Below are 230,686 nucleotides of genomic sequence, written 5' to 3' on the forward strand. Positions count from 1 at the left end.
CAGCAGACTCACCAACGCATCCAGCCGCGCCGACAGCGTGGCTATTGCTGCCAGGCTCAATGCAATCAGCGTGCTCAGTAGCGCCGCCAAGCAGCCCACCCAGAAGCTTAGTGCCAGCCCCGCCAGAGTGCGTGCCCAGAGCTCACGGCCCAGCGCGTCGGTGCCCAACCAGTGGTCAACGCCGGGCGGTGCTAGTCGAGCGTCAAACTGCATCTGTCGCGGTGCATCACCCAGCAACCACTGGCTAGCGACTAATCCTATGACCAGCAGGGCGGTGACGGCCAGGCTCAAGGCGGCACGAAGGCGCGGTTGAGCTTGGCTCATAAACCACCTGCCTTAATGCGCGGGTCAATAACGCCATACAGGCTATCGGCGATCATATTGCCGACGCTGACAAACAGGGCGGTAAAGAGCGCAATGCCCAGCAGCAGCGGAACGTCGCTGCGCAGGCCCGCTGCCACCGTGGCTTGGCCTAAACCTGGGTAGGCAAATACCTGCTCGATTAAGATGGAGCCGCCAAACAGTTCTCCCAGCGAGGCAAACGCCAGCGTAATCGCCGGTAAACTGGCGTGGCGAAGGCCGTGGCGCCAGGCCACATCAATTCGGCTGGCCCCCTGAGCAAAGGCGTGGGTAGCAACGTCTGAGCGCATTAGCTCAAGCATGCGGGTGCGTGTGTGTAGGGTGATATTGGCGATGCCCAGCAGTGCCAGGGTGGTAACCGGTAGCAGCAAATGGTGTAACCGGGTAGCGACGGAGACCTCCTGATTTAACGCCCCGGCGGGCCCTGCGCAGCAGGTGGGCGTCCAGCCCAGGGTTACCGAAAAGAGCAGCACCGCCAGTATCGCCAGCCAAAAGGCGGGCGTAGAGGCGGTAATGAAGGCGTAGGTACTGATAATGTTATCCAGCTTGGAGCCCTCTTTGGCCCCCGCCAAAACACCCAGGCTAAACCCCACCAGCGTAGAGAGCATCCAGGCGCTGCCCAGTAGTGCAATGGAGCGCTGAAAGCGCTGAGCGATTACCTCACTAACCGGCTGGTTATACACGTGGCTCCAACCTAAGTCACCACCGACTAACTGGCGCAGCCAGTGGCCAAACTGAACGGCAGGTGGCTCATCAAACCCCCAGCGCTGAGCAATCAGTGCCCGCTGCTCAGGGCCTACCTTGGCCATTTGTGGGCCTAGGTAGGCATCAACGGGGTCAATGGGGGAGGCCATCATAAGCCCATACGACACTAGGGCGACGCAGGTTAATACCAGCGCCAGGCGAGCCACGCGCTTGGCGATAGGCGCAATTAGTCGCACGTCCAGCGCCACTCAAGCAGGTTGGCAGTGATTGGCCAGCCGTGGCCGTGGGGCGCTACACCTAGATCTCCGACATCTAAGCAGGTATTGGTAAAATAGACATGCTCAAGATTTACCAGCCAGGCCCAGCTACTATCGCCGCGTACTCCGTAGCCGCTGGTGCCGTCCCACTGCGCTGCCTGCCACTCGCGGTTGGCTTGCTCAAAGCTAGACGCCGCCTGGGCGGCGTCCAAGTGGGCGTCCACCGCTGGATTAGCGTAGAAACCGCTGTTGTAGAAACCGTTGCCCGCATGTTGACTGTGGAAAAGGTAGTAAACCTCTTGAGGGCTGTGGCTGCCAAAGCCAAACATAATGGCATCCTGGTGGAGCGCTTCGCGCTGAATTTCGTCCCAGTGACGGCCGGTGGGCTGGATCTCAATCCCCAGTGGACGAACCATCTCTGCACTCACCTCCGCGAGTAGCTGTCGGGTGGTATCGCCGGAAGGGTAGGTAAGTCTAAAGCTAGCGGGTAGGCCCTCTTTGTAGCGCAGGCCGTCGTCACCAAGCTGCCAGCCTGCCGCGTCGAGTATCTCCGCCGCCTGTTCAGGGTCGGGAGCGACAAGGCGTTCATCGCTAGCGCTCCAGGGGAGGCCGTCCGCCGGGCCAAAGGCGGGGCGCCCATAGCCGTGAAGCGCCACCTCGACCAGCGTATCGCGGTCAACCGCAAGGTTAATTGCCTGACGGACAGCAATATCTGCGGTCACGTCGTTACCAATCGGCGCGCCGGAAGCGGTGTGCTCGCCATTGACGGGCTGCATAGGGAACAGAATGCCGCGATTATCGACACTCTCCATAATCACCCGCTGCATATGTGCTGGTACATTGGCCGCCAGTGCAGAAGGAACAGAGGCGATATCCACTTGGCCAGCATGGGCGGCACTGAGCGTGGCGTCTTCACCGGTAAAGAGAAATACCAGCCGTTCAAAGGCAGGCGTAGGGCCGTAGAAGTAAGGATTACGTTCAACAATGAGCTGTTCGCCTTCCTGCCACTCGACCAACTGATAGGGCCCAGAACCCAGGGGATGGCGGCCATACTGCTCGCGATAGCCGTTGTCACGTTCGGCGTGGGGCACAATGCCCAGTGTCAGCAACTGGTCGATAAAAGTAATGCGCGGAGCTTTCAGGCGGAGCGAAACAGTGTGCTTATCAAGCGCTGTGGCTACATCAAGCGCGCTAAGATCCGCTCGCCCGCCCGCCTGGGCCGCCGTATTAAACGTGTAAGCCACGTCTTCAGCGGTCAGCGGCGAACCGTCGGCAAAGCGGGCGTCCTCGCGCAGTGTCAGTGTCCAGGTCAGGCGGTCTTCAGAGAGCGACCACTCAGTGGCCAGCTCTGGCTGCGGCGCAAGATCCTTACTCCGTGAGAGCAGCGTCGATTGAAACAGTGGATTGCCATACTGACCCCAGCCCAGCAGTGGATCGAACCCCTGTTCAGGTTCGCCGCCGATGGCGAGCACCAGCTGTTGTTTTGCGTGTACCGTGGTAGCTACGACTAAACAACTTAACGCAATACCCAGTAAGATGGGCTGAATTGGTTTAGCCATCGCTTTATCCTTTATGCTGTTAGCGTCAAGAGTATGATGTTTTTACAATAACATCATACTACCGGTGACGGCAGCGCATGCAAAGTTAATCAGTACAGGGGGCGTGAATGCAGCGTGTAACGGTAACGCTTGATGAGGAGCTGGTGGCGGAAGTGGACGCGTTAATGCGCGAGCGCGGCTACCAAAACCGCTCAGAGGCGATTCGCGATTTAACCCGCAGTGGCTTAAAGCAGGTGAGAGAAGAGGCCGCACCGGATTCGCCCTGCATGGGCGCGTTGGTATATGTTTATGATCATGCCGCTCGGGAACTGTCCAAGCGCTTAACGCGCCACTCACATGATCATCATGACCTGACGCTTTCGACCCTGCATGTGCATATCAACCATGACAGCTGCCTGGAAGTAGCGTTGCTCAAAGGCCAGGGGCGGGCGCTCAAGCAGTTTGCTGCTGAAGTTACTTCGTCGCGCAGCGTTCGTCACGGCCAGTTGGTGCTAATACCTGACGAATAACCTTCTTTTTAAGCATAAAAAAGGGCAACCCGATAGGGTCGCCCTTTTTGCAGCGGTTACGCGAGCGTTTTAGTGCTCAACGCCGCCTTCGCCGTGCACGTGGCCGTGCTCAACTTCTTCAGCACTGGCTTCACGTACTTCAGCGATCTCAACATCAAAGTTGAGCTGCTGGCCAGCCAGCGGGTGGTTGCCATCGACAACGACCGTATCGCCTTCGACTTTCTTGACGGTAACCATCAGAGGGCCGCCTTGAGTCTGGGCTTGGAACTGCATGCCCGGCTCAATGCTTTCAACGCCCTGGAACGCATCGCGGGGTACTTCTTGCATCAGCTGCTCTTGCAGCTCGCCGTAACCTTCTTCAGGAGAGACGCTGACGTTCAGCTTCTCGCCTGCTGCACGACCTTCCAACTCTTTCTCAAGACCCGGAATGATGTTACCAGCGCCGTGGAGATAGGTAAGTGGCTCACGGCCTTCGGAACTGTCTAGCACTTCACCTGCATCGTTGGTCAGGGTGTAGTGAAACGCGACAACCGAGTTTTGCGCAATTTGCATGGAATAACCTTTCGGTGAGTGCATGTACCAATATGGTAACGCGTGTGCGCTGGCTTGTCAGGGGGTAGCGGTGCTTTTTCCTACTCACCACTTTCGGCGGTATTGCGCGCCAGGGTGACCAGGGATACCCTACGACCATCACTTTTTCCTTTGCCCTATCACTTTGGGAGCATGTAATGACGATCTTGATTATTTGGCTTGTCGCTTTTTGCCTGATTGCTTATTTTGTCTATCAGCGCTGGAATAGCGGCGTTAGCGAGGGGTTAGATAAGGTGTTGCCCGATTTTTTGAAAAGCCATGGCGATAACCGTTATCTATGGGTGATTACGCTGGCAGTGCTGGGGGCCACCACCCTGGTGCAACCGGTTGAAATGCTGTTGGTCGTCATCCTGCTTGCCCTGATTGGCTGGGCGATCATGGCGCTGACTAAATGGGCGGGTAATAAAACCCACCACTAAGCTGTTCACGATAAAAAGCCCGGCCATCTTATTTGATGGCCGGGCTTTTTTATACTTGAACGCTTTCGATTAACGATTGTGCTTAATAGGGCGCAACGCTCATGCTGGCGCCGTTGCCAATCATGCGTACACGTTGGCCGGCTTGATATTGATGATCGGCTTTCTGAACCACCACTACATTACTGCCGTCATCGCGACGAATTTCCATTTCTAGGGCGCTGATACGGTTTGTACGATCCTCTGCCGCGGTACCGGCAACAGCACCGCCGAGCGCGCCTGCCACAGTGGCTAGCTGACGGCCCGAACCGCCGCCTACTTGACTACCCAGAAGACCACCGATAATCGCGCCACCGCCGCTGCCTAAAAGACCACCGGCGCGGCTTTCCGCTTGAATCTGAACCGGGCGAATAGCCACGATGGTGCCGTAGGTGACGCTTTGCCCCGTTTGCGCCTGGCTACCGCGATAGACATCACCTGAATAGGGGGCAGTGTTGGCACAGCCTGCCAGCGTGAGAATGCTCATTGCGGCAACAGGGAGAAGAAGACGTTTCATTAAAACCTCCAGGGTGTCTATTTTTTTACAACTGTCATCTAAATGTCTGCCATTTGTAAGGGGGCAAAGAATAGACTGCAGTTATAGAACAGTGTTCGTTAAAGATAGCTGATGCTAATGGCTTTGACCAGCGATCGTTTAAAAAGATCAAAGCTGATAAAGCAGTAGCTAACCATAGCCTAATCAAGAGTCTAACAGCGTATTAAGAAAACAGTGTGCAAATGCGGCTAGACAAGCAAAAACAGGAGGCCTGGAGGCCTCCTGTTGCAGGGTTTGCAAGGTGAGATAAGGTGTTAAAACCTGCTCATTAGCCAAACTGGTTCATGGTGTTGTCTTTGCCGCCGGCCTTGAGCGCTGCGTCGCCGTGGAAGAACTCTTTGTGGTCATCACCGATATTGGAACCAGCCATGTCCTGGTGACGTACGGTGGCGATTCCCTGGCGAATTTCCTGGCGCTGTACACCTTTCACGTAAGCCAGCATACCTTCGTCGCCGAAGTAGCCTTTCGCCAGGTTGTCGGTGGACAGGGCAGCGGTATGGTACGTCGGCAGCGTGATCAAGTGGTGGAAGATGCCCGCTTCACGCGACGAGTCGCGCTGGAAATTGCGCGTCCACTCATCGGCCAACTGGCCCAGTTCGGTGTCGTCGTACTCGGCGCTCATCAGCATGTCACGCTGGTACGCTGAAACATCTTTGCCCTCTTCCTGCCATGCATCGAAGACCTGCTGGCGGAAGTTCAGCGTCCAGTTGAACGACGGTGAGTTGTTGTAGACCAGTTTGGCATCCGGCACGACATCGCGAATCCGGTTAACCATGCTAGCGATCTGGCCAACGTGGGGCTTCTCGGTTTCGATCCACAGCAGGTCGGCACCGTTTTGCAGGCTGGTGATGCAGTCAAGAATTACGCGATCTTCCCCAGTGCCGGGTTTGAACTGGTAGAGGCCTGAAGCGAGACGCTTGGGTTTCACCAGCTTGCCGTTCTGCTTGATGACAACGTCGCCGTTATTGATGTCGGCAGCGTTCTCAATCACATCGCCGTCGAGGAAGCTGTTGTACTGATCGCCGAGATCGCCTGGCTCATTGGTGACAGCAATTTTTTGTGTCAAGCCAGCGCCGAGTGAGTCGGTACGTGCCACGATAACGCCATCTTCAATGCCGAGTTCCAAAAAGGCGTAACGGACGGCGTTAATTTTGGCCAGAAAGTCCTCATGGGGCACGGTAACTTTACCGTCCTGGTGGCCGCACTGCTTCTCATCAGAGACTTGGTTTTCCAACTGGATGCAGCAGGCACCTGCTTGAATAAACTTCTTGGCTAGCAGGTAAGTGGCTTCTGCATTGCCAAAACCAGCGTCGATATCGGCAATGATCGGGACGATATGGGTTTCGTAGTTATCGATTTTGCTGATCAGCTCCTGCTCTTTGCCTCTGTTGCCAGCCTCTTTGGCTTCATCCAGGGCGCGGAACAGGTGATTAAGTTCCCAGGCATCGGCTTGCTTGAGGAAAGTGTAGAGCTCTTCGATTAGATCCGCGACCGAGGTTTTTTCGTGCATCGACTGGTCGGGCAGCGGGCCAAACTCGGAGCGCAGCGCGGCAACCATCCAGCCTGACAGGTAAAGGTAGCTACGTTTGGTGGTGCCAAAGTGTTTTTTGATCGAGATAAGCTTCTGCTGGCCAATAAAGCCGTGCCAGCAGCCCAGTGATTGAGTGTACTGTGCGGTATCGGCATCGTAAGCGGCCATGTCCTCACGCATGATTTTGGCGGTATAGCGGGCAATGTCCAGGCCGGTGTGAAAGCGATTTTGAGCACGCATACGGGCGGCGTACTCAGGTTTGATAGCTTCCCATTTGCCGCCTTGTGCTTCGCGTAGTTGGGCCATGGCTTTGATATCGTCGAGCAGTCCTGACATGAGCTTACCCTCTTTGGTCGTGATAGCAGTTCTTGAATGCTAATGATGATTCGCAAATCAGCGCTTGCTTATGCTGCACCTGCGAAGTTGTATTCAGCATCATCGAATTTGTTCTTTATGTCTCTAAGTCAATCGTCTCTAAGTCCATCGTCTTGGGTACTAGAGACACCAGGGTTAGAGACATCTGATACAGCGTCGCGGACTTGAAGCATTTGCCACATCGCTGCAATGCAACAACTATCTACTAGGAGAGCGCATTCAACAATTGACACTTGGAGGCATAGGGCGTTGTAACCCGACTACAGTGGGGGGAGAAAGCGGTGGGTTTGTGTAGTGGTTTTTCGTCAGGAGGGTGTCAAAAGCGCATAAAAAAGCACTGCCGAGGCAGTGCTAGCAAAAAGCGCCCTCGCCGAGGGATGATCCGATTCGGTGCCTACTGGGGTTGAAACACCGTAAGCGAAAGGGTCATTTCTCGATGGGGGATGCCCGCATCCAGAAACTCATCGCCGTGGGCGACGAAGCCTAACCGCTCATAAAACGCCAGCGCATGCACCTGAGCGCTGAGAGCTACCTGGGTATGGTTCGCATGGCGGGCTGCTTCAATCGCAGCCTGCATCAGCAGTTCACCAATACCAGAACCACGCGCTTCGGCGAGCACCGCGACGCGGCCGATATGTCCGTCGGGCAGCAGCCGTGCGGTGCCTACTGGTTGCCCATCAAGCATGGCGAGAAAGTGCTGGCACTCAGGATCCAAGCCATCCCACTCCTCATCCTGAGGCACGTTTTGTTCTTCAATAAATACTCGGCGCCGGATTTCGCTGGCCGCTGGCCCCAGCGTTTCCCAGTCACCGGTTCTGATGTGGGTGATCGCCATTAATACTCCTCGTCGTCGTCACCTTCATCGCTCATAAAACCAAGGCTGCCGGTATTGACCAGTTGGGTGATGAGCGCAGCTGCGCCGTCAAGCTCGAGGTCTTCGGCGTAGAGTGGGGTGGTGTCGGCAAGCCGTTTAGCCAGCTCAGTCGAGCAGGCGTGGCCGTCGCCATCGACAAACAGCGTGGTGCCGCTGGCGTCGTGCCGCCAGGCAAAGCGTGAACCGGGCATATGGTAGAGCGGATCGCCCTCTTGTAGTTGAGCAACAAGCGCCGCTTCGTCCATCGGCGTTTCAAGCGGTACCACTTGATCGACATATTTTGGCTGGGTCATTACCCGGCCAAACCACTGGGCTACTTGGGTGGGGTTATCCAGCGTCGATATGATCAACTGGCGCATACGCTCAACGGCGGCGTCGTCCAACTCGCCTACCTGCTGGGCAGGCGCCATGCCCGCATCGCTGTAACGCTGGGAGGCGGGAAGCTGTTCGCCCAAATAGTCGGCGTAGGAGGTAATCGCCTCATCGGCGGAGGGGGCGCGGAAACCAACCGAGATGGTCATGCAGTCATCGCTCTGGCTAACGCCGTGATGCGCCCAGCCGGGAGGGAGATAAAGCATGTCGCCGGGGTCAAGCACCCAGTCGGAGTCAGGCTCTACGGTGAACTCCTTCAGAATGCGCAGATCGATGCCTTGGATAATCGGCGCGTCATCGGTGAGTTTGCCACCCAGCTGCCAGCGGCGATGGCCACTGGCTTGGAGTAGGAAAACGTCGTATTGATCGATATGTGCGCCCACATTACCGCCAGGAGGCGCGTAGCTGATCATCACGTCATCGAGCCGCCAGCGAGGCAGAAAGTCAAACTCATCCATCAGCGCAGCCACCGACGGTACATAGTGATCAACCGCTTGCACCAGCAGGCTCCAGTTGTTTTCCGGTAGCCGTTCGAAGGTGGCTTCATCGAAGGGGCCGTGGGAAACCTGCCAAGGGCCATCCGGGCCCTCCTCTTCAACCAACCGCGCTTCCACGCCAGGCTCGCAGGCGAGGCCGGCCAGCTCATCGGCTTCAATCGGGCTGATGAAGTCTGGCATTGCGCCACGGATCAGCAGCGGCTTTTGCTGCCAATAGTTGGCCAGAAAGTCTGCAGCGGTAAGATCGCCCAGCAGGGTTAACGGCTTATCGTGATGGTTCATGGCATGCCCTGGCGTTAGTAAGTTGGCGTAATAAGGTGGCGTTATGAACGTAGCGTTATAAAGAGTTTAGCTGTTGTGTCAGCGCTTCGGCTTGGGCCTGGGCATTACCAATATAGTTGGCCGGTGAGAGCGCCTTCAACTCGGTTTTGACCTCATTGGGCAGTTCAAGAGTATCAATGAACGCCGCAAAGCCCGCCTGGTCAATACGTTTGCCACGGGTTAGCTGCTTGAGTTTTTCATAGGGCTTCTCAATGCCGTAGCGGCGCATCACCGTTTGGATAGGCTCGGCAAGCACTTCCCAGCTGTTATCCAGGTCAGCGTCTAAACGCTCCGGGTTGGCTTCCAGCTTGCTGATACCTTTCAGACTGGCGTGGTAAGCAATCAAGCCATAGGCCAAGCCCACGCCCAGGTTGCGCAGCACAGTGGAATCGGTGAGGTCACGCTGCCAGCGCGAGATCGGCAGTTTCTGGGCGAGGTGGCTAAGTACCGCATTGGCAAGGCCCAGGTTGCCCTCGGAGTTCTCGAAGTCAATCGGGTTCACTTTATGCGGCATAGTGGAAGAGCCAATTTCGCCCTCAACCGTGCGCTGCTTAAAGTAGCCCAAAGAGATATAGCCCCATACGTCGCGATCGAAGTCGATCAGGATCGTATTGAAGCGGCAAATGGCATCAAACAGTTCAGCGATGTAGTCGTGAGGCTCGATCTGAGTGGTATAGGGGTTGAACGTTAATCCTAAACCCTCCACAAAAGTGCGCGCATTGGCTTCCCAGTCGATCTCTGGGTAGGTAGTTAGGTGGGCGTTATAGTTGCCCACGGCACCATTGATCTTGCCAAGCACTTCCACTGCTTCAATCTGCTTGAGCTGGCGCTTTAAACGATACGCCACGTTGGCCATCTCTTTGCCCAGGGTGGTGGGCGTTGCGGTTTGACCATGGGTACGCGATAGCATCGGCTGAGCGGCATGGGCAATGGCCAGTTGGGCAATGTCGTCGGCGACCTCGTGCATGGTGGGCAGCATGGCATTTAGGCCGTCGCTGAGCATCACACCGTATGAGAGGTTGTTGATATCTTCACTGGTGCAGGCAAAGTGAATGAATTCGGTCACTGCATGTAGCTCGGCCTGACCTGCGATCTTCTCTTTGAGGAAATACTCAACCGCTTTGACGTCGTGATTGGTGGTGCGCTCGATCTCTTTAATGCGCTCGGCATCTTCAAGCGAAAACTCACGAATCAACTGTTCAAGAAACGCGGTAGCTTCAGCGGAGAGTCTTGGTACTTCGATAATTTGCGGGTGCTCAGCCAGACGCTGTAGCCAGCGAACTTCCACAATCACGCGGGCGCGAATCAGGCCGAATTCACTGAAGTGTTCGCGCAGCGCGGCGGCTTTAGTGGCGTAGCGGCCGTCAACGGGGGAGAGGGCGGTCAAAGCGGAGAGTTGCATGGCATCGTTTCCAGGAGGTTCGAAAGAAATTTAGTCGAGAGCAAGTTAATTGAGAAGACGTCGGTCGATAACAGAGTAGCCGATTCGCTAGGCATCTAGCTGAGACTGTCCAGCGCCCGGCGTAGCGCTTTACGCTGGAAGACCAGCTTCCAACGCCGCCCGCCTTGCTGGTGCCACAGTAATCCAAAGCGAATGCCGGCCATTAAGCAGGCGCGTACACGCTCGGGCATCATGCGGCTCTGCAGTAGCGACGGGTCGCCCTGAACCACAATGCGGGTTTTAAAGGTGGAGATTGTCTCCTGGTACGCTTCCCCCAGGCTGGCGACCACGTTTTCGTGGGTAGTGCCAAAGTGTTCAGCCTGGCCCTGAATGCGGGTTAATTTTTGCCCCAGCGTATCCATCATGTCGTTATTGGTGCGCAGCTTATTCATCAGCATCAGCAGCGAAAAACCGTAACGCAGTACCACCGGGTTCGCCTGTTTGCGCCCTACCAGGGCTTCCAGGGTATCCAGGCCTCGGCGCAAGTTGTTGGGGTGCCCACCATAAATTGCTTCAAAGCTTGCAGGATTAGTATCCACGGTGGCTTCAATCAGCGTTTCCCAGGCGCGTGGGTCGACCTGGCCGGTGCGGGCGAGTTCGTCAACCAGACTGGCGGCCTGAAACACGCCCGCCAAAGCAAGTGCTTGACGGGCGGCCGGGGAGTCGGGGGCGCGATGAATCGGGGTGGTAGGATTCATGCAGCGGCCTCCGCGGCTCTCTTCCAGGTAGCGCGAATAACACCGCCGCCTAAGCAAATGTCGCCATCGTAAAGTACCAGTGATTGGCCTGGGGTAACTGCCCACTGCGGATCGTCGAAGGTAACTTCCACGCCGCCGTCGGGCAGCGCGCGCATTTCACATCCGCAGTCGCTTTGCCGATAGCGCGTCTTGGCGGTAAAGCGCCCCTGGGTGACCGGCGGCTCACCTGCCACCCAATCCATAGCCTCTGTGGCCAGCGTATCGGAGTAGAGCAACGGGTCATGCTTACCCTGCACCGCGACCAGCACATTGCGATCAAGATCTTTCGCCGCCACGTACCAGGGCTCTTCGGAATAGTTGGCAAGCCCGCCAATGCCTAGACCTTGACGTTGGCCCAGGGTGTAGTACATCAGCCCCATATGTTCGCCGATGACATCGCCATCCGGCGTTTCAATGGTGCCGGGCTGGGCGGGCAGGTACTGCTGCAGGAAGTCGCGAAAGCGGCGCTCGCCGATAAAGCAGATCCCGGTGGAGTCTTTTTTCTTGGCGGTAATCAGCTCGTACTGTTCTGCTAACGCACGCACGGCGGGTTTTTCCAACTCACCCACAGGGAACAGGGTGCGGGCAATCGCGGCTTCCGGCACCGCATGCAGGAAATAGCTTTGATCTTTATTCCTATCCAGGCCTTTAAGCAGACGCGGGCGACCATTACGCACGCCCTGGCGCACATAGTGGCCGGTGGCGATTTTGTCGGCACCCAGCATTTCGGCGTACTCAAGGAACACCTTAAACTTGATCTCCCGGTTACACAGAATGTCCGGGTTGGGCGTGCGGCCTGCTTTGTATTCGGCTAAAAAGTGCTCGAATACATTATCCCAATACTCTGCGGCAAAATTGGCGGTGTGCAGTTTAATGCCCAGTTTGGCGCAGACCGCCTCGGCGTCGGCGAGATCTTCTTTGGCCGTACAGTATTCGGTGCCGTCGTCTTCATCCCAGTTTTTCATAAACAGGCCTTCGACCTCATAGCCTTGCTGCATGAGGAGAAGGGCGGAAACGGACGAGTCGACGCCGCCGGACATTCCGACAATCACTTTACCGTTAGCAGAGGATCCGGTAGTGGTTGAGCCGGTGCTGGATGAGTCGGTATTGGATGACTCGGTCTTGGATGACATAGGCATCCTCAGTAGAAGTAGTGTGCAAAAGAGCAGTGTGCATTTGGGCAGGGATTATACACGATGGGAGGGAATGCCTTCGAGTGCTTCACTCGCGAATCACCGCCAGCGGATAGCAAGGCCCGCTGAGTGCGTCCTCAATACGTTTGAGTACCAGTGGGCTGCGTAGGCGCGCCTGCTGCTCTAACGCGCGTATCTGCTCAAGCGTTAACCAGTGGGCGGCAGTGATATCGGGGTCAAGGGCGAGATCGAGTTGATTAAGCGGCTCGGCAATAAAGCCGTGGCTATGGAATGTCTGTCCACCTTCGGTATGAAAAACGTAGAGTCCCAGATAGCCGGTGAGTGATACCTGCCAGGCAGTCTCTTCCAGTACCTCACGCAGAATGGCCTCCATGGGGCCTTCGCCGGGTTCGATATGGCCAGCGGGCTGGTTAAACACGCTCTTCGGGCCGCCACGCTGCTCTTCTACCATTAAAAAGCGCTCGCCTTGCTGAATGACGCAGGCAGCCGTGCTGCGAATAAGATCCATCAGGATTTCCTGCGTTTTGTGGTGGGCCGCGCTCGCTGCTCTTTTCGCTGACCTGCTCCCCGGCCAGGCGGCGCATTGGCGGGGCGGGGCGCGTGCAAGGTTTCTTTTCGCCACTCTCCGGGGGCTAATCCATCCAGTCGCCAGGGGCCAATGGCCGTGCGAATCAAGCGTAGCGTTGGAAAACCGACATGGGCCGTCATGCGGCGTACTTGGCGGTTACGGCCTTCACTGATGGTTAGCTCCAGCCAGCTAGTTGACGGATGGCGCTTGGGGTCAATGGCCGGTTGGCGCGGCGCGGTAGTGGGAGGATCTATCCTGCGCACTTTGGCTGGCTGTGTTGGGCCATCTTTCAGGGCCACTCCCTGACGCAGCGCTTGCAGCGCGGCCTCGCTAATATCGCCTTCCACCTGAGCCCAGTAGGTTTTGGGCTGCTTATGCCGCGGGTGCGAGATGCGGTGAATCAGTTCGCCGTCATCGCTAAGTAGCAACAGGCCCTCCGAGTCGTAGTCAAGCCGTCCAGCGGCGTACACGCCCGGCACCGTAATGATATCGGCTAATGTGGCACGAGCCTGTTTATCGGTAAACTGAGAGAGCATGCGGTAGGGTTTATGCAATAAATATAGAGTGCTCATAATCTCTCTCGGGGCTGTCCTTGATTTGTCGACAATCTCTCATGTGATTAAAATGCAGCGCTGGTATACTTTTCAAAACTGTTTCAACAACCAGCTCAACAACCGTCTCAATCACCACCGATCGATAATTGAGCAAGCTAAATAAGGCTAGATAAAGCCAAATAAAACGGCCCCGCCTGCTTCGCGGCATGGTCTCTCGTTGAATGAGTCGCGTCGCTCAGGGTCTTTATAATCACAGCGATAGAAAAAAGAGGTTAACGCAAAATGTCCAAAACGCCGAAGATCATTTACACGCTCACCGACGAGGCGCCTGCGCTCGCAACATATTCTTTGCTACCGATTATTGACGCCTTCACCGACGCAGCTGGTATCGAAGTGGAAACCCGGGATATCTCCCTGGCGGCTCGCGTTCTCGCTTTATTTCCTGATTACTTGACTGAAGATCAGCGCATTGAGGATCACTTGGCTGAGTTGGGTGCCCTGGCCAAGGTTCCGGAAGCCAACATCATCAAGTTGCCCAATATCAGTGCTTCCATGCCGCAGCTTCGGGCAGTGATCAAAGAGCTGCAAGAGCAGGGCTACCCACTGCCTGAATATCCTAGCGAGCCAAGTAACGACGAAGAGAAAGACATCAAAGCGCGCTACGACAAAGTCAAAGGCAGCGCGGTTAACCCAGTATTGCGCGAAGGTAACTCTGACCGTCGTGCGCCGAAGGCCGTCAAAGAGTACGCGCGCAAGTATCCTCACTCGATGGGTGAGTGGAGTCAGGCCTCGCGTAGCCACGTTTCCCACATGCATAAGGGCGATTTCTACGACGGTGAGAAGTCCATTACGCTGGATCGTGCGCGCAATGTGAAGATGGAGCTGATCACCAAGAGTGGCCAGACCCAGGTGCTCAAATCGAATATCCCGCTACTCGAAGGCGAGATCATCGACAGTATGTTCATGAGCAAAAAAGCATTGCTCGAATTCTACGAGCAGGAAATAGAAGATGCTCGCAAGTCTGGCGTGATGTTCTCGTTGCACGTAAAAGCGACGATGATGAAGGTTTCACACCCGATTGTGTTTGGCCACTGTATCAAGATTTTTTACAAAGACGCCTTTGAGAAACACGGCGAGTTATTCAAAGAGTTGGGTGTCGATGTCAACAATGGCATCGCCAATCTCTACGAAAAGATAGAGACGCTGTCAGAATCACAGCGTGATGAAATAATCAGCGACTTGCACGCCTGCCATGAAAAGCGCCCAGAGTTGGCGATGGTAGATTCGGCTCGCGGTATCACCAACTTTCACTCGCCCAGCGATGTGATTGTGGATGCTTCGATGCCAGCGATGATTCGTGCCGGGGGTAAGATGTACGGCGGTGACGGTCGTCTTAAGGACGTTAAGGCCGTTATGCCCGAGTCCACGTTCGCGCGTATTTATCAGGAAATGATCAATTTCTGTAAATGGCACGGTGCTTTTGATCCGGCGACGATGGGCACCGTACCCAACGTTGGTTTGATGGCGCAAAAAGCCGAAGAGTACGGCTCCCACGACAAGACCTTTGAAATTCCGGAAGATGGTGTTGCTAATATCACCGATCTGGACACGGGTGAGGTGCTATTAACGCAGAACGTGGAGCAGGGCGATATCTGGCGGATGTGCCAAGTCAAGGACGCGCCGATTCGCGATTGGGTCAAGTTGGCAGTAGAGCGCTGCCGTGATTCGGGTATGCCGACGGTGTTCTGGCTCGACCCATACCGCCCGCACGAGAACGAGTTGATCAAAAAGGTTAAAACGTACCTCAAGGATCACGACACTGATGGGCTCGAGATCCATATCATGTCCCAGGTTCGGGCAATGCGTTACACCCTGGAGCGTGTGATTCGTGGCCTCGATACTATCTCGGTGACGGGTAACATCCTGCGTGATTACCTGACGGATCTGTTCCCGATTCTTGAGTTGGGCACCAGTGCCAAGATGCTCTCTATCGTTCCCCTGATGGATGGCGGTGGCCTGTTTGAAACCGGTGCTGGTGGATCCGCACCTAAGCACGTGCAGCAGCTACTGGAAGAGAATCACCTACGTTGGGACAGTCTTGGCGAGTTCCTGGCGCTGGTGGCCTCCTTGGAGCACCTCGCTAAACGCTTTGGCAATGACCGTGCTAAGCTGCTGGCGAAAGCGCTGGATGAAGCTAACGGCAAGTTCCTCGAAAGTAACAAGTCACCGTCACGCAAAGTGGGTGAGCTGGACAACCGAGGAAGCCATTTCTACCTGGCACTTTACTGGGCAGAAGCGTTGGCGGCTCAAGATCAAGACGCTGAGCTGAAAAAACGCTTTGCCCGCCTTGTAGAAACGCTGAAAGCCAACGAAGCGACTATTATCGATGAACTTAATAGCGTTCAAGGGCAGCCCGTTGACCTTAAGGGCTACTATCACCCCAATGGCGAGTTGGCTAGCCAGGTCATGCGGCCGAGCAAAACGCTCAACGAAGCGCTTGCTATGGTGGCAAACGACTAAGTTGTTAAAGATCAGGTTTTTTGAAGCCGGGTTTTTACATCTAAGTTTTCAAGAGACAGGGTTTTAAAAGCCAAGGTTTCACAAGCACTTTGTGCGGCTTGTGAGACCGCTGCGCATGAAAACGCTGTGATATCCCTCGCCCATCGTTGTGGGCGAGGGTTTTTTGTCTTGTTTAATATGTTAATTTTGAATTTTCCATGAACCCTTGCTGATCGGCAGCGTCTGAAATGTAGACAACATCATTTAGACGCTTCCATCGGTCAGTGGCGAGACAACCAACCGTGCTGCTTATGCCCAAACTAGATAGTTCATGCTTGACCGTGCTACCTGCCCAGGCGGGAATGACACGGCCAAATATGCCCGATGAAGATGGCGACATAGCGGTGCAGTCAGCAGAACCGGCGCTGGCGCAACCGCCGCTTTATAAGGTGGTGCTTCATAATGACGATTACACGCCGATGGAATTTGTCATTGAAGTGCTGCAAGATTTTTTCAATATGGATAGCGAGACGGCCGTGCAGGTTATGCTCGCCGTACATACCCAAGGAAAGGGCACTTGCGGCGTGTTTACACGCGATATAGCCGAGACAAAAAGCTATCAGGTTAACGAATATGCCCGTGAGTGTGAGCACCCGTTGATAAGTGATATTGAGGCTGCCAATTAGAAACGTTGAGAAATAATTGGTGGCGAGGCTTGCAACCGTGCCATTTGTACCCGATGTTGAGAGTGCCGGTCGATTAAACTGATCCGACGCAAGCCCTAGGTGGCGATACGCCCTAGGTAGTAGCGAAAAGGGGACTGCCATGCTGAGCAAAGAACTTGAAATGACCCTGAACACGGCCTTCACCGTGGCGCGTTCAAAGCGCCATGAGTTTATGACCGTTGAGCACCTGCTGCTAGCGTTGCTAGATAATGCCTCAGCGGTAGACGTACTGAAGGCCTGTGGGGCGAACCTCGACAAGCTGCGGTCCGATCTGCAGGATTTTATTAACTCGACGACGCCGCTGATTCCTGAAGGCCAGGGTGATCGTGAGACCCAGCCAACGCTTGGTTTTCAGCGTGTTTTACAGCGGGCGGTCTTCCACGTTCAGTCATCTGGCAAAAGTGAAGTTTCCGGCGCCAACGTGCTGGTGGCGATATTCTCCGAGCAGGAGAGTCAGGCGGTGTACTTCCTTAAGCAGCAGAGCGTTGCAAGGGTCGATGCGGTCAACTACATCGCCCACGGCATCTCCAAAGTGGCTGGTCACGGGCCTTCTCCCGCCCCCTCTTCATCAGAGAGTGAAGACGCGGAAGAGGGCGGCAATGAGGGCGCTGCTCACCCGCTCACCGGCTACGCAACCAACCTGAATGAACAGGCTCGGCTGGGTAAAATTGATCCGCTGATTGGCCGTGACCACGAGCTTGAGCGCGTGGTGCAAATCCTGGCCCGGCGGCGCAAGAATAATCCGCTGCTGGTCGGTGAAGCGGGCGTGGGTAAAACCGCGGTGGCCGAAGGCCTGGCCAAGCGTATCGTTGAAGAAGACGTTCCTGATGTTATAGCCGATGCAGTGGTCTACTCACTGGATATGGGCGCGTTACTGGCCGGTACCAAGTACCGTGGTGATTTTGAAAAACGCCTCAAAAGCCTGCTGAGCGAACTGCGCAAGCAGCCTAACGCGGTGCTGTTCATCGATGAGATTCACACCGTGATTGGTGCAGGTGCCGCGTCTGGTGGCGTGATGGATGCGTCCAACCTACTCAAACCATTGCTCTCCTCGGGCGAGCTGCGTTGTATTGGTTCGACCACGTTCCAGGAGTTCCGCGGTATCTTTGAGAAAGATCGTGCCCTGGCACGGCGCTTCCAGAAAGTGGATGTGATGGCGCCGTCGGTGGAGGACACCATCAAGATCCTCAAAGGGCTACGTTCACGCTTTGAAGAGCACCACGAACTTAAGTACACCGATGGAGCGCTTGAAAGCGCAGCGCGCTTAGCGGATCGCTATATCAATGACCGCTTCCTGCCCGACAAAGCGATTGATGTAATTGACGAGGCGGGGGCTCACCAGCGTCTATTGCCGCCAGAAATGCGCGCCAAGACGATCGATGTTGAGCAAGTGGAAGCCGTGGTGGCGTCCATTGCACGTATCCCACCGAAGAGTGTTTCAAGCTCAGACCGCAAGCTGCTCGAGAAGCTGGATCGTGACCTGAAGATGCTGGTGTTCGGTCAGGATGAGGCGATTGATAGTCTCTCTGCGGCCATCAAGCTCTCCCGGGCAGGGCTTAAATCTCCCGATAAGCCCGTCGGTAGCTTCCTGTTTGCAGGCCCCACCGGTGTGGGTAAAACCGAAGTGGCCAAGCAGCTTGCGCATATCATGGGCATTGAGCTGGTGCGCTTTGATATGTCTGAGTATATGGAGCGCCACACCGTATCGCGCTTGATTGGTGCGCCTCCGGGCTACGTCGGTTACGACCAGGGTGGTCTGCTGACCGAAGCGGTGACCAAGCAGCCTCACTGTGTGTTGTTGTTGGATGAGATTGAGAAAGCGCACCCGGAAGTCTTTAACCTGCTGCTGCAGGTCATGGATCATGGCCGCTTAACGGACAACAATGGGCGTGAAGCGGACTTCCGCCACGTTATCGTGATCATGACCTCAAACGCTGGTGCGGAGCAGGCGTCGCGCCGCTCTATCGGCTTCCAGCATCAAGATCATTCCACCGATGCCATGGAAGTGATTCGTCGCACCTTCTCGCCGGAGTTCCGTAACCGCCTGGACGGCATCATTCAGTTCCACGCGCTACCGGTTTCGGTGGTACGCAATGTGGTCGACAAGTTCTTGATCGAGCTGCAGGCGCAGTTGGATGAGAAGCGTGTTCAGCTGGATGTGGACGACATGGCGCGGGATTGGCTGGCCGATAAAGGCTACGATCCTGACATGGGCGCACGTCCAATGGCGCGGCTCATTCAAGAGAAGCTGAAGAAGCCGTTAGCCGAGATGATTCTGTTTGGCGAATTGGCTGACCAGGGCGGTATCGTCCACGTCAGTCTGGAAGAGGGCGAGTTGCACCTTTCCACAGAGACTGAAATGGCAGATGCGCCCTGAAAAGGGCGCTAAGCCGCGCTAAAAGCCATCATCATGCTAGATGCGTAAAAACGCAGCGCCCTGTCATTGACGGGGCGTTGTCGTTTTTAGTGAACAGCCATTGACGCTGAACGGCGCTGTCTATGGGAACAGACTATGGAAACAGCTGAGACCAGCCGAACGCGTTAACAGTGCAACGACTTAGCGCGAACGGTAAACGATACGGCCTTTGGACAGGTCGTAAGGTGTTAGCTCTACTTTTACCTTGTCGCCGGTCAGAATGCGGATATAGTTTTTGCGCATTTTACCGGAGATATGAGCGGTAACAACGTGACCGTTTTCCAGCTCAACCCGAAACATGGTGTTCGGAAGGGTATCGACGATAACGCCTTCCATTTCAATATGATCTTCGCGTGCCATATAGGCATGTCCTCACTGATGAGTTAGTAATGTAATAATCGGTCAGAATTTGAGTGCCGCAAGATGGGCGCTCAATAAACAGCGCTATATTGTGCCGGAAGCCCGCCGTCAAGGCAAAAAAGCTGGCATTTTTAGCGAATCAGCGGCCGCCAATGGCGTCCATCGAGTATTTCCAATGGCGCGAAAGCCTGTTTGTAGCGCATCTTACGGCACTCTTCGATCCAATACCCTAAATAAAGGTGCGGCAGCGCTTTTTCTCTGCTCAGCTCAATGAGCTGGAGAATGGCAAAAGTCCCTAGTGAGCGCTTTTCCAGGGCCTCGCTAACGGCAAAGAAGGTGTAGATTGCCGATAGCCCATGCTCCAGTTGATCGAAGGCAGCCACACCAACCAGTTCGTCGTCGAGATACATCTCCATTAGATGGGCATAGGGCTCATCAAGGGTCAGAAAGGTGCGGTACTGCTCACGACTAGGTGGGTACATATCGCCGTCAGCATGGCGCTGTTGAATGTAGTTAGCGTAAAGTGAGTAGTGGCTGGATGCAAAGTGAGCGGGCACGACACGAACGCTTATATCGGCGTTGCGGCGCCAAATTTTACGCTGGGTTCGGTTAGCTGCAAACTGTCCAACCGGGATGCGCACTGAGCGGCAGGCGTTGCAACCCTCACAGTGAGGGCGGTAAAGATGGCGCCCACTGCGACGAAACCCTAATAGCGCCAACGAGTCGTACACGCCTGGGACGGGCGACTCCTGAGGGTCAAGAAATAGCGTTGTCGCTTCCCTGCCGGGTAAATAGCTACAGGCATGCGGCACGGTAAGGAAAAAGCGCAAATCCCGCACCGGCCGACGCGGAGTGTTACTACTCACGGCCTGCCTCCTCGTTGTAAGCAAATGGTTGGAACAGAATAAGTTCGTCACTATGGTTCATCACTACGCATTACCTTCGGTGGCAATCGCCTGAAGCCAGCGCGATGCAGGAACTGTAGGTGCCTCAATGGGTGATGTGGTAAACGTAAACGCCTTATCGGGTAACCAGTTTTTAAGATAGTTGATGAATGCCTCGCGAGCGACTGTAATAGCGCCCAGGCTTGCCAGGTGAGGCGTGTGCATTTGGCAGTCGATGAGTTTTCCGCCATGTTCGTGCATCGCCCTGGTGAGGTGGGCCAGCGCTACCTTCGAGGCATCCGGTGCGCGGGAAAACATCGACTCGCCGAAAAACACCGGGCCCATGGCGATGCCATACAGCCCGCCCACCAACTGGCCGCCTTGATGCACTTCAATGCTATGGGCAATGCCCAGGGCATGCAGCAGGCTGTAGGCTTCGCGCATTTCGTCGGTGATCCAGGTGCCATTATCTTCACCACGCGGTGCAGCGCAGGCCTGTATCACCTGGTCGAAGTGTTGATCCAGGGTGACTTGGAAGCCACCATGGCGTAATCGTTTGGTTAGGCTACGACGCTGCTTAAATTGCTCTGGTAGGAGTATCATGCGCGGGTCTGGACTCCACCATAAAATGGGGTCTTCGTCGCTGAACCAGGGAAATATACCCTGCCGATAGGCTTCTACCAGCCAAGTGGGGGAGAGTTCGCCGCCGGCGGCCAGTAGGCCATTGGGGGAGTCCAGTGCCCTATGTGTAGATGGAAATGTAGGATGTGGCGAGGAAAGCCAAGGTAGCATTACTTGCTCCTGTTACGACGTTCTTGTACTGGGTAGACAGTACCGGGCGAATAGCTAGCAGCTCTGTAACGGCGGAAGGATGCTCGGTATCATGCAAACTCGCAAGTGGATTAAAGACGCCATTGAGGTGTAAAGGGAGAGTCGCTTGAAAGTGAATAAAGCAGTAAACAAGCGAACGCAGCGTAGCGCGCGTCAAACACCATCATCGGCTTCTTCTGCGCGTGTTAACGCCGCAAAGGATAAGGCTCGCCGTTTTGGCCTGCGCTTACAAGGCTCCGTACGCGAAGGCGTAGTGGTGATACTGCTGGCGCTGTGTGTATTTTTATTATTAGCGCTATTTAGCTACCACCCGTCCGATCCAGGCTGGTCCTATCAGGGGCCGGAAACAGAGGTTCGTAACTGGATGGGCCAAGTAGGCGCCTGGTTGGCCGATGTCCTCTATTCACTGCTTGGCGCCAGTGCTCTGTGGTGGCCGGGTATGTTTGGTTTTGCCGCCTGGTGGTTGATTCGTTCACGCCAGGTACGTTTTGAGCTCGACCCGGTGGCCATCGCTGTGCATGCGGGTGGCTTGGTTCTACTTATATTCGGCACCACCATGCTGGGGGCGCTGCACTTCTATCATCCCGAGAGCATACTACCCTACGCCTCAGGCGGTATTTTGGGCGAAGGTCTGGTCGGTGCGTTAAGGCCTCTAGTAGGAAGTGGTGGCGTTGGCTTAATTGCCGCAGCGTTGATCTTAAGCGGCTTTCCGCTGTTTAGCGGTATGTCCTGGCTGCAGGTAGCGGATGAGCTCGGCAAGCGGGTATGTCGTCTGGGTGGCTGGTTATCGGCACGTCGTCAATCGCGCCGCATGCGCGATGCTCAGAGAGCAGCTGCTAAAGCTGCCAAGCCTGCGCCCAAACAACAAGCAGCGCCTGAAGTTCAGTCTCAAGAAGCTAATTCTCAAGAAACTAGGCCTCACGTAGTACCTGAGGCTAAGTCAGAAGCTGCACCCGCCGAGATAAAGCCCGCGGCAGAGCCAGTCGGTAAAAGCCCTAGTGGCCGCGAACGCCGTGAGCCAGGCTTCTCTGTGCCACTTTCCAGCAGTGAGGCGAGCAGCTATTCAGAAAGCAGTGGGTCAGAAGCGACTCCTGCAAAGAGCAGTGAGACCACGGACACTTCGATTCCCTGGGAAGCCGCGGCGTTTTCAAGTAATAAGCATGTACCTGCTAAAACACCCGCGCCTATCTCTTCGACTCCCGCCGCGGAGCCGACGGTTTCAGCGCCTGCAACGGCGCCGTCAGTGACGCCAGCGGCTAAAACGGCAGAAGAGGAGAAAGCGACGGCCCCACCGGCGCCGCGGGAAAATGCCTTTGTGCAGCCTGAAGCACCGACAGCAACGCCTCAGCCAGAGGGTGAGCCCAAGGAAGCCGAAACGTCCTTCCCGCTGCGCGCCTCGCGTCAAGATGAGCCCGCGGCGCCTGCCTCGAATAACTTCTTTGTCAGCGACGAAACGTCTGATGAGAAGGAGCATGTTCCGCCAACGCCCGTTGAACGCCGCAGTGAGCCGTCACTCACCGCTGATCCCAGCAGTTACGAGGCCGAACCGCGTATTGACGAGCCACATATCGGCGAAACTGATACTGCATGGCGCCCTGAGCGTGTTTCCGCGCCTGAGCCCGAACGTAAACCTGAGCGTGTAGCGGAGGTAGTGCCTGAGCCTGTTTGGGACGATGAAGAGATGGACGATGAGCTGTATGCCCAAGGCCGCGATGGCGACGCGCACGCAATGGCTACTCCTCCGCCCACGCCAGCCCCAGCAACGCGCCAGGAACCCACCTTCGAACCCGATAACAGCACCACGCCCGAAGCTGATGAAGGCCCCGCCCTGTGGACCGTGGAGCACTTGCAGAGCCAGCGGCCTGCTTTTGAAACTATGGACGAGCCTGAAGGCGACGTGCCTAGCCTGCAGCTGCTGACACCCGCAGAGCCGCATCAGCCCAATTATAGTGACGAGCAGTTGGCGGATATGGCCGAGCTGCTTGAAGTGCGGCTGCGCGAATACGGCGTCAAAGCGGAAGTGGTGGATACCTGGCCTGGGCCGGTGATCACCCGCTTTGAGATCAAGCCCGCTGCGGGCGTCAAAGTGTCTAAAATCAGCAACCTTGCCAAAGACCTGGCGCGCTCACTGATGGTGAAGAGCGTGCGGGTAGTGGAGGTGATTCCAGGTCGCCCCACGGTGGGGATTGAAATACCTAACCCCAATCGCGCCATGATTCGCCTTCGCGAAGTCATCGACTCTGATCGTTATCAGCAGGAGACCTCTCCGCTAACCATGGCGCTAGGTCAGGATATTGGCGGCAGCCCTGTGGTCGCCAATCTGGGCAAGATGCCCCACCTGTTAGTGGCCGGTACCACAGGCTCCGGTAAATCGGTGGGTGTGAACGCCATGCTGATCTCGATGCTGCTGAAAGCCAAGCCCAGCGAGCTAAAGCTGATCATGGTCGACCCGAAAATGTTGGAGCTTTCGGTGTATGACGGCATTCCCCATCTGCTGGCACCCGTAGTTACCGATATGAAAGAGGCGGCCAACAGCCTGCGCTGGTGTGTGGCCGAGATGGAACGCCGCTACAAGCTAATGGCAGCCATGGGGGTGCGTAATATTGCGGGCTTCAATGGCCGTTTGGATGAAGCGGAGCGCGCCGGTGCCCAAGTGGCAGACCCGCTTTGGGAACCGCAGCCCTGGGAAGTGCATCAGCCGCACCCAGTGTTGGAAAAACTGCCCTACATCGTCGTGGTGATCGACGAGTTTGCCGATATGTTTATGATCGTCGGCAAAAAGGTCGAAGAGCTGATTGCCCGTCTAGCGCAAAAGGCACGTGCTGCGGGTATCCATTTGATTCTGGCTACCCAGCGCCCCTCGGTGGACGTAGTGACTGGCTTGATTAAAGCCAACATCCCGTCAAGGATGGCGTTTCAGGTCTCCTCCAGAATTGATTCGCGCACTATTCTTGACCAGGGCGGCGCTGAAAGCCTGTTGGGGCATGGTGACATGCTCTATCTGCCCGCAGGTTCTGGGCCACCTAACCGCATCCACGGTGCCTTTGTGGATGATGACGAAGTACACCGGGTGGTCGATGACTGGAAGCGTCGTGGCGCGCCTGAATACATCGAAGAGATCCTGTCCGGCGGCGTCTCTGCCGATGCCTTAACGGGTCTTGAGGCTGAAGGAGTGGATGGCGACGATGCGGAGCAGGATGCGCTCTACGATGAAGCCGTTCAGTTTGTTACTGAAACACGCAAAGCCTCGATTTCCGCCGTGCAGCGTCGCTTTAAAATTGGCTATAATCGGGCCGCTCGCTTGGTTGAAGCCATGGAGGGTGCTGGAGTGGTGACATCAATGGGCACCAACGGCGCGCGGGAAGTGCTAGCTCCGCCGCCGGTGGGCCACTAACCGCGCGCAATTATGCAATAAGCGTGAAAGTAGCGCCGCAGGTGAAACCCTGCGGCGTTTTTTACGTCTGAAGGTCACATGGACGGTTAAGCCGGCCTCAAGTATTAATATCTGGCAACGTTTGCCTAGGGAGATCATATGCGCGATACGCAAACAAAACGTCCGTCATCACTGGGGGCGCCACAACTGGCATTTGCGGCCAGCGCCTTGGGGTTAACCTTTGGTGCTCCCGCTTGGGCGGATGATGCAGCCGAACGTTTGACCGAGCGACTGGATCCACTTGAGCGCTATCAAGCGGCTTTTGAGCAGCAGATTCTTGATGGCAGCGGCGAGCGTCTCCAAAGCGCGCGCGGCGAGATGTGGTTGTCCCGCCCCGGTATGCTGCGTTGGGAAGTTGAAGCCCCGTACTCTCAAACCGTGGTCTCCGACGGCGACGATGTGTATATGTACGATCCCGACCTTGAGCAAGTCACCGTTCAAGAGATGGATGATCGGGTCACCCATACCCCTGCGTTATTGCTGTCAGGTAGCGCGGACGATTTAACCGATAGCTACGAGGTTTTCTACGAGCAGGATGGGGGAGAAGATGTCTTTACCCTGGTGCCTATTTCTGCGGATACGCTGTTTGAAGAGTTGAGTATGGTGTTCGATGCCGACACATTAACCGAGCTATGGATGATGGATAGTACCGGCCAGCGCACCTCGATTACCTTTAGCAATATTACTCTCAATGGCGAGATTGCTCGGGACATGTTTGATTTTGAAATCCCTGAAGGTACCGATGTAATTCGCGAAGAGCTGTAGGGGTTAATCGTGAAGAGTGAGGGGGTGGAGCGTGGAGTGCCCCTAGTTTAGTAGACTGCCACTGCTTTAAACATCAGGCGCCTCAGGGCGCCTGATCTGCTTCCTGATCAAGATTTTCCCGCCACGCCATAATTTCCCCAAAGCGCTTCTCCTGACCAAACGAACTCGGCTTGAAGAAGGTGGCTTTAGGCAATTCTTCAGGCCAGCAGTCGTGGGCGCTTCCCGCCGGGTAACCGTCTGGCTCGTTATGCGCATAGCGATACCCTTCGCCATGACCCAACTGCTCCATCAGTTTAGTGGGCGCATTGCGCAGGTATGTTGGCACTTCAACCTGGGGTTGTTGGCGCACGAACTGCTTGGCTTCATTCCAAGCTCGGTCTATACGGTTGCTTTTGGGTGCCACCGTCAAATGAATCGCCGCGTGGGCAATCGCACGCTGGCCTTCGTAATCACCCAAGCGCAGATAGGCATCCCAGGCGGCAATGACCAGCGGTAGGGCGCGGGGGTCAGCATTGCCGACATCCTCTGATGCAATGGCGGTCAACCTGCGCACCACGTCCAGCGGGTCACCGCCGCCCTGCATAAAGCGCGCCATATATAGTAAAGCGGCGTTGGGGCGTGAAGAGCGTATCGATTTGTGAATAGCCGAAAGCAGGTCGTAATAAGCATCACCCTGCTTATCGAAAGAGCTAGCCTGGTGGCCTATCACATCGGCGAGCACCTCTTTATGCAGCACTTCGCGGTTCGCTTCCTGGGTAGCGAAATCGCAGGCGGTTTCCAATAGCCCCAGCGCCCGTCGGGCATCGCCAGCGCTGGCGTGGGCCAGGGCGGTTAATACTTCGTCATCCACCTGAATGTCACGCTTACCCAGCCCGCGCTCTACGTTGTTGAGGGCCTGGCGCATCACCGTGATCAGTTCCTCCTGGGTGAGCGATTTCAGCACGTAAACCCGCGCGCGGGAGAGGAGCGCCGAATTGACTTCAAATGAGGGGTTTTCGGTGGTGGCACCAATCAGTGTTAACAGGCCCGACTCGACGTGGGGCAATAAAGCATCCTGCTGGCTCTTGTTGAGGCGATGAATCTCGTCTAAAAAAAGGATAACCGTGGATGACATCTGCTGGGCGCGCTCTACCACGGCGCGAATCTCTTTCACCCCGGCCATCACAGCGCTGAGATGCTCTAGATGAGCCTGGGAAGCTCGCGCTAATAGCTCTGCCAACGTGGTTTTACCAACGCCTGGTGGCCCCCATAGAATCATTGAGCGCACAACGCCTGATTCTGCCATGCGGCGAAGGGGTTTATCTGGCCCCACCAGCGCCTGTTGGCCCACATAATCGTCTAATTGGCGTGGGCGCATACGAAAGGCTAACGGGGCATCGTCAGATGGTGTTGCCTCGGCACTATCAAAAAGATCCATGTAAGCTTCCGTTGTAAATCAGTACGTTGAGCAACAAATTGCCAACAAGTTTAGGTGGTAAACTGTGCCTTAGCGAACTACCTTTGGCGTAACCTATCAGAAAGATACACTTGCTAGGATAACGCTAGAGGGGCATTGTTTATGATAACCGTTGTTGATAACCCCTGTTGATAACCCCCGATAGTTACGACACGCTTAGGTTACGATATGTTTTAGCGTCACAGCATGTTTGTTACCTCGCGCTTATTATCGCATGCCGTCAATCACGAAGGCACGACGGTAGGCATGACACAATAAAAGGAGACAGTTCGATGTTAAACCAACTGCGTCTAGATCATGCCAACATGGCGAGATTACTCCATGTCCTGCAGCTTAAGCAGAAAACCCTGGCCCAAGGTGAGCGGCCCAACTTTCAGCTTATGCGCGAGGTCGTCGACTATATTTTGTCCTATATGGATGGTTTTGCAGCCCCTCTTGAACGCGTCTGCGTGGAGCGATTGCAAACCCAGGCCCCAGAGCATATTGCCCTTACCGAGCAGATGGCGAATGACTATCGTGAGCTAAAGCCGCGCTTACAGCGCCTCTCCAACGACATCGACATGGTGTTAATGGATAACATCATTCCGATGGATCGTTTTGCCGATGACTTAAAAGATTATTTGGAAGCGCATCGTGCCTATTTGCGTCACGAACGCGAGGGGTTGTTCCCGCTGATTGACGAGCATTTTAGCGAGGAAGATATGGAAGAGCTGCGTCAGGCGCTCCCCGAAGGCGCAGAGAAAGAGCTGGAGCGCCTACAGGACGCTTATCCCGAGCTCTACTCCGAACTGCGTGGGGCAGATGTCCCGGCGGTATAGTCGAAAAGCGTCTCAACAGGGTAATTCGCCCGCTGAAGCGACCTACCACCATAGCCTTGAGCCTAGTGAGATGAAGTGGTGCTTCCAGCCATTGTGGGAGGGAGCTTTAGCTCGCGAATGTGTTGGCTAATAGCCTGATGAGGCTAAGGTGTGCTTTCAGCACTCTAGAGCCGAACCTCATAGGCTATTGAATGGGAATTATTGATAATGTGCGATTGGCTCTGACAGGGTAGTAGCAATTGCTAAAATCATGGACGGAGCATGCTAAAATAGCGGCTCCGTTTTTTTCAGGCAGAGCCATGATAGGCAGAGTCATGAAAGGCCCCGTGTTAATTTTTGATTCCGGTGTCGGCGGCCTCTCAGTGGCGCAGTCGCTGCGCCAACACTACCCTGATGCTGCCCTGTGCTATGCCTGCGACAATGCTTGGTTGCCCTATGGCCTGCGCGAAGATGCAGCTCTGACCGAACGAATTGTGGCGGTGTGCCGTTCCGCTGTGGAAGCGTGTCAGCCGAGTGTTCTGGTCGTTGCCTGCAATACCGCGAGTACCCTGGCACTGGAAAATTTACGCGCGCAGTTAGCGATCCCTGTCGTGGGTACCGTGCCCGCTATCAAACCTGCCGCAGCGATCAGCCAAACACGTCATATTGGGCTGTTAGCCACCAAGGCCACGGTAGGGCGGCCCTACACCCAGCGTTTAATTGATAGCTTTGCCAGCGACTGTGTCATTACTCGCGTTGCCGCCGATGCCTTGGTGGTCGAGGCGGAAGCGTACCTGGCAGGTGTCACCCCTAATATTGATCGCATGCAGATGGCCCTGGCGCCGTTATGGCACGCCATTGCACCTCCGTCGTCTGCGCATTGTTTATCGTCTGACCATCAGGCCCTGGATACCCCAGAGCTAGATACAGTGGTACTGGGCTGTACGCATTTTCCGCTGTTAAAGCCTTGGCTGAAGCAGCTTACCCCCGTGCCGCTACACTGGGTCGACTCCGGCGATGCCATTGCCCGGCGGGTTGGGCAAGTTGTCGCTGAGCTATACAGCGATCATCAGGATGGCCGCTGCTTTACTACTGCCCCTGCTGCCAACCTGACCGCTGGTTTGGCCCGCTATGGGTTTAGGGCACCCCAATTGCTTAGCGTGGGCTGTTGAACACTATTTACTACTCTTATTGCTGATCGAATTATTCAAAGGAGCAGCCTTGGCTATCCCCGTTGTAGAACCTGAACGCTATGCTGAGCAGTTAGCCGCCAAACGCGACTACCTGGAAAGTACCTTTGCCGCTTTTCAGCCTCCAGCGCTAGAGGTATTTGAATCGCCGCCCGGCTATTACCGTCAGCGCTGCGAGTTTCGCATATGGCACGAAGAGGACGACCTCTTCTACGCCATGTTCGAGGTAGACCCAGAGAACCCGAAGAACAAGCGGGTGATTCGGTTAGATCAGTACGCAGTCGCCAGTGAGCGAATCAATCAACTGATGCCGCAGCTACGCGAGGCCTGCCTGCGCTGTGATGAGCTACGTCGGCGGCTGTTCCAGGTAGAGTTTCTAACCACGCTGTCAGGTGAGGCGCTGGTAACGCTGATTTACCATCGACCGTTAGGCGAGGATTGGGAGCGCGAAGCCCGTGCTCTTGAGGCTGAGCTGGGCATTATGATTATTGGCCGCTCCCGCAAGCAGCGCATCGTACTGACTCGTGACCACGTATGGGAGCGGCTAGAGGTGGATGGCCGCACGCTGCACTATCAGCAGGTCGAAAATAGCTTTACCCAGCCTAATGCACATATCTGTCAAAAAATGCTCAGTTGGGCGCGGGAAGTTACCGCTGGCCAGCAGGAGAGTAATGCAAAGAGAGACCTGGTCGAGCTCTATTGCGGCAATGGCAATTTTACCATTGCCCTGGCGGACAACTTTCGCCGCGTACTGGCCACAGAAATTTCCCGCACGTCGGTGGCCAGCGCCAACGTGAACCTGGAAGCCAATGGGGTAACGAACGCGCAGATTGGTCGTATGTCAGCGGAGGAGTTTTCGCTGGCACTGAAGGGCGATAAAGCCGGGCGACGCGTGGCGGAAATGGCGCTGGAAGAGTACGATTTTTCCACTGTGCTGGTCGACCCGCCCCGTGCTGGTTTAGACGAGCAGAGCTGTGAACAAATCAGCGAGTACGCTCAGATCGTCTATATTTCATGCAACCCAGCCACGTTAGCTGAAAATTTGACCATACTGACCAACACCCATGAGATAGAGCGCTTTGCGCTATTTGACCAGTTTCCGTTTACCGACCACTGTGAGTGTGGGGTGCTGTTGAAGCGGCGGGTGGTTGAGTGAGTATTCGACCTAATGCGTAAACGGTATGTGCCATGAACAACACGTCAGGTGATTAGGGCCGTGACGATAGGTAGCGTAAGCTAGCGGTTATGTTGGCCTAAAGGCCTATTGTCCTTCGTTTTTTGGCCGTTTAATGGCCCAGGCAGTCGAGGTGATGGATGCACTACGTTGCGATTGAAGAGAGTCGGCAAGATCTTTTGAAGCAGCTCCAGGAGCGGTTAAATGCGCGGCTAGACCCCGCTCGCGCTGCTACTGTGGACGCTTTTGCTCGGCACTTTTATGCCACCGTGCCGGTGGAAGACCTAGTGGATCGTCGCCTGGACGATCTGTATGGCGCAACGCTGTCGATCTGGCAGTTTTTGCAGCACCATGATCCGCAAACTCCCAAAGTACGGGTATTTAACCCGGATTTTGAAGAGCACGGCTGGCAGTCGACGCATACCTTTGTCGCCGTTCTCCACGAAGATATGCCGTTTTTGGTCGATTCGGTGCGTATCGAGCTCAATCGCCGCGGTTTGACGGTTCACGCCATTCAAAACGCCGTGCTTGCAGTCGCCCGTGATGAGCGTCATCAATTGCAAGCGCTGGCCTCGCCCAGAGCCGAAAACGCACCTGAAGCGCGCGAGTCGCTCATTGTCATTGAGGTAGATCGGCACACCGACGTGGCTTTGCTTGAGAAAATCGAAAGCAATCTAAATGACGTGCTTCGCGATGTACGCACCGCCGTGAGCGATTTCGACGCCATGTGCTCGCAAATTACCGCGTCGATTCAAGAGCTTGAGAAAAACTGTCCACCCCAGATCGACCCCGACGACCACGAAGAGGCGATTGCCTTTTTAGAGTGGATGCTCAAAGATAACTTTACGTTCCTGGGCTACGACGAGTACCTGCTGGAAGGCAGCGAGTTAAAGCGCGATGCGGATAGCGTGCTGGGCGTGTTCCGCCTGGATCAGCCGCGCTACTGCGAGCGGATTCGTACCGAAGAGGGGGTGGATGAGCACAATGATTATGTGCTGGTGCCCCAGCTACTGTCGTTTGCCAAAAGCGCCCACCACTCTCGGGTGCACCGTCCTACCTACCCTGATTACATCACCGTTGACCGCTACGACGATGACGGCAATGTGATTGGCGAGCGGCGCTTCTTTGGTTTGTTTACCGCCACGGTATATAACGAGTCGCCGCGCAATATTCCGTTGCTGCGCCGCAAGCTCAAAGCCGTCATGGATATCGCTGGGTTTAATCCCCAGGGCCACAACGGCAAGCAGCTGTTACAGGTGCTGGAAGTCTACCCCCGGGATGATCTGTTCCAGATCGATACTGAGTCACTGGCCAGCACTGCGCTGGGCATTCTCAATATCCGCGAGCGCCGCCAGGTGCGGCTGTTTATCCGCGCCGATATCAGCGGCAAGTTCTACTCCTGCCTGGTATTTGTTCCCCGGGACGTGTTCTCCACGGATCTGCGTCAGCGGATTCAAAACGCGCTGTGCGACGAGTTAGACGCCCACTTTGGCGACTTCAATACCTATTTATCCGAGTCGGTGCTAGCGCGTATTCAGTTGATTCTGCGCTTTAATGGTGACGCGCCCAGCGACTACGATCTCAAGCGTTTGGAAAGCAAAGTGGCACGGTTGGCGCGCAGCTGGCGCGATGAGCTGCAGAACGCCATGATCGAAGGCTTCGGTGAAGAGCGCGCTAACAACCTGATGGATCAGTTCCGTGAGGCGTTCTCGGCCAGCTACCGTGAAGATTTCTCCGCGCGCACCGCGGTGTTTGATGTTCAGCACCTGCTGACACTGGATAGCGAGAACGACCTCTCGCTATCGCTCTATCGGCCACTAGAAGAGCAGGGCGGTGGCGTCAACCTGAAGCTGTTCCATCGCGAATCCCAGATTCCGCTCTCTGACGTGCTGCCAATGATGGAAAATCTCGGCCTGCGAGTGATTGGCGAGCGCCCCTACGATATTAATGCCCCTGAACAGCGCTACTGGATTCACGATTTCGAGCTTGAGCACAGCGGCGCGGATGTCAGCCTGGGCGATATGCGCGATGTATTCACGGAAGCCTTCAAGCGTATCTGGAGTGGCGAAGCCGATAACGATGCGTTTAACCGACTGATTATCGGCGCGGGGCTGGACTGGCGTGAAGTGGCCATGCTGCGCGGCTATGCCCGCTATCTCAAACAGATCCGCTTCGGCATGTCCCAGGATTACATTGCTGCTACGCTGGCCAACTATCCTGCCATTACCCGCGAGCTGGTTGAGCTATTCCGCCTGCGCTTTGATCCTGAGCAGCAGAACCACGCCACCGAAGAGTGCATCACGAGCTTAAATGAGCGCTTGGAAGGCGTTGCCAGCCTTAACGATGACCAGCTGCTACGCCGCTTTATGGAGCTGATCCTCGCCACCCTACGTACCAACTACTACCAGCTGGCAGAGGGGGGGCGCTTTAAGGATTACATCGCCTATAAGCTGGAGCCCTCCAAGGTCACCGGCATGCCCAAGCCGCGGCCCATGTTTGAGATTTTTGTCTGCTCTCCGCGGGTGGAAGGTGTCCACCTGCGTGGCGGCAAAGTGGCCCGTGGTGGTCTGCGCTGGTCGGATCGGTTTGAAGATTACCGCACCGAAGTGCTGGGGCTGGTGAAAGCGCAGCAGGTGAAGAACGCCGTTATCGTGCCAGTGGGCGCTAAAGGCGGTTTTGTGTGTAAACGCATGCCGGAAAATGCTAGCCGCGACGTCGTCCAGAAAGAGGGCATTACCTGCTACCAGATCTTTATCCGTGCGCTGCTGGATGTCACCGATAACCTGGTGGGCGGCGATGTTGTGCCGCCGGAAAATGTTGTCCGCCATGATGAGGACGACGCTTACCTCGTCGTAGCCGCCGACAAAGGCACCGCGACTTTCTCAGATATCGCCAACGAGATTTCCATTGAGTATGGGCATTGGCTGGGCGATGCCTTTGCCTCTGGCGGTGCTAACGGCTACGACCATAAAAAAATGGGTATCACCGCACGGGGTGCCTGGGAGTCGGTTAAACGTCACTTTAAAAATCTCGATGTGGATACCCAGCGCGACCTGTTTAGCGTGGTGGGAATTGGTGATATGGCCGGAGATGTCTTCGGCAACGGCATGCTGCTTTCCGACAAGATCCAACTGGTGGGTGCCTTCAATCACCTGCATATCTTTGTCGACCCCAACCCGGATGCAGAGGCCTCCTTTGCCGAGCGTAAGCGACTGTTCGCTCTGCCACGCTCAAGCTGGGAAGACTACAGCCAGGAACTGATCTCCTCCGGTGGCGGCATCTTTAGCCGTAGCGCCAAGTCGATTGCCATCACGCCGGAGATGCAGCAGGTCTTCGGTATTAAGGAGGAGCGCCTGTCGCCAAATGAACTGATCCGCGCCATGCTCAAATCCAAGGTGGACTTGATTTGGAACGGCGGTATCGGTACCTACGTGAAGGGCTCTGACGAAACCGACGCCGATGTGGGCGACAAAGCCAACGACACCCTGCGCATCAATGGCAACGACTTGAACTGCCGGGTGGTCGGCGAGGGCGGCAACCTTGGCTTGACCCAGCGCGGACGTATGGAAGCCGCAGCCAAAGGCGTGCGCGTCTACACCGACTTTATTGACAACGCGGGCGGGGTGAACTGCTCAGACCACGAGGTCAATATCAAGATCCTGATCGATGAAGTGGTCAAGCGCGGTGACATGACCGATAAGCAGCGCAATCAGCTGTTGGCGGAAATGACCGATGAGGTGGGCGATCTGGTTATTCTGGATAACTACCGCCAAAGCCAGGCACTGGATCTGTCGGCTATCCTTTCCGATTATTCGATGGGCCCTTATCGCCGATTTATCAGCGAACTAGAAGCATCCGGGCAGATTGACCGCGAGCTGGAGTTCCTGCCCACCGACGATGTGCTGAAAGATCGCGCCAGCAACGGTCAAGGCATGCGCCTGCCGGAGCTTTCGGTGCTGATTTCCTACGCCAAGAGCACCTTGAAAGGCGACTTGATCACCTCGGATGTGCCGGACGATCACTATATTCATCGTCATCTGGAACGGCTGTTCCCATCGGTGCTGGTGGAGCGCTTTAAAGACGAGATGTACGAGCACCGTCTTAAGCGCGAAATCGTCGCCACTCAGGTAGCGAATGATCTGGTTGATCACATGGGTATCGTCTTTGTACGACGCCTGATGGACTCTACCGGAGCGGGACGTGCCGACATTGCCCGAGCCTACATCGTGGCCCGTGACAGCTTTAACTTACCCAGTCTATGGGCGCAAATTGAAGCTCTCGATAATCAGGTGCCCAACCGTATTCAGTACTCGATGATGCTCGACCTGATGCGCTTGATCCGCCGCGCCACACGCTGGTTTGTGCGGCAGCACTTGGGACTCTCGACCCAGGATACCATCGAGTACTTCGCTCCCCGCCTGGCGCAACTTCAGGAAGGTATTGGTGAGCTGCTGAGCGGTGAAGAGCTTAGCGCCTGGAATAGCCGCCGTGACGAGCTGCTGGAAGCGGGTGTGCCGGAAGCCTTGGCATCTACCGTGTCAGCCACTTCAAGCCTTTACGCCGGTCTGGGTATTATTCAAGCGGCGCGCCTGACCAATGAAAAACCCCAGCGGGTGGCGGAAGTGCTGTACGAAATTGGCAGCCGCCTGGAGCTGCCGTGGATGATTCAGCAGGTAACCCAGCTGGAAGTGCGTGACGCCTGGCAGGCTCAAGCCCGGGAAACCTTCCGTGACGACATTGAGCGTCAACAGCTTGCGTTGACCACCAGCGTGTTGAAACTCGACGCTGGCAGCCGCGATACCCAAGAGCGGGTAGAGCAGTGGCTGGATCAACACGCCGACCTGCATCGCCGCTGGTGCCGCCTTATTGAAGAGGTGCGCGGCGGTAGTGAGGGTGGCTTTGCCCTCTTCGCCGTGGCGGTACGCGAGCTGGTAGACCTTGCCGAGAGCGACAGCGAGGCGTAGGTTCGACTAGCTTTTTCATAGTCCACTGTAAAGCGTGTTCCGGTTCTCCACCGGGGCGCGCTTTATTGCGTTATACTAGTGCCCGTTTTCGGTTATTTGTCCTCTTTTGAGGGCTATATATTGACTATTTAAGCGATGGTTCGACACTTTGGCGAATAGGGATATCAGGCTGGAAGCTCATTGTGGGAGGGCGCTTCAGCGCGCGAAGGATACCGCAGGTACCCCTTAGCCTGATTAGGCTAGGAGCTTATTGTTGGAGGAGGCTTCAGCGATGGACCGACACTTCGGCGAATAGGGATATCAGGCTGGAAGCTCAAATGGTCGCGAGCTAAAGCTACCTCCCACTGGAGTACTTATCAGGCTGGCAGAGTTAATTCCACATTGAGTAATGAGTGACTGTTTTCAACCACGCGCCCGTTCTGTCCTGATTCAAGAGATGCTAACCATGTACCACCTCGCTCGCTCGCTGTTCTTCCGCGTTGATCCAGAAAAATCCCACGGCATGGCGCTAGGTGCATTGGATGCGCTGCATCGCGTGGGCGGCGTAACACCGCTATTTGGACACTCGGTAAATGACCCTATCGAGCTGATGGGGCTGCGGTTTTCCAATCGGGTGGGTCTCGCAGCTGGGCTGGACAAGAATGCTGACCACCTGGATGCGCTTGGCGCGCTGGGGTTTGGCTTTGTGGAAGTGGGCACCGTCACGCCTAAGCCACAGCCAGGCAACCCCAAGCCCCGGCTGTTTCGCTTAGCGCAGCATGAAGCGATCATCAACCGCTTTGGCTTTAACAATAAGGGGGTTGAGCACCTGATTCAGCAGGTCAAACAGCGCCACTACGGCGGCATTGTGGGCATCAATATCGGTAAAAACCTGACTACTTCAGTAGAGCATGCGTTGGATGACTACCTGGTATGTTTAGACGCCGTACACCCTTACGCGGACTACATTGCGGTTAACGTCTCCTCGCCGAATACGCCTGGGCTGCGCACCCTTCAGTTCGGCGAGCAGCTGGACGCGCTATTAGGGCCGATTCGAGCACGAGCCACACAGCTCAATGACCAAACGGGTCGCAACGTACCATTGCTGATTAAGATCGCCCCGGATATGAGCGCTGAAGAAGTAGCCTTAATGGCGGCAAGTATCGAGCGCAATGGCCTTGATGGCGTGATTGCCACCAATACCACGGTTTCCCGTGAGGCCGTGCAGGGCGATCCCCAAGCGGATGAGGCCGGCGGACTCTCTGGGAAACCGGTCTTTGAGGCATCCAATCGTGTGATTCGCCAGCTGCGTGAGCAGCTCCCCCAGCTTCCGATTATTGGCGTAGGCGGTATCGATAGTGCCGCTGCAGCTCAAGCCAAGATCGCCGCTGGAGCGGATTTAGTCCAGCTCTATTCAGGCTTGATCTACCAAGGCCCGAAGCTGGTGGGGGAGTGCGCCAGAGCGTTAAAGGATTTAGCTGCTGGAACGCCAGCCGCTGGAACGCCAGCCGCTGGAACGCCAGCCGATAAAAAGCCCACCGATTAAAGTGGGCTCACTTGAAACCTTCGTTCAGACGTAAAGAAAAAATAAAACGTTAAGTCATGACCATGGGGTTTTTATGGATACCGGAGATGCCGGTCATCCCATCCCACTGGTCGCCGCGACCTTCACGCCAACCGCTCATCCAGTATTCGCGTAAATTGATATCTTGACTGGGACAGTCATCACGAGAACGACCCGATACACCCGCTTTGTAGCCGTGGACATAAGCCCGCTGGAAGCGATCACGTTTTTGCCGTTTCATTGGCTAACCTCTTTTCACGAAAGCCTTTGATAAGAAATAGGATATTGTCGAATCTATTCACAAAACATGTCCGAAAATATCCATTATTCCGAGAGCTTGCTTCAAGAGCGAGTCGCCGCCTCAACTCCAATGTCTAGCACTCACGAGCTGAACGGGTCGAGTGGCGATCTCATTCAAATCATAGGCCGAGTCTTAAATCTCGACCCTGACAGGTAACGCATGCGTTTTTCAGTAGCTACTCTCTTATTGTTAGACCATGATGGGGTCATCTGTCGACTATCAATTTGTCATAAAACGTAAACTCATTTGTTATATACAGGAATTCCGCGCCTTTCGGCGCCGCTATTATCATGATCGAGTCGAACCAAACTGCTCCGCTAAATTTGCTTGCCACCTGCCCCAAAGGCATTGAAGGCCTGCTCCACGATGAACTAGTGGCACTGGGCGCCACGCCGGGTAAAACCACGGTGGCCGGTGTGTATTTCACCGCCAGCCAAGCCATCGCCTACCGGGTATGCCTATGGTCGCGATTGGCCAACCGGGTCATTTTGACTCTGGTACGCGAGTCGATGATCGACACCGCCGATCAGGTGCGCGATGTGGTTGCCCGCATTGCCTGGACTAAACACTTGGCGACTGGCAATACGCTGGCGGTCGATTTTCACGGGCGCAGCGAACAGATTCGCCATACCCGCTTTGGTGCGCAAACCGTTAAGGACGGCGTAGTCGATGCACTCCAGTTGGCGGGGCAGGAACGCCCCAATGTGGATACCAAAACACCGCATTTGCGCATCTATGCCCACTTGCACCGTATGAACTTAACTATTGGGCTGGATCTCTCTGGTGAGAGCCTGCACCGCCGCGGCTACCGCCGGGATGTAGGCCATGCGCCGCTAAAAGAGAATTTGGCCGCCGCGCTGTTGGTGCGCGCGGGTTGGCCCGAGCGCTTAAAAGCGGGAGAGCCGTTGATTGACCCGCTGTGCGGTGCCGGCACGCTACTGATCGAAGCTGCCATGATGGCCGCCGACCAGGCACCGAACCTCAACCGGGAACGGTTCGGCTTTCACGGCTGGGCAGGGCACGATGACGAAGCATGGCGGGAACAGAAGCGTGAAGCCGAAGCGCGCGCTTCGATTGGTCGCAAGCGCTGCAAGGCCCAGCTATTAGGCTTCGACCAGAGCCCCGCGGCGCTCTCTGCGGCGAAAGCCAATGCCATGCGGGCGGGCATCCCGGCATTGATTGATCTGCATGGGCAGAGCCTTGCCCAGCTTACCCGCCCCGAAACGCTCACCGCCGAACGTGGCCTGCTGATCACCAATCCTCCTTACGGCGAGCGCCTGGGGGAGCTGCCTGAGCTGGTGCGTCTATACGCCCAGCTGGGTGAGAAAGCCAAAGCGCTATTCCCTGGCTGGACGCTGGCGGTGTTTACCGGCAACCCTGATCTCGGCCACCGGTTGGGGATGCGTGCGCACAAACAGTACGCGCTTAAAAACGGTGCCTTGGATGCCAAGCTACTGCTCATGGAGATTGGTGACGCCGAGCACCTACCGACCGTTAGCGATACAAAGCCGGTTAAGAGCGAGAGCGGTGCAGTGGCGCCGCCTAGTGAAGAGGTTAGCGAAGAGCAAACGGCTCATAAAAACCAAGACAATGCGCAGATGTTTGCCAATCGACTGATTAAAAATCAGAAGCGTTTGAAGAAGTGGCTAAAGCAGAGCGGCGAAACCAGCTATCGCGTGTATGACGCCGATATGCCCGAGTACGCGTTGGCGGTGGATCGTTACGGTGACCGCGTACACGTGCAAGAGTACGCGGCGCCCAGTTCGATCAATCCAGCTCAAGCGCAGAAACGCTTGTACGATGCTTTGGAAGTCATGCCCGAGGCGCTTAACGTTGACGCCAGCAAGATCTATATCAAGCGTCGCGAGCGCCAAACTGGCAGCGCCCAGTACCAGAAGCGCGCTGCCAGCGGTGAACGTTTTGAGGTGCAGGAAGGCACAGCTCGGCTTTGGGTGAACCTGCGTGACTACCTGGATACCGGTCTGTTTCTAGACCACCGCCCGGTACGACGCATGTTGGGCGAAATGGCCAGCGATAAACGCTTTTTGAACCTGTTCTGTTATACCGCTACGGCAACGGTGCAGGCCGCCTTAGGCGGCGCCTGCGACAGCGTGAGCGTGGATATGTCCAATACCTACCTGGAGTGGGCCAAGGACAACTTTGCGCTGAATAAGCTTGATACACGGCTGCATCGCGTGGTTCGCGACGACTGTTTCCGCTGGCTGGAAACCGCCAACGCCGAGTTCGACCTGATCTTTATGGATCCGCCGACGTTCTCTAACTCGAAGAAAATGCGCGACACCCTCGACGTGCAGCGCGATCATCCACGGCTTGTGGAGCTCGCCATGGCGCGCTTGGCACCCGGTGGAACCTTGGTGTTTTCTAATAACCAGCGGCGCTTTAAACTGGATGAATCACTCAGCGAGCGCTACGCGGTAGAGGATATCACCGGGCGCAGTTTCGACCCCGATTTCCAGCGGCGTACGAACCTGCACCATGTGTTTTTACTCAGGCATAAATAATGGATTGATGCGGCAGGCACCCTATAGTCTCATTAGGCCAAGAGCCAAACATTCGCGAGCTAAAGCTCCCTCCCACAAGGGCTGAAACTCGGCAGATAATCATTGTGGGAAGCCGCTGTAGTGTTGGTCTGGCACTTCGGCGAAGGGTGCGTCTCTTGGTCTCATCAGGATCAAGACTGTTGTGGGAGGGCGCTTCAGCGCGCGAAGGGTGCCGCAGGCACCCCTTAGCCTCATCAGGCAGGAGGCTAAAGCATTCGCGAGCTAAAGCTCCCTCCCACAAGGGCTGAAACTCGGCAGATAATCATTGTGGGAAGCCGCTGTAGTGTTGGTCTGGCACTTCGGCGAAGGGTGCGTCTCTTGGTCTCATCAAGATCAAGACTGTTGTGGGAGGGCGCTTCAGCGCGCGAAGGGTGCCGCAGGCACCCCATAGTCTCATTAGGCCAAGAGCCAAACATTCGCGAGCTAAAGCTCCCTCCCACAAGGACTGAAACTCGGCAGATAATCATTGTGGGAAGCCGCTGTAGTGTTGGTCTGGCACTTCGGCGAAGGGTGCGTCTCTTGGTCTCACCAGGATCAAGACTGTTGTGGGAGGGCGCTTCAGCGCGCGAAGGGGGCAGCAGGCACCCCTTAGCCTCATCAGGCTAGGAGGCTTAAGCATTCGCGAGCTAAAGCTCCCTCCCACAAGGGCTGAAACTCAGCAGATAATCATTGTGGGAAGCCGCTGTAGTGTTGGTCTGGCACTTCGGTGAAGGGTGCGTCTCTTGGTCTCATCAGGATCAAGACTGTTGTGGGAGGGCGCTTCAGCGCGCGAAGGGTGCCGCAGGCACCCCTTAGCCTCATCAGGCAGGAGGCTAAAGCATTCGCGAGCTAAAGCTCCCTCCCACAAGGGCTGAAACTCGGCAGATAATCATTGTGGGGAGCCGCTGTAGAGTTGGTCTGGCACTTCGGCGAAGGGTGCTTCTCTTGGTCTCATCAGGATCAAGACTGTTGTGGGAGGGCGCTTCAGCGCGCGAAGGGGGCAGCAGGCACCCCTTAGCCTCATCAGGCTAGGAGGCTTAAGCATTCGCGAGCTAAAGCTCCCTCCCACAAGGGCTGAAACTCAGCAGATAATCATTGTGGGAAGCCGCTGTAGTGTTGGTCTGGCACTTCGGTGAAGGGTGCGTCTCTTGGTCTCATCAGGATCAAGACTGTTGTGGGAGGGCGCTTCAGCGCGCGAAGGGGGCAGCAGGCACCCCTTAGCCTCATCAGGCTAGGAGGCTTAAGCATTCGCGAGCTAAAGCTCCCTCCCACAAGGGCTGAAACTCGGCAGATAATCATTGTGGGAAGCCGCTGTAGTGTTGGTCTGGCACTTCGGCGAAGGGTGCGTCTCTTGGTCTCATCAAGATCAAGACTGTTGTGGGAGGGCGCTTCAGCGCGCGAAGGGTGCCGCAGGCACCCCATAGTCTCATTAGGCCAAGAGCCAAACATTCGCGAGCTAAAGCTCCCTCCCACTGGGGCAACCATCAGGCTGGCAGCGTTAATTCCACTCTGAGTGACGAGAAACCAGAGTTCAGGAGAGAGTTTAAGCATGATTCAGCTATCGCTTTACACAACCATGGGCTGTCACCTATGCAGCCAGTTAGAAGCACTGGTGGCCGCACTAGCGAATCAAGAGGTGTGGCTGCACCACATCGAGATTAGCGACGACGACGCCCTGGTTAAGCGCTATGGCGTGAGAATACCGGTGATTGTGGATAGTGAAGGCAATGAGCTGGATCGTGGCTTTGAGCTTGAGCGATTAAGCACTTGGTTGCGCGAGCGCGGCTGGCTGGATGAGGCAGCGCTGGCAGCGTTTACAGCACTGCCAGACACCGCGCCGCCTAAAGGCGCCCATCAGCGTGATGGCCGACGTTTTTTAGGTTAACCAAATACATGGCTAATAAACGCAGGATGAACAGTGCATGTCTGAACGCGAGCGGCTCACATTGCATCCAGCAACGATAGCTGGCGCATAGCTTCTTGGCCTTCGGGGGTATGGTCGGCCACTTCCAGTACCTTGCGAAAGCCTCGTGAGGACTGGATCGTGGCCTCGTCCTCCAGCCACATATGGGCTTGATCCAGCGTATCGGCTAGCTGATGTTTCAGGCCGCCAAACTGAGTGCCGATTTGGCCCCAGGCGCGACTGAAAATCCAGTCACCAAACATATCCTGGTGAATATGAACCAACACATAGTCATGGTTGGTTTCCCAGCGTACGATCACAACACTCTCCTTACTTAGCCTTTAAAAGATAGCCTTTAAACACGCCTGCCCATCAAGCCGTCGCGGGCGTATTGTAAAGCTCGGATACCCAAACGCCTATGAAACTTGTCATCGACGCCAATATCCCCGCTGCCGAGCATTGTTTCGGCCATTTCGGTTCGCTCACCCGCGTGCCAGGGCGGGAGATAAACGCCGCCCACCTGCAGGATGCCGATGCACTCATCGTGCGCTCCATTACCCAGGTCAACGATAAACTGCTTGCCGATAGCGCCGTGCGCTTTGTGGGTACTTGCACCATCGGCACGGATCATATCGATCAGGCAGCGCTTGCCCAGCGCGACATCGCCTTCGCCAGCGCGCCAGGCTGCAATGCCGAAGCGGTGGTTGATTATGTGTTGAGCAGCCTGCTGACTCTGGCGGAACGCGATGGCTGGGCACTTAGCGAACGCACTGTGGGTATTGTGGGGGTGGGCAATGTGGGTAGCCGACTGCAGGCGCGACTAGCCGCCATGGGCGTGTCAACGCTGGCCTGTGATCCGCCCAGGGAAGAAGAGGGGGCAGGGGGAGGCTTTCACTCCTTAGACGCCCTGATCGAGCGCTGTGATGTGCTATGCCTGCATACACCGCTTACCCAAGCAGGTCCTCACGCGACTTACCAGCTCCTCAATGCCCAGCGCATCGAGGAGCTTGCCCCCGGTTGTGTGCTGCTCAATGCGGGACGGGGCGACTGCGTGGATGGTTTAGCGCTACGCAGCCGCATAGCAGGCAAGGGCGATATCAGTGCCATACTGGATGTTTGGGAGGAGGAGCCCGACATCGATGCTGGCTTGCGTGATCTTGTCTCCTTGGCAACGCCGCATATTGCCGGACACAGCTTGGACGGCAAGCTACGTGGTACCTGGATGATTCAGCAGGCGCTGGCTCACCACTGCGGTCAGCCAAGCTATCTCACATTTGCCGATATTTGCCCACCGCCCGCGCTGACGTCGCTGCATTTGCAGCACGCACTACCCCCGGAAGACGCCCTGCGGCTCTGCATGAGAGCGGTGTATGACGTACGCCGCGACCACGATGCGCTTCAGCGCCAAACGCAGCATCACGGTATGCGCAAAGGCTTTGATGACTGCCGAGCCAACTACCCGCTGCGGCGAGAATTCGCCACGCTCAACGTGAAACTGTCAGGGGAAGCGATAGCGCTGGAAGGCGTATTGCGTGGTGCAGGATTTAGTGTCAATGGCCGCTTTGATGAGAACAAGCACTAAATAATGCTGCTACTGATAAATTGCTCGCTGGGCTTTTAATTTACTAGCGAACTAGGCATAGCAACTCTCTGGCTAAATCTTAATGTTTGTACGGCAAAGCCGTATATTTAAGTGATGCTGTTTATCGAAACCTCTACCTTCACCAAGCTATTACCGAGCTACCTTACGGATGAGGAATATCGTGGGCTGCAAGCGTATCTATTGCAGAAACCGGATGCGGGCGACCTCATAAAAGGGTCGGGTGGTGTGCGTAAGGTACGTTGGGCATCAGAAGGTTCTGGAAAGAGCGGTGATATTAGAGCTATCTACTACTGAAAGAAGTCTGACCACGAAATATGGATGCTTACGCTGTACAGCAAATCGGAGCGCGCCAGTATTTCTGGTCATATGCTCAAGCAGATCGCGGAGGCCATCAAAAATGATTGATAGAAATCTTGGGGCAGAGATTCTCGACGGTATTAATGAAATTAAGCAGTTCAAGAAAGGCAACGTGGCTCTGCGAACTAATCAGTTAGCAGAGCCCTCACCGCCAAAAATGATTCGGCAAAAACTGAAACTGACACAATCAGCATTTGCAGGTCTTATGGGAGTAAGCATACGTACTCTTCAAGACTGGGAGCAAGGTCGAAGAGAGCCACAGGGCCCGGCGGTTGCCCTTTTACGTATAGCTGAGCAACATCCGGAAGTCTTTGAACAACTTCACTGAGCAAAGAGAAATTGTACTGTGGAAAACAGTAAGGCCCGCATCTGCGGGCCTTAAACGTATGGCACTGCTAAAAAATTACTGGCGATAAGCGGCTTCTTTCAGCGCCCGGATGCGCTCATCCAGCGGCGGGTGGCTGGCAAATAGCTTTTCCACCAGCGAGCGTGTTTGGCCTTTGGTGATGGCCATGGCGCGCAGCGTATCCGGCATTTGATCCGGCATTTCGGTTTCGGTTTTCAAGCGTGCCAGTGCACTCACCATGGCGTTGGTGCCCGCCAAGCGCGCACCTGCTTCGTCGGCGCGGTATTCGCGGTAGCGCGAGAACCAGGCGACGATAGCCGAGGCTAAAATACCAAACACAATTTCAGCGACCATCACCACCGCGAAGTAGCCCATAAAGCCCAGTCCGCCTTCGCCATCGCTGCGGCTGCGCAGGAAGTTATCGACTAGATGTGCCACTACCCGGGCAAAGAACATCACAAAGGTGTTCACCACGCCCTGGATCAGCGCCAGTGTCACCATATCGCCGTTAGCGACGTGTCCAATTTCGTGAGCCAGAACCGCGCGCACTTCTTCCGGGCGCATGCGGTTGAGTAGGCCTGCTGAAACGGCCACCAGCGCATCGTCTTTGTTCCAGCCGGTGGCAAAAGCATTGGACTGTTGGGCCGGAAATATACCCACTTCTGGGGTTTTGATGCCTGCTTCACGGGAGAGCTCAGCAACCGTGTCCAGCAACCACCGTTCAGTGGAGTTGGAGGGTGTTTCGATAATCACCGTGCCGGTGCTGCGCTTGGCCATCCACTTGGAGATAAACAGCGAGACGATGGAGCCCGCCATGCCGAAAATAAAGCAGAAAATCAGCAGGCTGGTGAAGTTGATGCCCTGGCCGCGCAGATAGCCCTCTACGCCTAGCAGGCGCAGGGTAATACTGGCGACCAGCAAGACCGCTATATTGGTGCCTAAAAACAGCAGAATTCGCATCATGGTGCAGGTTCTCCCCTAAAGTTCATCGAAGCATTACTAGATTAATGGCTTAGATACGTGCTGTTCATGGCAGTTTCAAGTCATGGCTACAAAAGCTACTGCCGATAGCGCGACAAGAAGTTGGCAAAGCGGTCGAGTGCATCGCCTAACTGGTCGGCCCAGGGCAGCGTCACGATGCGCACATGATCCGGCTCTGGCCAGTTAAAGGCTGTGCCCTGTACCAGCAGTATTTTTTCCTGAAGCAGTAGATCCAGCACCATCTGCTGGTCGTCTTTGATATTGAAGACCTTGGGGTCGAGCCTTGGAAAGGCGTACAGCGCGCCTTTAGGTTTCACGCAGGAAACGCCGGGGATTGCGTTTAACTTCTCCACGGTAATATCGCGCTGGGCCAGCAGTCGCCCGCCGGGCAGGATTAAATCATTGATCGACTGATAGCCCCCCAGAGCGGTTTGAATCGCGTGCTGGGCGGGGACGTTGGCACATAGCCGCATAGAGGCGAGCATATTCAGCCCCTGGATATAGTCTTGAGCGTTTAGCTTGGCCAGGGTGCCGGAGATAATCATCCAGCCTGAGCGGAACCCGGCACAGCGATAGCTTTTGGAGAGACCGTTCATGGTGATGACCAGTTGGTCGTCGTCCGCCAGGGCGCCCGTGGCGGTGTGCTCGACGCCGTCATACAGAATCTTGTCGTAGATCTCGTCAGAGAACACCACCAGGTTGTGCTGCTTGGCGATCGCCAACACCTCTTTCACCACGGCAGGCGGATACACCGCGCCGGTGGGGTTGTTGGGGTTGATGAGCACAATGGCACGTGTGTGGCTGGTGATCTTGGCGCGAATATCCGCCATGTCTGGCGTCCAGTCCGCCTGTTCGTCGCACAGGTAGTGCACCGCGTGGCCACCGGAAAGGTGGGCGGCGGCGGTCCAGAGCGGGTAGTCCGGCGCGGGAATGAGTACTTCATCGCCGTCGTTGAGCAGCGCCTGCATGGCCATCACGATTAGCTCAGAAACGCCGTTGCCGATGAAGATATCTTCAATACCCACGCCGGGAATCTGCTTGCGCTGGCACTCCTGCATAATCGCTTTACGGGCAGAGTAGAGGCCTTTGGAGTCGCAGTAGCCCTGGGCCGTGGGCAGGTTGCGCATCACATCCTGGAGAATCTCTTCCGGCGCCTCAAAACCAAAGGGTGCAGGGTTGCCAATGTTTAGCTTGAGAATTCGCTGACCTTCCTCTTCCAAGCGCTTGGCGTGGTCGAGTACCGGGCCGCGAATGTCGTAGCAGACATTGTGCAGTTTATGAGATTTCTTTAACGGTTGTGATTCTTGCGACTGCGGGGTATCCATGAGGTGTCTGTCCAAATAGTAGCTAGAGGCCCAAAAGTGTCCAAAAAAACATAAGTGCTTAAAAAGTGCCCGTACGCCGTGCCTTTGGCTAAGGAGCAGTTAGGCCATTATGCGTCGGAAAGTAGTTGATTGTCTTCGTCGTTTTGCACGGGCGGCGGAGGAATGTCTGCCGGGGTTTCAAGCGTTAGCCTGCCCAGCTTGCCATCACGCAGTTCGTGAAGCAGAACTTCCGCGCCGCGGTGCAGATCAACGGCGCCGCCGGGGCGCAGCCCGCCTCGGCGGGCAGCGATATCTTTTAAGATGGCGTTACCGTCGAAGCCAGCAATAGCGAGAAAGTCGGGCTTTTTCGGACCATCTGCATCAATGTCGTGGGGGATGTCCGGTGCGGCGTAGGGCGGCAGCTCTTTGAGCTTATAACGCTCGGTGAGCGCTTCGGGGTAGCGTTTGGCCAGCTCCGCGCTGGTGACAATCGCTACATCGGCGTACTCGATAGCAGTGTCACGAATGGCGCCGGTGGCCGCAAGACGATAGGCGCTAGCCTGATCCTCAATTTTCGGCCAAAGCACTCCAGGCGTGTCGGTAAGCGCTACGCGTCCATCGATGCGCACCTTTTGCTGGCGCTTGGTGACCGCTGGTTCGTTACCCGTTTTAGCGATTTTGCGCCCGGCAAGGCCGTTAATCAGCGTGGATTTTCCCACGTTGGGAATACCCATCACCATCACGCGCACATCCCGGTCAGCACGAACGGCACCAGCCAGCTCATGGCACAGCTTGGGGATTTTCTTTAGCTCGCGGGTGTTGGTGGTGGTCACCGCCAAGGCGCGCATATTCTCTTGGGCATCGAAATAAGCCACCCATTCGGCCGTTCGCTCTGGGTCGGCGAGGTCGGCGCGGGAAAGAATTTTCAGCACCGGCTTGTGGCGGGTTAGCTCGGCCAGCATCGGGTTGGCGCTGGAGTAGGGCAGACGCGCATCGAGTACTTCAATGACCACATCAATTTCAGGCAGCACCTCCTTAATCTGGCGGCGGGCCTTGTTCATATGTCCGGGGAACCAGCCGAGCATGGGTTTCTCCTGCAAGTACAAAAATAACGGCACAAAAAAAGCGGGCGTCCATTCTAGCAGATGACGCCCGCCTTGCCGGTTTTCCTTGCGAGGATTTAGCGCAGATTACTCGTCAGGGTGAAATTCCAACGATACTGAGTTAATGCAGTAGCGCAACCCGGTAGTCTCCGGTGGGCCGTCGGGGAAAACATGGCCCAGATGAGCATCGCAGTGAGAACAAACTACCTCCGTGCGCTGCATGCCGTGAGTGGTATCCGTATGCTCCTCAACACAGCGGCTACCCAGCGGCCGATCAAAGCTTGGCCAGCCGCAGCCAGCGTCGAATTTATGCTCGTTCTCAAACAGCGGCGCGTGGCAGCAAACGCAGTGGTAAATACCCTGCGCATCGCGCACCTGATAATCACCGGTGAACGGGCGCTCGGTGCCTTTCTCGCGTGCTACGCGGTACTGCTCGGGGGTTAGCTGCTGTTGCCACTCGTCAGGGGATTTTTCTATTTTCGCCATGCTCTGTTCCTCTCCCTTGTGCATTGCGCTTACATCGCTGAGGCCAAGTGTTGTTGGTCTCACTAGCCTAGTGACACCACTTGGTCATCATGAGTTTCAGCATGGGCGATTATACATCGCTGTGCCAGTGTAAAGCGCTATACGCTAGCCGCACCGCCGTTACTGCGAGGATCGTGGGCGCTCTCTATCAGCCCATCCGGGTGATGCACAATACCGCCTGCATGGCCCATGGTGTCACTGAACGCCTCGGGCAGCACTTCCACATCGTGGCCTGCCGTTGCCAGAGCGGTGACTAGGGCATCGTCAAAACGCGCTTCGAGCTTCAAGTTAGTGCTGGTTTCACCCCAGGTGCGCCCCAGCAGCCAGCGGGGAGCCGTAATCGCCTGCTGCAGCGGCATGCCGTGCAGCGCATAGCGTGAAAATACCGCTGCCTGGGTTTGCGGCTGGCCTTCACCGCCCATAGTGCCGTAAACCATAGTGCGGCCATCGTTGAATTTAGCAAGCGCCGGGTTAAGAGTGTGGAAAGGTTTGCGGCCGGGAGCTAAGCCGCGCAGGTCGTCGGGGTTAAGCGAAAAGCTGATGCCGCGGTTTTGCCACAGCACGCCGCTTTCTGGCAGCACTACGCCGCTGCCAAACTCCCAGTAGATGCTCTGAATAAAGCTCACCGCACGCCCTTCGCTGTCCACGGTGCCCATCCAAATGGTGTCGCCAGGAGCGGGCTCGTGTGGCCAGGGCAGAGCGTGTTGTGGGTCGATTTGAGTCGCCTCCCGGCCAATATTCTCTTCGCTGAGTAACTCCTGCAGCGGTGTGGGTACGCGGCCGGGGTCAGTGACGTTTTGGTCGCGCAGGATAAAAGCGCGCTTTGTCGCTTCGATGAGTCCGTGCAGGTGGTCAAAATCATTTGGCTCAGCAGCTTTTAAACGTTCGTAGATGCCCAATATCATTAGCGACGCCATGCCCTGAGTCGGGGCAGGTAAGTTATACAGCTTGGCATCTTGAAGCGTTACTTCCAGCGGTGTGACTCGCTGGGCTCGGTAGGCGTGAAAGTCAGACAAACGCAGTGGGCTGCCCACCGCCTCTAAATCTCGCGCCATGCTAGCGGCCAGCTCGCCGCGGTAGAAGTCGTCTAACCCCGCTTCCGCCAAGCGCTTAAGTGTCGCGGCCAGGCGCGGCTGGCGAAGTCGTTCGCCTTCACGGGGAACCTGGCCGTTAAGCAGTAGGGCGTCACTAAAGCCTGGGCTTTGGGTTAAACGCTCAATGTGTTTAGCGGTAAGCGCTTCCTGGCTCTGGGAGACCGCAATACCTGTCTCGGCATGATGAATGGCGTCGGCCAGTAGCGTGGTGAGAGGCAGTTGCTTACCCCATGCCGACGCCGCGTTAAGCGCTTCATGCCAGCCGCCAATGGTGCCGGCCATGGTCAGAGCAGCTTTAGGGCCGCGCTCGGGAATCTGCGTTTCACCCGCATAGAAATCTCCATCGGCGAGCCCCGCTGCCGGGCCGCAGGCGTCAATGGCAATCGGCGCTTTGCCCGGCTCATGAATGAGCCAGAAGCCATCGCCACCCAGGGCGTTCATATGCGGGTAGACCACCGCAATGGCCGCAGCGGCAGCGACCATGGCTTCCACCGCATTCCCACCCTGTTTAAGCACATCGCGCCCGGCGCTTGCGGCGAGGTGGTGAGGGGCGACACAGCTACCGCCGTAACTACGTTGGGTGTGGAGCATCTTAGAATCCTTGTTATTAAGCAAATAGTTATTAAGTAAATAGTTGTTAAATAAATACTAAGGCAGTTCGTTACCAGCCAATGGCTGCGGGCAACCAGGTGGCAATGCTGGGAAAGATAAATACCAGCGCGACGGCGACGAACTGTAAACCGATAAACGGTAGCGCGCCTTTATAAATATCCAGCGTCGAGACTTCTTTCGGCGCTACACCCTTGAGGAAAAACAGCGACCAGCCAAAGGGTGGGGTAAGAAACGAAGTTTGTAGCACGAGTCCCACTAAAATACCCAGCCACACCATATCGACGCCCATCTGAACAAAGAAGGGCAAAAACAGTGGTAGGGCAATATAGCTGATCTCAATCCACTCCAGGAAGAAGCCCAGCACAAACATCAGCAGCAGCATGAATAGCATCGCGCCTAGCTCGCCACCGGGCACCCAATCGAACATACGGGCCACCAAGTGCTCGCCGCCCAAGCCACGAAATGCCAGGCCAAATACCTGGGCGCTGATCAAAATAAAGAACACCATGGCCGAGATCACCAGCGTGGCCTTGGCAACCTCTTTGAGTAGCGCAAAGGTTAACCGCCCCGAGCAGGCTACAATTAGCAATGCTCCTAGCGCACCCATGGAGGCCGCTTCAGTTGGCGCGGCAATGCCGCCAATAATCGAGCCTAATACCGCAAACACCAACCCCACTGGCGGGCCCACCACGGTAATCACTTTGCGTATCAACTGACCCCGGCCCATTTCTGCTCGCTCCTCGGCGGGGATTGGCGGCATTAGGTCGGGATAGAGCTTGGCGATCATCAGTATGGCAATAATATACACCGCTGCCAGCGTTAGCCCTGGCACCATGGCCGCTGCGAACATCGTACCGACCGATTCACCCAGAATTTCCGCGAGCAGAATCAGCACCAGGCTGGGCGGAATAATCTGCCCTAAGGTGCCTGACGCACAGATCATCCCTGTGGCCAGGGTTTTAGGGTAGCCGCGGCGAAGCAACGTCGGTAGCGTGAGCAGACCAAGGGTAACGATAGTGGCGCCCACAATGCCGGTGGCGGCGCCTAACAGCACACCCACGAGAATTATCGCCACACCCATGCCGCCTGAAATGCCGCCGAACAGATGGCCGATGACATCGATCAGTTCCTCGGCCAGCTTCGACTTCTCCAGCATCACCCCCATAAACACAAACAGCGGTATGGCCATAAAGGTGTAATTGGTCACTACGCCGAAAATACGTGACGGCAGCAGATTAAACAGCATTGGGCCAAAGCCAATGTAACCAAAGAAAAAGGCCGTCGCCGCGATACTGATACCTACGGGAATACCTATCAGCAGGAACACAAAAAAAGCCACGATCATGCCGATCGCTAGCCATTCATTGGGAGACATGGGTTATTCACCTCGTGTGGGTAGGGCGAAAGCCTGACGCATCGCGTGGGCCAACCCTTGCAGCGCGAGAAGGACAAAACCGAATGGAATCAGCGATTTGAGCAGCCAGCGCAGAGGCAGGCCACCGGGGTTGGGCGACGCTTCGCCGCGGGCGAATGACTGGTCGATCCAGGGCAGCGTCAGCCAGGCGATATACAGCCCCATCACCAGCAGCAATAGACCTCCGACCACTTCAATCACCCGTTGCAGGCCAGCGGGGAAGCGTTCGTAGAAAACATCCACGCGCACTTGCTCGCCCATCAATAGCAAATACGACATGCCAAACAGCGCTATAGGCGAGATCAGATGCCACTGCAGCTCCTGCAGCCATACCGCCCCTATGCTGAACACATAGCGCATCAATACGTCGCCAGCGACGAGTCCGACTAAAACCACGCAGGTCCAGGCGGCGATCCAGCCAAATAGCTGAACCACCGCCTCAACTCCGTGGACAAAAAATGCCACGGCGCGCATATCAGACTCCGATAATGTCGTTTAACCAAGCCCGCTCACTGGCACCCGCCCAGCGGTCGTGGTTGGCTTTAAATGCCATGTAGCTATCGTGCACTTTGCGCACCAGCGGGTCGGCGTTGGCCTCTGTCGCCAGGGTATCTTGAGTGGCTTCGCGCAGCGCATCGACAACGGGGGTAGGTAGCATGCTGGCAGTGACGCCTTCGTTCTCCACTAGATCTGTCATGGCCTCGCCATTGACCGCTTCAGACCAGGTCACGCTCTCCAAGCAGGCGGCCATACAGGCAGTTTTGACAATCATCTTCAGGTCTTCTGGCAGGCTGTCCCAGTGGGTTTTCGAGATGAGCAGTTCACCCGTGGTTGATGGTTCGTGCCAGCCGGTGGTGTGGTAGAACTTGGCCGCGTTGTGGAGCCCCATACGGCGGTCTTGGAAAGGCCCCACAAACTCGGCTGCATCAATCACGCCACGTTCCAGCGCGGGGAAGATTTCACCACCGGGCAGTACCCGGGCATCCACGCCAAGTGAAGAGTAAACCTGGCCCGCCAAGCCAGGAACGCGCATGCGCAGACCGTTGAGCTGGCTAATATCCTCAATCGGCTCGCGGAACCAGCCAGTCATTTGCACGCCGGTATTGTTCAGCGGGAAGGCGACCATGCCGTAGGGCTCGTACACCTCGTGCCAAAGCTCCAAACCGCCGCCGTGGTAAAGCCACGCCATATGGCCCATAAAGCTCATGCCAAATGGAACGGTAGTAAAGTACTGAGCGGCAAAGGTAGTGCCGGACCAGAAGTAGCTGTTAGCGGCGTTCATTTCGATGGTGCCGCTTTGAACGGCTTCAAAGCCTTCAAAGGCCGGAATCAGTTCGCCGGATGAAAAATGCTGAATATTGAGTCGCCCGCCGGACATGGCGTTGATTTTGGCGATCACATCAGTGGGGCTGCCAGGGCCTTCCACGTAAAACGGCGAGCCGGGCGGGTAGGCATTGGTCATACGCCAGTTGAAACTCTCGGCGGACTGCGCGCGGGCGATAGACGGGGCGCCCAAGACTAGGCCTGCCGTGGAAGAGACGGCAGCTGTGGTGAGAAACTTGCGACGGGATAAGGACATAGCACACCTCATTAATGGGGGAGTTGGTCAGCCAGGGAACACAATGAAGTAGCAAGGGGTGTGCCATAAAAATCGATTTTATTTTAAATAAAAGATTTTTAAGGGTTTTGTCGGTCTCTGCTGAAAAGACTAAATATAAGAAAAATAACTGTTTGCACCGTTATGGCGCTGAATGAGTGCCCAGGGCACCCTCGGTGTGCATACTGACTTCGCAAAAGTTGGACGCAGAGGTAGGTGATTGAAAGCGGGTCAGTTAGTTTGGTGAGGGCAGGGTGCTTGACAGCTCAATAAGGTCTGAGTAACATACGCGCCACCTCGACGAGGCAATGCAACGTCCCATTCGTCTAGTGGTCTAGGACACCGCCCTTTCACGGCGGTAACAGGGGTTCGAACCCCCTATGGGACGCCACTTATTCTTTTTCTTTCTAGAGCTAGAGTAAGCGGTCGTCAGGGTTATCGGAATGCGGGAATAGCTCAGTGGTAGAGCATCGCCTTGCCAAGGCGAGGGTCGGGAGTTCGAATCTCCTTTCCCGCTCCAAGCATTAAAGTGCTTACAGTGTCCCATTCGTCTAGTGGTCTAGGACACCGCCCTTTCACGGCGGTAACAGGGGTTCGAACCCCCTATGGGACGCCACTTCCGGTAGGTTAGGTAAAAAGCTTAGGTAAAAGCTAAGCAAGTGTTCTATAAGCGGGAATAGCTCAGTGGTAGAGCATCGCCTTGCCAAGGCGAGGGTCGGGAGTTCGAATCTCCTTTCCCGCTCCAGTTTTAGGTGTCGGATTAAGTTATTGTCCTGCTCCAATCAGTCCCATTCGTCTAGTGGCCTAGGACACCGCCCTTTCACGGCGGTAACAGGGGTTCGAACCCCCTATGGGACGCCATCTAGCTTTATATGTTGTTTACGTTGCGGGAATAGCTCAGTGGTAGAGCATCGCCTTGCCAAGGCGAGGGTCGGGAGTTCGAATCTCCTTTCCCGCTCCATTTTGGATGTGTGGTTAAGAGCATCGCCTTACCAAGGCGAGGGTCGTGATCTGGTGCGCCAGCCCGGCCGATCTCCTTTCCCGCTCCATGTAAACAAGACCAGATAGTTCTGCAATTTCCCAGCTTCAAAAGTTTAGTCTTCCCTTTGTTTCCATGGTGTATCGGCTAATTGCTGAGCATCACTGTTTGCGTGTCTGACGTTTGGTGGTCGTGTTCACCTTGAAAAAAGTCGTTTGCGCCCTAATGTTTTACCTTCTCTTCTTTTTTTGCTGACAGGACATGTTCATGGCCGAACCGGCATTGTCGATCCGTGGCCTTACCAAAGTGTATGGTAATGGCTTCCAGGCGCTCAAGGGTATTGATTTAGACGTCCAGCAGGGCGATTTTTTTGCTTTGTTGGGCCCCAATGGCGCCGGTAAATCCACCACCTTGGGGGTGGTCTGCTCGCTGGTGCAAAAGACGGCGGGCAAGGTCTCCATATTCGGTATCGATGTGGATAAAGACTTCGCTAAAGCCAAGTATCAACTGGGTGTGGTACCCCAAGAGTTCAACTTCAATCAATTTGAGAAAGTGCTCGATATCGTGTTGGCTCAGGCAGGCTACTACGGCATGACCAGTCGCGAAGCTTTGCCCCGCGCTAAGCAACTGTTGACCGATCTGGGCCTATGGGAAAAGCGCAACGGCAGCGCTCGCATGCTGTCAGGTGGCATGAAGCGCCGCCTGATGATCGCTCGAGCGCTGATGCATCGCCCCAAGCTGCTGATTCTGGATGAGCCAACCGCCGGGGTGGATATTGAGCTGCGGCGCAGCATGTGGGAGTACATGCGGCGGATTAACCAAGACGAAGGCACCACCATCATCCTGACGACTCACTACCTGGAAGAGGCTGAGAGCCTGTGCCGTAATGTGGCGATTATCAATAATGGCGACATTGTGCGGAACACTAGCGTGCGAGGCCTGCTGGCGGAGCTGAATACCGAGACCTTCCTAATTGATACCTCCGAAGCCATTGCAGACATCCCCAAGATAGACGGGTTTGAGATAAAGCAGTTGGAGTCTACTCAGCTATCACTCGTGGTGCATCGCGGGCAACGTCTAAACGATGTCTTCAAGGCGTTGAGTGAGCAGGGCATTCAGGTGGTTTCCATGCGTAATCGAGCCAACCGCTTAGAGGAGATGTTTGTGTCGATGGTGGAAGGTAGTGGGCTAGGGGCGATAGACCAGCGCGTTGAGAAGACGGAGGAGCGCGCATGAATGCTACGCAAACATTGATTGCTCTTTGGACGCTAGTGCTAAAAGAGATCAAACGTTTCACCCGCATTTGGCCGCAAACGCTGCTGCCTCCCTCAATCACCATGGCGATGTACTTCATTATCTTCGGCAACCTAATCGGTTCGCGGATTGGTGACATGGACGGCTTCAGCTATATGGACTTTATTGTCCCAGGGCTGATCATGATGTCGGTGATTACCAACAGCTACTCCAACGTGGCGTCGAGTTTCTTCTCCAATAAGTTTCAGCGCTCGATCGAAGAGATGATGGTTTCGCCCATGCCCAATTGGGTGATCCTGGCCGGCTTTATTTTAGGCGGAATGGCGCGAGGCTTGGGCGTGGGGTTAATCGTTACAATCGTTTCGCTGTTCTTTACCCGTTTAACCATGGAGCATCCGCTACTTACGGTATTGGTCGTAGTGCTGACGTCTGCACTGTTCTCCATTGGCGGCTTTATTAACGCTCTGTTGGCCAACAAGTTTGACGATATTTCTATCGTGCCGACCTTTATCCTTACGCCGCTGACCTATTTGGGTGGGGTGTTCTACTCGATCTCAATGTTGCCCGACTTCTGGCAGGGCGTTTCCATGCTCAATCCAATTTTGTACATGGTCAACGTTTTCCGTTATGGCTTCTTAGGTGTTTCGGATATTCCCGTTGGCTGGGCGCTCGCTGCCATTTTTGCCTTTATCATAGTGCTGTTTGGCATTGCGCTGGCGATGCTGGAACGTGGCAAAGGTATTCGCAGCTAGTCGTCTGCTAGACGCATCAATCCGATTGAGAAAAGAGAGCTTTATATAATGGCACATCGCCCAGACACTTTAGCGCACGCGCCGTTAGGGCGCGATTCCGCTTACCCTGAACTGTATGATGCGGGGCTGTTATACCCTATTCCCCGTGCGGCTAATCGAGTGCCGCTGGGGATTGAAGAGGGGGCTCTGCCGTTTGCGGGTGAAGATGAGTGGCACGCTTTTGAAGTCTCCTGGCTGAACAGCCGCGGTAAACCGATTGTGGCCGTGGCGCGTTTCCGCTTGCCAGCAGCCTCGCCCAATCTGATTGAGTCCAAATCCTGGAAGCTCTACCTCAATAGCTTCAACCAAACCCGTTTCTATAGTCGTCAGGAAGTGATGGAAACGCTTGCCAATGATCTCTCCGTAGCGGCGGGGGCTGAAGTAAGTGTCGAGCTGTTTGACGTGGATGCGTCAGAGCTTTCGCCACAGCAATTGCCGGGCGAATGCCTTGACGATTTAGATATTGCAGTAAGCGACTATACGCCTAGCAGTAACCACCTCTCGGTAGGGGAAGAGATTGTCGAGGAGACGCTTTACTCCCATCTGCTTAAATCTAACTGCCCGGTTACCGGCCAGCCAGACTGGGGAAGCGTGCTAATTCGTTATAAAGGCCCGAAAATCGACCGTGAAGGGCTACTGCGCTACCTGATTGGGTTTCGTCAACATCAGGATTTTCACGAGCACTGCGTTGAACATATCTTCACCGACCTAATGGCCCAGGCAAAGCCCACGCAACTACTGGTACTGGCGCGCTATGTGCGTCGCGGCGGGTTGGATATCAGCCCTTGGCGCGCAACTCCTGGACTAACGCCCCCCACGCCGCTGCGCCTAGCAAGGCAGTAAGTGACGATGTTATAAATGACTGTGCTATAAATGACGGTGCTAAAGTAGCCTCACACAATTGGACTTGGAGTCATCAATGGACGCACTCACGCTGCTTCACGAGCGTAGCTCAATGGGCAAGCTGATGGAGCCAGCGCCCAGCGGCGAACAGCTCAGCGCCATTTATCAGGCCGCACTGCGGGCCCCAGATCATAAAGAGCTGCGCCCCTGGCGCTTTATCGAGTTTAGCGGGGAAGGGCGAGAACGTTTGGGCGAGTTATTCGCCGAGGCGGAGTTTCAGGAGGATCCTAGCGCCGATGACGAAACGCTCAACTCGGCGCGTAAAAAGCCGCTGCGGGCGCCAATGATTATTGCCGTGATCGCCAAGGTCACGCCTGAGCTCGAAAAAGTACCTAAAATGGAGCAGGTGATTTCTGCCGGGTGCGCCGCCCACGGTATTCTACTGGCCGCCCACGCGCTGGGGCTAGGCGCGATGTGGCGCAGCGGGAAGTATGCTTTCGACCCCGTGGTTCGCAAAGGGCTGAGCCTGGATGAGGATGACGAAGTCGTCGCATTTATCTACCTGGGCACCTTGGGTGGTCGCCATAAACCGGTGCCACAGCATAACGTTGCTGACTTTGTGGAGCGTTGGGACTAGCGATGAGTCTCCCCCGCCAGCCAGGCATCCCTCACCCTCGATTGCCGCTGCCAAAAGGCCAGCCGGAAAATCTGGCCGCTTTTCAACAGTGGCTAAGTGACGCCATACCCATGGTGAGCGCGTTAGGTATTAGCGAAATGACGCGCCAGGGAGATTCACTAGCCTGGCAGTTAGCACTGGAGCCCAACCTTAACGATAAAGGCACGGGCTTTGGTGGCGCACTGACGGCGCAGACGACGCTGCAAGGCTGGTGCTGGGTAACGCTATGGCTGCGTGAGCGGGGCATCGCACGGGATGTCGTGGTTGCCGAGGCTAGCCAGCGTTTTCTGGCACCGGTAACCAGTGATTACCGCCTGGTATGCACGCCAGCCGTGCCAGAAGGCCCTGCTCAGCTTGCCAACAAGCTCGCTGAGCGAGGAAAAGGCCGCATAGCGCTAACCCAGCAGCTCTATTGTGGTGAGACGCTCTGCCTGGAAGCCAGCGGCAGCTACGCAGTATTGTCTGAACGATAACGGTGCGACAACACGGGTTGCGTCACAACGTTAACCGCGGTGTGCCACTAAACTAAAGGTTCGTCAGCCGGAAAAGGCTTGCTATTTCGAGGCTTAGCCAATAGTATATGCGCCGTTCTGTCGCGAAAGGTTCAGCCTTTCAACAGCGCCAAAACGCGGAGGGGTGTCCGAGTGGTCGAAGGAGCACGCCTGGAAAGTGTGTAAGCCGCAAGGCTTCGAGGGTTCGAATCCCTCCCCCTCCGCCACAGAATTTTGAAGGCCGTCAAGCACTTAGCTTGACGGCTTTTTTTGTTTTTGGCTTTTGGGGACTAACTTGGGAATGCTTCAGATTTAACTGCTTCTCGATGGCGCTGGAGTGTCAGGGCCGTCGCTGCGTTGGATCATGGTCAGCGTGGTTTGAGATCTAGTGCAGCGGCACCATACCCATAGAGCGCGGTTGTCTGATGAACGTATACCGACACTGGTTCGGGCCGCGGTAGCGGACGCCTGCGCGTTTCAGGTAGGTTTTTCCAGAAGCGCTTGCGGATAGCGTTCTCGTAAAAGGGCGAATTAGCCCCACTGGTCACCATGGCGATATTGACCTTCTGTGGTTTCTGTTAGCTTACAGCTAAAAATTTTCGATATTTATTCTCTATTAGCTATAATGCTAGTAATGAAGACGATCACTTACCGTAAAAGTGCGCTGAAGGTGCTGCAGCGAATGCCGCGGCCTGAGTCGAAGCGCATACAAGGTAAAATCAAGGCCTACGCGGAAGACCCGGAAAGCCAACGCAATAATGTGAAGGCGTTGAAGGGGAGCGATTATATTCGCCTGCGGGTAGGCGACTGGCGGGTGATCATCGACGAGCAAGGTGATGTGTTAGATATCATTAACATCGGCTCCCGTGGTGCTATTTATCAATAAAGCATAATAAGGCACCCGATAATTAACAGGAGGCGGCATGAGTGCACCTCAGATTATTCAAACGCCCACTGGCGAGCGGCTGGTGGTACTGCCCGAGCAGGAGTACCACGCATTGCTTGCACGGCTGGAAGACCAGGACGATATCGACGCTGCCAACGCGGTTGTGGCGCGTGGTGAAGAGTCATTTCCCGAAGCGGTTGTGGATGCGCTGCTGGACGGCGCGGCACCCGTAAAGGTGTACCGTGAATACCGTGGCCTACGCGGAGGTGAACTGGCGGAAAAAGCAGGGATCAGCCAGGGGTACCTTTCTGAAATAGAGTCAGGAAAGAAGAGCGGCTCGTTGAGTGTGCTGACCCGCCTTGCTGCCGCGTTGAATGTGGAGCTGAGTGACCTTACATAAACGACACAGAATTTAAAAGGCCGTTAAGCACTTGGCTCGACGGCCTTTTTCGTTTCTGGCTTTCAGGGATTGTCTCGGAAAAAATAAGGGAAGCTGTTTAAAAAGGCAGCACGCCGCCGAAGCCAATACCCAGCACGGCAACGATAACAACCACGATAACGACGATGGTAGTAGTAGACATTTTCTCTTCCTTTGAGTAGTGAGCGTTGATACAGCTTAGTCGCGATTACGCTATTTCACACGTAAGCGAAAACTGAGCAACTTTTCCATGGTGGCAGGAAAATTCCTGCCACAAAGTTCGACAACGAGGTTTAAAATCAACAGCTGTCGTGGGTTAACAAAATAGCAGAAACGTCCAGTACGGACTTATTTTCCACACTGACAGTCGTGGCCGCAGTCGCTGGAGCCATCGGCATGGCCGGTGGCGCAGGACTCGCAGCAATAAAGCTTGCCGTCTTTCTCTACGGCTTTGCTATCGACCGCGCACTTACACTTGGGACATGCACACTCTTGCTGAGCCATGATGAATCTCCTGTGTTGGAGTTGAAAGTGTAGACCTGCCCCTAGGTGTTATGTCATTGCATTTTATCAACTCAAAACTACTCATTTTTACGACCCAACGCCTTCCCAAGCCCACTAAAATAGTCGCTGAACGCTGCATTAGCCTGTTCCTGTTGCCTGCTCGGAGTGCAACATTGGATATATGGATGAGTAGTTGAACCAGAACCTTTGTAAGCATGCCATACTGGATTTGATGATATAAAATTTGCTGAAGTAGGACGGAAGCAGGTGCACATATGGCTGCTCCATATATGGTGTGCCCGTGGGCAAGGAGAGGATCAAAGTGAACAGAGACGAAACATTGCGACTATTACATGAGCACAAGCCAATGTTGGCTTCGCAGTTCAATGTGAAGAAGCTTGCTCTTTTTGGCTCTATGGCCCGTGGGAGCGCTAAAGACACAAGCGATATTGATATTCTTGTCAGTTTCGATGGCCCAGCAACCTCCGCACGCTATTTTGGTCTTCAATTTTATTTAGAAGATCTGCTTGGGTCTCCAGTCGATTTAGTGACAGATAAAGCCCTTCGGAATGAATTGAGGCCATACATCGAGAGCGAGGCGCTACATGTCTGAGAAAGGCGTGAAGCGTGAATGGCGCTTCTATATTGATGATATGGTCGGTTTTGGTGAGAAAGTGCTCTCCTACACAGAGGGACTAGATCAAGCTGGTTTCCTCAATGATGATCTCACCTACGATGCTACGTTGCGTAATTTAGAGCTTATCGGTGAAGCAGCCACCAGAATTCCAGATGAAGTGCGCCAACGGTACCCACAAGTTCCCTGGCGCTTGATCATTGCGACACGCAATAGACTTATCCATGCATATTTGGGTATTGACGAAGATACTGTATGGAGCATTATTCAAGACAATGTACCTGAGCTTCTTGAGTATCTGGAAACGATTCGCAATGAAAGTAAGGTAAATATCAGTACTGAAAATGATTTATTTGACTAAATTTTCACAACCCAACGCTTTCCCAAGCCCACTAAAATAGTCGCTGAACGCTGCATTGATCTGCTCCCGCTGTGAGCCTCGTGGGTAAAGGCCTCTCTCCGCTTCAGGGGAGGTTTTGGTGCCTTTGACCAGGAAGTGGTTGGTGATGGCCGCATCCTGCACAAAGGCCTCGAAAGCGCGGGCACAGAGCTCTTCGGGTTTACTGTAGTAAAGCTGGCCGAGCTTTTTATCCACCTGCACCGAATGCTGAAACAGCGCGCTGGGCTGATCGCCTGCTGGCCGCAGCAGAATCGCCTTGAAGCACTCCATCAATAATTGATTAAGCGGGTGGGGGATGGGCGTTGCATCGGCGAGCCAGGCGGTAGAGGCAAACATGCCGACTGGCGTGCCGCGAAAACACTTACTGGCGATGTAGTGATCAAAAGCATGAAACCACTCATGGGCGATGCTGCCGGGGCCAGCGTTTTTAGCCAGCGCAAAACTGCGTTGGCTGGGGTCGTAGTGGGCAGAAACACCCGGTCGACCACCGCTGCCGTACTGCAGCGCTATTGAGCCGCGCAGGGAAATCAACGCCTCTGTTCCCCGTAAAATCAACATAAGATCACACAGGGCATCATGAAACAGCTCCGCGGCCCGGTCACGCTCAGCGTTGGTTACCCAGCGGCCAATCTCTATGGAGCGAAAATCAAACTGGCGTCGAATTAACGCGAAACTGCTGGCTTGCCCCTGGCGATGGTCAGGCCCGCTGCGATAAAAATCCCGCGCTTCAATGCTCACTTATCGTGTCTCCTTGTATTCTGCCATCCAGGCCCCCACTAACTAACCGTAACGCATTTTAATTGCTTCATTTTCCACCGCCAGGAGAGAGATATGAGCAAGCGTATTTTAGTGGTACTGACGTCTCACGATCAGTTGGGCGATACCGGCAATAAAACCGGTTTTTGGCTCGAAGAGCTGGCCGCCCCTTATTATGTCTTTAAAGACGCGGGCGCTGAAGTAACGTTGGCATCGCCCAAGGGTGGGCAGCCGCCGCTGGATCCCAAAAGTGACGCAGACGATAGCCAAACCGATGAAACGCGCCGCTTTAAGCAAGATGAAAAAGCTAACGCAGAGCTTGCCGCGACCCATCGTTTGAGCGACATGAAGGCCGATGACTTCGATGCGGTATTCTACCCCGGTGGCCATGGCCCGCTATGGGATCTCGTTGACGATGCAGATTCCATTCGCTTGATCGAAAGCTTTATTACCCAAGGCAAACCGGTTGCCTCGGTTTGTCACGCGCCGATTGTCCTGGTTAATGCCAAAGACAGCGATGGAGAGCCGCTAGTAAAAGGTCGCCAAGTAACGGGCTTTACCAACGGCGAAGAAGAGGCCGTTGGCTTGACCAATATCGTGCCGCATCTCGTTGAAGATGCCTTGCAAAAGTGCGGCGGGATTTATAGCAAAGCGGATGATTTCACCCCTTACGTACGCGAAGATGGCCAACTGATCACCGGGCAAAACCCGCCTTCCTCTGCGCTCACAGCTGAGACACTGATGGAGTGGTTTAATAAATAAGCGGTATAGATCATATGTTGGATGAAACGGCGAGGCTCTCCTCGCCGTTTCTATTTTGGGTACTGGCTAGATCCTGCCTAGATCCTGACTACCCTTATAGGGCAATAGGTTATTTATACATAGTAGCTATGCTCTCATCAGGGCAACAAGGAGACGACTAACATGGAGACAGCACGCGTCTATCGGATGAAGACGGCAGAGCATCTCTGCCCATTCGGTATGAAAACGGTCGATTTGTTAAAGCGGAAAGGCTACCAGGTCGATGACCATCCGCTCACATCCCGAGATGAAATTGAGGCATTCAAGGCCCAGGAGAATGTCGATACCACCCCGCAAACCTATATCGGCGATCAACGTATTGGCGGTTATGAAGAGGTGCGCGAGCATTTAGGTATGAGCGTGCCGAGTGCAAAAGAGACTTCCTATCGGCCGGTGATCGCCATTTTTGTGACCGCTTTGCTCATTGGACTGGCGGTTAGCTGGGTTGCCAATGGCACCTTAGTAGCGGCACGAATGCCCGAATATGCGGTGGCTACGGCCATGGTACTGCTGGGTTTGCAGAAGCTGCAGGATGTAGAAAGCTTTAGCACAATGTTCCTCAACTACGACCTACTGGCACAGCGCTATGTCCCTTACAGCTATGTGTACCCCTACGCAGAGACCTTGGCAGGGGTACTAATGCTAGCAGGTGCCTTGCTTTGGCTGGCAGCACCGCTGGCGCTGTTTATCGGCACGGTAGGCGCGGTGTCGGTTTTTAAAGCCGTGTATGTGGATAAGCGTGAGTTGAAATGCGCCTGCGTTGGCGGAAGCAGCAATGTGCCACTAGGGTTTGTATCGCTGACAGAAAATATCGCCATGGTGCTAATGGGACTATGGATGCCGCTGAAAATGTTGCTATAACAATCGTCGTCAAAAACCTGTGGACTTCCCCCAGTTCAGTGGACACGCATCGATAACTCCGCAGGAGGAGAAATACGATGCCGGAGATGATCACGGGGAAGAAAACTCAGCAGTACAGCACTGAGTTCAAGGTCAAAGCGGTGGAGTGGAGTCACCAGGCCCACCGGAGTGTGAAAAGCGTCGCCGAAGCGCTGGATATTCACCCTTTCATGCTGTCACGCTGGCGTAAGGAATACCGAGAGGGAAAGTTCGCCATGAAACGGGTAAAGAAAGCGCCAGCAGACGCCAAGAAGAAGATCCAGGAACAGGATGAGGTTGCCCGCCTGAAACGCCGGATATCGGAGCTTCAGGAGGAAAACGACATTCTAAAAAAGTTTCAACGTTTTCAGGCCGAGGAACGACGGAAGCGTTCCGGTTCATCTGGAAACACCGACGAGACTACAGTGTAAAAGCGCTGTGCAGACATCTGAAGGTGTCGCGGTCTGGATACTATGCCTGGGCCAACCGGGAGCCCAGCAAGAGAGCCACTGACAAGGCAGACTTGTTGTTGAAGATCAGGAAGATCTACGACAACAGTAAAGGCCGTTATGGTAGTCCTCGCGTTTACCAGACGCTGCGCCGAGAAGGCCTGGTGGTCGGAGAGAATCGGGTCGCGAAAATTATGCGGGAGTGGGGCATGAAGGCCCGCTCTGATCGTGTGTACCGCCGATTGAGGAAGCTCAGGAATGATCTGAAAACCCTGCCAAATTATCGACTTGAGGCAGCGAGGCCGACTACGGAAAACCAGCAGTGGAGCAGTGACGTCACGTATATCAAGCTTGGCAAGAAGTACGTGTTCCTGGCGGTAGTGTTGGACCTGTACTCACGCCGCATCATCAGTTGGCGCTTGGGGGCGAGTCTGAGCGCAAACTTTGCCAGAGCAACGTTGCGGGAGGCCTTCACAAGCCGTAAGCCGGATTCTGGCCTGTTGTTCCATACGGATCGCGGCATCGAATACCGAGCTCATAAGACACAAGCGCTGCTGAAGCAGTACCAAGTAAAACACAGCATGAACCGACCTGGTCAGTGTACCGACAATGCCGAGGTTGAATCGTTCTTCAAGACCCTCAAGGGCGAATTGCTGCACGCCACCAGCTTCGTGACGATGCGCCAATTACGGAAACATATAAAAGCCTATATTGAGGGCTTTTATAATACCCAACGGCTGCACAGTGGCCTTGGTTACCGGACTCCGCTAGAGTTCGAAGGAATCAACTGATGGGGCGTGTCCATTTTATTGGGGGAAGTCCACTGCTTGGCTAAAATGCTGTTTAAAATCCAAAAACCGTTAAAAAACAATTTATTTGCCGCTACATATCACAGGTTAGATAAACTCGCTGTTATAAAGCGCACTGTGTGCACACAGCGAAGGGAACTCGCGACAGGGAAGAACAAGCAAGGATTGCTTGTGTAGCACAAGGATGCACAAACAGGATGTTTGTGGTGCAAGATCAGGGAAGACCTGATAAAAAACCCGGCCAAGGAGTGGCCGGGTTTTTTTTGCCCTGGGTTTAATGACAAGTTGATTAAGCTCTTGTGATGATTTTATTAATAATATACTGCTTGTGATAATAAAAAGGCAATGGTGACAAATCTAAGCCTTTTTATAATAAGCGCTTAATTTGGTAAGCGATTGTTTTAACAAGCATAGTGATAATAAAGCGAGCTTAATTCACTCAAGGGTATTCCAACCGCTGTTTGACAGTTCAGGCAGCGTACGGTGGTGCTGTTTTTACCGGTGCCTTCCAAACGGAAGCGGTTCAAAAACGGGTTTTTGGGTGACTCTGAGTTACCGCAATGACGACAGATGACATCCAGCCCGTTGACTTTATTGCTAATAATAATGTCTCGCACGCTGACCTCCTACCATTAGGTTAGATGATGGTTCAGGCGTGGTAACGTCCGTGTAGAGCAGTATCGTTGCCGATACTTTTAATAGTATAGTGCTGCAGGGCATATTTGCCATATAAAAAAGCGTGCTTTAAATAGGTGCAGTTATTCTGAATAAAAAAAAGATAAATTTTTTCCGGTTTAATAACATAGGTTAGATAAATAGAGTGTTTTAAGGTTCACTGTGAGTACACAGCATAAGGAAGTGGCAACAGGGAAGGTAAAGCTAGGGAAGCTGACACTCATGGATGCACAAACAGGATGTTTGTGAAGACGAATCAAGGATGGTTTGATAAAGCCCCAGCCAGGGAATGGCCGGGGCTTCTTTTTTATACGCTTGTTTTATTTCTTCGCTTTTTTCTTGTTTTTCCTGCTGTTGTTGCTGTGGCTAACTGTTTTGCCTTCGCTGCTACTCTCGTCTTTGCTGTCCTCCTCCTCACTGTCAGGCTTGTCGCCGCCTTGATGGGTGAGCGGGCTCGCTTGGTCTAAGCGCGGGTGGTTATCCAGGAATTCACGCTGTAGGTCAGGTATGGCATCCAAGGCTTGCAGGGTATGAGTGAGGGCGTGAATAGCCGCCAGCACGTCCTGGGTATGGCCTGTTTCTGAGATGGTGTGCATATTGCGGATAGGGAAGCCAATCGAGGTAGCGGCACTGTCGATAGACGCCAGTACGCCTGCCATGCCATCGGTACCCGTATCCACACCGACAATATCGCGCTGCAGCGGAATATCCTGCTCTTTAGCGGCGGTGGCGATAATCCGGTTGAGCTGTTCACTGGCAATAGAGCCCACCGCCATGGTGAAGCCTTTGCCCATCTCCAGCGGCTGCATGCGCTTGTCGCCAATACCGGGCGCAGCCACATAGTCGTGGTTTACATCGACGCCAATCAAGGCATCTGGCTTCATTTCGCCCGCCATCACGCGGCTGCCGAAACGACCAATCTCTTCGTAGCTGGCAATCGCAAACAGCACGCGCACGTTTTGAGTGCCACCTGCTTCAGCAATCAAGCGCGCCACTTCGGCGGCCACAAAACAGCCTAGGCCGTTATCCAGGTAAGCGCCGTAGAAGGTATTGGGACTGAAGCCTGGGCGGATAGGGCGGTCGAAAATAATCGAATCGCCAGGGCGAACACCCAAGTTCAGCACCTGTTGCTTTTTATTCTCGCCGTGGATCTGTAGATCCAGGTAGATCTGCTCTTTTTTCAGGCCTTTGCTACCATCGCGCTGGGCAGGATCGGAGAAGTGAATGGCGCCCAGGGCCTCGACCGTGCCGCCTTCAATGCAGCGGTAGCTACCGGGAGCGTCGGGGTCTTCGCTAAACAGCTTCACTTCATGGCCGATCAGCACGGTGGGCAGGAAGGAGTCAGTGTTGATCCAGATCTTGCCGTCTTCGCCAATCGAGCGCACCTGCATGCGGATTTTATCCGCATGGCCGATCAGCATGACCTTGAACATGTCGTCGCGGCCGGGGTGAGTGTCCAGCACAACGCCCGCGTTGCCCTTGAACTGGTGAAGGTGCCAGCTTTTAGGTGCAAAGCTCTCAAAATGTGGTTTGAGCACGCCGTAAGTCATGGCGGCTTCCAGGCCGACGGGGCTGGGGGCGGCAAGAATATCGCGCATTAGTTTGAACTGCGCGTCGGGCATTGGTTGTGTCCAGGGTTTTGCACTATCGCTCATCGTTGTCGCTCACTCATTTTTAGGTGGATGTTAATCACCTCTAGTCTGCCAGATTCCCGCACTGTGTGTAGAGAAAGCCGCTTATACATGGTGATGAATTAGCTCGCGCAGGGCGCTGGTGGCGGCGGAAGGAGGGTGACGGCGGCTCAATATAATGCCCAGCTCACGGCGAATGGTCGGCTCCACCAGCGGGCGGTACTCAATCCCATCGGCGGCAATTTGACGAAAACTGAGCGAGGGCAGCACGCTAATGCCTAATCCCGCAGCTACCATGCGGCCTACCGTGGCGATCTGGCGCGCATCGCACAAGATATCCAGCCGTTCTCCTACGCTCTGCATAATGCGGTCAATATCCTGGCGTGAGCTGGAAAGACGATTGATACCAATAAACGGATAGTCGGCCAGTTGTCTCCAAGCCACTGTAGATTGCGCCAGCAGCGAATGCCCGCAGGGGCAAACGGCCACATAGCTATCTTCGAGGACGGGTTCAAACGTTAGATCGTCTGCGTCGCTTGGCGGCACGGAAAGACCCAGGTCGGCGCGGCCTTCGCGCACCATTTGATTGATCTGATCGGCCAGCACATCGTGCAGGCTGAGGTTAATTCGTGGGTAGGCTTCGTGAAAAAGCTTAATGACGTGGGGGAATAATCCTGCCGCCAGAGTGGGGAGGGCGGCCACGGTAACCTTTCCGCGCTGTTTGGAAAATTGGTCGTTGAGATCTTCAAAGGCTTCGTTCCAATCATTCAGGAGCCGTACGGCAACGGGCAGAAAGGCTTCGCCTTCCGGTGTTAACGCGAGCTGGCGCGTGGTACGGGCAAACAGTGCACCACCGACGTTCTCCTCAAGTTTACGTAGGGCGATCGAGATCGCCGGTTGGGAAAGGTGCACGCGCTCGCTGGCCTCTGCAAGGCTGCGCGAGTGGGCGACGGCAACAAAAACACGAAGCTGCTGGATACTCGGATTCATTTAGAAAGTAAAACATAAGTTAAAAACTATTCAATATACAAAATTAAACCGGAGCACCATGCTTGGCTTATCGCGATTCGATTCGTCGCGATCACCGTTTTAGATAAAAAACCGCTCTACAATAACAATAGCTCGCCTAGCGAGCTTCGGAGACACGATGAAAACGCTACTCACCGCCATGGTGGCAAGCGCCGCTGTGCTAGCCGCTGCGACCTCTCATGCCGATGAACGCCTGCTGATAGGCTCTACCTCCAGCTCCTCAAGCCACTACAGCTACTTTGTGGTAGTCAATCAGATTATTAATAACCAAGTCGAAGGGGTGAGCTCCTCCGTTGCAGAAACCGGTGCCACGGTGGATAACCTGCGCCGTTTAGGCCGCAACCAAATCGATATGGGCCTGGTGACCACCAACACCGGCTATCACGCTTACGCGGGCGAGGAGGATTTTGAAGGCCGTCCCGTCGATAACCGCCTGCTCTGGGTCTACACCGTGGCACCGCAGAATGCCGTAATGCGCCAGGATGCAGGGGTGGAAACCTTCGCTGACTTAAACGGTGTGCGCTTCAATCCAGGCATTACGGGGTCAGCTACCGAGAAAACCACCGAAGCGGTAATGCGCACGCTAGGCATCGAGCCTGACTATGTGCGTGGTTCAACGACCGATATGGTTGACGCCATGAAAGATGGTCGCGTGATGGGGTCGGTAAAGTCGGGGGTCGGAGAACGCCTGGATGGCTCCTCCATGGATATCGCCACTTTCACACCGATAAGCGTGCTGTCGCTCGACCAAGAGCAGGCCGACACACTGCGCAGCGAAATGCCCGATGTGGCGATTGTCGATGTACCTGAAGGGGCTGCGGAGGGGATTCCTGCCTACACCACCTGGGCCTTTGGTGTTGCCGTGCACGCCCATCCGGATATGGATGAAGAAACCGCCTATCAAATCGTCAAAGCGGTGATGGAAAACCCAGAGCCGCAGGTTAACGCCTTTGCGGCCATGCAGGACGCGGATATGGCGAAGATGACCCTGGAGGTTGGCACCGTGCCGCTGCATGCCGGCGCTGCGCGTTATTTCGAAGAGCAGGGGTATGACATTCCCGATGCCTTGCAGCCAGCCCAGTAAGGCCCATTGGAGAAGATGATCATGCGCGAGACAGTCACCAAAGGCTTGGCGCTCCTGCTGGGTGGGCTAATCCTGTATACCTCCGCCACTGGGCCGTTCGAGAGTTTGATTCAGCGGAGCATCTTTCTCGCGCTGGTCATTTTGCTAGGGCTTGCCGTTTACCCGTTAGGGCAAGGCAAACGCTGGCGCCCGCTGGGCATTGCTATTGATGCGGTGCTGGCAGCGGGAGTGGTTTATGCCTGTAGTTATGTGGCACTTAACTACGAACAAATTCTGGTCGAACTCCCCTGGGCAACACCTCGTGATATGTTGCTGACCGGCGTACTGCTAGTGGCCATTCTGGAACTGTCACGCCGTGCCATCGGCGTGATCTTTCCACTGTTGGTGTTAGTGGGATTGGCCTATGCGTGGTTTGGAGCAGCCATTCCAGGGCCGCTCGGTCACCGTGGTTTTGATCTGTATTACATGACCGAAACCATCTACCTCGGCGATTTAGGCGTGTGGGGCATGCTGGTGGGTGTCGCCGCCACCACTATCGCTGCTTTCGTGTTGTTCGGCTGTTTGCTGCTGCACACGGGGGGCGGTAATACCTTTATGGATCTGGCGCTGCGTATTAGCGGCCGCTCGCCGGGCGGTGCTGCCAAAGTGGCCACGGTGGCCTCCGGGCTGTTTGGCATGGTCAGCGGCAGTGCCGTGGCTAATGTGGCCACCACTGGCAATTTTACCATTCCCATGATGAAGCGCTTGAACTACCCACGACCCTTCGCGGCTGGGGTAGAAGCGGTGGCCTCGACCGGCGGCCAAATCGCACCGCCGATCCTGGGCGCTGCGGCATTTATCATGGCGGAGATTCTAGGCGAAAGTTACCTGCGTATCGCCTTGGCGGCCTTGTTGCCAGCGATCCTTTTCTACCTCGGGGTGTTTGTCACTATTCACCTCGTCGCCAAGCGTCGCCAACTGCAGGTAGTGCCTGATGATGAGCTGCCAAGCTGGTCAGACGTGATACGCCCTGAACGAATTATTCCCATTCTGGCTGCATTAGGCGGGCTGTTTTACGGCGTGCTTAGTGGCCGTTCGATTCAAATGTCGGCGTTCTACGGCATCTTAATGACCGTGCTAACGTTCGTCCCTTTTGCGCTCATGGCCAAAATGCCCTTGCGCGATATCCTTGGCAAGCTGGTGGCAGGCTTAGTCGATGCAGGTAAAGGCATGGTGATTATCGGCGTGCTGCTGGCCGGGGCGCAGATTCTGGTGGCGATGATTGGTATGACCGGCATCGGTGTGACCTTAGCCAGCTTGATTGTCACGGTGGGCGGTGAATCGCTGTTCCTGGTCGCCTTTATCGTTGGCGGCGTGTGTCTGATTTTGGGCATGGGGATTCCGACCACGGCAGCGTATGTTCTGGTGGCATCAGTGCTGGCGCCTGCGCTCACCACCATCGGTGTTGAGCCGCTGATTGCCCACCTATTCGTTTTCTACTTCGCGACGCTCTCTGTCATTACGCCGCCCGTATGTATTGCGGTGTTCGTGGCCTCAGGTATTGCCGACACCAACTGGCTGCCTGCGGCGGTTGAATCAGTGCGCTTGGCGGCGGCTATCTATGTCATTCCCTTCCTGCTGCTGATCTACCCAGCCTTGGCAGGGTTTGGTTCTGCCCTGGAGATCGTTCTGGCCAGCTGCCAAGGGGTCGTGTTTGTGATGGCGTTTGCCGCACTGATGTCCCGGGTAGCCATGACGGGTAAGCGCGTGGTCGATGTCGTGGGTCTGATCGCGGTGATTGGACTTGCGCTGACACCCGGCTGGCTGACCACGCTGGCGGCGCTAGCCCTGATCATTGGGCTCTTTATACGCCGCCGCTTGCTGCTGAGAGACGAGCAGGAGCCTGTCGTGGGCGACCACCCCTCTCTTCAGGCCAAGGAGACCCAGCTATGAGCTTTTTATTAGGCAGCGGGGCGGGGTTTTCCGGTGACCGTACCGATGCGGCCGTGGCGGTGGTGGCAGAGTTAATCAAGCGACAGCAACCTTCCGCTTTAGTATTTGAAACCCTGGGCGAGCGGACATTAGCGGCAGCCCACCGCGCGATGCGTGATGACCCCGAAAGCGGGTTTGAACCGCTGTTGGACGAGCTGCTGGCGCCGGTGCTGCGCGACTGCCTGGATCACGACATTAAGATTTTAGGTAACTTTGGTGCGGCGAACCCCAGTGGTGCTTGTCAGGTAATTGCTGGCTTGGCGACACAGCTTGGGCGAACGGATGTATGCATTGCCCAGGTGCATGGTGACGATATCCGCCAGCAGCTACATAGCTTGGACTTACAGCGCTGGGAGGCCGAGCGGCTGGAGTTACCAGGCGATGACTCCCTGATCTCAGCCAATGTCTACCTGGGTGCCAAGGCGCTGGCTGAAGCGTTGGCCATGCAGGCGGATGTGGTGGTTACAGGCCGTGTTGCCGACCCGGCGCTGTTTTTAGCGCCGCTGATGCACCACTTCGATTGGCGTTGGGATGACTGGGATCGCCTGGCCTGCGGGATGATGGCGGGGCATTTGGCTGAGTGTGGCGCCCAGGTAAGCGGCGGCTACTTTGCCGATCCGGGTTTTAAAGACGTGCCCGGGCTCGCCACGGTGGGCTATCCGATTATTGAAGTGGAGCAGGATGGCAGCCTTATTATTTCCAAGCCTGCCAATACCGGCGGCTGTGTTACCGAGCAGACGGTGAAAGAACAGCTGCTTTACGAAGTGCATGACCCGGCGAATTATCTAACCCCGGATGTCACGGTGGATCTTTCCCACGCAGAGGTGCGTCAGTTGTCACCCAACCGCGTGGCGGTGACGGGAATTCGCGGCAAGCCTGCGCCCGAGCGACTCAAAACCACCGTGTGCTATGAAGGCGGCTGGCAGGGTGAGGCGGAAATCTCCTATGCCGGCCCGAACGCCTTGGCAAGGGCACAGCTTGCAGCCCAGGTCTTGCGTGAACGATTGGTGTTTCGAGCCCCTGCCGAGCTGCGTACCCGCTTGGATATCATTGGCCTGGCCAGCGTATTCGATAGCGATAGCGGTGAGCTGCAGCGTAGCGCTTCAGCCTCCGCCAGCGGCGATTATCGGCTGCGACTGGCGGCCGAGCACAGCGAGCGGCGCTGGGTAGCCCGTGCCACCCAAGAGCTATTGGCGCTTTATTGTGCCGGGCCCGCGGGTGGCGGCGGCGTGCGGCGTCAATTTCAAAGGCGAGTGTTTACCGCCTCTTATTTGGTAAAGCGTAGCGATATTCATCCCCATGCCAGTCTGTTTGAATCGTCGCCGCTCGGCGAACGCAGGAGTGAACGTTATGCTGCAAGCTGAACCCACGCAAACGGCGGTGCGCTCGGATACCTCAGTCGCTCTTCACCAACTCGCCCACGCCCGAGCAGGTGATAAGGGGGAACGCCTGAATGTGGCACTGTTTGCCTATGACCCAGACCACTACACCACCTTACTGGAGCAGGTAACCGAGGAGCGGGTGCTGGCGCTGTTTGCTCACCGCGGTGCCAGCCGAGTGCGGCGCTACCCTTTGCCCAATTTGGCGGGCATGAACTTCGTGATTGATGACGTGCTGCAGGGTGGTGTTAATGGCGCGCTCAACTTGGACGGGCATGGCAAAACGCTATCGTTTTTGCTGTTAAGCATGGAGGTCGATGCGAGCTAGACGGTTCAGGTCGAACCCACTAAGCCCACCATTTTTTGTGGGAGGCCACTTCAGCGGGCGAACGGGGGAGCAGGCAGAAAGCTTGAAGGGTCGTGAGCTAAAGCTCCCTCCCACGAGAGGCACTCTCAGGCTGGAAGCATATTGTGGGAGGCCGCTTCCCACAAGGGGCGCTCTCAGGCTGGAAGCATATTGTGGGAGGCCGCTTTAGCGGGCGAACGGGGGAGCAGGCAGAAAGCTTGAAGGGTCGCGAGCTAAAGCTCTCTCCCACAAGGGGCGCTCTCCGGCTGGAAGCATATTGTGGGAGGCCGCTTCAGCGGGCGAACGGGGGAGCAGGCAGAAAGCTTGAAGGGTCGTGAGCTAAAGCTACCTCCCACGAGAGGTACTCTCAAGCTGGAAGCATGTTGTGGGAGGCCGCTTTAGCGGGCGAAGAGGGGGTAGGCAGAAAGCTTGAAGGGGAGCGAGCTAAAGCTCCCTCCCACAAGGGGCGCTCTCAGGCTGGAAGCATATTGTGGGAGGCCGCTTCAGCGGGCGAAGAGGGGGTAGGCAGAAAGCTTGAAGGGTCGCGAGCTAAAGCTACCTCCCACAAGGGGCGCCAGCAGGCTGGAAGCATGTTGTGGGAGGCCGCTTTAGCGGGCGAAGAGGGGGTAGGCAGAAAGCTTGAAGGGGCGCGAGCTAAAGCTCCCTCCCACAGGTCAACTTTCAGCTTGGCAGCAATAACTCTATATCGAATGACGAAGAGTCATTAACATAACGCTCGCTAAGTCGTCGTTAAAGAGCCGTTCAGGAGCAGCCCCATGACCGTTGCAACGCTAGGTGCCCAGCGCTTCAAAGTGCTGATGGCGGGCGTTTTTAGCCAAATATTATGTGTTGGCATCGCGCGCTTTGCCTATACCCCATTGCTACCGGTGATGCAGCAGCAGACCTGGATGGGAGACGCCGATGGCGGCTGGCTGGCCGCGGTTAACTACGCGGGCTATATGCTGGGGGCAGTGCTGGCCGCCTCTATTCGCAGTATTTATATTAAAGACACGCTATTTCGCTGTGGTTTAATCCTGGCGGTAATCACGACGGCGGGTATGGCGCTTACCGATCACTTCTGGGTTTGGGCAGGGTTGCGCTTTCTGGCGGGTCTTTCAAGCAGCGCTGCAATGCTATTAGCGTCAGGGCTGATTCTTCACTGGTTAATCCAACATCGCCAGCGCGGCGAGCTGGGAATTCATTTTGCCGGTTTGGGGCTAGGCATGATTGTCGCGGCGGTGGCTGTTGAGATGATGCTCCAGTTTTCCTTTAGCTGGCAGACCCAATGGTGGGGCTTTAGCCTGCTGGGTGCCGTGCTGCTGGTGCCTGCCTGGCGCTGGCTGCCGCGGCCGGAAAGGCCGCTAGCGGGGGCTCACGTGGCAAGTAGCCGAACCGCTATGCCGCCAACACGAACTTTTATGCGCTGGATGCTCGCCGCCTACTTCTGCGCCGGTTACGGCTATGTCATCAGCGCTACCTTCTTAGTTGCCATCGTTGAGCGTGAGCCGTTGCTGGCTGGGATGGGCAACTGGACGTTCGCCCTGGCCGGTTTAGCCGCTGCGCCTGCCGTCATGCTATGGGATTTAGTCGCCCGTCGAGTGGGCTATTTAATGGCACTGATGATCGCTATGAGCATTCAAGTTATTGGTATTGTGCTCCCAGCCATTACCGCGAATGCAGCGGTGGTGCTGCTAAGCGCCGTACTCTATGGCGGCACCTTCCTTGGCTGTGTCAGCTTAGTGCTGACAATGGCGGGCAGGCTCTATCCCGCCAGCCCTGCTCGATTAATGGGGCAGATGACGCTGGCATACGGCGCCGCCCAGATATGCGCCCCGGCGTTAACCGGTATGTTAGCTGAAGCCTCTGGCCATTATGGCGTTGGACTATGGCTGGCGGGCGGTTTTGTTACGCTTGGCGTCGTGCTGCTGGCCTGTTTGCGCCGGGTAGATCAAACCGCCCAGCGCTTGGATGCCGCAGCCAAAGCCTCGGTGTACGCCTAGGGGCCGGGGCCTGGTGGGCTTTGCCCGCAAAATCCTCTAGGATAGGCGGCTTTTTTAGACAGGATAACTGCGCAAATGACCACTTCTGGGCAACCTCGTACCCAGTGGCTAGGCCGCTGGGGATTTATGTTGGCAGCCACCGGTTCTGCGGTAGGGCTGGGCAATATCTGGAAATTCCCCTATATGACGGGGGAGTACGGCGGCGGTGCCTTCGTGCTGGTTTATCTGCTGTGTATCCTGGCTGTGGGTGTACCGGTCATGATGGCCGAAATCGCCTTTGGGCGGCGTGGCCGCGGTAGTCCAATTGATGCCGTACGCCGGGTAGTGAACGAGTCTGGGCGTTCATCGGCGTGGTCGCTGTTTGGTTGGATGTCGATGCTATGCGGCTTTATGATCCTATCATTTTATGTCGTGGTGGCGGGCTGGTCGTTCTCGTATCTCTGGAAAATGCTCACCGGCGGTTTGAGCGGCGGCACCGTTGAGGAACTGGCGGCCGTGTTTGGCGCTAATAATGCCAACCCCTGGAATCTAGGTTTCTGGAGCACGCTGGTAACGCTGGCGACCATGGTCATTGTTGGTAAAGGTGTACAGGAGGGGATTGAGAAAAACGTCCGCTGGATGATGCCCGGCCTGGTGATCATGCTACTGGTACTGATTGTGTTTGGCGCATTCTCCGGCGGCTTTAGCGATGCCTTTGCGTTTCTGTTCTCGTTTAACACCGGCAGTCTATCCAGCGAGGGGATGCTGGCGGCGTTGGGACATGCGTTCTTTACGCTTTCGTTGGCTGCTGGCGCGATCATGACCTACGGCAGTTATCTGCCCAAAGACACCTCGATTGCCCGTACAACGCTCGGCGTTGCCTTGGCGGATACGGTGGTTGCGCTGATGGCGGGGCTGGCCATTTTCCCGGTTATTTTTGCCAATGGCATGGATCCTGGAGAGGGCCCGGGGCTGATCTTTATGAGCCTGCCCATTGCGTTTCAAGCGATGCCGCTAGGTACTCTGTTTGGCATTCTTTTCTTTATCATGCTCTCTATGGCCGCGCTCACCTCTTCGATATCCATGGTCGAAGCGACGATATCGTGGCTATGCGATAGCAAAGGCTTCTCGCGGCGTTCGGCGGCGTGGAGCACGGGCATTGTGCTGTGGTTGATCAGCACGGCGGCGATGCTCTCGTTTAATGTCGGCGCCGATTGGACGCTGGCGGGTAAGACGTTCTTTGACTGGCTAGACTACCTGACGTCACGCTGGCTGATGCCGCTGGGTGGCCTGGGCACGGTCGTGATGGCGGGCTTTGTGCTCAACATCAATATCATGCGCGATGAGCTTGGCCTTAACCCGCGCCTTTATGCGCTATGGCTGCTGATGGCTCGCTATGTCAGTCCGCTCGGTATTCTGGTGATTTTTGCCAACGTGCTAGGGCTTTATAGCGTGACGTTTTCAGTGCACTGGCCGTGGCTCTTGGCGATTCTGATCGCCATGGTGGTGCTGGGCGAAACGTTAAGCCCGCGGCTGCGCCAAGCGCTGAAAACAGCGTAATACGCTACGGCACTTGCCCCGAAAACAAACGCTGCTGCTGAGCTTTGACCTCATCGCTGCGCAGCGGCGTTTGGCAGGTTGCAAACACCTCTGTTAAGAACCGCTTGCGTGAGCCTTTGTAGGTGCCGCTCAGTAGCGTCGCCTGGGTAAGTGCATTAAGCAGTCCTTTACGTGACTCACCCGTAAGTTGCGCATAGTCCTGTAGCGCGGCTGGCCAATCAACGTCTATCGCCTGTGGTTTATCAGGCAGGCTATTCAGCAGGCGAGCCAACAGCAGCACCAGGTTGGGGTGGGGGTGTTGGTTGCGCATAATAAGCTCGCCAACGCCCTGGACCACTAGGCGTCGGGTGTGTTCATCGCTGTTCGTTAGCGTTTCCATCAAGTGCTTAACCAGGGCGGGGCCACGGGCCTGTAAATAAGCTTCTTGAATAATGCGTGCGGCAATCCAGGCGTTCCATACGGCGTATAGCGGCCCGGTTAATACGGGCAGAAAACCGCGCAGCGTCAGTCGTCCCAATAGCCGACGCAGCAGTAAACGCAGCAGAAAGCTGCTTAAGCTGATTTTTAAGCGATAAAGCAGCGCTTTAAGCGTGAGCTTCCAACCATGCAGGTAGGCGTGGGGATCGACGCCATAAATAAGGCTACCCGGGCTGGGATACTCCAACGCCGACCGGGAAACACCGTGAACAGTCAGCTGAATATCGGGCTCCAACGTTTCCGTTTGCCCATAACGTAGACCTGCCAAGCGGGTAATATTCGCTACGCCGCGCAGCGCGTTCCAGTATAAAAAGCCGATCTCCAGTGCGGTTACAACGCCTGCTACGGCCAGATAGCCAGCCCAGTAGGGAAGTTGCTCCCTTAAATTCATGTTCTCCCAGTGGCCGGTGGCAAATTCCCGCATCCACCATTCGGCGCTGCCAATCAGGGTGCCGGAAATCAGGCCCGCGAGCGCTGCCCAGGCGATGATCCAGCGCCGTGCTCGCTTCAAGGCATGTGGGTCGGGAGAATCAAGTGCCGGGTGGCGGCGTAAATAGCGCTGTACATAGCGGCTAGCCCAACGCTGCGCTAAGCCAGGGGCTGGGGCGTACTCTTTATCTGGCCGAGTCAGAGACATGAAAAAAGCGCTTCCTGCGTTGGCGTCCGTTAAATCCGATAAACGCTAGGGTAACGGTTACGTACGCGAACTACACGCATCGATAGCGCCTGGGTGAGTGCCCACTTTCATTAGTTCGTCCCAGCGTGTGGTAAAGCGATTAGAGCGATGGGCGCAGCGTAACTGCCAGGCGGCTGGTGCATTCGTCATGCCAAAGCTGATTGTGCCTTGCCCCATGCGCTGGTTGATCTGATCAATGGTGGCCATCAAAAACGGGTGGCGATCGCGGGCAGGTTGATGCAGTAACGACATTTGGTACTGTTCGGCATCTACTAAATCCAGCAGCATTACGCCGGCCTTCATAAATTGGTAGCGGGGGCGATGAATCCGCTCAAGACCTTGGCGGACGGCATCAAGGATCACCCGGGTATCGTCGCTGGGTGAGGGCAGGGCGATCAGCTCCTGCGGGAAGTATTGCAACTGATCGCGACGATGACGGTTAGTGTTGAGAAATACCATCACCGCACGGGCTAAACTGCGCTGCTCGCGAAGTTTTTCAGCGCTGCGCTGCGCGTGACGGCGCAGCGCGTTATGCACCTCTGCAAACACACCGGTCGGTTGTCCGAAAGAGCGAGATGTCATAATGCGCTCGCGGGGCTTATCTAACGCGTTCATCTCCAAACAGGGTACGCCGCGTAGCTCTAGCGCGGTGCGTGCTAGCACCACCGAGAAGCGCTTGCGGAGCTGTTTTTCATTGCTTTCGCGCAAGTCCCAGGCGGTATTAACACCGCCAATGGCCAAACGCTCGGCAAGCCGGTGGCCGACGCCCCATACACTGCCCACCGGCGTCCGTTTGAGCAACGCCTCCGTAGTGTGATCCTGCCCATTAAGCAAGCAAACGCCTTGGTAGTGAGGGGCTTGCTTGGCAAGGTGATTGGCCAGTTTGGCGAGCGTATGGGTGGGGGCCAGCCCAATACAGACCGGTAACCCCAAATAGCGGCGGATACGCTGGCGTAATTCCCGCCCCAGCCCCTCACACTGCTCTGTGGTTAACCCTTCCAGATAGACGAACATCTCATCTATCGAGTAGGGCGCAACCTCTGGACAGGCATCGCGTAGCAGTTGAGTCAGCCGCCCCGACATATCGCCGTAGAGCTCATAGTTAGACGACAGAAGATGGATCTCGCCGCGCCGGCGCAGCCCTTCAAGCTTGAAGGCGGGTGTGCCCATGGGGATATCCAGCGCTTTCAACTCCGCTGAGCGGGCGATCACGCAGCCGTCGTTGTTTGACATCACCCCCACAGGTCTACCTTCCAGCTTGGGCTGAAAAACCCGCTCGCAGCTGACATAGAAGTTGTTGGCATCGACGAGACCGATCATCGCCACCTCTCAATCAACGTAAGTAGCTTGTTCAACGTAAGTACTCATGCACCACCGCGCGCACCACGCCCCAAAGCTGGCAGTCGCTGCTTTCAAGGGGCAGCGGCGGGTAGTTTGGGTGGCTCGAACAGAGGTGCGGTGTGCCCCGGTAAAGCGCGTAGCGTTTAACCAACGCCTCGCCCTCCAGCATAGCGACCAAAATATGCCCCAGGCGCGGCTCAATACTGCGGTCAACAATCAGCAGGTCGCCTTCAAAAATCCCCCAGCCCTCCATGCTGTCGCCGGTGGCGGTGACATAAAACGTTGCGGTGGGATTTTTAACCAGGCGTGTATTGAGATCCAGCGTGCATGGCTCGTAATCCTGAGCAGGCGAAGGAAAGCCGCTAAAACCAGCGCGGCCCATAAAGGTTAAATAAGGCAACGGCTGAGAGCTTAACGGCAAGGCTGGCGTAAAGTGAGCTGACTGGCCCGGCATCGTCGGCATCCTGATTCTTGGTGTATTGTATAAATATACAGTATTTTGCAGGGCGAAGGAAAATGCAAGGGTCGCGAGCTAAGGCTATCTCCCACAAGGGGCGCTATCAGGCTGGCAGTTTATTGTAGGAGGCCGCTTCAGCGGGCGAACAGGGTATTCGGCCGGAAGCTTGAAGGGTCGCGAGCTAAAGCTATCTCCCACAAGGGGCGCTATCAGGCCGGCAGTTTATTGTGGGAGGCCGCTTCAGCGGGCGAATAGGGGTGTTTGGCTGGAAGCTTGAAGGGTCGCGAGCTAAAGCTGCTTCCCACAAAGGGGGTTATCAGGCTGGAAGCTCGGATGGCTGCGAGTTAGAGCTATCTCCCAGTGATTAGGTTACTGGACTTTAGGCAGCATGGCTTTTTAGCAAAGGCCAAGCACCTTGCTTTGATGCATCCAAAATAACAATTTCAGCAATTGAGCCGTCTTCTGCATAGCTGATATGCGTATGCCAATCTTGAGAAACCTCTTTCGTGATCGGCTTCTCGGATAAATGGAGTACCAAAATATCATCGGCCTCATCATAGGTCGTTCTCATGACATTTCCTCCCATTCAAAATGGTGCATCACTGTTTTTACAATTAGCTGATTTTCTAATACTACTGCAGCACAGACAAGATTGTCGGTGCGCTGAGCGAACGCTTAGCGATCCATAGCCTGGCTTGATCTTTATAGCGGGTTTCACCCGTTTCTAGCAGCTCACATAGCTGTGCTTCATCAATTTCCCTTTGCTGCATACGTTCCCGCGCGTGGCGTGTAACGTGCACATTGCGCTTAAAACGATTGGAATACATTACAACCGCGCCCTGGGCTAGATGTCATGGATACACTTTTTTGTACATCAATAGTTTTATTGAAGAAGCAAAGCATTTAACAGATGAGAATAGCATATAGCCACAGAGCTGAATGTATGTTGTGGGAGGCCGCTTCAGCGGGCGAACGAGGGGCTGGAAGCTTGAAGGGTCGCGAGCTAAAGCTGCCTCCTACAAGGGGGCTATCAGGCTGGAAGCATGTTGTGGGAGGCCGCTTTAGCGGGCGAACGGGGGAGCAAGAAGCTTGAAGGGCCGCGAGCTAAAGCTGCCTCCTACAAGGGGGCTATCAGGCTGGAAGCATGTTGTGGGAGGCCGCTTTAGCGGGCGAACGGGGGAGCAAGAAGCTTGGAGGGTCGCGAGCTAAAGCTGCCTCCTGCAAGGGGGCTATCAGGCTGGAAGCATATTGTGGGAGGCCGCTTTAGCGGGCGAACGGGGGAGCAAGAAGCTTGAAGGGTCGCGAGCTAAAGCTGCCTCCTACAAGGGGGCTATTAGGCTGGGAGCATATTGTGGGAGGCCGCTTTAGCGGGCGAACTGGGGGGCTGGAAGTTTAAGTGTTCGCGAACTAAAGCTGATTCTTATAGAGCATTGAGAAGGTTGAAAGCTTTAGTTTTAGCGAGTTAAAGTTAGGTTTTAAGGTTGCTGCCGAGCATGATCATCGTTTGGGGCTTTAAGAAAATGCAGAATAGCCGTGCGCTGAGGCGTGGTAGGTATTCCATAGAGGGTGGTCACTACTTGATCACCGTTGCTACCCGAAAACGCTATCCTTACTTTCTCTCGTTTGAGCATGCCTGTTCTGCTTCCAAAAGTTTCTATCAACCCCGTGTCACACTGGTTGCAAACACGCTTTCCTATGTTGTAATGCCTGACCATATACATTGGCTATTGCAGCTTAATGGCGAGCTCTCGGAAGCTGTACGTCGTTATAAAAGCTATGTCTCCTTAGGCGTTGGAGAGCGTATTTGGCAGGATGGCTTTCATGATCGAATGATTCGTAAAGAGGAAGATATAAAAGCTGTTGCCCGCTACATAGTTGGTAACCCTTTAAGAGCAGGACTTGTCGCCAATATTAACCACTACAGCTTTTGGAATGCAGCTTGGCTTTAGATTCCATTTGAACTGGAAGCTCGGATGGTCGCGAGCTAAAGCTCCCTCCCACAAGGGACGCTATCAGGCTGGCAGTTTATTGTGGGAGGGCGCTTCAGCGCGCGAAGGGTGCCACAGGCACCCCTCAGTCGGATGAGACTGGCAGCCAGAACAGTCGCGAGCTAAAGCTCCCTCCCACAAGGGACGCTATCAGGCTGGCAGTTTATTGTGGGAGGGCGCTTCAGCGCGCGAAGGGTGCCACAGGCACCCCTCAGTCGGATGAGACTGGCAGCCAGAACAGTCGCGAGCTAAAGCTCCCTCCCACAAGGGGCGCTATCAGGCTGGCAGTTTATTGTAGGAGGGCGCTTTAGCGGGCGAAGGGTGCCACTGGCACCTCTTAGTCGAATGGGGTTGGCAGCCAGAACAGTCGCGAGCTAAAGCTCCCTCCCACAAGGGACGCTATCAGGCTGGCAGTTTATTGTAGGAGGCCGCTTTAGCGGGCGAAGGGTGCCACTGGCACCTCTTAGTCGAATGGGGTTGGCAGCCAGAACAGTCGCGAGCTAAAGCTCCCTCCCACAGCTGCCTTCCTTATATGCAGTGACCAAATTGGAAATAGGAATGATATGCTTAAGGCATCTTAAAAGGAGGTTACGGCATGCACGTCTTCGCTAAATCCTGGCGCTTAACCACTGGGCTTTCGGCTCTGTTGCTCTCAGGCACGGTAAGTGCCTCGTCCGAGCAGCTTGAAGCGGATCTCCGCCAACGCATGGCAGGCGAAAACGATAGACTCACCTTTAGCCGTATTTACGAAGACGAAGCGACGCAGCGCTATATCGCTGAAGAAGTGGCGATCACACATACCAATGGTGATGTGATTACCATCGAGCGCTACAGCGTCGAAGGAGACTATGAGCGCCCCGACCAAGTGGTGATGGATGGCATCGCGGTCAGGGAGGCAGCACAATCAGCGCCACTTCTCAGCATCGCGACACTAGTGCTCCCCGAACCATCCCGGGCAGTATTCTCCACCGAAGACGTGGATCAGGCAGTGGAGAATGTCGCTTTCAAGGCCATAACCGCTCGCGATATCACGCTCCGGCTAGATGGGGGTGTAACCGAGAGTGTTTTGGACGACATGAACACGACTTACCCGGAAGGCCAAATCCACATCAGTGGGTTTACCCTGGAAGGGTTGAGTCGCAACGCCCTGCAGCTTCTAGAAATAGAGGACGTCAGCGCCGAACTCACAGACCTGGAGAGTGGCATCACCTCTGAACTCGCGCTGGCGAATCTCCGTATTGAACAGCTGGTCGGGTTAGACCGCACCGGTGAAGAAAGCGTTGAGCACGCCGAGCTGAACGGCTTTAGTCTGATCGGCGACAACTGGCAGGCTGTGCTTGAACGACTCTGGGTAAACGGCAGTAGCTATAGCGGCGACGCAGGCTTTGAGGGAGCTTATTTCGATGTCGCCGAACTGATTCACCTTGTGCCCCCTGAAGACCGCCAAGCATTTCAGAGCCTGAGTAATGTCCTTACCGGGGGCACCGGGCAACTGAGAGCCGATGGATATAGCCACTCCCGCTGGGAAGAAGCAGGCAAGGAGAACCGGCTGATATCCGAAGGTGCCTTGACCTTGGCTGGCGCCGCCGGGCTGGAATTCACCATGAACCTTCCCATCACACTGCCTGCTGACACCACTATCGAGCAGGCCACACGCAACCCCGCGCTTTTGGAGTCGGCAACCCTGAATGGCGGTGACCTCGTTGTTGCTTACTCCGATGAGGGCATGCTGCCGCGCTTAGCGACCGAACTAGCCGCCCAGCAGGGGGTTAACGAAGAGCGGGTGATCTCCCAAACCCTGGCTCAGGCTCAGCAGCTTGGTCAGCTATTCGGCCCGCAGGTCACCAAACTGATGACGGCAATGGTCGATATCATGGCCGGTTATTCCCAGCAGCTCACTGTTAATGTAGGGCTACCCAACCCCTTTACCCTTAATCAGCTCATAATGAACCCGATGGGGAGCGCAGAGCAGCTAAGGTTTACCTTTGAGTTAGAGTAGCCCCGTAAGGCGCTTGATTGTCCATTCGGTCAGCATTTTATGCCCCAGGCAACATGAAGCACGTTCATGTACGACCTGACGCGGATGCGATGAAAGTCGCGTCAGGCTGCGTTATGATAGCGCCCTCGCTTCTCCCATGATGACCCTTTCTCGTTACGAGGTTCCCGCCGATGTTCAGCCGCGATATGACAATTGCCGGATTCGATGATGTGCTGTTTGATGCCATGCAGAAAGAAGTGGAGCGCCAAGAGGCCCACATCGAACTGATCGCTTCCGAAAACTACGCCAGCCCCCGCGTACTCGAAGCTCAGGGCAGCCAGCTGACCAATAAATACGCTGAGGGCTACCCCGGTAAGCGCTACTACGGCGGCTGTGAGTTCGTCGATATCGCTGAAAACCTGGCCATTGATTACGCCAAAGAGCTGTTCGGCGCCACCTACGTAAACGTTCAACCCCACTCCGGCTCGCAAGCCAACAGCGCGGTGTTCCAAGCGCTGGTTAAGCCAGGCGACACCATTTTAGGCATGAGCCTGGATGCAGGCGGCCACCTGACCCACGGTGCCAAGCCTAATTTTTCCGGCAAGCACTACAACGCCATTCAGTACGGTCTGGATGAGCAGGGGTTAATTGATTACGCTCAAGTGGCCCAGCTTGCTCGCGAGCACAAACCCAAAATGATCATCGCCGGTTTCTCAGCCTATTCACAAATTGTCGATTGGGCCAAGTTCCGTGAAATCGCCGACGAAGTAGGTGCTTACTTACTGGTTGATATGGCCCACGTCTCTGGTCTGGTAGCGGCGGGCGTTTACCCCAGCCCCTTACCCCATGCCCATGTGGTCACCTCCACTACCCACAAAACCCTACGCGGCCCCCGCAGTGGCGTGATTCTCTCAGCGGAAAACGACGCTGATATCGAGAAGAAGCTGCAGTCAGCGGTTTTCCCCGGCGGTCAGGGCGGCCCCTTGATGCACGTAATCGCGGCGAAAGCGATCTGCTTCAAAGAAGCGATGGAGCCCGAGTTCAAAACCTACCAGCAGCAGGTAGTCAAGAACGCCCAGGCAATGGCCAAGGTGTTTATCGATCGCGGTTACGACATCGTCTCCGGCGGCACCGAAGACCACCTCTTCCTGCTTTCGCTGATCAAACAGGGCGTAACCGGCAAAGACGCCGACGCTGCTTTGGGTCGTGCCCACATCACCGTCAACAAGAACGCTGTGCCTAACGACCCGCAAAGCCCGTTTGTCACCTCTGGCCTGCGTATTGGCACCCCGGCAGTGACCACGCGCGGTTTCAGTGAACAAGAGTGTAGTACGTTGGCAGGCTGGATCTGCGACATTCTGGACGTACTGGCCAAGGGCGAAGACACCAGCGCCATCGAAGCCCAGGTGCTGGATAAAGTGGCCGAGGTTTGTGCACGGCTTCCGGTTTATAAATAAGCAGCTGTAATCAGTCTTACTGGCGAATGATAGCCTCACAGAACGGGTGGCCCATTAGGGTCGCCCGTTCTTTGTTAGGCTAAAATTAAAAGTTGCTCCAGTCCGTGAAAAAAAACTCCAGCTCGCGACTATCGCCTATCCTAACGCGGCAGAGTAAGCCTAGCTGGCCTTCTTGTTGCTCGCGTACCGATGACACGCCAGTAATGAAGATACTAATCCTGACACTAAAACGAGCGCCCCTACCCCCTGCGGCAGCGTTTCTGTTAACATGCTGCGATTAATTTTCTGCGCTTGACGCCTCTTCGATTCAACGGTGAACCCTCCATGGCAAAGCAACAGGAAGCAACGGATTTGCAGCGTGCATTAAAAACCTGCAAAAGTTCGTTCTTATCGGTGGGCTTTTTCAGTATGTTTGTCAACTTGCTGATGCTTGTACCACCCATGTACATGCTGCAAGTATACGACCGCGTGCTCTCTACCCAGAGTGTCGACACCTTGTTAATGCTCACCCTAGTGGTCGTGTTTCTCTTTATGATCATGGGCGGCCTGGAACTAGTGCGTTCGCGCATGCTGGTGCGTGTCGGTAACAAACTCGACACCACGATTAACGAACGGCTTTACAGCGCCATGTTCCGCCGCAGCTTAGTGGCCCAAGGCAGCCAAAGCGCGCAACCGTTGAGTGATTTAACCAGCCTGCGCCAGTTCCTAACCGGCAATGGCCTGTTTGCCTTTTTTGATGCACCCTGGGTACCCGTTTACCTCGGCGTCCTGTTTCTGTTTCACCCCTGGCTGGGGGTATTCGCGACCTGTGCAGGCATTATTCTGCTAGCGCTGGCCGTCGCCAACGAAAAAGCCACCAAAAAGCTGCTTGCCGAAGCCAATAGTGAGCATATTCAGGCGCAAAACCTGGCCAACTCCAATTTACGTAACGCCGAAGTGCTGCATGCCATGGGCATGCTGCCGGGCATTATGGGGCGTTGGTCGAAACGTCATCACGAATTCCTATCGAAGCAGTCTCAGGCAAGTGACCGGGCTGGCGCTTTAACCAATACCTCCAAGGTACTGCGTCTGCTGTTCCAATCGCTGATTCTTGGCCTTGGCGCGTTGCTTGTGCTGCGCGGCGAAATGACTCCCGGGATGATGATTGCCGGTTCCATTCTGATGGGACGGGCGCTCGCGCCTATCGACCAAATGATTGGCGGCTGGAAAGGCTTTGTCAGTGCCCGCGGTGCATACGAGCGTCTCAATGACCTGCTCACGCAAATACCCAGTGAAGAGCGCAAAATGTCGCTGCCAGCGCCTCAGGGTGTGGTCGCGTTAGAAGGTGTGGCAGCCGCACCGCCTGGGTCGCGCATGGCAACCATTCGCGGTATCAACTTTAGCGTGCCCAAAGGCGAACACGTCGGCATTATTGGCCCCAGCGCAGCGGGTAAATCAACCCTGGCGCGGGTGCTGCTGGGTATCTGGCCCTCGCAGGTCGGTGATGTGCGCCTGGATGGCGGGGTGATTACTCAATATAACCGCGATGAAATCGGTCCTTATATTGGCTATTTGCCCCAAGATATCGAACTGTTTGACGGCACTATCAGTGAAAATATTGCCCGCTTTGGCACTATCGACCCGCAAAAAGTGGTCGACGCCGCCAAGAAAGCAGGCGTGCACGAAATGATTCTGGAGCTGCCCAACGGTTACGACACGGTGATCTCTGCCAGCAGCGGGGCGCTTTCCGGTGGCCAGCGTCAGCGTGTGGGGCTGGCCCGGGCGTTGTACGGCAACCCTGTATTGGTCGTGCTGGATGAACCCAACGCCAACCTGGACGACGCCGGTGAACGCGCGCTGGCGATGTCTATCGCCCAGTTGAAAGCCGAAGGTGCCACGCTATTCGTCATCAGCCATCGCACCAGCGTACTGAAAAATATGGATAAGCTGCTGGTGATGAAAGAAGGGCAGGTCAGCATGTTTGGGCCACGCGACCAAGTGTTGGCGCAGTTTGCCAAAAAGCCCCGCGAGCAAGTTAGTCAGCAAAGCGCTACCCGCCTCTCAGCCATCCCCGGTGGCCGTGGTAATGAGGAGAAGTCATGAGCGACGAAAAACGCAACCTGCCCACGTCAGAGATCGACGTCACCCCCAAAGAGCCGGTGACCATCGACGGTGAAGCGAGTGAAAAGCTGCCCACCAGTGACAAAGGTTACCGCAAGCTCGGCTTTGCCATCCTCTTTATAGCCCTGGGCGGTTTTATTCTCTGGTCGGTGACCGCCTCCCTGGCCATTGCCGTTGTAGCACCGGGTAGCGTCTCAATTGAGTCCTTCAAACGTACCGTACAGCACCTGGAAGGCGGTATTGTCGAGCAGCTGTTAGTGGAAGATGGCGACAAAGTAGAGGCCGGTGACACCCTGGTGGTGTTAAGTGACACCCAGGCCAGCTCCCAGCTGGCCATTGCCCGTTCGCGCTACCTGATTAACCGCGCCATGGAAGCCCGCCTGCTTGCCGAGCAGGCCGGCGCAGAAATGATGGAAATCCCCGAAGATATTCAAGACACCGATGATCCTCGCGTTCAGCAAGTGATTGCAGTGCAGCAAAGCCTCTTCGCCGCCCGTCGCCAGTCGCTGAAAAGCACCCTGGAAGCGCTGGATGAGCAGAGCGTGCAGATGCGCGAACAAATCGAAGGGCTGGAAGAGCGCATCCGCGTCAACGTTAACCGCATCAGCTCGCTACGCTCCGAGGCCGAAGACTTCCGCTCGCTCTATCGTGAAGGGTTGGGAGATAACCAGCGTCTGCGCGAGCTAGAGCGGCAAGTGCTGCAGTACGAAGGCGATAATGCCGAATTTCGTGCCAACATCGCCCAACTGCGTTCGCAAATCAGCGAAAACAGCATGGAGCGTGAAATTCAACAGCAGGAGTTCCAAAAAGAGGTCGGTGAACAGCTGCGCGACGCCCAGGCGCAAATAGCCGAAGCGGAAGAGCAGATTATCTCGCTCCGTGATCAGGTGGAGCGTTCAGTGGTCACCGCCCCGGTATCCGGCACCGTCGTAGGGCGTCAAGTGCACACCGTAGGGGCGGTGATACGCCCAGGCGACAAAATTATGGATATCGTACCCTCCAACGAAGGTTTCGTCGTAGAAGCGCGTATTCCCACCCGCGATATCGACAATATTCATATTGGCCAGTTTGCAGAAATACGTTTTAGCGCCTTCAATCAACGTTTAACCGATGTTATTGATGGTGAAGTAATTTACGTCAGTGCGGATAGCTTTGAAGATGAAGCCACGGGTTCGCAGTACTACCGTGCCCGGGTACGTGTCACCGAAGAAGGGTACACACAAATGAATGACCGCATGGAGCTACTCTCCGGTATGCCCGCAGAAGTCATGCTTCGCACCGGTGAACGCACCTTTGCCAGCTACATCGCCAAGCCCATCACCGATATGCTGGCTCGCGCCCTACGGGAGGATTAATGCCGAAAATACCCAGCCAACAACGATTCGTTCGGGTAATGGGCGCCTGGTCACGCACGGTACCGCTGGCCCTGACGGTTAGCCTAATCGCTTCACCGCTCTACGCACAGCAGGATATGCCAGCAGGGGGCGCCGCCATGGAAGAGCTGGCTGCCCTGGAGCAGGCCAGCCGCTCTCCCGCAGCGCTACCCTCGCTACCGGCGCTTTTTGGCCGTGCGCTGGAGCATGACGCAGACCTCTCCCGCCAGCGCTATGAGCTAGAAGCCACCCGGGAAGAGATCCCCATGGCGCGTTCACAGCTACTGCCCCAGGTAAGCGCCACCGGTGGCTACCTCTGGCAGGACTCCACCAATATACAAACATCACCGGACGATTTTGGCCTCGACCAACCCGCCCAGCGGCCCGGTGAAATTGAAGAGAACTACTGGCAGGTGCAGCTACAGCAACCACTTTTTAGTCTAGAGCGCTGGCGCGGCATGGATGTAGCCGACGCCCAGGTAAACGCCGCCGAACTCCAGCTGGCCGTGGTAGAGCGTGACCTTGCACTGCAAGTCAGCGAAGCCTACGTACAGGCCTATTTGGCCTCTCAGCGCCTTGGTTTATTAGAGTCTCAGCAAGAATCACTGGAATTACAGGTTCGTCAGGCGCAGCGCGCCTACGACCTCGGTGTAGGTGACCGCATCAACCTGCTGGAAGCGCAGTCACGACTAGACCAGGCGATTTCAGACGCCGTACAGGCAGAAAATGAGCTTGATAACGCCCTGAGCATCCTGGAACGCCTAACCGGCACGCTGCCCGAATTTCGCGGTCTAGCCATCGGCGAACTGTCCGAGGTCTCTCTCAACAGCGAATGGGGTGCCCAGGACGACTGGCTAGCCCGCACCGGGCAAAACCTGGATGTGCTGTTAGCGCGCCAGGAGCAGCGTATCTCAGAAGCCGACGCCAGCACCCGCCGGGCGGGCTACTACCCAGAGGTAAACCTCAACCTCAGCTACTCCGACCGCACAAGCGACGACGTACTGCGCGAAAGTGAAGACTACCGCGCCGGTGTCGAGATGAGCGTGCCGATTTATCGCGGCGGTTACACCACTGCCAATGTACGCCAAGGCGAAAAACGCATTAATGCCAGTCAGGCAGCGTTTGATAACCAGCGCAATTTGGCCGGGCAGGAAGTCCGCCAGCGGCTACGTTCTTTAAATGGCCATGTGCGCCGTATTGAAGCGCTCAAACAAGCCATCGCCTCCAGCCAGCTATTTTTAGAAGCCGCCGAGCGAGGCGAACAGCTGGGTCTGCGTGATTTGGTAGACGTACTCGACGCCCGCGCCAGTCTCTACGACCAGCGCATACAGTATGTGGATACCATTGGTGAGTACGCCCTGGACAGTTTAGCGCTTCAGTCAGCCGTAGGGGAGCTGGGCAGTGATGACTTGGGTAATGTGATGACACTGCTGCTATCGTTAACTGATCTAACCGCTACCACGTCAGGATAAACCTACTCCAATGGCAGCGCTGAAAGGCACTCAAAGCAACGACTGGCTAAGGCGAGCCATGCGTTGCTTTGACGCCGCAATCGCCGTGGCGGTCTCTTGGTTGATACTGTTGAGCATGTCTCACATTAACTACCAGGAAGACGACTACTTCTTTTTAATGCTCATTGGCGGCCTGCTGCTACCCGCCATTGGTGAGCTGCTGGGGCTGTATCAGCCATGGCGCGGGCGCAGCCTGTTCAGCATGCTGGGTGTGTATGGCCTTAGCTGGCTAGCGACCATTGTGCTGCTTAGCTTACTGCTCGTGGCAACCCATAATACCCAAAACTTCTCGCGACTCTGGATGGGGGTTTCCTCGTTAGCCGTGCTTACCACCGGCAGCCTGATGCGTGCCGCCCTCTATATCTACCTAAGAAACCTCCGCGCCCAGGGTAAAAACCGCAAACGTATCGTTATTATCGGCCGTCAGGCCAATCTCGAAAGGCTGGCAAACCACCTCAACGCCATGGTGTACGCAGGCTATCAGCTCCAGAGCGCCTACACGGATGATGACTCCGACCACTTCCATAAACAGCTCCACACCCTGGCGGAAGAGAGCGCCTTTGATAGAGCGTTTGATGAAATTTGGCTCACCTACCCACTCAGCGACGGAGACAAAGTACGCCTGGTATCCGCCAATTTGATTAACATTCCCGTCAGCGTGCGCTACTTCCCCGACTTGTCCGACATTCGCCTGCTCAACCACCGCATGGCGCAAGTCGTCGGTCTCTACTCGTTAGAGCTTAACTACAGCCCCTTAGACAGCGGCCCGCTAAGGTTTATTAAAAACCTGGAAGACCGTCTACTGGGCGGGCTGCTGTTTATTGTTTTCCTGCCGGTGATGCTACTGATTGCCGCATTGGTAAAGTGGAAAATGGGTGGGCCAGTGCTCTTCAAACAGCACCGCCACGGTATTGACGGCAAATGTTTCCGCATCTACAAATTTAGAAGCATGAGCGTCCATAAGGCAACGAACACCCAGCAAGCCTGCCAAAACGACCCGCGCATCACCCCCCTGGGCGCCTTTTTACGCCGCACAAGCCTGGATGAGCTACCCCAGCTTTATAACGTACTGCAGGGAAGAATGTCGCTGGTCGGGCCGCGCCCTCACGCCCTGGATCACAACAAGTATTACCAAGGCGTTATCCAAAACTATATGCAGCGGCACCGGGTCAAACCCGGCATGACAGGCTGGGCGCAGATAAACGGCTATCGCGGCAACACCGACACCTTAGAGCAGATGCAGAAACGGGTAGAGTACGACCTCTACTACATTGATAACTGGTCGCTGGGGTTTGACTTAAAGATTCTGGCGATGACGATTTCCCGCGGGTTTATCAACTACCAGCCCTAAAGCAACGCCAACGCGCTGCCTACAGCCAAAAATGCTTATGCATAGAGAGCCGGCGTTTTACCCCAAGCGGCAGCCTGGCTTCACTTTTGCCCAACCGATACCCCGCATATTTAAGCAAAGTGCGCAGCCCAGCCTCCGGCAGCCGCCAGGGCGCTCGACGCCATAAATAGCTCAACTCCGAACGCACAAAGCGGCCGCCTTCCCCCTCAGCCCTGCCCAACCAATCCAGCAGCCAGGCCTCACGGTGATGCAGCACACCAATATCGAAATAGCGCTGAAACTCTTCCACCAGCGAATAGTTATGGGAGTGTAGAGCGCAGGCCTCGGCGCAGTAAGCCAGCTTCCAACCCGCCTTTAGCAACCGTGCGCCAGCAATCATATCCTCGCTCAGAATCGTACCTTCGGGAAACCCGCCCGCGCTGATAAGCGCCTCACGGCGATACGCCGCAAAAGAGTTGGAGAGAAAGGCGGTTTTAATACCCAGCCGGGGAATATCCGCCGTCGCCACCACCCGGGACTCATCAGGGTAGTTAAAATAGCGGGCATGAGCCGCAATGGGTGAGGCATCAGGGTGGGGTAACTGGCGTCCAAAAGCCGCCCCCACGCCGGGGTCATCAAACGCCGCGACCAGCTGCGCAAGCGCATCCTGATCAGCTATCAATGCATCCTGGGTAAGAAAAATAACGATATCGCAGTCACTTAGGTAGTGAAGTGCCCGCTGCCGGGTGCCCCCATGATCAAAGTCACAGCGCTCGATCACTAGCAGTTCACACCCAAACTCATGCGCAATGGCCGCTGTTTCATCGTCGGAAGAGGAGTCCACGACCAGCACGCGAAAGTGCTTGGCGGCAGGCTGAGTGCGTACAAGCCAGTCACGCCACAAGGCACCAGCATTAAGTGTCGGCACACACAACCCAATGGAAGGAGAAGAAGGAACAGCAGCGGCCATAAATCAGTCAAGCTCAAAAAAGTGAATGGAGTCCGGCTATAAAAAACCGCCAAGCAAGCGCGTATACTACCCGCTGGTCAGCCGAGTGACACGGAGCAATCGTGTTTTGAGTACAAGTATGGACACCCGCATGCCCCCCTCCATCCCGCATGTTGCCATTTTAATGGGAACCTATAACGGTGAGGCGTATCTATCAGAGCAGCTAGATTCGATTGAGGGCCAGCAGCACGCCCACTGGACGCTACACGTTTCAGACGATAGCCCCTTGCCCGGCACCCGCCGCCTATTAGAGGCCTACCAGCGGCGCTGGGGCGAGCAACGGCTAAAAATTTACCCAGGCAAACAGCAGGGGTTTGCCGCCAACTTTATGTCGCTGGTGCGCAATAGCGCCATTCAAGGCGACTACTACGCCTTTGCCGACCAGGATGACCGATGGCATCCCGAAAAGCTCACACGGGCAGTAGAACGGCTAGCCGCGTATCCGCCCAGCCAGCCCCAGCTGTATACCGCCAGAGCGCAGCTGGTGGACGAGCAGGGCACGCCAACCGGTTATTCCACGCTGCAAGCGCGCCCGCCGGGTTTTAACAATGCCCTGGTGCAGAACATTGCCAGCGGCAACACTATGGTGTTTAACCAGGCCGCGCGGGAGTGCTTGCAACGTTCACCCCATGGCGAGGATACCGGCCTGCACGACTGGTGGTGCTACCTGTTGATCAGTGGCTGCGGCGGGCGAGTGGTTTACGACAGCACCCCCTGTATAGACTATCGCCAGCACGCCAGTAACCTCATCGGCATGCAGCGCGGGGTTAAAAGCCTGCTAACGCGCTTCAAACACCTGTGGCAAGGAGGCCACCGTATGCAAATCGACCGCAATTTGACCGCCCTGGCGGACCACCGAGACTGGCTTGAGCCCCAGCATCAAGCGAGTTTTGACCGCTACCGACGCTCCCGCCACGGTAACCCATGGCAACGCCTTCAAGGCTTAATGAAGGCGCGGGTATACCGCCAAACATGGCAAGGTAACCTGGCCATGCGCGTAGCCGCTCTTCTTAACAAAGGGTGACTAAGGTAACATCTTCGCCCTTATTTCTGCCTGGAGTGGGGGAGAGGGCCTGGCACCTCCTATTCACCTATCCAAATTCAACACATCGAATGGTGTAAAGAGAACCAATGAACCCACATGCTTTAAATACGGTGGCACCACGCGCCATGGTGGTACACCTATGGCGCTATCGTGAACTAATCGCCCGCCTGATTAAGCGCGATGTATTAGGCCGCTACAAAGGCTCGCTGCTCGGGCTGGCATGGTCGTTTGTCACCCCCATTATTATGCTGGTTATTTACACCTTTGTATTTACAGTCGTTTTTAATGCCCGCTGGGGTGTAGGTGGCGAGGAGAGCAAGGGCGTGTTCGCCCTGCAGCTATTTGCCGGGCTGATCGTCCACGGCATTCTTGCCGAAGTGCTAACCCGTTCACCCAGCCTGATTCTGACTAACACCAACTACGTCAAAAAAGTGGTGTTCCCGCTGGAAATCTTACCCCTGGTGCCCCTTGGCTCAGCGCTTTTCCATGCCGCCGTTAGCTCCCTGGTGCTGATACTGGCCCAGCTGGTAGTGCTGGGCAGCGTACCCTGGACCTTCTGGATGCTACCTCTGGTACTGCTGCCACTTATGGTATTAACCATGGGCATTAGCTGGCTGCTGGCCTCCCTGGGGGTGTTCCTGCGCGATATAGGCCAAACCATGGGGCTGATAGCCACCATGCTGCTGTTTCTATCGCCGATTTTTTACCCCATCTCCGCGCTACCGGAAAACTTTCACGGCGTAATTCACGCCAACCCGCTAACGTTTATTATCGAACAGGCACGCATCGTGCTGCTGGAAGGGCAGCTACCCAATATTAGTGGGTTGCTCAAGTATCTCGCGGTATCGCTAGTGGTGGCGTGGTTAGGGTTTGCCTGGTTCCAGAAAACGCGTAAAGGATTTGCTGATGTCCTCTGAAACAGTTACACAGACCGAGGCGACGCCCCCGGTGATTACCCTGAGCGATATTGCCAAATATTACCAAATCTACGAGGCGCCCAGCGACCGGCTCAAGCAGTTCGTCGTACCCAAGGTACAGCGGCTGGCGGGTAAAACCGCCAAGCGCTACGGCCGTGAGTTCAAAGCCCTTGACGGAATCTCCTTTGAAATACGCAAAGGCGAAACCGTGGGAATTATCGGCCGCAATGGCTCCGGCAAATCCACCCTGCTGCAGATGATCTGCGGCACTCTCACGCCGACCCACGGCGAAATAAACACCCATGGGCGCATCGCCGCCCTGCTTGAACTGGGCGCCGGGTTTGACCCGGAATTTACCGGGCGTGAGAACGTCTACATGAACGCCTCGGTACTCGGGCTGAGCAAGCCCGAAATCGACGAACGCCTGGACGATATTCTCGCCTTTGCCGAAATCGGCGATTTTATCGACCAGCCGGTCAAGACCTACTCCAGCGGTATGTACGTCAGGCTCGCGTTTGCCGTTATCGCCCACGTGGATGCCGATATCCTGGTGATCGACGAAGCCCTCGCGGTAGGCGACGCCTTCTTTGTACAGAAATGCATGCGCTTTCTGCGCCGCTTTATGGAGCACGGCACCGTGCTGTTTGTCAGCCACGACACCGCCGCCGTGCTCAACCTCTGCGAGCGGGCGATCTGGCTGGATAAAGGCAAGATCGCCGCCGAGGGCGCCCCCAAAGAGGTGGCAGATGCCTATCTGAAAGCCTTCTTCGAGTCCAACCAAGGGGCCAGCGACACCACCAAGCGCAACGATGAGTGGCACGAGCAGCAGCGTAAGCGCCCCGTGCCCCGGGACATGCGCCAGGACATAATCAACGCCAGCCCCTATCGCAACGACCTGGAAATTTATGCCTTCGACCCAGACGCAGAAGGGTTCGGCAAAAAGGGCGCGATCATGGAAGAGGTGCTGCTCCACGACCGCGAAGGGCACCCGCTGACCTGGGTAGTGGGTGGGGAAGAGGTCATTCTCTCCATCAAGGCGCGTATCCACCAGGAGCAGCCCATGCTGCAGCCCATCATGGGGTTTTATATCAAAGACCGCCTGGGCCAGACCCTGTTTGGGGATAACACCTTTATCACCTACCAGGACGACCCCGTGAGCGCCATGCCCGGCACGGTGCTGGCCGCCAGCTTCACTTTCCGCATGCCCATACTGCCCCAAGGGGATTACAGTATCAGCACCGCCATTGCGGACGGCACCCAGGACAACCACGTACAACACCACTGGCTGCACGATGCCCTCTTCTTCAAGTCACACTCCAGCAGCCATAGCCACGGCCTGGTGGGCATCCCCATGCACCAAATCGAACTACAGGTAGAACGACACGCATGAGCACAACAAACGAGCAGGGCTTGACGCCTACCGGTGAACGGTACTTACCCAACGTATTGAGCGGCGATATCATTGCCGAACACATGCACCGCTACTACGTTGCCCAAGGCTATGTAGAGAACAAAGACGTACTCGATATCGCCTGTGGCGAAGGCTACGGCAGCCACTACCTGGCGCAAAAAGCCGCCAGCGTGGTGGGCGTGGATGTTGACGCGGGCACCGTTGAGCACGCCAAAGCGACCTACAGCCACCCAGGGCTAAGCTACCTGCAGGGCGACTGTGCCGCCATCCCCCTGGCCGACGCCAGCGTGGACGTAGTGGTGAGTTTTGAAACCATTGAGCACCACGACCGCCACGAAGCGATGATGGAAGAGATCAAGCGGGTACTGCGCCCCGGCGGTCTGCTGATTATCTCCAGCCCCGACAAGCACGAATACAGCGAAAAACCCGGCTACCAAAACCCCTATCACGTAAAAGAACTGTACAAGCAGGAGTTCGAGCAGCTGCTCAAAAGCCACTTTGCCCACAGCACGCTGATCGGCCAGCGGGTGGTTTACGGCTCCGCCATGTGGGACACCCGCAAAAAGAGCCACACCACCTACAGCGAAGCGAGCCCGGAAGGGCAGCCCGGCACGCCCAATGCCATGTACTGGATCGCCCTGGCCAGCGAAGAGAAGCTCCCCGAACTGCGTAGCTCCTTCTACCAGTGCGACATTGAACAAAGCGACGCCGTCAACCGCCAGCGCACCCTGGTGCACGCCCGCGATATGGAGCTGGATCAGCGCGGCGAGTACATCGCTACCCTAAAGGCCGAACACGCTGTCAGTGTGAACGAGCTGAAACAGGAAACCAGGCGCGCCGAAGCGGAAATCGAAGTGCTGGGAGGGGAAATCGAAGAGCTAGCCGCGGCCAAGCAGCAGCGCGAAAAAGAGACCCGGCAGTTGCTCAAAGCCCATGCCGGAACGGTCAGCCACGCCCACAACCCCACCTGGTTGGCCAAGCAGCTGTTAAAGCGTTTAAAGCGCCTGCCCAGCGAAATCAAACGCGCCCGCACCGAACGCTACCAAATTGCCGCTTCGGGCCTGTTCGATGCCAGTTGGTACCTGCAGCACAACCCCGATGTGCAGGCCACCGGCCAGGATCCCCTCAAGCACTACCAGCGCTTTGGTGGCTATGAAGCCCGTGACCCCTCGGCCAGCTTCGACACCCTCAGCTACCTTCAGGAGCATCCGCAACTGCTGGCCAATCACCAGCACCCGCTGATCCACTACCTGAACCAACCGCGCCCCAGCGCTAAAGGGGCAGGCACCACCGAAGGCGAGCAGCCCGCGAGCGCCCAGGCCTCGGCAGCGCCCACCGGCAGCACCATGTTTGGTGAAATGTTCGCCCAAACGGTGGGCAGCAGCGACGACTACGTACCCCTGGCCGAACAGCCCCTGGAAGAGGCGTCCCGCCTGCGGCCCATCGCCTTCTACCTGCCCCAGTACCACCCGATTGCCGAAAACGACCGCTGGTGGGGCAAAGGCTTTACCGAATGGACCAACGTTGGCAAGGCCGTGCCACAATTTGCCGGCCACTACCAGCCACGCCACCCCGGCGAGCTGGGCTACTACGACCTGCGCCTGCCGGAAGTGCAGGAGCGCCAGGCCGAGCTGGCCCGCCACTACGGTATCGAAGCCTTCTGCTTTCACTACTACTGGTTTAGTGGTCGCAAGCGCCTGCTGGAGCGGCCCATCGACCAGTTTGCCAACAACCCCAATATCGACTTTCCCTTCTGCCTCTGCTGGGCCAACGAGAACTGGACCCGCCGCTGGGACGGCAAAGAGAGCGATATTCTCATGCAGCAGAAGCACCTGCCGGAGGACGATCTCGAATTTATCCAGGATGTCGCCCCGCTGATGCAGAAGCCCAATTACCTGCGCGTAAACGGCAAGCCGCTGCTGATCGTTTACCGCGTGGATATTCTGCCCGATGCCAACAAAACCGCCGAGGTATGGCGCAACTACTGCCGTGAAAACGGCATTGGCGAGATTCACCTGGTCTCCGCCGAGAGCTTTAATAACGGTGACCCCAGCCCCTATGGGTTTGATGCCTCGGTGGAGTTCCCCCCCCACCAAACCCACGCCAAGCGTATCGACCACCAGCTCACGCTGCTCAACCCGGCGTTTGAAGGCTGCGTTTACGACTACGCCGACCTGGTGTTTACCCAGTTGGCCAAACCCGCCACCGAGTACACCCGTTACCGCACCGTTTCCCCCGGCTGGGACAACGACGCCCGCAAACCGGGCCGCGGCCACACCTTTGCCAACGTGACCCCAGGCCGCTACCAGCAGTGGCTGGCCGGCGCCGCCCGGGAGGCCGACCTGCTGCCCGGTGACCAGAAACTGGTGTTTATCAATGCCTGGAATGAGTGGGCCGAAGGCGCCTACCTGGAGCCGGATCGCCGCTACGGCTACGCCTATTTAGAGGCCACCAAACAGGTCGTTAAACACTACACCAAACCCGCCAATTTCGCCCTGGATACTGAGCTGCCCCAGTGGCAAAAGTGCCACGAAACCGCGGTGATCCTGCATCTCTATCACACCGAGCTATGGGACGAAATTGCCACCCATCTGGCGCACCTGGAAGGGCAGTACGACCTGTATATCTCGCTGCCCGAACACGCCCCGGAAGGCACGGTCGAGCGCATACAACAGACCGTACCCGATGCCCGCTGTGCCACTCTGCCCAATAAAGGGCGCGATGTGCTGCCGTTCTTGACCATGCTCAGCGCTATCCGCCCGCTGGGGTACGGTCAGGTGTGTAAAATCCACGCCAAGCGCTCGCTGCACCGCCAGGATGGCGACTTGTGGCGCCAGGAGTTTTTGGGCCAGCTGTTAGGCTCCAAAAAGCAGGTGGCCAGCGTTATCGACGCCTTCAACCGCCAGCCGGATCTGGGCATGGTTGGCCCCGCCGGCCACTGGTTGGACTACGTGCACTACTGGGGTGACCTGCAAAGCCCGGTGCGCACCCAGGCCCTGCTGGAGCACCTGGGCATTCGTATCAGCCTGGACGAGCTGGGCTTTTTCGCCGGCTCCATGTTCTGGTGCCGCCCGGAAGCCATGGATCCGCTGCTGACCATTACCGACAGCGATTTTGAGCCGGAAGAGGGCCAAACCGACGGCACCCTGGCACACGCACTGGAGCGCATTTTCGCCGCTGCTGCCCAGGCCGCCGGGTACCGGGTCACTGACACCCGCACGCCCGCGGCAGTAGAGGAGCCTGCGTTTGAGGCGCACTACCCCTTTGCCAAGCCCAGCCCGCACTTGCGTGGCAGCGCCCCCAGTACCAACGTAGTAGCGCCGCCCATCACGGCTAAAATTATCGAACGGCGTGCGAAAACGCTTTATCATTCCTTAAAGCGAAGGCTAAGATAGCCGCTAAGGTGAGCAATACCATCAAGTTACCTCCCTAAAAAAGATCAGGTAACTAGTGGTAGGACTTAAAAAGGGCTGCTATGATCGACCGGCGTGAATCGCGCGATTCACAGCAGGTTCCAAGGTGGTCTTGATTTTGTAACGCTTGAGGCGCTATCGTCTCCGCCAAGGCAACTTACCCATCTTGGGTAACCTGCTTGCTTTGAACCGAACCTCGGCAAGGGATCCCCCAGGGGTTGAGGGTCGGCTTAGCAACAACATGGGGTGCCAGCCAGGCACCCGAACATATGCATATGTAAGGAGAGTACCTACATGGCAATTCAAGGTTTCAATAAAAGCTTTTACCTAAATGCTAAGCTTGCACAGCTTCAAGCCAACTCTGAAACTGCCGCTGATTGGGCAGGTAAAGATGCAGCGTTCCTGGAATCACGTTTTGCAGCCGTTGGCTTAACCGCCGAGCAGCACTATGAGCAGTACGGCTTCCAGGAAGGCCTGGCCCCGAACGCCTTCTTCAACCCGGCTGAATACATCCGTGCCAAAGCAACGGCCATGTTCAACGATGCCAACAACTCCTACCTGACGATCGAAGCAGCGGCACAAGACTTCGTTAATCTGTGGGGCGGCAACGTTTACAACCACTACCTCCAGTACGGTGAAGCAGAAGGCGTTAACCCGTCTAACAGCTTCGACGTTTCCAGCTACTACGATGCCAAACTGGCGCAGCTGCAGGCGGCCGGTAACACCGAGATCACCACCGTTGCACAGCTGAAAGCGTCCTTCGACGCGGCCGGTATTACTGCCCTTGAGCACTTCATCGCTTACGGCCAGAACGAAGGCATTACTGCACCTGCCGTACCGGAAGGCGAGAAGGTCAATGTTGATACTTCTGTACCGGGCGAGACTTTCACGCTCACTGCAAGTGTTGACACACTGACTGGTACCAAGAACGACGACACGTTCAACGCTAACGTCGTTGCTAACCCAGGTACTGGCGTGGCAGATGTTGAAACACTGACTGCTCTTGACACTATCGATGGTGGCGCAGGTAACGATACGCTGAACTACACCACCGTTGGTGGTACGCCTCTGCCTGCAGCTACTATCAGCAATGTTGAAACCATTAATGTGGTTTCTGACGGTGCAGCAACTGCTGATGTAACCGGCTCTAACATTACAGGCATCACCACGCTGAATGCTAAAGCTACTGGCGCGGCTGTAAATTTGGATGTGAAGTCTAACGTGACTTCAGTATCTGTAACCGGCACAGCTACTACAGTTGCAATTGACGATGCGGGTACAGCTGCTACCTCTGCTGATAAACTCGAAACAGTAAACATCACTGGCGCAACAGGTGATATTACTATCGGTGGTACTGAAGCTGTTGACTCACTGAAAGCCTTGAACCTGACTAATACCACTGACGGTGATGCAACCATCACTGCTGGAGCAGGAACGCGCACCCTGACTGTTGGTCTGAACAATGTTACTGGTCCAGCAAACAACGTCGTAATTACAGATGATGAAGCTACCGCTCTAGTTGTAAATACTAGCGGTAAAGCGTCTTCTGGTATTGACCTTCAGGCTGATAAAGCTACTTCTGTCACCATCAATGCTGATGAGAAACTGACAGTTGCTGCAATCGATGCCTCTCTTGCCAAAACGCTAACTGTTACTGGTGATTCTGCAGTAACCTTCACTACTAACACCGCAGCAGATCTTGCAGCTCTAGAGTCTGTTAACGCAGGCAGCAATACCGGTGGTCTGACACTGACCACAGCTTTGGCCAATAATGTTGCCTTCACCGGTGGCGCTGGTAAAGACGCTGTGACTCTGGGTGCAACTACCAAAGCCATCGCTATGGGTGCTGGTGACGATACTGTAACATTGACTGGCGCTACTTTAGGCACTGGCGGTAGTGTTGACGCTGGTGATGGCAGCGATACACTGTCAATGGCTGCTGCAGATGCCGCAACTGCTTCTGCGACTACTGGCGCAACTGCTTTTGCAACCAAAATCTCGAATTTTGAAAAGCTTGAACTTGGAGCGGTAGGTGCAGCAGCAGCGACAACTACAGTAAACCTGGCGGGTATGGATAATATCAGTCACGTAATTTCCAACGGTATTACTGCTGATGGCGGCAACGCTGACAGTGCTTTCCTAGCACTTACCAATGTTGCATCTGGTGGCACGCTACAGATTAAAGGTAACACTACTGAAGCGGGCGATGGCACCACAGTAGGTGTTTCAGGCGCAGCAACAAATGCAGCAGATACTTTTAACCTGCACTTGGACACCGGCACAGCGGCCTCTGTTGTGGCAGCTGGTTCTGTGACAGTTGCTGATGTTGAAACAATCAATATCTCAACAGCTGACACTGGCAGTGCTACTGGTGCAGACATTGCAGCAAGCACTCATACCGCTACCTTAGTAGCTACTAGTGCTAAAACAGTATCTGTGTCTGGTAATAACGGTCTGAACTTGACCAACGCTGGCAACACGTTGATCGAATCTTTCGATGCGTCGGGTGTTGCTGCTGATTCTGCACTGGACACGGCAGCTAACTTGGCTGTTACCTTCGTATCTGACAACGTTACCACTGCGGTATCAATCAAAGGTGGCGCCGGTAACGATACGTTGACTGCTGATGCTGCTTCTACAAAAGTCAATACGATTGACGGTGGTGCTGGTGACGATACGATCACTGGTGGCGCTGGTGCAGACGTCCTGATGGGCGGTGCTGGTAATGATACCCTTGATGGTAAAGCCGGTGCTGATAAGTTGACTGGTGGCGCTGGTAACGATACTTTCGTTATTGCTGCTGAAGCCAACGTGAATACTTACGATACGATCACTGACTTTGCAGCTGGTGACAAGATCAGTATTGCCAACCTTGCAGGCTTCACTCAAGCTAAAGTAGAGCTTGGTACTAACGCAGTCTTCCAAGATTATGCTAATGCTGTAATCAATGCTGAAGCTACTAATGGCTCTGGCTGGTTCCAGTTTAACAACAACACTTACGTTGTTGCTGATATTGGTGCTGATAACGGATCGAGCTTTATCAATGGTCAAGACGCAATTGTTGAGATCACAGGACTTGTTGATCTTTCCAACAGCACTGTTGCAGCAAACGAACTGACCTTCGCTTAATCCCTCTCCCTGAGAAGGAGCCTATCTCTAGTCTAGATAGGTAGCGTACCTAAACCCCCGGCCTCGGCTGGGGGTTTTTCTTTGCTAACGAGGATCACATGACCATTAAGGAATTCGAAGAGACCGTTTGGCGCCTGGAAGGCATTGCGCGAGACCGTGGATGTACAAGTGGACGACTATGACTACCAGAACGCCGCTAACCGCACCTGGTCGATTGCCGAATGGCTGCGTAACCGGGTCGAGCCGTGCCCGCCGGGTAGCGAGATCGTCGTACTCGACGGCCTGGGCGAGCAGCCCAACCGCCGTAAACGGCTGGACACCCTACGCGGAAGCTACGCGGCGTAGTGATGGGGTGCCTGCCGTTGCGACACCGGCAAGGTGATGACCCTCAGCACCAACCGTGACTGTGTCTCTCTTTGATGTTGAGTAAGGCAAACGCCTAGCCTATGCCACTGACCAACCCCCGGCCCCTGTGCCGGTTTTTTGTTACACTGCCCACCACTATTAATGCCTTTTGAGTCGAGAGTTGTTATGCCCCAATGGATCGCGCTTTCCCCCAGCCAGCACGCGGGCCTGGGTTACTTGCCCCGTGATGGTTACCACTTTGCCGATCAGCTAAACGTCGCAGGCATTCTGCTGGCGGAACTGCCCAAACTGCTGCCCCACTATGTGGTGGTGTTACTCAAAGAGGGCGAGCACTTCCAGCCCATGGTGCTGCTGGGGGTGGGCGAGCGGAACCTGTACGTGGCCCCCAATGGCAAGTGGTTAGGCACCTATGTGCCCGCCAGCCTGCGCGGTTACCCCTTTGCCCTGGCTAACAGCGAACAGCCGGGGGAAAAAGTCTTCGCCATCGACGCGGATCACCTCAGTGAGAGCCAGGGTGACGCCCTGTTTGATGACGAAGGCAAGCTGGCGGGCACCGCCGCCCAAACCCTGGATTTTTTAACCCAGTGCGATCGCAACCGAGCGGCTACCCAGCAGGCCTGCGATGCGTTACAGCGTGCCGGGGTGATTGAGCAGTGGCCATTGACCATTGAGCGGGGCGAAGGGCAGGAGCCGTTAACGGTGAACGGTCTCTACCGTATCAATGAAGCGGCGCTTATCAACCTGGAAGCCGATGTGTTCGCTACCTTGAAGGGCGCGCCCATGGCGCTTGCCTATGCCCAGATGTTCTCCATGAGCCAGCTTAACCAGCTGGCAGAGCGCGCCCGTTTTCATGAAAATAGCCACGCTGAGCACGGTGCTACTCAAGAAGTACCGGAAGACCTGGATAGCGTGTTTGATAGTGACGACGATCTAACCTTTGATTTTGACTAAAACCGGAGCCTAACGAATGGCAGATGAACAACAGCAGACTGTGACGATTGACGGCACTGAGTACAACGTGGCCGATCTTTCCGATAACGCCAAGGCTCAAGTCACCAACCTGCGCGTGACCGATGCTGAGATCGAAAAGCTCAAGCAGCAGCTGGCCATTTTTCAGACAGCGCGTACCGCCTATGCCCGTGCGCTGAGTGAAGAGCTGCCGAAGAAAGAAACGCATTGATCATGCTGCGATTCATTCTTATGGCAACCACCGGGCTGGTTCTCGGTGGCTGTGTGCCGTTCGTGCCGATTATCTAACCGGAGTTGCGCTGTGCAAGGTTTCACTGCCTTCAAGTATGTCGGCGCCGAACGAGCGGTGCAGTGTCTCAAGGATGGCACGCTATATCTGGCGAGCCCTGACCAGCTGAACGATACATTGGAGGCACGCTTCCATACTGCCAGTACGGAGGCCTACCTGGCCATTACCGATGCCACGCTTGCCGAGCTGGCACGGCAGCGAGGCGAAACGTCCCTGGCTTTTGATCGTGAGGCCCTGCCGGAATTTGCCGAGGTGAACCAGCGGGAGAATGGCCGCTTTCAAGCCTTCTGCAAAGGGATCGGCATCTGCTCGCTAGCCAGGCGCCCCAATCATCAGGCGATGTGGGCCTATTATGGCGAGGGTGGCGAGGGTATCTGCCTGGAACTGGCGTTCACCCCGAAGATCATGGAGGCGAACCAACTGCTCCTCGGTCCCGTGACCTACAGCGACCAGGCCAGAGTACTCAACCGCGCGGAGGATTGGAGGACGACTTTTTTGGAACTCGCCGAGCAGCATCCCCAGGCCACTCTAAAGGATCTCCAGCGGATCAGCCTCGAGGTTCCATTTCGCCGCCGGATGGGGCTGCGCATGGCCCAGCGGGCCACGTCGACCAAGCATCCCGACTGGGCCCACGAAGATGAGATTCGTATGCTCGGGCCGAAGGGGCGAACGCCCTTGCCGATTCTGGGCCAGGTACTGACCCGCGTTCACTTCATAGGTTTCAAGGCACTCAATCAAGTAGCGCCGCTACTGGTGAAACATTATCCTCATGTCAGCTTGATGCAATGGACTTTCGACCATGGTGAGTTGCAAGCTCATGGAGCTCAAGCTGATACCTACCGACGGTAAAGGACATGCCATCTCGCCTGCGGATCTAGCTCGGTCGCCCAAGAGCTGATTTCAACCTGCTGCCTCTCTTAGCATGGGCTGCTTGGTCGCTTCTCCACACCCCGTGCACCGCACCTCAAGCTGTCCCGCTCGGCGACGCGCCTGCATCACCCCTTGGCGACACGCACTGCAACCATAATCCAGTGCCCGCCATTCCTTGCCGAGGCTTTGGCCTTCATCGCTGATTCGCAGCCACTCGGCGACAAAACCCGGATCGAACAGACTAACGCTGGCCACCACCGGGGCAGGGAGTTCGCCAGGTAGGGCCTTACGGTAGCGCACCACCTGGTGATTACCTTGTAGCTCGACCTCCATCGCCAGGGGTTGTCCGTGTTCATCACGGTACTCAAAGCACTGCGCCTCGGCATTCCATGGCGAATCATTACTGGGCTGCCCGTCGTATAGTTTGGCGCCGGGATAAGCCTTCAGCCCCCGCAGCAACGGTTCCAGCCACGTCTGCGCCTCAAATAGCACCCAGCGGATCTCACCATTAGGCAGCTCAAGCCCCACCCGGCGCAGGCGTAACGGGGCATAGGCCACCGGCGGCTTGCCTTTGGCATTGCAGCCCTTCTTTGCCTCCAGCTCGCGGTTGTAGCAGCTGATGCATATTGGCCCCACCCGCCGGTCACGCTGATGGCCACAGCGCATGCACAGCTTGGCCATGGTGCCAGTGCTGCCTAGCTCGGAGAGCCGATCGTGCGTCGCTTGTTGTCCCGTCGCATGAACGCGTCCGACCGAGCAGTTCCGACACGCGCTGAACTGGCCATGGGTATCGCCTAAAGCCAGGCCATGACGTGCCGCACAGCTTTCCGGGGTCAAGGTGGCGTGCAAGCGAGGGCAGGTGAAGTGCAAAACCCCCGGTAAATGCTCAGGGTAAGCCTCGAAGTAGGTCATCGGCTCGGTTGTGGTCTGGCAGGTCGCAGGCATAGCAGTCGCCTCATAGGAGGGAAACAATAACCCGTTGATGTGGCTATTATTTTACCGCAGAAAAGTCAGGCTGGCTCATGTTTTAGTTGGTATTTAAAGTGTCGTTACGGAAGTCTAACTGGACATTCATGGCGTCTTAAGGAGCCACCCTAATGACTGACCCTCTATCCTTTGTTGACCAAGCCCAAGCCGCACTGGCACGCGCTGAGTTCACTCCGTTGCCCGATCATCTGAGTGCGATACCGCCGGCCGATAGTTTGCGTGTAACACCCCTGGTCATCAGCGACTACCTCGACACCCTGGTTTCCTCGGGTCGGTCACGGCGAGTGGGTGTTATCGCCAGCCTCGTACGGGCCTTGCTGCACCGCTACGAGATCATTGATATCACGTCAGATATTCCCTGGCGCGTGGGGGAGTTACGCTGTGCCTGGCAGAGCGATGAGCCCGATGTGCTTAAGGGCTGGCGACGCCTGCGTCTGCCCAGTGGCGATGGCCCGGCCAACGCGGATGATGCCAGTGCTCCCGTTCTGCATTTGACGCCCGAAGGAGGGGCAATCTATGAGCCTGCGCCGTGTTGCGATGATGCTTATGCGTCCACACTGATACCGGTAAAAAGCATGGAGCAGCTGATTGATCTTCTTGAGCGAGTTTAAAAGGAAATCGATGTCGCTGTCTCTGTCCCCGGACGTCGGCGATCCATGAGCGGCCCGTACTGCAACGCCCCACAAGCGCCAGGACTGAGACCGATTGACTCCCTCTAACCTCCACGCACCCTCCCTGGCAACGCTGGGGAGGTTTTTTGTGTGGACGAGGCCGGTGCACACGGTTGGGTGATGCTCGCTTCTGGAGGGACGACCCATTGCCTCGTTGTCGCCCAAGCAAGGTGGGTCACGCGCCACTCTGGACAAAGGGCTTTTAGGGTGCGTCCCCTCAGGGCTGGTGGTGATTTTTGCAGTCTTCGCGCTGTTTTGCCGCTTACCTGGTGGTTCGCTAAGTCGTTGTAACGCCATTACTTAATTTTCTATCCGCTCATTTATGAGTAGGGTGTTGCTCATAAATGAGCGTAAACCATTGTTTTTAAATAGAAAATAGATAATTCTGTAGTGGACAAAGAGGTTTTGAATGCTTATTTTGTATGCCATGGCTAAGTAACTACCAAAGGGAACCAAAGAGTATCGCTGCCATGTAAGCGACCGGTGTACTACTGATCGCCACATCACAATTCCATACGTTAACGCACAGAAACGGGCTGACGAACGCCAGCCCCAAAGGGGGAAGTTGTGTCCAAAATTTGTCGAGTCAGAGCCGGGAAAGGCAGCCAGTGGTGTGGGCAGCCAAACGTAGGAAGGATGGTAAAGCGCCAGCTCAGTGAGGCGATTTGCGGTGGCCGAGATGCCCTGTCGGGCGCCAAGGACGCTCACCTTCATGCATGTCGTGACGGCACCCTAAAGGCTGGCACAACCCTGAAGGAGGCCACCATGAGCACCACTCAACACACCCACATCGCGCCCGCTGTTCTGCGCTACAAGGATACCGCCGCCTACCTGGGCGTCTGCGTCAACACCGTACGCAACATGAAGGACGCGCCGGGCTTCCCGCGCCCGATTCGCATCACCCACCGCAGTGTGGGCTATCGCAAAGCAGATCTGGATGCCTGGCTCGAAAGTCGCCAAGCGTAAATGAAAGCGCCCCAACCTTGTGGAGAGGATGGGGCGCATTATCCAATGGCCGTATTGGCGGCCTTGAATGGAACTCAAAAATGAGTGATCTTCGAAGCAAAAGTGTACCATCCCGCCGTGGAAATGCACGCGGTAATTGGCCCCCTCGTACCGGCCTGCGCGACAGGCCCATGCTGTTGCCCACCATTTTCGCCAGTTTGGGCAGCCTTGATGCTATCCACGATCACCTGGTGTTGCGCGGTGCCCAGGTGGTCGATGACCTCACCTGGATCGTCGGCGAAGCGCGTGTTAGCGCTGAACCGATTTCTCTATCGCTCTATAGCGCACTGGGCCTTGACCCCGAACCCATCGAAGCTGGCTGGCGGCAGTACACGTTGGGGCGTCGTTATATGGGGCCGCTGCTGCACCTTTCGCCACGTGGCGAGGTTTATGTCGAGTTCATCGGTGGGTACGGGCTGGGCATGGACGCCACCATGCCGCTCTATACGCTAGAGCAGCTCGACGCGATTCTGGCTGTCCACCTGGGGCGTCGGGAGGTGGCGGCATGAGCGCTGCTTTCACACCGCCAGGGGCGCCATCCGCTGTTGATCAACTGCTCGATACGATGGCGCAGGCTGGCGTCGTATATGACGATAACGCACCCATTATCGGTGACGGCAAGCTCCATCGCTTCCATGTTGAAGGCGACGCCCCCAGTGTTCGCAACGGTTGGTATACCTTCCACGACGACGCCACGCCGGCTGGCAATTTCGGTTGCAACAAGCGCTATGGCCCCGGCGCTAAACTGCCGTTCTCGGCCAAGCGGGCCAAGCCAATGACGTCGCAGGAAAAGGCCGCACTAGAGGCCAAAATGGCCCAGCAAAAGGCCAAGCGTGAAGCGGACGACAAGGCCAAGCATGAAGCGGCCGCCGTTCAGGCGAAAGCCATCTGGGAGGCAGCGACCCCGGTCGGCGTGGAAAGCCACCCCTACCTGCTTAAAAAAGGTATCCAGGCCCATGGCACGCGCACCAGCCCTTTCTCTGTCCGACAGCAGCAAGTCGACGGCTCCTGGGCTAACGTGCTGGTATCCGACAACGCGTTGCTGATCCCGCGTCGCAGTCACCAGCGTGAGATCGTTTCTCTGCAGGCGATCTTTCCCAGCGCCGCCAACGTGCTGGGCCGTGACCGCACTTACCTGGCGAACGGTGAAGCCCAAGGCACCTACGACACCATCGGCCAGCCCCAGATGCGTGAAGGGCGCCAGGTGTTTCTTCTCTGCGAAGGCTTTGCCACCGGGGCAGCCCTGCATGAAACCACTGGCCACTGCGTCGTGGTAGCGTTCGACGCCGGCAACCTGATTCACGTCGCTAAGCGTATCGCGGCTGCCCAGAAAGAAGCCATCCTGATTATCTGCGCGGACAACGACCAGTGGACGACCCAGCCGGTGGCCAACCCTGGCTTGTACCACGCCAAGCTGGCTGCCGATGAAGTAGCGGGGCACTTGGTGTATCCGCCGTTCCCGGCTGATCTCGACATGGCGAACGACGACGGCAAGCTCAAAGGCCCGACCGACTTCGATGATCTGCGCCGGCTGCAAGGCAACGAGGCGGTCAAGTCAGTGGTATTGGACTGCTTGAATGCACTGCAGACTCCCAATGGCCCACAAGGCCCCACGCCAGGCGCAGCGGTGCCAGCGCTCCCTTGTCCTGGCTCGGAGGAGAAAATGGCCACAACGGGGCAGGTTGCGCCGCTGGAAGGTGAACTGATGAACGTAGAAGAGGGTAATGAGGTGCTGGTGTATGACATCACGGCGCCACTGGCTATTGCACAAGGGATGGTAGCGCGCCTCTGGACGCATGAAGATGTAATGACGCTGTATCACCACCACGATTACTTTTACGAATGGACCGGAACCCACTATGCAAAGCGGCACGATAAGGAGATTCGCGCTGTGGTGTATTGCCATCTGAATCAGGCGCGTCAGCCCAGCAAGACCACTAAGGGAACCGGCGAGCTGCGGCCAATCAAGCCAAACAGTCGGCTGGTCAATAACGTAATGGATGCGCTCAAAGCTACCTGTTTGATCGAGGATGAAGTGGAAGCACCTTCCTGGTTACGAGATGTTGATATACGTCAGCCAGCGAACCACCTGATCAGTTGTACCAACGGTCTCTACGATTGGCAGGAAAATCGTCTCCTTGCTCATACGCCTGCCTACTACTCGCACTCCTGCCTGGCCTTTGCCTACCACCGAGATGCGTCAACGCCCAAGCACTGGTATACGTTTCTGGACACGCTTTGGCCGAATGACCCGGAAGCGATCGCCGTGTTGCAGATGATGTTTGGCTACCTGTTAACCCAGTCGACATATCTCCAGAAAGTCTTTTTGCTGGTGGGGCCCCCTCGCAGTGGCAAGGGCACCATTCTTAAAGTGCTGACGAACATGCTGGGACGTCGTAATGTTTGCTCGCCGCGTCTACGGGATCTAGCCAAGGACTTTGGCCTAGCGTCAATGATCGGTAAACAGGCGGCGCTGGTTGGTGATGCTCGACTGACAGGCCGTATCGACCAGGCCGAAATGACAGAGAACCTGCTTTCCATCTCGGGGGAAGATGCGGTCTCGATCAACCGTAAAAATAAAAGCTACTGGGAAGGACGGCTCAAGGTACGCTTCGTCATCTGTACTAATGTCGTTCCCATGGTCAGTGATGCTTCCGGTGCTATCGCTAGTCGTTTTGTCGCTTTGGTCATGAAGCACTCTTTCCTGGGAAAAGAAAATCATCGGCTGCAAGAGGACTTATCAGAGGAGATGCCTGGGATACTCAACTGGGCAATTGAGGGGCTTCGTCAGTTGGAGGCATGCGGGCGTATCGAATCGCCAGCATCCGCTCGGGAGACGCTGAATGAACTAGATGAACTGTCTAGTCCGGTCAAAGCGTTTGTCAGTGAACGTTGCCGTACTGGGCCAAGTTTTCGCATTCCCACCTTATCGCTTTACGAGGCCTGGCGTCATTGGAACCATGAGAAGGGAAGAGACCATATTAGTTCGGATGCCGTATTTGGGCGAGATCTTCGGGCTGCCGTGTCAACGGTCATAAAAAAGTCATATGACGTGCCCAATAGCCACAGTCGGAAGCGTCAAAATTATTACGAGGGCATTACGTTGAACTGATACGGTGTTTCGATAATGGCTGGCCCCTTTGGGGCCAGCTTTTATTGTTGGGGGAAAATCAAGGAAGCACCCATTGTCATTGGGTTGGCAACAGGTCGGCATTAGACTCGCCAACCCCATGGGATATAAAAAAGTCATAATTTACAGTTAGTTGGTATTGTGGCACTAGATGCCACCCCCATATGTCCTATGAAATCAGAATATTAAAAAAGAAGAAGAGTAAGGGAATGCGGCCCTCCACGTACCTGTAGAGTTCACAGCACAATAAGAAAATGCTAATGGCATCTAGTGACAGGGGCGACATAGCGACCGACCCATCACCGCAGACGACTAAAAAAGGCGCCCGCTACCGGCGCCCTCTGGCGAATCTTCATCGCGAGTTCTCAAACACACCCACCGGCCTTACTTGTCGTCCAGCCCTTCATCCTCTACCAAGCCGCGCAGGTAGGCCGCGTGCATCACCACGTCCTCGGCCATTTCCGCCATCAAGTGATTGAGCCACGCGTCGGACATAGCCCCCTCAGGGAAATAGAGGCTTTGAAGGCGCAGGTTGGCCGTATCGCTGCAGGCCCACATCACCCCCTCGACCACCTCATCCAATGGCGGCATATCTTCCCACTCGCAACATTGATCCTGGTGGTAGTAGACCTGGCGCAGGTAAGCGGGCATCTGTTCCAAATGCCAAGCGGGCAGGATGGCGTAGCCCGGGTGCTTGCCGGCAAAGATGGTCGTCGCCCAACGCACCTCGACGCTCTGGCGATAATGGGCCTCGGCCTCGCTGATCTCGCCGCACCACCAGGCGACCCATGCAGCCCAGGTCATCGCCTGCAGTTCGTCCAGCACATGCTCCACCACGCCCGGGGCGTTGAGCCAGGTCTGGGCCTGGGCTTGGGCATCCACGACGGCAAGGCTGTGCCAGGGTGGGGTGCCACGACCGATGTCGGTAGGCGACTGTCGGGTGGTGTTCTGGGCAACCGCTGGCGAATCCACGGCCATCGTACCCTGATCAACACGGCAGCTTTCTCGGAGCGCGCAGGCCTCGGGTACCGGGCAGGCATCACACAGCGCCAGCATCTCCATGACGAACCCTGCCGGCTCACCGATCATTGCTGTGTCGTCATCCATCTGCCCCTTGCCCCGCCACGCTGCCAGCAACGGCCGCTGGGCTCCACTGGCGCGCGCCAGTACTCGACGGCTGCCCTCGCTATGCCCCGGCCCCAGCGCGGCCCACAGGCCTTCCAGTAACGTCGGCAGGCGTCCCAGCTCAGGGTCGGGCTCGGGGTCAAAGCGCCGGTAGACCTCACTGGGCGAGAACACCTGGCCGTCATGGTAGATAGCCAGGACGACCACTCGCTCGCGCTGCTCGGGTGGCAGGTGTTCGGGGAGTGATGGGTTATGCATGCGCGGTTCTGCACAATGCCTCACCCATCCCGGCGATCACCTCGCGCAGCTCCAACTGATCCAGCCATTGAGGGGGAATTGCTACCTCCCCATGCATCGCCCCCAGCAGGTTGCCGGCAATGGCCCCGGTGGAGTCGCTGTCGCCGTCGTGGTTCACCGCCAGCACCACGCCGTGGCGTAAGTCGTTGGCCACTAACGCGCAGTAGACCGCAATGGCCAGGGCTTCTTCGGCCACCCAGCCTTCGCCCAGCGCCGTGATGGCCTCCGCATACGGGGTAGCGGTACCCGCCAAATGCCACGCGTGCTGCAAGGCGTCTCGCGTCTCCGGGTGGCCATCTTCGTCGGCGAGCAGCGCCAGGCTCAGCGTCAGGACTTCCTCCAGGCTGCCGCCTTCGACTAGGCGCTGGACCAGCACCGCCATTACACCCCCGGTCAGATAGCCGCTGGGGTGGCCATGAGTCAGCCAGGCCAACGCCTTACCCAGGGAAAACGTCTCGCGGGGCTCAAGGCCTTGGCAGGCCCCAAACAATCCCACCGGCGCCATCCGCATCACGCCCCCGCAGCCCTTGCTGTCATTCACCGCCCGCTCACCCAGTACCTTCATCTCACGCAACGCCGACAGGCAGGTATTCCCAGGGGCGCGCCTGGCGTGCAGAGTGGGTTCGGCCAGCAGCGCGCTCTCCACCGATGGTGCCGCCTCCGTCAGCGCGCTACGTCCGCCTTGGGTGATCAGCCAGCGCTGCAAGGCCGCTGCGCCCACTTGGCGATGCACATCGATATTCCTCACCGCCTGCAAGGCCTCGACTGCCAATAGCCCCTCGGCGGTGAACAGGGTCATCTGGGTATCGTCGGTGATCGCGCCCACGCGGCCATAAGCCTTGAAGTAGTCGGTAATACCGGGTTCACCAAAGCGCGCGATGATCTGGCTCCGGCGCCAAAACTCCACCGGGGCGCCCAGGGCATCGCCGCAGGCCCCGGCGAGCAGGCAGCCTCGGTAACGGCTCACTAAGGTAGAAGAAAGCAAAGGGTGCTCAGACATGGCGTAAGGCCTCCAGCAGTGGTTGGTCGTTGGGATGGTGCAACACCTCGCCGAGGCGTGCGATGGGCACTAAGCTCACCGCTTGGCTTTCCCAGCCCATATCAGCAGGACTGCCACCAAGACGTCTTGCCAGGAAGTAACGGCACACCGTGCTTGAACGCGGCACGTCAATTAGCCAACGGGTTAGCGCGATGAGTAGCCCGGCTTCCTCGAACGTCTCTTTGATGGCGGTTTGTTCCAGGCTTTGTCCCGACTCCTGCTTGCCCTTGGGAAAGGTGGCCCGGTAGCCACCAAAGGCATTGCTGGGGTGGATCACCCATACCCGGCTGTCGGGTTCCACGACCACGGCGCCAGCGGCCGCCCGCTTACCTGGCGATAGGGTCAATGGCGGAGTTTTCAGGGCGTGTGATAGGAAACCGCCGCCATGGTGAGGCGCTTGCGCTTGCGTGGCGTTAGCGGCCTCGCAGGGCTCACCATTGGGTGCTACCTCGCCTGAATAACACGGCACCAGCGCCAGCCCGTACAACTGCGCTGGCAATGGCCCATCTGGCACCACCCGAGCGATCGCCTTAGGATCCTCCCAGCAGGCCAGAGGCGTCGGGGTTGAGGGCGCCAACAAGATAACCGGCTGGCCGGCATCGTCAGAGCAGGGGTGGAACTCGGGCATGGCGTGGTCTCGGTAACGTAAAGCGACCAGACTAGCCTGAGGCGGCTGTCATCGCCATTGAATCAGGGAGTTAGCGTTTTCAGGTGGCATGGGTAAATCGCGCGGTGGTTCCCCTATGGTAAAGTGCCTGTATTGCATGAGGAGTGGCCCATGAACGAATTACTCGATCCCACCAACGACTACGTTTTCAAGCGGCTGTTTGCCGAAGCGCCGGATCTGCTGGTGGATCTGATCAATGATCTGCGCCCGGATTTGCCTGATATTACGTCTGTTGAAATCATCAATCCCAACATCGAGCCAACTGAACTCACCGGCAAGTACATCATCCTCGACGTGTTAGCCCGTGATGGCGAAGGGAACTGCTATAATGTGGAGGTGCAGGTACGCCGTTACGGCGCTTGGCACAAACGGGGATTGTTCTACCTGACCCGCACGCTGGGAAGCCAGTTGAGCGCCGGGGAAGATTACGAGGAGCTGCGTGCCTCGGTAGGCCTGCACCTGCTGGACTTCGACCTGTTTACGGATACAGCCGCCGAACGCGAGCAAGCGGTATGGCGGTTCGAAATGCGCGATGAACGCCAGCCGAATATTTCGCTGGGGAACGTTTTGCAGATGAACCTGATCGAACTGAACAAGGCGGATCGCCTGGGCTTGCCAGAGGGCCCACTACGCGCCTGGATTACTTTCTTCAAGCACTGGCAGGAGGAACTCACGATGGCGAATGTTGCCCACGAACCGGTTAAACGTGCGATGAGCCGCATCCGCGAACTCAGTGCCGACGAGGAAACTCGCCGCTTGGCTTTTGTGCGTGAACGGGCTCTGCGGGATGAGGTATCGTTGCTGAACGATGCAAAGCGAGAAGGTGAAATGACAGGAGAGCGTCGCGTTTTGCAGCGTCTGCTGAGAAAACGCTTTGGTGAGTTACCCGCGTGGGTAGGTGAAAAGTTGGAGCGGGCTGATACTGGGCAGCTAGAAACCTGGACGGATGAAATACTGACTGTCGATAGCCTTGATGAACTTTTCAAACACTAAGTCTTCACAAAAAGCGACGAGCCGCATCCGCAGCGCCGATGAAGAAACTCGCCGCTTGGCCTTCGTGCGTGAACGGGCGTTGCGGGATGAGGTGTCGTTCTTGAATGATGCGAAGCGGGAAGGTGAGCAGTTGGGCATTGAGAAGGGCCGACTGGCAGAGGCTCGTGATGTTGTGCGGGCCCAACTCAACTTCAAGTTTGGTGAGGTGCCTGGGTGGGTAGAGGAGAGGCTCACACAAGCCGACCATGATCAGTTGAAAGGCTGGATGCGCGATGTACTGTTCGCCGATAGCCTGGAAGCTATCTTCAAGCACTAATACACCGGCGGATCACGGTTCGATCCGCCCATGCCCCATCCTTGGCGATTAGCTCACCCTCCAGCAAGCGCTCCGCCGCCAGGAGCGCCAGCGTCACCACCTCCTGTCGCGTCTTGCCATGAGCCTGCCCCAGCCGGCGCAGGCGTGCCTGACTTTTCTCGTCCAAACTCACGGTGACTTCCTTGAATCCCTGCGCCTGGCGGCGCTGGCGATAGCGTTGCTGGTGGCTGGCGGCCATGGTGATAACCTCACGACGTGATGGAATAGGCCTCAGTGTGCGGTCACGACGTGAAGGGGAAAGGGCGCACAATTTTGAGCGATGGGATGCTCATTTTTGAGCGTAAGCGGTGAGGTATCGAGCTTCCGAGAAGCATGGAGACGCCGCGAAGAAGCCGCTCTCGGAGGAGCGGCCTGTGTGTCGCATAAGATGGTGTTGCTGATGCGCAGGGGTCAGCCGGTCATGGCCTGCGTGGCAGTGATCGGCACCCCGATGGGCGTCTTGTGCAGCGTCATGGCTGTTGGCGTCATCTGCTGGCTAAGGAGCGTCCCCACCTCATTACTAGCGTGCAGCAGGGTCGCATTGGACAGATGGGCATAGCGCTGGGTAGTGGTAACCTGCGTGTGGCCGAGTAACTTCTGTACCTCATACAGCGATCTTCCCGCATTGATCAGAAAGCTAGCAAAACTGTGGCGTAGATCATGTAGGCGCAGGTCTGGCAGGCCAGCACGCTGGCGTGCGGAGTCCCAGGAATGAAATACCGAAATGAACGGCTTGCCGCTTTTGGGGTTGGCGAAAATCCAGTCGCTGTCGGTGACCTCACGGCGAGAGGCCAGCAGCCCCAATGCCTGCTCAGACAGGGGCACATGCCGCGCCTCGCCGGTCTTGGGCAGCGGGATGCGCCAGCGTTTCTGCTCCCAGTGGATATCCTCCCAACGTGCCTTCAATACCTCACCCCGGCGTGCCCCGGTTAACAGTAGCATGGCCACGATAGGCCCCAGTAAGGGGTTGGGCGAGGTATCGATGGCCTGGAACAGCGCCTGGGCCTCCCCGGCGTTCAGGTAACGCTCGCGGCGGTTGTTCTCCTGGAACTGCGGAATCCCCTTGGTAGGGTTCTGGGTCACCCCGGGAATGTCCCACTCCATGGCTAGGTTGTAGAGGTAGCGGACCAGGATCAGCACCCGGTTGGTGCTCGCTGGTTTATGGCTGGCGCGGTGCTGGTGGATCACCTCGACCATGGCCGCCTTGGTGATCCTGTCCAGTGGCAGGTGCCCCAGGTAAGGCGACACATGGTTGCGCAACAGGCACTCATCGGTCGACCAGCTGCGCTTATACATCTTGACGAAGGGCAGGTAGCGCTGCTGAATGAAGACCTCCAGCGTGGGCACCTGGCGCGCAATCCGCTTGTCCTCGGCCGGGTTCTCGCCCATGACTACCTTCGACTTCACCTCTTGGGCTTTTTGGCGTGCCTGAGAGAGCTTGATCAGCGTCGCATCGCCCAGCTTATGCTGGTAGCGCTTGCCCCGGTCATCGGTGTAGCGCACGTAGTACGTACGTCCACCCGAAGCCCGTAACTCCAGCATCAGCCCAGGCACCTGGGTATCCTGCAGGTTGACCTTGCGCTTGCCCGGCGGACACGCCTGTTTATCGACAAACGATTGCGTGAAAGGGGGTGTGGCCACTATGCTTCTCCTTTTAGAGCCATACGGCTAACAAGGCACAATATAGGCCATATGATTCAAATAAGCTACATAAAGGAACGGTCATGTCTCAGCCCATTGACGCCGCACCCAGCCCCACCCTTAGCAGTGCCTACCAATGCGCCATCCTCATCCGCGCACTACGCACCTTCTACCGCTTGAGTCAGCATGACCTGGCGAAGCTGTCCGGGGTATCCCGGCCGACTCTCGACCGCATCGAATCACTGCGTGGTATCGAGCGTGCTCGGCAGTCGACTCTCGAACACTTGTTGGATACGTTTCGTCAACTAGGCGCAGAGATCACCCTCGACCCACAGAAAGGGGCGCAGGTGCATTTCAACCTGACGGCCATGGCGTTGAGCCTGGAAACGCTGACCGATCAAGCCGAGTTGCGCGATCAACTCGCCGTGTTTGAGCGTCCCGCCGAGATGGCCCCTTCAGCTTTCGAGCGATTGCTGGCGCTGGCGGAAACCCAACGCTCACCGGTGATGGAGCGTTTTCGGCAGCGCCCCTTTCCTTCACCGGCTGACCCTGTTTGGCAGCAGGCTCAGCAGGATGCGCACGCCCACCGCGCTGAGTCTCTTCGCCAAGTGCAAGTCGCGGCGAGTGAGGCGGATGCGCGGGGGACAGTGGAGGATATGAGCAGCTATCTCCAAGGCGTTGATTTAATTGATAAAGATGATTTTAAGAAACTGCGCCGAGCAGCGGCGGAAAAACGATCGCGGAGGACGAAGGGAGGATCGGGCGAAAGCGAGGAATAAAGCGGCGGTAAGTGATTGATATAGCTATTATGATTCATTTGAGCTGCATTGGCTCTCACTACAGGTGTCGATAATCTGACGGGTACTGATAACAACGACACATTCAATGCAACGAACACTACTGCCAGCACTGTTCTGGGTGGCTTGGATAGCATTGATGGTGGCGCTGGTAAAGATACTCTGAACATTGCCGACACTGCTACTGCGGCTAACGCTGATTTTGCTTTACCTGCAGGCTTCACTGTATCTAACGTAGAAACCCTTAGTGTTACTACTAATGGTGCAATTGGTACTAGCGCAGGCACTGCTTTTGACGTTTCTGGACTGACTGGCCTGACTTCTTTCACCGGTGTTGCAGCTGGTGCGGGTACTGCTACTGGTAGCAACCTTAAAGCTGCTGGTACTACCGACGTTAAACTGACTGTTTCTGGTAACAACCAAGTCGATATCGCTGGTGGTAAAGCTGTTAGCGTTATCTCTGGTACTGCCGGTACTGGTACAGTCGGAGTCACCGGTAAAGACCTGACTTCCGTTTCTGTTAAGGGCGGTGGTGTAGTAACCATCGATAACCTTGGTGGCGCTGCTGGTACTACCACTTCTGTTGGTACTACTATGACTGCGGCAACTTTGGACAATGTTGCTGGCGCAACAGCTGCTGTTAAAGGCGCTGCTGTCGACACTGTCACTGTTAAGAACCAGGATACCGCTCTTGCAACCACAGTAACCAACGGTACTTCCAAAGCACTTAATGTCAATGTCGATAACGCTGGTTACGACTCGACAGGCGCTGCTGTTGCTGGTGTGAGTGTTGCTGCTGGCTCTGCTGCTGAAACAATTAACGTTAATGCGACTGGCTCAAAGAGCAATGTCACAGTTAGCGGTACTGCAGCTAAAACTCTGAATATTACTGGTGATGCAGCACTGGCTCTTGCTCCTGTGACAACTGCCACGAAGCTGAATGCTTCAACAGCTACTGGCAACTTGACACTTGGTGATCTGGCGGCTGTTACTGTTGCCGTAGATACCGGTGCTGGTAATGATAGCTTTGCTATTCAGGCGACTAATAAGGCAACTGTCAATACCAATGCTGGTAATGACACTGTTACGCTGAAGTCTGCTATCGCAGCTGGTTCCACAGTTAATCTGGGTGCAGGTAATGATAAGCTGTTAGATGGCACCGGCGGTTCTGTAGCAACATCTACCGCAGCAGCAACCACCACTATTGATGCTGGTGAAGGCCGTGACACTGTTTCTGCTTCCCTGATCAATGCTGGTAACGCTAAGCAGTTCGTTAACTTTGAAGAACTGGATCTGTCTGCTGCAGCAAACCTTGATGTTGAGCTAATGACTGGCTCTACCATTGATGGTCTAACCCTTACAGGTGGTACTGGCACGAGCGCAACAGTATCCAACGTAGCGGCTGGAGCGGGCTTGAGTGTATCAGGTGACAACTCCGGTGGTACTACTACTATCGGTGTTAAAGGTGCTGCTACAGGTACTTCTGATAGCTTTGCTGTCACCTTTAACGGTGCTGATGTAACGGGCGCTACGGCAACTGCCGCCAACGTTAAAGCAGGCACGGTAGTCGTAAATGGTATTGAGTCTGTGAGCATCGCCTCTACAGGTGGCAGTAATACTTGGAACAGCATTGCTGTTACCGATGACAAACTGCAGACTTTAACCATCACTGGTGATAAAAACCTAGACCTGACTTTCGTTGGAACTAACGGAACCAATACCAGTGCGAATGCTGGTGGTGCTGTTAAAATGATCGATGGTTCTGCAGCGACCGGCAAGCTTAGTATTAACACTACTAACGTTGTGGCTGACGATAAAGCAGGAGTTGGCCTGACGGTTAAAGGTGGTTCTGCAGATGACGCCATCACTCTGACGCAAAAGGCAACTGTCGAAGCTGGTGCAGGTAACGATACCATCGTTTCATCTGCAAACGGTGGTACATTCACCGGTGGCGCAGGCAATGATGTCTTCGACATTAAAGCTGCAGTTGGCAATGTCTCTACCATTACTGACTTCACAGTCGGTGCTGATAAGTTGACACTCGCTGACCTAGGCACTGAGACATTTGCATCAACTAAAGTCGATATTTCTTCTGCGACTAACTTAACTGATGCCTTGGATCTTGCAGCGGCAGGTAATGGTGGCACCAACGCAGCAGTGTCTTGGTTCCAGTACGGTGCTGATACTTATGTTGTGCAAGACAACACTGCTGGTGCGACATTCGACGCAGCAACAGATATCGCTGTGAAGCTGACTGGCACGGTTGATCTGTCGACCCTGACAGTAGCAGACTTCAACTTCGCTTAATCCCTCTCTCTGAGAAGGATGCCTATCGCTAGATAGGTAGCGTACCTAAACCCCCGGCCTCGGCCGGGGGTTTTTCTTTGATAACGAGGATTGCATGACCATTAAGGAATTCGAAGAGACCGTCTGGCGCCTGAAAGGCATCCGCCTGGTGGTGCGCGAGACTGTGGATGTACAGGTGGACGACTATGACTACCAGAACGCCGCTAACCGCACCTGGTCGATTGCCGAATGGCTGCGTAACCGGGTCGAGCCGTGCCTGCCGGGTAGCGAGATCGTCGTACTCGACGGTCAGGGCGAGCAGCCCAACCGCCGTAAACGGCTGGACACCCTACGCGGAAGCTACGCGGCGGAGTGATGGGGTGCCTGCTGACGCCGGCAAGGTGGTGGCCCCCAGCACCAACCGTGACTGGCTCTCTCTTTGATGTTGAGTAAGGCAAACGCCTAGCCTATGCCACTGACCAACCCCCGGCCCCGGTGCCGGTTTTTGTCGTTACACTGCCCACCACTATTAACGCCTTTTGAGTCGAGAGTCGTTATACCCCAATGGATTGCGCTTTTCCCCAGCCAGCGCGCGGGCCAGGGGTACTTACCCCGGGGTGATTAGCACTTTGCGGATCAGCTAAACGTTGCGGGACTTCTACTGGCGGAACTGCCAAAGCTGCTGCCCCACTATGTCGTCGTGTTGCTCAAAGAGGGCGAGCACTACCAACTCATGGTGCTGCTGGGGGAGCGGAACCTGTATGTGGCTCCCGATGGCAAATGGTTGGGCAGCTACGCTACGTGCCCGCCAGCCTGCTTGGTTACCCCTTTACTCTGGCCAACAGGGGACAGCGTCTGTCGTTTAGGATCGCATGGAAACGACCTTGGAATGCGGTCGACGCCCCCATCCTACTGACCCAGGCCCCAGGGCAGAGTCGTCCCGCGAGTCTGCCTACGCTGAACGGCTATAGCTCAATGCCAACCCGAACATCGCCCAGGTCGGCGTCGAGCCGCTGTAGCCCAGATTGTCGTATGGGCCATAGGATAGCGGTTTCGCAGATTTTGTTTGATGGCTAATTTTTTATTTAAGCATGACGAGTCATACAAATTTAGTTTACCGATTTAAAGTAACGATATGCCTTCGAAAAAGGGGGCTTTTCGTCGCTGAGATGGCTGTCATTCCTAGGTATTACTCGCTAATATCCTAGTATGAGAAAGCTGGTCATCGGCTGGTGATGTTTTCTCAGTACAGGTAGACGAGAAAGTGTGGAAAGAAAAGTACCAACCAAGCCTGCTGATAATGTCTGCGATTAGCTAACCAGCGAGGTTAGTAAGTTGCTGATTCTAATAATAAGTTGTTATTTTTTATAAAAGGGGAAGGATGTGCAAAAAGAGCGTTCAAAAAAACAATGGATAATCGGTCGAGCCCCCCTCGCGTTGCTGACCATTATCGGCGCAATTGGCGGTGTCTCCCAAGCTCAGGCTACCTGTGGCCCGCCTGATTCGGTCTATATTGGATCGGTCTGCGCGACGGCTGCCAACTTTTGTCCGGTGAACTATATCGAGTTGGCAGGACAGACGCTTTCCGTTTCGTCAAATCAGGCGCTGTTTTCTCTTCTGGGATGCGAATGGGGAGGGGATTGCAGATCCTCTTTCGCTGTTCCGGACATGCGGGGACGTTCGCCTGTAGGGACTGGCCAGGGCAACGGTTTGTCGCTCATGCGACTGGGCCAGTATCAAGGTTGGGAAACGCATACTTTGTCGGTTGCCGAAATGCCGGTACACAACCATACGGCGACTCTCTCTTCGGCAGCCATCAGCGCTTCGCTGAAGGCTTATGACGGTAATGGTGCATCGCCCACACCTTCGGCCTCAAACTCCCATTTCCAGACAGTGGCGAAAAATTCGTTTCAAGTCGCTGATGAGGCCAACATTTACGGGTCTGGAACGGGCAGCCCAGTCACGATGGAGGGGTTTGATGTGGCTCTCAGTGGCGGCAATATCAATGTCGGTTTAACCGGGAACTCGAACGCTTTCAATATTCGTGGGCCAGTCACGCCATTGACCCATTGCATGGCGACCGAAGGGCTTTATCCACCCAGAAACTAATGATGTCAGTTTTATGATGCATTGCCACTCACCATCGTAGGTAACGAAGGCGAGTGGCGTCTTAGTATCCAAGACAAGGTTGCCCGCCACCGGTGCGTTGGTGACTCATGGTAGATAGGGGTGAAAAGATGAGTATCGCGACTCTTGTGCAGGGCGGTCACGTTTTCAATGCTCCGAAGGCGGGAGCCACCAGCGGCACTCGCCGAGTCGTATTCATCGACAGCGAGGTGGCGGATTATGAAGCCCTGATTCGCGACATTGACGATGATACGGCCGTTCATATTGTGCCAGGGTCGCGAATTACGATTCCATGGATGACCGAGGTTCTGTCGCGATACTCGCATCTGGAGAGCCTGCATATCGTCTGCCATGGCAGTGAGGGACAACTCACCCTGGGTCAGACCGAGCTGACCCTGGGGGCATTGTATGCCTCCAGCCAGGAACTCTCGTCCTGGGGTAAAGCCCTGTCGGAGACGGCCGACATACTGCTGTACGGATGTTGCGTCGCTGCCGGTCAGGTAGGAAGCGATTTTCTCGTGGGATTTGCCGATCTGACGGGGAAGAACGTGGCGGGCTCGACAACCGTGATCGGTACTTCGGGGGATTGGGTGTTGGATCGTACCGTGGGCACGGTGACGGCCGGTTCTGTGTTTTCCGAAGCCGCTATGGCAAGCTATAGCCACGATCTGGCCACTGTCATCGAGAATAATCCTGGCAATGCTTATGGCAGTGCTCTCACAAATGCCACGGGAGTGACATTTTCCCAGTCGTTCACGGCCACTGCCAGCGGCGACCTGACGAGTATCGCGGTCGTTGCTGGGGAGGTGGGGGGAAACGTGACCCTCAACGTCTATTCGGGCGATGGCTTCGTCGGTGGTCCTTTGACTTCCCAGACGTTTACCGTTTCCGTGGACTCTAACAACCAGGACTATCATTTCCAGACAGTGGCACTGAATTCACCGATCAGTGTCACGAACGGTTCCGTTTATACATTCGAATTACGGCATGATTCGGGGAGTTTTCCGGCCTGGGGGCTTGAAGAAAACGGCGCTACCGGCTCGAATGGGGATTATACGGGCGGCATCATGTATGCGGATGGGGTGGCTCAAAACGACTTCGATCTCTATTTCCAGGCCACTATCACTCCCTCCAACAACGCTCCGGCTTTCTCCAATCTGAATGCTACGCCTGGCTATATTGAGGGCGATGCTGCGGTGTTACTCGACGCAGATGCCACCATCGCCGATACCGAACTGGATGCGCTCAACGGCGGCAATGGCGATTACAGCGGCGCCTCGTTGGCCATCGCCCGCAACGGTGGCGCCAATGCCGAGGATAGCCTGGGATTCGATACCAGCGGTGTCGGCTTCACGGTATCCGGTAGCAACCTGCAATCCGGTGGTTTAACGTTCGCGACCTACACCCAGAGCGGTGGTGCGTTGACGATCAATTTCACGTCGTCAGGTACCGTGGCGACGACTTCGCTGGTCAACGACGTTCTGCAGCGGTTGACCTATCAGAATGGCTCCGATGCCCCGCCTGCCTCGGTGACGCTCGACTATACGCTCAGCGACGGCACGGATGTGGCAAGCGGTACCAATCAGATCACGGTCGGTATCACGCCGACCAACGATGCCCCGACGGTCAGCAATTTGCCGGCGGGGATTGCCATCAACGAAGATCAGCCCGGTAATCTCGACATTTCGGCAAGTAGCTTGGTCGATCCCGATAGCGCCTCGATCTCGGTAACACTTGCCGTTTCGGCAGGCACCATCGGTTTGGCGAATCCCTCGGGGTATTCGGTCACGCCATCCGGCAATGGTACGTCGAGCGTGGTGCTCACCGGTTCCGCGTCTAATATCAATTCATACCTCGATACGCCCTCGAACGTCATTTATACCCCGGCCCAGAATGTCAACGGTGTGGGTGCCGCGACACTATCCCTCAGTGTCAATGACAACGATGGCTCCGGCGATGTATCCATGGGCTCGGTGCCGATCAATATCACTGCGGTCAACGACGCCCCGTCGGTCAGTGGGATCTTCGGCGATACTTCCAGCCAGGTGACGGCCGGTAGCGGCGCCGTCAACGTGACCGGGCTCGACGATGCGACCCTCTCCAATATCGACTCGTCCGACTACAACGGCGGTGCCCTGACCCTGGCCCAGAACACCGGCACGACCAACGGTAGCTGGGGGCTGGATGGCATCAAAGTCACCGCAGGGGGGGATGGTGCGATCAGCGTCGGAGAAACAATCGCCGTTGGCGGCACCACCATCGGCATGGTCGATGCTGCCGACGACGGGCTGGGCGGGAATACGCTTGGCATAGCGTTCAACGCCAATGCGACGGATGCGACTATTCAGCAGCTGATTCGCGCGCTGACCTACGAAGCCCCCTCGGGACTCGGCGACCGCTCCTTCACGCTGGAGCTGAACGATGGGGACGGCACGCTGAACGGCGGAGACGCGACATCGTCGGGTAGTTTCACGATTGCGGTAACGCCCAACCCGCCTGTGTTGAGCGGCCTGGACGGCGACTCGGTGACTTTTACCGAGGCGGGCGCGCCCGTGCGTCTGGATATGGGGGGCAATGCCACCGTCAGCGACGTGGACAGTACGGATTTCAATGGCGGCGCGTTGACGGTATCCATAGCGGGGGGCGCTGCCGCCGGCGAGGACGTACTATCCCTTCAGGAAAGCAGTGATGGTCGTTTGACGCTGGTCGGTTCGGAAGTCTTTTGGGACGATGACGGCAACGCGGGCACGGCAGCCGTCAAGGTGGCTGACGTGTCGGGCGGCACCAACGGGGCCGACCTGGTGCTGTCGCTTACCGGTGCCGCCAAGCCGGGCCTGGGCGAAGCGGTGGATGTCATGCTGAGCAATCTCGCCTATCAGAACACCAGCGATACGCCCTCGGAAACGAGCCGTGAGGTGTCGGTGACGGTGCGGGACGCCGCCGGCGGCAATGGCGCCGTTTCCGCCACTTCGACGGTGACGGTGGGTATTCAAGCCGTCAACGATGCGCCCGTTTTCACCGGCGTCGACGCCACGCCGAGCTTCATCGAGGGCGGATCCGCCGTTGTGCTGGATGGAAACGCCAGTATTGCAGACCCCGAACTCGATGCCGCGAACGGCGGCGCGGGCAATTATGCCGGTGCCACCCTGACCCTGGCCCGCCAGGGCGGGAAGAATGCCGACGACGGCTTTTTCGCCACCGGCAAGCTGGGGGCGCTGACCGAGGGGGGCGACCTGGACGTTGGCGCTACCACTATCGGCACCGTGACTGCCAACAGCGGCGGCATGCTGACGCTGACCTTCAATGGCAACGCTACGTCGGCGCGGGTCAATAGCACGTTGCAGCAGATTGCCTATGCCAACGGCAGCGACGCGCCACCGGCCAGTGTCGAGATTGCCTATCGCTTCAGCGATGGCAATAGCGGGGCGCAGGGCAGTGGCGGCGCGCTGGCCGATGCCGATGATTCGGTCACCGTGACGCTCGTCGGCGTCAACGACGCACCGGTGTTTACCACGCCTGGCAAGTTGAGCATGGACGAGAACACCACGGCGGTGACCACCCTGGCTGCTACCGACGCCGAGGGCGATACGCTGGTCTACAGCATCACCGGCGGCGCCGATGCGGCGTTGTTCTCGCTGGATGCCAACAGCGGGGCGTTGACATTTACCGGCGCGCCGGATTTCGAGAGCCCGAAAGACCAGAACACCGACAACGTCTACGAGGTGACCGTCGCGGCTGCTGACGGCACGGATCAAACGGCCCACACCCTGGCGGTGACGGTGACCAACGTCGAGGAGACGTCGCCGAGCCCCGATCCCGATCCGTCCCCCGGCCCGATCCAGGTCTCCGAGCCTGTGTCGCAACCGGACATGCCTTCAGGTTTGCCCTCGGTGAGTGAGACGATCATCAACACCGGGAATACCCCGGGCAGCACCAAGCTGGTCGAGAATAGCGGCAATGCTAACGAGGTGACGGCCACGCTGCCGGGCGGCGTCAGTCTGGTCAATCAGGGGGCGCGCAGCGCCGTCGATGCTCAGCAGGCACTGGCTGACCTGATTGGCAGCATCGATGCCAAGCAACCCGGCAACCTGACCGACCAGACCGGCGTGGCCAGCCAGTGGCTCGCCAGCCGGCCCGGTAGCACGCTACTGGACATTCGCACGCTCGTCCTCAACGACAGCGGCAGTGCTTCAACGAACACGCCGATCCTGATCACCGGCATCGTCGATGACGCAGCCTCGGATCATCAGGAGGCGTTCGTCATCGATGCCAGCGCGTTGCCTAGCGGCAACCGGATCCAGCTCGATAACATCGACTTCGCCAGCATCATCGGCGCGACCACCCTCAGTGGCGGTGCCGGCAACAATGTGGTGAGCGCCGACGATGCGGCGCAGACCATTGTGCTCGGCGCCGGTGACGATGAACTGCATGGCGGTGGTGGGCGTGATCTGGTCGGCTCGCAGGGCGGCGACGATCTGATTTATGGTGACGCGGGCGACGACAGGCTATTTGGCGGTGAAGGCAACGATACCCTCGATGGTGGCAGTGGCGTCGATATTGCGCGCTTTGCACTCGACGCTGGCGAAGCCACGTTCCGTTATGCCGATGACGGCAGCCTGATCGTCAATGCCGGTAGCCTGGGCAGCGACACGCTGAAAGGCATCGAACTGTTACGCTTCGATGATCGGGTCATGCTTGCCAAGGCGCCGGCACTGATTGAGCCGAGTGGCTTCGATGAGGCCTTCTATCTGGCCGCCAACCCTGACGTCGCGGCTGCGGTGGCGGCCGGCGACATTCCCAGTGGGGAGTGGCACTACCAACATTATGGGGCTGACGAGGGGCGCTTGGGCGACCCTGCGGCAATGAATTTCGACCGGGCGCTCTACCTGGCCGCCAACCCCGATGTCGCCGCAGCGGTGGCGGCGGGCGACATCGACGCCTTTGCCCACTACCGTGATTATGGAACCGCCGAGGGACGTTCGCCCAATGCGCTGTTCGACGAGCGCGGCTACCGCGAGGCTAACGCGGACGTTGATGCGGCGATCCAGCGCGGCGAGCTGGACAGTGGCTACCAGCACTACCAGACCTGGGGCTGGCAGGAGGGGCGCGACCCGTCGGCATGGTTCGACCAGAGCGAATACCTTGAGGCTAACCCGGACATCGCCGAGGCCAGTGTCGAGCCTCTGGGTCATTACCTGCGCTACGGCTATGACGAGGGGCGGGTGGTCGTGCCGGCCGACGATGGGCTGTGGGGGTAAACAAGCGTTTACTGTGATCGTGGAGTCTAATGGTCAGAAATTACTGAGAAGGATACCTATCAATAGATAGGTAGCGTACCTAAAACCCCCGGCCTCGGCCGGGGGTTTTTTGTTACACTGGCGGCCACAATGAATTAATGCCTTTTGAGTCGAGAGTTGTTATGCCCCAATGGATCGCACTTTCCCCTAGCCAGCACGCGGGCCTTGGTTACTTGCCCAGGGATGGTTACCACTTTGCGGATCAGCTAAACGTCGCGGGAATTCTGCTGGCGGAACTGCCCAAACTGTTGCCCCACTATGTGGTGGTGTTGCTCAAAGAGGGCGAGCACTTCCAGCCCATGGTGTTGCTGGGGGTGGGCGAGCGGAACCTTTATGTGGCCCCCAATGGCAAATGGTTGGGCACCTATGTGCCCGCCAGCCTGCGCGGTTACCCCTTTACCTTGGCCAACAGCGAACAGCCGGGGGAAAAAGTCTTCGCCATCGACGCAGATCACCTCAGTGAGAACCAGGGTGACGCCCTGTTTGATGACGAAGGCAAGCTGGCGGGCACCGCCGCCCAAACTCTGGATTTTTTAACCCAGTGCGATCGCAACCGAGCGGCTACCCAGCAGGCCTGCGATGCGTTACAGCGTGCCGGAGTGATTGAGCAGTGGCCATTGACCATTGAGCGGGGCGAAGGGCAGGAGCCGTTAACGGTGAACGGTCTCTACCGTATCAATGAAGCGGCGCTTATCAACCTGGAAGCCGATGTGTTCGCCACCTTGAAGGGCGCGCCCATGGCGCTTGCCTATGCCCAGATGTTCTCCATGGGGCAGCTTAACCAACTGGCAGATCGCGCAAAGTTCCACGCTGAACACGGCGCTACCCAGGAAGTACCGGAAAACCTTGATAGCGTGCTCGATGGCATGGATGATGACGACCTCATGTTCGATTTCGATTAACCGTTGCCCCTTTGAACATGGCTTTTGTGGTACCCAACGTTTTAACAAAGGAGTAAGTAATCATGGCCGATGAAAACCAGACCATTACCATTGATGGCACCGAGTACAACCTGGCGGAGCTTTCCGAGGCTGCCCGCAGCCAGCTAGTGAACCTGCGCGTCACCGATGCCGAGATCGAAAAGCTCAACCAGCAGCTGGCGATCTTTCAAACCGCTCGTACCGCCTACGCCCGTGCCCTGGGGGAAGAGCTACCGAAGAAGAAAAAGCCAGCGGCCAAGAAAAAAACGGCGGCTACCCATTGAGGGTTACACTGCTGGTCGGCCTGTTTAGTCTTGCGCTAGCGGGCTGTGTGCCTTTTGTGCCGATTATTTAATCGGCGTTTTAGTAGGCAGCTAAAAGGGCGATAACACCTTCAGGTGAATGTAAACAAAGGAGTAACGACTCATGGCAGACGAACCCCAGACCATTACCATTGATGGCACCGAGTACAACCTGGCGGAGCTTTCCGAGGCTGCCCGCAGCCAGGTGGTGAACCTGCGCGTCACCGATGCCGAGATCGAAAAGCTCAACCAGCAGCTAGCGATCTTTCAAACCGCTCGTACCGCCTACGCCAACGCGTTAGCCGCAGAGCTACCTAAAGAGCCATCTAAAACCAAGCACTGAGACACCCAGCCGGGATAAGGGCGCTCCATGCCACTACAGAATCGCGTTGACCCCTTCGCGCGCTGAAGCGCCCTCCCACAATTAATTTCCAGCCTGATAGAGCCACTTGTGGGAGGGAGCTTTAGCTCGCGACCGTTTGAGCTTCCAGCCGGATACCCTGTTCGCCCGCTGAAGCGGCCTCCTACAATATGCTTCCAGCCTGGCGGAGCCATTTGAGGGAGGGAGCTTTAGCTTGCGACTGTTCAAGCTTCCAGCCTTATCAGCCTAAGGGGTGCCTTCGGCACCCTTCGCGCGCTGAAGCGCCCTCCCACAATTAATTTCCAGCCTGATAGAGCCATTTGAGGGAGGGAGCTTTAGCTCGCGACCGTTTGAGCTTCCAGCCGGATACCCTGTTCGCCCGCTGAAGCGGCCTCCTACAATATGCTTCAAGCCTGGCGGAGCCATTTGAGGGAGGGAGCTTTAGCTTGCGACTGTTCAAGCTTCCAGCCTTATCAGCCTAAGGGGTGCCTTCGGCACCCTTCGCGCGCTGAAGCGCCCTCCCACAATTAATTTCCAGCCTGATAGAGCCACTTGTGGGAGGGAGCTTTAGCTCGCGACCGTTTGAGCTTCCAGCCGGATACTCTGTTCGCCCGCTGAAGCGGCCTCCTACAATATGCTTCCAGCCTGGCGGAGCCATTTGAGGGAGGGAGCTTTAGCTTGCGACTGTTCAAGCTTCCAGCCTTATCAGCCTAAGGGGTGCCTTCGGCACCCTTCGCGCGCTGAAGCGCCCTCCCACAATTAATTTCCAGCCTGATAGACCCATTTGAGGGAGGGAGCTTTAGCTCGCGACCGTTTGAGCTTCCAGCCGGATACCCTGTTCGCCCGCTGAAGCGGCCTCCTACAATATGCTTCAAGCCTGGCGGAGCCATTTGAGGGAGGGAGCTTTAGCTTGCGACTGTTCAAGCTTCCAGCCTTATCAGCCTAAGGGGTGCCTTCGGCACCCTTCGCGCGCTGAAGCGCCCTCCCACAATTAATTTCCAGCCTGATAGAGCCACTTGTGGGAGGGAGCTTTAGCTCGCGACCGTTTGAGCTTCCAGCCAGATACCCTGTTCGCCCGCTGAAGCGGCCTCCTACAATATGCTTCAAGCCTGGCGGAGCCATTTGAGGGAGGGAGCTTTAGCTTGCGACTGTTCAAGCTTCCAGCCTTATCAGCCTAAGGGGTGCCTTCGGCACCCTTCGCGCGCTGAAGCGCCCTCCCACAATTAATTTCCAGCCTGATAGAGCCACTTGTGGGAGGGAGCTTTAGCTCGCGACCGTTTGAGCTTCCAGCCGGATACTCTGTTCCCCCGCTGAAGCGGCCTCCTACAATATGCTTCCAGCCTGGCGGAGCCATTTGAGGGAGGGAGCTTTAGCTTGCGACTGTTCAAGCTTCCAGCCTTATCAGCCTAAGGGGTGCCTTCGGCACCCTTCGCGCGCTGAAGCGCCCTCCCACAATTAATTTCCAGCCTGATAGAGCCACTTGTGGGAGGGAGCTTTAGCTCGCGACCGTTTGAGCTTCCAGCCAGATACCCTGTTCGCCCGCTGAAGCGGCCTCCTACAATATGCTTCAAGCCTGGCGGAGCCATTTGAGGGAGGGAGCTTTAGCTTGCGACTGTTCAAGCTTCCAGCCTTATCAGCCTAAGGGGTGCCTTCGGCACCCTTCGCGCGCTGAAGCGCCCTCCCACAATTAATTTCCAGCCTGATAGAGCCACTTGTGTGAGGGAGCTTTAGCTCGCGACCGTTTGAGCTTCCAGCCGGATACTCTGTTCGCCCGCTGAAGTGGCCTCCTACAATATGCTTCCAGCCTGTCGGAGCTACTTTTGGAAGGGAGCTTTAGCTGGCGACCCTGCTCCTTGCTAGCCACCTTCCACAGCTTAAGCGTGCTCAATCACCCTAGCCAGCCATGGTCATCCAGGATAGTGCGCACGGCAGTCAGTTGGGCAACACCGACGCCAAAACTACCGCCGACCGGATTAAACACATCCAGATAGAAGGTTTCATCCGGCTCGGGGGTCATGTCGCCAATCACTTCAACGGCAATCGTCGCTTGGTTTTCGCCAGGGTAGAGAATTAATGTATCCGCTACCGCCAGATAGTCTTCTCCAGCGTTGGCGGTGCCATCGCGAGTGGCGTAGTCAACGCTTAACCACTGGCCTGGGTCGCTACGCACGCCGTTAAATTCGAGCAGGAAGTAGACCAACTGCGTGCCACTATTGCCTTCTTGAATCGAGGTGACCACATCTTCTGGTCGGGTAGGGGCGTTTGTGTCCATCTGGCGCAGGCTTTGATCGATCCACTGCTGGTAGTGGCTCACCCGCTGGAAACCCGCTATTTCGCCAAAGCTGCTATCCAATTGGTCATTCACATCGGGTGTTTGGTCGTTACGGCTGAGTGATGCTGAGTAAGTGGTGATACCTGCCACTTTGTTGCCAATAAAGGCGGGGCCGCCGCTATCGCCAGGGGCGATCATTCCTTCTGCAGCGCCACGGCCAGTATTGTCTAAGCCCATTAGCACACCTAGTGCGTCGTTGGCGCTGCTGCCGTTGTCGAAATCGATAATTAATTGAGAGCCTGCCAATGGATCCCAGTTGATGCTGCGGCCAAAGGCTGCTTTCAATCCTTCTCCTGTGGTGTCGAAGCGGTTTTCAGCAAGGTGTTTAGTGGGCGCATTAGTGCCACTCTCAATATAGCCGGTGGCTCCATCGCCAGTGAGGCCGTAGCCAACAAGGGTTATTACGTTGCCGAGTTCATCGCTATGCCGGTAGAGCGCGCTTCGTTCTGCGGTTACCGGTGCAGGGTCAGTTAACCACACTAACGCGAGGTCATTGTTTACACCGTTGGTTTCATAAAGCGGATGTAGGACATAGTGAGAGGCTGGCAGGTTTATACGCCCATCAGGAGTGTCCATGCGCACCGAAACGTTATTGGTGCCTTCCAGTACGTGGGCTGAGGTCAACACAGCCCGGCCGCCGTAAAGCAGTGTGCCTGAACCGTAAAAGCCCTCAGCCAAGACTTGGACAACGCCGTCGTAGCCTTCGCCAGGTAAGACCCGGTAGCGGTCAGGATCGCGGGTGACGGTGACCATGTGCATTACCTCGCTGAGTATTGAGCTGGATGACAAACATCGGGTTTCACGATAATTGACAATCTTGTTTATCGTCAGTCGGATTGTAAGTCACTAATATACCGAGTGGATGGAGACTTTCTCACCGTTAGATTGTTAGGGGCCAAGGCAACCGAAGGTGCTCTGCAAGGGCAAGAATACAGCGGATCGCGCAAGCGGTAGCCTTTTTAGTAGCAAAACGCTCCATTTAATTACCCATTCAACGTTGTAAGTTACTAATATCGATAAATACTTACGTTACGTCACACGTTATAATGACATGGTGCGTCATACCAAAGGGTTAGGGAACCCTGTGATCGCGTTTTAAACATAAATAAAAACAGTGGGATGTGTAGAAAGCAGCACGCATTCACGACCATAAGGACAGTTACTATGCCCCTAACACCTTCACAAAAACAGGCGCTAGCCGATGAATTGATTGATGTTATGGAACGCTTCCAACACTACGTGGATCATCACCCTGATCACTATGAGGCGTTGATCACGCAGCCCTCCCCAGGTCACTTGATTATCAAGCTTCAGCCCACTTACCCTTCTGAAGAATAAGCCGGGTAAGCCTCGATATTTGTGGGATTAACTAAGCAGAGTTGGGTCGCCGGTCAATTGATAAACGGGCGACCCCTGGTTGACCGCCTGCCGTCGGTTATTGAACGGCTCGGAGGTGGGCGCTGGTTATCCCATGAGATGCGCAGCGGTTAGGCGATGTGTAAGGCTTTTAAGATGGGTAGTTGCTGCTCGGCAAAGGCGATAGCTTGCTCCTTCAGTTCGGCGATATTTTGCTCATCGCCTTGCACTGTTTTACCCTCTTTGACCAGTTGTTGGCCTTGGGACTTAAGCAGCTGCCAAACAAACGCTGCCCACTGTTCGGGCTGCTGTATGCCCTGGGAACGGGCGAGCAGAAACAACTGGTGAAAGCGAACCACTTTAACGCTACCGCCAATAACGGGGCTGGCCAGGTAGGTAACGTCATCGCTCCCGCGGGCTTTATCCATTAGATGCAGGTTGAGCTTGTCTGTGCGCTTCTTGGCTTTCTGGAGGGTATTTTCGTCTTGCACCGGGGCGATGTGGCCACCGCCAATCAGTACCGTGACCGCTTCGCTGATCTGGGCGAGGTTTACCCGCTCTTGCAGAGTTTTCTCAAGTTCTCCCAGGCTGCGGGGCTTATGGTCAGCCATCGCATCCAGAATAGGCGCATATATTGCTTCGTTCATATCGGCTTCACCTAGCGCGCCTTTAACCTTCAACGACACATCGTGGCGTGGGCTGGTCAGTATGATGCGCTGGGCGCGCAGCTGTTCGCTGCGTTCAAGTCCATTCACTTCGCGCGGGCCCTTGACCCAGTAGTCGCGACGGAACTGCTGGTTGACCATAAAGTCGCGCACTGTCTCGCGGAACAGGCGGTCGGGCAACTGCTCGAGCAGTGCTCGCTGCTCCTGGGTGAGGTTGATGCCGGTCACGTGGTCGAGATAGTGCGCCGAACAAGCGAAGCCCAGCTTGGCGGATGATAGCCACTCAGCCAGGGTAGAGAAGTGCATTGGCAACCAGTCGTGGTTGAAGTACTCGTGGGCAAGGTATTGGCGGTTCTGGTTTTTAATCTGGTTTAGGCGTTCGTTGACCTGGGGATTGGCCCGTGCGTAGGTGGGGTTGGTTGCCAGTAGCTGCTCGGCAAAGTTAATCGCTGCGTCAACCTTGGGGACGATGCCATGGCCTTCGGCACCCATCACTTCGCCATGTTCGCGCATTAGATGGCGCATCGGCGCAAAGGAAGCCCAGCCCGGCTGGGTGTTGTAGCTTATGTAGAGCACGCCACCCACCTTGAGCTTGCGGCGAACGAAATCGACAATCACCGCCCGGTTCTCATCAGAGATCCAGCTCCAGATGCCGTGCAGGCCGATATAGTCGAAATCCGGTAGGTCATCTCGCTGGCAGAAGGCATCAAAGGCGTCGTCGTGCAAATGGGCATTGGCGCCACTGGCTGATGCTACCGACTGGGCAAACGCCGCCTGTGAGGGGTTGAAATCCGTTCCGTGCCACTCCACCAGTGAGGCTGCTGCATGGCTGTTGATACTGATTCCCTGACCAAACCCCAACTCGCACGCTGTGCCTATGTCGGGAAAGTCGAGCCCGGCATTGAGAAAGGCCAGCTTTAGCCGTAGGGGGTTGAGCTCTCCGTAGTAGCCGTAGGTATAGCCAATATCGGCCACGTAACCAGCGGTCCAATCACTCATTGAGTCACCTTTCAGTAGCTTGTGTAGGATAGTGCCAGAAACCTCAAGGTGATAGTTACGCATTTTGAGGTATTAAAAAACCCCATATATTGAAATGGGGTTATTGAAGATGCCTTGAGCGGTAGACGCTATACGCCTAAACTATGAAACCAAAAAGCGGCCAGTGATGAAAATATAATCAATTCTGTCGCTAAGAAGATAATGGTGAAGAGCCTTTTTTTTCGTTCTAATTTCCTGATAGCTTCAATCAGCCTGTTTTTGGGCAAATACCCTTCCACTCGAACAGTCTTACCATGAAGCAACGCGAGTACTTCAGGGGAGGGCTGTCCATTTTCGTGGAAATCTATTTCAAGCAATTTATTTAATAACAGCTGAATACGCCCCTCCTGAGCCGCTACTGTTGTATTAACAATGCTTAAAATTATAGTCAACAAAGCAATCACAAACGCAGCCGCTGCGAACGCGATGGTTACCTTGTCGCTAAATTCCATCTGACTATCCATAAGATCCATACAGTTTCCTTGATGATTCCCCCACTGGGGTTAGGTACGTTAATTTTGCACACGACACTCTAACCTGGTTTTTCACTACGAACGCTAAGAGAGGAGTTGATAAGTTATCTTAAATGTATTTTAAGTGCATTGAACCCCTTTTAAGCAACGGCGAAGTCATCAATAGTTGTGCCGGTAAGATCTAACAACCCTGTTAGCTTAATCACCGTACCTGGCCAACCTGAGACGCAGCGGCGCTGGAGTCATCGGCCACTATAAAAGTGTCCTTCCCTTTGCCGCCGCTCACGGCGCCCGGCTCCTTCAGTATGATGGTATTTCCGGAACCGGTGTAAGGTGAGGCCTTCTGCGGCTGTTAGGTTAACGTCAACGCCCGCCGTGTTCACGGAAGCGTTAATCTTTTCTACTGTATTGGAGTTGCTTCGCGTCAGAGCAAGCTGCGCATCGGTTGCGATATTAACAGCCGTTGCCTTATCAGCCTTTGGCTTCACCGTACTGTAGAATATTCAGGTGGCTACAGGCTTTTTATTGTAATTAATTGATACGCGGCTTTCGTGATGAGGGCCAAAACCTTGCCGAGGCGGGCGGTTTATAACACCGCTTGTGAAAGATCTTCCTTTCACATCGGGTGGAGAGCTAAAGACGAGGATTGATGGCAACTATAATGCTACTACCCAACGAACCCAGTATCGAAAATGAAGCTGCTCAAGAGGCATTAACGACGCAGTGGTTACTGCCCGTGCTTGGTGAGCTCAAGAAGCTCTTTATAGACTTGCGGCACTCGTTGGATCCTGAACTAGTCCAGGCGAGGCCGTATAAACAGGGCAAGGCTTATCCGCTGGGTCAGTGCCTGGAGATTTCTCAGGCGGCGTTCCAGCGGTTACCTCGGCTTGGTACCGGAACGCTACAGCCGGCGGCTGCACGGGGGCTCCAGGCGCTAATGCACTTTGTTCGCCACGGTGGCTGCGTTCGACAGGTATGGGGGGATCTGCGCGGTGACTATTTTCAGAATGCGCTTTTGGTGGGAACCCTGTATGTGGATGTGGCCAACGATACCGTTGACCCTACCAAGCCACCGGTGGAGATACTCCCTTTTGCGCATGCGCGGTTAAAACCTATCAGCGATTTTGTTCATTTTTCCAGGGTGGCGGCGCGCTATTGGCAAGCGCAGCTTTATCCTAATCACATTCTGCCAGGGCTGGCTCCTTACTTCCCGTTAGTGAGCGTGACCCAAAGCGGCGTCGTTCAGTTTCAGTCCGCCAGTAACTATATGATTGCCTTAACTGAGGCGGGTCAATTTGCACCGAGCGAAACGGTTCTTAAAGGCAATCCGATGAACGCCTCACTGTTTGCGTTGCTACGCAACACTCTGCTGGCAACGAATGCTTCTCTTCCTGACGCTCCCGACCAGGGCCGAGTGTTGGCGTTGAGAACCTGTTTGGCAGCACACAATCAGCAGTGGCATACCTCTCAGCAGAGGCGTAATAGCACTGTGACAACGGTGATCCAGGTAAACCGTGCGTTAGGTCAGTTGGTGATCCGCGGGCAGGGGGAGTGAAAGGCATCGCTGAGGTCTTGATATAAGTCCTTTATCTTTTTAAGCATGTTAGTTGGCTAGGTAAACGCTACGACTAATGTCATTTTTTAGACTGATAAAAAATAGCGATGCACTTTTAAAAAGGGAGTAATATTTCCAGCTTTGAAAGCAGTAGCAGTTTTCTCACGGGTTGGTTAAGTAGTTCTTCATAAAAAGGCTTTTGCCACAGGTAAGCAATGCCAGGCAGGGGGAGAAAAAATTGAGCAATATGCAGATAAATCCAGTAGGGCCGATTAATTATGATGAGGCTGTCAGTGGCGATGTGAACGATTTCGCAGCGCGCACCGATAGCCTCGGCCAACCAACCCTCGCCGCCTGGGTGCTCGATGAATCCGGTGCCAACGTTTGGCAGGGCCATATTGAGTCTGGAGGTGCAAACGATAGCTCCGACACCATTATTTTGGAAGTACCGCAGCATAGTAAGGTTCAAGGCATAACCCTTACGGTGAGCAATATAGTAATCAATAGCGGTACTCAATTCTATTTGAGTGACCTCTTTGGCAACCTTATAGAGAGCCGCCCCTTAGAATCCTTTACCAAAGCTTTCAATTTGCAGCCTGGGTTGTATAGCTTGATGATGGGTAATGGTACGGTGGTTCTCGACTACAAACTGTCATTAGACGTAGTGGCCACCCCTCCCGGTTTGCTGCCTACGTTATCAGTTACGCCTGAAAACCCGCTTTTTATCGAAGATGAGCAGGCAGTCACTCTGTTTAGTGGTGTGGATGCGAATACCAACGATACAGGGCAGAGTTTTACCGGTTTTACTTTCTCTGTCTCTGGTGTTAAAGAGGGCGCGCAAGAAGTTATTTCACTGAGCGGGGTCGATATTAGCTTGGGGGCTAATAGTAATGGTTTGGTTAGCGGCGGTAGTTATGCTGTTTCCACGACGGGGGGAGGCGCAACGGTAACCGTTAGTGGAGTGTCACTCAGTCAAGCTGATATGAACTCTCTGCTCGCTAGCATGGCTTACCGGCACAGTGGGCAGAACCCTACGGCGGGCGCACGTGACATAACACTTCTTGAGCTACGCGATAACGGAGAACCCGGCTATAACAGTACCTCGCTAAATATTACCAGCAAGGTAGTAGCGCAGGCGGTAAACGACGCGCCTGAAGTCACTACCTCCACGGGTGCATTAACGTTTATCGAAGGCGAGGGTGCTAAGCCTATTGATGTCGGTTTGACGCTTTCTGATATAGACAGTGCTACTTTGGTTCAGGCGGTGGTTACCATTAGCGGTAATTACGTTAGCAATGAAGATGCGCTATTGTTTACCAACAGTGGCACCACCATGGGTAATATCAGCGCCAGCTTTGATACGCTAACTGGCACCATGACGCTGACCTCAGCAGGTGCCTCGGCGACCATGGCCGAGTGGCAAGCGGCGCTCCGCTCCGTCGCCTATGCCAATACGTCACAGAACCCAAGCACGCTCCCGCGCACGGTTGAATACGCCATTAACGATGGCCAACTGAGTAGCACGGTAGCTGCGCGTTCCATTACGCTAGTAGAAGGCAATGCGGCTCCTACCTTTGCCGGACTGGATGGTGCACCAATTTTTACCGAAGGCTCAAGCCCGGTAAGGCTTAATAGTAATTTAAGCATTACCGACGAAGAGTTGGTTACCTTCAATAATGGTGTCGGCGACTTCAATGGTGCCTCATTAACGCTTTCACGCCAGCTTGGTTCGAATGCTGAGGATCAGCTCTCTTTCGACACGGAGGGAGCCTCCTATTCAATTTTAGGAAATATTCTCCTGACCGGGGGAGTTACGTTTGCCAATTGGTCAAATGCGGGCGGCGCGCTGAATGTTAATTTTGGCAGTGGAGCGACGACGGCGCTGGTAAACGAGGTGCTGCAAACGATCCAGTATGCTAACAGCAGTGATAACCCAAGCGGCTCTGTGTCATTGAACTATCTATTTAGCGATGGAAACACAGGTATGCAGGGTGCCGGTGGGGCAGGAATAGCGCAGGGCTCCACTTCGGTGTCTATTATCGCCACCAATGATGACCCGATAGTCACCGGGCTACCTCTTACCCTTACCGTTATAGAGGATTTTGCCTCAACCATTGATCTTCGCGGCATTGCGTTTAGCGATGTCGATAGCGGCAAGGGGGACGTGACGGTTACCCTCAAGGCCTCTACGGGAAGTATAGGTTTGGCGGCCAGCGGGGCGGTGAATCTATCGGGCAATGGCAGCGACACAGTGACCCTGGCCGGCACTTTAGCGGCTGTGAATGGTTATCTTAATACACCCGCCAATATGCTCTATACCGGTGCTGCGAATGCCGCCGGTTTAGCTGCTGCGAACCTTACGCTATCTATTAATGACGGTGGTAATAGCGGTGCTGGGGGTGGCACGGACATTGTGGTGGGTAAGGTCGGGATGGATATAACGCCGGTCAACGATGCGCCGGTGTTTACCACGGCGGCCACCCTTGCGGTGCCCGAGAACAGTCTTTCGGTTACCACGCTTGCAGCCACCGATGTCGATAATCTCAAGCTCTTTTATTCTATCCAAGGGGGCGCGGACAGTGCGCTGTTCTCGCTGGATGTCAACTCCGGTGCCCTGAGTTTTAATACTGCCCCGGATTTTGAGGTGCCCACGGATCACGACAAGGACGGCACCTACGAGGTGATTGTTGAGACCAGCGATGGTAACGGAGGAGCAACGCCTCTGACGCTAGCCATTAGCGTCACTGATGTGAACGAGTCAATACCACCTGCTCCGCCGCCTGCTCCAGCCCCTATTCAGGTCACCCCGCCCACGCCACAGCCCAATACTCCTTCAGGGCAGCCCTCGTTTAGCGAGACAATCACCAACACTGGCAGTAGTAGCGGTAGCTCCAAACTGGTAGAGAACAGCGGTAACGGCAACGAGGTCACCGTTACGCTGCCCGGAAGTGTGAGCCTGATCAACCAAGGCGCGCGCAGCGCCGTCAACAATCAGCAGGCGCAAATAGATCTGATTGATAGTATCGGTGTTCAACAGCCCGGCAACCTGGGTGATCAGACCAGTATTGTCAGGCAGTGGTTTGCCACTAGCCCTGATGGCATGCTGCTTGACATCCGCACGCTGATACTTAGTGACCGCGGCAGCGCCTCGGCCAATACCCCTATTCAGATCAACGGAAATGCCGGAAACGGCAGTGCAAGTAGTAACCATCTTGAGGCCTTCGTTATTGATGCTAGCGCACTGCCCAGTGGCAACCTTATTCAGCTCAATAATATCGATTTCGCCAGCATTGTTGGTGCAACATCAATCAGTGGCGGCGCCGGTAATAATGTGGTGATTGCGGATAATGCCGATCAATTTATCGTTCTAGGAGCCGGTGACGACGAGCTTCACGGTGGCGGCGGTAATGATGTGATCGGTTCCAAAGGGGGAGACGACCTTCTCTTCGGCGATGCGGGTAACGATCGCCTGTTTGGCGGGGAGGGCAATGATCAACTGAACGGTGGCTCGGGAGTGGATGTGGCCCGTTTCGATACCGTGAAAAACAGTGTCCAGCGTGATCAGGCTAGCGATGGAAGCCTGACGATAAGCTCTGCGGCTACCGGCGTGGATACGCTGACAGGCATTGAACTGCTGCGCTTCGCTGATCAGGTGATCTTGGCTAAAGCTCCCGAGCTAGTCAATACTGCAGTGACCAGTTTCGATGAAGCCTTTTATGTCAGCCGCTATACCGATGTGGCGGAGGCGATCACCCAAGGGGTGTTCGCCAATGCGCGCGCTCATTTCCAGCAATATGGCCGCAGTGAGGGGCGTCAAGCGGGATCTGAAGGCAACGGACGGGACAATCTTGTCTTCGATGAGGCGTTCTATCTATCCCAGCATACGGATGTGGCGGCCGCTGTTAACCAAGGTGGCTTCGCCAGTGGTTATGCACACTATGTGCAGTACGGAGAGCGCGAGGGGCGCGACCCTAACGTGCTTTTTGATGAAGCGGGTTATCGGGCCGCTAACGTAGATGTGGCGAGCGCTATTCAGCAGGGTAACTTTGCGAGTGGCTATGAGCACTATCGGCTGTTCGGCGAGGCCGAGAACCGAAACCCCTCCGCCTGGATGGATATTACCGCCTATAAAGAGGCCAACTCAGATATTGTTGCTACAGGCATCGGAGCCCTGAACCACTATATGCAATACGGCATAGGTGAGGGGCGTATAATCACGGCTGCCGATGAGGGGCTGTGGGGATAAACGGTGACCTCCCTCGCCCTTGTGGCGGGGGAGTCGTTGCGGCATCACTTCGTTCTGCATGCACTTTGCCGTAATCGTGTTAGCTGTGCTTGGCAAAGCCTTTCGTTTGTTCATGGCGGGGTAGACGACCGGTCTATCTCGCGCTCTCCTTGGCTTTAGGGTAGAGTTGCTGCCCATTATTCACCTACACGCGTGCTGTTATGGCTTGCGAGCTTGGTGTCGCCGCAGTTTTTAATTAGTCTTGAGTGGTAACTACATGCTGGTGCAGCGTTTTTCCCGTTATCTCAGTATTGGTGTCATTAATACGCTACTGCATTGGGTCGTATTTCTACTGTTGAACCTTGGCCTGGGTATTTCTCAATCCTGGAGTAATTTGTTGGCTTTCGCTGTGGCCGTCACGTTCTCTTTTTTTGCCAATGCGCGCTTTACCTTCCAAGCCAAAGCGACGCCACTAAGGTACTTATTGTTTACTTGCGCTATGGGCTTGCTTAGCTTTTTAATCGGCGTTACTGCTGATGTATTAGCATTGGCACCAGTAATAACTTTAGTAGTTTTTTCTGGTTTAAGTCTAGTGCTGGGTTTTGTTTATTCACAGTTTTTTGTCTTTAAGGAGCGTACATGAAACTGTCGTTAGTAGTGCCAGTTTTCAACGAAGAGGCGATGCTGGCGCTCTTCTATCGCACTGTTCGTGAAAGTGAGGCGCTAGCTCCGTACGATGTTGAAATTGTACTTGTGAATGATGGTAGCACCGATACCACAATTGAGATTGCTCAGCAGCTTGTGGCAACCGATGAAATGATAGTGCTGGTCGATTTTTCCCGTAACTTTGGTAAGGAGCCCGCACTCTTTGCAGGGCTCTCTTATGCGACCGGTGATGCCGTTATTCCTATCGATGTCGACTTGCAGGATCCCATTGACGTCATCCCCAAACTGGTAGAAAGGTGGCAGCAGGGGGCCGACGTGGTGTTGGCTAAGCGTGTTGACCGCCGCCAGGATGGCTTTTTAAAACGCTTAAGCGCAGAGGGGTTTTACCGTTTCCACAACAGTATCAGCACCCCCAAAATTGAAGAAAATGTAGGTGATTTTCGGTTGATGTCTCGACCAGTGGTTGACTCGATTTTGCAGATGCCTGAGCGCAATCTGTTTATGAAGGGGGTGCTTTCCTGGGTAGGTTATAAAACCGATGTTGTTAGCTACGAACGTGCTGCACGCGCCGCTGGTAGTACTAAGTTTAATGGCTGGAAACTGTGGAACCTGGCGGTTGAAGGTATTACATCCTTTAGCACTGTGCCTTTAAGAATTTGGACTTATCTGGGATTAGGCGTTGCGTTGTTTTCTTTTATATACGCGGCGTGGTTGGTGATGGGAAAAATTATCTGGGGTAACCCTGTACCCGGCTATCCTTCGTTAATGACAGCCATTCTGTTTCTTGGCGGTGTTCAACTGGTGGGTATAGGCGTACTGGGTGAATATATAGGCCGTATTTATATAGAAGTGAAGCAACGTCCGCGTTATGTGGTGAAGCGTGTTCTGGGCAAGTCTATAAGCGACTATAACGACACCATAGATTCATAGCTGATCTTTAATAGGCTAGTAAAGCTGCGCTAGGGCGTTGCAGGTAAAGGTAAAGAATCTATGCAGAGTGAAAAAAGTGTTTCCTCCCAAGGGCCGTGGTCTGAGCCTTTGGGGTGTAGCCGTTGGCAGCGCGTGTTTGGCGGGGCGCTACTCGGTGGTTTTGTGGTGTTCATGCTTGCGCAGCATGCGCTGGTGTTTCCTTATCACGATGACTGGGGGTACGCCACGCTAACGTATACCACCGAGGTGGGGGCTGGTATTGGGCGCCATTTTACCCAATTCGATTTAATCCGCTTTTTGTACAGTGAATACTGGAACTGGTCAGGCCGATTTTTCCCCTTCTATCTGCAAATTAATCTATTTTCCTGGGGAATTGAGTCTGTAAGGGTTGTACAAGTTTTTGTACTTGCCGTGATGGTGGTGAGTGCAACCGCGGCTGCTCGAAAAGGGGAGCCATGGCATCCGGTATTACTGGTGCCTGTTGTTTACCTATTGGCGTTGCCAGAATTTGTCACTACTAGTGGCTTGTATTGGTTTTCTGCTTCAATCGCTTATGTTTGGGGTTTGGCGCTGTTTGGTTTGGCAACCTGGCGTGTTGCTCGCAATGGACGGCTGGACTGGTTAGCTACGCTGCTTTATGCGTTGGCCGCTTTATTTCATGAGCAAATGGCTGTTGCTATGCCAGCCTTTGTTTTGACCTATGGCGTGCTGCAGTTTTTAGCCCAACGGAGCTGGGAGGGCGCAGGTCTGTGGTTGTGTCGGCTGTGCATCACTATTGGTGCAGGGGCGTTGGTTATTTTTGCTCCAGGTAATTTTGTGCGTCGTGCAGTCTCTCATTACCCCCATGAAGGGGTCGTTGATACACTCTTAGCTAATGTTCAAGTGATGAACCAGCTAATATTGCATCCTGAGGGGCGCTTGGCGCTATTAGCCTGGCTAGCTGCAGGTATAGTTTATGGAGCCTTGCTGTTCACTCGCCATGCTAAAACTACCTTTGTGGCTGCAGGCTTGAGTGTTGGAACGCTATTGCTGGCATTACCCGCTTGGCAGGGGTTAACGTTATTTTTCCCAGCTTTGTTGTTACTATTCGGCGTTGTATTAATGCTGGGAGTTTGGTGGCATCGTGTTCCTGTTGCTATTGCTGCTGCGTTCTTTGCAGCGGTTGCCTCTTTGGTGCTGCTGCTGTTGGCACCAGTGGTTGCTTCCCGTGCACTACTGACTTTTTACTGCTTAATGTTAATACCGCTTACTTATGCGGGTGCCTTGGTATTTCGTTTTAGTCCTCTATTAATGGTGGTGGTATTGATGGCATTTGCTGTGCCCGCAGCCAATAAAGCTGGGGCGGTTTATGAGGGGTATGCCCAAAATGCCCCGACCCATCAACTCAATGGGGCTAAGTTGTTGGCAGCAGGTATGGAGGCTGAAGTGGGGAGGGTACCTGACCAACTGGTTTTGTATCGGCTACCGAATGATCGCTTTGCTGAAACAATGCCTTACCAGCGTGAGCTGGTCGAAACGTGGATGCGGCGTTACTACCAAGTACCAGAAGGGGTGAACATTGAATGGCAAGCGCCCCTGGACTTGAGACAATAGCCTAATAGCTATCAGCCAAACTGCATGGTAAGCGCAATGCACATGTGCTTTGGACGAATTAAACACTTGGACGTGGTGGTTTAACATGAAAATTTTAGTCACTGGTGGGGCCGGTTTTATCGGCTCAGCGGTTATACGTTATTTGATCCAATCCACTGAGCACCATGTGGTCAATGTGGATGCCCTTACCTATGCTGGTAATTTGGAGTCTCTTACCGAGGTAGAGGGTAGTGACCGCTATGCGTTTGAGCAGGCGGATATTGGCGATGTTTCCCGCATGGTCGCTATTTTTGATCACTACCAACCGGATGCTGTGATGCACCTGGCGGCGGAGTCCCACGTGGATCGCTCGATAGACGGCCCCGCGGCGTTTATCCAGACCAATATTGTAGGCACTTATTCGCTTTTAGAAGTTGCACGGCACTACTGGAAGGGCTTGCAAAAAAGTGCACCTGACAAAGCCGCTGCTTTTCGCTTTCACCATATCTCTACCGATGAAGTGTACGGTGATCTAGAAGGGCCGGAAGAGCTTTTTACCGAAGAGACGCCTTACGCGCCCAGCTCTCCCTATTCTGCCAGTAAAGCAAGTTCTGACCACCTGGTGCGCGCTTGGTTGCGTACCTTTGGTTTACCGGTGTTGGTTACCAATTGCTCGAATAACTACGGGCCTTATCACTTTCCTGAAAAGCTTATTCCCTTGATGATTTTGAACGCCTTGGCAGGTAAGCCACTGCCGGTCTATGGCAATGGCCAGCAGGTTCGGGATTGGCTTTATGTTGAAGACCATGCGCGTGCATTGGTGAAGGTTGTCACCGAAGGCGTCGTTGGGGAAACCTATAATATTGGGGGACACAACGAGAAAGCCAATCTTGAAGTGGTCGAAACGCTATGTGACCTGCTTCAAGAGCTGGTGCCTGCGGAGCGTTCATATCGGGATTTGATTGCCTTTGTGCAAGACCGTCCTGGCCACGACCTGCGCTATGCCATTGATGCCAGCAAAATTGAGCGAGAGCTAGGCTGGCGCCCGGAGGAGACGTTTGAGACCGGATTGCGCAAAACCGTGCAGTGGTATTTGGATAACCGGGAGTGGTGGCAGCGGGTTCAGGATGGCAGCTACCAGGGCGAACGTTTGGGGAGTTTGTAGCTCTTAACGCAGTGTTGGTGGCCTAGCGGTCGCGAGCTAAAGCTACCTCCCACTGGTGGTTTGTTCAGGCTGCTAGCCAATGGTCTCGAGCTAACGCAGCCTCCCACCGGTGCGGTGTTTAGGCTGTTAAGATGATGAAATCAAATGTTTTATAAAGGAATGGGTTATGAAGGTGCTTATCACCGGCGGTAACGGCCAGGTAGGGTTTGAGCTGCGCCGTCAACTGGCCACCCTAGGCGAGATATTAGCACCTAGCAGGGCGTCGCTTGACCTCTCGGACGCTGACGCAGTAAGTGCTTACTTGGCTCAGCATCAGCCGGATGTGGTGGTGAATGCAGCCGCTTATACGGCGGTGGACAACGCCGAAACGGATCAAGCATTGGCAACGCGGTTAAACGCCGAACTGCCCGCTCAACTGGCGGCATACTGCCAGAAGCGTAACTGCTGGTTGGTGCATTACTCTTCCGATTATGTATACAGCGGTGAAGGTAGCGCCCTTTGGCGCGAAGATGATGCAACGGGCCCCTGTAATGTTTATGGCGCTACTAAGTTGGCGGGTGATAAGGCTATAGCTGCCAGCGGTTGCCAGCATCTGATTTTTCGTACCAGTTGGGTATACAGCGCTTTCGGGAAGAGTTTCTTATCTACCATGCTGCGTTTAGGCGCTGAACGCTCTGCCCTGAGTATTGTCAGTGACCAAGTGGGCGCACCAACCCCCGCACGCCTAATTGCGCTGGTTACCCAGCAGGTGTTAACTGCCTTACAATTTAAGACTTCCAGTCATGATATTGGGAGCGGTGTGTATCATTTGGCCCCCAAAGGGGAAGTCAGTTGGCACGGGTTCGCCTGCGAGATTTTCCAATTGGCAGGTAATATAGGGTTACCGCTAACGATTACTTCCGAGAGTGTTAGCGCTATCCCTACCCGTGATTACCCAACTCCTGCTGCTCGCCCGCTTAACTCGCGGCTGGCAGTGGATAAACTAGAAAAAGCGTTGGGAATTGAGATGCCCAGTTGGCAGAGCCAGTTGGCGCTTACCGTGGAAGAAATAGCAAGCTCGCGCTAAGTCGTGCGTGCGCAATGAGCAAGGAGCAACAACGATGCAACGTAAAGGCATTATTTTAGCGGGGGGCAGCGGTACTCGTTTACACCCCATCACCCGCGGTGTTTCAAAACAACTGCTGCCGATATATGACAAGCCGATGATCTATTATCCGATCTCGGTATTGATGCTGGCTGGTATCCGGGAAATTTTAATTATCTCTACCCCGGAAGACCTGCCCCAGTATGAAAACCTTTTGGGCAATGGCGATACGTTCGGCGTACGTTTTGAGTATGCCGTGCAGCCTTCGCCTGATGGTCTGGCCCAGGCGTTTCTTATTGGTGAATCGTTTATCGGAGATGCGCCGGTGTGCCTGGTGCTCGGCGATAACATTTTCCATGGTCAGCACTTTTCTGAGCAGCTCAAGCGTGCGTCTGCCCAAGCGAGTGGGGCATCGGTATTTGGTTATCTGGTCAAAGACCCCGAGCGTTTTGGTGTTGTGGAGTTTGATGCTGATGGTAAAGCAGTTTCCATTGAGGAAAAGCCTGCCAAACCGAAGTCGCCTTACGCGGTGACCGGTCTCTATTTTTATGACAATGATGTGGTTGAAATTGCTCGCCAGGTGAAGCCTTCTGATCGGGGGGAGCTGGAAATCACTAGCATCAATAATGCCTATTTAGAGCGTGGCGACCTACGTGTTGAGCGCTTGGGCCGTGGTTTCGCATGGCTGGACACCGGCACTCACGATAGCCTGCTGGAGGCTAGCCAGTATGTGCAAACTATTGAGCATCGCCAGGGTTTGAAAGTGGCATGTTTAGAAGAGATAGCGTGGCAGCAAGGGTGGTTAAGCGATGAAGCTCTGCGTGAAAGCGCCACCGCGCTTGCGAAAACCGGTTACGGACAATATTTGCTTCACCGTTTAGATGCTAAAGGGGGCTATTAATGCTGGTTGAAAAAACGTCATTGCCTGATGTGTTAATTTTAACCCCCAAAGTGTTTGGCGATGCCCGGGGCTTTTTTATGGAGAGCTTCAACCAAAAAGCGTTTGAACAGGCCACGGGTTGCAAGCGTGATTTCGTTCAGGATAACCACTCGCGCTCCCGCCAGGGTGTGCTGCGTGGCATCCATTACCAACTGGAGCAGCCCCAGGGCAAGCTGGTGAGGGTTGTGCAGGGTAGCGTGTGGGATGTGGCGGTCGATCTTCGCCGCGATTCTGCTCATTTCGGCCAGTGGGTCGGCGTAGAGCTTTCGGCTGAAAACAGCCGTCAGCTCTGGGTGCCTGAGGGTTTTGGTCACGCCTTTGTGGTGCTTTCGGAAACGGCGGATTTTTTATACAAGACGACTGATTATTACCATCCCGAATCTGAGCGATGTATCCGTTTTGATGATCCTGAGCTGGCCATTGAGTGGCCAGAACTACCCGTTGAGTTTTCGCTCTCTGAAAAAGATCAGGCGGGTAGCACGTTTTCTAAGGCAGATGTTTATAAACGTTAGCAGTGGCGTTACCACTGCCAGGTAACCCCTGCGCTGATCACATCCAGATCAAACCCTGGTAGGTTGTCGGTTTCACCCGCATCGAAGTGGCGGGTGAAACGCCCGCGCAGGGAGAGCTGTTTGGTAATAGCCAGCTGCGCCCCCACTCTCAGATTAGGCACCCATCGCCGAAATGTTGAATCACCGCTGAAGAGGCCCCCCACACTCGATAGTTGGCTTTAGCGGTTTCGGCCTGAACCCTAAGACGCAAAATGGCCGATTAAGATTAAACCCACTTTAGGTGACATATAACCTTTTCTTAATGCATTCTTATTGATGTCTACAGTAGGTGCTGCTTAATCGTTAATTTAAAGTTAAATCTGAGTGCCCTTAAACGCTTTATAGATGATGGCGGGCTTTTTCGTGTTTTTTTGTGAAAAAAATTGTATAAATGTGGTAACAGTAATGGGCAGAGTGTTAGATAAAGTAACTTTTTGTTTGAGGACTGCCCATGCCAACTTGGTATTCACACCTAGTGCTTTTGGACTACGCCGAACATGCGAATTTAGGCTGGAATGGCGACAAAGCTGAGGCGTTGAAGCATGATTGCACATGGCTTCCCGTCAGCCTGAGTGAGATGGCGCAGGCATCAGCCCATCTTCCAATCGTCATAATGCGCTGTGAGCAGCGTTGGCTAATAGTCGTCGTGACTAACGATATTTTCCTATCGAGTATTAGGGGTAGAAACACTGAGCCGCTGAAGCACGTGTTTGTACCCCAAAGTGCGCAAGTATATCCATTTTCTCTCATGCTTTTAGAGGCTTCCAAAAGTGGTTTTCAGCTAGGTATCGACAAGCGGTGTATTGTCCCGCTTGAAGATACGGAGGCTTTGCCTCTCTTTAGTGCAAATCGTGGTTATTCGGAAGCGGTAATGGATCGGTTTCATTTACTCCACCGCTTAAAGATAGACAGTGAAATAGTCCATAGCGCCTGCGAACTTTTAGCAAAAAAGGGGGTGTTGATACTTATTTCTGAAACAGAAAAAATAATGGGAAACAATAAGGAGCGTGATAGGCCAATTTATCGCGTTGATATTGATGCCATTGCTCGGTTATCCCGCGAAGATTTTGCAGACCTGCAAATGCATCATGCCATGGAATTAGCGGCCTATCAGCATAGTTCTCTGTTCCATGCGGGATGTTTAAATCAAGATGCTAATTAAAAATTGCTTTTTATTTGTTTTTATTGCATCGTCAATTGGCTATTAGAGGTACTGTTTGGAAAGCGAGTAATAGCGATGAATACACCCGAAAACTCTCTATCCACGATCATTCATCGAGGCGGTGCTAGCGGTGTTACTGGTAGCTGTCATCAGCTTATCGTCAATAGTGAGTCTTCACTACTCATAGATTGTGGCTTGTTTCAGGGGGAGGACGCACAGCAGGATAGTTTCGAACAACTCACTATCGGATTTGATATCTCGACTGTCAAAGCCTTAGTGATAACCCATGTGCATATTGATCACGTAGGGCGTTTGCCTTACTTGTTAGCCGCTGGTTTTAATGGGCCCATTTTGTGTTCAAAGCCCTCGGCTAAACTACTGCCATTGGTCATTGAAGACGCGTTGAAAATTGGCTTTACCCGAAATGCGCGCCGCCTCATTGAACAATTTTTACAGCGGGTCGATGAGCAGTTGGTGCCTCTGGATTATGCTAAATGGCACACTTTAGAAGCTACTTCCTCTTTAAAGATCAAGGTTAAGCTGCAGCGTGCAGGGCATATTTTGGGGTCAAGCTATGTGGAAGTTTCCCTACGCGAAACAAATTCGAAACGCCGTGAACGCTTGGTCTTTTCCGGAGACTTGGGCGCCGCTAACTCTCCACTACTACCCGCGCCTAAGTCGCCGTCAAGAGCTGATGTGCTGGTGCTTGAGTCAACCTATGGAGATCGGCTGCATGAGGGGCGTAACGAAAGGGCGGCGCTACTAAAGCGGGCCATTGAGCAGGCGCTAGAGAATAAAGGTACTGTGATTATTCCTGCCTTTAGTATTGGCCGAACTCAGGAGTTGCTATACGAGCTGGAGACTATTATTCATCGTGCGGGCAGAGGCTCTCTCTGGCAGTCGCTAGAGATTATTGTGGATTCGCCGCTGGCCGCTCGGTTTACTCAGGTATACCGTGATTTAAAACCATTTTGGGATGATGAAGCGCAAAAGCTGATAAAGGCTGGGCGTCATCCGCTCAATTTTGATGCGCTGTATACCGTGGATAACCATACAGCACATGAACAAACAGTGCGCTATTTGGCCGAAAGTGGCCGGCCTGCGGTGGTGATTGCGGCGAGCGGTATGTGCGCCGGTGGGCGGGTGGTAAATTATTTAAAAGCCATGTTGGGCGACCCGCGTCATCAGGTGCTGTTTGTGGGTTATCAGGGGGCGGGCACGCCAGGGCGTGATATCCAGCGCTATGGGCCTGAGGGTGGCTGGGTAATGCTGGATGGCGAGCGTTACGATATTCGCGCGGGGATTACGACTATTAACGGTTACTCCGCCCACGCAGATCAACGGGATTTATTAACTTTTATCAAAAGAATGCGTCATTGGCCTAAAGCAATCCGTTTGGTGCACGGTGACACATCTGCAAAACTGGCGCTTAAGGCTGCCATCGAAGCAATGGCGGATAAGCATCAACAACCTATAACCGTGAATTTACCTGAGAATTCTGTATAGGCTGTTGTGCTTTATCGTGGGAGTGACTTTCTGTTGCTTACCAGCCCCCCTGGCCCTCTAACAGACTGCGGGTGTTGTTATTGAGCGGTAGGCGAAAATCGGCACTGCCAAGCACCATAGCATCGCCTGCCCGCACCACGCGAGCACTCACATAGACGTAGTCCTGCCCTTGTGCGTAGGTGCCCATCAATATTGAGCGGGCGTTGTGCTGTGCGGTTAGGCGCTGAACTTGGCGTGAAAGAATTAGTTCGCCCACGCTCTCTTCGATAAACATGCTGTCGCGCATTTTGACTTCGCGTACCTGCATACCCTGGCGGGCCAGTGCGGAGGCCATAATTTCGGAGCTGATACGCCCAAGCGTAGATGACTGGCTTAGGTTGTCGATGCTCACAAAAGTGGCGGCAATCATGGGGCTATAGCGTGTGAGCTCTGGATTACTGGCAACCATCTGTTCAGCAGCGGCATGAACCAATGCAGAGAGATCGGGTTCCGGTTCAGCGGGTCTGTTGTTAGCATTACCCAGCGCGCTGCAGCCAGCCAGGAACAGTAGCGCTATGCTCATGGCCATCCCACGAGCAGCATGGCTGATAGAGCGAGCGCGGCAAGTCGTTAAAAGTGTCATCAGCATGAAGTTACCACGTATCAGTAAGAGGAACGGAGGGTGTGGTAGGTGCCTGAGGCACGCGGTGCGGGGCATATTGACGACGATCACCGGCATTGATGTAGTAAATGTTGGACGAAGAGTAGAGAATTCGCTCGCCATCGATAATTTGTGTGGTCACGATGATCTCTTCGTCACCGGTGTGTGTCCAACTACCGCTGGTGGTATCGGCAAGCATGGCGGCGGGGATTAGCCCCAAAGCAGGTTCGGCCCACTGATTATAGGGAATGGTGGCCACGGCGATACCTGCGGTGAGTGCGGTAAAAGCACCGACGGGCGGGCGGATAAAACCACGATCCCGGTGTTCGACGACTTCGACATCAAAGGTGATGTTGGCACTGTTCGCAGTAGGTACGGTGGTGAGGTTAGCGCCACGCGATACCAGCTCGCTGGTCAGTAGCGCGCGAAAGCCGCGTCCAAATTCACCGCCGCTGTAAGCGTGCAGTGCTTCATTGTCGGGTTCGCTAATGTGTAAATCGCGATTGCGAACGCGCTCGCGTTGCAAAATGCTGGTAGCTTCATGACGGGCCAGCACATCCCAGTGGTGGGCAGCCTGCATACGCTGCTGTTCTGTATAGGGGTAGGTCGTGGCGATCGGCGCTTGGGATGTGTTGGCATAAAAGCAGCCGCTGAGCATTAGGCTTGCCAGCCCCAAACTTACAGGGCGTATGCAATTGGATAATGGAAATAATCTGGGACGAGTGCGCACCTGCTGGTTCCTTTTTCGCTACAAAACGGCTTTTGATAGACTGTTTGCCATGCTTAGCTTGCCATGTCCGATTCAGCGTATCTAATTTCGACGTGTCTAATTTTTAAGCACCTGATTTTGAAGTACCTGGTTCGATATCACTAATTATAAGCGACTGATTTGACATGCCTAGCTTGATGAGCCTGATTCGTCATATTTAGCTAAATCGGCCACGAGGTTAAAAACTTTAATGAGCGATAATACCCATGCTTGAAGATCATCGCGGCGGCCCGCGCCACGATTCGCTAATGTCGGCCTACCATGAAAGTGATAGTGGTAGCGGTTGGATGATCAGCTATCTCGATATAATGACTTTGTTGGTGGCCCTCTTTGTCGTCATTATTGCCGCTTCTGGGCCGATTATCCCTCAGTTGAACCAGGCGAATAGTGTGAACGAGGACGTTGGCACAATATCGCCTACTTTAGGCGTTCCCTTGCCTGATTCTTTGGCTCAGATAAATAATGATCGTGTGAACATTGCTCGGTGGAGTGGGGCAGGGTTGAACCCTATGGCCATTAGTGCGGCACTTGGCGTGGCGGGCTTGCCCAAGTTGACTGATCTTCCTCGACGAGTCAGCTTCGGGGTTCCACCGCTTTTGGCAGCACCGCCGCAGCCTGTCGAGCCGACTTTCTACTTGCCAAAACTGCTGATGCCCGCGGGCAGCGATGATTTTACATCACCCTTGGCTGACTACATGGTGGTGTTAACCGACCGCCCCCCGGTAAATGTACAAGCGGTGAGCGATGAGTCAGTAGCGGGTGCACTTGCGCTAAACCAGGCGCTTTCGGAGCGCGTAGAAGAGTCTACCTATCTGCCCGACCTGGAGGGTGTTGAAGTGTCGCGGGTGGCGGAGGGGATTAGCCTCCGCGTGCAGGATCAACTGCTATTTCCTTCTGCTACGGCTGAGTTGACCGACAACGGCTCGTCACTAGTGGGCAGTTTGTTGGAAACTATTCAGCGCTATGATGGCGAAGTATGGGTTGAGGGGCATTCGGACAGCCAGACCATTAACACCGATGAGTTCTCATCTAACTGGGCGTTGTCGAGCGCCCGCGCCATTGCCATTGTGGAAGCGCTGGAAGCTGAAGGTGTCGATGCTGAACGTTTACGCGCCGTAGGCTTGGCAGCAACAAAACCACTTGAAAGCAATGCCACCGCAGAAGGGCGTGCACGTAATCGGCGGGTTGAGGTGGTTATTCATGTTGAGTAGTAAATACTCACTGTTGCAAGGTTCTATTAAATTGTAGGGGGGGCGCTTCCAGCGCGCGAAGGGGGCCGCAGGCGCCCCTTAGTGTCTTCCGGCTGGAAGCTAGAATGGTCGCGAGCTAAAGCTTCCTCCCACAACACCATACAGCCCCCACAACACCCTACAGCCAGCCCTAAGCCAGAAGCTACTTGTAGGAGGGCGCTTCCAGCGCGCGAAGGGGGCCGCAGGCGCCCCTTAGTGTCTTCCGGCTGGAAGCCAGAATGGTCGCGAGCTAAAGCTCCCTCCCACAACACCCTACAGCCAGCTCTAAGCCAGAAGCGACTTGTAGGAGGGCGCTTCCAGCGCGCGAAGGGGGCCGCAGGCGCCCCTTAGTGTCTTCCGGCTGGAAGCTAGAATGGTCGCGAGCTAAAGCTTCCTCCCACAACACCCTACAGCCAGCACTAAGCCAGAAGCGACTTGTAGGAGGGCGCTTCTAGCGCGCGAAGGGTGCCGTAGGCGCCCCTTAGTGTCTTCCGGCTGGAAGCCAGAATGGTCGCGAGCTAAAGCTCCCTCCCACAACACCATACAGCCATCACTAAGCCAGAAGCGACTTGTAGGAGGGCGCTTCCAGCGCGCGAAGGGTGCCGTAGGCGCCCCTTAGTGTCTTCCGGCTGGAAGCCAGAATGGTCGCGAGCTAAAGCTTCCTCCCACAACACCCTACAGCCAGCACTAAGCCAGAAGCGACTTGTAGGAGGGCGCTTCCAGCGCGCGAAGGGTGCCGTAGGCGCCCCTTAGTGTCTTCCGGCTGGAAGCCAGAATGGTCGCGAGCTAAAGCTTCCTCCCACAACACCCTACAGCCAGCGCTAAGCCAGAAGCGACTTGTAGGAGGGCGCTTCCAGCGCGCGAAGGGTGCCGTAGGCGCCCCTTAGTGTCTTCCGGCTGGAAGCCAGAATGGTCGCGAGCTAAAGCTCCCTCCCACAACACCCTACAGCCAGCGCTAAGCCAGAAGCTACTTGTAGGAGGGCGCTTCCAGCGCGCGAAGGGGGCCGCAGGCGCCCCTTAGTGTCTTCCGGCTGGAAGCTAGAATGGTCGCGAGCTAAAGCTTCCTCCCACAACACCCTACAGCCAGCGCTAAGCCAGAAGCTACTTGTAGGAGGGCGCTTCTAGCGCGCGAAGGGTGCCGTAGGCGCCCACTAGTGTCTTCCGGCTGGAAGCCAGAATGGTCGCGAGCTAAAGCTCCCTCCCACCACTAGCTTTGGGCACCGGGGCAGTTGTCTATTGTAGGAGGGCGCTTCCAGCGCGCGAAGGGTGCCGCAGGCGCCCTTTAGGTGAGGAAAAAAAAGCCCGCCGGGGGAGGCGGGCATCAAAGGGCTTGGCTCACTGCAGCCCACTGGAATCAGGTGAGGGGTGTACAGGATCACCAGTGGGTACAATTTCAGTATAGCTATTTATGAGACGTTGCCAAGACCTGTGACGTTTTTTTATAGCTTTATTTTCCCTCGTGATTTTTCTTGCACTTATTTGGTGCGTTAATACTGCCTCTTTTTGGTGCTTGCGAGTGTTGCGATACATTTTTCCCGCAAAAAAGTCCTGTAACCCTCTGTTGAATCGACACTTCTCTGTTTTGGCTTATGAATTGCTATGCTTTCTATAGCAATTAATAGCTGGCCATAGCTATTTAGGTGTCCGAGACATGACGTCTTAACGAAGCGTTAAGGCCGAAGAGAGGTAGTGCTATGCCTGAATCCGTCCAGTCAACCCCTTCGGTTGATCCTGCTCTGCAGCCACGTCTGGTAGTGACCGATTTAGATGGCTCGCTGCTAGATCATCACAGCTATGACTTCAGTCCCGCGGCTCCCTGGCTTGCCCGCTTAAAGCAGATGGGGGTGCCGGTAATTCCGGTGACCAGTAAAACCCGTGCCGAACTGATTCCGCTGCGCGAAGCCCTGGGTCTCACGGCAACGCCGTTTATTGCTGAAAACGGTGCGGTTATTGGTCTACCGCCAGGCTGGTGCCATGCGCGCTTAGACCGCCCAGGCAGTGGCCGTGATGGCGTCGTTATCAAGCATCCTGGTGTGGATATTGGCTTTATTCGTGCCCGGTTGAAGGTTTGGCGCGAGCGTCTGGGGATTCGTTTTACTCGCATGGGAGAGATGAGCGTCGCTGAGGTGATGGAGCTCACCGGGCTTGATGCGGTTCGCGCCCGGGACGCACGGCAGCGGGAAGGTAGTGAGCCGCTGCTGTGGCAGGACTCCGAGGCAGCTCTAGAGACGTTTCGCACCGCTTTAGAAGGGGATGGGCTACAGCTTACTCAAGGCGGGCGCTTTTGGCATGTGATGGGACGCTCCGCCGATAAAGGCAGTGCCGTCGAGTGGCTGGTCAAGCGCTTTACTGCGTTAAGAGGCCGAGCGCCCCTTTCATTGGGGTTAGGGGATGGGCCAAACGATATCACCATGCTCGAAGCGGTGGATCAAGCGGTGGTAATTCGAGGTTGCCATGACTTAGCCGTAGAACCCAGCAACGCTTCTATTTACCGCACGGATGCAACAGGGCCGACCGGCTGGGCCGAGGGGGTGGCCTACTGGTGGGGGCGAGATGACCGCCGTTTAGCGACGGCGGAGAAGGGAGATGTCGTGATCCTTTGAGTACAGTTCTTTGAGTCCAGTACTTTAAATCCAGGGAGGTAAGCGCATGAGTGACTTTCATCAAAACGGTATTATTACGGACTTTCACAACCTTACCCGGCGTTCGGTGGAAGCGCTTGAACAAGAGCTGTGTCAGTTTGCTCGACGGCGTCCAATGGGGCTGATTTTGCCGTCGCTTTTTTCTGAGCTGGAAGGGCCGGCGCTGTCAGCAATCGTCGATGAGCTGGTTAAAGTCCCGTACCTCAATGAAATTGTCATTGGCCTGGATCGAGCCGATCGCGAGCAATTTTTATATGCTCGGGACTTTTTCTCACGCCTGCCGCAGCACACGCGCATATTATGGAACGATGGCCCACGGCTGCGTGCCCTGGATGCGGAGCTGGAAGAGCATGGTTTAGGCGCGTTAGAGCCTGGTAAAGGGCGCAATGTCTGGTATTGCGCAGGCTATATGCTGTCGTCAGGGCGCTCGACGGTGGTAGGGCTTCACGACTGCGATATTTTGACCTATGAGCGGGGGCTACTTGCGCGCTTGATGTATCCGGTGGCACACCCTAATTTCAACTACAGCTTCTGCAAAGGTTATTACCCGCGTATTGCCGAGGGCAAGCTGAATGGTCGCGTCTCACGGCTGTTAGTCACGCCGTTGCTGCGGGCGCTTAAAACGGTTTGCGGGCCGATGCCCTACCTCGATTATCTGGATAGCTTTCGCTACCCGCTGTCAGGTGAGTTTGCGATGCGTAGTGAAGTGCTCGAGGGGATTCGTATGCCCGCAGACTGGGGGCTGGAAATTGGCGTTTTGTCGGAGTTACAGCGCAACTACTCCCTGCGCCAGCTCTGCCAGGTGGATATTGCCGATGCCTACGACCACAAGCATCAGCCGGTTAGCGAAGATGATCCTGATAGCGGCTTAAACCGCATGAGCCTGGATATTTCAAAAGCGCTCTATCGCAAACTAGCTACCCAGGGGGTTACCTTTAGCAGCGAAGACTTCCGCACGCTTAAAGCCACCTACTACCGCTTTGCGCTGGATTTGATCGAAGCCTATGACCACGATGCGACGATGAACGGTCTAAGTCTTGATCGGCACAGCGAAGAGCAGGCCGTGGAGCTGTTTGCCAGTAACCTGCTCGAAGCGGGCAATCTTTTTATGGATAACCCGCGAGAGCGACCTTTTATCCCCAGTTGGAATCGTGTTCAGGCCGCGGTGCCAGATCTGCTCACGCGCATGCACGAGGCAGTAGAACTGGATAACCAGGGTAAGGTTTAGGCGTTTTCTGCACGATATAGACAATAAAAGGCCAGCTACCCAAGGGGAGTTGGCCTTTTTTGTCTCGTATTCACTCAGTGTGGAATTATCCCCGCTAGGAAAATAGCTAAACCTGTGGGAGATATCTAAACCTGTGGGAGGGAGCTTTAGCTCGCGAATGTTCAGGCACTTCGCCAGCTTAACCTAAGGGGTGCTTTCAACACCCTTCGCGCGCTATAAGCGCCTTCCCACAACATCTAGATAGCTGAGTGGTTTCACTCAGCGGATATTGAGACTAAAAATCGCTGTCCTGGTAGGCTGCCCGCGGGGCAGGGGAAGAGGCTGGCAGACTTGCATGTGCATGCCCAGCGCTCTGGTTAATGCGGAAGTGAGCAACCAACTGACGCAGCTGGGCGCTGAGCTGTGCGAGCGTTTGAGTGGCGTGGTTACTCTGTTGCACCAGGCTGGCATTTTGCTGGGTCATTTGATCCATTTGCGTTACCGCCTGGTTGACCTGCTCAATGCCGCTGCTCTGCTCAATGGTGGCTGCAGAGATTTCCTGAACCAGTGTGCTGAGCTGTTTAATGTCAGCGACCATGCCATTGATCACATCCCCGGTGTCACTTACTTGGCGGCTACCTTCCACCACTTTGCTATCCGACGCTTCGATCAGCGTTTTGATCTCTTGGGCGGCGGCAGCCGAGCGGCTGGCTAGCTGACGAACCTCATTGGCAACCACGGCAAAACCACGGCCCTGATCGCCTGCGCGCGCGGCTTCCACCGAGGCGTTTAGGGCCAAAATGTTGGTTTGGAAGGCGATCCCGTCAATGGTGTTAACGATGCTGCTCATTTGAGTGGCGCTTTCGTTAATCGTCGCCATGGTGGTGATCACCGTTGACATCGAGTCACTGCCGCGCTGCGCACTGTCGGCCGCTCGGGTGGCAAGCGTACGCGCGTGATCGGCGTGCTCGGCATTTTGCTTAACCGTGGCGGTAAGCTGCTCCATGCTGGAGGCCGTTTCGGCTAATGAAGCTGCCTGCTGTTCGGTACGGGTGGAAAGCTCTTCGTTAACGCCAACGATCTGCTCTACGCCACTGTTGACCTGACTCGCGCCGAGGTGGATATCGCCAATCGTCTCAGCGAGTGCCTCGCGCATGCGATTGATATTAAAAAGTAGGCTCTGCTGATCCTTTGGTGAAAGTTGAGTAACTTGGGTCAGGTCGCCATCAGCGATATGTCGCACTACGCTGGCGGCGTAGCGTGGGTCACCGCCTAAACGACGAGAAACATCACGAATAACCCACCCCATCAGCAGCGTTACCGGAAGGCCAATGATCAGCAGTATGACTATCGAGCGAATCAAACCGGCAATAAAGGCAGCGTTAATATCATCGACATAAACACCGGTCGCTAGTGACCACTCCCACTCGGGAAGGTGTGCTACATAACTGGTTTTCGGCAACTGCTCATCGCCACCTGCGCGGGTAGAGTAGTAGTCAACGTGGCCACCGCCTGTTTGGGCGACACGCAGCAATTCTGGGTATAGCGCCATACCGCTGGCATCTTCATAGTTCGTCATGTCAGTGCCGGGGTCACGGCTGGGATGGGAGATAATCAGTAAGTCATCGTTGAAAGAGAAAATATACTCGCCAGCCCCAAAGCTAACGGTGGACATATTATCAATGGCACGCTGTTGTGCTTCTTCCAGGCTTAGCTCACCGGCGGCGACCCGTTCTTGCAGGGCTTCAATTTGACTTTGCACGCTTTCCACCACGTACTGAATGCTGTCGCGGCGTTCGCTCTCAATTGTTTGGCGGTTCTCCAAAGCTAGCCAGCCAACCAAGAGCAGCATGGCAACCCAGATAATACCCAGTGTTCCCCAAAGCTTTTGTGTCGTTGTTAGGTGAGTCATGTTTTTCCTAGTTTTTGTAATTGATACGTTCTTGCAATGTTTCTTCATTATCGGCCTAAACAGGACAGACCTTAGCAAAATTTACAACCAACACTATTTTTTTGCGCATAGAGATGTTGAGGATAGAAGTACCTTTATATTCTAAAATGATCTAAATATAGAACTAAAAATGAACTATGCTGTCCCTACCGTATGAGAATGAAATTTCCACCCCATGGGAGGCAGCGATGCAACGCCCAATCGTTACGCACTTTTTTGATGAGCCCACGAACACCTTTAGCTATGTCGTTCAAGACCCCGATAGCCGTGCCTGCGCGATCATAGATTCAGTCCTCGACTTTGATTATGCCGCTGGGCGAACCGACGTGCGATCCGCTGACAACATCATCGCCTTTATTCGTCAACACGATCTCGATGTTGTCTGGATTTTGGAGACCCATGTACATGCCGACCACCTCTCGGCGGCGCCTTACCTGCATGAGCAGTTAGGCGGTAAAACCGGCATTGGTGCCAACATAGTGAAGGTGCAGGAGATCTTCGGTAAGGCGTTCAATGCGGGCAGTGAGTTTGCTCGAGATGGCAGCCAATTTGATGCGCTGTTCGAAGAAGGGGATACGTTCACGGTTGGCCAATTGCAAGGCCGCGTGCTGCATACTCCAGGGCATACGCCTGCTTGTTTAACCTACGTAGTGGGCGATGCCGCCTTTGTAGGCGATACGCTATTTATGCCGGATTATGGCACCGCGCGGTGCGACTTCCCCGGCGGTGATGCGCGCACCCTGTATCACTCTATTCAAAAAGTGTTAGCGCTTCCCGAGCAGACGCGATTGTTTTTATGTCACGACTATAAAGCCCCTGGCCGCGATACCTTTCAGCATGAAACCAGCGTGGCGGAACAGCGTAGTGAGAATGTCCATGTTCATGAAGGCATCAGCGAAGACGAGTTTGTGAAGATGCGCACCGAGCGTGACGCCACCTTAGGCATGCCACGGCTCATTATTCCTTCTGTGCAGGTCAATATGCGTGCGGGGGAGCTGCCTCCAGCGGAAGAGAATGGCACCGTCTATCTCAAAGTGCCGATTAATTTTTTCTAACCGTTTCTATTTTTTTAACCTGTGAAAGCGGAATGCTTGGGAGACAGCAGTGGATTGGACAGCAGGCTTACAAGGGCTGGTTGGGGGTGTGTTGATCGGGCTTTCTGCTACCTGGCTGATGGCAACGCTGGGGCGTATCGCAGGGATCAGTGGCATCGTGGGCAACTTGATAACCCAACGCCCCAAGGGCGATAGCGCTTGGCGAGTGGCTTTTCTGTTAGGGCTGATAAGCGGCCCGCTTCTGCTTATGGCGTTAGGTGGTGGTTTAGGAAACGTTGCCGGAAGCCCTGGAGAGGTGATTGGCGCACCCGTGGGAGGCATAGGGTTAATGCTAGTGGCTGGGCTATTAGTGGGCGTAGGCACGGGGCTGGGCAGTGGCTGTACCAGCGGCCATGGCGTATGTGGGCTGGCGCGTTTGGCACCGCGCTCCATGGCGGCCACCGGTATGTTTTTGCTGACGGCGCTAGTGACCGTTTATATCTCGCGCCACTTGCTAGGTTTAGGTGGCGTTCAATGAATAGTTCAATGAGTCAGTCAAACAAGAGCAATTGGATGAAAACAGCGGCGGGCTATGCGGCGGGGCTACTTTTCGGTATCGGCCTGGCTGTTTCAGGGATGACCGACCCCGCGCGAGTAGTGGGGTTTCTAGACGTAGCGGGCGCCTGGGATCCAACGCTGATGTTCGTATTGGGCGGGGCCGTCATCACCACCTTTGTTGGTTATCGGCTGGTATTCAAGCGTACTGCACCATTGTTGGGTGGCGTCTTTCAGTTGCCGACCAAACGTGAGTTGGACGCAAAGTTGTTAGGGGGCGCTGCCCTGTTCGGCATCGGCTGGGGGCTTTCCGGCTACTGCCCAGGGCCGGCGATTGCCTCCATCGGCGGTCTTTCGTTACCGCTATTGGCCATGCTGGTGACAATGGTGTTGGGTTGGTTTTTTGCGAGACGTTTTGCTGCTAAGCGTCTCGCCTAGCCATTCGTCCTTATTCGGCGATTGCCATGCTTACGCCCTTGCCATCACGGCAAGGGCGTTTTTATTTGTCTTAACGCTGGGTTAATGCCCGTCAGCCATGCTGATGGGTAATAAATAGGAAACCGCTATGCACGTCTTGTTGATTGAAGATGACCCGCTGGTTGCTTCGGGTATACGCGCTGGATTAATGACCTTCGATTTCGTGGTTGATCACGTCTCTACGGTGAACGCTGCCCGTCAGGCGATGCGAACGGTGGCCAGTGATGTGGTCATTCTTGATCGCGGATTGCCCGATGGCGATGGTCTTCAATTGCTGGCCGAGTGGCGTGAGCAGGGTAACGACGTTCCCGTGCTGGTGTTAACCGCTAGGGATGCGGTGCGTGACCGGGTGGATGGACTGCAGGGCGGCGCCGATGACTATCTGGTGAAACCTTTCGATTTAGATGAGTTGGTAGCGCGTTTGCACGCTTTGCTTCGCCGGGTAGCAGGGCGCAGCAGCGGCCTGATTGCCCACGGCGCACTCTGCTTAGATCCAACGGCTCGGGAGGTCTACGTCGATGAACAGCTGATTATGCTGTCTCGCCGGGAGCTGGTGCTGCTTGAAACCTTCCTGCAATCGCCACGCAGCGTCCTGTCAGCCGACCAACTCAAAGATAGCCTTTACGGTATGAACGACGATGTTGAGAGCAATGCGCTGAATGTGCATATCCACCATCTGCGTCGCAAGCTGGGCAGCGGCGTGATTGAAACAGTGCGCGGGCTTGGCTATCGGTTGGGCAAACCCGAAGCGGTACATGCGGCTGGTACGCCCTACAAGGGGCAGCTATGAGTTTACGCGCGCGCTTGCTGCTGACTCTGGGGTTAACGCTGGCACTGCTCTGGGGTGTGGCGGCGGCGTGGCTGATGCGCGACCTGGAAGAGAAGTTTGTGGAAACCCTGGATCAGCGCTTAGCGCAGTCGGCAAGAATGGTGGCCGGGTTAGTCCTGCAGCTGCCGTTTGACGTATGGGAGGATGCCGAGCATCCAGTGCTGTCTATTCCGCCCATTGAGGGGCTGGCCTGCCAAGTGCACTCGCCCCAAGGCGAAATCATGGCGCGCACCCATGCCGATATGGACGCTATTCTCGCCCCGGGAGAGGGCGGCCACACTTATCGCCAGGCAGGCGACGTGACCTGGCGGGTATTTACCTACGAGCGCGGTGGCATTGTGATTACCACCGCTGATCGTATGGATGAGCGCGATATGCTGCTTAGCGGCGTTATACGCATGACCGTGGTGCCCTTTATCGTAGCGCTGGTGGGCAGCATGTTTGCGCTTTGGCTGGGGGTTTGGCGTGGCTTAGCACCGCTAACACGGCTGCGCGAATCGCTGGCTCATCGCCACCCTGATGCGCTGGCCCCGGTCGCCACCTACGGCCTACCCAAAGAGATACGGCCACTTATTGAAACCCTTAATGCGCTCTTGGCGCGCGTACAGCAAACCATTATCCGTGAGCAGCGCTTTACCAACGATGCCGCCCACGAACTGCGCACACCGCTTACTGCGATCAAAACCCACCTGCAAGTGGCTCGCCGGGTCGAAGGTCAGGCCGCAATAACATCGCTCAACTATGCTGAAGAGGGCGTGGTGCGGTTGAGCTCAACCCTTGACCAACTGCTCACGCTGGCCCGTGTAGAGGGGCGTGTGCGCTTTGATGATGGTGAGGCTAGCCGCGTTGCGGATGTGGCAGAACACGCCCTGGCGGATAGCCAACACGACACATCAGCCCGCTTTATAGTCCCGCCCCATTGGCCTGATGTCGCTCTTGCGATGCCCCGCGAACTGGCTATCACCGCGCTGCGTAATCTGCTCGATAACGCTATTAGCCATGGGCCCGCCGATGCCCCCGTTACCTTTGGTGCGCAGTGGGAGCCAGGGGAGCGTCATCTTACCTTTAGCGTTAGCGACCAAGGCCCAGGTGTTGATGGCGCGACGCTTGAACAATTAACGCAACGATTCTGGCGCGCCAGTAAACAGCAGGGCAGTGGGCTGGGGTTAGCCATTGTGGCAGCTATCGCCGAACGCTTTGGTGGCGAAGTGACGTTTGTCAGCCCTGCTGAAGGTGGTTTTACCGCCCGCCTGGTGGTGCCAGTGGCGGGTAGCTGACAACGATAACGCAAGGGAGAAACCGAGATGAATAAAAAATGCTTAAGCAGGTTTGGCCTGCTGATAGGGATTAGCTTAGTCACCGGAGGCGCGCTGGCGCAGCAGGGTGACGCGGAGCGAGGCCAGGCTGCAGCGGCGACCTGCACAGCCTGTCATCAGGCCGATGGCAGCGGTATGAATGTGCCCAACGGTGAGTCATGGCCGCGCTTAGCCGGGCTGAATGCCGACTATATCGCTAAGCAGTTGCACGACTTTAAAGCCGGGCAGCGTCAAAACGCGACCATGGTGACGTTTGCCAATATGCTCGACGATCAGCAGATAGCCGATGTTGCCGAATACTATAGCTAAATGCCGGTAACGCCGGGGCAAGGCGGCGATGAGGCCGAAGAAGCGCTGCTGGCGCGGGGGCAACAGCTTGCCGAACGCGGCGATTGGAACGCTTACATTGTTTCCTGCCAAAGCTGCCACGGGCCCGGTGGTACGGGCGTTGGCAGTACCTTCCCAGGTGTCGCCAGCCAGCATGCTGGCTATATCAGCGCTCAGTTGACGGCGTGGAAAAACGAGACGCGCAGCAACGACCCGCAGAATCTCATGGGGGCCATTGCCAAACGCATGAGCGATAACGACATTCAGGCGGTGTCTGCCTGGTATGCCACGCAACCCGGTTCAGAAGAACAGGAGACAGCACAATGATCATCTGTCGTCGCTCCCTCGTCATAACGCTGACCGGCTGCTCGCTTGGGTTCGGTACCGTTTATACGGCCACGGTTTTTGCCCAGCCGGAAGAGCGCCCAGATGCTGCGCTGAATATGCTGGTACACGAGCCCCCCACCATGGAAGACCTTGAGAATTCCGAACTTCATCCGGAGCTGAAGAAAGTCATCCGCTATGGGCATGATCTATTCACCAATACGCAGCAGTTGCGTGGTGAGAACGTGTTCAATGATATGAACTGCTCTAGCTGTCATTTGGGCGAAGGGCGGGTGCCGTTCAGTGCGCCAGTGTGGGCCGCGGCTATCACGCTGCCGGATTTCCGTGGTAAGAATCAGCATGTGAATAACCTGGAAGAGCGTATCGCAGGCTGCTTTGCTTACTCCATGAACGGCGTGCCACCGGAGTATGGCAGCGATGAAATGCTGGCGCTGAGCGCCTACCATCAGTGGCTGGCCACCGGTGCGCCGATGTATCCAGACAAACCGATCTATGGGCGTGGCTTCCCCGCGCCGGATGAGCCAGCTGAAGAGCCCGACTACGCTAGAGGCGAAGCGGCTTACCAGCAAAATTGTTCGATATGCCATCAGAACGATGGCTCTGGCCACTATGAAAACGGCGAATACGTATTTCCAGCCCCTTGGGGCGACGGCTCAAATAATTGGGGCGCGGGGATCGCGCGAGTAGAAACCATGGCGGGCTTTATTTACCAAAATATGCCGCTTGGTCAGCCGCGGTCGCTCAGCGATCAAGACGCCTGGGATATTGCTTACTACATAAACAGCCAAGAGCGCCCCCAAGACCCCCGCTATACGGGCGATGTCGCCGATACAGCGGAGCGCTTCGGCCCGACCTTCCATAACCGCTCACTGTACGGGCAAACCCGTGAACACGATGGCCATGTACTCGGTGACCACGACAACTTTGGGGAGAAGGGCGACATTAAACCCTGGAACGTCGGGATGCCGAGGTTTGAAAACCTTTCCGAGGAGTAGCAATAAGGGAAAGAGCATACAGTTCACAAGGTTTGGTCTTCTAGCTAGCTTGACCTCAAGGGGCCTTCCGGCCCCTTCGCGCGCTGGAAGCGCCCTCCTACAATAGGCAACTGCCCTGGTGCAAAAAGCTAGCGATGGGAGGCAGCTTTAGCTCGCGACCATTTTGGCTTCCAGCCGGAAGACACTAAGGGGCGCCAGCGGCACCCTTCGCGCGCTAGAAGCGCCCTTCCACAATAGACAACTGCCCCGGTGCCCAAAGTCAGTAGTGGGAGGGAGCTTTAGCTCGCGACTGTTCAGGTGCTTCGCTCGCTTAACCTAAGGGGGGCCTGCGGCCCCCCTTCGCGCGCTGGAAGTGCCCTCCTACAAGTGGCTTATGGTTTAGTGTTAGCTGGTTGATGTGGGGGAGGGAGCTTTAGCTCGCGATGATTACGGCGCTTCGCTACCCATCATCTCGATCAGCCGCTCATCACTGGGCATACCTTGAATGCGGTCAAGACGCACGTTGCCGTTCTCTGTTTCCCGCTGAAAAACCGAGGTGGGGGTGGCATACAGCCCCAGCTCCTCGAACAGCTGGTTATTGGTATACACCTGTTCTTCAATTTCCCTCGGTTGGGCGCTGGCTTCGATTTCCTGCTGGCCACTTTCATGGGCATGCAGCGTCGCTGCCGGATCGTCGGCGCCGAGTAGAGCGGCTGCTTTTCCAGGGCTGTCGGGCGCTAAGATACCGACCATGATATGACGTAGCTGCACCTTACCTGCTTCCACCCAGGGGCGAACGTCTTGCCAAAGCTGGCGGCAGTAGGGGCAGTTGGCGTCCGTGAAGGTGTAAATCACCCGGGGAGCATCAACGTTGCCATCTTGAATCCAGTGGCTTTCGCTTAATAGCTGCCAGGTTTGTTCCTCTAGCGGTGCCCGTACATGCTCATCCAACTGCGCTTCGGTAAGGTCATTACCCTCGCTATCCATTAGCGTACCCACGACGGCGTGCTCGCCATCTGGTGTCAGGTAAATCGCCATGTCCTGGCCCTGCACGCTGGCGCCGTAGCCGCGCAACCCGCCGGGGGCTTCGAATTGGCCATGAATCTCTAAGCCTTGATCGGCCAGTGCCTGGATGGGGGCGGGGAGCTCGTCGGCAGCGATCGCAGAGGTGCCCACCAATCCTGCCATCAGGAGAAAACCGCTTATGACAGGGTGACGTTTTAAGTGCATTGCAGCGCCTTGTTTGAATCAGAGTGAGAGGCTAGAGATTTAATAACCGCTATCTTAACACTGGCAATCCCTAGAATAATGCTGTGCTGGTATTGTCACAGCACGACATTATTTAGGGATTAGGTGTTTTATACCTGGGGCGATATGTCGCAATTGGCGGTTTTTGAAGCTTTAGGCTTCTCGACGGTATTAACGATCAGCCACTAACCAGCGTACGGCGTAAGGCGGCAGCGCACCTTCGGCGCTCCAGGGGTTACCAGGGTCAAGCGCTTGCCATGCGTGATTCTCAAGTGCCTGGGTGACTGCATCGCCTACGTTCTCTAAGGGGAGCGGCAGATCGGTGACGTTGTACAGCGCCAGTAAACGGCGGCCGTCATGCAGTGGGCCGCGTTCTACCGCCAGCAGTTCCGGTGCCGAGACCAACACCCGCTGGGCGGCATTGGGGTGAAAGCAGGGTTCCTGACGGCGCTGGTCTAATAGCCGGTTTAACGCATGGAAGACATCGTGGGTGGGCGTTGAAGGGCTATCTAACAGCAGGTCTAGCTCGCTACGCTGCCAGCGCCGACGGTTGATCGAGCGTAGCCGCCCACTGCGCTCAACCCCCTCAACGTCGTTGAGCGTGCCCGTTAGCGTGTGAATATACAGCGCGGGGATACCCTGCAAACTCAGCATAATCGCCTGGCTGCATAGAAAGCGCGCAACCTGCCACGGGTCGGGGCCACGGCGGGTGCCACGCATGGCTTCAAACCAGGTGATATTGATCTCGTAGGGCGTATCGCTGCCATCGGGGTTGCTACGCATGCTGACAAAACCGCCGAATTTGTGCATCAGCTCCAGCAGGGCATCACGCTCGTGGTCAGGCAATAAACCTTCCAAGGGACGCACGCCAATGCCATCGTGGCTGGCGGTAAAATTAAGGTAGGTGCATTGGTCGGGGAGTACCGGAAGGCTGGCAAGCCATGTTTGCAAGGTGCTCGCTTCGCCCCGGGTGAGGGTGTGCAGCAGCAGCGGGGGAAGGGCAAACTGATACACCATATGGGCTTCGTCGGGCGCCCCCGCGGGTAGCCGATTTAAACCAAAATAACTGATGTTTTCCTGGTGTGGCACATTGGTTTCGGTAATCAACAGCGTGCCGGGGGCCACATGATCCACAATCGCCCTTAGCAGCCGCACCACAGTATGGGTTTCCGGCAGATGAATGCAGGAGGTGCCCAACCGCTTCCACAGAAAGGCCACCGCATCCAAACGTACAATCCGCGTGCCTTGCTCCAGGTAGAACAGCAAGATACCCACGAACTCCAGCAGTACATCCGGATTTTCAAAGTTCAGGTCAAGCTGGTCTTCTGAGAATGTCGCCCACAGGTAGCGGGTACCGCGCCGGGTTGAAACGGGCACCAGCAGCGGACTGCTGCGCGGCCGCACCACCTGGGAGACATCGGTCTCTGGATCGACTTCGATAAAGTAGTCGCGGCCGGGCAGGCTGCCGCTCAGGTAATCCACGAACCAGAGGGACTCCCGTGAAACGTGGTTGAGCACCAGGTCGGCCATTAAATCGTAATGACTGGCGAGCTCGCGGATATGTGACCAATCACCAAGGTCGGGGTTCACTTCCCGGTAGTGGATTACCGAAAAACCGTCGTCGCTGCTCCAGGGAAAGAAGGGCAGTACATGTACGCCGCTGATGCGATCGCCCAACCGCGCTTGAAGGAAGTCGCTAAGCACTGCCAACGGCGGCACATTATCTTCAATAATGGAGTCGCCGTAGCTGATCACCCACTGATCTTTTTCGCTCCAAGATGGTGCGTTTTTAGAGCTGGCTCCGACGGGGTTGGGTGAAAACGGAGCAAGCGACTTAAAATGCTCTAGACGCTGGTTTAAGCGGCGCTGCACTTCCCCCGCCCGGGGCCCGTAAAGGTGGCTGAGGTAGTCATGAACGGTATTTGAAAATGTATCGTGGACGGTCTGCTCAAAGGTGGGCATGGGGTGCTCCTGATAAACAATCTGCCACAAACGCTGCAGCTTGTGTGCCAAATCGTTACAATGCGAGGTTGATATCGCGTTTAAACGCTAAGCTACATTAGCTTATGGCAGTTGCTGCTGCTAAAACGCTATTAATAGCACACACATTGACAGGTTATAACACGCTAACTCGTGCGGCACGCCGACACGAGCTGACAATAGGTTGACCGCCATGCATTGCCCTTTTTGTGGTGCAAATGATACTCGAGTGACAGATTCGCGACTGGTAGCCGATGGTGACCAGGTACGCCGTCGCCGCCAGTGTGCGAGCTGCCAAGAGCGCTTCACCACCTACGAGACCGCTGAATTGGTCATGCCGCGGGTGGTGAAGTCCGATGGCTCCCGCGAGAGCTTTAATGAAGCCAAATTGCGGGCAGGTATGCTGCGTGCCCTGGAGAAGCGCCCGGTCAGTGCTGAAGCCATTGAAGCGGCGGTGGAGCGCATTCGTCAAACCCTACGCGCCCGGGGTGATCGTGAGATCAACGCCCGCGATATTGGTGAGTCGGTCATGCAAGCGCTTAAAACCCTCGATCACGTCGCCTATATTCGCTTTGCCTCGGTATATCGCAAGTTTCAGGATCTGGATGAGTTTCGTGCTGAGATTGATCGGCTGTCACAAGAGCCCTCTTCACGACCGAGCCAAGGCAGCGAGTCGTCACAATGAGCGGTGCCTTTAGCCAAGCAGACCATCGCTATATGGCGCGGGCGCTGCAGCTGGCGCAAAAAGGTTTATACACCACGGATCCCAACCCGCGGGTCGGCTGTGTGATTGTGCGCGATGAGCAAATTGTCGGCGAAGGCTTTCACTTGCGTGCCGGTGAACCCCACGCCGAAATCAACGCCTTGAATGATGCGGGTGAGCAAGCCCAGGGCGCGACCGCCTACGTTACCCTGGAGCCCTGCTCTCACATAGGCCGCACCGGCCCTTGCGCGGTGGCGCTCCAGGAAGCGAAGGTGTCGCGGGTGGTGATTGCCATGGTGGATCCCAACCCGCAAGTGAGTGGCCGTGGTATTCGTCTGCTTGAGGAGGCGGGTATTGAGGTGGCAGTGGGATTGTTGGAGATTGAAGCGCGCGTGCTGAATCCCGGCTTTATTGCTCGCATGACCCAACAGCGCCCCTTTGTGCGCCTGAAAATGGCAATGAGTTTAGACGGTCGTACCGCCATGGGGTCGGGGGAGTCCCAGTGGATTACCGGGCCAGAAGCGCGTACTCAGGTACAGCGGCTACGGGCGCGTTCCAGCGCAATATTAAGCGGCGTGGAGTCGCTGATTATGGATGACTCTCGGCTGACGCTACGAGCAGAGCAGCTACAGCTCGACAACGCTGACGAAGTGGTTCGCCGCCAGCCCCTACGGGTGATTTTAGATACCCACTTGCGGTTACCCCTGGCGGCGGCCTGTTTAAGCGAGCCTGGGCGTACGCTAGTGATCGCTACGCCAGATCACTCGGAAGAGAAGCGTGAACGGCTAACCGAGGCGGGCGCTGAAGTGCAGGTGTTGCCCGCCGGTAGCGATGGCCGTATCGACTTGGTGGTAATGCTGCAGTGGTTAGCCGAAAATGAGCAGGTCAACGAATTGCTGGTGGAAACCGGTGCAACGCTGGCGGGCGCTATGCTCGATGCGGCGCTGGTCGATGAGCTGCAGCTGTTCGTTGCCCCCACACTGCTAGGTGGCGAAGCACGGCCGCTTTTTGCGCTGCCAGGGCTCTCACGTATGGCCGATCAGCGGCGGTTAACCATTCACGATATGCGAGCGGTGGGGCGCGACTGGCGCATTATCGCTTCCCCTCAGGCGACTAGCGAAACTGGCCCATCTGGCGAATTTAGTGAGAGCAAGGTAACCTGACGCGCAAAATCATGACTAACTCACGCGACACTTTCGCGATAACCGTTCGTGACTACATTAATTGGAGATTCCATGGCGCACCCCTCCTCTAGAGGCTTAGCCCCTATCGCCGAGCTGGTGGACGATATCCGCCAGGGCAAAATGGTGATTCTCATGGACGATGAGGATCGCGAAAATGAAGGTGATATCATCATGGCTGCCGAAAAAGTGCAGGCTGAGCATATCAACTTTATGGCTCGTTTCGCCCGCGGCTTGATCTGTATGCCGATGACGCGCGCCCGTTGCGAGCAGCTTAATCTGCCGCTAATGGTGCGCGATAACGGTTCCGGTTTTGGCACTAAATTTACCCTCTCCATTGAGGCAACCGAAGGTGTCACTACCGGCATTTCTGCAGCGGATCGAGCGCGCACAGTGCAAGCTGCCGTAGCACCTCATGCAAAACCCTCCGATATCGTTCAGCCAGGCCATATCTTTCCGTTGATGGCAGAGCCGGGTGGCGTGCTGCGTCGTGCCGGGCACACTGAGGCGGCGTGTGATTTGGCAGCACTGGCAGGCTGTGACCCTAGCGGTGTAATCTGCGAGATCATGAATGATGATGGCAGCATGGCGCGACGCCCGGAGCTAGAGGCGTTCGCCCAAGAGCACGGCATTAAAGTCGGCACCATCGCGGATCTGATTCATTACCGTATCGTCAATGAGCAGACCATCGATCATCTGGAAGCGTCAACGGTAATGACTTCCCATGGCGAGCTTGCGCTGCACGTGTTCCGCGACCGTATCCAGGGCGCCCATCATTTGGCGCTGGTCAATGGTCAACCCACGCCGGAACAGGCCACCACGGTGCGTGTGCATCTTGCCGATACGCTGCGTGACGTAATGGGCTTAATGAAAGGCGAGCAGTGCCGCTGGGATGCCCACCGCGCGTTGGAAGAGATTGCCGGTGCCGCGCCAGGCGTGTTTGTGTTGATTGACGATGGTCGCCCGCACCAGGATTTGAAAGACCAGCTGGATATCTTTTTGGATCGCGTGCGCCAGCCGCGTACCAGTGATTCCGACGGTGCCGGTAACTACCTAACCATCGGCACCGGTTCCCAGATTCTGCGCTATTTAGGCGTAGGTAAAATGCGATTACTTAGTTCACCGTGGAAGTTTTCGGCGCTGTCCGGCTTTGATCTTGAAGTCGTAGAGCGTTTGGGCCCAAATGACACGGCGTATGAGCCAATTTCTCAGCAGGACGAATCAGCAGGATTAAATTGATGCACTCCCTCACTCAAGTTGAAGGTACCTTTGTTGACGTTGATGGCCACTATGTCATCGTGGTCGGCCGTTTTAACCATCACGTGGTGGATAGTCTTGTGGAAGGCGCCGTCGACAGTTTGACCCGCCATGGCGTAGACGCAGAACATATTCATATCGTTCACGTGCCGGGCGCCTGGGAACTCCCACTGGCGGTGAAGCGTGTACTAAAGGTGATGAAGCCCGATGCAGTGATTGCCCTGGGTGCGGTCATTCGCGGTGGCACACCGCATTTTGAATACGTGGCGGGCGGCTGCAATACGGCGATTAATCACCTGCAGCTTGAGTTTGATACGCCGGTGGCTAACGGCGTGTTAACCGTTGAAACCATCGAACAGGCGATTGAGCGCGCGGGTACCAAAGCCGGAAATAAGGGCACCGAAGCTGCCATGGCCGCCATGGAAATGGTTTCTCTGCTCCGCGCGCTGCCGTCAGGAGATACCCAATGAGCGAGCGTAAACCCTCTGCTGCTCAGCAGGGCCGTCACGCGGCGCGTGAGTTAACGGTGCAGGGGCTTTATCAGTGGCACATGACGGGTAAATCCATCACCACCATTGAAGCCGAGTTTCGTAGCCAGGTCGCCGATGACGACCTTGAAGATCACGAAAACTGGGTGAAGGTGATGGAGATTGCTGACAAAGCACTGTTTCACGAACTCCTCCACAACACCGTGCGTTTCAAAGCTGAACTGGATCGTGAGATCTCCCCCCTGCTAGACCGCCGCTTAGAAGATCTTGATGCGGTAGAGTTGGCCATTCTACGGTTGGGCGCTTACGAGCTTTCCCGCCGGATGGAAGTACCCTATCGTGTAGTGATTAACGAAGGCGTTGAGCTGGCTAAGTCATTTGGCGCCACCGACGGCCATAAATACGTGAACGGCATTCTCGACAAGCTGGCGATTCGCTTGCGCAGTGCCGAGGTCAGCGCTCGCCGTCTCTGAACGCGAGCGGTATGACACAGCGTTTAAGGGGCCTTTGTGCTTGCCGAATTTGATTTGATTCGACGCTACTTTATGTCGTCGCAGGAGGCGTCGACCGCGTCAAATGGTGTCACACTGGGATGTGGTGACGACGCCACGCTACTGGTACCGCAAGCAGGCCAACAGCTGGTCGTAAGCGTTGATACCTCGGTAGTGGATGTACACTTTCCCCGCGAAGCCCCGGCATTCGCGGTGGGTCATCGTGCCTTGGCCGTTGCTCTGAGCGATTTGGCCGCCATGGGGGCGACTTCACGCTGGTGCTTAATGGCGTTAACCCTGGATCAGCGCCAATTTGCCGATGATGAAGCGACCGAAGCCTGGCTGGCCGACTATGCACAGGGCTTTCATGCCCTTAGCCAACAGCACGCCACTACGCTGGTGGGAGGCGACGTCACTTCCGGTGCGCTTTCCATAGGCGTTACTGTGATGGGCGAGGTACCGGTAGGTGAAGCGTTAACCCGCGGCGGTGCCCAGGCGGGTGACTTGATTGCCGTCACCGGTGCGTTAGGCGGTGGGGCAGGGGGGCTGGCGCTTTGGCAGCAGGGCGAGCGTGACCTTTCGCATCCGTTGTTGAGTCGCTACCTATTGCCCCAACCGCGCTTAGCGGCGGGTTTGGCGCTACGAGGCCTGGCCACCGCTGCACTGGATATTTCCGATGGGCTGCTGGCTGATTTGGCGCATCTTCGCGAGGCCTCGCAGGTAGGAGCCATCATTGCGTTAGATGCACTACCACTAGCGGACGAGCTGGAAAGCACGCTAGGGCGGGAAGCTGCGCTAAAAGCGGCGCTTTCCGGCGGAGATGATTACGAACTGCTGGTTACGCTGGGCGCTGACGACGTCGCCGAGGCGCAGCAGCGTTTGGTGCCACTGGGCCTCTCGCTGACCGTTATCGGCCGCTGTAGTGAAACGTTGGGCGTTAGTGCTTCTGATCAAAGTGATTTAAGTGGTTATGCTGGCTGGCAGCATTTTAGTGGGGAAGCGCCATGAATCGTGCACCGAAAAGTGTCTGGCGTCGCCCAACACATTTTTTTGCCTTCGGCTTAGGTAGCGGTACTGTGCCTTGGGCACCGGGTACTTTTGGCACGCTAGCGGCAATTCCGTTCTACTGGATGATGGCGGAATTGCCCCTGGGGTGGTACCTGAGCATTTGTTTTGTCACCTTCATTGTCGGTGTTTGGCTATGTGATAAAACGTCCCATGATTTAGGGGTGCACGATCACTCCGGCATTGTATGGGATGAGTTTGTGGGGTACTGGCTGACGATGGCGGCGGTGCCTTTTTCTTGGGAGGCTGCGTTATGGGGTTTTATCGTATTCCGCATCTTTGATGTCTTTAAGCCCTGGCCCATCCGTTGGGCTGATCGCCGCGTGGCGGGCGGATTTGGCATCATGATCGATGACGTGATGGCAGGGGTCTACGCCTGGAGTACTATGCACCTCTGGTTCTGGCTGCACTAAACTGGAATAAGTGGTGAGAGAGCAGAAGCGGTGGATAACTTTTTCGAGCGCGTTGGCTTCAAGGAGGTAGCATGCGCAAGGAACGTCTGATTGTCCCCACACTGGCGATCATAGCCGTCGTGTGGATGGCAGCGCAGCTTCTCTCCAGCGTGCTGTTTGAGCGCAGCCTGCGCCAAGCGCTCGAAGACCTGGAGGCGCGGGGGGAGTGGCGGGTCAACCGTACAGAGAGTCGTCAGGGTTGGCTAAGTTCCCAGGGTAGGCTGATTCTGTCCCCGCTGCTGGGCCGCCCCTGGCGCCTTGAGCTTACCTATCGCGCGCGACACGGCATTTTAAGCACGGACGTCGAAGGCACTGTGTTACCCCGCCTCGATACCGTGTTACAGCAAGCTGTGGGTGAAGTCTCTGCTCCATCTGTGCCGCGCTGGCAAGGGCGCTACCATACCCTGAGTGGTCATAGCGAACTGCGCCTTGCCCTTGCTCCCTTCGTTATTCAACAAAATGGTCGTGAGCTAGCCGTGCGCGGCGGTCGGCTGCGCTTGGAAGGGGTGTTTGGTGATTGGCGACTACGCGCGCTGTTTGATCAACTCACCCTTATTGATGGGATGGCCCAGCTTGCGGTAGGCCCCACTGTGCTCGAAAGCCGCTATACCTATATTGATGATGCTTACCACTTTGCTCAACGCGACCATCTGCATATTGATACGCTGACGCTTAGCTACCCCTCCTATGATATTCAGCTCTCACCCCTCGACCTGAATAGCCATATGGTGCTGGATGAGAGCGAGCTACGTATTAAAGGTGACCTAGAAATAGGCGATGTGATGGTGCCTTCTGAAGCGCCGGACATGCCGCTGCTCAGTGGTCGTATAGAGATGGAGCTTTCCCGCCTGAATGCCGATGCAGTGCGCGAAGTGATACGCCGTTTGCGCCAGGAAGCCGCCTGGGGAGACGCTAGTCTACCCATGGCCGAGGGGTTGTTGGCCCGTCTTGAACCTGATCTGCGTAAAGTGCTTAGCGACTCGCCGCGTTTAGATGTCATGACCGTTGCCATCGAAAGTCCGTTGTTAGGTATTCGTCTGGATGCGGATGGCGCGCTGTTTTTTGATGCCCGCCAGCTAGATGAGCTTAGCGTAGTTGACCTCGATAAAGAGCAAGAGCAGGCAAAATGGCTGGAGCGTATTGATGGTGACTTCACCTGGCATGAAGCGCCCACCGTCGCCGCGCTATGGTTAGGGCTCCCGCTTGGCACTCGTGAACTGCAGTTCGATGTGGTGCGCGGCGTGTGGCGTGTTAATGGGCGCCCGATGCCCGAACTTTGGCCTGAATAAGCGTTATTAAACCGACTGTTCTACTCGTGAAGGGTTGAAGTTTCGGCGCACTGCCCGCATTCCATGAACAACGCTAGGCGGTTGTCACCGCCGGTATCGGTTCATTGGAGGACGCATGAGCGACCAGGATTACGAACGCGACGCTGAAGATCTTGATTGGCAACTTGATGACGAGCAATCATCCACTACTGACGACGCTCCTAGTAGTGAAGCCACCGGTAGTGAAGGTAGTAGTGAAAAGAGCATTAATGGGAGTGCTGAAAAGAGTGCTCAAGAGCAGGGTAACCATCAGGGTGGCAATGATTACCGCTCAGACGGCGAGCGGGTAAACTCCCTGGTTCCTGCCAGTGAAATGCTTCCTGAGCGTATTTACCTGCTGCCTATTCATAATCGGCCATTCTTTCCTGCCCAGGTACAGCCGCTGGTGGTTAATCGCGAGCGCTGGGAAGAGACCATGCGCCGCGTGGGCAACACGCCGCACCACACCCTAGGTGTTGCCTTTGTCGGCGAGCAGGGCGTTACCTCCCTGGATCATGAAGGTTTCCCGGAGATCGGTACCGCGGTCAAAGTGCACAAACTCAAGGGCGAAGACGATCAGATTCAGTTTATCGCCCAGGGCCTTCAGCGTTTCAAAATTACCCGCTGGCTCTCCAAAGAGCCGCCTTACCTTGTCGAAGTTACCTACCCTAAAGAGCCGGTTGACGCGGAGAATGAAGAGACCCGTGCCTACGCCATGGCGATCATTAACGGCATTAAAGAACTGCTGCCGATTAATCCGCTGTATGGGGAAGAACTCAAGCACTACCTCAACCGTTTTAGTCCGCATCAGCCGGGCCCGTTGACCGACTTTGCCGCCGCGATTACCTCCGCCAAGGGCCCCGAGCTTCAGGATGTGTTGGCGACACTGTCGGTAGAAGAGCGGATGCAGAAGGTGCTACCGCTGCTGCGTAAAGAGATCGATGTGGCGCTGCTACAGGGCGAAATCAGCGAGCAGGTAAACGCGCAAATGCAGGATCGCCAGCGCGAGTTCTTCCTGCGTGAGCAGCTCAAGGTGATCCAGCGTGAATTGGGTATCTCCAAGGATGATCGCGAAAACGATGTAGATACCTTTCGAGCGCGTTTGGAGTCGCTGGTGGTTCCCGAACGCGTTCAATCGCGTATCGAGGATGAGCTCAATAAGCTCAGCGTGTTGGAAACCGGTTCGCCAGAGTATGGCACCACGCGTAACTATCTGGATTGGCTAACCTCGCTGCCCTGGGGCGTCACCAGCCAGGATCAGTTGGATCTACCCCATGCCCGCCAGGTGTTGGATCGCGACCACGACGGTTTGAAAGACGTTAAAGAGCGCATTATCGAATTTCTGGCCGAGGGCAAGTTTAAAGGCGACGTAGGTGGCTCGATTGTGCTGTTGGTCGGCCCGCCAGGGGTAGGTAAAACCTCCATTGGGCGTTCGATTGCTGAAGCCCTGGGGCGTCAGTTTTACCGCTTCTCTGTGGGCGGCATGCGCGATGAGGCGGAAATTAAAGGCCATCGGCGTACCTATGTGGGCGCTATGCCCGGCAAGTTGGTGCAGGCCTTTAAGGAAGTCGAGGTCGAAAACCCCGTTATCATGCTGGATGAGATCGACAAGCTAGGGCAGTCCTTCCAGGGCGATCCCGCCTCGGCGCTGCTAGAAGTGCTTGATCCTGAGCAGAATGTTGACTTCCTCGATCATTATCTCGATGTGCGCATGGATCTCTCCAAGGTGCTGTTTATATGCACCGCCAACACCCTGGATTCGATTCCTGGGCCACTGCTCGATCGCATGGAGCAGATCCGTCTTTCCGGCTATATCGCCGAAGAGAAACTGGCGATTGCCAAGCACCACCTATGGCCGAAGCTGCTCAAGCGCGACAACCTGACGAAAAAGCGTATCAGCCTGTCCGATGCTGCCTTGAAACAGGTCATTGAAGGCTACGCCCGGGAAGCGGGGGTGCGCCAACTGGAGAAGCAGCTGCATCGCATTGTGCGTAAATCCGCCGTTAAGCTGCTCGAAGAGGAGCCCGAAACGATCAAGATATCGGTTAAGAACCTTGAGGAGTTCTTGGGTGCGCCGATCTTCCGTAAGGAAAAAGTGCTCACCGGCGAAGGGGTGGTGACCGGCTTGGCGTGGACTTCCATGGGCGGCGCAACGCTACCCATAGAAGCGGGCAAAGTTCACTCTCTGGATCGTGGCTTCAAGCTGACCGGGAAGTTGGGCGAAGTGATGCAGGAGTCGGCTAATATCGCTTACAGCTATACCCTGGGCCACCTGCAGGAGTATGGCGCCGATGCAGACTTCTTTGACTCGGCGTTTGTGCATTTGCACGTTCCCGAGGGCGCCACGCCGAAAGATGGCCCCTCGGCGGGTGTGACCATGACCACTGCACTGCTGTCACTGGCCAAGCACCATGCGATTGATCGACCTTTGGCGATGACCGGCGAACTGACGTTAACTGGACAAGTGCTGCCCGTTGGCGGTATTCGTGAAAAAGTCATTGCTGCCCGCCGCAGCGATATCTTTGAATTAATTCTTCCCGATGCCAATAAGCGCGATTACGAAGAATTGCCGGAGTACTTAAAAGAGGGCGTGACGGTGCACTTTGCCAAGCGCTACCGCGATGTGGCGGATGTAGTGTTTGGCCGAAAATAAAGCGTTGATTTTATTTTTAGCAAGCTTTTTTTAACCCTTTTAAGCGTCTTACATAAGTAAGGCGTTTTTTTTACATTTGTTCACTAGGGCAAAATTAAAACTATGTCGATAATAGCGCATGGCTATAAGAAATTAAGTATAAGTTATTTTTTGGGGGTTCTATGCGCAATAACCAACCTGTGACACAGCGTGAATACGTTCTGAAAGATGAGGCGGTGCTCATTTCTCGTTCGGATTTAAAAGGCAACGTTACCTATGCCAATCCTACCTTTGTTGAGATCAGTGGCTATAGCCGTGAAGAACTCATCGGCTCTCCCCATAATCTTCTTCGTCATCCTGATATGCCTGAAGCTGCCTATAAGGACTTCTGGAAAACTATTCAGGCTGGGGAAACTTGGCAAGGGGTTGTCAAAAACCGACGTAAAAATGGCGATCACTACTGGGTAAATGCCACCGTGGCGCCACTCCGGGACGGAGAGCGGATCGTTGGCTACACCTCCGTGCGCCGAAAAGCAATGCCAAAAGCGATCGCCCAAGCAGAAAAAATCTACGCTGAAATCCGCGAAAAGGGAAAATCCCGCCACTACGCGTTAGCCCATGGCACGCTGCGACGTAAAGGCTTGACCGGCATGCTGACGCGCTTTCAGTTCACCAGCTTGAAAGCCAGGCTCATCAGTATGGTAGTGGCATCGCTTCTACTGCTATCTTTTTCAGGTGGTTTGGGTGTGTACGCGGTTATGGTTTCTGGCGAAAGACTGGAAACTATTAATCATTCAGGATTGGGCGAAGTCGCCTCGCTGCAGCATGTCGAGCGCTACATTGGTCAAACGATTGAAACGCTTGAGCCCGCAGTGCGAAGCCCACGCCGCGCTGACCTGGAGGCAGTCAACGCAGATATTGGCGAATATACTGATGCTATTCAAACACTTTGGTCGGGCTACTTTGTAGATGAAGTTATCACTGATGAGACTGCTCAAGCCTTTGATAGTGCGCTGAGTACCTGGAGCTCAGCGGTGCAAACTACCCTGGTGGCGATTCAAGAGGGCAATGGATTTGCGGCCTTTGAAGCCTTTAATGACATCGTGGTGCCGACCACTGAATCTCTGCGCGAGATGAACAGTAACCTGGTCGAACAGGTGCGCGCCGATGCTGAAGCGCTGGTCACTCAGGCGCAAGACGGTCGTCAACAGCTGTTAATAGCACAGTTGGTGCTGCTGGCAGTCGGCTTTTTAGTCATGATTGCCCTAAGCGTGATGATTCTAAAATCCGTGTTTCGCAGTTTGTCGGGCGCGCGGTATATCACTTTCCAAATTGCCGCGGGTAACCTGGCTGCCCGTGAACGTCGCCAAGCCAACGATGAACTGGGCGAGTTGCTCTACTCCCTGGACACCATGCGCTTTAGCCTCTCTAGCATTGTGGGCGATGTTGAGAGCCGCGTTTCGGTGGTCACCCCGGCGATTCAGCAGATAGCCGCTGAAAATGAGGAGCTCTCTTCACGTACGGAGCAGCAGGCGTCGTCGCTTCAACAAACGGCGTCGAGCATGGAGGAGATGACCTCGACGGTTCAGCAAAATACCGATAATGCCCGCCAAGCCACTGACCTGGCGGTGCAAAACACGGCCAGCACCCGGGAAACGGGGAAACAGATGCAGCAACTGGTGGAACGTATGCAGCGTATCGCCCAGAGTGCTGAAAAGATGACCGAGATGATCAGCGTGATCGACGGGATTGCTTTTCAAACCAATATTTTGGCACTCAACGCCTCGGTAGAAGCCGCTCGTGCGGGCGAGCATGGTCGCGGCTTTGCGGTCGTCGCCAGCGAAGTGCGCAATCTAGCCGGACGCAGCGCCGATGCCGCTCAGGAAATCCGCAAGATGATCGATAGCACTACCCAGGAGGTCAGCGGTGGTCGAAGCGCAGTGGAACAGGCAGAGCGGGCGATCGAGGAGGTCTCTCAACAGGTGAGTAGGGTCAGTGAACTGATGGAGTCGATCAGCACTGCGTCCAGCGAGCAGAGTAGTGGGATCGGTCAAATTAACTCGGCGATTGCCGAAATGGATACTGTGACCCAGCAGAACGCCTCCAAAGTTCAGTCGATTGCGGCCTCAGCCGATAACCTCTCCCTTGAAGCGTTTGAGCTCGCCAACGTGGTCGATGCGTTCCGTTTGGAAGGCGCTAGAGATGAGAGCATTAAAGAGGCGCGGGCCAAGTTGCAGCGCGCTAACCAGGCACTCAGCAAAGCTGCCCGCAGTTTGCCAGCCCCTTCCGAGCAGCGTGCTAAGTCATCCTCAGCGCAGCCCCGTACCGACCAGTGGGAAGAGTTTTAGCGCTCATCGGGCATTACGGTTCTAATGGGATATAGATAGCTGATTTTCCTCCATTCCTTTCACTACATGCCACCCTTCGCGGTGGCATGCTTTATGCATCGCCCCTAATCTTATTCTAATGATGGCGTAAGCCTTCAATAAAAAAGTAGGGGTTCTCAATGCGCAGTGCTAAACAGGCAACATCTACGCAATCAGTATCGAGGCAAACATCATCCAGCTTATACGAGTTGGCTGATGATGAAGTGCTTATCTCGCGCTCGGATTTGCAGGGCAGAATCACCTACGCCAATCAAACCTTCGTGGAGGTGAGTGGCTACACGCTGGACGAGATCATGGGAGAACCCCATAGCCTGTTCCGCCACCCCAGCATGCCCAAAGCGGTATTTCAGAACCTGTGGGAAACCATTGAAGCCGGTAAAACCTGGCAGGGGCTGATCAAGAATCGCCGTCACTCTGGCGAAGCGTATTGGATGCATACCACCGTCGCGCCGCTGCTCGATGGTGACCGTGTGGTGGGCTATACCTCTATTCGGCGCAAAGCGGAAGGTCTAGCCATTGCCCGGGCAGAGCGGGTATACGCTGCTATGCAACAGGGCAAAACCCGTGGTTTCAAGCTCCATTTTGGTGCAATACGCCACACTGGGCTGCGCGGTTGGGCAAAGCGTTTTAGTTTCAGCAGTATGCAGGCCAAACTAATGGGCATGGTGCTGGCTTCAGTGGTTTTATTAGTCATCGCAGGGGCGGCGGGGGTGTATGGCTTAACCAGTTCCGCTGAGCGATTGCGCACCCTCAATCAAACTGGCCTTGAAGGCATTTCCGATCTTCAGCAGATTGACCAGCGGGTTAGTCAAGCGACCCAGGCGCTAGAGCCTGCGGTACGCAACCCGAGGCGAGCGGATCTTGATGCCCTTGAAAGCCAATTAGCCGCCATGAGTGCCAACATTGAGCAATCGTGGCAAGGCTATACTGCAGCGCGCGAAACCGGCGGTGTGCAAGAGGGGTTAACGGCTCATATCACCACCTTTATTGAAAACGCCGCTATCACCCTGACGGCTATTCAGGATGGCAACGGCTTTGCCGCCTTTGAAGCCTTTAATGACAACGTGCAGCCCACCTCTGAAAGTATTAGTGCCACTATCAACGTATTGGTTGAACAGGAACGAGCCGCCGCGCATACGCTAATGGAAAATGCCGAACAGCAGCAACAGGTATTACTATATGGTCAGTTGGGCGTCCTGTTGCTGGGTATTGTGTTAATGGTGGGGCTAAGCATGGCGGTACTCAAATCGATGATTAAATCGCTCAACGAGGCGCGCCGGGTAACGTTCCAAATTGCCGCGGGTAACCTCGCCAACCGAGTGACCTTAAAGCGTAGTGACGAGTTGGGCGAGCTGTTGAGTTCGCTGGAAACCATGCGCGCTAGCTTGTCGGGGTTGATCACCGAGGTGGGCAGCAAAGTCGATGTGGTGACCCCAGCATCTGAGCATATCAAACAGCAGAATGAGGAGCTGGCATCGCGCACTGAGCAGCAGGCCTCCTCGCTGCAGCAAACTGCTTCTAGCATGGATCAAATGACGGCGACCGTGCAGCAAAACAGCGAAAACGCCCGTCAGGCCAATCAGTTGGCCATGCAAAACGCCACCACCAGCCGTGAAACCGGCGAGCGTATGCAGGCGCTAGTGGAGCGGATGGAGCGTATCGCTGCCAGCGCCGATAAGATGACCGACATCATTAGCGTCATCGACGGCATCGCATTTCAAACCAATATTCTGGCATTGAATGCCTCGGTTGAAGCGGCACGGGCTGGCGAGCAGGGGCGTGGCTTTGCGGTAGTGGCTAACGAAGTGCGTAATTTAGCCGGTCGCAGCGCCGATGCCGCCGGTGAAATTCGCCGCTTGATCGACGCCTCCTCCCAGGAGATCAGTGGGGGTGCCCAGGCGGTAAAAGAGGCCGAAGCCGCTATTGAACAGGTCGTTACCCAGGTGATGAAAGTCAGCGATATCATGGAAGAGATTAGCACCGCCTCCGGTGAGCAGAGCAACGGTATCGCGCAAATCAATACTGCCGTCGCGGAGATGGATCATGTCACCCAGCAGAATGCCTCCAAAGTGCAGTCAATTTCCAGCGCCGCTCAAGATCTCACCCGCGAAGCACTAAGCCTGGCCAATGTGATCGCCGCCTTCCGCTTAGAGGGCGCCGCCGAAGAGAGCAGCGAGACGGCGCGTGAGCGCTTGCTCAAACAAGCAGGGCTTGGTTCCTCGCTATCAGTAGCGGCAGCTGCCCAGGCATTAGCGTCGGCCCAGAGCTCCTTGCCGCAGCGTACTGCCCAAGCCCAGCCAGCCGAAGAGGCGTGGGCGACCTTCTGAGAAATCGGCGCCATGGAGGGCGCTTCACTCGCCATCGAATCTCTCTATTTAGCCTCTTCATCAAGCCTCTACATCTAGTCTCTGCGCATTGCTCATGCCACAATCAAAAAACACTGATATTTTTCAGCATTAGCCTAGCCCGCGGCTTTAGGTGCTGTGGGTTAATAAAAAATAGAGCCTAGCTATTATTAGAGAGTAGAGGAAGCCATGCCAGAGTATCGCTCACGTACCACCACCGCCGGTCGCAATATGGCCGGTGCCCGCGCGCTATGGCGCGCCACTGGTATGCAAGACGGCGACTTTCAAAAGCCGATTATTGCGGTAGCCAACTCCTTTACCCAGTTTGTGCCGGGCCATGTCCACTTAAAAGATATGGGCCAACTGGTGGCACGGGAGATTGAGAAGGCCGGGGGCGTCGCCAAAGAGTTCAATACCATTGCGGTGGACGACGGTATCGCCATGGGCCACGATGGCATGCTCTACTCGCTGCCCAGCCGCGACCTGATCGCCGACAGCGTTGAGTATATGTGTAACGCCCACTGCGCCGATGCGCTGGTGTGTATTTCCAACTGCGACAAGATTACCCCCGGGATGCTGATGGCCGCGTTGCGTCTCAATATTCCGGTGATCTTTGTTTCCGGCGGCCCCATGGAAGCGGGTAAAACCAAGCTGCTCAACCATGGTTTAGATTTAGTCGATGCCATGGTGATGGCCGCCGACGACAGCGTGGATGATGACACCCTGGCAGAAGTAGAGCGCAGCGCCTGCCCTACCTGCGGCAGTTGTTCAGGCATGTTTACCGCCAACTCAATGAACTGCTTAACCGAAGCGCTGGGCCTGGCCTTGCCTGGCAACGGCACCGTGCTGGCGACGCACTCTGATCGTCGTCGCCTGTTTGAAACTGCTGGCCATCGTATTGTCGAGCTGGCTAAGCGCTATTACGAAGGCGATGAGGCGCACCTGTTGCCTCGCGCCATTGCCTCCAAGGCAGCGTTCAAAAACGCTATGACCCTGGATATCGCCATGGGCGGCTCGACCAACACCATTTTGCACTTCCTGGCGGCGGCCCAGGAAGCCGAAGTTGACTTCACCATGTCGGATATTGACCGCCTCTCTCGTGAAGTACCCCAGCTCTGCAAAGTAGCGCCCAATACCCAGAAGTACCATATCGAAGACGTCCACCGTGCAGGCGGCATTATGGCCATTCTGGGGGAGCTGGATCGTGCCGGAGTGCTGGATACGTCTGTGCCCACTGTGTATGGCGATAGCTTAAAAGAAGCGCTGGATGAGTGGGATATCATGCGCTCGCCAAGCGCTGAGGTGGTTGAGTTCTTTAAAGCAGGCCCCGGCGGTGTACCGACCCAAACGGCATTTTCCCAAAGTGCCCGCTGGCCGAGCTTGGATGGTGACCGCGCCACCGGCTGTATTCGCGACCTTGAGCACGCCTTCTCTCAGCAGGGCGGCTTAGCCGTGCTCTACGGCAATATCGCGCTGGATGGCTGCGTGGTCAAAACCGCCGGGGTCGATGACTCGATTCTGGTCTTTGAAGGCCCCGCCCATGTGGTGGAGTCCCAGGATCAGGCGGTCGCCGATGTGCTGGCGGATAAAGTCAAAGAGGGTGATGTGGTTGTGATTCGCTACGAAGGGCCGAAAGGTGGCCCCGGTATGCAGGAGATGCTCTACCCGACGTCCTATCTCAAATCCAAAGGATTGGGTAAAGCTTGCGCGCTACTGACCGACGGGCGCTTCTCTGGCGGCACCTCAGGGCTCTCTATTGGCCATGTTTCTCCTGAAGCAGCGGCGGGCGGCGCGATTGGACTAATCGAGCAGGGCGACCTGATCCGTATCGATATCCCAAACCGGGCGATCAACGTCAAACTGACGGATGCTGAACTGGCGGCCCGCCGAGAAGCGATGGAAGCCAAAGGCGCCACTGCCTGGAAGCCTGCTGAACAGCGTCCACGTAAGATAACCCCGGCACTTAAAGCCTATGCGCTGTTGGCGACCTCCGCTGACAAAGGGGCTGTTCGGGATCTAAGCAAGCTCGACTGATACATGCACTGAAACACACAATCAGCCCGAGTAAGGAATCAAATGAAGGCGATTATAAACGTTGGATTAGTCGGCTACGGTTTCGCTAGCCAAACCTTCCACGCACCGCTGATTCAGGCCACGGAAGGCCTGGACTTGGTCGCGGTGTCTTCAAGCGATGCCGCCAAGGTGCAGGCGTCACTGCCGGATGTTGAGGTAGAGGCGCAGGCATTAGCGCTTTGTCAGCGTAGCGATATTGATTTGATCGTTATTCCCACCCCTAACGATACCCACTTCTCCCTCGCCAAAGCCGCTCTCTCGGCGGGCAAGCACGTAGTGGTCGATAAGCCGTTCACGGTCACCCTATCGGAAGGAAAGCTGCTCAAAAAGTTAGCGGATGATAAAGAGCGTCTATTGTCGGTGTTTCACAACCGTCGTTGGGACAGCGATTTCTTGACCGTTAAAGCCCTGCTTGAGGCGGGGACGCTAGGACGCCTGGTCAATTTTGAATCTCACTTTGACCGTTTCCGCCCGGAAGTGCGCGATCGCTGGCGCGAGAAGGCCACCCCTGGTGGCGGCATTTGGTTTGATCTGGGGCCACATTTGCTAGATCAAGCCTGTGAGCTGTTTGGCATGCCCCAGTCTATTCTGCTAGAACTCGGCGTGCTGCGAGATGGCGCCCAGGCTGACGATGACTTCCTGGCGCTGCTCGACTACGAAAGCTTTCGCGTTACCTTGGCGGCGGGCACGCTGGTGGCCGAACCAACGCCGCGCTTTCGGATTAATGGCACCCAAGGCAGCTTTATAAAATACGGCTTAGACCCTCAAGAGGATCGCTTAAAAGCAGGCGAAGTGCCGACATCCCAATGGGGCGAAGATAGCCAACATGGCACCTTGACGCTGCGTGAAGGAGAGGGGGATAACGCGCCGCTAACGCGTTGTGAACTTCCAACGCTGCCGGGGGACTACCTGGCCTATTACCAAGGCATTGCTGCCGCTATCCGCGATAAAGCACCGTTACCGGTCAGCGTCGACGACGCTTTGCGCTCAATGGCCCTACTGGAAGCAGGCCTGGACAGCCACCGCCAACGTCGTTGGATCGCATTGAAAAATCATCTTTAGAAGTAGGAGCTAGTTGTAGCAGGGAGCTTCAGCTCGCGATGGGTTAGGCTTCCAGCCAGCTTAAGCGAAGGGGCGCCTTCGGCACCCATCGCCCACTGGAAGTGGCTTCCTACAATGGCACAGAGCCTGATACGTACACCGGTGCTAGGCGTTAGTTGTAGGAGGGAGCTTCAGCTCGCGATGGGTTAGGCTTCCAGCCAGCTTAAGCTAAGGGGCGCCTTCGGCACCCATCGCCCACTGGAAGTGGCCTCCCACAATGGCACAGAGCCTGATACGTACACCGGTGCTAAGCGTTAGTTGTAGCAGGGAGCTTCAGCTCGCGATGGGTTAGGCTTCCAGCCAGCTTAAGTTAAGGGGCGCCTTCGGCACCCATCGCCCACTAAAAGTGGCCTCCCACAATGGCACAGAGCCTGATACGTACACCGGTGCTAGGCGTTAGTTGTAGGAGGGAGCTTCAGCTCGCGATGGGTTAGGCTTCCAGCCAGCTTAAGCTAAGGGGGCGCCTTCGGCACCCATCGCCCACTGGAAGTGGCCTCCCACAATGGCACAGAGCCTGATACGTACACTGGTGCTAGGCGTTAGTTGTAGGAGGGAGCTTCAGCTCGCGATGGGTTGGGCTTCCAGCAAGCTTAGGCTAAGGGGCGCCTTCGGCACCCATCGCCCACTGGAAGTGGCCTCCCACAATGGCGCAGAGCCTGATACGTACACCGGTGCTAGGCGTTAGTTGTAGGAGGGAGCTTCAGCTCGCGATGGGTTAGGCTTCCAGCCAGCTTAAGCTAAGGGGCGCCTTCGGCACCCATCGCCCACTAAAAGTGGCCTCCCACAATGGCACAGAGCCTGATACGTACACCGGTGCTAGGCGTTAGTTGTAGGAGGGAGCTTCAGCTCGCGATGGGATAGGCTTCCAGCCAGCTTAAGCTAAGGGGCGCCTTCGGCACCCATCGCCCACTGGAAGTGGCCTCCCACAATGGCACAGAGCTTGATACGTACACTGGTGCTAGGCGTTAGTTGTAGGAGGGAGCTTCAGCTCGCGATGGGTTAGGCTTCCAGCCAGCTTAACCTAAGGGGCGCCTTCGGCACCCATCGCCCACTGGAAGTGGCCTCCCACAATGGCACAGAGCCTGATACGTACACCGGTGCTAGGCGTTAGTTGTAGGAGGGAGCTTCAGCTCGCAATGGGTTAGGCTGCCAGCCAGCTTAAGCGAAGGGGCGCCTTCGGCACCCATCGTCGAAGTGTCGAACCACCACTAAAAGTGGCCTCCTACAATGGTGCGGAGCCTAAAGGCTGCTCTCAGTCAAGCTAATTATTGTTTCACAATAAATCCGTTGCACTATTGCGCTTCTCTTCCCGCAACCTATCCCGGGCGATATAGAGCGCGGCGATGGCGCGGGCTTCGTGAAAATCCTCGCGCAGTAGCAGGGCGGGCAGTTCCTCAATGGCGTGGGTTTCCACAATCAACGGCTCGGGCTCATCCCCCGGCAGGCGCTTGGGGTACAGGTCGGTGGCGAGGAGTACCTGCATACGGTGACGCATATAGTTGGGCGCCAACGAGAGCTCGACCAGCGGTTCAATGCGGTGAGCGCCTACGCCACACTCCTCCATCAGCTCACGGTTAGCCGCGGTAATGATATCTTCGCCAGGGTCGACCAACCCCTTAGGCAGGGTGAGCACATAATCTTCAAATCCAGCGGCGTATTCGCGGATCAGCAGTACGTGGTCTGGGTCGGGCATCGCCACCATCATCACTGCGCCGCGATCAGCGCCGGTCAAACGCTCAAATTGGCGCTCTTCTCCGTTAGAAAAACGCAAATCAAGCGACTCAATCTGGAATAAACGGCTCTGGGCCACGCTCTTGCGAGCCAAAATTTGCGGCTTTTGCTGGTAGCCCGAGCGCTTGGTACTGGCGCCTTCAGGGTGATTGAAGGTGTCGCGCGTTGGGGGGGACGTAGACATAAAAGTGGGCCTCCATGGCTGGTAAAAGGCGGTTAAGCTACAATAGCACGCTTACTCCTAACGTGACTGGAGCGGCAATGATTGATTGGCGCGAGATAGACACCGTCCTCTTGGATATGGACGGCACGCTGCTGGATTTACACTTCGACAGCCACTTTTGGCTCGAGCATCTGCCGCGGCGCTACCGCGAACTGCACCAACTGGATGAGGCTTCCCAGGAGGCGCTGCGTGCGCGCATTATCGGCGGGCAGGGCACCTTGAACTGGTACAGCCTGGCGTACTGGAGCCGCGAGCTGGGCGTGGATATCGTCGCTCTGAAGCGCGAAGTCCAACACTTGATAGGCCTGCGTAGCGATGCTCTGGATTTCCTCAAATGGCTCAAACAGGCCCATCCGAGGGTCGTGCTCGCCACTAATGCGGATCGTGCGAGTCTTGCCCTGAAGCTGCCGCTCACCGGTTTGGAAAGTTACCTGGACGTGATTGTCTCTTCCGAGGACGTAGGAGCTGCCAAAGAGGAGCAGGCGTTTTGGTTTGCGCTACAAGACATCGAAGCTTTTGATCCCGCGCGCACGCTGTTTATCGATGATAACGCCCGCGTGCTCGAGAGTGCTCGTGAGTTTGGCATTAAGCATTTGCTGGGCATTAAACAGCCCGACAGCCAGCGGCCTGAAAAAGAGCTGCAAGAATTTATTGCTCTTGATCGCTTTGCTCACCTGTTACCCGAAAAGCTTCCTGAACAGGTGTCAGCAACCCAAGGAGTGCCTAAATGAGCGAGAGCGTACGCTTGGATAAATGGCTGTGGGCCGCACGTTTTTTTAAGACCCGCGCACTGGCCAAGAAAGCCATTGAGGGCGGGAAAGTGAATTACGACGGCGGCCGCGCTAAAACCAGCAAGCAGGTGGAAATCGGTGCGCTTATTCGCGTGCCCCAGGGCTGGGAGATATTGGAGGTAGAGGTCTTATCGCTTTCGGATCAACGTCGCGGGGCACCAGAAGCCCGCACGCTCTATGCGGAAACCGAAGAGAGTGTGCAGCGTCGTGCTAAAGAGGCCGAAGCAAGACGCCTCACTAACGAAGCGATGCAGCATCCGCTCAAACGCCCCGACAAAAAGCAGCGCCGCGATATCCAGCGCTTCCAGCGCCATCAGGGTGAGTAGATCCTCGCTGTTAAACGCTAGCCTTCCTTAAATACTTGCTGTTCTAAAATACTAGGTTGCCAAATTATGTCCGATCAAATTCAGCGCTTTATGTTCGATCACACCAATGTCCGCGGCGAGATCGTCACCCTGGCGGGCGCCTATCACGAAGTGTTGGATCGCCACGCCTATCCACCAGCGGTGAATGAGCTGCTGGGCGAGCTATTAGCCGCCGTGGCCCTGCTAACTGATACCGTGAAGTTGGATGGCACGCTGAGTATCGAAGTGCGTGGACGCGGCGTTCTGTCACTGTTAATGGCCGAATCCAACCCCGGTGGCGAACTGCGCGCGATTGCCCGCATAGCAGAAGACGCCGCACTGCCCAGCGAGCACGCCAGCTTCCGCGAACTGGTGGGCGAGGGGCAGATCGTGATTACCCTCGATCCCCGGGAAGGTAATCGCTATCAAGGTATTGTGGCGCTGGATCAAGAGTCCCTGGGTGGCTGTCTGGAAGCCTATTTCAGCCAGTCCGAACAGTTGCCAACCCGCCTCTGGTTAGCGGCAGATGAGAAGCGGGCGGGCGGGTTACTGCTTCAGCGGTTACCAGAAGAGTCACAAAACCAGGATGTCGATGCCTGGGATCGCAGCGTACAGCTAGCCGATACGATCAAAACGGAAGAGCTGCTCGGCCTGGAGCAGTGCGAGGTGCTGCATCGTCTCTATCACGAAGAGACCGTGCGCGTTTTTGAACCCAAAGCGCTGCGCTTTGGCTGCACCTGCTCCCGGGAGCGTATGAGCTACGCATTGCACTCTCTGGGCAAGGAGGAACTGCGCGATATTTTGCACGAGCAGGGGGCTATTGATACCCAATGCCACTTTTGCCATACGAAATATCACTACACAGCAGCGGATATTGAAACTTTGTTGGACGACCCCGAAGCGCCATCGCCCACGATTCACTAACTATGTAGTCGAAAGCGTATACCAGGGCGACTACCTGCTGTACTAGGAGCGCCATTGTATTCAATGATTTTGGCGGTTCTTGCAAACGACTGTTTTAATTTTTACTGCGTTGCAACACAAAATGTAGTGCCTTTGTAGTAGTTTAACTACAAGATATTTGATCTTCGCCCCCGTTTCCTGGGGGCTTTCTTTTTGCCATAATGCGCCGGACTTCAGCGCACCCAGCCGGTTTTACAGTGGTTGGGATGAACATCAAGGCGTCGGTGACGCCCGGTAAATCGAGAGAAGCCCAGGAATCGACATGACCACGACTCAAGCCGCTCCCCAATCACACGTTAATCTCAGCAGCGCCGAACTAGTTGAGCGCGCAGTGGCACGTGGCGAAGGACGCCTCTCAGCCAACGGCGCCTTGGTAGTCAATACCGGCCTGCGCACCGGCCGCTCACCGAAAGACCGCTATATCGTTGATGAACCCTCCACTAGCAGCCAAATCGATTGGGGCAACGTTAACCAGCCCTTCGACGCCGACAAGTTCAACGCCCTGTGGGATCGAGTCAATGACCACCTGATCAGCCAAGAGCATTTTGTCTCTGAACTGCACGTGGGTAGTGATTCTACTCACTATCTGCCGGTGCGCGTCACCACCGAAACCGCTTGGCAAAACCTGTTTGGTCGTACCATGTTTGTGCGCCCGCTGGCCTACAATCAGGCGGTTAAAGACGAGTGGACGATTCTTAACGCCGCAGGTTTTGAGTGTGACCCTGCTCGCGATGGCACCAACTCTGATGGCTGCGTGATCATCAACTTCGCCGCGAAAAAAGTGCTTATCGCCGGTATGCGCTACGCCGGTGAAATGAAAAAAGCCATGTTCTCGGTGCAGAACTTTCTGCTGCCAGCCGCCGACGTACTCCCGATGCACTGTTCGGCGAACGTGGGTGAAGATGGTGAAACCTGTCTCTTCTTCGGTCTCTCTGGCACAGGTAAAACCACGCTCTCGGCGGATCAGGCGCGCTTCTTGATTGGTGACGACGAGCACGCTTGGGGCGACGGCATTGTCTTCAATATGGAAGGCGGCTGCTACGCTAAATGTATCGATCTTTCCGAGAAGAACGAGCCGGTCATTTGGAACGCCATCAAGTTTGGCACCGTACTTGAAAACGTGGTGCTGGACGACCGCCGTGAACCTGATTACGCCGACGATAGCCTGACGCAAAACTCTCGTGCCGCCTACCCGTTAGAGCACGTTGAGAAGCGCGTAGCGGAAAACCTGGCGGGCGAGCCGAATGCCATCGTGTTCCTGACCTGCGATATGTCCGGCGTACTGCCCCCGGTATCCATTCTTTCCAAAGAAGCCGCGGCGTATCACTTCCTGTCCGGTTACACCGCTAAAGTTGGCTCCACTGAAATGGGCTCCTCGGAAGGCCTGGCCGCCACATTCTCTACCTGCTTTGGCGCACCGTTCTTCCCGCGTCCTGCCCGTGAGTACGCTGATCTACTGATCAAGCGTGTCGAGAAAAAAGACGCCCAGGTGTACCTGGTTAATACCGGCTGGACCGGCGGCGCTTACGGCGAAGGTGGCGCACGTTTCTCCATTCCGACCACGCGTGCCATCATCAGCGCCATTCAGTCTGGTGTTCTGCGCGACATCGACACCAAGCACATTGATGGGCTCAATCTGCAAGTGCCGCTTGCCGTGCCGGGCGTCGACTCCAGCCTGCTCGACCCGCGTGAAACCTGGCAAGACCGTGACGCCTATGACCGTCACCTCAAAGACCTAGCGACCAAGTTCGTCGATAACTTCAAGAAATTTGAAGGCGTCAACGAAGCGATCATCAAGGCAGGCCCTCAGCTAGGCTAAGACGCCGTTGAGCTAGGTTTACAAAAATAAATGTATAGAATGGGGCAGCGCTACGGCACTGCCCCATTTTTGTGGACATGATTTTTTCGCCTAGCGGTGGTGCGTGGTTGAAAAAGCTAAGGAGCCTAACGTGAATTTCTGGACTCAAAAAAAGCTCGCCAGTATTCATAATCTGCACGATGTTGAGCGGCTGGCGCGGCGCAAGCTACCCAGGCCAATTTTTGGCTATATCGACCATGTCGCCGAGGATGGACGAACCCAGCGCGCGAACCTGAGCGCTTTTGATGAGTACTGCTTTTTACCCAAAGCCTTTGTCAATGTCTCGCAGATAGATCTGCACACCGAGCTTTATGGCAAACGCTACACCGTCCCGTTCGGTATCGCCCCCATGGGTATTAGTGCGCTTTCAACTTACCAGGGCGACTTAGTGCTGGCGCGGGCTGCAGCGAAGCGCAACTTGCCCATGATTATGAGTGGTTCATCGCTGGTGCCCATGGAGGAGGTGGCCAGGGTGGAAGGGGCCGACTGGTTCCAGGCATATCTACCGGGAACCCCAGAAGGTATCGAAGCGCTACTGGCGCGTATCCAGCGGGCCGGTTTCAAAAAACTCGTCGTCACCCTCGATTACCCGGTACCTCCTAATCCCGATAATTTCCGCCGTGCGGGGTTTTCATCGCCGCTGGAGCCAAGCCTGCGTCTAGCCTTGGATGGCTTGCTGCGCCCAGGCTGGCTGTGCAATACCTTCCTGCGCACCTTGTGGAAGCATGGCATGCCGCATTTTGAAAACAACTATGCCGAGCGGGGCGCGCCCGTTATCTCCCGCCAAGCCGCGCGGGATTTTTCGGGGCGGCGCCATTTTGACTGGGGTTATCTCGATTTGGTGCGGCGCCTTTGGCCCGATACATTGATCGTCAAAGGGATATTAAACCCGGAAGACGCAGTACGTGCTCAGCAGGCAGGGGTTGATGGCATTATTCTTTCAAACCATGGCGCCCGCCAGTTGGATTGCACTATTTCACCGCTCCAGGTGCTACCCGAGATCAAGCGTCGCGTGAGTGATATTCCCATTATGATCGACAGCGGCTTCCGGCGTGGCACCGACGTGATAAAGGCGCTGGCATTGGGGGCTGATTTTGTCTTTGTGGGGCGCCCCTTCAACTACGCCGCCGCCTGCGCAGGGCAGGCCGGGGTAGAGCATGTCGCCGATCTTTTACAACGTGAAATTGAGCGTAATATGGCGCTGCTCGGGCTGACCAGCCTCTCTCAGCTAGACCGCTCCTGCCTCTATCAACCAACAACCGGTGAGGCACCACCGGCTGCGGCAGACTGCATTAGATAAGGCTGCATTTCTATCCATTCCGAAATGCCCCATAAGCGCATGCCTTCGTCTTTAGCGGCCTGGATATCGGCGGGTAAAGCCAAGCTATTGAGGGGCCACATCAACGGCAACAATAAAACGAATAGCAGATGCGTTGCTTTTGCCATATCTCTACTCAGAAACCAAAGCGGTGAGGAAATCTTGAGAGCGGTGGGTGACGGCCTATCCATTCCGCTTCCGCTAATGCTTCGGCTTCCTGGCGTTCACTTTCATCCAACTTATCTTGGTTTCGACTCATAAGGCTGCTTGGAGAATTATCGCCACCCAGTTCATGTGATAGGGCATAAAGTATTGCCCATCCTTTAATGGGATCTTCTTCATTGATACAACGTTGATCGGGGGGATAGGACGGATCAAGGTAACACCAGCCTAAACCAAATCGGTTACTATAACTTCCGTTATCTGATGCTTGTACCATCCATCGCCAGCTAGTTTCGAAGTCTTGTTGCTCTCTATTGACACGTTCCATCTGCTCCATGGCGGGTACATAACCCTGCTCAGCCGCACGGCTAAACCAGCTTTCGGCAGCGTCCAAGCGACGACTTTTCGTAAAATACCAGCCTCGTCCGCCCATGATTCGGCGGCCCCACGTGTTTTGGGCTTCGGGAAGCCCGGCTTCGGCGGCACGTTTCAGCCACTTGCTTGCGCGGGTGGGGATGCCCAGCAAATTGTACACAGAGGTTACCCAAGAGGTATCGAGGTTGGCGTAGATGTAGTACATCGCCAGCATGGCCTCCGGGTCACCGGCTTCGGCTTTGGGTTGGGTGATTTCCAGCGCGGCCTCACGCCAGCCTTTTTCTTGCCAATCATCGCTGCCCTCGGGGCATCTGTCGCCGACGATACAGGCGCCGCCTTGAAATAAGCGAAGCATGGCATAGGGATCGCCTTGTTCGGCAGCCTTTAAATACCACTCCATGGCTTCAGTCGTTAAGCCCATATGACGCAAGCGATGTACTTCAGCCAGGTAGTACATTGCTTCCATATCACCCGCTTCTGCTGCGGGTTCCAAATATGGAATGGTTTCTACCGATATGCCAAGGCCATAGAGGCGCATACCTTCATCTTTGGCAGTCTGGATATCGGCGGGTAGCGCCCAGCTATTAAGTGACCACAACAACGGCAGCAATAAAACGAATAGCAGACACGTTGCTTTTGCCATATCTCTACTCAGAAACCAAAGCGGCGGGGAAATTTAGAGATAGGTGGCTGCCGACCTATCCATTCGGATTCCGCTAATGCTTCGGCTTCCTGGCGTTCGGATTCGGTCAACTCATCGTGGTGCCAGCTCATAACACTGCGGGATGAGCTATCTTCAATTTCATTATCTAAGCTATATAAAATCGCCCATCCTTTTATTTTGTCCAGCTCGTTCTGGCACCGTTCATCACGATCTGGCTCAAGATAGCACCACCCTACGCCTAACCGGCTATCATAGTTTCCATGCTGAGAAGCTTGTTCCATCCATTGCCAACTTGCTTCAAACTCTTCTTGATCTCTATTGACTCGCGCCATCTGCTCCATGGCGGGTACATAACCTTGTTCAGCCGCACGGCTAAACCAGCTTTCGGCGGCTTCCAAACGGCGGCTTTTAGTAAAGTACCAGCCTCGTCCACCCATGATTCGGCGACCCCACGTGTTTTGGGCTTCGGGCAGTCCTGCTTCGGCAGCCCGCTTTAGCCACTTGCTTGCCCGGGTGGGAATGCCCAGGAAATTGTAAACAGAGGTCAATCGTGAGGCATCGAGATTGGCGTAGATGTAGTACATCGCCAGCATGGCCTCCGGGTCGCCCGCTTCGGCTTTGGGCAGGGTGATTTCCAGCGCGGCTTCACGCCAGCCTTTTTCTTGCCAATCATCGCTGCCCTCGGGGCATCTGTCGCCGACGATACAGGCGCCGCCTTGAAATAAGCGCAGCATGGCATAGGGATCGCCTTGTTCGGCGGCCTTTAAATACCACTCCATGGCTTCAGTCGTTAAGCCCATATGACGCAAGCGATGTACTTCAGCCAGGTAGTACATTGCTTCCACATCACCTGCTTTTGCTGCGGGTTCCAAATAAGGAATGGTCTCTACCGATATACCAAGGCCATATAGACGCATACCTTCATCTTTAGCGGCCTGGATATCGGCTGGCAGCGCCCAGCTATTGAGAGGCCACATCAACGGCAGCAATAAAACAAATAGCAGACACGTTGCTTTTGCCATATCTCTACTCAGAAACCAAAGCGTCGGGGAAATCTTGAGAGCGGTGGTTGACGGCCTATCCATTCCGCTTCCGCTAGCGCCTCAGCCTCCTTCTTCTGATCTGCGGTTAATTCTTCTTGATTCCAATCCATAATATCTTCTGAATTGTTGTCTTCTAGCTCAACATGTAGTGCATAAAGAATTGCCCAGCCTTTAATAGGGTCTTTTTCGTTAACACAGCGCTGATCAGGAGGGTAAGACGGATCTAAGTAACACCATCCTAAACCTAGTCGATAGTCAAAACTTCCATGCAAGGATGCTTGCTCCATCCATTTCCAGCTTTCGTCAAAGTCCTGTTGCTCTCTGTTGACATATTCCATTTGCTCCATGGCGGGTACATAATCCTGCTCTGCCGCACGACTAAACCAGCTTTCGGCGGCTTCCAAACGGCGGCTTTTCGTAAAATACCAGCCTCGTCCGTTCATAATATGGTGCCCCCATCTGGTTTGGGCTTCGGGAAGCCCCGCTTCGGCAGCCCGCTTTAGCCACTTGCTTGCACGGGTGGGAATGCCCAGGAAATTGTAAACAGAGGTTAATCGAGAGGCATCGAGATTGGCGTAGATGTAGTACATCGCCAGCATCGCTTCCGGATCACCGGCTTCGGTTTTGGGCAGGGTGATTTCCAATGCAGCCTCGCGCCAATCGTCACTGCCCTCAGGGCACTCACCCCCAATGTATGCACCGCCTTGAAATAGTCGCAACATAGCGTAAGGGTCGCCTTGTTCGGCAGCCTTCAAGTACCACTCCATGGCGGCGGTAGTAAAGCCCATCATTTTTTGCCGCCGCTCTGACTCACCCATGTAATACATGGCGTCTACGTCGCCAGCGTCAGCCGCTTGACGCAAATAGGGCATGGCTGCTGTTGAGTGCCCAATGTTGTAAAGGCGCATGCCTTCATCTTTGGCGGCCTGGATATCCGCTGGCAGTGCCCAGCTATTAATTGACCACATTAGCGATAGCCAGAATACGAATAGTAGACGCGTTGCTTTTGCCATATCTCTACTCAGAAACCAAAGCGGTGAGGAAATCTTGAGAGCGGTGGGTGACGGCCTATCCATTCCGCTTCCGCTAGTGCCTCAGCCTCCAACTTCTGATCTGCGGTTAATTTTTCTCGATTCCAATCCATAATATCTTCTGCACCTTTTCCACCCAACTCATGAGACATGGCATAGAGAATTGCCCAGCCTTTTGTTTTATCCTGTTCATTTGGACACCACTCTTCATCGTGGCTGGGGTCCAAGTAACACCATCCCACTCCTAGTCGGCTATCAATATTTCCGCTATTGGATGCTTGCTGCCTCCATCGCCAACTCTCTTCAAAGTCCTGTTGCTCTCTGTTCACATAGTCCATTTTCTCCATGGCGGGTACATAACCCTGCTCAGCCGCACGGCTAAACCAGCTTTCGGCGGCTTCTAAGCGGCGGCTTCTCGTAAAATACCAGCCTCGTCCGTTCATAATATGTCGCCCCCATCTGGTTTGGGCTTCGGGAAGCCCGGCTTCGGCAGCCCGCTTTAGCCACTTGCCTGCACGGGTGGGAATGCCCAGGAAATTGTAAACAGAGGTCAAACGAGAGGCATCGAGATTGGCGTAGATGTAGTACATCGCCAGCATAGCCTCCGGGTCACCGGCTTCGGCTTTGGGCAGGGTGATGCCCAATGCGGCTTCGCGCCAATCGTCACTGCCTTCAGGGCATTTGCCCCCAATGCATGCACCGCCTTGAAATAGACGCAGCATGGCATAGGGGTCGCCTTGTTCGGCGGCCTTCAAGTACCACTCCATGGCTTCAGTGGTTAGCCCTCGACCTAACAACCGCGTGGCTTCACCTAGGTAGTACATTGATTCCACATCACCCGCTTCGGCGGACTGCTCTAGATAAGGCTGCATTTCTATCCATTCCGAAATGCCCCATAAGCGCATGCCTTCGTCTTTAGCTGCCTGGATATCCGCTGGCAGTGCCCAGCTATTTAGTGACCACATTAATAGCGCAGCAAGCACACTTTTTTTAAACAACATGACTAACAGTACCTTTTTAATTTTCACGATAGCGAACCCGTGTGCCACGAGGCGTGGAATAAGTCTCACGATATTCCTCAATATCAGTCCCTAATCGACGAGATATTTGGTCGTATTTTTCTTTTTCTCTTCTAGCATCAGCACTACCCTCCCCATTTCGCTTCATAAACTCATCCAACTCTTCGCGATTATGGCAGTAGGCCTCCACCCAGGAAGAATAACTATCAAACTGACCTGTTTGGGACATTCTTGCCACGGCACGTTCAAACAGATGCTCAGCGGCCTCTCGGCTGTAGCGATTGTCCAAATATCCTTGCTCCAGCCACTCCACACACTGGGCAATCGCGATTTGCTGTAGATCAATGGCCCGCCCTCTATCAACTTTATCTCCATCGATGTCGACGGTAGGGAAAAACCAACCGGGAGAGGTAATCAGTGTGTTAAGTAACGGCCCCAGCGCTTCCGGCGGGAGATGCTGCACCCAGGAACACATTTCTTTTTGCCGAGGATCGTTTACAAATGCATAAGCCACCATCACCGCTCGATTGCTCTGGGTCATTAACTCGTAAAGGCGCTTAATACCGTCGATGCCTCGGGCGGCCAGTAGGCTCACATCCAGCAGGGTGGTGGTGGCCAGATAGGAGAGGTGGCTAAAGCCTTCAAAGGCGTCAGCATCTACCCAATCGACAAATCCGTAGTCATTGTCGCGCAGAGCCTGGCTCAGCATCATCATCCACAGATTAAGCTGCCGCGGGTCTAATTCAATCGCGAGTTGTCCACCAACGCCTACCCCGGCAACCAGTTTGGCGCGAACATAAGCAATAAACTTGCCTTGATGAAGGCCCAACCGCATACCCAATTCGCCACCAATACCGCCGTTGGCTTCCAGCCCCAATACGGCTTTGCCCAGTGAGCGCCAGACCTCCAGGTCGTTTCGCTGGGTGCTGAGGGTTAGCCAATCCTGGTCGGCCAGCTGAGGTAGCTGGCGGGTAATATCCATTGGCGGCTTCCAGCGTAACGAGCAGGCGGTCTGTACCCCCAGCGTAGCGCCGGCAAATGCCTTAAGTGCGCCGCCTTCAGCTTCCCGCTTGGCCCACTCTGTCCCGGTTATTTTGACGCCTTTATGGTCAAAGCTAAGCCCCGTTTGAGCGGTAAGCGCGAGTGAGGCCCCCGCAAACCCTTTAGCGACAGCGGTTACCTGTAATGAATAACGACCTAAGTTGCGTCGTTCGCCGTCGTTTTCTTGCAAGACGGCATAATAGGGCTGGGCGTTGGCTTCTTCGGGTAAGTTAAACGTCCCCAAGCTGATTTCACCCCGTGCCAGGTTGTACGTGCCTTTGATGGAGAGCTGATGATTCACGCCTCCACTGACCTTCGTTCCTCTAGCATTAGGATCACGGGTGCTTTGCCAACTCTGGTCGTGAGGGCCACCCATATTGCGCTGCGCGCCAACTTCGTTATTTCGCTTCGCGCTGCTAGAGGCATTCACCCCAGAGGTTGTCTTCGTCTCCTCTAGCTCAAACACTTCCAGCGTGGCATTGCGTTCGATGAGCGTGACGGGCTCTTCAAAGTGAACCCCCAATGCCTCATTTAGCTCAGTATGTGGCATGCCCACCAAACGGAGCATTTGCGCCTGGGCGCTGGCATCAAACAGGCGTAGTTTTTCTCGGCTGGGGCCGGTGAAAATGATTTTTTCGAGGGTGTCTTTCCAGTCAGCTTTGGCCCCTTTATCCTGCAACGATTCGACGATATGGCCCCGAGCCGAAAGGGTGGCATACAGTTGGTCGGGTAGGAAAAAGCCTAGTGGCTCTTCAAACCATTCGGTGTGTCGCAAAATGCGTTCGCAGCCTCGCCGTGCAAGCCAACTGGAAAGGGCCGTTTCGTTGGCTTGCCACAACGTGGCAGGCAGAACGCCATCTTGCTCAAGGTGCCTTTCTAAGGTGGCTCGTTCGGCATCGGGCATATCGCGCATTAAGTGCCGTAAGCTGACATGACTGAGAGAGCGCCGTCCCATTGGGGAGCTAAACTCCCTTAGTGGGAAGTCATTGCGCACCAATACATCAATGGATTGGCGTTTGTAGCCAAGCGCATGCCGCTGGTCTTCTATATCCGCCTGCCAGTAAAGCACTCGCTGGGGAACCATGCGCGCTACCTGGTGCTCGGCGGCCTCGTAAAGCGCATCTAGTTGGTTGGTTAGGCGTTGGAACTCTGTTCGCTCTTCCTCGAATAAATGCACCGGTAGCTGAGCTCTACGGGCCGTGGCTGTGGCCCATTCGGATAATTCATCCTCAATATCTTTGAAAATATCAACCGCTTGTTTAAGCGTACGGTTGTAGTAATCGAAACCGTTGACACCCGGTTCGAGCCGCCCCTGCATACTGGTTGTCGTTACATCAGCCAATGCCCACTCAGGCGTTGCGACGCCTAGGGTTGCCAGGGTGAGAATGCTCATTTGGTACGCAGAGACATCGGCGTCTAATTGCTCTGCTGACGCCTGGAAGTAATCCCTAATCACCTCACAACGGGATGAGTCTTTGGGCGTCATGGATTCGCAATCTTCTAAGAAAGCTTGGTATTCGGTTAGCGCCTCACTCACGGAAAGGAACTCACCGGGGTTGTCGACGGAAACCATCTCGCGGATAAATTTCTCTCGGCATTGACGGTAAGTCTCCAGCGCTTTCTCTATCTCTTCTTCCCAGGCGCCGTAATAGCGACCGCCATCCAGTACGTAGCCAGCCTCTTTGGCCTTTTCGGTGCCTGTTTGATAAAGACTATGCAGTTCCGAGATCAAGCGTGTTTCTTCAGGGCGAGTCAGCCGATCCCAGGCATACGAGCCGGACACAAGAAGCGGCGAAATCCACATCCAGCCATTTTCCATAAGCGGACGGTACTCACTCACCCGCTGGCCGGCATCAATTGCTTCTTCCTCTTCAGTTCTATCCGCATTCAGCAGCTCGGCTAAACGTTCCAGCTTTGCTTTGACGCTTTGGCGTTCACTATCATCTAGAAAGTTTTCCGGGCGAGCTGGTAAAAAACACTCGATTAGGCCTGCATCTTCTGCCAAATGGCGCATGCGTTGCTCTGGATCTTCGGTAAGGACCCAGTCGGCCAACTCGTCAGAGGCTTCGTGTAGCGCATCAGCAACGTCTTGGGTTAGTAGCCAGAAGTCGCCTGTCCCGGTGATGTAAATAATGTCAGCCCACTGCTTGGCGACACACATCAAGGGCTCTTCGTCGGGTATCTCGCCTAAATAAGGCCCTAGATTGAATCTATCTAAATTAATAGCGTTGCTTGGCCCGTTCGCCGTCATGCTAAGCTCTCCATCGCACTAACACGCTGCTTAGTAGTTAATCTTTGATCGTGAAGTATGTCTTCATGCTGCATCCATATTGACTCGTCAGCGTGTTGTATCGCTGCAAGTAAGCGCATCAGGTCACGTCCGCGTTTAATGCCGCATCCCGAACATTTTTTTAGCCTTTCCAGCCAGTTTCTTGGCAACTCTTCCAAGGGGATTTTGGTGGTATCACTCAACCACCACGCCTGTTGGCTTTCCTTCAACGCCGCTTCCATTGCGGCGCTAAGTTGCCATCGCTCTGATGTTGCAGAGAAGGGAGCATTGGTCTGCCACACCAGCCACTGGCCCTGAGGAGTGGGGGTTGCCACTTGATGCAGAGAGTTTAACCAGTGTGAGTAAATGCTGGCGGGAGCGCTGGCGAGCAGTGCGATCCAGGCCGCAGGCTGCTGAAGATTGATCAATGATTTACCGCCGTGCGGGTCATCCAGCATGAAGAGTGCCTGTAAACAATCAGCAGTGCTGTACAGCGTTTCATTGGGCAGTGGTTGGCACACCCATCCCAAACGCTGCTGGCAGAGCATTTTGGCGAAATGCCAAGCTTCACTGCCTACTTCAATATCCAGTAGCCAGGGGCTGGCTTCCAATAGAGGTGACAGCGGCGTACCCGCAAACAGCGCTATAAAGTCGCGCTTGCCCGAAAGGGATAGCAGTGACCTACACTGATCCGGCGAACGACGCTGGTCGAGTACGACATAAACCGTTTGACCGTGCTTTAAGCTCCCTTCTGGACGATCAACCCGGCGGCTACGCTCGCTAATATTGCTTAACCAACCAGGCATGGACAATCCTCTCGGGTGCATTGGGTGTTACTCATCTTGCCGCAAATCGGCATAATGACGGCTTCGCTCAGTTGATAATCCGTAAGCTTGGGCAGTGAGGTGGGCGGTATTGCTTGATGCACCTCCGCCATTGCATGCCCAGGTAGTAGCGGGCTTTCTGTCGCTTGCCCGCTGCCGTTGCCGGGGTTGCCACCGGAATTGATATTGACCTGTGAGCCAACAATGCTTACCCCGCTGGGGTCTAGTTTGATAAAGCTGCCGCCGACTTTAAGAGTGATCTCCGAACCGGCCTCAATAACCACTTTCATACCGGCTTTGTGGTGTATCTCTTGCCCAGCTTCTGCCAAATAGGCCTGACCTAATCGCATGTGCTGTGTGCCATCAACAGTAAGGTGATCATTGCCATTTACTTTGGTACAACGGTTACCGTGCACCGTGTGATGATCGTCGTTATCGATCTCGCTGATGCGATCGTTGCGCACCTTGAGGTGGCTGTCTCGGCGGATCTCCTCGGTGCGGTCGTTAAGGGTCAGCAGCTCCAGGTCTTTTTGGGCGTGGAGCCAGATCTGCTCTTCACCAGTGGCGTCCTCGAAGCGCAGTTCGTTAAAGCCTTCCGATTTGTGGCTTTGGGTGCGGATGACCGTTCGGGTCTTGTGCTCCGGCAGTGGGTAGGGCGGGGTATTCACCGCGTGATAGTTGCGCCCGGTGACTAGCGGTTGATCGGGGTCACCCTCTAAAAACGAAACAATGACCTCATGGCCGATCCGGGGGATCGCCATGCTGCCGTAGCCCCCTCCGGCCCAGCCCTGGGCCACCCGCACCCAGCAACTGGCGGTTTCGTTGGGCTCGGCGTAGCGATCCCAGGGAAACTGCACCTTGACCCGGCCATGTTCGTCGCAGTAGATCTCTTCACCTTCGGGGCCGACCACAAAGGCCACCTGGGGGCCATCGACCCGCGGCTTGGGGTTGGGCACCGGGCGGAAGGTCTGATCCTTCGGCATGATCACCACGTCATTGTGGTAGCGGGTCATTAGCTCGCCTGATTGGGCACTGTTCCCGTTATTTCCCCGGGCCATGCCGTCCTCTTCCAGGGCCTGAGGCTGTTCGCCGTGGTGAACCACCGAAACCACCTGCCAAGCGCGGTTAAGGCTATCGATATCGTGGTCGGTGAGGGTAAAGCAGATACCGGGGGCGAGTTCCGGCAGGTCACTCTCGGCCTCGGCGGTGGTTGCATCGGCGCGCAGGGACTCTAAGCGGTGGCGGGTAAAGGGCTTGCCGGAGGCATCCTTCTTGTAGCGGCCGGGGTAGTCGAAGTGTTCGTAATCCTCCCGCTGGGCGTGTTCGCCCAGCCCCGGCGCCTGGTGCTCGTGGATCTGCGCATAGGCAGGGTTTTTAAATGTGTAATCCTTGAGCATCGCCGAGGCGGGGCGCACCCGGCTAACCTGACGCAATTTACGCAGGTGGCGTCGGGGCGGGGTACCCCCGGCGCGACTGTGGTAGGTGCGCTCGCCCACGCTGGGCAGCACCACCGTGGCATCGGCAAACACCAGCTGGTGTTTACCACCTTCGGCATTTTCAAATTCATGAAAATAGAAGCAGCCCTCTTCGGCGGCTAAACGCTCGATAAAGGCCAGGTCGGTCTCGCGGTACTGAACCAGAAACTCCCGATCCAGGGGCGTGCGAGTGGTGGCAAAGCCGATATCGGTGAGGCTGCGTTCGCTGGCTAAAGTGGTGATGGCGTCAAAAGGCGAGGTGTCCTGAAAGATCCGCGAATTATGGCGCAGCGATAGCCTCCACAGCGCGGGACGAATCTCCACCCGATAGAAGCTGCGCCGGTGTCCCCTGTCGCCGCGGTGAAGCTCTGAAATCATGCCATGCACGCGACGTAGCGGCTCGCCGTCCTGCCAAATGGTCAGCGTGGCGTTTTGATCCAAGCAGTCGCTGGGCGACAGGTCGTGGGTGCGGCTGGCAAACTCAACCGAGAGCGCAAACGGCTCAGAGAGGGCCTCGCGATGGGTAAAGCGCACCACGGCGGTGTCATCGGCCCCGGGTAGGGTCAGGGTAAACTGTAAGCCTGTGCTATCCGCCCCCGTCCTTTTAGACATAATGCCGCTCCTTGGATCATCAACTGCTAATGAGAAACGGTCAGGATAGCGAGCCGGGGTCAGAGAGCAAGGCCTGGAGGGCAAGTGACAGGGATCTCTTACACGTTTGTAAGAGATCTCTTACAAAATTTTAAGCGATGTCTTACAGCTTATGGAGCTTAGCGGTGATTGGCTGAAAAGTGCTGCTCCCAGAGTGATGGCAAACCGGGAAGTATTTGGAGTGCTGAGGAGCTTCAATTACTGAAGACGAATTGCGAACTGGCCACTGTTGAGCTGGCCAAGCTGCTACTAAGGGCTCGGAGGCAGGTACAGCATCAGAACGGGCATAGATTAAAGCCTAAACCCTTCAACAATATGCTCGGCCAGGCTATCGATAATCGGTGACTGGGTGGAGGAGGTGTGCTGCAAAACGATGGACGCTTCCGGCAGTTCGGGAAACCCTTCTATTTTACCCAATATCTGCATGTCGGCGGTGACTAAACTGCGCATCCAGGCAGACACTGCCAATCCCGCCCCCACAACCGCCTGTAACGTCGCCAAGCTTGGGCTGCTGTAAGCGACTCGATAGGCCCGGCCTGCGCGATCCAGTGCATTGCAGGCGTGACGCCGACAAAAGCAGGGTGCCTCAAACATGGCAAGGGGCACCGGTGTCTGTAAATGAGTGCTGTGGCTCTCAGCAGAGACCCATACCGTGGGCTCCCGTCTTAATATGGTGCCAATCTCATCGCCAATTTCCCGGGTCATAATGATCAGGTCTAGGCTGTCTTTAGGCTGCTGAGAGAGTACCGAAGACGGCGCGCAGTGCACATCCACATCTACCAGTGGCCAGGCTTGGGAGAAGGTTTTCAGAATGCCGGGCAGAAAACGCATCACATAGTCATCGGGCACTCCCAGGCGTACACGACCCACCATATCGGGCTGGCGTAGCAGCGTCAGCGCCTCTCCCTGCAGCGATAAAATCTTGCGCGCATAGCCCAGCAGCGTATGGCCTTCGCTGGTCAGCTGCAGCGGCTTGCTTTGGCGCACAAACAGCGGGCGCTGAATAACGTCCTCTTCCAACCGCTTAATTTGCATACTCACTGCCGATTGGGTGCGGTTCACCGTCTGAGCGGCGCGGGTAAAGCCGCCTTGATCAACAATGGCAACAAAGGTACGTAGCAGTTCGTGATCGATCGTGGGAAGCATAGCCATAAGTATCAATCTTGCTGATGTTGAGCATAAGGAGTATTCGTTGGATTGATTTTAGACGCTGCTCAATACTTCCTTCAACGCTTATTTGCTATGCCGTTGTAAGCGGCTATAAGGAGGTTGAAATGGAGTGCTCAGTCGCAAGTCATCAAAACGTACAGCGCCAGCAGGCGGAGCAGTGCGACAAAAAAGTAACCTGGCGGGAAAGGCTCTATCGCTGGCGGCAGCTGCGTCGTGAACGCTATGCGTTGCGCCATTTGAACGACGATATGTTGAAAGATATTGGCATTAGCCGGGAAGCCGTTCAGCGCGAGTCACGCCGTCCGTTCTGGGATGACCACGGGTGGCGACGCTGAAGCCGCAAGTCATGCCAGCCGTGGCGCGTTTGTGATACCTTGTTGGCACTAAAAAATGCTGCATGAGTTAGTTGCAATTTATGGATGTCAATCAGCGTATTATTTCCCGCCTGGCCACTGAGCTTGGTGTGCGTCCCGAGCAAGTATCTGCCACGGTGGAGCTGCTGGATGGCGGCGCCACCGTGCCGTTTATTGCCCGTTACCGTAAAGAAGTCACCGGCGCGCTGGACGATATCCAGCTGCGCCAGTTGGATGAACGTCTTCGCTATCTGCGTGAGTTGGAAGAGCGCCGCGCCGCGGTACTTGTCGCCATTGATGAGCAGGGCAAGCTCGATGCTACGCTGAAAGCCAGCATTGACGCCGCCGAGACCAAGCAACGGTTGGAAGATTTATACCTGCCGTTTAAGAAAAAACGCCGCACCAAAGCGCAAATCGCTCGCGAAGCAGGGCTTGAGCCGTTGGCGGATGCGCTGCTTGCCGATCCAACGCTTAATCCGGAAAGCGAAGCGGAAAACTATCTGCGTCCGACTGAGGGTGATATCCCTGCCATCGAAGATGCCAAAGCCGCCCTGGATGGCGCCAAGCAGATCTTGATGGAGCGCTTCGCCGAGGATCCCGAACTCATCGGCCAACTGCGTGAACGGCTGTGGCAAGAGGGCGAGCTCAGTGCCCGCGTTCTGGATGGCAAGCAGCAGGAGGGCGCCAAATTCTCCGACTATTTCGAACACGATGAGAAACTCGCCAAAGCGCCATCACACCGCGCCTTGGCAATGTTCCGAGCGCGTAACGAAGGCGTGTTGAGCCTGTCGATTCGTCTACCCGGCGAAGACGAAGCTCTCATTCACCCCGCCCAGTTGGCGATTGCCAAGCAGTTTGGGATCAGCGACCAGGGCCGACCGGCAGATAAATGGTTAGCCGAAGTCGTCCGCTGGACCTGGCGGGTGAAGCTCTATACAGCACTGGAGACCGAGCTGCTGGGTCGCCTACGCGAACAGGCCGAGCTTACCGCCATTGAAGTGTTTGCGGCTAATCTAAAAGACCTGCTGCTAGCCGCGCCGGCGGGGCAGAAAGTCACCCTTGCCATCGACCCCGGTCAGCGCACCGGCTGTAAGGTTGCGGTGATCGATGCTACCGGGCAATTTGTCGATCACACCACTATCTACCCCCATGCGCCGCAAAACCAGTGGAATGAAGCCTTGAACGTGCTGGCTAAGCTGGTGAAACAGCACGGCGTCGAGCTGATTGCGGTGGGTAACGGTACCGCCAGTCGTGAAACTGACAAGCTCGCAGGGGAGCTGCTAAAAGCCCTGGCGCCAGCGCATCGGCTAAGCAAAGTGATGGTCTCTGAAGCAGGCGCCTCGGTTTACTCCGCCTCGGAGTATGCCTCACGGGAAATGCCGGATCTCGATGTTACCGTCCGCGGTGCTGTTTCCATCGGCCGCCGCCTGCAAGACCCGCTGGCCGAGCTGGTTAAGATCGAGCCTAAATCCATCGGTGTGGGCCAGTACCAGCACGATGTTTCTCAGGTGCAGCTATCGCGTAGCCTGGAAGTGGTCATTGAGGACTGTGTTAACGCTGTAGGTGTTGACCTCAATACCGCTTCCAGCGCACTGCTCTCACGGGTAGCCGGTCTGAGTGCTGCGCTGGCCGAAAATATCGTTGCCCAGCGCAATGTCAAAGGCGCCTTCAAAAGCCGTAAAGAGCTGTTAGAAGTGAGCCGCCTCGGTGCCAAAACCTTCGAGCAGTGCGCGGGCTTCCTGCGTATCCACAATGCTGATAATCCCTTGGATGCCAGCGCCGTCCACCCGGAAGCCTACCCACTGGTGGAACGTATCGCCAAGCAGAGCGGCCGTGAAGTGCGCGGCTTGATTGGCGACAGCGCCGCTCTGAAAGCGTTAAAGCCCGCCGATTTTGCCGATGAGCGTTTCGGCGTGCCCACCGTCAGCGATATCCTCAAAGAGCTGGATAAACCCGGCCGCGACCCTCGCCCTGAGTTTAAAGCGGCTGAGTTCCGCGAAGGGGTCGAAACCCTTAATGATCTCAAGCTTTCCATGGTGCTCGAAGGCACAGTCACCAACGTGACCCACTTCGGCGCTTTTGTGGATATCGGCGTTCATCAGGATGGCCTGGTGCATATCTCGGCGCTATCTGATCGTTTTATCGATGATCCGCGCAGCGTAGTCAAAGCAGGGGATATCGTCACCGTTAAAGTGATGAGCATCGATATCCCCCGTAAACGGGTAGGTCTATCGATGCGTTTGGATGACCAGCCTGAGGCTGAAAACGGTGCCAATAAGCTCAGTGGCTCGCCTAAAGATCAACACAATGGTGCCCGTAAACCGGCTCGAAACCAGCGTAACAACGCCAATAAAGCGGAAGCGCCGGAGCCTATGGGTGCACTGGGTGCTGCGCTGCTGAAAGCGCGTGGCGGCAAATAGTCGCGTGCCCTGGAAGCGAAGGTGTCTTGAAAAAACGATCGTTGCCGCCATATCCTGTTTTCTGTTTTTGAATCAGCGATGATGGCGATGCCACCTGACTACACCAAGGCCCGCTCACGGCGGGCTTTACTGACAAGGAGTGTTCACCTTGCCTGAACCACTCACTGTGCCATCCGCGCTGACCGCGCAAGTCGAGCGCCTGATACCCAGTGCGCGCCTTGGTCGGTTGGGCCGCCTGCGTCGTGGGCTTGAAAAAGAGGGGCTGCGGGTTGATGCTACTGGCCACATTGCGCAAACGCCGCACCCGTACGCGCTGGGTTCGAAATTAACCCACCCGCATATCACCACCGACTACTCAGAGTCGCTGTTAGAGTACATCACGCCGGTTTACTCTCAGCCAGGTGAAGCGCTGTGCTTTCTATCTGACCTGCATACCTTTACCTATCACCATCTGCAAAACGAGTGGATCTGGCCCGGCAGCATGCCCTCTAGGCTATCCGGCAACGACAGCGTGCCGATTGCCGATTATGGCAGCTCCAACGTGGGCACCATGAAGCATGTTTACCGCAAAGGGTTGGACATGCGTTACGGCCGCATCATGCAGGCGATTGCAGGCGTTCATTACAACGTATCGCTGCCCGATGACATGTGGCACGCACTGCGCGAGTTGGAAAAAGCCAACAATATCCCCTTTAACGACTACCGCTCCACCCGCTATTTCGGCATGATCCGCCACTTCCGCCGCCATAGCTGGTTGTTGCTCTACCTGTTTGGCGCTTCACCGGCCGTCGATAAGAGCTTTTTGCCTGAGGGTAAGGTACCCGAAAAGCTTCAGTCGCTTAGCGACGACACCTACTTTGCCCCATACGCGACGACCCTGCGGATGTCCGATCTGGGCTATCAAAACAAAGTACAGTCGCAGCTTAAAATCTGTTTCAACTCGCTGTCTAACTACGTTAATACCCTGCGTCACGCCATCTCTTCACCGTGGCCCGACTATGAAAAAATGGGCGTTAATGTGGACGGTGAGTGGCGTCAGTTGAACGCCAATATTCTCCAGATCGAGAACGAGTACTACAGCGATATTCGCCCCAAGCGGGTCGCCAAGCACAATGAAACGCCTAGCCAAGCCCTCGAAGCCCGCGGGGTGGAGTACATCGAAGTACGTTGTTTGGATTTAAACCCCTTCGACCCCCTGGGCGTTACTGAAGACCAGATGCGCTTTGTGGACACCTTTTTGATGTGGTGCCTGCTCAGCGACAGCCCGTGGATCTCCGACGAAGAGTGTGACCGCTTGGATGACAACCGCCGTTGGGTGGTGGAGCGGGGCCGTGATCCTGAACTCATGCTAATCAACCATGGTGAAACCACCTCGGTGCGTAAGTGGGGCGAACAAATTTTCGCCGAGATGGGCGAAGTTGCCCGCCTGCTGGATGCGGTCGAAGAGGGGAGCCCGCATGCTGACGCGCTGGCAAGCCTTGCACCACGCCTTGCAGACCCTTCGCTAACGCCTTCTGCCCAGGTGCTGGAACGGTTAAAAGCGAACGGCGGATCGCTAAGCGATTTGATGCTTAGCTTGGCCAAAGAGCAGGCCGAGCAGTTAAAAGCCGCGCCGATGCAGCGCAGTCGTGAAGCGCTGCTTGCTCAGCTGATTGAGACCTCACACCAGCAGCAGCACGATATTGAAGCCGCTGATAAAGAGACCTTCGAGGAGTTCTTGCAGGCCTATTTCACTAAAGCTCGTGAGTCCCGCGCCATGTCGGCGCTGCCATCTGAGGTTAGACAATGATTCTGCACTCCTTTCGCTCGGCCGCCCTGGCTGGTTTAGCCTTCTGCGTTTTAATGATGGCGGTAGCCCTGGGGCTTGAGCACATCGGCGGATATGAACCCTGCCCGCTGTGTATCTTTCAGCGCGTAGCGGTGATCGCCGCGGGCATCGTGTTTGCCATTGCCGCTATCCACAGCCCCGCCGGGCGTGTGGGCAAAGTGATTTACGGGCTGCTGTCGCTGGCTGCTGTGGGAACTGGTGCCTTTATCGCCGGCCGTCACGTTTGGCTACAAGGTTTGCCCGCCGATGAAGTACCTTCCTGCGGCCCTGGGCTCGATTACATGATGGATATTCTGCCCATGCAGGACGTGGTGGCCATGGTGTTAACCGGCTCAGGCGAGTGCGCCAATATCGATTTCTCCTTACTTGGCCTCTCGCTGCCCGCCTGGACGCTGATCGGTTTTGCCATCCTGGCTCTCGCCCCGCTGCGCATGCTGTTTTCTAAGAGCCGGGGATAGCCGTAAGGCAGCTATAAGGAGATCGGCATGCTTTATCGACACTTCACGACCCAGGAAGAGATCGACCGCGCCTACGACCCGATGATGGGGCGAGATCCGTTGGTGTTGGTAAAGGCGTGGCGTGAGCGCAGCGAAGCATCTCGTGACCGCCACCGCGCCAGTCACAAAGTAAGTCTCGATCTGCCTTATGGCCCAACGCTTGCTGAGCGCATGGATATCTTTCATGCCGATACGCCTAATGCACCGGTACATGTGTTTTTCCACGGCGGCTATTGGCGTTCACTAAGTCATCGTGAATTTAGCTTTATCGTCGATGACTTGGTTAACGCCGGGATAACCGTCGCGGTGGTCAACTACGCGCTCTGCCCGCAGGTACGTTTTAGCGAGCTGGTGCGGCAGAGCCAGGCAGCGGTGGCCTACGTTTATCGCCATGCCGCTGAATTGGGCGTTGATCCTGAGCAGCTGAGTATTTCGGGGCACTCGGCAGGTGGGCATCTATGCGCGATGCTCATGTCGACGGAGTGGGAAAGCGCTTTTGGTTTACCCAATCAAATGATTCGCGGCGCGCTCTGCATCAGCGGTTTATACGACCTGCGGCCATTCCCTTGGTCATGGCTGCAGCCCAAACTTCAGCTCAGCGGGCGCGATGTGCAGGAGTTCAGTCCCTTATGGCTGCCGTGCCGAGTACCTGCGCCTATAAAGCTGGTAGCAGGGGGGCTGGAGTCAGAAGAGTTCGAGCGCCAGATGAGCAGCTATGCTGAGCATTTGAGCCAGCAAGGCCAAACAGTGACTCAGCAGCTACTTCCCGACGTGGATCACTTCTCGATTCTTGAACACTATCTTAACGATGGCTGCTTCGTTGAGTGGATTAAAGATTTTCATGGGTTATAAGAACACGCCTTAGCTATGAGTGGAACGCAATAGCCTTCCGCGGGGGCGCTGTGAACCCATCCCTGGGCGCTACTTTCGCCATCTGACCGCCATGGATGGCGGAAATGCCGGAATTGTCGGGAACACTTTCCGGCCATGGCGAAAGACCCCCGCTGCAGGCTATTCCGTTCTTGTGCTTAGTGTTATCTCTCAATAAGCAATTTTATACGGCCGGAATCACCGCAGTCGCTTCGATTTCTACCTTGGCCTGATCCTCAACCAGCCCCGCCACCTGAACCATCGTCATCGCCGGAAAATGTTTACCCAGCACCTCACGGTAGGCAGCGCCCACCTCCTTAAGCCGCGCCAGATACTCCTGCTTGTCCGTCACATACCAGGTCAACCGCACGATATGCTCCGGGCCTGCGTTGGCCTCTTTTAAGATCGCCACGATATTCTGCAGCGCCTGATTCACTTGCACGACAAAGTCATCACTTTCAAATACCTGGTCGGCATTCCAACCAATCTGGCCGCCTACAAACACAGTTTGGCCCGAAGCCAGCACGCCGTTAGCGTAACCGACCGCTGCTTTCCAATGCGAAGGGTGAAGAAGCTGATGAAAGTTGGCGTCACTCATTATGGCTATCCTTATAGGTTTTCAACGATAAAGTGCTGGCGCATAGCCTCTGTCCAGGGCATTGGCTTACCGCTATTTAGATCCACATATACAAGGGTTGAATTAATGGTTAGGCGCTTCTGCTCACCGCAGTAAGCAGTGATTTGCAGCGTCAGGCTACTACGCCCAACGGTTTGAACCGCTAACTCAAAGGTGAGTCGTTCGCCTAACCGGCTCGGCGCGTGAAACTGGGTGTCGATAGCGGCGGTAGGAACCCCGGTGCCGCTCTCCACATGCAGTTGGTTAAAATCGCTCTGCACGATCTCCTCAAACCAATCCTCCACCACGGAGTTAATCATCTCGAAATAGCGGGGGTAAAAAACGATACCCGCCGGATCACAGTGCTGGAAACGGACTTTTCGCTGGGTAGTAAACGCCACTGTTTTCTCCTCCCTACACGCCCAGATAACGGTCACGAATGGCGCTGTCCAGCGCGGCGGGTTTGCCCTCCCACGCCGTGCAGCCTTTTTCCAGGATGGTGCAGCGGTCGGCGATGGGCAGGATTTCGCTTAACGACTTATCCACCAGCAGCGTGGCCTGGCCTTGCTCCTTGAGCAGGCGAATCGCCCGCCAGATCTCCTGACGAATAACCGGTGCTAAGCCTTCGGTAGCCTCATCCAGCACTAGTAGACGCGGATTGGTCATCAGCGCCCGGCCAATGGCCAGCATCTGCTGCTCACCGCCAGAGAGCGTTTTGGCCATTTGCGCACGGCGCTCCTCCAGGCGCGGAAACAGCGTTTCTACCTTCTCCAGCGTCCACTCACCCGGTCGTGCCGTCACTAACAGGTTTTCGCGCACCGACAAATTGGGGAAGCAGCGGCGTCCCTCCGGCACCAAACCAAGCCCCGCTTTCGCGATGCGGTAGGCGGGCAGTCGGCGTAGGTTCTGGGATTCAAACTCAATGGTGCCGCGGCTGGCCGGGGTTAGGCCGAATATCGAGCGAATAGTGGTGGTTTTACCCATACCATTGCGCCCCATCAAGGCGACCATTTCTCCAGCGTTTACTTCGAGATTAACGCCGAATAGCGCCTGAGAGGGGCCATAAAACGTTTCAATATTGGCAACTTTAAGCATCGGAATCTCCCAGGTAGGCTTCCCGGACGCGCGGGTTCTGCTTAATCGCCTGGCTATCCCCATGGGCGATAACACTACCGGAGACCAGTACTGAAATGCGGTCGGCAAGCCGAAACACCGCCTCCATATCGTGCTCTATCAGCAGGATGGGCACTTCCAGCTTAAGCGCCTCCAGCAGCTCGGTTAGCTTCGCCGAGCCTTCTGGGCCCAAGCCTGCCATGGGTTCATCGAGCAGCAGGGCGCGGGGTTTGAGCGCCAGAGCGCAAGCCACCTCAACCTGGCGGCGCTCCCCATGGGAAAGTTCAAATACCGGCGTCCAAGCGCGGTGACTAAGCTGCATACGCTCCAGCGCTTCGTAGGCGGGATCCAGCAGATTCCGGTCGCGGGCAACGGGTTTCCAGAAGCGAAAACTGTGACTCTGTAACGCTTGAACGCCCATCATCACATTACGCATGACCGAAAGCGGCTCGGCCAGCGATGAGACCTGAAAACTACGCCCCAGCCCAAGGCGCGCACGTTGAGCAATGCTCATGCCGGTCATTTCGGTGTCGGTTAGATAAACGCGGCCCTCATCAGGACGCAGGCTACCGGCTATTTGCCCGATCAGGGTCGATTTACCCGCTCCGTTCGGGCCTATTAGCGCGTGGATTTCGCCCTGCTTAAGATCTAACGAGACATCGTTAGTCGCCTGCAGTGCTCCAAAACGTTTATGCAGATTTTGCAGTGAAAGGACGACCTCACTCATTGCGTTCTCTCCCTGCTAGCCATCCCATCACGCCGTGCTTGGCAAACAGCACCACTCCAAGCAGTACAAGCCCCAGGAAGAGTTGCCAATACTGGGTGACTCCCCCCAGAAAGGTTTCCATCATCACAAACAGCACCGCACCGGCTAACGGGCCGTAAAGACGCCCAACGCCGCCCAAAATGACGATGACCATCAGTTCCCCGGAGAAGTGCCAGCTGAGCATTGTGGGGCTAACAAAGCCGTTGAGGTCCGCATAGAGCGCACCAGCAAGCCCGGTAATCGCCGCAGAGATGACAAAGGCTGCCAAGCGAATGGGGTAGGGGCTGATCCCCGCGGTAGCTAGGCGCACATCATTAAGCCGTGCCATGGTCAAGGCAGCGCCAAAACGGGATTTCATCATCCGTGAGGTAATCGCCATAGCCAGCACCAAGCCAATAAAACAGATCAGGAAATAGGTGAGTGCATTGCTGCTATCGACTAGCGGCAAGGTGTTACGTATGTAAATCGGCAGGCCATCCTCGCCGCCATAGGTGGGCCAGGAGTTGGCAAAATAGTAGATCATCTGCGCAAAGGCGAGAGTGATCATGATGAAATAGACACCGGTAGTGCGCAGGGAAATGGCGCCGATGGCCAGCGCCAGTAGCGCGCAGAGGAGAACCGCCGCGAGCCAAACCACCAGTAAATTGTCGCTGCCCGGCACGCCGAAAGGCCACGTCATAAATGGGGTCATATCAAAAGCGTGATAAGCACTGATGCCTGCCACATAGCCACCTAGGCCGAAATAGGCCGCGTGGCCAAAGCTCACCATGCCCCCATAGCCAATGGCCAGGTTAAGGCCAACGGCCGCCATGGCAATAATGGTGATACGCGAGGCCAGATTGACGTAATAAATGTGGCCTGAGAAATAAGCCAACACCGGTAGCAGTAACAGCAGGCCGAGTAGGGCCATCTGAACCAGCCCTTTGCGGTCAAAAGGTCTATCCGCTTCGGGCGCTAGCGCGGCGTTCTTGGACAAGGAAGTGTTGTTAGTCATGGGCAGAGAACAGTCCCTTAGGTTTGAACGCAAGGATGACGGCCATGAGGATATAGATCAGCATCGCGGCCAACGCTGAACCGACGCCGGTCGCCTCAGACGGCGGCATAAACGTTTGAAAGAAGATAGGCAAATAGACCCGACCCAAGGTGTCGACAATACCCACCAGCAGGGCACCGAGTAGCGCACCTTTAATGGAGCCGATACCGCCAATGACGATCACGACAAACGCTAAAATGAGCACCGGCTCGCCCATACCTACCTGTACAGATTGCAATGCGCCTACTAACGCGCCGGCTAAACCCGCTAACGCCGCCCCCAAAGCAAACACCAAGGTATAGAGTTTTGAAATATTGACCCCCAGCGCACCAATCATTTCGCGATCGCTTTCACCTGCCCGAATGCGCATACCGAGTCGAGTTCGCGAGATAAGCAAGTAAAGGGCAATCGAAATAGCGATACCCACTCCAATCAACATCAGCCGATAGATGGGGTAGCGGGTATCACCTGGCAGGGTGACAAACCCCGTCAGCCAAGAAGGAGGACTCAACCATAGGGGTGAAGAACCAAAAATCCAGCGCGTGCCTTCTGAGAAGATCAGTATTAGCGCAAAGGTTGCCAATACTTGATCAAGGTGAGGGCGATGGTAAAGCCGACGTATTACCAACAGCTCTACCAGTGCACCTACCAGGGCGGCCGCGGTCATCCCAGCAGCCAGTCCAATCAGAAAAGAGCCCGTTGAGGCAGTCACCGCTGCCGTGGCGTAGGCGCCCACCATATAAAAAGAGCCATGGGCAAGATTGATCAGCCCCATCACCCCAAACACCAAAGTGAGGCCGCTGGCCATCAAAAACAGCATCGTGCCAAGCTGCACGCCGTTCAGTAATTGCTCTATCAGCAGAGTAACGGACACGTTGGGCATCCTTAGCGAAGGTAAAGAGAAAAGGCTGGGTGGCTACACCCAGCCGAGTCGGCATTACATCTGGCACTGTTCGTAATAGACGTCCTGAATATCTTCAATAGCGATACCAATCAGGCGATTGGTGGGCTCACCATCGTCACCCTCCACCACTTCGCGCACGTAAATATCCTGGATTGGGTGCTGGTTGGGGCCGAAGCGGAACTCACCGCGTACGCTGTCAAAGTCAGCGGCCCGCAGCGCCTCGCGGAAGGCGTCTTTGTCATCGGGGTGTGCAGTTTCAAGCGCGCTAAGAATCAGGTTGGCGGTGTCGTAACCTTGTGCCGCGTATAGCGTTGGCGTGCGGTCATAGGCTTCCCGGAAGCCCTCTACAAAGCGATCGTTGGCCTCGTTTTCCAGGTCATAGGCCCATAGCGAGGTGTTGCGTGCGCCTATCGCCGCACTGCCTACCGCTTTGATGAGGATTTCATCAAACGAGAAGGCGGCGCCAAAGATCGGCATATCGACACCGGAGCTTTCCCACTGCTTCATAAACGAGATGCCCATACCGCCGGGTAAGAAGAAGAACAAGCTGTCGGCATCGCTATCGCGAATCTGGGCAATTTCAGCCGCGTAGTCGGTCTGGCCCATTTGGGTGTAAAGCTCGCCAACGACCTCACCCTCATAAAGGTGTTTGAAGCCTGCCAGTGCATCGGTGCCAGCAGGGTAGTTGGGCGCCATGATGATGGGGCGCTCATACCCCTCTTCGCGCATGTAGGCACCCATGGCGCCGTGCAGGTTGTCGTTCTGGTAAGCGACGTTGAAGTAGTTCTCGTGGCACATTCGCCCTGCCAAATCGGAGGGCCCAGCATTAGGTGACAGGTAGAAGGTGCCCTGGCGTACCACCGAAGGAACGACCGCCATTGCCAGGTTGGACCAGATAATGCCAGTAAGAATATCGACCTCATCACGCTGCATAAACTCGTTGGCCAGCGTGCGTGCCAGGTCGGGGCGTCTCGCGTCATCCTGAATCAGCACTTCCACGTCGTCGCGGCCCGACTGCTCAAGGGCCAGCATGAAACCGTCGCGAACGTCCACACCCAGGTGCGAACCGCCGCCTGAGAGGGTGGTGATCATGCCGATCTTGACGTCATCAGCGTGAGCCGTTACCAGGCTGGAGGAGAGCAGTAAGCCAAGGCCAAAGCGGGATATCATTTTCATGGATCATTCCTCATTTTTTTAATCGTTTATTACTTAGAGGGTCATGCGTTGGTGCTATTAGTTTTGGTGCTGTTGATGTTAGTGCTATTCACATTGATGTCAGGAGAGCCAGCGCTCAGGTAGTGCTCCTGGCTCAGCCGAAAGCGCTGAACCTTACCCGTGGGTGTTTTAGGTAGTGCCTCGATAAATCGTATGGAGCGAGGGTACTTATACGGCGCGATGGTCTGCTTCACGAAGTCCTGCAACATTTGCTGACACTCTTCATCTTGCTGAAAACCATCGTTTAGAACAACAAAAGCCTCGACAATTTGGCCGCGCTCCTGGCTGGGCGCTCCGATCACCGCGCACTCTTTCACGGCAGGGTGAGCCAGCAGGGCTGCTTCCACCTCGGGGCCTGCGATGTTATAGCCTGCCGAGACGATCATGTCGTCGTTGCGGGCTGCGAAGTGGAAGTAACCCACCTCATCCTGGTAAAACGCATCACCGGTGATATTCCAGCCCGCCTTTACATACTTTTGCTGGCGCTTATCGGCCAGGTAGCGGCAGCCGGTAGGGCCGCGCACGGCCAGTTTGCCGACCGTGCCGTGGGGCACATCATTCATCTCGTCATCAACAATACGCGCTTCGTAACCGGTCACCGGCTTGCCGGTACAGCTGGGGCGATGGTCATCCAGACGGTTGGAGATAAAGATGTGCAGCATCTCTGTCGCGCCGATGCCATCGAGGATGGGCGTACCGGTTTGCTTGATCCAGTCATGATAAATCGGTGCGGGCAGGGTTTCGCCAGCGGAAACCGCCACGCGCAGACTGCTCAAATCCTCATGGCTGGTAGGCGCCGACAGCATCGCCCGGTAGGCCGTCGGTGCGGTGAAGACCACCGTGGCCTGATACTCGCGGATAATGTCCATCATATTGGGCGGGGAGGCGTGTTCGAGTAGTACGGCGGTGGCGCCGAAGCGCAGCGGGAAAATGGCCAGCCCGCCCAGGCCAAAGGTAAATGCCAGCGGCGGCGAACCGACGAACACGTCCTCGGGTGTTACCTGTAGGACTTCCTTGGCGTAGCCGTCGGCAATGACCAGCAGGTCGCGGTGAAAGTGCATGGTGGCTTTGGGTGAGCCGGTAGTGCCAGAGGTAAACCCCAGCAGCGCCACATCGTCGGCGGCGGTATCCACCGCTTTAAAGGAGGCGGGTTTGCCCAGCGCTAAACGGTCAAGCTCTGCGTCGTGGTTAGCTGTGCCATCAAAGCCAACCACACGTTTGAGCGCCGGGCTATGTTGTTGGCACTCAATCAGTTCATCGAGCAGGCGGGTATCGCAGAGGGCGAGGCTGATTGCCGCTTTATCGATTACCTGGCATAGCTCTTTGGTGCGCAGCATCGGCATGGTGTTGACCACCACGGCGCCGGCCTTGGTGGCGGCCAGCCAGCAGGCCACCATGGCCGGGTTGTTCGCCGAACGGATCAATACCCGCTGGCCGGGAACCACGCCCAGGTCTTCGACTAGCACGTGAGCAAGGCGGTTGGTCCACTCGGTGAGCTCTTGATAGGTGCGACGACGGCCATTGCCCGCTAAGGCAATTCGTTCACCGTAACCCTGGTCGAGCAGCCGGTCGCAGAGTTCAACGCCCGCGTTAAGTCGTTGGGGATAATTGTAGCCCGCGAGCAGGAACTCAGGCTGACAATCAGTGGGTGGCAGGTTATCCCGCGCAAAAGTATCAGCATGGGCCGACTGGATGTACATGACCAACCTCCGTATTTGGTGTCGTTGTTTATTCCTGACGACGCCTCTGCGTGAGGCGTTATCAGGGATACGGTGTCTGGCGTTGTGTTTTATTGTTTTTGAGAGCTACTGTACGGTTTTTTGCTATTTACTCTTCCGCGAGCATGCTGCGGGCGATGACTACTTTTTGTACATCTGAGGCACCTTCATAAATACGCAGCGCGCGGATTTCCCGATAGAGGCTTTCGATAATATGGCCTTTGCGAACGCCGTCGCCGCCGTGAAGCTGTACTGCCTGGTCAATCACCTGCTGGGCCTGGTCGGTGGCAAATAGCTTGGCCATTGCCGCTTCGCGAGTTACCCGCTCCGCGCCTTGATCTTTCGTCCAAGCAGCGCGGTAAACCAGAAGGGCGGCGGCATCCACGTTTAGCGCCATATCGGCCAAGTGGCCCTGCACCATTTGTAGATCAGCAAGAGTGGCGCCAAACAGCTCCCGGGAGCGGCTGCGGGAGAGCGACTCTTCCAGTGCCCGGCGGGCGAAGCCCAGGGCTGCCGCGCCAACCGTGGAGCGGAAAACGTCCAGCACCGACATGGCGATCTTAAAGCCCTGCCCAGGCTTGCCGATCAAGGCGCTAGCAGGCAGCACCATATCGTTGAAGCCCAGCCGTGCCAGCGGGTGAGGTGCCACCGACTCCAGGCGCTCACGAATCTCCAGTCCGGGTGTGTCGGCAGGCACTAAAAAGGCCGAAAGGCCTTTGGCACCGGGATCTTCGCCGGTGCGGGCAAAGACCGTGTAGATGTCGGCGATGCCGCCGTTAGAGATCCAGATCTTTTCGCCATTTAAGCGGTAGCTGTCGCCATCGCGCTCGGCGGTAGTATCCAGTTGGGCCACATCAGATCCCGAGCGTGGCTCGCTTAGGGCAAACGCGGAAATGGCTTCACCACGCCGGGTTTTGTCCAGCCACTGCTTCTGTTCATCGCTGCCATAAAGGCTGATGGCGCCGGTTCCCAGCCCCTGCATGGCAAATGAAAAATCGGCCAGGCCATCATGGCGAGCCAGGGTTTCACGGATCAGGCAGAGACTGCGCACATCGATATGCTCGCCCGCTGTGCCTTCCAGAAACCCGGCCTTGCCTAAATCGCGTACCAGTTGAATACAGGTGGTATCCACGTCGCTGTGGTCGCGGGGAAGTTCAGAGCGGCACCACGCTTCGAGCTGCTGGGAAAGTTCGCGGTGCCTGGCCTCGAAAAAGGGCCACGCTAGAAAGCTCGTGTCGCTCATCAGTCCCCCTTGAACTCAGGTTTTTGTTTGGCTACAAAGGCGTGGTAGGCGCGCGCGAAATCGTTGGTCTGCATGCAGATCGCCTGGGCCTGGGCTTCTGATTCGATGGCCTGCTCCAGGCTCATGGACCACTCCTGATTTAGCTGGGTCTTGGTAATGCTGTGGGCAAAGGTGGGCCCACTAGCCAGCCGGGTGGCGTAGGCGATGGCGTCTTCTTCGAGAGCGTCCGATTCGACCACACGGTTGTAGAAGCCCCACTGCAGACCTTCCTCGGCACTCATGCTGCGGCCGCTGTAGAGCAGGTCGGCGGCGCGGCCCTGGCCGATAATGCGCGGTAGCATGGCGCAGGCGCCCATATCGCAGCCCGCCAAGCCCACCCGGGTAAACAGGAATGCTGTGCTGGCGCGAGGGGTGGCAAAGCGAATATCCGAGGACATGGCGATAATTGCCCCTGCACCCACGCAAATGCCGTCCACCGCGGCAATGATCGGTTTGCCGCAGTTGAGCATGGCCTTGACCAGATCCCCGGTCATGCGGGTGAACTCGAGCAGGCCCTTCATATCCTTGCCCACCAGGGGGCCGATGATTTCGTGTACGTCGCCGCCGGAGCAGAAGTTCTCGCCGTTGGAGGTAAACACCACGGCATGCACATCCGAGGCATAGACCAGGTCACGGAAGGTATCGCGCAGCTCAGCGTAGCTCTCAAAGGTCAGTGGGTTCTTGCGCTCTGGGCGATTCAACCGGATAACGGCGACACCACCTCTCATTTCCCAAATAAAATGCTCGGGGGCTAAGTCAGCCATGCTCTTCATACTCTTGTTCTCGCCTGTCAGTGATTAATCTGTGCCGCCGTCGTTAAGATAAGGAGGCGTCTTTAGAGGCAGTCGGCAAGCGGTGCAGCAGTTCGCCTATGTGGTGAGCGTCCTCTTCGGTTACCCCCTCAAACAGCGCATTGATCCAGCGCTCATGCTCAACGGCCATGGCCCTGAAGCTTTCGCGACCAGTGCTGGTCAGGCAGACCCGCGTGGCGCGCCGGTCGCCCTCAATGGCAATACGCTCCACGGCGCCATCCTCTACTAAGCGGTCAATAATGCCGGTGACGTTGCCGTTGGAAACCCGCAGCCGCTTGGAGAGCTCGTTCATTTTTAGGCCCTCCTCCGCGGCATATAGCGCGGCCATCACATCAAAACGCGGCAGCGTAGAGTCATGCTCAGTGCGCAGGCGTTCACGCAGCTCGGACTCCACCTGACGGGTAACCCGCAGCATGCGCAGCCATAAGCGCAGGCGCTCCTTGCTTAAGCCTTTCTTTTCTACACCGTTTTTTTCTAGACCCTCGGCTGTCATACCTCTCCTCCTGAGATTGAGATCGCCTGTCCGTTTATTGCGCCACTGTTAGGCCCGCATAGCCATAGGGCCGTTGCGGTGACTTCCGCAGGTGTGACTAAGCGGCCGGTGGGGTTGGTCGATTGAAAGTGCGCGGTGGCTTGTTCGGCTGACTGGCCGGTTTTGGTCACAATATTCTCCACGCTGGCGGCCAGTAACGGCGTATCGGTAAAGCCGGGGCAGAGCGCATTAACGGTCATATCGCGGGTGGCGGTTTCAGCCGCCAGAGAACGTACCAACCCCACTACGCCATGCTTTGCCGCGCAGTAAGCGCCCACATATGCGTAACCTTTAAGGCCCGCAGTGGAGGCAACGGCGATAAGGCGCCCGCCGTCGTTCAACTGCTTCAAGCCCTCGCGCAGGGTCAGAAACACTCCGCTAAGGTTGACGTTCAACATGCGCTGCCACTGCTCGAAGGAGGTCTTGGCGAACGGCGCGCTCTCTGCCGCCCCGGCGTTGGCAATAACGATATCCACACTGCCGATCTTCTCGAATAGCGCCACCATGGCGGCTTCGTCGGTGACATCGACCACCGCGAAGTGAATGGCGTTGTGCTGCTCGGCGACGGCTTGAAGAGCAGCCTCCCGACGGCCGGTAATGGTGACGTCGGCGCCTGCTTGAGCAAAGGCCAGGGCCATATCGGCACCGATACCGCTGCCGCCGCCGGTAATCACCGCCCGCTTGCCTGCCAGGCTGTTCGCTGCCGAGTTTCTATCGGATTGGCTCATACCCAACCCTCGCCACGTTCAGCCAAGCGCTGTAGCTGATCGGCGCCGGCTCGGTAGGGCGCCGGCCACTCCACCTCACTATCGCCCAGCCCCGCAGCAACGTGCAGTAGCCAGTAGGGGTCGGCAAGATGAGGGCGAGCGATACAGACTAAGTCGGCGCGCCCAGCCATCAGAATCGAGTTCACATGGTCGGCCTGATAGATATTGCCCACCGCCATGGTGGCGATTGGCGTCTCATTACGAATCCGGTCAGAGAAGGGCGTTTGGAACATGCGCCCATAGACCGGTTTGGCCTGGGTTGAAGTTTGCCCGGCAGAGACATCGACAATATCCACCTCCGCGTCGCGCAGCCGTTTGGCGATCTCTACCGCATCGTCGGGGGTGATGCCTTCAGCGCCGCACCAGTCGTTGGCAGAAATGCGCACCGACAGCGGCTTATGGGCAGGCCAAACGCGACGCACGGCGTTGATCACTTCAAGCGGGTAGCGCAGCCGGTTATCCAGTGAACCGCCATACTCATCGTCACGGTGGTTGGTTAATGGCGTGATAAACGAAGAGAGCAGGTAGCCGTGGGCGGCGTGGATCTCGATCATGTCGAAACCTGCGTGATCGGCCATCTGCGCCGCGCTAACGAACTCGTCGCGCACGCGATCCATATCGCGCCGATCCATGGCTTTGGGTACTTGATTGCGCGCTGACCAGGGCTGTGCTGAAGCTGCCAATATTGGCCAATTGCCATCCGCAAGCGGGGCATCCATTTCCTGCCAGCCCAGTTGAGTAGAGCCTTTTGCTCCTGAGTGGCCGATTTGGGCGCACAGCTTGGCCTTGGTTTCCGTGTGCACGAAATCACAAAGACGCTTCCACGCTGATTCATGTTCGGGGGCGTATAAGCCTGGGCAGCCGGGGGTAATTCGCCCGGTGGGGCTGACGCAAGTCATCTCGGTGTATACCAGGCCTGCGCCACCCTTGGCGCGCTCTGCGTAGTGGCTAAAGTGCCAATCGGTAGGGCAGCCATCGACGGCTTTATACTGGGCCATTGGGGAGACCACCACGCGATTAACCAGGGTCATATCGCGCAGTTGATAAGGCGCAAACATCGGTGCGCGGGCGCTGCCAGGGTTGCCCGCCTGGGTTTGAAACCAGCGCTCTGCGCTCTCCAGCCAATTTGGGTCGCGCACCCGTAAGTTTTCGTGGCTAATGCGCTGGGAACGGGTTAACAGCGAGTAGTTGAACTGTACCGGGTCGAGATCCAGGTAACGTTCGATTTGCTCAAACCACTCGGTGGAGTTGCGCGCCGCCGACTGAAGGCGCAGCACCTCGAAACGGCGGTCTTCTTCATAGCGAGCGACGGCAGCTTGCATGCTGCTTTCACTGTGCAAGTAATTAGCCAGTGCAATGGCGCTCTCCAGGGCGAGCTTGGAGCCGGAGCCGATTGAGAAATGCGCGGTGGCGGCGGCGTCACCCATCAGCACCACGTTCTCATAGCTCCAGCGTTCGCAGAGTACTCGTGGAAAGTTTATCCACGCCGAGCCACGAATATGGTTGGCGTTGGTCATCAGCGCGTGGCCGTCAAGATGCTTGGCAAAGATACGCTCGCAGACGGCAATGGATTCCTGCTGGTTCATTTCGCCAAAGCCAAACGCCTGCCAGGTGGCTTCACTGCACTCAACGATAAAGGTCGCCGTATCCTTATCAAACTGATAGGCGTGGGCCCATACCCAACCATGCTCGGTCTTCTCGAAAATAAAGGTGAAGGCATCGTTGAAGGTTTGATGGGTACCCAGCCAAACGAACTTACACGCCCGTACATCAATGTCGGGCTTGAAGTGTTCGGCGTAAGTTTGGCGGGTGCGGGAGTTGAGACCGTCGGCGGCCAGTACCAGGTCATATTCACGACGAAGCTGCTCAATGGAGGCTTCCGTTATATCGGTTTCAAAGCGCATCTCTACGCCCAGCTCACGAGCGCGCTCTTGGAGCAGAATCAGCAGTTGGCGGCGGCCAATGCCGCAGAAGCCGTGGCCGGTAGAGACCGTTCCTACCCCTTTATGAACAACGGCAATGTCATCCCAATAGGCGAAATGCTCGCGAATTCGCTCTGCGCTGACCGGGTCGTTGGCGGCCAGGTTGTCGAGGGTTTCGTCTGACAGCACCACTCCCCAACCGAAAGTGTCGTCTGCACGGTTGCGCTCAATCACCACCATCTCATGGGAGGGGTCGTGTAACTTCACGCTGATAGCGAAATAGAGGCCGGCAGGCCCTCCACCCAGGCAGGCGATTCTCATTTTTATTCTCCACTGGAAACACACTCTTTTCTGAAGATAGGAGAAGGTTTTATAAAATTCAAGCATAAACTTTTTAAGCTTAAAGTATTTTTCTGTGAGTAGGCGTGTGAGCGTTTAAAACCCTCATGCGGCTCTGCTCGCAATGGTGGCCGGAAGATGAGAGCATGAATAGACGCAGGAATATGGCAGTGGCAGCCGCTTGAGGGCGCTGGTTATCAGCTATAGAAGAAAGCGTTATGGGCAGTGAACTTTTAGTACCATGGAAACCGTACTTGCTGGGATTGACAGAGGTAGGTGTAGGCGCGACTCTAGCCCTATCGCTGTTTTGAGTAGTTAATAGTTGTTAAAGGTGAGTTTAAGGAGAAAGCCCCATGCTCGAAGATTGCAAAAATGCCCTGGAGCGCTGGGGAGGCGTGCATACTCTGATCGACCGATGGCTGGATCAGCGTCGTCAGCTACTAATTAGCTTTATCGAACTGAAAGAGGCGTGTGATGCTGAGCTGGAAGCAGTCAGCAAAGCACCTATCGATACGTTCAGTGAAAAGCTAATGGATTACATCAGCGCAGGTCACTTTGAGATTTACCCCCAGCTCTCGGAAGAGGCACGGGCCTTTGGCGACGAGAGCGCACTCGTCATCGCGTCGAAGTTGCTTGAGCGTCTAGAAATGTCCACCGAGATGGTGCTGGAGTTTGATACCGATTTTGGCTCCACGCTTAGCTGCGAGCAAAATATCGCACGCCTACCTGCCTGGATTGACCGCTTAGCCCGTGGCCTTACTGAACGCTTCGCGCTGGAAGACCAGTTAATCGCGCGCTTGCACGCCGCCCATAGCCCGCAGCACACCAAAGCCCCCGCTTAAGTAAGCCCCTATTAAACAGGCGCCGCCATGCGGCGCTTTTGACCCTTTCATTATTACGCCTACCCCGCTGGGCCGTTGTGGCAAGTGGGCTAAAAATCTATACACCATTTACCCCCTACGACGAAGCTTCCCACCAATCACCAACATACACGGCGTGAGCAACAGCGTTAGCGCGGTGGCGAAGGTGAGCCCGCCGGCTATGGCGCTCGACATCTGCGTCCACCACTGGGCGGAGGGCGCATTAAAGCCCAGGGCAGGGGTGAACAGGTCTACGTTGATCCCCAGCACCATCGGCATTAACCCCAGCACCGTGGTAATCGCCGTTAATAGCACCGGGCGTAGGCGTAAACAGCCCGCTTCGAGTGCTGCCTCGCTGGGTGTCATACCCTGGCCGCGCAATTCGTTGTAGGTATCGATCAAGACAATGTTGTTATTGACCACGATGCCCGCCAGGGCAATCACGCCCATCCCCACCATGACAATGCCAAAAGCCTGGCCGGTAATCAGTAGGCCCATGAGCACACCCGCGGTGGAGAACACAATCGCTGAGAGCACCAACCCCGCCTGGTAAAAGCTATTGAACTGGGTGACCAGAATCAGCGCCATTAAGCCGATAGCAATCAAGAAGGCGCTGGCTAAGAACTGCATAGATTCCTGCTGGTCTTCCTGCTCGCCCGCCACGTTGACCATCAAACCGTCGGGCAAACTGTCGCTTCCCGCCGCCATCAGGGCGCCCAGGCGCTCATCGGCGAGATATCCAGGGGCCAGGTCGGCGTCTACCGTAATGGCACGTCGGCCATCAATGCGGTTCAGGGTGCCGACCTTAGGTGCTGGTTCCAGGGTCACAAAATGTGAGATCGGCACTTGGCCTCGTTGAGTATTGATCGTCAACCGCTCCAACTGATCCAGCGAGCGCCAGTTCTGCGGCAGGCGCACGCGGATGTCCACTTCATCGTTGACTTCAGGTGGCCGGTAGCTTGCCACCTGTAGGCCGGTGGTGAGTAGCTGAACCGCGCTACCGATGGTCGTTACATCGGTACCCATGCGCGCCGCGGCTTCACGATCCACGTTAACCCGCCACTCCACGCCAGGCAGGCTGCGGTTATCCTGAATATCGGTAAAGCCACCCAGCTCGCGCATCAGTTGGGTTAGCCGGTTCACGCCCGCATCGGCGACGTTGGGATTAGTGGCGCTCACTTCGAGCACGATAGGCTTACCGCCGCCGGGGCCCATCTCCTGCTCCTGGAATTCCAGCGTAATGCCAGGAATATCCCCGGCGCGCTCGGCCATATCGTCCAAAATGGCCTGGGCAGGGCGACGCTCATGCCAGTCGATAAACTGGAACTGCAGCATGCCAATCACGTCGTTGCCCATCTGCTCGTTAGGCACCGCAAAAGAGCGGGCATATAGCGCTCGCACTTCGCTCATGCCGGAGAGTTTGGCTTCTACCCGCTGCACAATAGCGTCGGTCTCCAGGGCAGAGAAGTCGCCTCGGGCTCGCACCAGTACCTGGGCGCTGTCGGGCTCAACGGCTGGGAAGAAGTCGATACCGTGGTTAAAGCGGGCATAGCCGGTATACAGCAGCGCCATTAATAATATGGTCACCAGCAGTACCCAGGCAGGGTGCATCAGCAGCCTGGCCAGTAGGTGGCGATAGCCGCGACCAAATGATGTTGTGGTCTCTTCATGATTAGCGCCTGTCGTCGCCGTGGGACGCGTAAAAAGGCGCCCCAGAGTAGGCAAAAACACCAGTGCCATGGCCAGCGATGCCAGCAGGCACAGAATTACCGTGGCGGGCAGGTACTTCATAAACTGACCGACCACGCCGGGCCAGAACAGCAGGGGGATAAATACGGCGAGCGTAGTGGCCGTCGAAGCAATCACCGGCCAGCTCATTCTTGACGCAGCGTTGAGCCAAGCCTGATGAGGCGTTTGACCATCGCGCAGATGTCGATCGGCAAGCTCACTGACGACGATAGCGCCATCCACCAGCATGCCCGCCACCAAGATCAGGCCAAACAGCACCACGATATTGAGCGTAAAGCTAAACGCCCAGATGAGGAGAATGCCGGTTAAGAAGGCGCCGGGAATGGTGAGGCCGACCAGCAGCGCCATGCGCCAGCCCATGACTGCCACCACGACAATCAATACCAGCGCCACGGCGGTCAGCACGTTGTTGAGCAGCTCGGAGAGCATATTCTCAACGGTGGTCGACTCATCCAGAATGGTGGTAAAGCGCAGCTGCTCGGGAAGCACGTCATCTGCTTCGGCTAAGCGGTCACGAACTGCGCCAATGGTGGCGATAATGTTCGCCCCGGCGCGTTTGGAAATTTCCAGCACCACCGCGGGTTGGCCATCAATGCGGGCGAAGCCTTCCGGCTCTTTATAGGTGGGGTTGATCCAGGCCACATCGCCAAAGGTAACCACGCGATCCTCATCGACCTTGACCGGCATATTCATCACATCGTCAAGGGACTCAATAATGCCGGGGACTTTCAGCGCAAGACGCCCCGCGCCGGTATCCAAACTGCCCGCTGCCACCAGACGGTTATTGCGCGATACCTGATTAAACAGCGTGTCAAAATCAACGCCGTAGCTCTCCAGCACCAGCGGATCGACGACGATCTCCAGCAAGTCTTCCCGTTCACCGGCAATATCGACTTCCAGCACATCGGCAATGCCTTCGATCTCCTCCTGCAAGCGCCGGGCAATCGTCATGCGCTCACGGGTATCCAGCTGCCCGGAAAGGCCTATGGTCAAGACCGGAAACTCCGATACGTTGACCTCCATGACACGTGGCTCATCGGCCTCGGAAGGTAGCTCGCTGCGCGCGATGTCTACCCGGTCACGCACGTCGGTCAGCGCGGTATCTGGGTCGAAGCCAGGATCGAACTCCAACGTGATCGAGCCATGCCCCTCGCTGGACTGGGCGGTGAACTTGCGCAGCCCTTCAATGCCACGTAATTCCTGCTCCATGGGGCGGATCAACAGTCGCTCGCCATCTTCGGGGCTCACTCCCTCCAGTGACAGCGAGACATAAATCATCGGGATGGTGACGTCGGGGTTGGCTTCCTTGGGAATCACCTGCCAGGCCGTAATACCCGCCAACAGAAGGCTTACCAACAGCAGTAGCGTCGTGCGGGTATGGGCTAGCGCCGCGTTAATCAACTGGCGCATGAACGCTATCCTGTTCCGCTGGCTGTGAAATAATCGCCTCTTCAACAGGTACCGGGGTCACGGTTTCACCAGTATCCACCATGCCAGCGCCCAGTGTAATCAGGCGTAGTGGGTCGGGTAGGCCGGTCACGTAGGCGCGTTGCGTATCGGCACTTACCAGTTCCACGGTGGTCAGCTGTACTTTGTCGTTCTCATCCAAGTGCTTTACCGCCAGCTGTCCTTCGCTGTCCAAACTCAGCAGTGCAGGCGAAAGGGTGTGCACCTGGCGGGGCGGCAAGGTAATCGTCAACTCTGCGCTGCCGCCTGCCAAGCGCTTACCCGCCGGGTTGTCCAGGGTGGCTTCGATATAAAAGCTACGCGTGGCTTCTTCTGCGCGGTGGCTAATAAAGGTCAGCTCACCTTCGAGGTGGTCGCCATTGAGTAGCCGTGCGGTCACCGGTAAACCTTCGCTTAAACCGCCCACCTGCTGCTGAGAAACCCAGGCGGCTCCCTTCAAGCGGCGGTCATCGACCAACTGGCCCCACTCTTCACCGGGCTGCAGCAAGTCGCCTAGCTCCACCTGGACACGGTTCAGCACGCCATCAAAAGGGGCCGTGGGGCGGCTGTCGTCCAGCTGCTTCTGCAGCTGTGCCACCGAGGCAGCGCTGGCGCTTAGTGCGCTCTGTAAGCGCAGTAACTCTGGCTGGGAAATCAGCTCCCGCTGGCGTAGGTTGCGTGCTCCGGCATACTCCGCCTCGGCCACCGCTAGTTCATCCCGAGCCTGCTGTAGCTGCTCGGGCAGGGCGTCATTATCAAGCACCAGTAGAGTATCGCCCGCCGCAACGCGGCTACCTTGCGCGACCGGCTTCTCAGTCACAAAGCCCGTGACGTTGGCGCGTAGGGTAGTTTCGCGCTCTGCCGTCAGTTGGCCCTGGATAATTTGTTGAGGAATAAACGGGGTACTCTGCTGTACGACTATTTCGACCCGCGAGCCTGCTTCGCTGCGGGCTGGAGAGTCTGGGGGCGTGGTTTGAAAGCGCTGAAAATTACCAAAAGCGAGCCATATCACTAGCGCCAGCACCAGTAAGCTAGCCAAGGCATAAGAGAACGGAATTTTTCGCATGGAGCATCCATGTCCTTAGCAACACAAGAAAGGAGGGCATAAAACCGAAGATACCATAGCGCAACTCGTCCTTTTCAGCGAGCAGCAAGCCGCTGAGCGAAGGGCTAGTATTACAAATTGGTAGTAGTCGCATGTCTGATTGAGTTTTTGCCCGGCTGGGCATACCATCTTTGCGTCTTGAGTTCTGTTAAGCCACTCCTCAGGCGAGAACCATCCCTAGGCGAACCAATCAAGGAGCAATGATGAAAGATCCAGTACGTATTGCGATTACCGGCGGCGCCGGTCAGATCAGCTACTCTCTTATTTTCCGCATCGCCGCTGGCGACATGTTGGGGCCGGATCAGCCTGTCATTCTCCAGCTTCTGGAAATTCCCCAGGCAATGGACGCCCTGAACGGCGTGGTAATGGAAGTTAACGACTGTGCCTTCCCGCTGGTGCAAGAGATCGTTGCTACTGACGATCCGAACGTAGCCTTCAAAGACGCTGATTTCGCTCTGCTGGTTGGCGCACGTCCGCGCGGCCCGGGCATGGAGCGTAAAGACCTGCTGGAAGCCAACGCAGCGATCTTCTCCGTGCAAGGTAAAGCATTGAACGATCACGCTAGCCGTGATGTGAAAGTGCTGGTCGTCGGTAACCCGGCCAACACCAACGCGCTGATTGCTTCCTGCAACGCGCCGGATCTGGATGCAGGCCAGTTCACCGCCATGACACGCCTGGATCACAACCGTGCCCTGACCCAGCTGGCACAGAAAACCGGTAAGCATGTCACTGACGTTGAAAACATGATCATCTGGGGCAACCACAGTGCCACCCAGTACCCGGATCTGGCCCAGTGTAAAGTCGACGGCAAAGCGGCGTTTGATCTGGTTGAGCGCGACTGGTACGAAAACGACTTTATCCCCACCGTGCAGCAGCGTGGTGCGGCTATTATTAAAGCACGTGGCGCTTCCTCTGCTGCCTCTGCTGCCTCTTCCGCCATCGACCATATGCACGACTGGGCGCTGGGTTCCAAGGGCATCGTCAGCATGGCGATTCCTTCTGACGGCAGCTACGGCATCGAAGAAGGCATCATCTACTCCTACCCAGTGCGTTGCCAGGGTGGCAAGTATGAAATCGTTCAAGGCTTCGAAATTGACGAATTCAGCCAAGAGAAGATGAAAGCCACCGAGAAAGAACTGCGGGAAGAGCGTGCAGCCGTCGAGCACCTGCTCGGCTAAACGCGCCCGCTGACGCTTTTACACTAGCGTTAGTAAACGCAAAACCCCGCAAGCCTGGCTTGCGGGGTTTTTTATTACCGTTTACTCATCAACATTCACAAGCCTCAATCCCGCAAACTCATGATCCGCCATTGGCGTTCTTTGGCGATCTCGCGCAGGGTGTCGTCGGGGTCTACGGCGACGGGGTGCTCGACTATTTCTAATAGCGGTAAATCATTGTGCGAGTCGCTGTAAAACCACGCGCCTTCCATGGTCAGGTCTTGACCTTCCAGCCACTTTTCCAAGCGGGTGACTTTGCCTTCGCGGTAGCTGGGAATGCCCGAAACGCGGCCCGTGTAGCGGCCCTCTTTGACTTCCGGGTTCACCGCGATTAAGTGATCGACGCCCAGCCGCTCGGCAATAGGCGCGGTAATAAAGCGGTTAGTGGCGGTAATGATCAGCAGCGTGTCGCCTTTGGTGCGGTGGCGCGCCAGCAGCTCTTCGGCTTTAGGTAGAATACTGGGTTCGATCTTGCTGACCATAAACTGCTGGTGCCACGCCGAAAGCTGTTCCGGGGAATTATCGGCCAGGGGCTTAAGCGCCATTTCCAAAAAGGCGGCCATGTCCAGGGTGCCCGCATTGTAATCGGCCATGAAGCGCTCGTTGGCTTCCCGGTAAGCGACCGGGTCGACTGCCCCTTGTTCGAGTAAAAACTCGCCCCAGGCATGATCGCTGTCGATGGATAGCAGCGTATTATCCAAATCGAAAATGGCCAGACTCACGGCGCTCCCCTTTTTTAGTCAGTGGTAATAAGCGATTAGTGTTGGTGTAACAGACGCTAGTAAGGCAAATAGCGGACGCGGATTATCGCAGAGTCGCACCGCCATTCCCACCGACTCTCCGCAACCATTCATGACTTAGCGTTATATTGTATTGATACGCTTGTCACCCTTGTGGAAAAATGGGGATAACTGAAAATTTATAAGGTGATGTCCGTGATCGACGCTGACGGCTTTCGCCCCAATGTTGGCATCATCATTGCCAATAGCCAGGGGCAGCTGCTTTGGGCGCGTCGGGTAGGACAAAATGCGTGGCAATTTCCCCAGGGGGGCATCAATGCAAGCGAGACGCCACAACAAGCACTTTTTCGTGAGCTTTACGAAGAGATCGGCCTAACCGCCGACGATGTTGATATTGTTGCCTGCACCCGGGGCTGGCTACGTTACCGTCTGCCACGACGTATGATTCGCACACATTCGCGTCCGGTCTGTATAGGCCAGAAGCAGAAGTGGTTTTTACTTAAAATCCGTTGCCAGGAAAGCCAGATCTGTATGACGGCAACCCCAACGCCCGAGTTTGATGGGTGGCGGTGGGTAAGCTACTGGTACCCGCTAGGGCAGGTCGTGCCCTTTAAGCGAGAGGTATATCGGCGCGCGCTACGAGAGTTGTCTCCCCGCGTTCAACGCCTGGCACAGGATGAAGATTAGGGCGACGTGCCGCTGCCAAAAATAGGGCGGCAGCAGTTTGCCAGGAAATTCCTCAGCGAGGCAAATAATAGTGAAAAGTAAAACGTCCATGCTTGAGGTGCTGCGCCGGGTGATTCAGGAAGTGAATGGCGCGCGCAACCTCGACGCCGCGCTGTCCACGATGGTACGCCGAATTCGTAAAGCGATGCAGACCGATGTGTGTTCCTTCTACCTCTACGACAAGGAACTTGAGTCGCTGGTATTGATGGAGACCATTGGTCTGCGTACCCAGGCAGTAGGGCGCGTAGTACTGCCGTTAGGCGAAGGCCTGGTGGGCCTGGTGGCCAAGCGCAGCGAGCCGCTTAACCTCGAGGACGCCCAGACCCACCCACAGTTCCGCTATTTTGAAGCGACCGGAGAAGAGCGCTACTCCAGTTTTCTGGGTGTGCCGATTATTCACCAGCGACACATGCTGGGCGTATTGGTTGTTCAGCAAGCCGAAAAGCGCCGCTATGATGATGAGGACGAAGCCTTCCTGGTCACCATGGCGGCGCAGTTGGCGGGGGTGTTGGCGCATGCTTTAGCCACGGGCAACCTGCTACGCCCGGCGCTTGCCGGTGGGCAGGCAATGTTCAAAGGCGTGGCTGCCTCACCCGGCATGGCCATGGGGGAAGCGGTGGTGATTACGCCTCCCTCCGACCTGAATAGCGTGCCCGACCTCATTCCAAGTGATCAGGACTATGAAGTAGCGCGCTTAAAGGAGGCTATCGGTAAAACCCGCAGCGAAATTCGTGCGGCGGCCGAGCGCTTGGCAAGCCGTATCTCTGCGCAAGAGCTGGCGCTATTTGATGTTTATCAACAGATGCTCGGCGAAGCGGCGCTGGCTGATGAAGTAGAAAAGCGTATTCGTGAGGGGCAGTGGGCGCCAGGTGCCTTGGCCGACGTAGTGCGTCGCCACGTCCAGTACCTGGAGCGGGTCGACGATAACTACCTGCGCGAACGGGCGGCAGATATTCGCGATCTGGGCCGCCGGGTACTCGCGCACCTGCAGGAAGATACCCCGTCCACGCCAGAAACCTACCCCGATAACGCGATCTTGGTCGGCGACGAAATTAGCGTTGCCATGCTGGGCGAAGTTCCCCGCGAGAAGCTTAAAGGGCTAGTCTCGGTGCGCGGCTCCAGTACGTCTCACGTGGCGATTGTAGCCCGAGCCATGGGCATTCCTACGGTGTTGGGTATGGTGGATTTACCGTTACCACGCCTAGGCGGTGCGCCG

Annotated in this window: 192 protein-coding genes, 7 tRNA genes and 1 pseudogene (2 of these 200 only partly in view); 122 read left to right on the forward strand and 78 right to left on the reverse strand. The window is 55.7% G+C overall.

What is annotated here, in order from left to right; genetic code table 11:
* The 3 genes in view from SR894_RS05515 to SR894_RS05525 are tightly spaced (each overlapping or abutting the next) and all read right to left on the reverse strand, a layout consistent with a single transcriptional unit that may run on beyond the window.
* Positions 1-324, reverse strand: partial view of an ABC transporter permease gene (locus SR894_RS05515; RefSeq protein WP_223287796.1) — the 5' end (the start) only. The gene continues 477 nt to the left of window position 1, outside the view; 324 of the gene's 801 nt are visible here — the first part of the coding sequence; its start codon is at positions 322-324; its stop codon lies beyond the left edge, outside the window.
* On the reverse strand, positions 321-1,301 hold the full coding sequence (locus SR894_RS05520) for an ABC transporter permease (protein ID WP_223287795.1): 981 nt from the start codon (positions 1,299-1,301) through the stop codon (positions 321-323). The genes SR894_RS05515 and SR894_RS05520 overlap by 4 nt, the downstream gene beginning before the upstream one ends.
* On the reverse strand, positions 1,292-2,881 hold the full coding sequence (locus tag SR894_RS05525; protein WP_223287794.1) for an ABC transporter substrate-binding protein: 1,590 nt from the start codon (positions 2,879-2,881) through the stop codon (positions 1,292-1,294). The genes SR894_RS05520 and SR894_RS05525 overlap by 10 nt, the downstream gene beginning before the upstream one ends.
* A gap of 107 nt (positions 2,882-2,988) precedes the next feature.
* Between SR894_RS05525 and nikR the strand changes: the two genes are divergently transcribed.
* Positions 2,989-3,390, forward strand: a complete 402-nt coding sequence (nikR, locus tag SR894_RS05530) for a nickel-responsive transcriptional regulator NikR (protein WP_007111085.1) — start codon at positions 2,989-2,991, stop codon at positions 3,388-3,390.
* A 69-nt stretch (positions 3,391-3,459) separates the two neighbouring features.
* On the opposite strand, the gene SR894_RS05535 is transcribed toward nikR, so the two are convergent.
* Positions 3,460-3,942 (reverse strand): FKBP-type peptidyl-prolyl cis-trans isomerase, encoded by a 483-nt coding sequence (locus SR894_RS05535; RefSeq protein WP_071695751.1) that lies wholly within the window; start codon positions 3,940-3,942, stop codon positions 3,460-3,462.
* Between the two features lie 176 nt (positions 3,943-4,118).
* Between SR894_RS05535 and SR894_RS05540 the strand changes: the two genes are divergently transcribed.
* The gene (locus tag SR894_RS05540; RefSeq protein WP_223287793.1) at positions 4,119-4,400 is read left to right on the forward strand and encodes a hypothetical protein; all 282 of its coding nucleotides are present in this window, start codon (positions 4,119-4,121) and stop codon (positions 4,398-4,400) included.
* 82 nt (positions 4,401-4,482) lie between these two features.
* Here SR894_RS05540 and SR894_RS05545 read toward each other — a convergent pair whose 3' ends face one another.
* The 9 genes from SR894_RS05545 to SR894_RS05585 all read right to left on the reverse strand — a co-directional run bounded on the left by SR894_RS05545 (position 4,483) and on the right by SR894_RS05585 (position 13,434).
* Positions 4,483-4,953 (reverse strand): outer membrane lipoprotein, encoded by a 471-nt coding sequence (locus tag SR894_RS05545; RefSeq protein ID WP_133733353.1) that lies wholly within the window; start codon positions 4,951-4,953, stop codon positions 4,483-4,485.
* A gap of 307 nt (positions 4,954-5,260) precedes the next feature.
* Positions 5,261-6,859, reverse strand: coding sequence for an isocitrate lyase (locus tag SR894_RS05550; RefSeq protein WP_133733354.1), 1,599 nt, complete (start codon positions 6,857-6,859; stop codon positions 5,261-5,263).
* Between the two features lie 433 nt (positions 6,860-7,292).
* The gene (locus tag SR894_RS05555) at positions 7,293-7,733 is read right to left on the reverse strand and encodes a GNAT family N-acetyltransferase (protein WP_223287792.1); all 441 of its coding nucleotides are present in this window, start codon (positions 7,731-7,733) and stop codon (positions 7,293-7,295) included.
* Positions 7,733-8,923: a cupin domain-containing protein gene (locus SR894_RS05560; protein WP_223287791.1), complete on the reverse strand. Its 1,191-nt coding sequence runs from the start codon at positions 8,921-8,923 to the stop codon at positions 7,733-7,735. Before SR894_RS05560 ends, SR894_RS05555 begins: the two co-directional genes overlap by 1 nt.
* A gap of 55 nt (positions 8,924-8,978) precedes the next feature.
* Positions 8,979-10,364 (reverse strand): adenylosuccinate lyase, encoded by a 1,386-nt coding sequence (gene purB / locus SR894_RS05565; RefSeq protein ID WP_133733357.1) that lies wholly within the window; start codon positions 10,362-10,364, stop codon positions 8,979-8,981.
* A 95-nt stretch (positions 10,365-10,459) separates the two neighbouring features.
* A complete protein-coding gene (gene hflD, locus SR894_RS05570; RefSeq protein WP_088701115.1) occupies positions 10,460-11,101 on the reverse strand; it encodes a high frequency lysogenization protein HflD in 642 nt (213 codons plus the stop codon).
* Complete coding sequence (gene mnmA, locus SR894_RS05575) at positions 11,098-12,273, reverse strand: tRNA 2-thiouridine(34) synthase MnmA (protein WP_422822648.1); 1,176 nt, start codon at positions 12,271-12,273, stop codon at positions 11,098-11,100. Before mnmA ends, hflD begins: the two co-directional genes overlap by 4 nt.
* 88 nt (positions 12,274-12,361) lie before the next feature.
* The gene (locus SR894_RS05580) at positions 12,362-12,802 is read right to left on the reverse strand and encodes an NUDIX hydrolase (protein WP_133733360.1); all 441 of its coding nucleotides are present in this window, start codon (positions 12,800-12,802) and stop codon (positions 12,362-12,364) included.
* Positions 12,802-13,434, reverse strand: coding sequence for a pseudouridine synthase (locus tag SR894_RS05585; protein WP_133733361.1), 633 nt, complete (start codon positions 13,432-13,434; stop codon positions 12,802-12,804). The genes SR894_RS05580 and SR894_RS05585 overlap by 1 nt, the downstream gene beginning before the upstream one ends.
* A gap of 264 nt (positions 13,435-13,698) precedes the next feature.
* Between SR894_RS05585 and SR894_RS05590 the strand changes: the two genes are divergently transcribed.
* The 3 genes from SR894_RS05590 to clpA all read left to right on the forward strand — a co-directional run bounded on the left by SR894_RS05590 (position 13,699) and on the right by clpA (position 19,017).
* A complete protein-coding gene (locus SR894_RS05590; protein WP_223287789.1) occupies positions 13,699-15,936 on the forward strand; it encodes an NADP-dependent isocitrate dehydrogenase in 2,238 nt (745 codons plus the stop codon).
* Positions 15,937-16,292: 356 nt separating this feature from the next.
* Positions 16,293-16,601 (forward strand): ATP-dependent Clp protease adapter ClpS, encoded by a 309-nt coding sequence (gene clpS / locus SR894_RS05595; RefSeq protein ID WP_035538640.1) that lies wholly within the window; start codon positions 16,293-16,295, stop codon positions 16,599-16,601.
* 139 nt (positions 16,602-16,740) lie between these two features.
* Positions 16,741-19,017 carry an ATP-dependent Clp protease ATP-binding subunit ClpA gene (gene clpA, locus SR894_RS05600; RefSeq protein WP_223287788.1) on the forward strand — a complete coding sequence of 759 codons (2,277 nt, stop codon included), beginning with the start codon at positions 16,741-16,743 and terminating at the stop codon, positions 19,015-19,017.
* Positions 19,018-19,197: 180 nt separating this feature from the next.
* Here the strand turns inward: clpA and infA are convergent, their stop codons facing one another.
* From infA to aat, 3 genes are all read right to left on the reverse strand, one after another.
* Positions 19,198-19,416 (reverse strand): translation initiation factor IF-1, encoded by a 219-nt coding sequence (infA, locus tag SR894_RS05605; protein WP_007111068.1) that lies wholly within the window; start codon positions 19,414-19,416, stop codon positions 19,198-19,200.
* A 131-nt stretch (positions 19,417-19,547) separates the two neighbouring features.
* Positions 19,548-20,282, reverse strand: a complete 735-nt coding sequence (locus tag SR894_RS05610; RefSeq protein WP_223287787.1) for an arginyltransferase — start codon at positions 20,280-20,282, stop codon at positions 19,548-19,550.
* A 63-nt stretch (positions 20,283-20,345) separates the two neighbouring features.
* Positions 20,346-21,092: a leucyl/phenylalanyl-tRNA--protein transferase gene (aat, locus tag SR894_RS05615; RefSeq protein WP_223287786.1), complete on the reverse strand. Its 747-nt coding sequence runs from the start codon at positions 21,090-21,092 to the stop codon at positions 20,346-20,348.
* Between the two features lie 145 nt (positions 21,093-21,237).
* Between aat and SR894_RS05620 the strand changes: the two genes are divergently transcribed.
* Positions 21,238-24,525: a DNA translocase FtsK gene (locus tag SR894_RS05620; RefSeq protein ID WP_223287785.1), complete on the forward strand. Its 3,288-nt coding sequence runs from the start codon at positions 21,238-21,240 to the stop codon at positions 24,523-24,525.
* A 138-nt stretch (positions 24,526-24,663) separates the two neighbouring features.
* On the forward strand, positions 24,664-25,329 hold the full coding sequence (gene lolA, locus SR894_RS05625; RefSeq protein ID WP_133733367.1) for an outer membrane lipoprotein periplasmic chaperone LolA: 666 nt from the start codon (positions 24,664-24,666) through the stop codon (positions 25,327-25,329).
* An 82-nt stretch (positions 25,330-25,411) separates the two neighbouring features.
* Here the strand turns inward: lolA and SR894_RS05630 are convergent, their stop codons facing one another.
* On the reverse strand, positions 25,412-26,746 hold the full coding sequence (locus tag SR894_RS05630) for a replication-associated recombination protein A (protein ID WP_223287784.1): 1,335 nt from the start codon (positions 26,744-26,746) through the stop codon (positions 25,412-25,414).
* Positions 26,747-27,057: 311 nt separating this feature from the next.
* On the opposite strand from SR894_RS05630, the gene SR894_RS05635 reads away from it, so the two are divergent.
* The 5 genes from SR894_RS05635 to SR894_RS05655 all read left to right on the forward strand — a co-directional run bounded on the left by SR894_RS05635 (position 27,058) and on the right by SR894_RS05655 (position 36,435).
* Complete coding sequence (locus SR894_RS05635) at positions 27,058-27,603, forward strand: hemerythrin domain-containing protein (protein ID WP_223287783.1); 546 nt, start codon at positions 27,058-27,060, stop codon at positions 27,601-27,603.
* Positions 27,604-27,917: 314 nt separating this feature from the next.
* On the forward strand, positions 27,918-28,754 hold the full coding sequence (locus SR894_RS05640; RefSeq protein ID WP_223287782.1) for a glutamate racemase: 837 nt from the start codon (positions 27,918-27,920) through the stop codon (positions 28,752-28,754).
* A 49-nt stretch (positions 28,755-28,803) separates the two neighbouring features.
* Entirely contained in the window at positions 28,804-29,928 is a 1,125-nt protein-coding gene (gene trmA, locus SR894_RS05645; RefSeq protein WP_223287781.1) for a tRNA (uridine(54)-C5)-methyltransferase TrmA, read from the forward strand.
* A gap of 158 nt (positions 29,929-30,086) precedes the next feature.
* Positions 30,087-34,910, forward strand: a complete 4,824-nt coding sequence (locus SR894_RS05650) for an NAD-glutamate dehydrogenase (protein ID WP_223287780.1) — start codon at positions 30,087-30,089, stop codon at positions 34,908-34,910.
* A 445-nt stretch (positions 34,911-35,355) separates the two neighbouring features.
* Entirely contained in the window at positions 35,356-36,435 is a 1,080-nt protein-coding gene (locus tag SR894_RS05655) for a quinone-dependent dihydroorotate dehydrogenase (RefSeq protein ID WP_223287779.1), read from the forward strand.
* A 49-nt stretch (positions 36,436-36,484) separates the two neighbouring features.
* On the opposite strand, the gene rmf is transcribed toward SR894_RS05655, so the two are convergent.
* Positions 36,485-36,694, reverse strand: a complete 210-nt coding sequence (rmf, locus tag SR894_RS05660; protein ID WP_035577708.1) for a ribosome modulation factor — start codon at positions 36,692-36,694, stop codon at positions 36,485-36,487.
* A 350-nt stretch (positions 36,695-37,044) separates the two neighbouring features.
* Between rmf and rlmKL the strand changes: the two genes are divergently transcribed.
* Both rlmKL and SR894_RS05670 read left to right on the forward strand, forming a co-directional pair.
* The gene (gene rlmKL / locus SR894_RS05665) at positions 37,045-39,276 is read left to right on the forward strand and encodes a bifunctional 23S rRNA (guanine(2069)-N(7))-methyltransferase RlmK/23S rRNA (guanine(2445)-N(2))-methyltransferase RlmL (protein WP_223287778.1); all 2,232 of its coding nucleotides are present in this window, start codon (positions 37,045-37,047) and stop codon (positions 39,274-39,276) included.
* A 1,567-nt stretch (positions 39,277-40,843) separates the two neighbouring features.
* Positions 40,844-41,179 (forward strand): glutaredoxin family protein, encoded by a 336-nt coding sequence (locus SR894_RS05670; protein ID WP_133733375.1) that lies wholly within the window; start codon positions 40,844-40,846, stop codon positions 41,177-41,179.
* A 56-nt stretch (positions 41,180-41,235) separates the two neighbouring features.
* Here SR894_RS05670 and SR894_RS05675 read toward each other — a convergent pair whose 3' ends face one another.
* Positions 41,236-41,517 (reverse strand): hypothetical protein, encoded by a 282-nt coding sequence (locus SR894_RS05675; protein ID WP_133733376.1) that lies wholly within the window; start codon positions 41,515-41,517, stop codon positions 41,236-41,238.
* Between the two features lie 98 nt (positions 41,518-41,615).
* Between SR894_RS05675 and pdxB the strand changes: the two genes are divergently transcribed.
* Both pdxB and SR894_RS05685 read left to right on the forward strand, forming a co-directional pair.
* Complete coding sequence (gene pdxB, locus SR894_RS05680; RefSeq protein WP_133733377.1) at positions 41,616-42,779, forward strand: 4-phosphoerythronate dehydrogenase PdxB; 1,164 nt, start codon at positions 41,616-41,618, stop codon at positions 42,777-42,779.
* A 418-nt stretch (positions 42,780-43,197) separates the two neighbouring features.
* The gene (locus SR894_RS05685) at positions 43,198-43,485 is read left to right on the forward strand and encodes a helix-turn-helix domain-containing protein (RefSeq protein ID WP_223289232.1); all 288 of its coding nucleotides are present in this window, start codon (positions 43,198-43,200) and stop codon (positions 43,483-43,485) included.
* A gap of 75 nt (positions 43,486-43,560) precedes the next feature.
* On the opposite strand, the gene htpX is transcribed toward SR894_RS05685, so the two are convergent.
* The 8 genes from htpX to SR894_RS05725 all read right to left on the reverse strand — a co-directional run bounded on the left by htpX (position 43,561) and on the right by SR894_RS05725 (position 52,115).
* Complete coding sequence (gene htpX / locus SR894_RS05690; protein WP_223289231.1) at positions 43,561-44,466, reverse strand: protease HtpX; 906 nt, start codon at positions 44,464-44,466, stop codon at positions 43,561-43,563.
* Positions 44,467-44,561: 95 nt separating this feature from the next.
* Positions 44,562-45,809, reverse strand: coding sequence for a pyridoxal phosphate-dependent aminotransferase (locus tag SR894_RS05695; protein ID WP_040479048.1), 1,248 nt, complete (start codon positions 45,807-45,809; stop codon positions 44,562-44,564).
* Between the two features lie 107 nt (positions 45,810-45,916).
* Complete coding sequence (gene ylqF, locus SR894_RS05700) at positions 45,917-46,873, reverse strand: ribosome biogenesis GTPase YlqF (protein ID WP_133733380.1); 957 nt, start codon at positions 46,871-46,873, stop codon at positions 45,917-45,919.
* Between the two features lie 105 nt (positions 46,874-46,978).
* Positions 46,979-47,377 carry a peptide-methionine (R)-S-oxide reductase MsrB gene (gene msrB / locus SR894_RS05705; protein ID WP_022520408.1) on the reverse strand — a complete coding sequence of 133 codons (399 nt, stop codon included), beginning with the start codon at positions 47,375-47,377 and terminating at the stop codon, positions 46,979-46,981.
* A gap of 137 nt (positions 47,378-47,514) precedes the next feature.
* Positions 47,515-49,101 (reverse strand): gamma-glutamyltransferase family protein, encoded by a 1,587-nt coding sequence (locus SR894_RS05710; RefSeq protein ID WP_223289230.1) that lies wholly within the window; start codon positions 49,099-49,101, stop codon positions 47,515-47,517.
* Positions 49,102-49,171: 70 nt separating this feature from the next.
* Positions 49,172-50,497: a TRAP transporter large permease gene (locus SR894_RS05715; protein WP_223289229.1), complete on the reverse strand. Its 1,326-nt coding sequence runs from the start codon at positions 50,495-50,497 to the stop codon at positions 49,172-49,174.
* A 3-nt stretch (positions 50,498-50,500) separates the two neighbouring features.
* Positions 50,501-51,010, reverse strand: coding sequence for a TRAP transporter small permease subunit (locus SR894_RS05720; protein ID WP_223289228.1), 510 nt, complete (start codon positions 51,008-51,010; stop codon positions 50,501-50,503).
* A 1-nt stretch (position 51,011) separates the two neighbouring features.
* Positions 51,012-52,115 carry a TRAP transporter substrate-binding protein gene (locus SR894_RS05725; protein WP_133733384.1) on the reverse strand — a complete coding sequence of 368 codons (1,104 nt, stop codon included), beginning with the start codon at positions 52,113-52,115 and terminating at the stop codon, positions 51,012-51,014.
* Between the two features lie 333 nt (positions 52,116-52,448).
* On the opposite strand from SR894_RS05725, the gene SR894_RS05730 reads away from it, so the two are divergent.
* The 14 genes from SR894_RS05730 to SR894_RS05795 all read left to right on the forward strand — a co-directional run bounded on the left by SR894_RS05730 (position 52,449) and on the right by SR894_RS05795 (position 58,453).
* A tRNA-Glu gene (locus SR894_RS05730) sits at positions 52,449-52,524 on the forward strand.
* 54 nt (positions 52,525-52,578) lie between these two features.
* Positions 52,579-52,653: transfer RNA gene (locus SR894_RS05735), tRNA-Gly, on the forward strand.
* 20 nt (positions 52,654-52,673) lie between these two features.
* Positions 52,674-52,749: transfer RNA gene (locus tag SR894_RS05740), tRNA-Glu, on the forward strand.
* Positions 52,750-52,803: 54 nt separating this feature from the next.
* A tRNA-Gly gene (locus SR894_RS05745) sits at positions 52,804-52,878 on the forward strand.
* Between the two features lie 40 nt (positions 52,879-52,918).
* A tRNA-Glu gene (locus SR894_RS05750) sits at positions 52,919-52,994 on the forward strand.
* A gap of 25 nt (positions 52,995-53,019) precedes the next feature.
* Positions 53,020-53,094, forward strand: a tRNA-Gly gene (locus tag SR894_RS05755).
* Between the two features lie 285 nt (positions 53,095-53,379).
* The gene (locus tag SR894_RS05760; RefSeq protein ID WP_223289227.1) at positions 53,380-54,348 is read left to right on the forward strand and encodes an ABC transporter ATP-binding protein; all 969 of its coding nucleotides are present in this window, start codon (positions 53,380-53,382) and stop codon (positions 54,346-54,348) included.
* Positions 54,345-55,118 (forward strand): ABC transporter permease, encoded by a 774-nt coding sequence (locus SR894_RS05765; RefSeq protein ID WP_133733386.1) that lies wholly within the window; start codon positions 54,345-54,347, stop codon positions 55,116-55,118. The genes SR894_RS05760 and SR894_RS05765 overlap by 4 nt, the downstream gene beginning before the upstream one ends.
* A 48-nt stretch (positions 55,119-55,166) precedes the next feature.
* Positions 55,167-56,000 (forward strand): NADPH-dependent 7-cyano-7-deazaguanine reductase QueF, encoded by an 834-nt coding sequence (gene queF, locus SR894_RS05770; protein ID WP_223289226.1) that lies wholly within the window; start codon positions 55,167-55,169, stop codon positions 55,998-56,000.
* 76 nt (positions 56,001-56,076) lie between these two features.
* Positions 56,077-56,637, forward strand: coding sequence for a nitroreductase family protein (locus SR894_RS05775; protein WP_223289225.1), 561 nt, complete (start codon positions 56,077-56,079; stop codon positions 56,635-56,637).
* A 2-nt stretch (positions 56,638-56,639) separates the two neighbouring features.
* The gene (locus SR894_RS05780; protein ID WP_223289224.1) at positions 56,640-57,149 is read left to right on the forward strand and encodes a YiiD C-terminal domain-containing protein; all 510 of its coding nucleotides are present in this window, start codon (positions 56,640-56,642) and stop codon (positions 57,147-57,149) included.
* A gap of 157 nt (positions 57,150-57,306) precedes the next feature.
* Positions 57,307-57,394, forward strand: a tRNA-Ser gene (locus SR894_RS05785).
* Between the two features lie 407 nt (positions 57,395-57,801).
* Positions 57,802-58,053, forward strand: a complete 252-nt coding sequence (locus tag SR894_RS05790) for a type II toxin-antitoxin system RelE family toxin (RefSeq protein WP_133733390.1) — start codon at positions 57,802-57,804, stop codon at positions 58,051-58,053.
* 37 nt (positions 58,054-58,090) lie between these two features.
* Entirely contained in the window at positions 58,091-58,453 is a 363-nt protein-coding gene (locus SR894_RS05795; protein WP_133733391.1) for a helix-turn-helix domain-containing protein, read from the forward strand.
* A 366-nt stretch (positions 58,454-58,819) separates the two neighbouring features.
* Here the strand turns inward: SR894_RS05795 and SR894_RS05800 are convergent, their stop codons facing one another.
* Positions 58,820-58,975 (reverse strand): metallothionein, encoded by a 156-nt coding sequence (locus tag SR894_RS05800; RefSeq protein WP_133733392.1) that lies wholly within the window; start codon positions 58,973-58,975, stop codon positions 58,820-58,822.
* Positions 58,976-59,297: 322 nt separating this feature from the next.
* Between SR894_RS05800 and SR894_RS05805 the strand changes: the two genes are divergently transcribed.
* Complete coding sequence (locus tag SR894_RS05805) at positions 59,298-59,588, forward strand: nucleotidyltransferase family protein (RefSeq protein WP_133733393.1); 291 nt, start codon at positions 59,298-59,300, stop codon at positions 59,586-59,588.
* Positions 59,581-59,970 carry a HepT-like ribonuclease domain-containing protein gene (locus tag SR894_RS05810; protein WP_133733394.1) on the forward strand — a complete coding sequence of 130 codons (390 nt, stop codon included), beginning with the start codon at positions 59,581-59,583 and terminating at the stop codon, positions 59,968-59,970. Before SR894_RS05805 ends, SR894_RS05810 begins: the two co-directional genes overlap by 8 nt.
* On the opposite strand, the gene SR894_RS05815 is transcribed toward SR894_RS05810, so the two are convergent.
* The gene (locus tag SR894_RS05815; protein WP_223289223.1) at positions 59,959-60,747 is read right to left on the reverse strand and encodes a CLCA_X family protein; all 789 of its coding nucleotides are present in this window, start codon (positions 60,745-60,747) and stop codon (positions 59,959-59,961) included. The two genes, SR894_RS05810 and SR894_RS05815, sit on opposite strands and share 12 nt — an antisense overlap.
* Positions 60,748-60,840: 93 nt before the next feature.
* On the opposite strand from SR894_RS05815, the gene SR894_RS05820 reads away from it, so the two are divergent.
* From SR894_RS05820 to SR894_RS05830, 3 genes are all read left to right on the forward strand, one after another.
* Positions 60,841-61,527, forward strand: coding sequence for a type 1 glutamine amidotransferase domain-containing protein (locus tag SR894_RS05820; protein WP_223289222.1), 687 nt, complete (start codon positions 60,841-60,843; stop codon positions 61,525-61,527).
* A 162-nt stretch (positions 61,528-61,689) separates the two neighbouring features.
* Positions 61,690-62,427, forward strand: a complete 738-nt coding sequence (locus SR894_RS05825; protein WP_223289221.1) for a glutaredoxin — start codon at positions 61,690-61,692, stop codon at positions 62,425-62,427.
* A 77-nt stretch (positions 62,428-62,504) separates the two neighbouring features.
* Positions 62,505-63,685, forward strand: a protein-coding gene (locus SR894_RS05830; RefSeq protein WP_290281260.1) for an IS3 family transposase whose coding sequence is annotated in 2 segments (ribosomal slippage) — positions 62,505-62,829 and positions 62,829-63,685 — 1,182 coding nt in all. Because the reading frame shifts where the segments join, the coding sequence is not laid out codon by codon here.
* Positions 63,686-64,698: 1,013 nt separating this feature from the next.
* Here SR894_RS05830 and SR894_RS05835 read toward each other — a convergent pair.
* Positions 64,699-66,033, reverse strand: a complete 1,335-nt coding sequence (locus tag SR894_RS05835) for a M20/M25/M40 family metallo-hydrolase (protein WP_223289066.1) — start codon at positions 66,031-66,033, stop codon at positions 64,699-64,701.
* Positions 66,034-66,114: 81 nt separating this feature from the next.
* The gene (locus SR894_RS05840; RefSeq protein WP_133733400.1) at positions 66,115-66,999 is read right to left on the reverse strand and encodes a LysR family transcriptional regulator; all 885 of its coding nucleotides are present in this window, start codon (positions 66,997-66,999) and stop codon (positions 66,115-66,117) included.
* Positions 67,000-67,156: 157 nt separating this feature from the next.
* Here SR894_RS05840 and SR894_RS05845 point away from each other — a divergent pair, with 157 nt between their 5' ends.
* The 6 genes from SR894_RS05845 (at position 67,157) to SR894_RS05870 (ending at position 75,357) form a co-directional block, all read left to right on the forward strand.
* Entirely contained in the window at positions 67,157-68,122 is a 966-nt protein-coding gene (locus SR894_RS05845; protein WP_133733401.1) for a TAXI family TRAP transporter solute-binding subunit, read from the forward strand.
* 21 nt (positions 68,123-68,143) lie between these two features.
* Positions 68,144-70,054: a TRAP transporter permease gene (locus tag SR894_RS05850; protein ID WP_246638293.1), complete on the forward strand. Its 1,911-nt coding sequence runs from the start codon at positions 68,144-68,146 to the stop codon at positions 70,052-70,054.
* Entirely contained in the window at positions 70,051-71,457 is a 1,407-nt protein-coding gene (locus tag SR894_RS05855) for an acyclic terpene utilization AtuA family protein (protein ID WP_133733403.1), read from the forward strand. The genes SR894_RS05850 and SR894_RS05855 overlap by 4 nt, the downstream gene beginning before the upstream one ends.
* Positions 71,444-71,800, forward strand: a complete 357-nt coding sequence (locus SR894_RS05860) for an AtuA-related protein (protein ID WP_133733404.1) — start codon at positions 71,444-71,446, stop codon at positions 71,798-71,800. Before SR894_RS05855 ends, SR894_RS05860 begins: the two co-directional genes overlap by 14 nt.
* Positions 71,801-72,594: 794 nt before the next feature.
* Positions 72,595-73,818 carry a YbfB/YjiJ family MFS transporter gene (locus tag SR894_RS05865; RefSeq protein ID WP_223289064.1) on the forward strand — a complete coding sequence of 408 codons (1,224 nt, stop codon included), beginning with the start codon at positions 72,595-72,597 and terminating at the stop codon, positions 73,816-73,818.
* A 75-nt stretch (positions 73,819-73,893) separates the two neighbouring features.
* Positions 73,894-75,357, forward strand: coding sequence for a sodium-dependent transporter (locus SR894_RS05870; RefSeq protein ID WP_223289063.1), 1,464 nt, complete (start codon positions 73,894-73,896; stop codon positions 75,355-75,357).
* 4 nt (positions 75,358-75,361) lie between these two features.
* Here SR894_RS05870 and SR894_RS05875 read toward each other — a convergent pair whose 3' ends face one another.
* The 5 genes from SR894_RS05875 to SR894_RS05895 form a co-directional block, all read right to left on the reverse strand.
* Positions 75,362-76,471: an LBF_2804 family protein gene (locus tag SR894_RS05875; RefSeq protein WP_223289062.1), complete on the reverse strand. Its 1,110-nt coding sequence runs from the start codon at positions 76,469-76,471 to the stop codon at positions 75,362-75,364.
* 57 nt (positions 76,472-76,528) lie between these two features.
* Complete coding sequence (locus SR894_RS05880; RefSeq protein ID WP_223289061.1) at positions 76,529-77,830, reverse strand: Y-family DNA polymerase; 1,302 nt, start codon at positions 77,828-77,830, stop codon at positions 76,529-76,531.
* A gap of 31 nt (positions 77,831-77,861) precedes the next feature.
* Entirely contained in the window at positions 77,862-78,305 is a 444-nt protein-coding gene (locus tag SR894_RS05885) for a LexA family protein (protein ID WP_133733739.1), read from the reverse strand.
* Positions 78,306-78,687: 382 nt separating this feature from the next.
* The gene (locus SR894_RS05890; RefSeq protein WP_101145183.1) at positions 78,688-78,879 is read right to left on the reverse strand and encodes a DUF2283 domain-containing protein; all 192 of its coding nucleotides are present in this window, start codon (positions 78,877-78,879) and stop codon (positions 78,688-78,690) included.
* Positions 78,880-78,940: 61 nt separating this feature from the next.
* Positions 78,941-79,135: a DUF4258 domain-containing protein gene (locus SR894_RS05895; RefSeq protein WP_208862752.1), complete on the reverse strand. Its 195-nt coding sequence runs from the start codon at positions 79,133-79,135 to the stop codon at positions 78,941-78,943.
* A gap of 666 nt (positions 79,136-79,801) precedes the next feature.
* On the opposite strand from SR894_RS05895, the gene SR894_RS05900 reads away from it, so the two are divergent.
* The 7 genes from SR894_RS05900 (at position 79,802) to SR894_RS05930 (ending at position 90,066) form a co-directional block, all read left to right on the forward strand.
* The gene (locus tag SR894_RS05900; RefSeq protein WP_246638292.1) at positions 79,802-80,257 is read left to right on the forward strand and encodes an REP-associated tyrosine transposase; all 456 of its coding nucleotides are present in this window, start codon (positions 79,802-79,804) and stop codon (positions 80,255-80,257) included.
* A gap of 634 nt (positions 80,258-80,891) precedes the next feature.
* Positions 80,892-82,295, forward strand: coding sequence for a hypothetical protein (locus SR894_RS05905; RefSeq protein WP_223289060.1), 1,404 nt, complete (start codon positions 80,892-80,894; stop codon positions 82,293-82,295).
* A gap of 170 nt (positions 82,296-82,465) precedes the next feature.
* Positions 82,466-83,731, forward strand: coding sequence for a serine hydroxymethyltransferase (gene glyA / locus SR894_RS05910; RefSeq protein WP_223289059.1), 1,266 nt, complete (start codon positions 82,466-82,468; stop codon positions 83,729-83,731).
* A 324-nt stretch (positions 83,732-84,055) separates the two neighbouring features.
* Entirely contained in the window at positions 84,056-85,813 is a 1,758-nt protein-coding gene (locus tag SR894_RS05915) for a type I secretion system permease/ATPase (RefSeq protein WP_223289058.1), read from the forward strand.
* Positions 85,810-87,186 carry an HlyD family type I secretion periplasmic adaptor subunit gene (locus SR894_RS05920; RefSeq protein WP_223289057.1) on the forward strand — a complete coding sequence of 459 codons (1,377 nt, stop codon included), beginning with the start codon at positions 85,810-85,812 and terminating at the stop codon, positions 87,184-87,186. The genes SR894_RS05915 and SR894_RS05920 overlap by 4 nt, the downstream gene beginning before the upstream one ends.
* Complete coding sequence (locus SR894_RS05925; RefSeq protein ID WP_246638291.1) at positions 87,186-88,676, forward strand: TolC family outer membrane protein; 1,491 nt, start codon at positions 87,186-87,188, stop codon at positions 88,674-88,676. Before SR894_RS05920 ends, SR894_RS05925 begins: the two co-directional genes overlap by 1 nt.
* 10 nt (positions 88,677-88,686) lie before the next feature.
* Complete coding sequence (locus SR894_RS05930) at positions 88,687-90,066, forward strand: undecaprenyl-phosphate glucose phosphotransferase (RefSeq protein WP_246638290.1); 1,380 nt, start codon at positions 88,687-88,689, stop codon at positions 90,064-90,066.
* A gap of 19 nt (positions 90,067-90,085) precedes the next feature.
* On the opposite strand, the gene SR894_RS05935 is transcribed toward SR894_RS05930, so the two are convergent.
* A complete protein-coding gene (locus SR894_RS05935) occupies positions 90,086-91,015 on the reverse strand; it encodes a glycosyltransferase family 2 protein (RefSeq protein WP_223289056.1) in 930 nt (309 codons plus the stop codon).
* Between the two features lie 130 nt (positions 91,016-91,145).
* Between SR894_RS05935 and SR894_RS05940 the strand changes: the two genes are divergently transcribed.
* The 9 genes from SR894_RS05940 to SR894_RS05980 all read left to right on the forward strand — a co-directional run bounded on the left by SR894_RS05940 (position 91,146) and on the right by SR894_RS05980 (position 103,442).
* Positions 91,146-92,078, forward strand: coding sequence for a glycosyltransferase family 2 protein (locus SR894_RS05940; protein ID WP_223289055.1), 933 nt, complete (start codon positions 91,146-91,148; stop codon positions 92,076-92,078).
* A 107-nt stretch (positions 92,079-92,185) separates the two neighbouring features.
* Entirely contained in the window at positions 92,186-93,016 is an 831-nt protein-coding gene (locus tag SR894_RS05945; protein ID WP_223289054.1) for an ABC transporter permease, read from the forward strand.
* Positions 93,006-94,406, forward strand: coding sequence for an ABC transporter ATP-binding protein (locus SR894_RS05950; RefSeq protein WP_223289053.1), 1,401 nt, complete (start codon positions 93,006-93,008; stop codon positions 94,404-94,406). Before SR894_RS05945 ends, SR894_RS05950 begins: the two co-directional genes overlap by 11 nt.
* Positions 94,403-97,822 carry a glycoside hydrolase family 99-like domain-containing protein gene (locus SR894_RS05955; protein WP_223289052.1) on the forward strand — a complete coding sequence of 1,140 codons (3,420 nt, stop codon included), beginning with the start codon at positions 94,403-94,405 and terminating at the stop codon, positions 97,820-97,822. Before SR894_RS05950 ends, SR894_RS05955 begins: the two co-directional genes overlap by 4 nt.
* 312 nt (positions 97,823-98,134) lie before the next feature.
* Positions 98,135-100,969 (forward strand): beta strand repeat-containing protein, encoded by a 2,835-nt coding sequence (locus tag SR894_RS05960; RefSeq protein ID WP_223289051.1) that lies wholly within the window; start codon positions 98,135-98,137, stop codon positions 100,967-100,969.
* Between the two features lie 144 nt (positions 100,970-101,113).
* Positions 101,114-101,314 carry a hypothetical protein gene (locus SR894_RS05965; RefSeq protein WP_223289050.1) on the forward strand — a complete coding sequence of 67 codons (201 nt, stop codon included), beginning with the start codon at positions 101,114-101,116 and terminating at the stop codon, positions 101,312-101,314.
* Between the two features lie 186 nt (positions 101,315-101,500).
* The gene (locus SR894_RS05970) at positions 101,501-102,286 is read left to right on the forward strand and encodes a SapC family protein (protein ID WP_223289049.1); all 786 of its coding nucleotides are present in this window, start codon (positions 101,501-101,503) and stop codon (positions 102,284-102,286) included.
* A gap of 16 nt (positions 102,287-102,302) precedes the next feature.
* Complete coding sequence (locus SR894_RS05975) at positions 102,303-102,515, forward strand: DUF6447 family protein (RefSeq protein ID WP_223289048.1); 213 nt, start codon at positions 102,303-102,305, stop codon at positions 102,513-102,515.
* Between the two features lie 90 nt (positions 102,516-102,605).
* The gene (locus SR894_RS05980; protein ID WP_223289047.1) at positions 102,606-103,442 is read left to right on the forward strand and encodes a DUF2971 domain-containing protein; all 837 of its coding nucleotides are present in this window, start codon (positions 102,606-102,608) and stop codon (positions 103,440-103,442) included.
* Between the two features lie 51 nt (positions 103,443-103,493).
* Here the strand turns inward: SR894_RS05980 and SR894_RS05985 are convergent, their stop codons facing one another.
* Positions 103,494-104,408: a hypothetical protein gene (locus SR894_RS05985; protein WP_223289046.1), complete on the reverse strand. Its 915-nt coding sequence runs from the start codon at positions 104,406-104,408 to the stop codon at positions 103,494-103,496.
* Positions 104,409-104,560: 152 nt separating this feature from the next.
* Between SR894_RS05985 and SR894_RS05990 the strand changes: the two genes are divergently transcribed.
* From SR894_RS05990 to SR894_RS06005, 4 genes are all read left to right on the forward strand, one after another.
* A complete protein-coding gene (locus SR894_RS05990; RefSeq protein WP_223289045.1) occupies positions 104,561-105,061 on the forward strand; it encodes a hypothetical protein in 501 nt (166 codons plus the stop codon).
* Positions 105,062-105,886: 825 nt separating this feature from the next.
* A complete protein-coding gene (locus tag SR894_RS05995; protein WP_223289044.1) occupies positions 105,887-106,087 on the forward strand; it encodes a helix-turn-helix transcriptional regulator in 201 nt (66 codons plus the stop codon).
* Positions 106,088-106,167: 80 nt separating this feature from the next.
* On the forward strand, positions 106,168-106,635 hold the full coding sequence (locus SR894_RS06000) for a hypothetical protein (RefSeq protein ID WP_223289043.1): 468 nt from the start codon (positions 106,168-106,170) through the stop codon (positions 106,633-106,635).
* The gene (locus SR894_RS06005) at positions 106,632-109,238 is read left to right on the forward strand and encodes a phage/plasmid primase, P4 family (RefSeq protein WP_223289042.1); all 2,607 of its coding nucleotides are present in this window, start codon (positions 106,632-106,634) and stop codon (positions 109,236-109,238) included. Before SR894_RS06000 ends, SR894_RS06005 begins: the two co-directional genes overlap by 4 nt.
* A 402-nt stretch (positions 109,239-109,640) precedes the next feature.
* Here SR894_RS06005 and SR894_RS06010 read toward each other — a convergent pair whose 3' ends face one another.
* From SR894_RS06010 to SR894_RS06020, 3 genes are read right to left on the reverse strand one after another with little or no spacing between them, the layout of a single operon-like run.
* A complete protein-coding gene (locus tag SR894_RS06010) occupies positions 109,641-110,639 on the reverse strand; it encodes a hypothetical protein (RefSeq protein WP_223289041.1) in 999 nt (332 codons plus the stop codon).
* Positions 110,632-111,678, reverse strand: a complete 1,047-nt coding sequence (locus tag SR894_RS06015; protein WP_223289040.1) for an ADP-ribosylglycohydrolase family protein — start codon at positions 111,676-111,678, stop codon at positions 110,632-110,634. Before SR894_RS06015 ends, SR894_RS06010 begins: the two co-directional genes overlap by 8 nt.
* The gene (locus tag SR894_RS06020) at positions 111,671-112,345 is read right to left on the reverse strand and encodes an NUDIX hydrolase (RefSeq protein ID WP_223289039.1); all 675 of its coding nucleotides are present in this window, start codon (positions 112,343-112,345) and stop codon (positions 111,671-111,673) included. The genes SR894_RS06015 and SR894_RS06020 overlap by 8 nt, the downstream gene beginning before the upstream one ends.
* A 150-nt stretch (positions 112,346-112,495) precedes the next feature.
* Here SR894_RS06020 and SR894_RS06025 point away from each other — a divergent pair, with 150 nt between their 5' ends.
* Positions 112,496-113,377 (forward strand): Rpn family recombination-promoting nuclease/putative transposase, encoded by an 882-nt coding sequence (locus SR894_RS06025; protein WP_223289038.1) that lies wholly within the window; start codon positions 112,496-112,498, stop codon positions 113,375-113,377.
* Positions 113,358-113,693, forward strand: a complete 336-nt coding sequence (locus SR894_RS06030; protein WP_223289037.1) for an RpnC/YadD family protein — start codon at positions 113,358-113,360, stop codon at positions 113,691-113,693. The genes SR894_RS06025 and SR894_RS06030 overlap by 20 nt, the downstream gene beginning before the upstream one ends.
* On the opposite strand, the gene SR894_RS06035 is transcribed toward SR894_RS06030, so the two are convergent.
* Positions 113,683-114,003, reverse strand: coding sequence for a hypothetical protein (locus tag SR894_RS06035; protein ID WP_223289036.1), 321 nt, complete (start codon positions 114,001-114,003; stop codon positions 113,683-113,685). The two genes, SR894_RS06030 and SR894_RS06035, sit on opposite strands and share 11 nt — an antisense overlap.
* A gap of 140 nt (positions 114,004-114,143) precedes the next feature.
* The gene (locus SR894_RS06040) at positions 114,144-115,373 is read right to left on the reverse strand and encodes a tyrosine-type recombinase/integrase (RefSeq protein ID WP_223289035.1); all 1,230 of its coding nucleotides are present in this window, start codon (positions 115,371-115,373) and stop codon (positions 114,144-114,146) included.
* An 83-nt stretch (positions 115,374-115,456) separates the two neighbouring features.
* Between SR894_RS06040 and SR894_RS06045 the strand changes: the two genes are divergently transcribed.
* The 9 genes and pseudogenes from SR894_RS06045 to SR894_RS06080 all read left to right on the forward strand — a co-directional run bounded on the left by SR894_RS06045 (position 115,457) and on the right by SR894_RS06080 (position 127,445).
* Positions 115,457-116,152, forward strand: a complete 696-nt coding sequence (locus tag SR894_RS06045; protein WP_223289034.1) for a helix-turn-helix domain-containing protein — start codon at positions 115,457-115,459, stop codon at positions 116,150-116,152.
* Between the two features lie 48 nt (positions 116,153-116,200).
* On the forward strand, positions 116,201-118,477 hold the full coding sequence (locus SR894_RS06050; protein ID WP_223289033.1) for a beta strand repeat-containing protein: 2,277 nt from the start codon (positions 116,201-116,203) through the stop codon (positions 118,475-118,477).
* 94 nt (positions 118,478-118,571) lie between these two features.
* Positions 118,572-118,832: a hypothetical protein gene (locus SR894_RS06055; protein ID WP_223289032.1), complete on the forward strand. Its 261-nt coding sequence runs from the start codon at positions 118,572-118,574 to the stop codon at positions 118,830-118,832.
* Positions 118,833-119,096: 264 nt separating this feature from the next.
* A pseudogene (locus SR894_RS22935) lies at positions 119,097-119,372 on the forward strand (hypothetical protein); the annotation flags it as partial.
* 467 nt (positions 119,373-119,839) lie between these two features.
* Positions 119,840-120,565 carry a phage tail protein gene (locus tag SR894_RS06060; RefSeq protein ID WP_223289031.1) on the forward strand — a complete coding sequence of 242 codons (726 nt, stop codon included), beginning with the start codon at positions 119,840-119,842 and terminating at the stop codon, positions 120,563-120,565.
* A 128-nt stretch (positions 120,566-120,693) separates the two neighbouring features.
* Complete coding sequence (locus tag SR894_RS06065; RefSeq protein ID WP_223289030.1) at positions 120,694-125,841, forward strand: DUF4347 domain-containing protein; 5,148 nt, start codon at positions 120,694-120,696, stop codon at positions 125,839-125,841.
* A gap of 161 nt (positions 125,842-126,002) precedes the next feature.
* Positions 126,003-126,782 carry a SapC family protein gene (locus SR894_RS06070; RefSeq protein WP_223289029.1) on the forward strand — a complete coding sequence of 260 codons (780 nt, stop codon included), beginning with the start codon at positions 126,003-126,005 and terminating at the stop codon, positions 126,780-126,782.
* 62 nt (positions 126,783-126,844) lie between these two features.
* A complete protein-coding gene (locus tag SR894_RS06075) occupies positions 126,845-127,084 on the forward strand; it encodes a DUF6447 family protein (RefSeq protein ID WP_133730246.1) in 240 nt (79 codons plus the stop codon).
* Positions 127,085-127,226: 142 nt separating this feature from the next.
* Entirely contained in the window at positions 127,227-127,445 is a 219-nt protein-coding gene (locus SR894_RS06080) for a DUF6447 family protein (protein ID WP_133730247.1), read from the forward strand.
* A 1,906-nt stretch (positions 127,446-129,351) separates the two neighbouring features.
* Here the strand turns inward: SR894_RS06080 and SR894_RS06085 are convergent.
* A complete protein-coding gene (locus SR894_RS06085; protein WP_223288257.1) occupies positions 129,352-130,548 on the reverse strand; it encodes a trypsin-like serine protease in 1,197 nt (398 codons plus the stop codon).
* 411 nt (positions 130,549-130,959) lie between these two features.
* On the opposite strand from SR894_RS06085, the gene SR894_RS06090 reads away from it, so the two are divergent.
* Positions 130,960-131,133: a hypothetical protein gene (locus tag SR894_RS06090; RefSeq protein WP_223288256.1), complete on the forward strand. Its 174-nt coding sequence runs from the start codon at positions 130,960-130,962 to the stop codon at positions 131,131-131,133.
* A 149-nt stretch (positions 131,134-131,282) separates the two neighbouring features.
* On the opposite strand, the gene SR894_RS06095 is transcribed toward SR894_RS06090, so the two are convergent.
* The gene (locus tag SR894_RS06095) at positions 131,283-132,815 is read right to left on the reverse strand and encodes a class I SAM-dependent methyltransferase (RefSeq protein ID WP_223288255.1); all 1,533 of its coding nucleotides are present in this window, start codon (positions 132,813-132,815) and stop codon (positions 131,283-131,285) included.
* A gap of 128 nt (positions 132,816-132,943) precedes the next feature.
* Positions 132,944-133,327 carry a hypothetical protein gene (locus SR894_RS06100; RefSeq protein WP_223288254.1) on the reverse strand — a complete coding sequence of 128 codons (384 nt, stop codon included), beginning with the start codon at positions 133,325-133,327 and terminating at the stop codon, positions 132,944-132,946.
* 649 nt (positions 133,328-133,976) lie between these two features.
* Between SR894_RS06100 and SR894_RS06105 the strand changes: the two genes are divergently transcribed.
* From SR894_RS06105 to rfbC, 9 genes are all read left to right on the forward strand, one after another.
* A complete protein-coding gene (locus tag SR894_RS06105) occupies positions 133,977-134,882 on the forward strand; it encodes a hypothetical protein (protein ID WP_223288253.1) in 906 nt (301 codons plus the stop codon).
* A 247-nt stretch (positions 134,883-135,129) separates the two neighbouring features.
* Positions 135,130-139,128, forward strand: a complete 3,999-nt coding sequence (locus SR894_RS06110; RefSeq protein ID WP_246638145.1) for a beta strand repeat-containing protein — start codon at positions 135,130-135,132, stop codon at positions 139,126-139,128.
* Positions 139,129-139,384: 256 nt separating this feature from the next.
* The gene (locus SR894_RS06115) at positions 139,385-139,750 is read left to right on the forward strand and encodes a GtrA family protein (protein WP_227404781.1); all 366 of its coding nucleotides are present in this window, start codon (positions 139,385-139,387) and stop codon (positions 139,748-139,750) included.
* On the forward strand, positions 139,747-140,703 hold the full coding sequence (locus tag SR894_RS06120) for a glycosyltransferase family 2 protein (protein ID WP_223288251.1): 957 nt from the start codon (positions 139,747-139,749) through the stop codon (positions 140,701-140,703). Before SR894_RS06115 ends, SR894_RS06120 begins: the two co-directional genes overlap by 4 nt.
* 132 nt (positions 140,704-140,835) lie before the next feature.
* On the forward strand, positions 140,836-142,296 hold the full coding sequence (locus tag SR894_RS06125; protein ID WP_223288250.1) for a DUF6056 family protein: 1,461 nt from the start codon (positions 140,836-140,838) through the stop codon (positions 142,294-142,296).
* 85 nt (positions 142,297-142,381) lie between these two features.
* The gene (rfbB, locus tag SR894_RS06130; RefSeq protein ID WP_223288249.1) at positions 142,382-143,440 is read left to right on the forward strand and encodes a dTDP-glucose 4,6-dehydratase; all 1,059 of its coding nucleotides are present in this window, start codon (positions 142,382-142,384) and stop codon (positions 143,438-143,440) included.
* Between the two features lie 166 nt (positions 143,441-143,606).
* Entirely contained in the window at positions 143,607-144,506 is a 900-nt protein-coding gene (gene rfbD / locus SR894_RS06135) for a dTDP-4-dehydrorhamnose reductase (protein WP_223288248.1), read from the forward strand.
* A gap of 34 nt (positions 144,507-144,540) precedes the next feature.
* Positions 144,541-145,425 carry a glucose-1-phosphate thymidylyltransferase RfbA gene (gene rfbA / locus SR894_RS06140; protein WP_133730258.1) on the forward strand — a complete coding sequence of 295 codons (885 nt, stop codon included), beginning with the start codon at positions 144,541-144,543 and terminating at the stop codon, positions 145,423-145,425.
* Positions 145,425-145,976 carry a dTDP-4-dehydrorhamnose 3,5-epimerase gene (rfbC, locus tag SR894_RS06145; protein ID WP_223288247.1) on the forward strand — a complete coding sequence of 184 codons (552 nt, stop codon included), beginning with the start codon at positions 145,425-145,427 and terminating at the stop codon, positions 145,974-145,976. The genes rfbA and rfbC overlap by 1 nt, the downstream gene beginning before the upstream one ends.
* An 8-nt stretch (positions 145,977-145,984) precedes the next feature.
* Here rfbC and SR894_RS06150 read toward each other — a convergent pair whose 3' ends face one another.
* The gene (locus SR894_RS06150) at positions 145,985-146,137 is read right to left on the reverse strand and encodes a hypothetical protein (protein WP_223288246.1); all 153 of its coding nucleotides are present in this window, start codon (positions 146,135-146,137) and stop codon (positions 145,985-145,987) included.
* A gap of 329 nt (positions 146,138-146,466) precedes the next feature.
* On the opposite strand from SR894_RS06150, the gene SR894_RS06155 reads away from it, so the two are divergent.
* Positions 146,467-147,177 (forward strand): SapC family protein, encoded by a 711-nt coding sequence (locus SR894_RS06155; protein WP_223288245.1) that lies wholly within the window; start codon positions 146,467-146,469, stop codon positions 147,175-147,177.
* A 75-nt stretch (positions 147,178-147,252) separates the two neighbouring features.
* Positions 147,253-148,683 carry an MBL fold metallo-hydrolase RNA specificity domain-containing protein gene (locus tag SR894_RS06160; RefSeq protein ID WP_223288244.1) on the forward strand — a complete coding sequence of 477 codons (1,431 nt, stop codon included), beginning with the start codon at positions 147,253-147,255 and terminating at the stop codon, positions 148,681-148,683.
* Positions 148,684-148,720: 37 nt separating this feature from the next.
* Here SR894_RS06160 and SR894_RS06165 read toward each other — a convergent pair whose 3' ends face one another.
* Together SR894_RS06165 and SR894_RS06170 are read right to left on the reverse strand one after the other, a co-directional pair.
* Complete coding sequence (locus tag SR894_RS06165; RefSeq protein WP_246638127.1) at positions 148,721-149,311, reverse strand: FlgO family outer membrane protein; 591 nt, start codon at positions 149,309-149,311, stop codon at positions 148,721-148,723.
* Positions 149,312-149,315: 4 nt separating this feature from the next.
* Positions 149,316-149,981, reverse strand: coding sequence for a hypothetical protein (locus tag SR894_RS06170; protein ID WP_227404784.1), 666 nt, complete (start codon positions 149,979-149,981; stop codon positions 149,316-149,318).
* 317 nt (positions 149,982-150,298) lie between these two features.
* Here SR894_RS06170 and SR894_RS06175 point away from each other — a divergent pair, with 317 nt between their 5' ends.
* The 3 genes from SR894_RS06175 (at position 150,299) to SR894_RS06185 (ending at position 155,191) form a co-directional block, all read left to right on the forward strand.
* Positions 150,299-151,303 carry an OmpA family protein gene (locus SR894_RS06175; RefSeq protein WP_133730262.1) on the forward strand — a complete coding sequence of 335 codons (1,005 nt, stop codon included), beginning with the start codon at positions 150,299-150,301 and terminating at the stop codon, positions 151,301-151,303.
* 1,712 nt (positions 151,304-153,015) lie between these two features.
* A complete protein-coding gene (locus SR894_RS06180) occupies positions 153,016-153,924 on the forward strand; it encodes an HAD-IIB family hydrolase (RefSeq protein ID WP_223288243.1) in 909 nt (302 codons plus the stop codon).
* 46 nt (positions 153,925-153,970) lie between these two features.
* Positions 153,971-155,191, forward strand: coding sequence for a glycosyltransferase family protein (locus SR894_RS06185; RefSeq protein WP_223288242.1), 1,221 nt, complete (start codon positions 153,971-153,973; stop codon positions 155,189-155,191).
* Between the two features lie 274 nt (positions 155,192-155,465).
* Here the strand turns inward: SR894_RS06185 and htc2 are convergent, their stop codons facing one another.
* Complete coding sequence (gene htc2, locus SR894_RS06190; protein WP_223288241.1) at positions 155,466-157,082, reverse strand: methyl-accepting chemotaxis protein; 1,617 nt, start codon at positions 157,080-157,082, stop codon at positions 155,466-155,468.
* Positions 157,083-157,309: 227 nt separating this feature from the next.
* Here htc2 and SR894_RS06195 point away from each other — a divergent pair, with 227 nt between their 5' ends.
* From SR894_RS06195 to SR894_RS06230, 8 genes are all read left to right on the forward strand, one after another.
* Positions 157,310-158,176 (forward strand): MBL fold metallo-hydrolase, encoded by an 867-nt coding sequence (locus tag SR894_RS06195; protein ID WP_223288240.1) that lies wholly within the window; start codon positions 157,310-157,312, stop codon positions 158,174-158,176.
* 49 nt (positions 158,177-158,225) lie between these two features.
* Positions 158,226-158,693 (forward strand): YeeE/YedE family protein, encoded by a 468-nt coding sequence (locus SR894_RS06200; RefSeq protein ID WP_133730267.1) that lies wholly within the window; start codon positions 158,226-158,228, stop codon positions 158,691-158,693.
* A 35-nt stretch (positions 158,694-158,728) separates the two neighbouring features.
* Complete coding sequence (locus SR894_RS06205; protein WP_223288239.1) at positions 158,729-159,148, forward strand: DUF6691 family protein; 420 nt, start codon at positions 158,729-158,731, stop codon at positions 159,146-159,148.
* 127 nt (positions 159,149-159,275) lie between these two features.
* Positions 159,276-159,977: a response regulator gene (locus SR894_RS06210; RefSeq protein ID WP_223288238.1), complete on the forward strand. Its 702-nt coding sequence runs from the start codon at positions 159,276-159,278 to the stop codon at positions 159,975-159,977.
* Positions 159,974-161,293, forward strand: a complete 1,320-nt coding sequence (locus tag SR894_RS06215) for an ATP-binding protein (RefSeq protein WP_223288237.1) — start codon at positions 159,974-159,976, stop codon at positions 161,291-161,293. The genes SR894_RS06210 and SR894_RS06215 overlap by 4 nt, the downstream gene beginning before the upstream one ends.
* A 27-nt stretch (positions 161,294-161,320) precedes the next feature.
* Positions 161,321-161,641 carry a c-type cytochrome gene (locus SR894_RS06220; RefSeq protein WP_246638126.1) on the forward strand — a complete coding sequence of 107 codons (321 nt, stop codon included), beginning with the start codon at positions 161,321-161,323 and terminating at the stop codon, positions 161,639-161,641.
* Complete coding sequence (locus SR894_RS06225) at positions 161,642-161,986, forward strand: c-type cytochrome (protein ID WP_246638125.1); 345 nt, start codon at positions 161,642-161,644, stop codon at positions 161,984-161,986. It begins immediately after the preceding gene.
* Complete coding sequence (locus SR894_RS06230) at positions 161,983-162,999, forward strand: c-type cytochrome (RefSeq protein WP_223288236.1); 1,017 nt, start codon at positions 161,983-161,985, stop codon at positions 162,997-162,999. Before SR894_RS06225 ends, SR894_RS06230 begins: the two co-directional genes overlap by 4 nt.
* A gap of 426 nt (positions 163,000-163,425) precedes the next feature.
* On the opposite strand, the gene dsbG is transcribed toward SR894_RS06230, so the two are convergent.
* Both dsbG and SR894_RS06240 read right to left on the reverse strand, forming a co-directional pair.
* On the reverse strand, positions 163,426-164,208 hold the full coding sequence (gene dsbG / locus SR894_RS06235; RefSeq protein ID WP_223288235.1) for a thiol:disulfide interchange protein DsbG: 783 nt from the start codon (positions 164,206-164,208) through the stop codon (positions 163,426-163,428).
* A 189-nt stretch (positions 164,209-164,397) separates the two neighbouring features.
* The gene (locus SR894_RS06240) at positions 164,398-166,188 is read right to left on the reverse strand and encodes a sugar phosphorylase (protein ID WP_223288234.1); all 1,791 of its coding nucleotides are present in this window, start codon (positions 166,186-166,188) and stop codon (positions 164,398-164,400) included.
* 211 nt (positions 166,189-166,399) lie between these two features.
* Here SR894_RS06240 and nrdR point away from each other — a divergent pair, with 211 nt between their 5' ends.
* The 13 genes from nrdR to SR894_RS06305 all read left to right on the forward strand — a co-directional run bounded on the left by nrdR (position 166,400) and on the right by SR894_RS06305 (position 183,649).
* Positions 166,400-166,891, forward strand: a complete 492-nt coding sequence (gene nrdR / locus SR894_RS06245) for a transcriptional regulator NrdR (RefSeq protein WP_133730275.1) — start codon at positions 166,400-166,402, stop codon at positions 166,889-166,891.
* Complete coding sequence (gene ribD, locus SR894_RS06250; RefSeq protein ID WP_133730276.1) at positions 166,888-168,072, forward strand: bifunctional diaminohydroxyphosphoribosylaminopyrimidine deaminase/5-amino-6-(5-phosphoribosylamino)uracil reductase RibD; 1,185 nt, start codon at positions 166,888-166,890, stop codon at positions 168,070-168,072. Before nrdR ends, ribD begins: the two co-directional genes overlap by 4 nt.
* Before the next feature lie 72 nt (positions 168,073-168,144).
* The gene (gene ribBA / locus SR894_RS06255; protein WP_133730277.1) at positions 168,145-169,329 is read left to right on the forward strand and encodes a bifunctional 3,4-dihydroxy-2-butanone-4-phosphate synthase/GTP cyclohydrolase II; all 1,185 of its coding nucleotides are present in this window, start codon (positions 168,145-168,147) and stop codon (positions 169,327-169,329) included.
* The gene (gene ribH, locus SR894_RS06260; RefSeq protein WP_133730278.1) at positions 169,329-169,817 is read left to right on the forward strand and encodes a 6,7-dimethyl-8-ribityllumazine synthase; all 489 of its coding nucleotides are present in this window, start codon (positions 169,329-169,331) and stop codon (positions 169,815-169,817) included. The genes ribBA and ribH overlap by 1 nt, the downstream gene beginning before the upstream one ends.
* On the forward strand, positions 169,814-170,308 hold the full coding sequence (gene nusB / locus SR894_RS06265; RefSeq protein WP_007114491.1) for a transcription antitermination factor NusB: 495 nt from the start codon (positions 169,814-169,816) through the stop codon (positions 170,306-170,308). The genes ribH and nusB overlap by 4 nt, the downstream gene beginning before the upstream one ends.
* Positions 170,309-170,344: 36 nt before the next feature.
* Positions 170,345-171,334: a thiamine-phosphate kinase gene (gene thiL / locus SR894_RS06270; RefSeq protein WP_133730279.1), complete on the forward strand. Its 990-nt coding sequence runs from the start codon at positions 170,345-170,347 to the stop codon at positions 171,332-171,334.
* On the forward strand, positions 171,331-171,804 hold the full coding sequence (locus SR894_RS06275; protein ID WP_133730280.1) for a phosphatidylglycerophosphatase A family protein: 474 nt from the start codon (positions 171,331-171,333) through the stop codon (positions 171,802-171,804). The genes thiL and SR894_RS06275 overlap by 4 nt, the downstream gene beginning before the upstream one ends.
* Before the next feature lie 71 nt (positions 171,805-171,875).
* Positions 171,876-173,132, forward strand: coding sequence for a DUF945 family protein (locus SR894_RS06280; protein ID WP_133730281.1), 1,257 nt, complete (start codon positions 171,876-171,878; stop codon positions 173,130-173,132).
* Positions 173,133-173,247: 115 nt separating this feature from the next.
* Positions 173,248-175,803, forward strand: coding sequence for an endopeptidase La (gene lon / locus SR894_RS06285; RefSeq protein WP_133730282.1), 2,556 nt, complete (start codon positions 173,248-173,250; stop codon positions 175,801-175,803).
* Positions 175,804-175,964: 161 nt separating this feature from the next.
* Positions 175,965-178,130: a methyl-accepting chemotaxis protein gene (locus SR894_RS06290; RefSeq protein WP_133730283.1), complete on the forward strand. Its 2,166-nt coding sequence runs from the start codon at positions 175,965-175,967 to the stop codon at positions 178,128-178,130.
* Positions 178,131-178,288: 158 nt separating this feature from the next.
* On the forward strand, positions 178,289-180,496 hold the full coding sequence (locus SR894_RS06295) for a methyl-accepting chemotaxis protein (RefSeq protein ID WP_223288233.1): 2,208 nt from the start codon (positions 178,289-178,291) through the stop codon (positions 180,494-180,496).
* A gap of 207 nt (positions 180,497-180,703) precedes the next feature.
* The gene (ilvD, locus tag SR894_RS06300) at positions 180,704-182,548 is read left to right on the forward strand and encodes a dihydroxy-acid dehydratase (RefSeq protein ID WP_223288232.1); all 1,845 of its coding nucleotides are present in this window, start codon (positions 180,704-180,706) and stop codon (positions 182,546-182,548) included.
* Between the two features lie 42 nt (positions 182,549-182,590).
* A complete protein-coding gene (locus SR894_RS06305) occupies positions 182,591-183,649 on the forward strand; it encodes an oxidoreductase (protein WP_223288231.1) in 1,059 nt (352 codons plus the stop codon).
* Positions 183,650-184,961: 1,312 nt separating this feature from the next.
* Here SR894_RS06305 and nudE read toward each other — a convergent pair.
* Positions 184,962-185,603: an ADP compounds hydrolase NudE gene (gene nudE / locus SR894_RS06310; RefSeq protein ID WP_227404802.1), complete on the reverse strand. Its 642-nt coding sequence runs from the start codon at positions 185,601-185,603 to the stop codon at positions 184,962-184,964.
* A gap of 77 nt (positions 185,604-185,680) precedes the next feature.
* On the opposite strand from nudE, the gene yrfG reads away from it, so the two are divergent.
* The 5 genes from yrfG to SR894_RS06335 all read left to right on the forward strand — a co-directional run bounded on the left by yrfG (position 185,681) and on the right by SR894_RS06335 (position 190,898).
* Positions 185,681-186,373, forward strand: a complete 693-nt coding sequence (gene yrfG / locus SR894_RS06315) for a GMP/IMP nucleotidase (RefSeq protein WP_223288230.1) — start codon at positions 185,681-185,683, stop codon at positions 186,371-186,373.
* Positions 186,370-186,759 (forward strand): RNA-binding S4 domain-containing protein, encoded by a 390-nt coding sequence (locus tag SR894_RS06320; RefSeq protein WP_071692655.1) that lies wholly within the window; start codon positions 186,370-186,372, stop codon positions 186,757-186,759. Before yrfG ends, SR894_RS06320 begins: the two co-directional genes overlap by 4 nt.
* A 66-nt stretch (positions 186,760-186,825) precedes the next feature.
* Complete coding sequence (gene hslO / locus SR894_RS06325; protein WP_223288229.1) at positions 186,826-187,701, forward strand: Hsp33 family molecular chaperone HslO; 876 nt, start codon at positions 186,826-186,828, stop codon at positions 187,699-187,701.
* A gap of 301 nt (positions 187,702-188,002) precedes the next feature.
* Positions 188,003-189,559, forward strand: a complete 1,557-nt coding sequence (locus tag SR894_RS06330; protein WP_133730288.1) for a phosphoenolpyruvate carboxykinase — start codon at positions 188,003-188,005, stop codon at positions 189,557-189,559.
* A 130-nt stretch (positions 189,560-189,689) separates the two neighbouring features.
* The gene (locus tag SR894_RS06335) at positions 189,690-190,898 is read left to right on the forward strand and encodes an alpha-hydroxy acid oxidase (RefSeq protein WP_223288228.1); all 1,209 of its coding nucleotides are present in this window, start codon (positions 189,690-189,692) and stop codon (positions 190,896-190,898) included.
* On the opposite strand, the gene SR894_RS06340 is transcribed toward SR894_RS06335, so the two are convergent.
* From SR894_RS06340 to SR894_RS06380, 9 genes are all read right to left on the reverse strand, one after another.
* Entirely contained in the window at positions 190,847-191,044 is a 198-nt protein-coding gene (locus SR894_RS06340; protein ID WP_223288227.1) for a hypothetical protein, read from the reverse strand. The genes SR894_RS06335 and SR894_RS06340 overlap by 52 nt on opposite strands.
* A gap of 8 nt (positions 191,045-191,052) precedes the next feature.
* Positions 191,053-192,096 (reverse strand): tetratricopeptide repeat protein, encoded by a 1,044-nt coding sequence (locus tag SR894_RS06345; protein WP_223288226.1) that lies wholly within the window; start codon positions 192,094-192,096, stop codon positions 191,053-191,055.
* 8 nt (positions 192,097-192,104) lie between these two features.
* Complete coding sequence (locus SR894_RS06350; RefSeq protein WP_223288225.1) at positions 192,105-193,139, reverse strand: tetratricopeptide repeat protein; 1,035 nt, start codon at positions 193,137-193,139, stop codon at positions 192,105-192,107.
* 8 nt (positions 193,140-193,147) lie between these two features.
* Positions 193,148-194,173, reverse strand: a complete 1,026-nt coding sequence (locus tag SR894_RS06355; protein WP_223288224.1) for a tetratricopeptide repeat protein — start codon at positions 194,171-194,173, stop codon at positions 193,148-193,150.
* An 8-nt stretch (positions 194,174-194,181) separates the two neighbouring features.
* Entirely contained in the window at positions 194,182-195,192 is a 1,011-nt protein-coding gene (locus SR894_RS06360) for a tetratricopeptide repeat protein (protein ID WP_223288223.1), read from the reverse strand.
* A gap of 16 nt (positions 195,193-195,208) precedes the next feature.
* A complete protein-coding gene (locus SR894_RS06365; RefSeq protein ID WP_223288222.1) occupies positions 195,209-198,502 on the reverse strand; it encodes a hypothetical protein in 3,294 nt (1,097 codons plus the stop codon).
* Positions 198,499-199,326 carry a DUF4123 domain-containing protein gene (locus tag SR894_RS06370; RefSeq protein WP_223288221.1) on the reverse strand — a complete coding sequence of 276 codons (828 nt, stop codon included), beginning with the start codon at positions 199,324-199,326 and terminating at the stop codon, positions 198,499-198,501. Before SR894_RS06370 ends, SR894_RS06365 begins: the two co-directional genes overlap by 4 nt.
* On the reverse strand, positions 199,311-201,431 hold the full coding sequence (locus SR894_RS06375) for a type VI secretion system Vgr family protein (RefSeq protein WP_223288220.1): 2,121 nt from the start codon (positions 201,429-201,431) through the stop codon (positions 199,311-199,313). Before SR894_RS06375 ends, SR894_RS06370 begins: the two co-directional genes overlap by 16 nt.
* Positions 201,432-201,761: 330 nt before the next feature.
* Positions 201,762-202,622 carry a LysR substrate-binding domain-containing protein gene (locus SR894_RS06380; protein WP_223288219.1) on the reverse strand — a complete coding sequence of 287 codons (861 nt, stop codon included), beginning with the start codon at positions 202,620-202,622 and terminating at the stop codon, positions 201,762-201,764.
* Positions 202,623-202,744: 122 nt separating this feature from the next.
* On the opposite strand from SR894_RS06380, the gene SR894_RS06385 reads away from it, so the two are divergent.
* The 5 genes from SR894_RS06385 to SR894_RS06405 all read left to right on the forward strand — a co-directional run bounded on the left by SR894_RS06385 (position 202,745) and on the right by SR894_RS06405 (position 208,590).
* Positions 202,745-202,975, forward strand: a complete 231-nt coding sequence (locus SR894_RS06385; RefSeq protein WP_133730291.1) for a DUF1127 domain-containing protein — start codon at positions 202,745-202,747, stop codon at positions 202,973-202,975.
* 80 nt (positions 202,976-203,055) lie between these two features.
* Positions 203,056-205,413, forward strand: coding sequence for a Tex family protein (locus tag SR894_RS06390; RefSeq protein ID WP_133730292.1), 2,358 nt, complete (start codon positions 203,056-203,058; stop codon positions 205,411-205,413).
* Positions 205,414-205,561: 148 nt separating this feature from the next.
* A complete protein-coding gene (gene gshA / locus SR894_RS06395; RefSeq protein WP_223288218.1) occupies positions 205,562-207,202 on the forward strand; it encodes a glutamate--cysteine ligase in 1,641 nt (546 codons plus the stop codon).
* Positions 207,199-207,699: a disulfide bond formation protein B gene (locus SR894_RS06400; RefSeq protein ID WP_223288217.1), complete on the forward strand. Its 501-nt coding sequence runs from the start codon at positions 207,199-207,201 to the stop codon at positions 207,697-207,699. The genes gshA and SR894_RS06400 overlap by 4 nt, the downstream gene beginning before the upstream one ends.
* 27 nt (positions 207,700-207,726) lie before the next feature.
* A complete protein-coding gene (locus SR894_RS06405; RefSeq protein ID WP_223288216.1) occupies positions 207,727-208,590 on the forward strand; it encodes an alpha/beta hydrolase in 864 nt (287 codons plus the stop codon).
* Positions 208,591-208,792: 202 nt separating this feature from the next.
* Here the strand turns inward: SR894_RS06405 and SR894_RS06410 are convergent, their stop codons facing one another.
* The 13 genes from SR894_RS06410 to SR894_RS06470 all read right to left on the reverse strand — a co-directional run bounded on the left by SR894_RS06410 (position 208,793) and on the right by SR894_RS06470 (position 221,609).
* Positions 208,793-209,206 (reverse strand): RidA family protein, encoded by a 414-nt coding sequence (locus SR894_RS06410; RefSeq protein ID WP_133730296.1) that lies wholly within the window; start codon positions 209,204-209,206, stop codon positions 208,793-208,795.
* 11 nt (positions 209,207-209,217) lie between these two features.
* On the reverse strand, positions 209,218-209,625 hold the full coding sequence (locus tag SR894_RS06415; RefSeq protein ID WP_223288215.1) for an acyl-CoA thioesterase: 408 nt from the start codon (positions 209,623-209,625) through the stop codon (positions 209,218-209,220).
* Positions 209,626-209,638: 13 nt separating this feature from the next.
* Entirely contained in the window at positions 209,639-210,319 is a 681-nt protein-coding gene (locus tag SR894_RS06420; RefSeq protein ID WP_133730298.1) for an ABC transporter ATP-binding protein, read from the reverse strand.
* A complete protein-coding gene (locus SR894_RS06425; protein WP_133730299.1) occupies positions 210,312-211,064 on the reverse strand; it encodes an ABC transporter ATP-binding protein in 753 nt (250 codons plus the stop codon). The genes SR894_RS06420 and SR894_RS06425 overlap by 8 nt, the downstream gene beginning before the upstream one ends.
* On the reverse strand, positions 211,057-212,097 hold the full coding sequence (locus SR894_RS06430; RefSeq protein ID WP_223288214.1) for a branched-chain amino acid ABC transporter permease: 1,041 nt from the start codon (positions 212,095-212,097) through the stop codon (positions 211,057-211,059). Before SR894_RS06430 ends, SR894_RS06425 begins: the two co-directional genes overlap by 8 nt.
* Positions 212,090-213,010, reverse strand: a complete 921-nt coding sequence (locus tag SR894_RS06435) for a branched-chain amino acid ABC transporter permease (protein ID WP_133730300.1) — start codon at positions 213,008-213,010, stop codon at positions 212,090-212,092. Before SR894_RS06435 ends, SR894_RS06430 begins: the two co-directional genes overlap by 8 nt.
* Positions 213,011-213,073: 63 nt before the next feature.
* Positions 213,074-214,216, reverse strand: a complete 1,143-nt coding sequence (locus tag SR894_RS06440; protein WP_223288213.1) for an ABC transporter substrate-binding protein — start codon at positions 214,214-214,216, stop codon at positions 213,074-213,076.
* A gap of 41 nt (positions 214,217-214,257) precedes the next feature.
* Positions 214,258-215,955 carry a benzoate-CoA ligase family protein gene (locus SR894_RS06445; protein WP_223288212.1) on the reverse strand — a complete coding sequence of 566 codons (1,698 nt, stop codon included), beginning with the start codon at positions 215,953-215,955 and terminating at the stop codon, positions 214,258-214,260.
* Between the two features lie 127 nt (positions 215,956-216,082).
* Positions 216,083-217,216, reverse strand: a complete 1,134-nt coding sequence (locus tag SR894_RS06450) for an acyl-CoA dehydrogenase family protein (protein ID WP_223288211.1) — start codon at positions 217,214-217,216, stop codon at positions 216,083-216,085.
* The gene (locus SR894_RS06455) at positions 217,216-218,019 is read right to left on the reverse strand and encodes an enoyl-CoA hydratase family protein (protein ID WP_413614111.1); all 804 of its coding nucleotides are present in this window, start codon (positions 218,017-218,019) and stop codon (positions 217,216-217,218) included. The genes SR894_RS06450 and SR894_RS06455 overlap by 1 nt, the downstream gene beginning before the upstream one ends.
* Before the next feature lie 52 nt (positions 218,020-218,071).
* Complete coding sequence (locus tag SR894_RS06460; protein ID WP_223288209.1) at positions 218,072-218,560, reverse strand: MarR family winged helix-turn-helix transcriptional regulator; 489 nt, start codon at positions 218,558-218,560, stop codon at positions 218,072-218,074.
* Positions 218,557-219,327, reverse strand: a complete 771-nt coding sequence (locus SR894_RS06465; protein WP_223288208.1) for an SDR family NAD(P)-dependent oxidoreductase — start codon at positions 219,325-219,327, stop codon at positions 218,557-218,559. The genes SR894_RS06460 and SR894_RS06465 overlap by 4 nt, the downstream gene beginning before the upstream one ends.
* Positions 219,324-221,609, reverse strand: a complete 2,286-nt coding sequence (locus tag SR894_RS06470) for a bifunctional salicylyl-CoA 5-hydroxylase/oxidoreductase (RefSeq protein ID WP_223288207.1) — start codon at positions 221,607-221,609, stop codon at positions 219,324-219,326. Before SR894_RS06470 ends, SR894_RS06465 begins: the two co-directional genes overlap by 4 nt.
* 371 nt (positions 221,610-221,980) lie before the next feature.
* Here SR894_RS06470 and rsd point away from each other — a divergent pair, with 371 nt between their 5' ends.
* A complete protein-coding gene (gene rsd / locus SR894_RS06475; protein ID WP_133730308.1) occupies positions 221,981-222,469 on the forward strand; it encodes a sigma D regulator in 489 nt (162 codons plus the stop codon).
* 108 nt (positions 222,470-222,577) lie between these two features.
* Here the strand turns inward: rsd and SR894_RS06480 are convergent, their stop codons facing one another.
* Together SR894_RS06480 and SR894_RS06485 are read right to left on the reverse strand one after the other, a co-directional pair.
* Positions 222,578-225,646, reverse strand: a complete 3,069-nt coding sequence (locus tag SR894_RS06480; protein ID WP_223288206.1) for an efflux RND transporter permease subunit — start codon at positions 225,644-225,646, stop codon at positions 222,578-222,580.
* Positions 225,630-226,748 carry an efflux RND transporter periplasmic adaptor subunit gene (locus SR894_RS06485; RefSeq protein WP_223288205.1) on the reverse strand — a complete coding sequence of 373 codons (1,119 nt, stop codon included), beginning with the start codon at positions 226,746-226,748 and terminating at the stop codon, positions 225,630-225,632. Before SR894_RS06485 ends, SR894_RS06480 begins: the two co-directional genes overlap by 17 nt.
* Positions 226,749-226,990: 242 nt before the next feature.
* Between SR894_RS06485 and SR894_RS06490 the strand changes: the two genes are divergently transcribed.
* Positions 226,991-227,965 carry a malate dehydrogenase gene (locus tag SR894_RS06490; protein ID WP_133730311.1) on the forward strand — a complete coding sequence of 325 codons (975 nt, stop codon included), beginning with the start codon at positions 226,991-226,993 and terminating at the stop codon, positions 227,963-227,965.
* 104 nt (positions 227,966-228,069) lie between these two features.
* On the opposite strand, the gene SR894_RS06495 is transcribed toward SR894_RS06490, so the two are convergent.
* Positions 228,070-228,726 (reverse strand): histidinol-phosphatase, encoded by a 657-nt coding sequence (locus SR894_RS06495; protein ID WP_133730312.1) that lies wholly within the window; start codon positions 228,724-228,726, stop codon positions 228,070-228,072.
* A 213-nt stretch (positions 228,727-228,939) separates the two neighbouring features.
* On the opposite strand from SR894_RS06495, the gene rppH reads away from it, so the two are divergent.
* Positions 228,940-229,431 (forward strand): RNA pyrophosphohydrolase, encoded by a 492-nt coding sequence (gene rppH, locus SR894_RS06500; protein ID WP_088701249.1) that lies wholly within the window; start codon positions 228,940-228,942, stop codon positions 229,429-229,431.
* A gap of 88 nt (positions 229,432-229,519) precedes the next feature.
* Positions 229,520-230,686 carry the 5' portion of a phosphoenolpyruvate--protein phosphotransferase gene (gene ptsP / locus SR894_RS06505; RefSeq protein WP_223288260.1) on the forward strand. The gene runs 1,095 nt beyond the window's last position, so the window shows 1,167 of its 2,262 coding nt (coding positions 1-1,167); the start codon lies at positions 229,520-229,522; the stop codon falls past the right edge of the window.

Origin of the sequence: Vreelandella neptunia (assembly GCF_034479615.1) — a bacterium.
GTDB classification, from domain to species: Bacteria; Pseudomonadota; Gammaproteobacteria; order Pseudomonadales; family Halomonadaceae; genus Vreelandella; species Vreelandella neptunia.

Excerpts from the sequence above, each read along its gene's own strand:
- SR894_RS05525 (WP_223287794.1), bottom strand. The coding sequence starts at position 2,881 with ATGGCTAAACCAATTCAGCCCATCTTACTGGGTATTGCGTTAAGTTGT.
- nikR (WP_007111085.1), top strand. The coding sequence starts at position 2,989 with ATGCAGCGTGTAACGGTAACGCTTGATGAGGAGCTGGTGGCGGAAGTG.
- SR894_RS05535 (WP_071695751.1), bottom strand. The coding sequence starts at position 3,942 with ATGCAAATTGCGCAAAACTCGGTTGTCGCGTTTCACTACACCCTGACC.
- SR894_RS05540 (WP_223287793.1), top strand. The coding sequence starts at position 4,119 with ATGACGATCTTGATTATTTGGCTTGTCGCTTTTTGCCTGATTGCTTAT.
- SR894_RS05545 (WP_133733353.1), bottom strand. The coding sequence starts at position 4,953 with ATGAAACGTCTTCTTCTCCCTGTTGCCGCAATGAGCATTCTCACGCTG.
- SR894_RS05550 (WP_133733354.1), bottom strand. The coding sequence starts at position 6,859 with ATGTCAGGACTGCTCGACGATATCAAAGCCATGGCCCAACTACGCGAA.
- SR894_RS05555 (WP_223287792.1), bottom strand. The coding sequence starts at position 7,733 with ATGGCGATCACCCACATCAGAACCGGTGACTGGGAAACGCTGGGGCCA.
- SR894_RS05560 (WP_223287791.1), bottom strand. The coding sequence starts at position 8,923 with ATGAACCATCACGATAAGCCGTTAACCCTGCTGGGCGATCTTACCGCT.
- purB (WP_133733357.1), bottom strand. The coding sequence starts at position 10,364 with ATGCAACTCTCCGCTTTGACCGCCCTCTCCCCCGTTGACGGCCGCTAC.
- hflD (WP_088701115.1), bottom strand. The coding sequence starts at position 11,101 with ATGAATCCTACCACCCCGATTCATCGCGCCCCCGACTCCCCGGCCGCC.
- mnmA (WP_422822648.1), bottom strand. The coding sequence starts at position 12,273 with ATGTCATCCAAGACCGAGTCATCCAATACCGACTCATCCAGCACCGGC.
- SR894_RS05580 (WP_133733360.1), bottom strand. The coding sequence starts at position 12,802 with ATGGATCTTATTCGCAGCACGGCTGCCTGCGTCATTCAGCAAGGCGAG.
- SR894_RS05585 (WP_133733361.1), bottom strand. The coding sequence starts at position 13,434 with ATGAGCACTCTATATTTATTGCATAAACCCTACCGCATGCTCTCTCAG.
- SR894_RS05590 (WP_223287789.1), top strand. The coding sequence starts at position 13,699 with ATGTCCAAAACGCCGAAGATCATTTACACGCTCACCGACGAGGCGCCT.
- clpS (WP_035538640.1), top strand. The coding sequence starts at position 16,293 with ATGCCCGATGAAGATGGCGACATAGCGGTGCAGTCAGCAGAACCGGCG.
- clpA (WP_223287788.1), top strand. The coding sequence starts at position 16,741 with ATGCTGAGCAAAGAACTTGAAATGACCCTGAACACGGCCTTCACCGTG.
- infA (WP_007111068.1), bottom strand. The coding sequence starts at position 19,416 with ATGGCACGCGAAGATCATATTGAAATGGAAGGCGTTATCGTCGATACC.
- aat (WP_223287786.1), bottom strand. The coding sequence starts at position 21,092 with ATGCTACCTTGGCTTTCCTCGCCACATCCTACATTTCCATCTACACAT.
- lolA (WP_133733367.1), top strand. The coding sequence starts at position 24,664 with ATGCGCGATACGCAAACAAAACGTCCGTCATCACTGGGGGCGCCACAA.
- SR894_RS05630 (WP_223287784.1), bottom strand. The coding sequence starts at position 26,746 with ATGGATCTTTTTGATAGTGCCGAGGCAACACCATCTGACGATGCCCCG.
- SR894_RS05635 (WP_223287783.1), top strand. The coding sequence starts at position 27,058 with ATGTTAAACCAACTGCGTCTAGATCATGCCAACATGGCGAGATTACTC.
- SR894_RS05640 (WP_223287782.1), top strand. The coding sequence starts at position 27,918 with ATGAAAGGCCCCGTGTTAATTTTTGATTCCGGTGTCGGCGGCCTCTCA.
- SR894_RS05650 (WP_223287780.1), top strand. The coding sequence starts at position 30,087 with ATGCACTACGTTGCGATTGAAGAGAGTCGGCAAGATCTTTTGAAGCAG.
- SR894_RS05655 (WP_223287779.1), top strand. The coding sequence starts at position 35,356 with ATGTACCACCTCGCTCGCTCGCTGTTCTTCCGCGTTGATCCAGAAAAA.
- rmf (WP_035577708.1), bottom strand. The coding sequence starts at position 36,694 with ATGAAACGGCAAAAACGTGATCGCTTCCAGCGGGCTTATGTCCACGGC.
- rlmKL (WP_223287778.1), top strand. The coding sequence starts at position 37,045 with ATGATCGAGTCGAACCAAACTGCTCCGCTAAATTTGCTTGCCACCTGC.
- SR894_RS05670 (WP_133733375.1), top strand. The coding sequence starts at position 40,844 with ATGATTCAGCTATCGCTTTACACAACCATGGGCTGTCACCTATGCAGC.
- pdxB (WP_133733377.1), top strand. The coding sequence starts at position 41,616 with ATGAAACTTGTCATCGACGCCAATATCCCCGCTGCCGAGCATTGTTTC.
- SR894_RS05685 (WP_223289232.1), top strand. The coding sequence starts at position 43,198 with ATGATTGATAGAAATCTTGGGGCAGAGATTCTCGACGGTATTAATGAA.
- htpX (WP_223289231.1), bottom strand. The coding sequence starts at position 44,466 with ATGATGCGAATTCTGCTGTTTTTAGGCACCAATATAGCGGTCTTGCTG.
- SR894_RS05695 (WP_040479048.1), bottom strand. The coding sequence starts at position 45,809 with ATGGATACCCCGCAGTCGCAAGAATCACAACCGTTAAAGAAATCTCAT.
- ylqF (WP_133733380.1), bottom strand. The coding sequence starts at position 46,873 with ATGCTCGGCTGGTTCCCCGGACATATGAACAAGGCCCGCCGCCAGATT.
- msrB (WP_022520408.1), bottom strand. The coding sequence starts at position 47,377 with ATGGCGAAAATAGAAAAATCCCCTGACGAGTGGCAACAGCAGCTAACC.
- SR894_RS05710 (WP_223289230.1), bottom strand. The coding sequence starts at position 49,101 with ATGCTCCACACCCAACGTAGTTACGGCGGTAGCTGTGTCGCCCCTCAC.
- SR894_RS05715 (WP_223289229.1), bottom strand. The coding sequence starts at position 50,497 with ATGTCTCCCAATGAATGGCTAGCGATCGGCATGATCGTGGCTTTTTTT.
- SR894_RS05720 (WP_223289228.1), bottom strand. The coding sequence starts at position 51,010 with ATGCGCGCCGTGGCATTTTTTGTCCACGGAGTTGAGGCGGTGGTTCAG.
- SR894_RS05725 (WP_133733384.1), bottom strand. The coding sequence starts at position 52,115 with ATGTCCTTATCCCGTCGCAAGTTTCTCACCACAGCTGCCGTCTCTTCC.
- SR894_RS05760 (WP_223289227.1), top strand. The coding sequence starts at position 53,380 with ATGGCCGAACCGGCATTGTCGATCCGTGGCCTTACCAAAGTGTATGGT.
- SR894_RS05765 (WP_133733386.1), top strand. The coding sequence starts at position 54,345 with ATGAATGCTACGCAAACATTGATTGCTCTTTGGACGCTAGTGCTAAAA.
- queF (WP_223289226.1), top strand. The coding sequence starts at position 55,167 with ATGGCACATCGCCCAGACACTTTAGCGCACGCGCCGTTAGGGCGCGAT.
- SR894_RS05775 (WP_223289225.1), top strand. The coding sequence starts at position 56,077 with ATGGACGCACTCACGCTGCTTCACGAGCGTAGCTCAATGGGCAAGCTG.
- SR894_RS05780 (WP_223289224.1), top strand. The coding sequence starts at position 56,640 with ATGAGTCTCCCCCGCCAGCCAGGCATCCCTCACCCTCGATTGCCGCTG.
- SR894_RS05790 (WP_133733390.1), top strand. The coding sequence starts at position 57,802 with ATGAAGACGATCACTTACCGTAAAAGTGCGCTGAAGGTGCTGCAGCGA.
- SR894_RS05795 (WP_133733391.1), top strand. The coding sequence starts at position 58,091 with ATGAGTGCACCTCAGATTATTCAAACGCCCACTGGCGAGCGGCTGGTG.
- SR894_RS05800 (WP_133733392.1), bottom strand. The coding sequence starts at position 58,975 with ATGGCTCAGCAAGAGTGTGCATGTCCCAAGTGTAAGTGCGCGGTCGAT.
- SR894_RS05810 (WP_133733394.1), top strand. The coding sequence starts at position 59,581 with ATGTCTGAGAAAGGCGTGAAGCGTGAATGGCGCTTCTATATTGATGAT.
- SR894_RS05820 (WP_223289222.1), top strand. The coding sequence starts at position 60,841 with ATGAGCAAGCGTATTTTAGTGGTACTGACGTCTCACGATCAGTTGGGC.
- SR894_RS05825 (WP_223289221.1), top strand. The coding sequence starts at position 61,690 with ATGGAGACAGCACGCGTCTATCGGATGAAGACGGCAGAGCATCTCTGC.
- SR894_RS05835 (WP_223289066.1), bottom strand. The coding sequence starts at position 66,033 with ATGAGCGATAGTGCAAAACCCTGGACACAACCAATGCCCGACGCGCAG.
- SR894_RS05840 (WP_133733400.1), bottom strand. The coding sequence starts at position 66,999 with ATGAATCCGAGTATCCAGCAGCTTCGTGTTTTTGTTGCCGTCGCCCAC.
- SR894_RS05845 (WP_133733401.1), top strand. The coding sequence starts at position 67,157 with ATGAAAACGCTACTCACCGCCATGGTGGCAAGCGCCGCTGTGCTAGCC.
- SR894_RS05850 (WP_246638293.1), top strand. The coding sequence starts at position 68,144 with ATGCGCGAGACAGTCACCAAAGGCTTGGCGCTCCTGCTGGGTGGGCTA.
- SR894_RS05855 (WP_133733403.1), top strand. The coding sequence starts at position 70,051 with ATGAGCTTTTTATTAGGCAGCGGGGCGGGGTTTTCCGGTGACCGTACC.
- SR894_RS05860 (WP_133733404.1), top strand. The coding sequence starts at position 71,444 with ATGCTGCAAGCTGAACCCACGCAAACGGCGGTGCGCTCGGATACCTCA.
- SR894_RS05865 (WP_223289064.1), top strand. The coding sequence starts at position 72,595 with ATGACCGTTGCAACGCTAGGTGCCCAGCGCTTCAAAGTGCTGATGGCG.
- SR894_RS05870 (WP_223289063.1), top strand. The coding sequence starts at position 73,894 with ATGACCACTTCTGGGCAACCTCGTACCCAGTGGCTAGGCCGCTGGGGA.
- SR894_RS05875 (WP_223289062.1), bottom strand. The coding sequence starts at position 76,471 with ATGTCTCTGACTCGGCCAGATAAAGAGTACGCCCCAGCCCCTGGCTTA.
- SR894_RS05880 (WP_223289061.1), bottom strand. The coding sequence starts at position 77,830 with ATGATCGGTCTCGTCGATGCCAACAACTTCTATGTCAGCTGCGAGCGG.
- SR894_RS05885 (WP_133733739.1), bottom strand. The coding sequence starts at position 78,305 with ATGCCGGGCCAGTCAGCTCACTTTACGCCAGCCTTGCCGTTAAGCTCT.
- SR894_RS05890 (WP_101145183.1), bottom strand. The coding sequence starts at position 78,879 with ATGAGAACGACCTATGATGAGGCCGATGATATTTTGGTACTCCATTTA.
- SR894_RS05895 (WP_208862752.1), bottom strand. The coding sequence starts at position 79,135 with ATGTATTCCAATCGTTTTAAGCGCAATGTGCACGTTACACGCCACGCG.
- SR894_RS05900 (WP_246638292.1), top strand. The coding sequence starts at position 79,802 with ATGATCATCGTTTGGGGCTTTAAGAAAATGCAGAATAGCCGTGCGCTG.
- SR894_RS05905 (WP_223289060.1), top strand. The coding sequence starts at position 80,892 with ATGCACGTCTTCGCTAAATCCTGGCGCTTAACCACTGGGCTTTCGGCT.
- glyA (WP_223289059.1), top strand. The coding sequence starts at position 82,466 with ATGTTCAGCCGCGATATGACAATTGCCGGATTCGATGATGTGCTGTTT.
- SR894_RS05915 (WP_223289058.1), top strand. The coding sequence starts at position 84,056 with ATGGCAAAGCAACAGGAAGCAACGGATTTGCAGCGTGCATTAAAAACC.
- SR894_RS05920 (WP_223289057.1), top strand. The coding sequence starts at position 85,810 with ATGAGCGACGAAAAACGCAACCTGCCCACGTCAGAGATCGACGTCACC.
- SR894_RS05925 (WP_246638291.1), top strand. The coding sequence starts at position 87,186 with ATGCCGAAAATACCCAGCCAACAACGATTCGTTCGGGTAATGGGCGCC.
- SR894_RS05930 (WP_246638290.1), top strand. The coding sequence starts at position 88,687 with ATGGCAGCGCTGAAAGGCACTCAAAGCAACGACTGGCTAAGGCGAGCC.
- SR894_RS05935 (WP_223289056.1), bottom strand. The coding sequence starts at position 91,015 with ATGGCCGCTGCTGTTCCTTCTTCTCCTTCCATTGGGTTGTGTGTGCCG.
- SR894_RS05940 (WP_223289055.1), top strand. The coding sequence starts at position 91,146 with ATGCCCCCCTCCATCCCGCATGTTGCCATTTTAATGGGAACCTATAAC.
- SR894_RS05945 (WP_223289054.1), top strand. The coding sequence starts at position 92,186 with ATGAACCCACATGCTTTAAATACGGTGGCACCACGCGCCATGGTGGTA.
- SR894_RS05950 (WP_223289053.1), top strand. The coding sequence starts at position 93,006 with ATGTCCTCTGAAACAGTTACACAGACCGAGGCGACGCCCCCGGTGATT.
- SR894_RS05955 (WP_223289052.1), top strand. The coding sequence starts at position 94,403 with ATGAGCACAACAAACGAGCAGGGCTTGACGCCTACCGGTGAACGGTAC.
- SR894_RS05960 (WP_223289051.1), top strand. The coding sequence starts at position 98,135 with ATGGCAATTCAAGGTTTCAATAAAAGCTTTTACCTAAATGCTAAGCTT.
- SR894_RS05970 (WP_223289049.1), top strand. The coding sequence starts at position 101,501 with ATGCCCCAATGGATCGCGCTTTCCCCCAGCCAGCACGCGGGCCTGGGT.
- SR894_RS05975 (WP_223289048.1), top strand. The coding sequence starts at position 102,303 with ATGGCAGATGAACAACAGCAGACTGTGACGATTGACGGCACTGAGTAC.
- SR894_RS05985 (WP_223289046.1), bottom strand. The coding sequence starts at position 104,408 with ATGCCTGCGACCTGCCAGACCACAACCGAGCCGATGACCTACTTCGAG.
- SR894_RS05990 (WP_223289045.1), top strand. The coding sequence starts at position 104,561 with ATGACTGACCCTCTATCCTTTGTTGACCAAGCCCAAGCCGCACTGGCA.
- SR894_RS05995 (WP_223289044.1), top strand. The coding sequence starts at position 105,887 with ATGAGCACCACTCAACACACCCACATCGCGCCCGCTGTTCTGCGCTAC.
- SR894_RS06000 (WP_223289043.1), top strand. The coding sequence starts at position 106,168 with ATGAGTGATCTTCGAAGCAAAAGTGTACCATCCCGCCGTGGAAATGCA.
- SR894_RS06005 (WP_223289042.1), top strand. The coding sequence starts at position 106,632 with ATGAGCGCTGCTTTCACACCGCCAGGGGCGCCATCCGCTGTTGATCAA.
- SR894_RS06010 (WP_223289041.1), bottom strand. The coding sequence starts at position 110,639 with ATGCATAACCCATCACTCCCCGAACACCTGCCACCCGAGCAGCGCGAG.
- SR894_RS06015 (WP_223289040.1), bottom strand. The coding sequence starts at position 111,678 with ATGTCTGAGCACCCTTTGCTTTCTTCTACCTTAGTGAGCCGTTACCGA.
- SR894_RS06020 (WP_223289039.1), bottom strand. The coding sequence starts at position 112,345 with ATGCCCGAGTTCCACCCCTGCTCTGACGATGCCGGCCAGCCGGTTATC.
- SR894_RS06025 (WP_223289038.1), top strand. The coding sequence starts at position 112,496 with ATGAACGAATTACTCGATCCCACCAACGACTACGTTTTCAAGCGGCTG.
- SR894_RS06030 (WP_223289037.1), top strand. The coding sequence starts at position 113,358 with ATGAACTTTTCAAACACTAAGTCTTCACAAAAAGCGACGAGCCGCATC.
- SR894_RS06045 (WP_223289034.1), top strand. The coding sequence starts at position 115,457 with ATGTCTCAGCCCATTGACGCCGCACCCAGCCCCACCCTTAGCAGTGCC.
- SR894_RS06055 (WP_223289032.1), top strand. The coding sequence starts at position 118,572 with ATGACCATTAAGGAATTCGAAGAGACCGTCTGGCGCCTGAAAGGCATC.
- SR894_RS06065 (WP_223289030.1), top strand. The coding sequence starts at position 120,694 with ATGAGTATCGCGACTCTTGTGCAGGGCGGTCACGTTTTCAATGCTCCG.
- SR894_RS06070 (WP_223289029.1), top strand. The coding sequence starts at position 126,003 with ATGCCCCAATGGATCGCACTTTCCCCTAGCCAGCACGCGGGCCTTGGT.
- SR894_RS06075 (WP_133730246.1), top strand. The coding sequence starts at position 126,845 with ATGGCCGATGAAAACCAGACCATTACCATTGATGGCACCGAGTACAAC.
- SR894_RS06080 (WP_133730247.1), top strand. The coding sequence starts at position 127,227 with ATGGCAGACGAACCCCAGACCATTACCATTGATGGCACCGAGTACAAC.
- SR894_RS06085 (WP_223288257.1), bottom strand. The coding sequence starts at position 130,548 with ATGGTCACCGTCACCCGCGATCCTGACCGCTACCGGGTCTTACCTGGC.
- SR894_RS06090 (WP_223288256.1), top strand. The coding sequence starts at position 130,960 with ATGCCCCTAACACCTTCACAAAAACAGGCGCTAGCCGATGAATTGATT.
- SR894_RS06095 (WP_223288255.1), bottom strand. The coding sequence starts at position 132,815 with ATGAGTGATTGGACCGCTGGTTACGTGGCCGATATTGGCTATACCTAC.
- SR894_RS06100 (WP_223288254.1), bottom strand. The coding sequence starts at position 133,327 with ATGGATCTTATGGATAGTCAGATGGAATTTAGCGACAAGGTAACCATC.
- SR894_RS06105 (WP_223288253.1), top strand. The coding sequence starts at position 133,977 with ATGGCAACTATAATGCTACTACCCAACGAACCCAGTATCGAAAATGAA.
- SR894_RS06110 (WP_246638145.1), top strand. The coding sequence starts at position 135,130 with ATGCAGATAAATCCAGTAGGGCCGATTAATTATGATGAGGCTGTCAGT.
- SR894_RS06115 (WP_227404781.1), top strand. The coding sequence starts at position 139,385 with ATGCTGGTGCAGCGTTTTTCCCGTTATCTCAGTATTGGTGTCATTAAT.
- SR894_RS06120 (WP_223288251.1), top strand. The coding sequence starts at position 139,747 with ATGAAACTGTCGTTAGTAGTGCCAGTTTTCAACGAAGAGGCGATGCTG.
- rfbB (WP_223288249.1), top strand. The coding sequence starts at position 142,382 with ATGAAAATTTTAGTCACTGGTGGGGCCGGTTTTATCGGCTCAGCGGTT.
- rfbD (WP_223288248.1), top strand. The coding sequence starts at position 143,607 with ATGAAGGTGCTTATCACCGGCGGTAACGGCCAGGTAGGGTTTGAGCTG.
- rfbA (WP_133730258.1), top strand. The coding sequence starts at position 144,541 with ATGCAACGTAAAGGCATTATTTTAGCGGGGGGCAGCGGTACTCGTTTA.
- rfbC (WP_223288247.1), top strand. The coding sequence starts at position 145,425 with ATGCTGGTTGAAAAAACGTCATTGCCTGATGTGTTAATTTTAACCCCC.
- SR894_RS06155 (WP_223288245.1), top strand. The coding sequence starts at position 146,467 with ATGCCAACTTGGTATTCACACCTAGTGCTTTTGGACTACGCCGAACAT.
- SR894_RS06160 (WP_223288244.1), top strand. The coding sequence starts at position 147,253 with ATGAATACACCCGAAAACTCTCTATCCACGATCATTCATCGAGGCGGT.
- SR894_RS06165 (WP_246638127.1), bottom strand. The coding sequence starts at position 149,311 with ATGCTGATGACACTTTTAACGACTTGCCGCGCTCGCTCTATCAGCCAT.
- SR894_RS06170 (WP_227404784.1), bottom strand. The coding sequence starts at position 149,981 with ATGCTCAGCGGCTGCTTTTATGCCAACACATCCCAAGCGCCGATCGCC.
- SR894_RS06175 (WP_133730262.1), top strand. The coding sequence starts at position 150,299 with ATGCTTGAAGATCATCGCGGCGGCCCGCGCCACGATTCGCTAATGTCG.
- SR894_RS06180 (WP_223288243.1), top strand. The coding sequence starts at position 153,016 with ATGCCTGAATCCGTCCAGTCAACCCCTTCGGTTGATCCTGCTCTGCAG.
- SR894_RS06185 (WP_223288242.1), top strand. The coding sequence starts at position 153,971 with ATGAGTGACTTTCATCAAAACGGTATTATTACGGACTTTCACAACCTT.
- htc2 (WP_223288241.1), bottom strand. The coding sequence starts at position 157,082 with ATGACTCACCTAACAACGACACAAAAGCTTTGGGGAACACTGGGTATT.
- SR894_RS06195 (WP_223288240.1), top strand. The coding sequence starts at position 157,310 with ATGCAACGCCCAATCGTTACGCACTTTTTTGATGAGCCCACGAACACC.
- SR894_RS06205 (WP_223288239.1), top strand. The coding sequence starts at position 158,729 with ATGAAAACAGCGGCGGGCTATGCGGCGGGGCTACTTTTCGGTATCGGC.
- SR894_RS06210 (WP_223288238.1), top strand. The coding sequence starts at position 159,276 with ATGCACGTCTTGTTGATTGAAGATGACCCGCTGGTTGCTTCGGGTATA.
- SR894_RS06215 (WP_223288237.1), top strand. The coding sequence starts at position 159,974 with ATGAGTTTACGCGCGCGCTTGCTGCTGACTCTGGGGTTAACGCTGGCA.
- SR894_RS06220 (WP_246638126.1), top strand. The coding sequence starts at position 161,321 with ATGAATAAAAAATGCTTAAGCAGGTTTGGCCTGCTGATAGGGATTAGC.
- SR894_RS06225 (WP_246638125.1), top strand. The coding sequence starts at position 161,642 with ATGCCGGTAACGCCGGGGCAAGGCGGCGATGAGGCCGAAGAAGCGCTG.
- SR894_RS06230 (WP_223288236.1), top strand. The coding sequence starts at position 161,983 with ATGATCATCTGTCGTCGCTCCCTCGTCATAACGCTGACCGGCTGCTCG.
- dsbG (WP_223288235.1), bottom strand. The coding sequence starts at position 164,208 with ATGCACTTAAAACGTCACCCTGTCATAAGCGGTTTTCTCCTGATGGCA.
- SR894_RS06240 (WP_223288234.1), bottom strand. The coding sequence starts at position 166,188 with ATGCCCACCTTTGAGCAGACCGTCCACGATACATTTTCAAATACCGTT.
- nrdR (WP_133730275.1), top strand. The coding sequence starts at position 166,400 with ATGCATTGCCCTTTTTGTGGTGCAAATGATACTCGAGTGACAGATTCG.
- ribD (WP_133730276.1), top strand. The coding sequence starts at position 166,888 with ATGAGCGGTGCCTTTAGCCAAGCAGACCATCGCTATATGGCGCGGGCG.
- ribBA (WP_133730277.1), top strand. The coding sequence starts at position 168,145 with ATGGCGCACCCCTCCTCTAGAGGCTTAGCCCCTATCGCCGAGCTGGTG.
- ribH (WP_133730278.1), top strand. The coding sequence starts at position 169,329 with ATGCACTCCCTCACTCAAGTTGAAGGTACCTTTGTTGACGTTGATGGC.
- nusB (WP_007114491.1), top strand. The coding sequence starts at position 169,814 with ATGAGCGAGCGTAAACCCTCTGCTGCTCAGCAGGGCCGTCACGCGGCG.
- SR894_RS06275 (WP_133730280.1), top strand. The coding sequence starts at position 171,331 with ATGAATCGTGCACCGAAAAGTGTCTGGCGTCGCCCAACACATTTTTTT.
- SR894_RS06280 (WP_133730281.1), top strand. The coding sequence starts at position 171,876 with ATGCGCAAGGAACGTCTGATTGTCCCCACACTGGCGATCATAGCCGTC.
- lon (WP_133730282.1), top strand. The coding sequence starts at position 173,248 with ATGAGCGACCAGGATTACGAACGCGACGCTGAAGATCTTGATTGGCAA.
- SR894_RS06290 (WP_133730283.1), top strand. The coding sequence starts at position 175,965 with ATGCGCAATAACCAACCTGTGACACAGCGTGAATACGTTCTGAAAGAT.
- SR894_RS06295 (WP_223288233.1), top strand. The coding sequence starts at position 178,289 with ATGCGCAGTGCTAAACAGGCAACATCTACGCAATCAGTATCGAGGCAA.
- ilvD (WP_223288232.1), top strand. The coding sequence starts at position 180,704 with ATGCCAGAGTATCGCTCACGTACCACCACCGCCGGTCGCAATATGGCC.
- SR894_RS06305 (WP_223288231.1), top strand. The coding sequence starts at position 182,591 with ATGAAGGCGATTATAAACGTTGGATTAGTCGGCTACGGTTTCGCTAGC.
- nudE (WP_227404802.1), bottom strand. The coding sequence starts at position 185,603 with ATGTCTACGTCCCCCCCAACGCGCGACACCTTCAATCACCCTGAAGGC.
- yrfG (WP_223288230.1), top strand. The coding sequence starts at position 185,681 with ATGATTGATTGGCGCGAGATAGACACCGTCCTCTTGGATATGGACGGC.
- SR894_RS06320 (WP_071692655.1), top strand. The coding sequence starts at position 186,370 with ATGAGCGAGAGCGTACGCTTGGATAAATGGCTGTGGGCCGCACGTTTT.
- hslO (WP_223288229.1), top strand. The coding sequence starts at position 186,826 with ATGTCCGATCAAATTCAGCGCTTTATGTTCGATCACACCAATGTCCGC.
- SR894_RS06330 (WP_133730288.1), top strand. The coding sequence starts at position 188,003 with ATGACCACGACTCAAGCCGCTCCCCAATCACACGTTAATCTCAGCAGC.
- SR894_RS06340 (WP_223288227.1), bottom strand. The coding sequence starts at position 191,044 with ATGGCAAAAGCAACGCATCTGCTATTCGTTTTATTGTTGCCGTTGATG.
- SR894_RS06345 (WP_223288226.1), bottom strand. The coding sequence starts at position 192,096 with ATGGCAAAAGCAACGTGTCTGCTATTCGTTTTATTGCTGCCGTTGTTG.
- SR894_RS06350 (WP_223288225.1), bottom strand. The coding sequence starts at position 193,139 with ATGGCAAAAGCAACGTGTCTGCTATTTGTTTTATTGCTGCCGTTGATG.
- SR894_RS06355 (WP_223288224.1), bottom strand. The coding sequence starts at position 194,173 with ATGGCAAAAGCAACGCGTCTACTATTCGTATTCTGGCTATCGCTAATG.
- SR894_RS06360 (WP_223288223.1), bottom strand. The coding sequence starts at position 195,192 with ATGTTGTTTAAAAAAAGTGTGCTTGCTGCGCTATTAATGTGGTCACTA.
- SR894_RS06365 (WP_223288222.1), bottom strand. The coding sequence starts at position 198,502 with ATGACGGCGAACGGGCCAAGCAACGCTATTAATTTAGATAGATTCAAT.
- SR894_RS06370 (WP_223288221.1), bottom strand. The coding sequence starts at position 199,326 with ATGCCTGGTTGGTTAAGCAATATTAGCGAGCGTAGCCGCCGGGTTGAT.
- SR894_RS06375 (WP_223288220.1), bottom strand. The coding sequence starts at position 201,431 with ATGTCTAAAAGGACGGGGGCGGATAGCACAGGCTTACAGTTTACCCTG.
- SR894_RS06380 (WP_223288219.1), bottom strand. The coding sequence starts at position 202,622 with ATGGCTATGCTTCCCACGATCGATCACGAACTGCTACGTACCTTTGTT.
- SR894_RS06385 (WP_133730291.1), top strand. The coding sequence starts at position 202,745 with ATGGAGTGCTCAGTCGCAAGTCATCAAAACGTACAGCGCCAGCAGGCG.
- SR894_RS06390 (WP_133730292.1), top strand. The coding sequence starts at position 203,056 with ATGGATGTCAATCAGCGTATTATTTCCCGCCTGGCCACTGAGCTTGGT.
- SR894_RS06400 (WP_223288217.1), top strand. The coding sequence starts at position 207,199 with ATGATTCTGCACTCCTTTCGCTCGGCCGCCCTGGCTGGTTTAGCCTTC.
- SR894_RS06405 (WP_223288216.1), top strand. The coding sequence starts at position 207,727 with ATGCTTTATCGACACTTCACGACCCAGGAAGAGATCGACCGCGCCTAC.
- SR894_RS06410 (WP_133730296.1), bottom strand. The coding sequence starts at position 209,206 with ATGAGTGACGCCAACTTTCATCAGCTTCTTCACCCTTCGCATTGGAAA.
- SR894_RS06420 (WP_133730298.1), bottom strand. The coding sequence starts at position 210,319 with ATGCTTAAAGTTGCCAATATTGAAACGTTTTATGGCCCCTCTCAGGCG.
- SR894_RS06425 (WP_133730299.1), bottom strand. The coding sequence starts at position 211,064 with ATGAGTGAGGTCGTCCTTTCACTGCAAAATCTGCATAAACGTTTTGGA.
- SR894_RS06430 (WP_223288214.1), bottom strand. The coding sequence starts at position 212,097 with ATGACTAACAACACTTCCTTGTCCAAGAACGCCGCGCTAGCGCCCGAA.
- SR894_RS06440 (WP_223288213.1), bottom strand. The coding sequence starts at position 214,216 with ATGAAAATGATATCCCGCTTTGGCCTTGGCTTACTGCTCTCCTCCAGC.
- SR894_RS06445 (WP_223288212.1), bottom strand. The coding sequence starts at position 215,955 with ATGTACATCCAGTCGGCCCATGCTGATACTTTTGCGCGGGATAACCTG.
- SR894_RS06450 (WP_223288211.1), bottom strand. The coding sequence starts at position 217,216 with ATGAGCGACACGAGCTTTCTAGCGTGGCCCTTTTTCGAGGCCAGGCAC.
- SR894_RS06455 (WP_413614111.1), bottom strand. The coding sequence starts at position 218,019 with ATGGCTGACTTAGCCCCCGAGCATTTTATTTGGGAAATGAGAGGTGGT.
- SR894_RS06460 (WP_223288209.1), bottom strand. The coding sequence starts at position 218,560 with ATGACAGCCGAGGGTCTAGAAAAAAACGGTGTAGAAAAGAAAGGCTTA.
- SR894_RS06465 (WP_223288208.1), bottom strand. The coding sequence starts at position 219,327 with ATGAGCCAATCCGATAGAAACTCGGCAGCGAACAGCCTGGCAGGCAAG.
- SR894_RS06470 (WP_223288207.1), bottom strand. The coding sequence starts at position 221,609 with ATGAGAATCGCCTGCCTGGGTGGAGGGCCTGCCGGCCTCTATTTCGCT.
- rsd (WP_133730308.1), top strand. The coding sequence starts at position 221,981 with ATGCTCGAAGATTGCAAAAATGCCCTGGAGCGCTGGGGAGGCGTGCAT.
- SR894_RS06480 (WP_223288206.1), bottom strand. The coding sequence starts at position 225,646 with ATGCGCCAGTTGATTAACGCGGCGCTAGCCCATACCCGCACGACGCTA.
- SR894_RS06485 (WP_223288205.1), bottom strand. The coding sequence starts at position 226,748 with ATGCGAAAAATTCCGTTCTCTTATGCCTTGGCTAGCTTACTGGTGCTG.
- SR894_RS06490 (WP_133730311.1), top strand. The coding sequence starts at position 226,991 with ATGAAAGATCCAGTACGTATTGCGATTACCGGCGGCGCCGGTCAGATC.